We start from the raw sequence: 228,256 nt of genomic DNA, 5'->3' as shown, positions 1-228,256 counted from the left end.
ATGTGGGAATCGGCGGGATAGAGCACGCGCGACAAAGCGTCGGCCTTGTTGCTTTCGGCAAGCGCGCCGATGTGATCGCCGGCATTGAACTTGTCGAGCAGGATCGGATCGACCGGCATGCCCGACCACAGCCGCAGCGTGTTGACGCGGTTTCCCCGCCAGCCGACCACGGGCGTGTCGTAGGCGACGGCGAGCACGTGCTCGGTTGGCTTCCAGACATGGCGTTCGAGCCGGCCGTCCTTGGTGGTGATGGATTCCACCGAACCGCCGAAGCCGACCTCGAAGGAGCGTTCGCGCCGCTCGAATTCCCAGGGGTTGCCGTGGTCGAGCCAGGTCTCGGGCAGCTCGACTTGCCAGCCATCGTGAATCTCCTGGCGGAACATGCCGTTGGCGTAGCGGATGCCGTAGCCATGCGCGGGAATGTCGACGGTCGCCATGCTTTCCATGAAGCAGGCGGCGAGCCGGCCAAGGCCGCCATTGCCGAGCGCCGCATCCGGCTCCAACGCCGCGATGACGTCGAGGTCGACGCCGAGCGAGGTCAGTGCTTCGCGCATGTTCTCCATCAGGCCGAGATTGGAAAAGGCGTCGCGCATCAGGCGGCCGATGAGGAACTCCAGCGACAGGTAGTAGACGCGCTTTTCCCGCTGGTCGTATGCCTCCTTCGTCGCCTGCATCCAGTGGTCGACGATGCGGTCGCGCACGACCTTGATCGAGGCGGTCAGCCAGTCGTATTGGGTCGCGACGGTGGTGTCCTTGCCGACCCTGTATTTAAGGGACATCAAGACTTCTTCGGCGAGCGTTCTGGGATCTGGATTGTCGAGAGCGGGGGCTTCGATCGTCATGGCGGATGTCATATCGCCTCTCGTTCAGTTGGCCTGATCATACCGGCTTTCACAATTTCTCCCAGCCTGTCTTAGTGCATTGCAGCATGCTTTCAATCGATTTAAACGATCGCCGGCTTGGATGCCCCGCGGCACTTGGCAAGATCAGGCCGCCAGGACCTCCGGTGGCGCCTTGGCCCCGGTCATGAAGGCTACCGCGTCGGACATCGTATATTGTTTTGGGTCGATGACGGCCAGGCGACGGCCCAGCCGATGGATGTGGATACGGTCGGCGACCTCGAAGACATGCGGCATATTGTGTGAAATGAGCACGATCGGAAGGCCGCGTTTCTTGACGTCGAGGATCAATTCGAGCACGCGGCGGCTCTCCTTGACACCGAGCGCCGCGGTCGGCTCATCCATGATGACCATCTTCGAGCCGAAGGCGGCAGCGCGTGCCACGGCAACGCCCTGACGTTGGCCGCCAGACAGCGTCTCCACCGCCTGGCTGATGTTCTGGATCGTCATCAGACCGAGTTCGGTCAGTTTGTCACGCGCGCGCTTTTCCATCACCGGACGGTCGAGCATGCGAAGCCATCGACCAAGGAAACCCGGCTTGCGGATTTCGCGACCAAGAAACATGTTGTCGGCGATGGACAGTGCCGGCGACAACGCCAGGTTCTGGTAGACGGTTTCGATGCCCGCTTCGCGGGCTTCCATCGGCGACTTGAAGGCAATCGGTTTGCCGTCGAGCCGGATCTCTCCCTCATCCGGCGTCACCGCACCGGAAATGGCCTTGATGAGAGATGACTTGCCGGCGCCGTTGTCGCCGATCACGGCGAGGATTTCTCCGGGGTAGAGATCGAAGTCGGCGCTGTCGAGGGCCGTGACGCGACCGTAACGCTTGACCAGGCCGCGCGCGGTGAGGATGGGTTCCTGAGCCTGGGTCATGCCGAGATCTTCCTGATCCATTGGTCGATGCCGACCGCGACGATGATAAGGGCGCCGACCGACAATTGCGTCCATTGAGGATCCGTTCCCCACAACCGCAATCCCAGTGCGAACACGCCGACGATCAGAGCACCGAAGATGGTGCCGAGGATGGAGCCGCGTCCGCCAAACAGCGAAGTACCGCCGATCACCACGGCCGTGATCGAATTGATGTTCTCGAACTGGCCGGCCTGAGGCGAGACCGAGCCGATGCGCCCGATCAGCGCCCAGCCGGCAATGGCGCAAATGACGCCCGTCAGCGTGTAGACCACGAGCAGCATCCGGTCGACACGGACACCCGACAGTTCGGCTGCCTCCGGATCGTCACCCACCGCATAGACATGGCGGCCCCAGGCAGTCTGGTTGAGCACGTACCATGCGATCGCCGCCATGATCAGCATCAGAAGCACACCATAGGTAAAGACAGCGCCGCCAACCTTGAACGAGTTGCCGAAGAATTGCAGCAATGGCGCCGTTGCCTCGAGGTCCTGGCTGCGGATGGTCTCGTTGCCCGAATAGATGAAGTTGATGGCAGCGTAGATTGACCAGGTGCCGAGCGTCACGATGAAGGGCGGCAGTTTCACCCTGGCAATGAGGACGCCATTGACCAGGCCGCAAAGCGCGCCGACAAGCAGCCCGACCGCGACAGCCACGGGTGCCGGGACACCATAGTGCATGGCAAACTGGCCCATGACGACGGAACTCAGGACCATGATGGCACCAACGGACAGGTCGATGCCGGCGGTCAGCACCACCAGCGTCTGGGCGATGCCGACCATGCCTGTTATCGCCACCTGCTGCAGGATCAGCGTCAGCGTGAAGGGGGAGAAGAAGCGGCCACCGACGACGACGCCGAACAGGATCACCGAGAGCACGAGGATGATCAGGGGCACCATTGCCGGGCTTTTGTGAAGCCTGTGCTGGATGCTTTCCAGCGGGGTGCGTGAATGTGTGTCGAAGGAAGCGACGCTGCCGTCGCTTGCGGCCAACGCCTTTTCGAACTCCTGCGGTCCGCTGACTTTGGTTGTCTCGATGCTCAACTCGGCCTCCCCGCCTTATGGGTGGAGCGGCCGGAGCCGCCCCACACCATTTTTTCTTGTGGTTTTCTGGAAAATGAGCCGATCAGGAGATCAAATCAACCCCAGCACTTGGCGAGACCTGCCTTGGTGTCGATGGAATCGACGCCGGCAGCGGGCTTGTCAGTGATCAGCGTCACGCCGGTATTGTAGAAGTTCAAGCCGGGCGACGGCTCAGGCTTCTTGCCGGTGTCGGCGAAAGCCTTGATCGCCTCGATGCCAAGCGAGGCCATCAGCAAGGGATATTGCTGAGAGGTGGCGCCGATAATACCTTCCGCCACATTCTTGACGCCCGGGCAGCCGCCGTCGATCGAAACGATCAACACGTCCTTCTCCTTGCCGACCGCCTTCAATGCCTGGTAGGCGCCCGCGGCGGCGGGTTCATTGATGGTATAGACGACGTTGATGTTCGGGTCCTTCTGCAGGCAGTTCTCCATGGCGGTATGGCCGCCATCCTCATTGCCGCTCGATAGATCGTGGCAGACATTGCGCGGATCCTTCTCGTCACCGATCTTCTTGGGATCGTTGACGTCGATACCGAAGCCCTTCATGAAGCCCTGGTCACGCTGCACGTCGACCGATGGCTGGCTGGCAATCAGGTCCATATAGGCAATGTGGGCATCCTTGGCCTTGTCGCCCAAAGTCGCTTTTGCCCATGAGCCGATGAGTTCGCCGGCTTTGAAATTGTCGGTTGCAAACGTCGCATCCGCGGCGTCGGCGGGCTCAAGCTGCGTGTCCAGCGCGATCACGAGAAGTCCGGCGTCTCGCGCCTTCTTCACCGCCGGCACGATAGCGGCGGTGTCGGTGGCGGTGATCAGAATACCCTTGGCGCCATCGGCGATGCATGATTCGATCGCCGCGACCTGGCCTTCATTGTCGCCTTCGGCCTTGCCGGCATAGGCTTTGAGATCGACGCCGATTTCCTTGGCCTTCGCCGTAGCGCCTTCCTTCATCTTGACGAAGAAGGGATTGGTGTCGGTCTTGGTGATCAGGCAAGCGCTGACATTGGCGGCGAAGGCGGCCGGTGCAAACGCCATCGCGCCAAACGCCGCGGCGGCAAAAACTGTGGCTTTCAATACTCTTTTGTCGGTCACGATTGTCCTCCCAGTGGAACCATTTCGGGTGCCGGCCAACCGGCATCCATACAAGCATCCAGACAAACAGCCCAGCGTGGATGCTGGCTTCAGCAGACACCAGACCGCGCTGGCTGTCAATAATTAAATCACTCTTATTTATTATTGACACACTTGCCTCGACCGCTCATTCTGGCCCAAAGCCCCGAGGGGAATTAACGGGAGGATCAGGGTGGAGACCGGCAGTGCGAGGCACGGTTCGCCCGAGACAGCCGAGAGTCGGCTTCACCGGGGCACCAATCAGAGCGGGATGCGGGACCACAATGAGCGGCTTGTGCTCTCGCTGGTGCGCCAGCATGGCAGCCTCGCCAAATCCGATATCGCCCGTATGACCGGCCTTTCGGCCCAGACCGTTTCAGTCATCATGCGGGAACTTGAAGACGACAATCTTCTCGTGCGTCAGGCGCCGTTGCGCGGCAAGATCGGCCAACCGTCCATTCCGATGGCGCTCAATCCGGAGGGTGCGTATTTCATAGGCCTGAAGATCGGCCGGCGCAGCGCCGAACTCGTGCTGATCGATTTCCTCGGCAATGTCCGTTCGATGTTGCAGCACTCCTACCGCTACCCGGCGCCACGCGAGACAGTGGAATTCGTCACCTCGGGCATGGAAAAGATGCGCGCGGAACTCAGCCCCGCTCAGAACAAGCGCATTGCCGGGCTCGGCATCGCCATGCCGTTCGAATTGTGGAACTGGGCCGATAGGGCCAACGCGCCCCGGGACGTGATGGATGAATGGCGCCACCGCGACATCAGGGCCGAGATCCAGTTGCAGTGCGAATTTCCGGTCTACCTTCAAAACGACGCCACCTCGGCTTGCGGCGCCGAGCTCGTCTTCGGCCAGGCAGGAGCCGCCCGCGACTTCGTCTATTTCTATATCGGCGCCTTTGCCGGCGGCGGTATCGTGTTGAATGGACGCCTCTATGGGGGCCCCACCGGCAATGCCGGCGCGCTGGGCTCCATGCCGGTGCCAGGCCCCGAGGGCAAGCCAACCCAGCTGATCGACATCGCGTCGATCGCCATGCTGGAAAAGGCGCTCAACGCGCGCGGTGTCGAAGCTTCACATCTGTGGACATCTCCGGAAGACTGGGGCGAGATCGGCGTCGAGCTCGACGATTGGATCGCCAGCGCCTCGCGGGCGCTCGCCTACGCCATCGTGGCGGCCTCTTCCGTCATCGATTTCGAGGCGGCGGTGATCGACGGCTGGATGCCGCTCACCGTACGGCGGCGGCTGGTCGATGCCGTCATCGAAGCCGTCGGCACCGTTGACGGCGAAGGATTGAAGCTTCCAGCCGTCCGCGAGGGGACCGTCGGCATCCACGCTCGGGCCCTTGGTGGCGCCAGCCTGCCGCTTTCGGAGCGATTTCTCGTCGGTTCGACCACGATTTCCAGGAGCGCCTGAATGCTGATCGGAATACCGGCGCTACTCGGTCCGGAACTCCTGGCGACCCTGCGTGCCATGGGGCATGGCGACGAGATCGCCCTGGTCGATGGAAACTATCCGGCCGAGGAGCAGGCAAGACGCCTCGTCCGGGCCGACGGTCATCCCCTCATTCCGGTGCTCGACGCGATCCTGAGCATCCTGCCGGTCGACGACGTCGTCCCCGAGGCGTTGTTTCGCGCCTCGGTGAAGGGCGATCCGTCACTCGCCGACCCCGTCCATCATGAGATGGAGGCGATCTGTGCCAAACGCGTGCCGGGCCGCAAGGTGGTTGCGCTGGCCGGCGCCGACTTCTATGCACGGGTCAAATCGGCGCACGCCATCGTCGCGACAAGCGAGCCGCGGCTTTACGCCAACATCATCATCCGCAAGGGCGTGATCTATCCGCCGGAGACCAAGAAGCCATGATCCTCTGCTGCGGCGAAGCCCTGATCGACATGCTGCCGCGCACCACGACGGAAGGGGAGCCGGCCTTTGCTCCCTATGTCGGCGGCGCGGTGTTCAACACGGCGATCGCGCTTGGCCGGCTCGGTGCGCCGGCCGGCTTCTTCTCTGGCCTGTCATCGGATCTTTTCGGCGGTCAATTCCGGGATGCGCTGGGAGCGAGCAAGGTCAGTTCCACCTATGCCCACACGTCGCCGAGGCCGACGACGCTGGCTTTCGTAAAACTGAACAATGGCCAGGCGACCTACACCTTCTATGACGAGAATACCGCCGGGCGCATGCTGACCATCGACGACCTGCCGCAGCTCGGGTCCGAGATCGAGGCGATGCTGTTCGGCGCCATCAGCCTGATCTCGGAGCCCGCGGGATCAGCGTATGAGGAATTCATGAAGCGCGAGCATGGCCATCGCGTCATGATGCTCGACCCCAACATCCGGCCCAACTTCATCCCGGACAAGGCCAAGCACCTCAGACGCATCCGCGCCATGATGGCGATGGCCGACATCGTAAAGCTCTCGGACGAAGACCTCCATTGGTTCGGCGAAGCCGGTTCGCATGAAGACGTCGTGCGCAACTGGCTCGACCGCGGGCCGAAGCTCATCGTCGTCACGCATGGCAGCGAAGGTGCGGTCGGCTACAGTAAGGATCATGCCGTCACGGTAATGCCGGAGAGGGTCACGGTGGTCGATACGGTCGGCGCCGGCGACACATTCAACGCCGGCATCCTTGTCTCCCTGCATGAACAAGGCCTGCTGACGAAGGCGGCCATAGGCGGACTTACACAAGACGCCATCCGCAAGGCACTGTCGCTCGGCGCCAAGGCGGCGGCGGTGACGGTGTCGCGCGCCGGCGCCAATCCACCCTGGCGGCATGAGATCAACTGATCCGCGCCCAGCCGATCACTTTATGTTTCGATGGGCTGGAAAAGCGCGACAGAGAAGGTTCCAAATGCGCGCTGAAGGCCGGATTTCCGGCTTTTGGGCACTATGCGCCGGCAAAGGACGGTAACAGACTGCGACACTGGCGCAGTTCGCGCCGCCCTCGGCCGGCTTTTTCAGCCGTGCCAAGTCTGTTACCAGCAGGCCGGTTTATTGGCAGCTTTGAGGCCGACATGCAGTTCATCGATCTTGGCGCGCAGCGCGAACGAATCCGCGACCGGCTGAAAGCCGCGATCGACCATGTCGTCGAGGACGGCCGCTACATTCTCGGCCCCCAGGTCGCGGAGTTCGAGAAGAAGCTCGCCGCCTATGTCGGCACCAAGCATGTCGTGGCGTGCGCCAACGGCACCGACGCACTGCTGCTGCCGCTGTTTGCCGCCGGCATCGGTCCGGGCGATGCCGTGTTCGTGCCGAGCTTCACTTTCGCCGCCACGGCTGAAGTGGTGGCGCTGGCCAAGGCGGAGCCTGTGTTCGTCGACGTCGACGCCAAGACCTACAACATCGACATCGCCAGCCTCGAGGCCGCGATCGCGATGATCAAGAAGGAAGGCCGGCTGAAGCCGAAGGCGATCATCCCGGTCGACCTGTTCGGTCTAGCCGCCGACTACGAAGCCATCATGGCCATCGCCAACCGTGAAGGCTTGATGGTGATCGAGGACGCCGCCCAGTCGATGGGCGGGTCACTTGACGGCAAGATGTGCGGTGCCTTCGGCCATGTCGGCTCGACCAGCTTCTATCCAGCCAAGCCGCTTGGCTGCTATGGCGACGGCGGCGCGATGTTCACCAACGATGACGCACTGGCCGACAAGTTGCGTTCCTTTGCCTTCCACGGCAAAGGCGAGACGCAATATGACAATGTCCGTGTCGGCATCAATTCTCGCCTCGACACGCTGCAGGCGGCGATCCTCATCGAGAAGCTCGCCATTCTCGAAGACGAAATGATTGCACGCCAAGTCGTGGCGAATCGCTATGCCGAAGGTCTCGGCGACATCGTCACCGCCGCCCGCAACCTCGACGGCAGCCGCTCGGCGTGGGCGCAGTACGCCATTGAAACCCCGAAGCGCGACGGGCTGAAGGCGCATCTGAGCGAGAAGGGCATTCCCTCGGTCGTCTACTACGTCAAGCCGTTGCACGAGCAGGTCGCCTATCGCGACTATCGGCGCGCGCCGACGGGTCTTGCCGTTTCGGAGGGATTGCCGAAGCGTATCCTGTGCCTGCCGATGCACCCCTATTTGAGCGAAGCCGACCAGGACCGAATCATAGAGACGATCCGCAACTATATCGGTTCGAACTCGGCGCAGGCCGCGGCCGAGTAACCGTTAGTCTCAGGCGGGGCTGGTCCCTGCCCTGCCGCTGGCGATGAAATGCGGATTGGCGAAATCCTCATCGTCGACCTGGTCGCGTTTGCCATAGGCCAGAGGCTTGCCGTCCAGCGTGCACGTCGTGCCGCCCGCCGCGCGAAGCACCGCGTCGCCCGCCGCCGTGTCCCATTCCATGGTGCGGCCGAAACGCGGGTAGACATCCGCCTCGGCGCTGGCGAGAAGGCAGAATTTCAAGGAAGAACCGACCGAAACGATCTCGGCGGCACCGAGGTCGCGAATATAGGCTTCGGTTTCCGGCGTGTTGTGGGAGCGGCTGGCCACCACGGCCAGCGGGGCCGCGGCCGTTCTCACCGAAATCGGCCGGCGAGCGACGATCTGGAAGTCGCCATCGATTTCGAGAGCTTCCGCCCTGCCCGGCTGGCCGGAAAAGAAACGGCCGCTGCAGGGGGCGAAGACGACGCCGACTTCCGGCACGCCACGACGGACAAGCGCGATGTTGACGGTGAAGTCAGTGCGGCGGTTGACGAATTCCTTGGTGCCGTCGAGCGGATCGATGAGGAAGAAGGCCTCGCCAAGATAGGCAGGCATGACGCCGGCGGCCGCTTCCTCTTCAGCCACGCACGGAATGTCGGGGAATGCGGCGCGCAACCCGGCGAGAATGATCTTCTCGCTTTCGCGATCCGCCTCCGTAACCGGCGAGGAGTCCGATTTCCGGTCCACCGCGCAACCGGCGTGAAACACGCGCATGACCTCGCGTCCGGCCGCCAGCGCCAGATGCTCGAAGATTTCGAGCATCGACCTGTCGTCAGATGCCGCCGCCGTTGTCGTATTGGTCTTCGGCAATGTCACGCTCATTCAGCCAGTGTTCCAGGGCATCTACCATCTCTTCCGCCGATCTGCCGAGCGTCTTCAGATGGATTTCCGGTTTTTCCGGCGCCTCGTATGGCGAATCGACACCGGTGAAATTCTTGATCTCGCCATTCAGCGCGCGGGCGTAGAGGCCCTTTGGATCCCGCCTGGCGCATTCCTCGAAGGGCGTGTCGACAAACACTTCGATGAACTCGCCATCGGCCATCAGCTCGCGCGCCATGCGCCGCTCGGCGCTGAACGGCGAAATGAAGGAGACAATGACGATCAACCCGGCATCAGCCATCAGCCTGGCCACTTCGGCGACGCGGCGGATGTTTTCGACGCGGTCGGCATCGGTGAATCCGAGATCGCGGTTGAGACCGTGACGGACATTGTCGCCATCCAGGATATAGGTGTGCCGGCCGGTGGCGAACAGCTTCTTCTCGAACAGGTTGGCGATGGTCGACTTGCCGGAGCCCGAAAGCCCGGTGAACCAGAACACGGCAGGCCGCTGGTTCTTCATGTCGGCACGCGCGCGCTTGCCGACATCGAGCGATTGCCAGTGGATGTTTTCAGCACGGCGCAGCGAGTGCACGATCATGCCGGCACCGACGGTGGCGTTGCTGATGCGATCGATCAGGATGAAGGCGCCGGTGGTGCGGTTCTCGGCGAAAGGATCGAAGGCGATCGGTGCTCGTGTCGAGATGTTGCAGATGCCGACTTCATTCATCTCAAGCGACTTGGCCGCCTCATGGGCGAAGTCGTTGACGTTGATGCGGTATTTCAGGTCGGTGACAGTGGCGCTGGTCTGGTCGGTTTCGGTGCGCAGGATGTAGGAGCGGCCCGGCAACAGCGCATGCTCGTCAAACCAGACGATGTTGGCGGCGAACTGATCGGCGACCTGTGGCCGGGCTGCCGGCGAAACCAACATGTTGCCTCTGGAAACCTCGACCTCGTCGTCAAGAACAAGCGTGATGGCCTGACCGGCGACCGCCTGTTTGAGATCGCCGCCATGAGCGACGATGCGCTTGACATGCGAGGACTTGCCGGATTTGGCGACGACGACCTCGTCGCCCTGCGAGACCGAACCTGAAGCAATCGTGCCGGCAAAACCGCGGAAGTCGAGATTCGGGCGATTGACGTACTGGACCGGGAAACGGAACGGCAGCTCGACGGTCGCCTCCTCGACCGAGACGGCCTCAAGGTGCTCGATCAGCGTCGGACCGGAATACCATTTCATGTTTTCAGAGCGGCTGCTGACATTGTCCCCGTAGCGAGCCGACATCGGGATCGGCACGATGGTCTGGAAGCCGAGATCGCGTGAGAACTGCCGGTAATCTTCGACGATCCGGTCGAAGACCAACTGGTCGAAATCGACGAGATCGATCTTGTTGACGGCAAGCACGATATGGCGGATGCCCAGCAAGGAGGCGATGATCGAATGGCGCCTGGTTTGGCGCAACACCCCTTGCCGGGCATCGATCAGCACGATCGCCAGGTCGGCGGTCGAAGCGCCTGTCGCCATGTTGCGTGTATATTGTTCGTGGCCGGGCGTGTCGGCGACGATGAACTTGCGCTTGGGCGTGGCAAAGAAACGATAGGCAACATCGATGGTGATGCCTTGTTCGCGTTCTGCCTCGAGACCATCGACAAGCAGCGCGAAGTCGATGTCGTCGCCGGTGGTGCCATGCTTACGCGAATCGCGCTCGAGCGCGGCGAGCTGGTCCTCGAAAATCTGCTTGGTGTCTGACAAAAGGCGACCGATCAGCGTCGACTTGCCGTCATCGACCGAACCGCAGGTGAGGAAGCGCAGCAGCGACTTCTTTTCTTGCGCCGCCAGATAATCGCGTACGCTGTCGGTGGGGGCGAGGCTCTTGGCCATGATGTGGCGCATGGTCAGAAATACCCCTCGCGCTTCTTCTTTTCCATGGAGCCCGCCTCATCACGGTCGATAAGGCGACCCTGGCGTTCGGAAGTGCGTGCGGTCAGCATCTCACCAACGATGGCTTCGAGCGTGTCGGCATCGGATTCGATGGCGCCGGTCAACGGATAGCAGCCCAAAGTGCGGAAACGCACAAGCCGGTCCTCCACGACCTCGCCGGGGCGCAGTTTCATGCGCTCGTCGTCCTTGAGAATCAGCATGCCGTCACGCTCCACCACCGGCCGCTGCTTGGCGAAATAGAGCGGCACGATCGGGATGTTCTCCTGCAGGATGTACTGCCAGATATCGAGCTCGGTCCAGTTCGACAGCGGAAAGACGCGGATCGATTCACCCGAGGCGATGCGGGTGTTGAATATCTTCCACATTTCGGGCCGCTGGTTCTTCGGATCCCAGACATGCTGGGCATTGCGGAACGAGAAGATGCGCTCCTTGGCGCGCGATTTTTCCTCGTCGCGGCGGGCACCGCCAAAGGCGGCATCGAAACCGTATTTGTCGAGCGCCTGGCGCAGCGCCACGGTCTTCATGACATGGGTGTGGGTGTTCGAACCGTGATCGAACGGATTGATATTGTCGCGCACGCCGTCTTCGTTGACATGAACCAGCAGGTCGAAGCCCAGCTTCTGCGCCATCTGATCGCGAAAGGCGATCATTTCGCGGAATTTCCAGGTGGTGTCGACGTGAAGAAAGGGGAATGGTGGCTTGGCGGGATAAAACGCCTTCATCGCCAGATGCATCAACACGGACGAATCCTTGCCGACCGAATAAAGCATGACCGGTTTGGCGAAGGCGGCCGCAACCTCGCGGAATATATGGATGGACTCGGCTTCAAGCCGCTGCAGATGCGTAAGCGCTATGGTCATAGATTGTGAGCGTTCTCTCATGCCTTGCGACAGAAGCTTCAAACATCGAGCTTTCTTGCGCCCGGTTCAAGCTTCGCTTCTGGACAAAGTGTTTCGTGCGGGCGTTCTAGCAGATCGGCGCGCGGCAGAACAATGCAAGACGAGCCCGGCAACGGTCGGTTCGAGAATGAATTTTCCATGCTTTCCGCAGAACCCGGAAATTTCTGTTCGCAACGGCTCCGGTCGGCAAAATGCGCGAAAAATATTGCTCGGGAGAACCGGACGTCAGCGCTCTTGGAAGCACTCCTGCTCTCCCGACCCAGACGTCGATTTCGGTGGCAATCGGCCCAGATGCACTATCGAAAGGTTAGCCCAGCCGCTATACCGAACGAAGGCGGGCAACATGCGTCATAAGGGCAATTCGAGGCGAGCACATCTGGGTTCACTGAAAAGACGTGCCGCACAAAGCTTCTCGAGAATAGCGAGCCCCGCAACTTGAACCGGCTTTTGTCTATAAGGCAACGACTGACGCCTTCGCGGGTCAATGTCTACTTCTCCATTATCTGCTTCTTTTTTCCGCCAGTTCTGGGATCGGTGGTGAGCTTCGTGTTCAATGGCGGCGGCCTGTGGTCCGTCCTTTTGATCGCCTTGAAGAAGAGACGCTTCAATATCGACCGAGCGATGATGGCGCTGACGATCGCGATCTATGCCTATTGCGCGGCCAATGTCATGGCTTCCGTAGTTAACAATACGATCGTCAGGGATGCGCCGCGCCTGATCCCGCTCGTCACCTTCCTGTTCTTCCCCCTCTCCTATTCGACCTGGAGCATCACTCAGAAAACAACGCTTGTCCGTATCATCATGCTGAGCAGCATGGCGGCCTGTTTTGTCGCGCTGCTCCTGGCGATCACCCAGCAATACGGGCTGGGGATCCGGGCGAAGGGCGGGGCGGGAAATGCGATCGTGTTTGCGGAGGTTCTCTGCCTTGCCGTGGTGGTGTGCGTGGCCGGCGCCCTGTCTGGGATCGAGAGGCATAGGGTCGCCTTCGTCTGTGCCGCGCTTTGCGGGACGATCGCCATCATTTACTCCGGTACCCGCATTGCCTGGCTGGTGCTGCTGATTGCAAGCATAGCCGTACTGCTGATCAACCAGCAGAGGCTGAGAGGGCGGAATGCCGTCAGGCTGCTTTTGCTGCTGCTGGCGATCGGCATCATCATCGCGGCCGTCGGCTTCCAGACGATATGGGGGCGTGTCGAATTTCTGCGCTCCGACTGGGAAGCGCTCGCCATCCATGGCGACTACACGACAGCCTTGGGATTGCGCGTCGCTCTTTGGGACATCGGCCTGAAGGCGTTTCGTGAAATGCCCTTGTTCGGCCATGGAGTGGGTGCCACCCAGCTCTTGATAAAGCAGGGCTTCCAGAATCAATTCGGGATGGATGCGGGCTTCAATCATTTCCACAACGGTTTCCTGACCGCCTTGGTGCAGGCAGGGATCCTGGGGGCCGTGACGTTGGCGGCGATCTTCATCGTTGCGGCCAGGAATGCCGCCCTGGTCCTGCGGAACAGCGCCGATCCGATCGAGCGGTTCGGAGCCACCATGATTGTCATCGTGGTGATCACCTATCTCATCGCCGGGATGACGGGCATCCTGATCGGTCACGACATTCTGGACTCGGTGCTGATGGTCTTCCTGGTGTCGGGAACCTATCTTGCTTCGGGACGTCAGGCCCTGTTGGCAGAAGAGCAGACACGCCCGCCCCTGACTGAAAACCAATTCCCTTCGCCGGTGATGGAAGAGCAGGCGCTTCCATCCGCCACTCAATAACCGTTCCGGGCGAGGCAATGAAAGTCCTGGTTACAGGCGCGACAGGCTTTATCGGCCGCCAGGTGGTCCATAGGCTTCGTGAGGCCGGCGTCGAACTTCGCCTCGCCTCGCGCCGCCCCGAGGGACTTGACCCAGGGTCCGGCGCGATGCTGATGCCTGGTTTCGATGCGCCGGCCGCGGCCTTCCTGGCGCTGACCCGGGATGTTACGGATGTCGTCCATTGCGCGGGCCTGAACAATGATGAAGGCAACGCCACCGAGGCCAATTTCAAGGCAGCCAATGCAGAACTGAGCGCACGGTTGGCGCATGCCGCCGCCACGCAGGCAAGCGGACGCTTCATCCTTCTCTCTTCGATCCGGGCCGTGATTGACGCACGTGCCAGCGCAACGATCAACGAGGAGACGATGCTCGACCCGCAATGCGCCTATGGGCGCTCGAAGCGCGAAGCGGAGATCAGGGTATTGGACGCCTATGCCTCGCACGGCCGTTCCGATGCCACCGTGTTGCGGCTGCCTCCGGTCTATGGAGCCGGCATGAAAGGAAATCTGGCGACGCTGATGCGCCTGGCCGATACGGCCCTGCCGCTGCCGACGGGCGCGCTGACCGGGAAACGCTCGCTGCTGTCATCGCTATCAGCGGCGGGAGCCGTATGGCATCTGCTGAACCGTCCGGCGCCGCTTCGCCCGGTCTACATCGCCAGCGATGTGCCGCCGGTTTCGGTCGCGGCCGTCGTCGGCGCCTTTCGCAGCGGCTTCGGAAGGCCGACGCGGCTGATGACCGCGCCGGCCGGACCGTTGCGCGCAGCCGCGGTCCTCGCGGGCAAACGCCTGTTCTGGGACAGCATGACGGCGACGCAGATATGCGACCCTTCCCTGCTCGTATCAGAAGGCTGGCTGCCGGAAACCCACACGCTGGAGCGGTTGGCCGCAATAGCGCGGTTGGAAAAATTCCGACGTCTTTAACCCCTGATCCAAACCAGCGTCCACCTTCGGGATCGTGGTTTTTTGTCTGACCACGATCTTTCCAAAAACCGGCGTCCACTTTTTGGGATCGTGGTCTGTTCAACCGCGATAGAGCGTTCCAAGCAGGATTCGCAGATCGAGCCAGAGCGACGCGGTCCTGAGATAGGTAGCGTCGGTTTCGGCCAGGAGCTGCGGGGTGGACATGTTGATGCCCCTGATCTGTGCCAGACCGGTTATGCCCGGAAGCACCGCCAAAACTCCAAGCTGCCTCCGGTACTCGATCAATTCCGTCTGGGTCGGTAGGCAGGGGCGCGGCCCGACCAGGCTCATCTCGCCTTTCAGAACGTTCCAGAACTGCGGCAACTCATCGAGCTTGAACTTCCGAAGGACCTTTCCGACCGATGTCACGGCGCTCACAGGCGCCTCATGTGAAGGCAAGGACAGCGTGCCGAGATACATCGTCCGCAACTTGTGGCAGCGAAAAGGCACGCCGTCGCGGCCTACCCGCGTTTGGGAAAAAATCGCCGGTCCGGGCGACGATGCCCGAACGGCAAGGACGGCAAGCAATAGAACAGGAGACGTGGCCACGAGCAGCAATGCCGCACCGGCAAGATCGAAGATTTTCTTGGCTGTCTTCATGAACGGCAGATCGTGCTCCCTGGCAAAGCTCCGTGCGACAACACCGCGGATGAAGCCTGTCAATCCGGCCGAGGTAGCACGGGCTCGCCTCTCGACCAAGCACGCTGCGGCCGTTGGATGTTCAGATGCGCCCCAGGACGAAAGCGAGATAGAGCCCCAGGGTCCCGGCAAGTGTCTGTCGATAGACACCGCTTTTGCGCAGAGCGCCCAGGCGCTGGAAAAGACTGCCTTGCCGGCCGTTTGCGAACAGGTCGAGGCACGCCGCCGCATCCTTCGTGAGGATCTCGCGATTGAGGGCAAGACCGGCAAGATTGAGATCGGTCCAGCCGGCAAACTCGCCCTTGAACAGGCGGCCAAGCCGCGAGATCCTGGCCGGCCACGATACATTGGCGCCGACCAGGTTTGCCGCATGCTGCCGGTAGCGCACCAGCGGCCGCGGATCGTAACGGACGATGCCGCCCGCGCCGGTGACAATCAGATAGGCCCACCAGTCGTGACTGACGAAGCCGGTCCGTGCGGAAGCACCGGCCAGCAGATCGCGTGCGGCGCGATTGAGCAGGATCGTGTTGCCGCCAGCGATACTCTGGACGAGCGCGTTGCGGAAGGATGGTGGCTGTTGAAACAGCGGCGAATAGCCGACAAGGCTTCCGGTTTCGGTCATGGTCGAGGTTCGCGAGCAGAACATCAACGGGATTCCCGCGTCGAACGCCTGCACCCATCGGATGGCGGTTTCCAGCCTGTCCGGCTCCCACACATCGTCCTGATCGCTGAAGGCATAGCAGTCGGCATCGATGCGCTGATCGAGAAGCATCGACCGGAAATTCGCGGCAAACCCTTGCCGCGGCCCGTCCACCAATGTCAGCCGACCCTTTGTCCAGCGGGGTTTCCAGGCCTCGATGATGGCAATCGTGCCATCGTTGGAGCCATCGTCGGATATCCAGAGGTCGATGAGAGGATGTGACTGCGCGAGCAGCGATTGCACTTGCTCATCGATGAAGGCGGCGCCGTCTTTCGTGCCCATCAGGACCGCAATGCGCAGATCTGCTTTATCCACTGAAGTCAAGTACCTTGCATCTGCCAGAGATTTTGAGAGGCCCGAAGGTCACGCTCCTTTGTCAGAAGCGGGTCCGGCTGTCGCGTCGAATCGGTTTCATGCGACGCGCATCAGGTCTTCGCTCTCATGCATGTCGCCCAAACCTAGGATCACTTTGGGTGATCAGTTCACCTGCCCGGCCGTCTTCGGGATGATGTCCTGATGCGCTTTCGCGCTCGTCTTCGTCGCGCGATCGAGGTCCATCAGGACGGCGAGCGAAGCCGCCTTGTCATGGTTCTTCATCGATTGCTGCAGCGCTGCAAGAGCGGCCTGGACATCCGACCATTGCGCGACATCAGTGCTCAGGCCAAAAATCTTCGAAATACCGAGCTCGACCAATTTCTCGTCTTCGCCGTGCAGCGTCTCGTGGAGTTTTTCACCGGGCCTGATGCCGGTGAAGCGAATCGGGATATCCGTGTATGGGCTCTTTCCCGACAAGCGGATCATCGTTTCGGCGACTTCAAGGATCGGCACCGGCTTGCCCATGTCGAGCATGTAGACGGCATAGTCTTGGCTGCTTGGCCGCGACGCGGCATCGGCCGCCGACATGATGACGAGATCGACGGCTTCGGCGACAGTCATGAAATAGCGTGTCATGCGCCGGTCCGTGATGGTGACAGGCCCGCCTGCCTCGATCTGCGCCTGGAATATGGTCGCCACCGAGCCATTGCTGCCAAAGACGTTGCCGAAACGGACGGCGATGAACTTGGTGGCGGCATGCCGCCCGCCCGGTTCGCCGGCCGGTGTTCCGTGCAAGGCGCTGACGATCTGTTCGGCGGCCCGTTTGGTCATACCAAGCACGGATGACGGATCCACCGCCTTGTCGCTCGACACGAGGACAAATTGCGCCACCCCGCATTTGGCGGCGACCTCGGCGCAGACGAGCGTGCCTATAATATTGGTCTGGATGGCCGATTCCCAATTCTCCTCGAGCAGCGGAACGTGCTTCAGCGCCGCGGCATGGAAAATGATGTCGGGTTTGAACTCCGTGACGACACGCACCATCTGGCGCCGGTCCGCGACATCGACGATGCGGACCTTGAGGCGGTCATGGTCCTTCTCGTTGACATACTGGCTCAACTGGAAGATGCCAAACTCGGAATTGTCGGCGACCAGCACCGCCTCGGCCCCAAGTTCCAGAGACCGCTTGACCAGTGTGCGGCCGATGGAGCCGGCGCCTCCCGTAACCAGGACGCGCTTGCCGCCGACGAAGGCGCCGATGCGTTCGATATCGGACGGCACCGTGGGGCGGCGCAGGATCGTTTCCATCTCGACGGCGTCGAGAACGAGCTTTCCCTCCTGCCCCAGTTGCGAAAGCCCGGAGAACTGCACAACCGCTATGTCAGCGTGGCGGGCGACGCGAACCAGCTCGGAATATTCCTCGATCTCATGCTCGGCGCCGCTGCCGAAAATCAGGAGATCGAGGCTCTTGGTGCCGGTCGCATAGTCCTCCAGGACGTCGATGAGGCGTGGTCGCGTCGCCACGACGGGGACACCTTGAATGCGCGTGCCCAGTGGCGCGCCATGCTCGGTCGCCATGATCCCGGCGATGGAATAGTCGGCGGGATCAGCCGTGCGCGTAAAGCGGATGATCAGGTCGGCTTCACCGAGGCGGCCGACGAACAATGCCTGTTTGGTGCCCGCCTTGTCGGCCTTGCGGTTCAGGATGCCCCAACTCGCACCGTCACGCAGGAAGCGGTAGAACAGACGGGGCGCCGAAATGATGGTGAAGGAGACGAGGAAAAAGACAATGAATTGGCGCTCGTTGAGGCCCGCGACAGGCTGGAAGAAGCGAAGGACCAGCGAAACGGCATAGAGCGTGAACGTCAAAATCGCGCAACTCTTCAGGATGTTGAAGAAATCAGGCGTCGAGGCGAAGCGCCAGACCGTGGTGTAGAGGCCGCAGTAGCGGAAAAGCAGGTGGCTGATGAGAACAATGCTGGCCCAGGTGGCCAGTCCCTCGCGGGACAGCGCCTCGAACGAAAGATCCGACCGTGACAAGACAAGGCTGAGCGCCACCGCGACCAGGACCATGACCACGTCCTGGACCATCATGAAGGCGCGCCGCACTTCCGGCCTGAGTCCGAAGACAGCTTCCAGGTAAGTATTATTCATTAGGCAGTACTAACTCCGGCTCGCGGATATGAACATCAGCAAAGTGTGAGCACGAGTTATTCGTGGCCGATCACGCCTTCAAAGCATCATATCCGGCCCCCGCCGTGTTGTATCGCATACTGCGGGCGGGAGGCCATAGCTAGATGTTTTGTGGAAGGGAGAACGAATAAGAGCAGGTTTGATGCCTTATCCCCGGATGGTGGTCGCCGGCCCAAGGTCAGCCATGCGAATTGCGTAATCCCGCAACGTCAGCGTGTATTCGGTCCTGTCGCGGTTGACTCTGTCTGCGACCTCGTTACGACGCAATGCGTTGCCATAAGCTCGTCGCAATGGCTATTAAAAGGTCCCCGGTGGTTCGTCACGGACCTTGATGAGATGAAGCAGCGGAACAACAGATGCGATACTGCCCACGATGATTTCGGCACTAAACGGCGCCCTTGACGACATCTCGAAGGCCATGAGGCTGCACAGGGTCTGGATCGCGCTGGCCCACGAGGACATCGGCGACCAACACAGGCGCACGACGCTTGGCCCCCTTTGGCTGCTGGTCAACTATCTGGCTTTCATCGGCACTTTCATCTTCGTTTTCAAGACCAGCGACACGGACTCGGCCGGGTACACGGCCTACGCATCGATCGGCCTTGTTGTCTGGTTCTATCTTATGGAGATGATCAGTCTGAGCGTGCCCCTGTTTTCGCGCGAAGGCAGTTTCATTCAAGGCACGAGGCTACCACTCTTCGTGTATGTAATGCGGCTGACGGTGCAATGTATCATCCGAGCGGCCTATTCAGTCGCGGGTTGCATCGTCATTCTTCTGTTTAGTGGCCTGGGGATTAGCACTGAGTGGCTTCTGTCAATTCCAGGGATGCTGTTGATTGTCCTAGCAACGCCTGCAATGGTGACGGTCTTTGCGTTTCTGGGCGCATTCTTTCCCGACGCTCAGTTCATCGTTGGCAACATCATGCGGGTCGGCACGTTTCTTACTCCCGTCTTCTGGGTCTACCATGGGCAAAGCGGCATACAGAACTATGCCTATCATTGGAATCCGTTCACATATTTCCTGGAAGTGGTGCGCGCACCAATCGCGAGCGGCGAATTCCCAATGCATGCCTTTGTCTTGACGGCCTATATCTCCTTGGCCTTCTGGGTGATCGCGCTGTTGTTGCTGGGCAGATATCGCAAGCGCGTTGTTTTCCTGATCTGAGTTTCAAAAAAATGATCTCCGTAAAGCTGGATAATGTCAGTCTTGCCTATCGTCTCTACGAAAAATTGACGCTTTCGGCGCCTGATCGCCGTTTAGGGGCTCTGGGCGGCACGATCGGACGCTCCGGCGGCATGCAGGTCGTGCAAGCGCTCGAAGATGTCAGCTTTGAACTTAAAGCAGGCGATCGTTTGGGTTTGGTCGGCCCAAACGGGGCAGGCAAGACGACACTGCTGAAGGTATTGTACGGCATCTATCAGCCCTCGTCCGGTACCGTATCTATCGAAGGCAAAGTCGACGCCTTGTTCAACATCAACATCGGCTTTCGCCCGGAGGCGACGGGACGGCGAAATATCGTTCTGAGAGGGTTGATCAGCGGATGGACCGAGGCTGAGATCGAACAAAAAATGCCGGAGATCATCACCTTCAGCGAACTTGGCGACTTTATCGATGTCCCGTTCAAAACCTACAGCCAGGGTATGGCCGCCCGTCTCGCTTTTTCAGCGGCGACAGCACTCGACCCCGAAATTCTGCTGATGGACGAATGGATCGGCGCCGGCGACGCCGCGTTTCAGGAAAAAGCCAAACGACGGATGGATGAGCTGGCAGAAAAGGCGGGCATCATCGTCCTGGCGAGCCACAATGAAAACCTGCTCGAAAGCGTATGCACGAAGAGAATGACGCTTAAGAACGGAAGGGTGGAATCCTTCATCACGAGACCAACAAAGAAGGTTGGAGCTCGAGCCAAGTCTTAACGGCGCAAGTCCTCTTCCGTAATCCAGCCTCTTCCACTTACCAGGAGGTGCGTCGTTCGCACAATGAGCAAAAGTCCGTTGCGGTGGCGGCAGAATCCCAATAATTGTGCCTCTTATTCCGGCGCCTTTTACGCTTGCGATCGGATCCAGGGCTTGCCATGCCTGCGGCAACCGAGCTTGCCAACGTTCGCCCCTGCGAACACTCTCGAATGAAATATGCTTAAGCAGGTGAGCCAATGACGAAACAAGAAACCATTCCGATGAATGACCTGAAGCGCCTGTATCAGCGCTATCAGATCGAAATTGAACGCGAGGTGGCAAGCACTTTACAGTCGGGATGGTGGCTCAATGGCGCGGTGGGCAAGAGATTTGCGGCAAATTTTTCCAAGTTCATAGGTGCTTCCGAATGCATCCTCGTGGCCAACGGCACCGACGCGCTCGAATTTGCGTTGGCTGCGGTCACGCGCGATGGGTCGCGCGGACGTGAGGTTATCCTGGCGGCCAATGCCGGGGGATATGCCAGCTGTGCGAGCTGGCACAACGATCTTGTTCCGCACTACGTCGACATCGAACCGACCAGCCAACTGGTAGATCGTCGATCGGTGCTCAAAGCGGCCAACGCGGACACCGCTGCAATCGTCGTGACCCATCTTTATGGCGGCGTCGTCGATGTGCGCGCGCTCCGGACCGAACTCGCCGATGCTGGGCTCCCGCACATTCCGATCGTGGAGGATTGCGCGCAAGCGCACGGGGCAAGGATCGGCGGCGACGTTGCGGGTTCGCTGGGAGATATCTCTACTTTCAGCTTCTATCCAACCAAGAATCTCGGGGCCATGGGTGACGGCGGCGCCGTTCTCACCTCCAACGCCTCGGCCGCGGCATATGTGCGGCAACTGCAGCAATATGGCTGGAGTTCAAAATATCATGTCGGCGTGCCCAATGGCCGCAATTCTCGCATGGATGAGGTTCAAGCTGCGATCCTGGATGTTTTGTTGGGCGACGTTGATAACCGCAACGGGCAGCGGCGTACCATTCTCAACCGTTACAAGTCGGCCTCCGGGCATCGATTGCAATTCTTGGAAGGTGGCGGCGGCAGCGTCGCACATCTCGCGGTCGCGCTCTGCGACGACCGGGATGCGTTTAGAACGTTTATGAAAGAACGCGGCGTCGATACCGACATCCACTATCCTGTGCTGGATTGCGACCAGGTCGGCTGGGCGGCAATGCCGATGAAAGGAACGGAAAATCTCGCCGTTTCAAGAGCCAGCGTCAGCCGCCTCTGCTCCGTTCCCTGCTATCCCGACATGACGGAAGACGAAATAGAGCATGTGTGTCAGGTGCTCCGAGCATGGGAGGCAATGTGACAACACGCTCGATTGTTTTCCCGATCTATCGAAATCAGGCGAACATCGCCTCCCTTTTGCAAGCGGTCGCAGATTTCCATTCCAGATATCAAGGTGACATCGAGTTCGTCTTCGTTGTCGACGGATCTCCTGATGAATCCGGCCCTCTGCTGGTCAGGGCATTGAAAGGCTCGGGCTACGATTACAAGATCATCTTCCACAGCCGGAATTTTGGCTCATTCACTGCCATTCGAACCGGGCTCGAACATGCGTCAGGCGACCAGGTGGCCGCCATGGCCGCTGACCTGCAAGAACCGCCGGACCTGATCGTGGAATTCTTTTCAAAACTGGCACAGGATGAAGCGGATGTGGTGTTTGGTCAGCGCACCGGGCGAAGCGATCCGCCCCTGACCAAATTTCTGTCGCGAACTTTTTGGGCAGCTTATCGCAAGTTGGTCTTGCCAAGCATGCCAAGTGGCGGAGTCGATATCTTCGCCTGCAATCGCCAGGTCCTGGAAGCGATACTGTCGATTGAAGAACCCAACAGCTCACTTGTCGTACAGCTGTTCTGGGTCGGATTCAGGCGGGAATTCGTGCCGTACCGCCGCCGGGAACGAGAGCATGGAACAAGCGCCTGGAGTATGGCGCGACGGTTCCGATATATGATGGACAGCATTCTCTCGTTCTCCGACTTCCCGATCATGCTCACGCTATGGGTGGGTTTTGCCGGCTGTGTGCTGAGCATTCTATTTGCAGCGGTTACCGTTATTGCTCGCCTGCTTGGAAATATCGACCCTGCCGGCTACACGACACTGGTGCTGCTGATCGTCGGCTTCGGTTCAGCAAGCCTCATGGTTCAGGGCATCCTGGGTTGCTATCTCTGGCGGGCGGTCGAGAATACCAAGTCGCGTCCACTTAGAATCATCAGCCGCGTCATTGACGGAACAGCTAAATGACCGACAAGCCATTTTTCGTCCACGAACGCGGCATCTGCGAAAGCCTCCGCGTCGGCAGTGGAACTCGCATCTGGGCGTTCGCCCATGTCCTCCCTGATGCCGTGATCGGCTCGAACTGCAACATCTGCGACCACGTCTTCATCGAGAACGACGTGATCGTCGGCGATGACGTGACCATCAAGAGTGGTGTCCAGCTCTGGGATGGCGTGCGCTTGGGCAATGGCGTGTTTGTCGGCCCGAATGCGACCTTCACCAACGATCGCTTTCCGCGCTCCAAGGAATATCCCGAGGCGTTTCTGCTGACGACTGTCCATGACGGCGCGTCGATCGGCGCCAACGCGACGATCCTGCCGGGCATTGTGATCGGCCGCCGAGCGATGATCGGCGCGGGTGCAGTGGTGACAAAGGATGTCCCCGCCAATGCAGTTGTGGTCGGAAACCCGGCCGTGATCGTCGGCTACCAGACCGGCCCGCAAATTGTGTCGGCATTGACGCAGACCCAACCCGGCGCGGTCGGCGAGAAAATGTCGCTTGGAGTTGGCGGCAGTGAACTGTGGCGGCTGCCGCATTTTGGCGATTTGCGCGGTGAGCTTGCGCCGTTGGAATTCGGCTCGGACCTGCCCTTCGAGCCGGTCCGCTCATTCATGGTCTACGGTGTGCCCTCCGACAAGGTCAGGGGCGAGCATGCGCACCGGGAATGCCAACAATTCCTTATCGCGGCTCACGGCCGCCTTTCCGTGGTCGTGGATGACGGCCATGACAGGAAAGAGGTTTCGCTCACCGAGCCTTCGATCGGCCTCTACATTCCGCCCGGTGTCTGGGGAATCCAATATAAATTTCAGCCAGATACGGCACTGCTTGTCCTGGCTTCACATCCCTATGACGCCGGCGACTACATCAGGGATTATGCTGATTTCCTGGATACGGTCAGGCAGGATGGCAGTTGATCGAATTGGCGGCGATGCTGTCCGCTTCCTTGTCGCCGGCGGCCTGAACACCGCATTGACGAGTGCCGTCTATTTCGCCGGTCTGATCATGCTCCCTTCGGGGTTGTCCTACGCGCTTGCCTGGCTGGCAGGCCTCGTGTTTGTAATGGTGTTCTACCCTGACCGTGTCTTTCCAGGAAGCCGTACAGGCCTTACGGATCGGCTGGCGATCGGGGCCATGATCGCAGTTGTGTTCGTGGTCGGATTGGTGAGCCTTCACGTTCTCCAAGCCATCCTGCAAAACAACGTGGTGGCATTCATGTTAACCCTTGCCACGACAACCGTCCTAAACTTCCTTTTTTCTCGATGGATACTCCGCAGATAATGCTGATTCGACCAAGCACAATTCGACCTGCCATCACTTTTTTTGCGATTTTTGTGGCGATGTATTTCTCTGAACTGGCTTCCTTTTCGCTGTCAGTTGACGAAGAAGTGGCCGCCTTCCGAACGGATGCGTCGATCTGGATCGTTCAGGGACGCTGGGGCGCATATCTGATCGAAAGATTCCTTATTACCCACCCGGTGATGCCTTTGCTGGCGCCGGCCGTCTTTGGCGCAGGTTGTGTCGCCGCCTACCTTCTCGTCATGGACGCCATCGGCAAGGACGAGTTCACCGTCCCCGAGTATGCATGCTTTGCGGTCTTCTGCGGCTTTCCAAGCTGGTTCTTCATCGTCGAATTCTATTCGAACATTGCCGCAGTCGGGATCGGCCTGTTCGCCACCGCCCTTGCGCTTTGGCTGATCGCCCAAACAGACTTTTCGCTGCGGAGTCCGCGCTTCCTTGGCGCAGTTGCTGCGGGCGGTTTCGCGATTTCGATCTATCAGAGTTTCGCGCCAGCAATTCTGGTACTCGGCATCGCGATCTCAATTCTGCAGGCGCGGGGCGATACCGAAAAATCGGTGCCGAAATTTCTGCTTCGCGTTGGCATCCTGCTGGCCGGCGCCATTTTGTTCTACGCCATGGGCAATGCCATTTTCAGATCGTTCACATCTATGCGGAACGAGTATTTCGACTCGCTTTCCCAGCCGGGGTTTCTGTTTCAACATCCAGTTATAGTCATTGAGCGCGTCCTGCAGGCGATGGGAGGAGCGTATGGCCTGGACAAGGGCACCTACGCCGTTGTGTTGTGGACTATTCCCCTGATGCTGAGCCTGGGCGGCTGGGAAATCTTCAGAGGATCGACCCACTCAAGGCTGCTATCGACAGCAGCAGCCTTTGTTTCGCTGCTTGTCCCCTTCAGCCTTCATTTTCTCGCTGCGGGCAACATGCCAGTCAGAAGCCTCGTCGGGCTGCCGATCGCTGTGTGGCTATTTGTCTATGTCGCGGTGACCAGCAAAAACTCCAGAATCAGAACAGCCTCGGCGGTCTTGCTGGCGGTGGCGCTTTTCCAGTTCCAGGTAATCCAGAATTATCGTCAGGCATCCAGCTATCTGGTCGACAAGCACGACACTCTTTTGGCGGGCGCCATCTACGACAGACTGTCGGTCACACCCGGTTTTGATGCAAAACGCACCTATGCTTTAAGTGTGTTCGGCGCACAGCCATTTGTAACCAACTATCCCAGGCCTCCCGATTCGACAGTCGGCCACTCTTTCTTCGAATGGGACGGCGGCAATCCTTGGCGTATCGCCTACTATATGAAATTGCTTGGCTATTCCAATTTGAATGGCACGTCTGAGGATCAAGTGGATCAGACAATTGTCCGTCTGTCGACGATGCCTATATGGCCGGCTCCCGGCAGTGTGGAAATCAAGGACAATATCGCATTAATAAGGCTTGGTGAGACGCCCAGCTATGCAAACCAGCAAGCCCTTGCAAGGATGGCAAATCGTTGAGTGCCGCGTCTTGGTGTAGGGCTTCGGGATGGATCAAAGAACTCCGACATTAGCGCGAGCGGAAGCGGTCCGGTCAAAGTCCGGCTATCGGAGTGATATAGACGGGCTTAGAACCATCGCTGTCCTAAGTGTTGTCGCCTTCCACGTTGGTTTTCCAGCCTTCACAGGCGGGTTCCTTGGTGTCGATGTTTTCTTTGTCATCTCAGGTTACCTGATTTCAAAGAAGATCGAGGATGCGACCGAGCGTGGCGACTTCACGCTGTTGGGGTTCTGGGCAAGTCGCTATCGTCGGCTTTTCCCCGCGCTCGCAACAACTCTCCTGGTCTCAATGGCCGCCGCGTACTTTATTTTGCCGCCTGAGGACCTCGCCCAATTCGGTGCCTCGGCTGCTGCGGCCGCCCCTGGTTTTTCCAACTTTAATTTCTGGAACGTCTCTGGCTATTTTGACACCAAGGCCTTTACCAAGCCTGCTTTGCATACGTGGAGTCTTGGCGTCGAGGAGCAGTTCTACTACATCTGGCCGGTCATTCTTGTACCTCTACTTCGGCGGAAGGGAAGCAGGGCTAGGTTGCTCGCTGTGACGGGCATTGGAATGCTGAGCCTTATGGGGAGCGCCTTGTTCCTTCGATTCGGCAGCAATGTCTCGAATGATCCTACTTCCGCAGTGTTCTATCTCTTACCTTTTCGTGCCTACGAGCTTGCGCTTGGCGGTTCGATCCTTTGGATGGAGTGGCTTCGCCCGCGCAGCAGACTTTGGCAAGAGATATTGGCCATTGCTGGACTCGGGGCAGTCGTCGTCTCGATGTTTCTATTCACCGAGCAATCTTGGCTTCCGGCCTTGCTGCCGTGTGCAGGCTCGGCATTACTGATCTTTGTAGGAAAAGGACCGCTGTCGACCAGGCTTTTCGACAATCCACCATCGGTCTGGATGGGGAAGATCAGCTACTCGATCTATCTGGTTCACTGGCCAATTATTGTATTTTCCACCTACCTCTTCGACACCAATGGAATGATCTCGAAGCTGGCCCTGTGTGGTGCGTCTATCGCTTTGGCGTCAGCGCTCTACTATGGCATTGAGCGCCCAATCCATAAGGATCTAAGCATTTTGCCGAAGAAACCCCAATTCTTCGCCGCCATGCTTCCTGCCGCCACTTTGATCGTGGTCATCGGTGTGAATGCCTGGGCGTCGAATGGCTGGCTCTGGCGTTATGAATCACAGATCGCAGGGTTGCTTGACCCCGCGAATATGAGCTTAGGGCTGCCGCCAATTCCTTATCGATGCTTTCTATCCCCGACCGACTCCTGGATGGCCATCGACAAGCGCTGTTTCGTCCCTACTGCAGACGGCAGGCCAAAGATAATGATGGTGGGCGACAGCACTGCTGCGTCCTTGTATCCCGGTCTCAAAGCCGCTCTTGGAGATGCTGCGGATCTGTACCTTTGGTCGGGCTCGGCCTGCGTCCCTGCCCTTGACGTTCCGATGCCCTATCGACCGAACTGTCCAATGTCGAACGATCAGTTTTTTCGGCACACGATCAACGACAACAACTACGATCTCGTCATCATATCTGCCCATGGAGGCTATCCGGAGCTTCAAAAAGGCTTCCCCGCCATAAAGGCAATTCTGAATGCTAGAAGCATACCGTTCATTTTACTGGGAGATCTACCGACCTACGCTGATATTCCCCTCGGGATCGTAGCCAGACATGGGAAGATCACAGGCCTTGATGACATCATGGCTGCGAATTTGGCGGACGGTTGCACAGAAGAACATGGCCTCAACCAGCTGGTTGCGACATCAGAATTCTTCTCGACCAAAGTCGCCTTCTGTAAGGTTGGCCGACCCGCGTACCGCGATGGAATTCATCTTTTTCAGAAGGATTGGTTTCACCTAACCCAAGCCGGTGCTTTATATCTAGGGCGGCTATTGATGCCTAGGATCGAGATTTTGCTGTTAGCAAAAAAGGAACTGGGGCCTGTCCGGTGATGAACAGGGCGACTTCAGTCTTCAGATGTCATTATCGAAAGGGGAACAATGTTACGCTTGGGCCAGGATGACCTGATTGAGTTTAATGGGTCCAGGTGATCAAATAGTGATTGATGGCCGTTGGGCCAGTGTTCTGTGGTGATTCCTTTGGCGATTGATTGGTTGACTGCAATCCGGCGCGTGTTACAGGGTCGGACAATTCCAAACACTTTTGAAAGAGTAAGCGCACCTATGTTTTCCGTAACCGTCCCACACCTGAATGCCGCGGAACGCGCGGCTACCGACGGATGCACCGTTGAGGAGGCGTTCATGTTCCTACGCCGAATGAGCTTGGACGACTTCGGCTTGTTTATGATTTCGTTGCCAAACAAGGGCTATCCTGGTTTGTCTCGCCTTCTGCCAGCGATGGCCAGCGATGAGGTTCAGAAGACTTGGACTGGCGCGTCTGGTGTCGACCTGTTTCGGCAGACCTCTGCGTTTGCACGTCAGATGGAAAACAATTTCACCAAGCACGTCGGGACACCGCTGGCAGGTTCCGACATTCTCGACTTTGGGTGCGGCTACGGTCGTATCCTTCGTATGATGTACTATCACAGCGACCCCACCAAGATTTGGGGCGTCGATGCCTGGGATACCTCCTTGAAGCTATGCCGACAGGCTGGACTGCCGGGCAATTTCGCTCAGTCGGAACGGACGCCATCCGGTCTTCCCGTCGGAGACCAAAAGTTCGATTTGATTTTCGCCTTCTCGGTCTTCACACATCTGGCGCCTTCAGCCGCCAAAGCTTGCCTCTTGGCAATTAGCAAACACATCAAGCCTGGCGGATTGTTCGTGGCCACCATTCGACCTATCGAGTTCTGGCCGTTCATCGATGGAATTCGAAAGACTTCCTTGAGCGCAAAAATGCAGTCGAGCCACCGCACGAACGGATTTGCCTATCTTCCTCACGGTGGCATCGAAGGTGAGACCTATGGCGACATTTCATGCGAGATAGACTTTCTGGATGGGGACGGCTGGAAAGTCGTGGGCTACGATCGATCGATACTCGATCCATTCCAAGTGTCGGTGCTGATGAAGCCCCATTTTCAATGACAGCAGGATTGCTGTGATGACGGAATCGCGGTTTATCAAGTCATGCGGATCATTCTCCATATCGGTGTTCACAAAACTGGCACGACTGCGTTGCAGTCGTTCCTTCATCGTAACGCAGCACTGCTTGCGGACCGTGGCATCTTTTACAAACCGACCAGCAGCGCTTGGCCAAACCACAATCCGTTGGCCGCAGCATTCATGCCCGATGCAGAGGACAATGGTCCCGATCGACTAGCGAAGACGCTGGACGAAGCAGGGGAACGGACGCTGCTGATCAGTTCGGAAATGCTGTGCGAGCCCAGCGTCGACATCGATTTGTTTCTATCGTGCCTCAAGGGTTACGACGTTCGCATTATCGCCTATATCCGTCATCCCTGCGATATCGTCATTTCCGCCTTTAACGAGGTGGTCAGACATTACAACGCGCGTTGGACGCGGCCCTTGAATGAAAGGCCGTTCGCCTACGATCCATCTCAGATAGACGTCCTCCGGCGCTGGCTGAAAGTATCCAATCTCACGTTGGCCCCGTACGATAGCGCCCAGTGGGTAGGTGGTTCGATCTTTTCCGATTTTCTTGCTATGATCGGCATCGCGGGCGACGGCTTCGACTACAGCCAGACTGACGGCAATGAATCGCTACCTTATCCACTGGTCGAAGCGCTCCGGCTTGTGAACACAGCTAATCCTTCGGCTGAGCAACATTGTGCACTTGTCGAAACGCTGCGGACCATCAAAAGCGAGGCGGGGGAATATCCGCTGACGCAAACAAACGTCAAGCTGTTTCTGGCGCAAATGCATCAGGCGCTGCCTATCTATCGGCCCCACTTCCGCCCTGGCTTTCAAGAGGATTTTCTCCTTCAGGCGCGACCTTTCCTGCCGAAATCGACTGCAGACAATGGTCTCAAAGGGTTGGTATTGGCGTCACAGCGACCTTCACGGGCTGAGGCTGATTAGTCTAAGTCTATAGGTCAGAGATATGTTCGCATGTCCGATTGTCGACGTGAGTATTGGCGATGGCGCTTTAGCCTAGCGATTTTCCGAAATTGCGATCCCATGGATTTTATCTTTCAGAGAGAAAGCGGTGCTTGGAACCATTGGCGCGGCTACAGAGTTCAGCTAGGCCCGAGGCCCGGCGGATGGATATCAATGCCGATAGAGTTTCAAGCCGCTTGCCCGATTTGCATCGAACGTCGGACGTTCACATCACCTGATGACTACAATAGCTGCAGAGACTCACTCGTCGCCACCGATTGCCCTTTGAATAATTGCGTTACGCGTGAACGGGCTGCAGCTCATGTCGTATTCTCGCTCTTTTCAAGAGAGGCGTTTGAGACGCTCCGTATCCATGAATCGGCGCCGGGAGGTCGTGGCCTGTCATTGTGGCTTTGGTACAATTCGAAGCAAAAAGTATTTTCAGGCTACTATCCCGACAGGTCTTTTGGGTCGATGGTCGAGCATATCAGGAATGAAGATCTCGAAAACCAAACGTTCCCCGACCTCAGTTTCGATCTCGTCATCCACTTAGACGTGATGGAGCACCTGTTTGACCCATTCGCCGCCCTAAATGAGATATTTCGCACGCTCGACTATGGAGGGGTTTGCATCTTCACGACGCCGACATACGCCGAGAGAGTGGCTTCGGAGCAGGTGGCTTTTCGTGAAGCCGGAGACATAAGGATTGTCGGCGAACCCGAATATCACGGCAATCCTCAGGACCCCACGGGGTCGCTAGTCACATGGCGTTACGGCTACGATTTACCCCTGTTGATACAGCGCCGCACCGGTTTCGACGTCGAAGTTCGAAGAATGCAATCGAAAGGCATTGCCGTTCTTGGTCCGATGACTGAGGTCTATATCTTGAAAAAGCCGGCCAGGTCTTATCGTCCTGCCCTCTGATTTTGCTGCAGTTCCCAAACACCCGAATGGCTTTCGAACCGTGGCTTGTCGCCTGTCGCCAAGCCAAATTGCTCATAGAGACGCTGAGCATATGCCGCCGCCGAACGTTGCGCTGCCGCTCCCAGATGAAAGCGCGCAATCGTTTCGGATTGCACGCGCGCGATCTCCTGTAACTGGCTTGCGTCGAAGTGCCCTATCGTCACGCTCGATTGGTGCCGGCGGTGCGAGTTGAGGGAGCCTGGATGAAACGCGATATCGCCTTTCTCGAGCAATCGCAGATACGCAACCCAGTCCCCTGCGTTCCTGTATGATGCGATTTCATCAAGATTTTGGCTGAGAGCCTCGCGTAACGGCGACCTTCGAAACAAAACCCCACTGACGTTAGGAATGGTGTTCTTGAGATACAGCGCCTCGGCAATTTCCCGACGGCCATCGATGACATAGGGCCTTGTCCACCGAGCGCGGTCAATATCGGCCACATAGTCGAGATAGTGCTCTGACAAGACGCGGCCGACACCGTCTATCTGACGCGACTGGCAGTAACTCATCACGACTTCGTCACGCTCAAAGGCCGGCATAAGCTCTGCCAGAAAGCCGGGATCGGCCAAGTCGTCGGCTTCTGCGATCCAAACGTAATCGCCGCGCGCCATTTCAACGCCACGCATCCATTGGCGGAAAACCGAGCCTGAATTCTGGGCATTCACGACCAGCCTGCATGGAATGTCGCATTGGGCTCGAAATTCCTCGATGATTTCGATGCTGCCGTCGGTAGAAGCGTCGTCCAGAACGATGATCTCATAGGGCCGCACCGTCTGCCGGACAATCGAATCAAGGCGCGCACCGAGATAACGGGCATAGTTGTAGTTCGGCACTATGACGGACACGCGCGGCAACGGCCTCTCAGCGTAAGCCAGCAGGTCGTGCAGGTAATGGCTGAAGTCAAACTCCTGTCGGACGATCTCCTGGCCGGTGCCTGCAAGTCGCCGCGCATCATCTGGGTCATCAAGCAGACCGCCAATGGCTGTTGCCATGGCATCGGTGTCGAACCCGGGGACAAGAATGCCGCAATCGCGCCTCAGCAGATCCTGGAAGCCGCCGGCGCCCTCGAACGCGACCACCGGGATTGCCGCATCAAGCGCTTCGAGCACCACCGAAGGGAACGGATCTTCACGCGAGGTCAACGCGTAGACATCGGCCGCGAAATAGTACTCCTGCGGGTTCTCGACCAGTCCAACGAAAACGAAGCGATCCTCAAGGCCAGCCTCTTTCGCCCGTTGTATTTGCTTTGCATGCAGGCTGTGGTCAAAGTGGCCGAGCCAGACAGCGACCACATCTGGCCTGGTCCCCATCACCTTTAGGCAAACATCCACGAAAAGATCGAGGCCCTTCCGATGGTCGGCATAGCCAGCGCACAAGACGATGCTGGCGTTCGACGACAACCGCAACTTCTTGCGGACCGTCTCGCGGACCATTTGGCGTTCGGTGGCGCGATAGGGCGTACGCAGGTACAGACCCTGCGGTCTGACAACCGACTGGCGAACCGCCCGGCCGACAAACTCCTCGAACCCGGCCTTCACGATCGCGGCTGGGAAAACAACCATGTCGGCGTTTTCAGCAATTGCGGCCGCAGCATCGGCGAGCCCGTACGACCGCAGGATTCCAGGAAGCTCATGGATCAGAGATACCGTGCGAAATCCGGCACGCTTCAGCAACGGTACGATATCGCCGGAAACCGTCGTATTGACGATCGCGACGTCCGCGCCGGCATTCCTGATGGCAGTCAAACGGGATAACACATCGGCATCACCACGCTCAGGCAGGTCGATCCTGTGCACTGTCGCGACACCGGCGAAGCGGCCGAGCAGCGGCCCATCGCCAAGGACGATCATGTCGACATCAAATTGCAGTCTGCCAAATTCGCGAGCCATCGCCAGCGCCAGCAGTTGCGCTCCGTGCGGATGGGCATCGTGGGAAACGACAACTATGCGCGGCCTCGATTTCCCGCCCGCCGCCTCCAGAGCGTCGCGGGTCGCCTGTAGATAGGCATAACCGTTTACGTTGTCTGGCTCCAGGTGCGCGCCTTCCGCCCATTCGTTCCAGGCATTGACGAAGACCAGTCGCTCGGACGGCTCCTCGATATGAGCCAGCGTGTCCTCGATGGCGTTGTCGAGCCATTTGCGGTAGAGCGCGGGGGTGTTGTTGATGAATACGGTGCCGCCGTGCTTGCGGCGCGCGGTGTTGTCCCAGCCTGGGCAAACCGAACGGAAGAGTTTGTATTTGCGGGGCGGATAGTTCTCGCTGCGCTGCGGGAAAACCGACCAGTCATAAACGGTTGATGCAAAATCCCCATGCAGCGGCGTCACGGTGTGCGTGACGTTTGGCGGCGCGGAATTGTTTGGGGGAAATTCAACAGCACCATCGAACCCATAGCGATCAGGAGACACGGACTCGAAGGATTGAGTATAGGCGAGGAAAATTTCCCCAACGCCGTTATCCCGGCACCATTTCCGCCAGCGCCCGGCCGTCTCCGCTGCCGCCGGAAGCAAGCTTGGGCGATACACAAGCAGCAGTGGCTTGCCGTCGATGCGGATGTAGCGGGGGTCGCTCAGGTAAGGAGCCACCTCGCCGATAAAGGCGAGATCGTCCTGAGGAGAATGGTCCTGGGCGATAAGTATTTCCTGATCCATGCCATCCCAGCGGCGTGACCAGTTCTCATTGGCCCAGCAGAGGCAAAACGGCATATCGAGGCTTTTGTCCTCAAGCCAATTTTCGAGCGGCGTTTCCAGGAGCCGCTTGCCGCCGAACCAATAGAAGTAGAAACAGAAACCCTCCACGCCATAGAGCTTTGCCAGTTCGATCTGCTGACGCTGCACGGCCGTATCGCGCAAATCATAATAGCCAAGCCCCTCCGGCACGTGCGGCTGGTAATGGCTGACAAACTGCGGCTGAGCGGGCCTGACGTTGGTCCACTCAGTGAAACCCTCCCCCCACCATTCATCATTTTCCGGGATCGGATGGAACTGTGGCAGGTAGAATGCGATTACCCGCACCGGCTTTTGAAGCAAAGGCGGCCCTGCGAGGCGCGGCAGGTAGACCGGCTCTGGCGCAAGACTCGGGCCAGACCTGAACAGAACCGCCTGTGAGCCTCCGCCCAGGGGAGCATCAGGCGCCTCCAGGCTTCTCCAGGCGCGATAGGCGTTCGTCACGCCAAACAGCGAAGGAAACCGCGAGAAAACAGTGCTCTTCAACTTTCTCTTCGCATCGTTAGACAGCGGCAGATCGTGCCAACAGCGGTAAGCGGCGCGAGCCATGATGCGGCGAACTCCGGCGGGCGCTCTGCCGATGGCGCGGGCGCGATTCCCAAGCCCTCGCAATGGCTTGGTGAGCTGCCAGGACGTACTGGCATAAACGGCCTGGAGAACGCCGTGCAGCCGGGCTTCCTCGGAGCGCGCATTGTCGCGGTCTGCAAGCAAGCTGCCGGTCATTTCTCGCACGGCATGAAGAACGCCGTGCAGCCGGGCTTCCTCGGAGCGCGCATTGTCGCGGTCTGCAAGCAAGCTGCCGGTCATTTCTCGCGCAGCCGACAATTCTTCTTGCAGAGCCTGGACCTCTTCGGCCCTGGCGTTGATTTGCGCCCTTGCCTGTGCGATCTCGTCTTCGTGATCCCTGACATGCGCGCGCATTGCGACCAGTTTGCTGGAGAAAGCCTTGATCAGAGCCCCTTGCCGTCCCACCAACTCTCTGTTGGTCGCAATTTCTTCTTCCATGGTCACCGCCTTCAACGACCACGGATTCCCGGTTTGATCGGCCGCCTCGTTCTCGGTGCCGTCGAGAGGAACCATGCTTCCGTCGGCGAGAGCGATCCTGCCTTGCACGCTGCGAGGCCCCAGGACGTTTTCCTGGATCGGTCGCTTCGTTACGATGCAGAGCGAGTTCAGGAATTCGATGGAATGGATCGATGCCAGAGCCGCATCATCGAAGGCGACCTCATGCTTTTCGGCGAAGGTGGCCAAAGCCTCCATCCGACTACGGTTCAGCCCCCAATGCTCATGGTTGACCACATCAAGAAGACGCTTGAAAAATGACATCGAGGAAAGAGGATCGTAGAGGCCGCCCTCGAACTCCCGCCAATAGCTGCAATGCAAATCTTCCACTATATACAGCCCGCCCTGGGAAATGTAAGGAAAATAGCGGGCGAAGGAGCGTATAATGTCGGACGACGTGTGCGACCCGTCATCTATGATAATATCAAATTCTTTGGAAACCGCAGCAATATTGCTTTCTACCTCATCCGTATTTGCGTCCCCAACAATAACAGCGATTTTCTTGTCGTCGAAAACCAGATTGCCGCACGCCACATTGATGTCGCATCCGAGAACGAGTTCCGCTTTGGTAAAATATTCCCGCCAGACCTCGAGTGAACCGCCGTTCTGGACCCCGATTTCCAGAATTCGAACCGGTCTGTTTCGATATTGCGCGAAGATTCGGTCATATGTCTCAAGATAGATCGACCATTTGTCCGAAATCTTGCCGCTATGGGCCAGGTACAGGTCACGAAGTGAGCTGTCTGGTGCTTCAGCTTGCTTGGTTATCATCCCGGCGTGCACTTCAGGTCCGGCGTCGCCAGCAGTCTGCCGCTCCGGCAAAGGAAACTCGCTCATGCGGTTAATGCCTGTTTCGTCTCACCGACCACAAGCCGGCGCACCACCTTGTCCGCCGATCGCCGCCAGTCCGGCGCGTTCCAGCCGAAGGTGGAGGCGAATTTCGCGCTCGATAGCCGGGAGTTGGCGGGGCGGCGCGCCTTGGTCGGATAGTCCATCGTAGCAATGTCCCGTACCCGCGCCCAAGGGCCACCAAACACGCGGCTTGTGTCGAGGATATGACGGGCAAAATCGCTCCAATTGGTCTCGTCCGTGCCAGCCAGATGATAGATGCCGAACGCTGTGAAGCTGTTGTCGCGCCGCAACATGGCCGCCGCATGCAGGATCGCGTCCGCGATATCGAGGGCGCAGGTGGGATTTCCCCATTGATCGGCCACCACGGAAATCTCGTCGCGGTCGGCGGCCAGCCGCAGCATGGTTTTCACGAAATTCCTGCCGAACGGGCTGTAGACCCAGGCGGTGCGCAGGATCAGGTGGCGCGGGTTAGCGGCGGCCACCGCCTGCTCGCCGGCGAGCTTGGAGGCGCCATAGACACCGAGCGGCGCCGTCGCATCGGTCTCGACATAGGCGCCGGGGGCGCTGCCGTCGAAGACGTAATCGGTCGATAGATGGATGACGGGAACGCCGAGCCGCGCCGCCGCTTCAGCCACCTTGCCGGCGCCGGTCGCGTTGACCGCAAAGGCCAGATCGGGTTCGTCCTCGGCCTGATCCACGGCCGTGTAGGCAGCGGCCGACACGACGATATCCGGCTTCGCAACCGCGATGGCGTCGATGACGGTTTGGGGTCTTGTCAGGTCGAGTTCGGGACGGCCGATGGCGACGACCTCCAAGCCGGCATTTCCCTGGCCGGCCTCCAGAAGGCTTGCCGCGACCTGGCCGTCGCGTCCGGTGACAACGAGTCTCACGCGCCCACCTTGCGGGCTTCGCCCAATCTTTCGCCGGCATAGCGCTGCTCGCGGATCGGTCCCCACCACCATTTGTTGTCAAGGAACCAGTCCACGGTTCGAGCCAGGCCGCTGTCGAAATTTTCCCTGGGCGCCCAGCCGAGCTCGCGGCCGATCTTGGAGGCATCAATGGCGTAGCGGCGGTCGTGGCCGGGACGGTCTGTGACGAAGGAGATCAGCTCGCGATAGCGCCGGCCGCCGGCCCTGGGACGCCTGATGTCGAGCAGATCGCAGATCGTCTCGACGACGGAAAGGTTCGTGCGCTCCGAATTACCGCCGACATTGTAGCTCTCGCCCGGCATGCCCTTGGTGGCGATCAGTTCCAAAGCTCGCGCGTGGTCCTCGACGAACAGCCAGTCACGCACATTGGCGCCGGCGCCATAGACCGGCAGCGGCTTCTCGTCGAGCGCGTTGAGGATGACGAGCGGGATCAGTTTTTCGGGGAAATGATAGGGACCGTAATTGTTCGAACAGTTGGAAAGCACGACCGGCAGGCCATAGGTCTCGTGCCAGGCCCGCACCAGATGGTCAGAGGCCGCCTTGGAGGCGGAATAGGGCGAGGACGGCGCGTAAGGCGTCTCCTCGACGAACATCCCGCCATCGAAGGGCAGGTCGCCGAACACCTCGTCGGTCGAGACATGATGGAAGCGGAAGCGGCTTTTCCTGTCGTCGGATAGGCCGCGCCAGTATTCGAGCGCGGCATTGAGAATCTTGTAGGTGCCGACGATATTGGTCTCGATGAAGGCGCCAGGCCCGTCGATAGAGCGGTCGACATGGCTCTCGGCCGCCAGGTTCATGACGATGTCGGTGTCATCGCGGCGCATTATGTCGAGCACCGCCCTCTCGTCGCAGATATCGGCCTGGGCGAAGCTGTAATTATGGGCATTCTCGATCGGCCGCAGCGAGGCCAGGTTGCCGGCGTAGGTCAGCTTGTCGAGATTGGTCACCCGGTAGGCCGGATTGGCGCACAGATGCCGGCATACCGCCGAGCCGATGAAACCGGCGCCGCCTGTCACCAGAAAGTTCATACCACTATCCCCATGCAGCACCCTCTCTTGGCCACACTCTTTCTGGCTGCATTCTCTTTGCCAACGCTCATCAATCGAACACCTCCGCCGCGGCCAGCGGCGGCGCCTTGAGGTCCTTGTCCGAAAGCTGGAAACCGCCAGGCAGCGAAGGCCATTCGATGCCGATTGCGGGATCGTCGAAACGGATCGACCGGTCATGCTCGGGCGAATAGGTGTCGGTCACCTTATACAGAACCTCGGTGTCGGGTAGGAGCGTCACAAAGCCGTGCGCGAAGCCCTTGGGCACCAGGATCTGGTTGCCTCTTTCGGCCGACACTTCCAGAGCGACCCATCCTCCAAAGGTCTTCGAACCCCGGCGGATATCGACCGCGATGTCGAGGATGCTGCCACGGATGACGCGCAGCAGCTTGTCCTGGGCGCGCGGCGCGAGCTGGTAGTGAAGCCCGCGCAAGACCCCAGCGGCAGCGGAATAGGAGTGATTATCCTGCACGAAAAGCAGGTCAATGCCGGCCCGCGAAAAGCGTTCGGCATTGTAGGTTTCCATGAAGAAGCCGCGTGCATCGCCATGTCGCTTCGGAACGATTTCCAGCAGGCCATCTATGCCAAGGGGCCTCACCTCCAGCATCTACCCCTCCGAAAGATCGACCACACGCCGGCGCAGATAGGCAGCGTACTCGTTCTTTCCGAGCCGGGTTGCCCGCTCCAGCACCTTGTCCGCCGTCAGCCAGCCCTGTTCAAAGGCGATTTCCTCCGGACAGGCCACCTTGATGCCCTGGCGGTGTTCGATCGTGCGCACGAAGGAAGAGGCCTCGTGCAGGCTGTCATGAGTGCCGGTATCGAGCCAGGCATAGCCACGGCCCAATCGGTGCACATGCAGTCGGCCGCGCTCGAGATAGACGTTGTTGACCGCCGTGATCTCCAGTTCGCCGCGTGCCGAGGGACGGATGGTCGGGGCGATCTCGACCACCTCATTGTCGTAGAAATACAGGCCTGTGACGGCCCAGTTGGATTTCGGGTTTTGCGGCTTTTCCTCAATCGTCAGCGCGGTTCCAGTCGCCTTGTCGAAGGATACGACGCCATAGCGTTCAGGATCCTCGACATGGTAGGCGAACACCGAGGCGCCTGCATCGCGCGATGCCGCGGTGCGGCAGAGCTGCGACAGGCCGTCGCCGAAATAGATGTTGTCGCCCAGGATCATCGACACGCTGTCCTTGCCGATGAACTCCCGGCCAATAATGAAGGCTTCCGCAAGGCCATTGGGGTGCGGCTGCTCGGCATAAGACAACACAAGGCCGAACTCCGATCCGTCACCCAGTAGATCACGAAAGGCCGGCAGATCGCGCGGTGTCGAGATAATCAGAATCTCTCGGATTCCCGCGAGCATCAATACGCTCAGCGGGTAATAGATCATCGGCTTGTCGTAAATTGGAAGGATTTGCTTAGAGACGGCTAATGTTAGTGGATAAAGACGTGTTCCACTGCCTCCAGCAAGGATAATTCCTTTCAAAAAGCTCTCCTCGAGATGCCCGGCCTTGACCGCCTGTGCTTAGGTTTCATGCAATAGCTTGTCAATGCGGCAGGGGCAAACAAGAACACAGCGTCGGTTGCTGACATTAAAGGTGCTTTCCGCCGTTCTAGTGCCGGCAAGGCCCGCCTCTGGAGGGAATACCGATCCCGATTGACGCGCTCCTCTGGCAAAGGCCGATCAGCAGAGTCTCTCTGAATAGTACCATCCAAATGGGCGAACGTCATCGCAGGCGCCCCCGGTTCGCATGGGATAATCAACGAGAACAAGCGGAAAAGATACGTCCCAGAATTCAATATGAGGCAAGAACTCATGTGACTTCCCTGTGTCCGGCATGGCCGGCAAGGCAGCCGCCCGCAATGCTCTGCAGCAAAAGATTGCGGTGGAGAATGATGGCAATCGCTGATGCTGTCGATGCCGACAACCTCGTCGCCGCGCTCCAGGAGCTGTCTGGCGACGTGATAGCCTATGAAGCCCGCAACCCTGTGACCAGAACCTTCTTCCGAACCGCCCGTCCTTGGGACTTGACCCCTGACGTCTATGCCACACCAAGACTCTTCGTAACCTCAGGAGCGCTTGAGCAGCGACCAGACGGCCGGCACCAGGCTTGCCGCAAGGGCAACCTTGATCAGGTCGCCGACGATGAACGGCACGACGCCGAACTGCCAGGATTTTTCCGGACCGATGAGCAGCGCCAGCCAGGCAAAGCCCATCGCCATCATCACCACCTCGGCAACCAGCATCGCGTTGAAAAGCTTGATCGGATGACGGTCCCAGCCGCGATCGGCGGCCCAGCCGACAATCGCCGCCATGACCACGAAGCCAGCAAGGTAGCCGCCGGTCGAGCCGAGCATGTAGGCTATGCCGATGCCTTTCTCCGGCGTGCTCTGGAAGACCGGGAAGCCCATCGCGCCTTCCGCCATGTAGAGCAGGAGAGTGGCGACGCCGAGACGCATGCCGAAGGCGGCGGCGATCAGGAAGACGGCGAGTGTCTGCATCGAGATATCGACAGGCCCCAGCATGACCTTGGTCCTGGCCGACAAGGTCAGCAGCAGCGTTCCGGCAATCGCCAGGAAAAACTGCGTTGCCAGCCGCGCCGCGCCTTCCTGCGGCAAAGCCAGAGAAACAAGCGGGCGCATCGTCGTTGCAGTTGCCATGGTCACTTCCCCAATCCGATTTGCCGCGATCCGACAATCGCGCTCTTGCGTTTTCCTATATTGGCTTGCGTGCTATGCGGCAATCGCTTTTGCCATTCCAGGAACAATGTGGCGACATGGCCCTCAAATTCGATACCAGCTTCGATCCCAATTACGGCCGGGGCGTGAACGTGGCGCCTGACGTGCAGCGCGTCACGGCCCGTAACCCCAGCCCCTTCACCTTTTATGGCACCAACAGCTATATCGTGGGGCATGAGACGCTGGCGGTGATCGATCCCGGTCCCGATGACGATGCGCATCTTCGGACCCTGCTCGACGTGATCGCCGGCAGGCCGGTCAGCCATATCTTCGTCAGCCACACGCATCGCGACCATTCTCCGCTGGCGGCCCGGCTGAAAGAGCGCACCGGCGCCACGGTGCTCGCTGAGGGACCGCACCGGCCGGCAAGGCCGTTGCATATCGGCGAGACCAATGCGCTCGATGCCAGTGCCGACATTGCCTTCCTTCCCGACGTCGCGCTGCCGGACGATGCGGTCGTCGCCGGCGATGGCTGGGCGATCCGGACGGTTCTTACCCCCGGCCACACCGCCAATCACGCGGCGTTCGCGCTGGAAGGAACCGGCATCCTGTTTTCGGCCGATCATGTCATGGGCTGGGCGACATCCATCGTAGCCCCCCCAGACGGGGCAATGGCCGATTACATGGCATCGCTGGACAAGCTGATCGGGCGCGATGACCACCTGCTGCTGCCCGGCCATGGCGGGCCGGTGACCGCGCCGCGCAGTTTTACGCGCGGACTGAAGACGCATCGCAAGATGCGCGAGCGGGCCATACTGGAGCGGGTCAGGGCCGGCAACCGGACCGTTCCCGACATGGTCAAGGCGATCTACCGGGACACCGATCCCCGGCTGCACGGTGCGGCCGGGCTGTCCGTGCTTGCCCATCTCGAGGATCTGGTGGCGCGCGGCATGGTCTCGACAGACGCCGGCCCCGCCATCGACGGCATTTTCACGCCAGCTCGATAAGCGCGCCTGACCCGGACGCCCGCCTTCTCGCGGGCGCGGGATCGCGAGGATACGACTATTCGGCTGGCGCCGCCCCGACCTGTCCGGCGACTTCCTGGTCCAGTTCCGCCAGGAACTCGGTGATGCGCGCGGCATTGTCGCCGAGGTCATGGCGGCCGTAACGCGAAGCCGACCGCATGTCGACGATGATCATATCGCCGTTATCGGTCACGCGGATCGCCACATCGGCCGGGAGGCCGAGCGCGAAGCTCGAGGCGACGGCGGTAATGGTCACTTCTCTCTGCCCAGCGAGGTCGGGATAGGGTTCCGAAAGGTCCCAGCCGCGCCGGTCGAGCACGGTTTCGACGGCATTGACGACGGTCTCGAACGGCAGGTCATAGCTGCGTGCGCTGACCAGCGGATAGCTGTCGGTCTGCAACGTCTGCTCGCCCGGCGTGGACGGAGACAGCACATTCATGTCGTTCGTGCGGTCACTCACATCGAGCGCGGGCGGATCGTCGAAATCAGTCGAGATGTCCCTCAGCGGCGGATAGATCGTCGCCCAGTAGGCAGCGACGCCATACGGGGTAAGCACCAGCAGGGCCAGCAAGGCGCCGACGGTCAGATCGCGGCCGCCACGGTCGCCGAAATTCCATAGCCTGGAAAAGGCCAGCCCGGCAAACAGCAGCGCCAGCGCCGCCAGAAGCGCGACAATGCCCAGCACCCACAGGAATACGGGCGTCTCGACGAGACCGAAGCGATGGCCGACGAAGTCGGTCAGCAAAAGCACCGCTGAAAATGCGCCCGTGCGCCGCGACCAGCCGGCGGCCTTCGACGTTTGCCGTTCGGGAATGCTAACCATTGTTCTCTGCGCTGTCCCCACCCGGACGGAGGTTTAGTGCCTTTTTGCGACGGCTTGAAGCCGAAACACGCAACATCCCCTCAATCCGTCGGCAAGCGATAATCCCTGAACTGCTGACGCAAGGTGATCTTCTGGATCTTGCCGGTGGCGGTATGCGGTATTTCGCCGACGAAAGCGACATCATCGGGCATCCACCATTTGGCCAGCTTGCCATCCATGAAGCCGAGAATATCCGCCTTGGTCGGTTCCTTGCCCGGCTTGGCGACGACGACCAGCAGGGGCCGCTCGCCCCATTTCGAATGATGAACACCGATGGCCGCCGCTTCCGCCACGTCCGGATGGCCGACGGCCAGATTCTCGAGTTCGATGGTCGAGATCCATTCGCCGCCGGATTTGATGACGTCCTTGGCGCGATCGGTGATCTGCATATAGCCGCCGGCATCGATATGAGCGACATCTCCGGTATCGAACCAGCCGTCCTCGTCGAATTGGTCCGCGCCCGCGCCGCCATAATAGGCGCGGGCAACAGCCGGACCGCGCACCTTCAGCCGGCCAAAGGTCTTGCCATCCCAGGGTTGCGGGTTGTTCTTGTCGTCGGTCACCTTCATTTCGACGCCAAAGGGCGGGTAGCCCTGCTTGCCCTGGATGTCGAGCCGCGCTTCTCCCTCAAGACCGACATATTCGGGCTTCAAGGTGCACAGCGTGCCGAGCGGCGACATCTCGGTCATGCCCCAGGCATGGATGACCTGGACACCGTAATTGTCCTGGAATTTCGTCATGATCGCGCGCGGGCAGGACGAGCCGCCGATGACGACCTTGCTCAGATGAGGCAGCTTCCTGCCGGTTCCTTCCAGGAATTGCAGCAGCATCATCCAGACCGTCGGCACGGCAGCGCTGAAGGTCACTTTCTCGGTGTCGAGCAATTCGTAGATCGAGGCGCCGTCCATCTTGCAGCCAGGCATGACCAGCTTGGCGCCGATCATCGGCCCGCTCTGGCCAAGGCCCCAGGCATTGGCGTGGAACATCGGCACCACCGGCAGAATCGTGTCGCGTGCCGACAGGCCCATCGCATCGGGCATGGCCGCGATCATGGCGTGCAACACGTTCGAACGGTGACTATAGACAACGCCCTTGGGATCGCCTGTCGTGCCAGATGTGTAGCACATGCCCGCGGCAGTACCTTCGTCGAAGGTCTTCCAGGCGAAATCGCCCTCGACCTCTTCAAGCCAGTCTTCATAGGCGACGGCGTTGGGCAGCGTCGTTTTCGGCATGTGCGCATTGTCGGTGAGCACGATCACCTTTTTCAGCGATTTGACGGCGCCGACGATCTTCTCGAGCAACGGTATGAAGGTAAGGTCGACGAAGACAGCCTTGTCCTCGGCATGGTTCATGATCCAGACGATCTGCTCGGGAAACAGGCGCGGATTGAGCGTATGATAGATCGCGCCGATGCCCATGATGCCGTACCAGGCCTCGATATGGCGAGCGGTGTTCCAGGCCAGCGTGGCGATACGGTCGCCCAACCCATAGCCATCGCGTTCCAGCCGCTGTGCGACCTTCAGAGAACGACGATGGATGTCGGCATAGGTGGTGCGCACGATCGGCCCCTCGATCGAACGCGACACGATCTCGCGCACGCCATGCTGCCGTTCAGCATTATCGATCAGCTTGTGGCACAGCAGTGGCCATTCCTGCATCAGCCCCAGCATCTCGTTCCTCCCCTAGGCTTTTTTGCGTTGTAGCTTTGGTTCATTGTGAAGCGAACCGGAGGATTGTCCAGTCACTCGCTTGCATGGCGAACGATTTTCTGAGGCCGCGCAAAATCGGCAAACGGTTGAATTTTGACGGGTTTTGGGCCTTCGGCTCCTGAATGCTCGTGCCGACAAGGTGGCAGGAGGGTCGAAACCATCCGTGTTGGAAGCGGCGTCGTATTGGACGAAATCACGAGTAAATCCGCCACAATCCGGCCATCGTCCGCGTTAAGTTTCGTTAACGGGCAAAGGGGTGCGATTGGCGACTGAAAGAGGTTCGCATGGACGCGCAGCTCGACGACAAGGCCCTGGAAAGCACACTTGCGGAAAGCCTGGCCGATTTGGTGCCGGACGAAAAGACTGTTTCCGAAGAAGAATTTGTTGAAGTTGTCGGCGGCGCGCTCGAAGCGGTCGGCGGCACGCTGCTGTTCAAGATGTGCGTCCAGAACGAAGGGGAAGGCCAGCACGTTGCGGCGGCATCCGTCGGCGATGGTGGCAATCGCCAATTCCTGCTGCTCACCTTGCCGACCGGCGGCGGCGCGCTGAAAGTCGAGACCGTTTCGAGAAGCAGCAATCCGGTGGCGGGCATCGCGGCCGCCTATGCCGGCCTGCTGGATGCCTTCAAAGCCGCCGCCTGAGCCTCAGCGGACACGAAAGCGCTGATGTGCCACCCCTCGGCGGCTGGCGGCTGCCATGCTTGATGCCAAGGGGCTTGCGCAACAGCCGTGTCCGCCACACCTTAAGGCCAGGCAAGGAGGAACTAGCATGGACAAGATCGCCAACCCGGCACCCGGCTTCCAGCGCAATCCTGACAAGATCATCACCGTCGAGCCCTATGTCGGCACTATCACGGTGCGCGTCGGCGATTCGATTATCGCTTCATCTGCGAAGGCCAAGGTGCTGACCGAGGCGCCTTATCCGGTCGCCTTCTACATTCCGTTCGCCGATATCGATTTCAACAAATTGAGCGGCACGGAACACTCGAGCCATTGCCCCTACAAGGGCGACGCCAGCTATTGGAGCGTGCTGCCGGCTGGCGAGGCGGGCAAGGACGCGATGTGGGCCTATCGGAAACCTTTCGACGAAATGACCGAGATTCGCGACCACGGCGCGTTCTACGCCAGCAAGGTCAGCATCGAAGCCAAGCCGGGCTGAGCACTTCGCGTCAGCCATTTGCAGGCCGGTATCACCTTAATATCAACGCGCAATCAGTCGGTAGTGCCGTGATCCCCTGTGCCGTCGGCATCGTCGAGGCGCACGAAGGTCATGCCCTTGTTCTTGAGCGCCAGGAGGCCCTGCACCACGCCCTCGCCGGCGGCGTGGGTCGGCTGGTTGATGTGGGCGATGATGACGTCACCGTCCTTGGCCGCGGCGATGCGCTTGGCGGTTTCCTTGGCGCCGAGCAGCGAGCCGCCATCGCCATTGATCGAGAAGCCGGCAATCTTGAAGCCGAGCTTGCGGATCATCGCGATGGCCGAAGGGCTGTATTCGGCGGTTGCGCCACGGAACCATTTCGGCGCCGGCTCACCCGTCCTGGCAAGAGCAGCGGCGCCCGATTCGACCTCGGCGAGCACCGCGTCAGGGCTGCCGGCGCTGCGTATGCCATAGATTTTCTGCGGCGTGTCGACCGCCGGAATATGGCGCCCGCCGTGATTTTCCAATTCGAAAAGGTCCGGATGTGCCCGCATGATGGCGACGGCCGCGGCGTTGCGCTTCAGCCAGATACCGGTGACGAAAATGGTGGCTGGTATGTTGTTTTCCACCAGCGCCGAGAGAATCCGCGTGTCGGTCTGTCCGCCGCAGGCATCGAGCGTGAGCGCGACGTGGCCCGCTCCGCTAGCCGCGGGCTTGATGTGCAGCGTGGGCTCTACCAGCGTCGCGGCATTGGCATTGGACAGCAGCGCCAAGGACGTGGCGATCATGCAGAGATGTCTTTGCAGCAGACGCATCAACCCGAATTCCTGACTGGCGATTTCTAGAGCATTATGCCGAAAAGTGTGAAGCGGTTTTCGGACGACATCATCTCTTGGATTTAGAGGCGGATTCAGATTTCAGGTCGATTCGACCTGAAATCATCCGGCTCTGGCCGGTATCCCAAAACCCGCATGAAGGCGGAAATCGGGACGATGGATAGCAGAAATACCCGGCGCGGCGATTTGACCGCCCGCTGGGTGACCCCGCCTTTCGGGGCGGCCCCGACGATCAATCGCCGCTCAGACAGCGCCTTCGCGCTTCATCTCGGTGCGCGCGAGAACCTCGCGGGCCGCCTCAACGACAGGCTTGACTTCCAGGCGCCAGACACAACACGCCTTGCTGGGGTCGGTGCGGCGGCACAAGTCCTTGGCCACGCAGTCGCATGGCATCGGCGGCCGAAGCGCGATGCTGGGCACACCGACAGGTCCCCAGCGTGAAGGATGCGTCAGGCCGAACAGCCCGACAACCGGCGTGCCCGCGGCAGCGGCCATATGCATCGGGCCGCTCTCATTGCCGAGAAACAGCCGGGCCTGTTTCAGGACCGCCATCAGGCTCTCGAGCGACAATGTGCCGACAAGATCGACGACCGGCGTCGCTGTCTTGGCCAGGACCTGCGCGGCGGTCTCGCGTTCGTCCGGCCCTCCCACCAGGACGACGCCCAATCCGGTGTCGGTCGCAATTTCGTCGATCGCCTCGGCAAACCGTTCCGGCTGCCATTGCCGGCCCTTGAAACTGGCGCCGGCATGGACGGCGACAAAGGCGTTCGGGCGAAGATGGTGCTTGCCCAGAAGCGTCAGGGCTTTCACGGTCTCGAACGGCAGCGGCTGGATGCTCGGCACCGTCACGCGCAAATCGACCCCAAGCGCTTCAAGCGGCGAAAGATAGCGATAGACGAAATGCTGGCCGCCAAATCCGTATGGTTTGGCACGCACATTGGCAGGCTGCCTCTCCAGCAGCCGCAGCGGCCTTTCGGACGGATCATAGCCGACGCGTGTCTTTGCGTTGACGAGCCCGCTGATGATGCGTGAGGTTTTTGAATCGGTCAGGTCAATCGTCAGGTCGAAGCGGAAGCCACGCAGCGCCCGCACCATGGCGTAAAGCTCCTTTGCGCGCTCCAGAGTGGTGCCGCGCATGCGGGACCGCCTGAATGCGACCACCTCGGAGGCGATGCCATGCGCAACCACGAAGTTCTCGAATTGCGCTTCGCAGAGGAAGACGATCCTCGCACCGGGGAATTCGAGTTGCAGGTTCCTTGCCAGCGCCGAGGCAAGAACGATGTCACCTATGAACTTCGTTTGAATGATCAGGATCGAGCGGAACTGCACGGGTGAGATCTGCAACATCTGATTCCGAAGACAATTGGCGGGCCGTCCGCAAATTGGGCAGAAACAATGTCGAGATTACGCGATGCCGTCAGCACGTTCGCGTGAGTTTTCATACAAAACCGTAAGCTTTGACACAGCCTGACCGGCTTAGCCACGCTCCTTCGCCACCTGCACAGCAGCCTGCGCGGCCGCCAGCCTGGCGATTGGCACGCGATAGGGCGAGCACGACACATAGTCGAGCCCAACCTCCTCGCAGAAACGGATCGATGAGGGATCACCGCCATGTTCGCCGCAGATGCCGAGCTTGATCTGAGGCCGGGTCGCCCTGCCCTTTTGCGCGGCCATGCGCACCAGTTCGCCGACGCCATCGATATCGAGCGAGACGAACGGATCCTGCTCGATAATGCCCTTCTGGCGGTAGGTCTCCAGGAATGAAGCCGCATCGTCGCGCGAGATGCCGAAGGTGGTCTGGGTGAGGTCGTTGGTGCCGAAGGAGAAGAACTCGGCCGATTCGGCGATGACATGGGCACGGATCGCGGCGCGCGGCAGTTCGATCATCGTCCCCGTGAGGTAATCGATCTTGATGCCGCTCTCGTCCATGACGCTTTTGGCGACCGCGTCGATGCGCGTCTTCACGTAATCGAGTTCCTTCACAAGGCCGACCAGCGGCACCATGATCTCGGGCACCACCAGCGCGCCGGCCTTCTTGCCGGCCTCGACGGCCGCCTCGAAAATGGCGCGCGCCTGCATCTCGGCGATCTCGGGATAGGAGACAGCCAGCCGGCAGCCACGATGGCCGAGCATCGGGTTGAATTCGTGCAGGGCCTCGGTGCGCTGCCGAAGCTTGTCTGGCGATACATTCATGGCGGACGCGACCTCGGCGATTTCGGCCTCGGTCTTGGGCAGGAATTCATGCAACGGCGGGTCAAGCAAGCGGATCGTCACCGGCAGGCCGGCCATGATCTCGAACAATTCCAGGAAATCCGAGCGTTGCATGGGCAGAAGCTTGGCAAGGGCCGCGCGCCGGTCCTTCTCGGTGTCGGCGAGGATCATCTCGCGCATGGCCACGATGCGGGCGCCGTCGAAGAACATGTGTTCGGTGCGGCAAAGCCCGATGCCCTCGGCACCGAAGGAGCGCGCCATGCGGGCATCGAGCGGCGTTTCGGCGTTGGTGCGCACCTTCATGCGCCGCGCCGCGTCCGCCCATTCCATGATGGCGGCGAAATCACCAGACAATTCCGGCTGCAGCATCGCGACGGCGCCCTTGAGCACTTGGCCATTGCCGCCGTCGATGGTGATGACATCGCCCTTGCGGAAGGTCTGCCCCATCGAGAGCAGCGTGCCGGCCTTGTAATCGACGCGCAGCGAGCCGGCTCCGGAGACGCAGGGCTTGCCCATGCCGCGCGCCACGACCGCCGCATGGCTGGTCATGCCGCCACGCGTGGTCAGGATGCCCTCGGCGGCATGCATGCCGTGGATATCTTCGGGACTGGTCTCGATGCGCACCAGGATCGCCTTGCGTCCCTGTGTCTTGAGGTCCTCGGCATCGCCGGACGAAAAGACGATCTCGCCGGTGGCGGCTCCGGGCGACGCCGGCAGGCCGACGCCAATCACATCACGCGCGGCCTTCGGGTCGATGGTCGGGTGCAGCAACTGATCGAGCGAGGCAGGGTCGATACGAGCGACGGCCTCCTCCTTCGTGATCAGACTGTCCCTTGCCATCTCGACAGCGATCCGGAGCGCGGCCTTGGCGGTGCGCTTGCCGGACCGGGTCTGCAGCATCCACAACTTGCCGCGCTCGATGGTGAATTCGAGGTCCTGCATGTCGCGGTAGTGCTTTTCCAGCCTGTCGGAGATGGTGACGAAGGAATGGAAGGCGTCCGGCATCAGCTTCTGCAGCGACGGCTTGTCGGAGCCGGCGGCGATGCGGGCCGCTTCGGTGATGTTCTGCGGCGTGCGGATGCCGGCGACGACGTCCTCGCCCTGCGCGTTGACCAGGAACTCGCCATAGAGCTGCTTTTCGCCGGTCGAGGGATTGCGGGTGAAGGCCACGCCGGTGGCGGAGGTCTCGCCCATATTGCCGAACACCATGGCCTGGACGTTGACCGCCGTACCCCAGCTTTCTGGGATGTCGTGCAGGCGCCGGTAGGTGATGGCGCGGTTGTTCATCCAGCTTGAAAACACAGCACCAATGGCGCCCCAGAGCTGTTCGTGCGGGTCCTGCGGGAACGGCCTGCCGAGTTCTTCCTCGACCTTGGCCTTGTAGAGCGCGATCACGCCTTGCCATTCGATGGCCGTCAGTTCGGTGTCGAGTTCATGGCCGAGGCTGGCCTTCTGGTCTTCCAGGATCTCCTCGAACACCTCGTGATCAAGGCCCATGACGACATCGGAATACATCTGGATGAAGCGGCGGTAGCTGTCATAGGCGAAGCGCGCATCGCCGGAATCGGTGGCCAGCGCCTCGACCGTCTCGTCGTTCAGGCCGAGATTGAGCACGGTGTCCATCATGCCCGGCATCGAGGCGCGAGCCCCGGAGCGCACCGACACCAGCAACAGCTTCGACGGATCGCCGAACCGACGGCCGGTCAGCCGGCCGATATGATCGAGCGCGACCGCGACATCGGCTTCCAGTCCCGCGGGATAGGTGCGGCCGTTGGCATAATAAGCGTTGCAGACCTCGGTGGTAATGGTGAAGCCCGGCGGCACCGGCAGACCCAGGCTGCACATCTCGGCCAGATTGGCGCCCTTGCCGCCCAGCAGATTCTTGTCGCCGGCACGGCCTTCCGCCGCACCATCGCCAAAGGTGAAAACCCATTTGGTCATGCTTTGCTCTCCGGTTGCAGGAGATTGGAAAGGTTGGCGAAACGGAAAGTTCCGCCCGTGTCCGACTTTGGAGCGATATGATGCTGCAGTGCGAAAGGCAAGCGCCGGAAAAGCCGGCTGACCGCTACAATCGATTAAGAAAAAGCCCTTCCGGGACATGCGGCAAAAAGACTTGCCACCTCACGGTTCGGTGTCTAGAACATAAAGAGAACAAGAGGTGCCTCATGAAACAGAATGGAAAACTCGACTATCTGGAAATGCCGGCGACCGGCGGCATGCTGGACCGGGTGAAGGCTTTCTACAGCACCGCCTTTGCCTGGTCGTTCACCGATTACGGGCCGACCTACTCAGCCTTTTCCGAAGGCCTCGACGGCGGTTTTCAGGCCGATGCCGCGGAAGCATCGGCAAAGCCGCTGCCCGTGCTTTACAGCGAAAATCTCGAGGAGACCCTCCACGCTGTGGAAAGCGCCGGCGGCACGATCGTCAAGCCGATCTTCCCGTTCCCGGGCGGCCGACGTTTCCACTTCGTCGATCCGGCTGGCAATGAGTTGGCCGTGTGGTCCGAATAGTCCGTTTGTGGACCACCTGGCGCCAACCGCACTGCTGGTCGATTGAGTGTTCCCGTGATTGCTCATAAGCATTGTGCTTTTCGGCTGCTCTGCTAATAACGCGCCGCACAAGCGACTCTGACGGCTATTGGGGCGTCGCCAAGTGGTAAGGCATCGGTTTTTGGTACCGACATTCCCAGGTTCGAATCCTGGCGCCCCAGCCATCTATTTTCGTCAGCTACAGCAACCACTTAGTGGAACTGAGCGCTATTCGCCGGGATGAGCGCGGGCTTCGGTTTCGAATCCCTTGGCGTCCCGCATCTGCTCTCACGTTTCAAAAGTCCGTCGGAAGCTGGTTGCGACAGTCAGGTAATCTATCAGACGTCATGCAGCGCGATTGCCGTGGTCAGCAGGGTCAAGCTCAGCATCGCCGCCACTGCGCGCATGACATGCGAGATCTCCCACCGGTTGCGAAGGGCGATCCACTCTGTCTCCTGTGACTGGGCTGGACCTCCTCTACCCTCGGTACCGAAGAAGCCCTTGGCGGGTGAGCTCAATTCCACGCCTTGCAGCCAGCACTTGTTCACCGGCTGGGTCATGAACCAGAAGATGCCCTGCATGACCAGCAGTGCGGCCAACGCGCAGGCGATCAGCCAGAATTGGATCGACCCCACTCTCGCAGTCAGCAGCGACGCAAGCGTCGCAATGATCCCGCCAACCTCCGCGACTCCACCCCCGATCGTAAACCCTGGATAATAGATCTGCTGGACGACAAAATACCGCTCCTTGCCGAGCCTGAGCTTACCAGGCAGTTCCAAAGCGTGGGCAAGCGCCATAGCCATCGCGCTCGCTACCAAGATGACGGTCACTACTTCAAGCAAAACATACATCGCGATCTCGCTTCGATGGCATTGCCCCGCCCCGCGAAAGAGCAGCCATCCGTAGTTCGAGCGGCTCCAGGTCGAACGCGACCGCCCCGATCGAGTTCCATCGAGCTACCGTCGTGAACGTCAGCTCGCCTCGCGCATCGCTTCCGCGGCTTGCAGATCGACCGACACGAGTTGGCTGACGCCCTGCTCGGCCATGGTCACGCCGAACAACCGATCCATGCGTGCCATGGTGATCGGATTGTGGGTGATGATGACGAAGCGTGTCTCCGTGGTCTTGGCCATCTCGTCCATGAGGTTGCAGAAGCGTTCGACATTGTGATCGTCGAGCGGCGCATCGACTTCGTCGAGCACGCAGATTGGCGCCGGGTTGGTCAGGAACACGGCGAAGATCAGCGACATCGCCGTCAGCGCCTGCTCGCCGCCCGACAGCAGCGTCATGGTCTGCGGCTTCTTGCCGGGCGGGCGGGCAAGGATTTCCAGCCCCGCCTCTAGCGGATCCTCGGATTCGATCAGCTGCAATTCCGCCGTGCCGCCGCCGAACAAATGCGAGAACAGCCGCTGGAAATGGCTGTTGACCACATCGAAAGCGGCGAGAAGCCGCTCGCGGCCCTCGCGGTTGAGGCTCTGGATCGCTTGTCTGAGCTTGCGGATCGCCTCGATGATGTCCTCGCGCTCCGAAACGATGGTCTCCAGCCGGTCGGAAAGCTCCTTCTGCTCTTCCTCGGCGCGCAAATTGACGGCCCCGAGCCGTTCGCGCTCGATCTTCAACCGATCGAGCTGGCGTTCAATCTCGGCCATCTCAGGCATCGGATCGTCGACTTCCAGCCCGGTATGGCGAATGACGAGATGCGGCGGCGTGTTCAGCGTTTCCTGGATCCGCGCCTCGACCTCCAGCCGGCGCTCGTCGGCCGCCGTCAGCCTTTCCTCGGCGCGGGCGCGGGTCTCGCGCGCCTCGGCCAATGACTGGATGGCCCCTGTGGCCGCCTTGTCCAGTTCGGCCTGCCTGTTCTCGGCTTCCTGCAGCCGGTCGGCGGCGGCCCTGCGCAAGGTCTCGGCCTCGGTGAGTTGCGACAGCAAGGCGCGCCGCTTGGCATCGATCTCGTCAGGCGCATCGGCCAGCCGCTCGCGCTCGGCCTCGGCCTCGGCCTTGCGTTCGCCAAGCGATGCGATCTGCGTCGAGGCATTTTCGGCGCGCACCAGCCAGTTGCTGCGTTCGGCGCCGATGGCATCGAGCCGGCGCGTGCGTGCCTCGGCTTCGCGCCGCAGCCCTTCATGGACGGCGCGCGCATCGGCAAGCGTTGCGCGGTCGCGGGAGACATTGGCCGAGGACTGTTCGAGCTGCAATTGCAGGTCGCCGAGATCGGGGGCATCCTGCAGCAGCATTTCGGCCTCGACGAACGCCGCCGAGGTCTCCTCATGGCTGTCGACGATGCGGGCACGCGCCTCGTCCAAAGCCGCGCGCCGGCTCGACAGCTCGCCGCCGGCCTTTTCGGCTTCGGCCAGCGCATTGCGGGCGGCGTCCAGTCGGTGCTGGGCGTCGCGCCCGGCCTGACGCGTGTTGCGCTCGGCCTCGCTTGCCTGGCGAAGCGCCTGTTCAGCCTGCGCCAGCGCCTCCTCGGCCTGACGCAGGGCGAGCGTCGCCTGCACCGCCTCGGCATCGAGTTCGGCAAGCCGGTTCTTCTGCGCCAGCCGCTGAGCCGCAGCCGTCGGCGCGTCGGCACTGGCGGTAAGGCCGTCCCAGCGCCATAGCGCGCCTTCGCGGCTGACCAGTCTCTGGCCGGGCGCGAGCAGCGCCTGGAGCCGGCGGCCATCAGCGGCCTCGACGATGCCGATCTGCGCCAGGCGGCGGGCAAGCTGCGCCGGGGCGCGAACCACGCTGGCAAGGCTTCTGGTCCCTTCCGGCAGGGCCGCGTCGCCGGGCTGGATCTGGCTTTCGCCCCAATGCGCCGGCGCGCTGCGGTCGAGCGGCACGTCCAGGTCTTCGCCAAGGGCCGCACCCAGCGCCGTCTCGAAGCCGCGCTCGACACTGATCTGCTCCAGCACCGAAGGGAAGAGATCGCCGCTGGCCGCGTTCAGAATCTTGGCCAGTGTCCGGGCTTCGGTCTCGATCCGCGCCAACTCCGCCCTTGCGTCCTGCAGCGGTGGGCGAGCGGCACTTTCGGCGGCACGGGCATCGATGACCGACTGTTCGGTCTGCGCCACCGCGGCCTCGGATTCTTCCAGCAACGCGACGGCCTGTTCGACCAGTATCCGCTTCTCAGCAGGATCCGGCAGGCCGGCTACCTTCGAGAGGATATCCGACAATTCGCGGTCCACCTCGGCGAGTTGGCGGGCAAAGCGGTCGCGGCGCTCGGCGGTTTCGCGCAGCGTCCGTTCGATCTGATGGCGCGAAGCGGCAGCCTCGGCCCGTTCAGCGGTCAGCGCGGCAAGCCTGGCTTCACTTTGCGCAAGCGTCGATGCGGCCTGTTCGAATGCGGCGCGGGTGGTGGCCTCGCGCTCGGCGGCGCCGGCGTTTTCGGAATTCAGCGTGGCTTCTTCGGTGCGCAGGCGTTCTAGAACATCGGCATTGTCGCGCACCATCCGCTCCTCGCGGGCGATGTCGCCGTCGAGCTGCTGCAACCGGCGCTCGATCTCCGTCTGGCGAGCACGGATGCGGCCGGCTTCCTCCTCGATCTGCGACTTGGCGATCGACAGGCGCTGGAAGGCAGCGGCGGCGGCGGCTTCCGCGTCGCGCAGCTCGGGCAAGCGATGGGCGCTGATGCCCTGCTCCTTGGCGGCGTTCATCTGCGCGGCGGCGCGGTCGCCGACAAGTGCCGTGGCGGTCGCCAGCGCCGAACGCGTCTCACCTTCCTGGGTCTTGGCCAGTGTCCAGCGCAGATGCAGCAGCGTCGCTTCGGCCTTGCGGATATCGGCGGACAGGTTCTTGAAGCGGGAAGCCTGGCGCGCCTGGCGCTTCAGGCTTTCGATCTGGCTTTCCAGTTCGCCGACGACATCATCGAGGCGTTCGAGATTCTGTTCCGCAGCCTTCAGCCGCAATTCCGCCTCGTGGCGGCGGGTATGCAGGCCGGAAATGCCGGCGGCCTCCTCGAGAAGTGCGCGGCGCGCCTGTGGCTTGGCCTGGATCAATTCGCCGATACGGCCCTGCCCGACCATCGACGGCGAGCGCGCGCCGGTCGACTGGTCGGCAAACAGAAGCTGCACGTCCTTGGCGCGCGCTTCCTTGCCGTTGATGCGATAAAGGGAGCCTGCCTCGCGTTCGATGCGGCGTGACACCTGCAACTCGTCGGCATCGTTGAAGGCGGCCGGCGCCGAGCGATCGCTGTTGTCGAGGAAAAGCGTGACTTCGGCGGTGTTGCGTGCGGGCCGCGTGCCCGAACCGGAAAAGATCACGTCGTCCATGCCGGACGCGCGCATGTTCTTGTAGGAGCTTTCGCCCATCACCCAGCGCAACGCTTCGACGAGGTTCGACTTGCCGCAACCGTTCGGCCCGACAATACCCGTCAGGCCGCGTTCGATCACGAACTCGCCGGGTTCGACGAAGGACTTGAAACCGAGCAGGCGAAGGCGCGAAAACTTCATTCACGCGCCTCACAAAGGCGGGCAGCAGCAAAACGCCGCAGCCGCAGCGCTGAGCCGATGTCAGAGCAGAGGGTCGATGATGGCCGACATTTCCTCAATCGACATCGCCCCCTTGTAGGTCTTACCGTTGATGAAGAAGGTCGGTGTCGAGTCGACCTTGAATTCATTGGCGCCACGCTTCTGGACCGATCTCACATCGTCCAGAAGTTTCTGGTCCGTCAAGCAGGCCTCGAAGGACTCCTGTGTAAAACCGGCAAGCTTCGAGATTTGCAGCAGCGCATCCTTTGTGTTCGACACGCCAACCCAGTTGGCCTGCTGCTTGAACAGCACGTCGACCATCGGGAAATAGTTGTCCTTGGCGCAGCGCGCCAGCATGAAACCGGCTTCCGCGCTCGGATCGAAGGGGAATTCGCGCAGGATATAGCGGGCCTTGCCGGTGTCGATATACTTCGTCTTCAGCTCCGGGAAGGTCGTTTCGGCGAAATGCGCGCAATGCGGGCAGGTCATCGAAGCGTATTCGACGATGGTGACCTTCGCATCGTCCTTGCCAAGCTGCTTGTCGGGCAGTGCGCCCGGCTTCAGCAATTCGGCCATATCGACAGTGCCCTGTGCTTCCGGCACCTGAACCGCCGCCGGCGTGGCGGGCTTCGCGGGCGTGGCCGGATCGGCGGGCTTTACATCCGCGGCCTTGGCCTGTTCGCCGGAGTCGCTGCAGGCGGCGAGCAGGGCGACCGCCGGAATGGCGGCCAGCGAAGACAGGACGTTTCTGCGAGACAAGCTTGGGCCAAACGAGGAACGGCTCATACGAATCACCTGACAGGGGTTGGATTTTGCAATGCAAAAGCACGAAAAAGCGAGAGTTGGCGCGAATTAAGGCATCTCTGTCCCCAATCCAATCGCGAAACCTGACAAGGGTGATCACGAATGCGCGAGATTAACGACAAACCTGTGACTCTTTCCAGTGGGAACTAGACTTTCCTCCCGCCAAGAATTGTCGCACCCAGCCTTTCCAGGGAGGCTCGCAGTCCGTCATCTTCGATCAGCCCGACAGTATCGGACAATTTCATTTTTTCGGCCTCGGTCAGCGGCCTGAGGGCAGGCTTTGGCCGGGCTTTGCCTGACATCACCGGCTTCTGCACGATCCTGATGCGGCCAATGGCGTTGAAGCCGAGGAAGGCGTTGACCCTGTTGATGATCTCACCCGTCTCATGCTGCAGGTGGAGCGCCGCCATGCCCTCGCAGGCGATGACCAGCACGGCCGGCTCGAACGGATCGTCTTCATGCAAGCGGCGCGGCCACTGGATCTTCTCGGGCCGCGAGCGGCTGGCAAGGCGCGGGCCCGCGATCTCTTCCCAGGACTGGACGAGACCAATCGAGATGCCTGCCCGCTTGCGCAGCACCGGATCGAGGATCTCAGTGGCGAGATCGCTCACCGGAACGGGATTGCCGAAGGGCCTTTTCCCTGCCATGTGCGTTCTCCAGCCACGACCTCACCCGATATCGGCCAGGCCAACACAAGATCAATGGCACCAGCAGACCAGACCCGCAAGGCCCAGACCGATAGGGCAACGCCAGGCGATACCGCGTCGCGCCTGCTCGCCTGGTACGACGTGCATCATCGCGAACTGCCCTGGCGGGTTTCGCCGCGCGACCATGCCCGCGGCGTGCGGCCCGACCCCTACCGCATCTGGCTGTCGGAAGTCATGCTGCAGCAGACCACCGTCGAGGCGGTAAAATCCTATTTCCGCGCCTTTGTCGAGAAATGGCCTGACGTCGAGGCGCTCGCCGCGGCACCGACCGAGGACGTGATGAAGGCCTGGGCGGGGCTCGGCTACTATTCCCGTGCACGCAACCTCAAGGCCTGCGCCGATCTGGTGGCGGCGCGTGGCGGCCGGTTTCCCGACACGGAGGCCGCTTTGAGAGACCTGCCCGGCATCGGCGCCTACACCTCGGCGGCCATCACGGCGATCGCCTTCGACCGTCCCGCGGCCGTCGTGGACGGCAATGTCGAGCGTGTCATCTCGAGGCTGTTTTCGATCACGATGCCGCTCAGCGAGGCCAAGCCCGAGATACGCGCTCATGTCGAGCGCATGGTGCCGGCGGCAAGGCCGGGCGACTTCGCCCAGGCGATGATGGATCTCGGCGCCACGATCTGCACGCCGCGCCGGCCGCGCTGCATGCTGTGCCCACTGCGCGAGGATTGCACCGCGATCCTGTCGGGCGACCCTGAACATTTCCCGGTTCGCCTGCCGAAGGCCGACAAGCCGCTGCGGCGCGGCGCCGCTTTCGTGGCCATGCGCGAGGACGGCGCCGTTCTCCTGCGCAAACGGCCGGAGAAAGGGTTGCTCGGCGGCATGACGGAGGTGCCGACCACCGCCTGGACGGCACGGGTGGATGGAGCCACCACGGCGGCGGCGGCGCCCTTTCCCGGCGAATGGCGGCGGGCCGGAACAATCACGCATGTCTTCACCCATTTCGCTCTCGAACTCGACGTCTTTCATGCCCACATCAAAGGTGATGCGCCGGAAGGGCATTTCTGGTCGCCGGTTCGAGAGATTTCCGGCGAGGCCCTGCCGACTGTCATGAAAAAGGCAATCGAGGCTGCGATACCCGGCGCGACGAAAAAGCCGTCACCATTGAGTGCAACGAGGCCCCATGACTGAAGTCCGCCACATCGTTTTCGACATCGGCAAAGTGTTGCTCCACTACGATCCCAGCATTCCGTTCAGCCGGCTGATTCCCGACGAGACGGAGCGGAAATGGTTCTTCGACAATGTCTGCACGCATGACTGGAACGTCGAGCAGGATCGTGGCCGGACCTGGGAAGAAGCCGAGGCGCTGCTGATCGCCGAGCATCCCGATCACGCGGAAAACATCCGCAATTTCCGAAGGCATTGGCACGACATGGTGCCGCATGCCTATGACGACAGCGTCGCCATCATGCTCGGCCTGATCGAGAGCGGCCATGATGTGACCATGCTGACCAACTTCGCCGCTGACACCCTGGCCGAAGCCCGCAAACGCTTCGACTTCCTCGATCGTCCACGCGGTGTGACCATCTCCGGCGAGATCGGCAAGATCAAGCCGGATCGTGATATTTACGACCATCACGTTGCTGCGTTCGGCCTCGAACCGTCCGCGACGCTGTTCATCGACGACAGCCAGAAGAATGTCGACGGCGCCAAGGCGGCCGGCTGGCAAGCCGTGCTGTTCACCGATGCCAAGACGCTTCAAGCAGACCTTGAACGCTACGGAATAAAGGCGTGATCTGAATCGCTTCCAGCGATCCGTTCCGACTTTGAATCAGCGCGCAAGCGCGGCAGGGGTCAGCCCCCTGCCCGCTCCATGCCGAGGCGGGCGATGCGGCGAAGTTCGTCGATCGGGGTGAGCCCGCCGCTGCGCTCATAGTGCCAGAAGGTCCAGCCGTTGCAGGCGTCCAGTCCCTGCACTTCGGCGCCGATCTTGTGGATCGAGCCGGCGCTGTCGCCGATCGCCACAGTGCCGTCGGCGCGCACCTTGGCCGCCCAGCGCTTCTTGGCGTCGTAGAGTGTTACGCCTGGCGTCATCAGCCCGGTGTCGATCAGGCTTACGAAGGCCACGCGCGGCTCGGCGCGCTTGCCGGTGAGAACCGTGAGATCGGCTCCCTCAAGCGGCCGAACCGCGTCGATGCGTTCATTGGCGGCGTCGATATAGGCCTGCTCGCGCTCGATGCCGACGAAATGACGGCCGAGGCGCTTGGCCACCGCGCCGGTCGTGCCGGAGCCGAAGAAGGGATCGAGCACGATGTCGCCCGGTTTGGTCGAGGCCATCATGATGCGGGCGAGCAGGGCCTCGGGCTTCTGCGTCGGGTGCAGCTTGTCGCCATCGTCATTCTTCAACCGCTCCGCGCCGGTGCAGATCGGGAACAGCCAGTCGGAGCGCATCTGGACATCGTCATTCGATGCCTTCAGCGCCTCGTAGTTGAAGGTATAGCCCCTGCCCTTCTGGTCGCGCGAAGCCCAGATCATGGTCTCATGCGCGTTCTGGAAGCGGCGGCCACGGAAATTCGGCATCGGGTTGGTCTTGCGCCAGACCACGTCGTTGAGGATCCAGAAGCCCAGATCCTGCATCTTGGCGCCGACGCGGAAGATGTTGTGATAGGAGCCGATCACCCAGATGGTGCCGTTGGGCTTAAGCACCCGGCGAGCCGCCAGCAGCCAGGCGCGGGTGAAGGCGTCATATGCCTCGAAGCTCTCGAACTGGTCCCAGGCGTCGTCGACCGCGTCGACCTTGGATTGGTCGGGCCGGTGCAGGTCGCCGTCGAGCTGCAGGTTGTAGGGCGGATCGGCGAAGATGACGTCGATGGATTTTTCGGGCAGCCGGTCGAGGGCTGCGACGCAGTCGCCCTTGAGGATAGTGTCCAGCCATTCGGACTGCTGGGGAGCATGGGAAAGCTCGTCGAGAAGACGTACGGCAGACATTTTTACACCCAAGGCACGCGTTACTGTTTACTCCCCGTTATGGTTACCGATCAGCGTAAATATTCGGTGAAGGCCCGCCGGATGGCCGGTCAGGTTTGCGAAGGCCGGGCCATTGGTGTATGCCGCGCCGCTTGAGCCCTGAGCGGCCATTCATCCTCCTCCTTGTTCCGGATCACCATGCCCCAGCCAGACCTTGTCATCTTCGATTGCGACGGCGTTCTCGTCGATTCCGAAATCATCGCCGCACGGGTCGAGGCTGAGCTGATAACCCTGGCCGGATACGAAATCTCGGCGGAAGAGATTGCCGAGACCTATGCGGGCCTGACATTCAAGGACATCCTTATCCGCATAGAGGAGAAGTCCAAGATCCCGTTCCAGGTGTCGCTGATCGATCGTGCCGAAGACCTGGTCGACAGGAAACTGCGCAGCGACGTGCGTGCCATCGAGGGCGTGCGCGAAGCGGTCGCCTCCGTCACGGCGCAACGCTGCATCTGCTCCAACTCCCGCTCGGAGCGGATCGATTTCATGCTGGAGAAGGTTCACCTGCTGCCGTTTTTCGCCGGGCGGATCTTCTCGGCGATGGAAACGCCCACCGGCAAAACCAAGCCGGCTCCGGACGTGTTCCTGTTTGCTGCCGAAAAACTCAACGCCAAACCGGCCAACACCTTTGTCATCGAGGATTCCGTGCACGGCGTCACCGGTGCCAGGACGGCTGGCATGCGCGTGATCGGCTTCACCGGCGCCAGCCACAGCTATCCCGGCCATGCCGACGCGCTGACGGAGGCCGGCGCGGAGACAGTGATCCGTCGCTGGGCGGAACTGAAAAGCGTTATCGCGGCGCTGTCGGAATGGTCGGCCGACGCCTGACCAACGTCTAGTTTGTCGTCGCGGCCTTCTTCCTGTGGGTCTTCTTCGGCTTGCTCGTCGTCGCCTTCGGCACGGTTTCGTCATAACCGGCATAGGCCTGATAGTCCGGCGCCGTCGGTGCGGGCACGACGATATTGGAGTCGGTGAAGACGAACTGGGTGGCGACCGAGGGATCGGTCACCTGAACCTGATACTGATGAATCTGCGAATAAAGCACATCAGTGCCATGCATTACGGCAGTGCGGATCGGCATGGTGATGGTGCCGGGCGCGAATTTCGGTCCTGGAACGACCTTGCCGGCGACCGCGATCTTCATCGTCAATTGCCCGTCGGCACGGCCGCAATCGCGGGTCACATCGCTGATCGAAGCCTGATAGATGATCCTCGCCGAATCGTCGGGCGGCGTGGCAGCAGCCGCGTCAGCCGCGGCTTGGGCCGCGGCGTCCTGCGCGGCGTCGCCAGTCTTCTTAACTCTCGGCTTGGGCTTCTGCACGTCCTTGACGTAGGTGTTGAAGAAGGCCGTGCCGTCGCGCACCGTGACCTTCGGGCAATAGGCGGTCAGCTGGCTGGCCAGGATTTTGGGATCCTGCGGCGGCGGTGGCGCTGTCGGATCCTTTTTGCCGAAGCCGAGGTTCAGGATGCCGTTGTCGCTTGATTGGCAACCCGCGGCGGCGAGCATAAAGCCGGTGAGCGCAAGACCCGCCACAAAGCGACCGCCGAATGTATGAAACGCCATGAAACTGCTCTTCCCTCTCGCAAAGCTGGTGACGTATATCAACCGCGCGGCAAAAATGCGACTGAGCCAGCACAGAAATTAACCACCTTGTGGTGAACGGAAAAGCCTAGCGGCAACGGATCTGTGACATGCAATATGTGAGTACTCGCGGGGAAGCGCCCGCGCTTGGATTTTCTGACGCGGTGCTGGCGGGACTGGCGCGCGATGGCGGGCTTTACGTGCCGCGCGAGTGGCCCCAGTTTTCGCCATCCGAAATTCGCGCCATGCGCGGCCTTGCCTATCCAGACCTCGCCATCCGCGTGCTGTCGCCCTTCCTTGGCGGCGAAATCCCGGCGCCGGTCTTCGAACGTCTGGTCCGCGAAGCCTACGCCACCTTCCGCCACGAGGCTGTCTGTCCGTTGGTCCAGACCGGGCCCAACACCTTTGTCCTCGAACTCTTCCATGGACCGACGCTGGCGTTCAAGGACGTGGCGATGCAGCTGCTCGCCCGGCTGATGGACCACGTGCTTGCCCAACGTGGCCAGCATGCCACGATCGTAGGCGCCACCTCGGGCGATACCGGCGGCGCGGCCATCGACGCCTTCGCCGGACGCAGCCGCACCGACATCTTCATCCTTTTCCCGCATGGCCGGGTTTCGCCCGTGCAGCAGCGGCAGATGACGACGTCCAAGGCTGAAAACGTCCATGCGCTGGCAATCGAGGGCAATTTCGACGATTGCCAGGGCCTGCTCAAGGACATGTTCAACGATCACGCCTTCCGCGATCGCGTCGCGCTGTCAGGGGTCAATTCGATCAACTGGGCGCGCATCATGGCGCAGATCGTCTATTATTTCTCCTCGGCGCTGTCTCTCGGCGCACCGGATAGGCCGATATCGTTCACGGTGCCGACCGGCAATTTCGGCGACATCTTCGCCGGCTACGCCGCCAAGAAGATGGGCCTGCCGATCGAACGGCTGGTCATCGCCACCAATGACAACGACATACTGGCCCGCACCTTCGCGACCGGCGAATACAGCACCAAAGGCGTCTTCGCCACGACCTCGCCGTCGATGGACATCCAGGTATCGTCGAATTTCGAACGCCTGCTGTTCGAGGCCTCCAACCGTGACGCGGCGACCGTGCGGCGCTATATGGCAAGCCTCAAGCAATCGGGCGCCTTCACCATCGAAGCAGCGGAAATCGCCAGGATGCGGTCCGAATTCGACGCCGGCCGCGCCGATATGGACGAGGTCGCCGCCACCATCCGCTCGACCCTCGCGGCCAGCAATTACCTGCTCGATCCGCACACGGCGGCAGCGGTGCATGTGGCGTCGGGCAAGGCTGCAGGTGCCACGCCGATGGTGGTGCTGGGCACCGCTCACCCGGCAAAGTTCCCTGCCGCCGTCGAGGCCGCCAGCGGGGTCTCGCCCGCCCTGCCCGCATGGCTAGGCGGATTGATGACATTTGAGGAAAAATACACGGTACTTCCATCCGACTTGAAAATGGTGGAAGATTACGTCGGCCGCCGTGCGCGAGCGGCGCGTTAGGGAGTAAGAGCCATATGGGTGTTGAGGTAAGCCGTCTGTCGAACGGCCTGACAGTCGCCACCGAAACCCTTCCAAGTATCGAATCGGTTGCCCTTGGTGCCTGGGTCAAGTCCGGCGCCCGCAATGAGCGTGACGAAGAGCATGGCATGGCCCATCTGCTCGAGCACATGGCGTTCAAGGGTACAAAACGGCGAAGCGCCTTCGAAATCGCCTCGGAAATCGAGGACGTCGGCGGTGAGATCAACGCCGCCACCAGCGTCGAGACCACCTCCTACTACGCAAGGGTGCTCTCCGACGATGTGCCGCTGGCCGTCGACATCCTTGCCGACATCCTGCAGGAGTCCGAATTCGATCCGCAGGAGCTCGAACGCGAGCAGCATGTCATCCTGCAGGAGATCGGCGCCGCACACGACACGCCCGACGATATCGTCTTCGACCGCTTCACCGAGACGGCCTTTCGCCACCAGACCATCGGCCGCTCGATCCTGGGCACGCCGGAAACGGTGAAATCCTTCACCTCCAAGCAGTTGCACGATTTCATCGAGCGCCAATACGGCGCCGAGCGGATGGTGATCGTAGCCGCAGGCGACATCAAGCACGACAAGTTCGTGCGCGAGGTCGAAAAGCATCTCGGCGGCTTCCGCAGCAAGGCCGACAGCACCATCCCGCAATATGCGCAATATGTCGGCGGCGATTTCCGCGAGGACCGCGACCTGATGGATGCGCAGATCGTGCTGGGCTTCGAGGGCCGCGCCTATCATGTACGCGACTTCTACGCCTCGCAGGTGCTGTCGATGATCCTCGGCGGCGGCATGTCATCGCGCCTGTTCCAGGAAGTCCGCGAGAAGCGCGGCCTGTGTTACTCCGTCTACGCCTTCCACTGGGGCTTTTCCGACACCGGCATTTTCGGCGTCCATGCCGCGACAGGCCAGAGCGACATTGCCGAACTGGTGCCGGTCATCATCGACGAATTGCAGAAGGCCGGCGAAAACATCCTGCAGGAAGAACTCGACCGGGCGCGTGCGCAGTATCGCGCCGGGCTGATCATGTCCGCCGAAAGCCCGGCCAGCCGCGCCTCGCAGATCGCGCGCCAACTGCTTTTGTTCGGCCGCCCGATCGCCAAGGAAGAGCTGATGGAACGGCTGTCGGCACTGACGGTCGAAAGGCTGACCGACCTGTCGGCGCGCATGTTCTCGACGAAGCCGACGCTTACCGCTGTCGGGCCCGTGGGTACGCTGGCACCATACGAGGCGATCCTCGATTCGCTTCCGGGTACGCAGACCACGGCCCGCAGGCTCGCCGTCTAAGCCGCACAAGCGCCGTGTTCGCGCTCCCTTTCTTTCGCCGTGACCTGCCGGCACTGAAGGGCAATCTCGTCACATTGCGCGTGCCGTTCACCAATGACTACCGTGAATGGTCGACGCTGCGCGGTGAAAGCCGCGCTTTTCTCGAGCCGTGGGAGCCACGCTGGACGCCTGACGAGCTCGACCGTACGGCGTGGCGCCTGCGCATCAGCCGCTACCGCGAAGACTATGCGCAGGGCACCGCGATCGCCTTCTTCATCTTCGAGAAGTCGAGCGGCAAGCTGGCGGGCGGCATCACGCTCGGCAACATACGTCACGGCGTCTCGCAAAGCGGTCATGTCGGCTACTGGATCGGCGAGCGCTTCGGCGGCCGCGGCCTGATGACCGACGCGGTCAAGGTCGTGGCCCGCTTCGCCTTCGATACGCTGAGGTTGCACCGGATCGAAGCCGCCTGTATTCCCGACAATATCAGGTCGATCCGCGTGCTTGAAAAAGCCGGATTCCGGCGCGAAGGACTTTTGCGATCCTATCTCAGGATCAACGGCATCTGGCAGGACCACTACCTCTACGCTCGGATCGCCGACGATCCGCCGGGCGCTGGAACGAAGGACTGATTTTTGACGAATTTCCTGCGAACCGGGCCGCTCTTCGCCTTTGTCCTCGCGGCAATGCTGACGCTGTACGCGGCTCCGGCGGCCTTTGCCGTCGAACCGATCAAGATCGCCCGCGACGACAAGGCACTCGACCTTTCGGGTGCCGTCGAGATCTACCGCAACCAGGGCGACAATTTCCAGGTGTCGACCGCGCCCGGCCCCGACGGCATCGTGCGGCGCATCGAGGTCGAGGCCAAGGATGCCCGCTCGACCGGCGACTGGGCGGTGTTCGCGCTCGCCAACTCCACCGACCAGCAGCTCGACCGGCTGATCGTCGCCCCGCATTTCCGCCTGGTGAATTCCGGCATCTTCTGGCCCGATCTCGGCTCGACCCGCATCGCGGCGATTACGCCCAGCGAAGGCTTCGCGCTCGACCGCCAGACCAGTCCTGATGCCGATGTCTACCGGGTGACACTGAACCCCGGCACGGTGATCACCTTCATCGCCGAACTCGCCTCGCCGAAGCTGCCCCAAGTCTATCTGTGGGACCCGGAATCCTACAAGGACTCGGTCAATTCCTACACGCTGTTTCGCGGCATCGTCATCGGCATCGCCGGCCTTCTGGCGCTGTTCCTGACCATCCTGTTCGTGGTCAAGGGCACCTCGATGTTTCCGGCGACGGCGGCGCTCGCCTGGGCGGTGCTTGCCTATATCTGCGTCGATTTCGGTTTCCTCAACAAGATCATCGAAATCTCGCCCGGCAATGAGCAGATGTGGCGGGCGGGAACGGAGGTGGCGCTGGCGGGTACATTCGTGGTGTTCCTGTTCGCCTATCTCAACCTCAACCGATGGCACGGCCATTTCAGCTATGGCGCGCTGGTCTGGATTCTAGGGCTGCTGCTGATCGCGGGCGTCGCCATTGTCGACCCGGCGGTCGCCGCGGGCATCGCCAGACTGTCCTTCGCGGCCACCGCGCTGACCGGGCTCGGCCTGATCATCTTCCTCGGGATACGCGGCTATGACCGCGCCATCATGCTGGTGCCCAGTTGGGTCATGGTGCTGTTGTGGCTATGTGGATCGTGGATGGCGATCACCGGCATGCTCGACAATGACATTGCCCAGCCGGCGCTCGGCGGTGGCTTGATCCTCATCATCCTGTTGATTGGCTTCACCGTCATGCAGCACGCCTTTGCCGGCGGCGCGCTGCACCAAGGACTGTTCTCCGACCTCGAACGCCAGGCGCTGGCGGTCGCGGGATCAGGCGACACAGTGTGGGATTGGGACGTGCTGCGCGATCGCGTCGTCACCAAGCCTGATGTCAGCATCCAGCTCGGGCTGGCGCCCAACAGCCTGGGTGGTGCGGCGCGCAACTGGCTGCCGGTGCTGCATGCCGATGACCGCGACACGTTCCGCACGACGCTCGACGTGGTGCTGGAGCACCGTCGTGGCCGGGTGGCACAGAATTTCCGCCTGCGCGGCGCCGACGGGCACTATCACTGGTTTGCCTTGCGCGCCCGCCCGGTGATCGGGTCGGACGGCGAGGTCATCCGCTGCGTCGGCACCATGGTCGACGTCACCGAGCAGAAGAAGTCCGAGGAGCGGCTGCTGCACGACGCCGTGCACGACAATCTGACTGGCCTGCCGAACCGCGAATTGTTCATGAACCGGCTGGAAGCGATCATCTCGATCGCCCGCACCGAAGAGAAGGTGCGTCCGACCGTCTTCGTCATCGATATCGACCGCTTCAAGCAGGTCAATGACGGGCTCGGCATCTCGGCCGGCGACACGATCCTGCTCACGATAGCACGCCGGTTGCACCGTCTGCTGAAGCCCAAGGATTCGCTGTCGCGCTTCGCCGGCGACCAGTTCGCGCTGATGCTGCTGTCCGAACAGGACCCTGCCCGCATCGCCGGCGTGGCGGATGCCATCAAGCATGCGATCAACAATCCGATCACCTTTGCCAAGCGCGAGATCGTGCTGACCGCCTCGATCGGCCTGATCACCTGGACATCGGCCCAGACCTCGGCCGAGGACATGGTCAAGGACGCCGAGCTTGCCATGCACCAGGCCAAGCGCTTCGGCGGCGACAGGATCGAGCCGTTCCGCCCGGCTTTCCGCACCGTGGGCACCGACCGGCTTCAGTTTGAATCCGATTTGCGGCGCGCCATCGAACGGCGCGAATTCACGCTTGCCTACCAGCCGATCGTGCGCCTGGAAGACGGCAGCGTTGCCGGCTTCGAAGCGTTGCTGCGCTGGGACCATCCGCGCCGCGGCATGATCCCGCCGGCTGATTTCATCCCGGTCGCCGAAAGCTGCGGGTTGATCGTGCAGCTTGGGCTGTTCGCCATGCAGCAGGCGGCCGAGGATCTGGCGGGATGGCAAAAGCAGATCGGCGACGCGCCGCTGTCGGTCTCGGTCAACCTGTCCAGCCGCCAGCTCATCCGCCGCGACCTGGTCAGCGATGTCCGCTCCGTCATCGCGCGAGCCAATCTGAAGCCGCGCTGTTTCCGGCTCGAACTCACCGAGTCCCTGGTGATGGACAATCCCGAGCAGACCGCCCACGTGCTGACCAAGCTGAAGCAGCTCGGCATCGGCCTGTCGCTGGACGATTTCGGCACCGGCTACTCCTCGCTCGCCTACCTCACGCGTTTCCCCTTCGACACGATCAAGATCGACAAGAGTTTTGTCGACGACAACACGCCCAAGCGCGCCGTGCTGCTCAAGTCCATGGTCAACATGGCGCATGAGCTCGGTCTTTCGGTGGTCGCCGAGGGTATCGCCGACGAACGCGATGCGCTGGAACTGCGCCAGATGGGCTGCGAATATGTGCAGAGCTTCATGTTCGGCGCGCCTATGCCCGGCGACCAGGTGCTGAAGACGCTGAAAGAGCAGTATCCGTTGACGCAGGCGTGAGACGAAGCTCAGGCGTGTCCGGCGGCCAGGCTGAGATGGGCGAGATCGATGCCGATCGAGGCGAGAATCCGATCGTATTTGCGCTCGATGTCGGCATCGAACAGAAGCTCGGGGCTGGCCGGGCAGGTCAGCCAGCCATTCTCGGCGATCTCGGTTTCCAGCTGGCCGGCGCCCCAGCCCGAATAACCCAGCGCCATCAGCGCGTGACGGGGACCGCGGCCCGACGATATGGCGCGCAGTATGTCGACCGTCGCGGTCAGGCAGATGTCGTCGGAAACGGTCAGCGACGATTCCACGCGATAGTCGCCGGAATGCAGCACGAAGCCCCGGCTGCGATCGACAGGCCCGCCGTTGCGGACGACGAAGTCGCGCGCCTGCGCAGGCAGGCGGATCGCCTCCTGCTCGTTCATGATGCCGAGTTGCACCAGAAGGTCCGGGAACAGCATCTGCTGGGTCTGGTTGATGATCAGGCCCATCGCGCCTTCATCGCTGTGCGCGCAGATGTAGATGACCGAGCGCGTGAAACGATCGTCCTTCATGCCGGGCATGGCAATCAGGAACTGATCGTCGAGAAAGCCGCGGCCAGCGGTTGTCTTCTTGTGGCGCAACAAATCCATGACAAGGAGGGTAACGTGTTTCCCGGGCGCCGAAAAGATGCGCAGCGCCGGATTCGACCAAAGCCCATGTTGCCAAGCCAGCAGTGGCTTGCCGCGAAGTCACGCAAATATGATATCGGCAAGACCATGAAATCATTGCGCTGCCACGAACGGACGATCAAATCACCGCCATGCAAAGCTTGAAAATCCTGTTGCTTGGCGCCGCCATCGGTTCGGCAACCGCCCTACCCGCTTATGCCTCTTCGTCCGCCTGGTACAACAGCGAAGGCGGCAAGGTGCGGCTGGTGACAAGCGGCAAGCCGGACGAGGCCGGACGCATCCAGGGCGTTCTCGACATAGCGCTCAAGCCTGGCTGGAAGACATACTGGCGCGACCCGGGCGACGCCGGCGTGCCACCACAGCTCGACATCTCGGCCAGCACCAACATCGCCGATGCCTCGCTCTCGTTTCCGCCACCCCAACGCCACGACGATGGTTATGGCAAATGGGCCGGCTACAACTATCCGGTTTCGCTGCCTGTCACATTCACGCTGGCGACGCCGAACCAGCCGGCCGTCATCGACGCCGACATCTTTCTCGGCATTTGTGAAACGATCTGCATCCCGGTGCAGACACGGCTGACCGTCGACCCCGCTTCGGATCCCGACAATGCCGACGATGCAGCCCTTGTGAAAGCGAGTTTCGCGGCTTTGCCGGCACCGGCAAAGCCTGACTTCGGCATCAATGTGCTGCCGGGCGATCACGAGACGCTGGTTGTCGAGGCGAGCTTTCCCGGTGACCCCGCGGCCGCGGATCTCTTCGTCGCCGCCGAGCGGGATTACATGTTCGGCGCTCCTTCCCGCCGGGAAAAGGACGGCAAGCTGATCTTCACCGTGCCGATCCTCGACCGCCCCTCGACGACGCCCACGGATGGCGGGCTGCACTATACGCTGACGAGTTCCGCGGGGGCCGTCGAAGGGCTGCTACCTTTCCCTTGATGCTGCCGGCTCGATGGTTGCAGGAAGCCGCTGAGTTCGCTACGCAAGCACGCATCCTTTCCATTCCCCAAGCGAGGAACTCATGACCATTTCCGTCGGCGACAAGCTGCCCGAAGCGACCTTCAAGACGATGACCGCCGACGGCGCCAAGGCGATCACGTCGGCCGAGATTTTCCCCGGAAAGAAGGTAGTCCTGTTCGGCGTTCCCGGCGCCTTCACGCCGACCTGCAGCAACAACCATTTGCCCGGCTATCTCGAAAACCATGACGCCATCCTGGCGCGTGGCGTCGACACGATCGCCGTCGTTTCGGTCAACGACGTCCATGTCATGGGCGCCTGGGCGCGCTTCACCGGCGGTGAAGGCAAGATCCTGTTCCTCGCCGACGGCAATGGCGATTTCGCCAAGGCGGTCGGCCTCGACAACGACCTTTCGGCGGGCGGCATGGGCCTACGCTCGAAGCGGTTTTCGATGATCATCGACGACGGCAAGGTCACCGCGCTCAATGTCGAGACCAAGCCCGGCGTCGACGAATCCGGAGCGGCTCATATTCTCGGACAGCTCTGAGCTTCAACGGTCGCATCGGGCAAGGCCGCAATGGCCGCTCCTCGCCCGACAACCGCTTGCGCTCCATAACTGCCGGCCCTCGGGGAATCCAACGATGTTTGACATCTTTTGGCGCGCTGTCGCGATCGGCATCGGCGCCACCGTGCTTATGGATCTCTGGGCGCTCTTCCTCCACAAGGCGTTCGGCCAGCCACGGCCGAACTGGGGGCCGGTCGGCCGCTGGGTCTGGCACCTCGGCGACAAGGTCTTTCATGACGATATTGGCGACGCGGCGCCCTATGCATATGAGGTGGCGCTAGGTTGGGCCTTTCACTACTTCGTCGGCATCGTCTACGGCATCATCCTGGTCGTCGTGGCTGGAGCAGGCTGGCTTACCGCGCCGACCTTCCTGCCAGCCTTCATTCTCGGCATCGTCACCGTCGGCGCCGGCTGGTTCCTGCTGGCGCCCGGCATGGGCGCCGGATGGGCGGCATCGAAGCGGCCGAATCCGATGCAGATCCGGGCGCTCAACCTGGTCTCGCACACGGTGTTCGCGCTCGGGCTGTGGGGCACGGCGCTGCTGATCCGCTGAGGGCTTAGGACTGCTCCAGCATGTCGATCGGCCGCCATCCGTGGAGAACGCGACGCGCGGCGATATCGAAGGCGAAGTAGTTGCCGCCGCCAGGCGGCTGATCCCTGTCGCGGCTTATCTGCTTGCCGCTCAGCGCAAGCAGCAAGAGGGTGCCGACACCGCCGTGCCCGACAAAGGCGATGTCTCCGGTACCGCCGGCCTCGAGCACGGCCTCGACCTCGCCCGCGATGCGCTGCTGCGCGTCGATCGCCCGCTCCCAGCCCCGAATGCTTTCGTGCGGATTGGCGAAGAACTGGTCGGCGACCGCCTCGAACTCCGGAGGCGGCAGGAAACCCGTCGCCGACCGGCCATTCTCATGCATCCGCTCCCTTACCTGGACGGCAAGGTCGAGGTGCCGCCCGAGCACTTCGGCGGTTTCAATCGCCTTACGCTCGCCCGAGGACACCGCTTGCCTGATCGATCCGATCCATGGTTGGCCCAGCATCGCGTACGCCCTCGCACGGCCGACATCGGACAAACCCCAATCCGGCACGGGGATGGCAGGATCGATCTGAACCTGGGGGTGCGTGATGTGGTAGGCTATCGGCATGGCAGAAGGGCTCCCGTCGATCGGAGGCCGCAGGACTGGAACTCAATAGCTCTGCGTCGAGCGGCGTGCCTTCGTCGCCAGCGGCTGCTTTGCCTGGGCATCCGGCTTTGACGCTGAAACCGCCGGCTTGAAGGGGCCCTTCTTGAACGGTGCCATGCCTTCCCTTGCCAATTCGTCGGCGCGCTCGTTCTCGACGTGGCCGGCATGGCCCCTGACCCAGTTCCAGGTGACCTTGTGGCGTCTGTTGGCTTCGTCCAGCGCCTGCCACAGTTCACCGTTCTTGACCGGCTTCTTGTCGGCGGTCCTCCAGCCGTTCTTCTTCCAGCCATGGATCCACTTGGAAATGCCGTCCATGACATATTTGCTGTCGGTATGAAGCTCGACGGTGCAAGGCTCCTTGAGCGCGTTTAGGGCAGAGATGGCCGCCAGCAGTTCCATGCGGTTGTTGGTCGTCTCGGCCTCGCCGCCGGAGAGCTCCTTGGTGGTGCCGTTGAAGCGCAGGATGGCGCCCCAGCCGCCAGGGCCCGGGTTGCCCGAGCAGGCGCCGTCAGTGAAGATCTCAACCTGTTTGCTCATGCCAATCCATATTCCGAAGGAGATTTGATTGCTCGGTGGAACCGCATCCTGCGGATATATTCCGTCGGATCGCGCTTCATCACCAGCCCGCCGTCGGGAACGGTCAGCCAGTCATAGAGGCGGGTCAGCATGAAGCGCAGCGCTGAACCGCGTGCCAGCATCGGCAGCGCCGCCTTCTCCCCGGCGCTCAGGGGCCGCACGCTCTGGTAGCTCTCGAGCAGTGCCTTGCCCTTGGTGAGATTGAAGGAAAAGTCCTTCTCGAAGCACCAGGCGTTGAGGCAGGTGGCGACGTCATAGGCGTAGAGGTCGTCGCAAGCGAAATAGAAGTCGATCAGACCGGAGAGCTTTTCGCCGAGGAAGAAGACATTGTCGGGGAAAAGATCGGCATGGATGATGCCTTTAGGGAGATCTTTCGGCCAGTTGCGCTCGAAATCGGCGAAGTCGGCATCGACCTCGGCCGCCAGTCCCGGTTCGACTTCGTCGGCGCGGTCGCGGGACGCATCCCAAAGCTTGCGCCAGCCGTTGATAGCGAGGGCGTTGGGGCGGGTCATCGGAAAATCAGCACCGGCCAGGTGCAGGGCGGCCAGCGCCTTGCCGACTTCGGCGCAGTGCGTTGCCATCGGCCGGCGCAGCGAAAGCCCTTCGAGGAAGGTTATGATGACGGCCGGACGGCCGGCCAGCATGCCGATGACGCTGCCGTCATGCGCGGTCACCGGCAGCGGACAGGAAACCCCCTTGTTGGCGAGGTGGCCCATCAGTCCGAGAAAGAACGGCAGATCCGCCTTCTCGACGCGCTTTTCATAAAGCGTCAGGATGTAGGAGCCGCTGGATGTGTGCAGCAGGAAATTCGAGTTTTCCGTGCCCTCCGCGATGCCCTTGTAGGACAGGAGATCGCCGACAGGATAGTGCTTCAGGAATGCGCCGAGTTCACCTTCGGCAACGTCGGTATAGACCGCCATGTGCCTTACGCGGCTCCGTTGACGAAGGCCATGTCGGCCGGCGTCAGTTCGACATCGCGCAGTACCCGCATGACCGGAAAATCCTCTGTTTCGGTGGCCGTGACGGCCAGATCGATTGTGACATCGAAACGCTGGCGGAACGCGTCGATGATCTCGTCGACGATGATCTCCGGCGCCGATGCCCCTGCCGACAGGCCGAGCGTCGAAATGTTGCCGATGTCATTCCACGGAATTTCGGCGGCGCGCTGCACGAGAAGCGACATCGAAGCGCCGGCACGCTCCGCCACTTCGACAAGGCGGCGCGAATTGGAGGAATTGGGGGCGCCGACGATCAGATAGAGATCGGCGCCGGCCGCTGTTTCCTTCACCGCCTCCTGGCGGTTGGTGGTAGCGTAGCAGATCGATTCCGCCGCCGGCGCCTGCAGGTCCGGAAAACGGTCCTGCAGGGCGCGGATGATACCGGCGGTGTCCTCGACCGACAGCGTGGTCTGGGTGACGAAGCCTAGCGCGTGCGGATCGGCGGGCTCAAGCCCGGCGGCATCGGCCTCGGTCTCGATCAGCGTTACCGCGCCCTCCGGCAACTGTCCCATGGTGCCGATCACCTCGGGATGTCCGGCATGGCCGATCAACAGCACGTGGCGGCCAAGCCGCTGATGGCGCATCGCCTGCTTGTGGACCTTCGAGACCAGCGGACAGGTAGCGTCGAGGTAGAACAGTTTGCGCGCCTGGGCATCCGCCGGCACCGATTTCGGCACGCCATGCGCGGAGAAGACGACCGGCGACTGCCGGTGTTCGGCCGGGATTTCGGAAAGCTCCTCGATAAAGACCGCGCCAAGGTTTTGCAGCCCCTCGACGACATAGCGGTTATGGACGATCTCGTGGCGGACATAGACCGGTGCGCCGTATTTCTTCAGCGCCAGCACGACGATCTGGATGGCGCGGTCGACGCCGGCGCAGAAACCACGCGGCTGGCAGAGCCGGATCGTCAGAGGAGGTTTGGCGATTGTCTGAAGCATTACATCCTGGCCGGTTCGTCAGCGCCGAAATGAGGTGCCTACCCCTGCCCTGTCAAGAGCATCGGTAGAAAGGGGGCGTCGCTCGCGTTCAGTCCTCTTTCGCGGGCCGGCGAAGCCGCAGGACGAGCACGACGGCGAGCGCGGCGGCAAGCCCATACCAGGTGACAGCATATTGCAGGTGGCTGTTCGGCAGATCGATGATGGTAACGCCTCCGATCGGCAGGCCGCCGGGATTCGGCGTCTTGTCGGCGTCGATGAAGATCCGCACCAGCTTGAACCCGGCCGGCAGACCGGCGCTCGCCGCCATCACATCGCGGTCCTTCCAGTAGAAGATATTCTTTGCCACGTCATTGTCGGGAAGCATCATCGATGGCTTTCCCGGCAGCGGATTGCGGGCGAGCCCGGTGACCGTAACCTTGCCCGTCACCTGTCCCTGGACGCGCTTGGCGGCATCCTTGAGGTCGTAGGGTATGAAGCCGCGATTGATCAGGACGAAGCGGCCATCGTCGAGGGCGAGCGGGGTGTAGACGTTGAAGCCGGCGTCGCCTTCCCAGGTCGTGTAGAAATGCCGTTCGCCGGAATGCAGGAAAGTTCCCGAAACCGTCACCGGTGTATAGTCGACGTCGCCGGTCGAGGCGAACTCCTTCTCGACCTCGGCCAGCGGCAGCGGCGCCGAGTGGGTGCGCTGGTCGATGGTTTGCAGAAGGCCTTCCTTCCAGTGAAGGCGCTGCACCTGCCAGGTGCCGAGCGCCAGCAGGATGAGCAGCAGCACAAGGCCAAGGCCGAGCAGCAATGCCGATCGCGGCCGCGAACGGCCGTCGGCTTTAAAGGACGTCTCGCTCATTCGCCGCGGTCCAACCGGCCTTCTGCCGCCTTATTGGCGTATTGCAGGGTGAGCAGGACGCCCTTGATCAATCGGAGCGCTGTCAGGCACAGCACCAAGGCCAGCGGGATCCAGACAAGCAGATGCAGCCAGAGCGGCGGGCTCAGTGTCACTTCGACCCAAAGCGCCAGGCCGACGATGATGAAGCCGATGATCAGGATGACGAAGACCGCAGGCCCGTCGCCGGCATCAGCATAGGAATAGTCGAGCCCGCAATTGGCGCAGCGTTTCCCGACGGTGAGGAAGCCCGAAAACAGCCGCCCCTCGCCACAGCGAGGACAGCGGCCGTGCAGGCCGGCCGAAATCGGATCGATCGGAGGCCAGATCGCCTTATCGCCACTCATGGTTACTTCTCGATCTCGATTGGTGTCCCGTCGGCCGCCATCGCCCAGATTTCGTCCATGTCGGAATCCCTAGCGGCAATGCAGCCGTCGGTCCAGTCGACCAATTGAAGCAGCCACCAGCCGAAACATTGCGCCGAAAAGAAGAAGGCGGCCACGTCGCCGCGGCTGCCTTCCCGAAATCTAAATCCTCAGGCCTGGATCAGTGGCCTTCGATCACCGCGCCGACCGATCCCCAGACATAAATCGAGGCGAACAGGAACAGCCAGACCACGTCGACGAAGTGCCAGTACCAGGCGGCCGCCTCGAAGCCGAAATGCTGCTTGGGGGTGAAGTCGCCCCTCATTGCCCGGATCAGGCAGACCAGCAGGAAAATGGTGCCGATGATGACATGGAAACCATGGAAGCCGGTGGCCATGAAGAAGGTGGCGCCGTAAATGGAATCCTTGAAGCCGAACGGAGCGTGCATGTACTCGTAGGCCTGCACCATGGTGAAGAGCATGCCGAGAGCGACGGTCAGAACCAGGCCGTTGATCAACCCCTTGCGGTCGCCGTGAAGCAGCGAATGGTGCGCCCAGGTGACCGTTGTGCCCGACAGGAGCAGGATGACGGTGTTGTAGAGCGGCAAATGGAAGGGATCGAGAACTTCCATGCCCTTCGGCGGCCAGACACCACCGGTGAAGGTGTGGCGCGCGTAGTTCTGCGCCTCACCGGCAAAAAGGCTGGCATCGAAATAGGCCCAGAACCAGGCAACGAAGAACATCACCTCCGAGGCGATGAACATGATCATGCCGTAGCGCAGGTGCAGCGACACGACCCGCGTGTGATGGCCTTCATGCGCTTCCTTGATCGTGTCCGACCACCAGGCGAACATGGTGTAGAGCACGATCACGATGCCGATGAAGAACAGCCACGGATTGGCGATGTTGAAGCCGAAGATCGGGAAGGAGCCACCCTTCAGGTACTCCATCAGGCAGACACCGCCGAAAGCGGTGACAAGCGCGCCGACCGACCCTAGGAAAGGCCACGGGCTCGGGTCGACGAGATGGTAGTCGTGGTGTGGTTTTGCGTGCGCGTCTGCCATATCAACCCCCGAGATTTCCTTCGGTATTTGAAATTGTCTTGCTTTTGCCCTGGACCGGCTCCGAGGAGGCGACGGGTTTGTTCTTCTCGACCGGGAACATCGTATAGGACAGGGTGATCGTCTTCACGTCCTTCAGTTCCGGCACATTCACGATATCGGGGTCCACGTAGAACAGGACCGGCATGTCAAGCGTCTCGCCGGGCTTCAGCGACGTATCGGTGAAGCAGAAGCACTCGACCTTGTTGAAATACGGCCCCGCCAGTTCCGGCTGCACGTTGAAGGTGGCGCGGCCGGTGACAGGGCGATCGAACTTGTTGGTCGCCCGATAATGCGCCTGGACCGTCTCGCCGATCTTCATCGTCATCGAGCGCTGGACCGGCTGGAACTCCCAAGGCACGCCGGCAATATTAGCGTCGAAGCGCACCGTGATCTCGCGGTCGAGCACGCGGCCGGCATACTGTTTCTCGACCCGTTGCGTCGTGCCGCCATAACCGGTCGCCTGGCAGAACATCTTGTAGAGGGGCACGGCCGCATAGGCCATGCCGATCATGCCGGTGAAGAAGGCGAGGCAGACCGCCGCGACAATACGGTTGCTGTTTTTCCCGGCCGTCTTTTTGGGCAACTCGATGCTCATCACATCCTACCCGACAAATTGTGGCCGAACTTCACGATCGTCGCGATGTAGAAAATGACCACCAGCACCGCGAGCGCCACGCCGATGGCGATGGAACGGCTGCGCTGAGCCTTTTTCTGACGCTCGGTCAAGGTGACCGTTTCGAGCTTGTCTTCGGCCATGCTCATGCTCCACCAGCCGCGAGTACACGCCCGATGACGCTGTCGGCGAGATAGACGGCGAAAATGGCGAAGAGATAGAGCAGCGAGTAGGCGAACAACGCCTTGGCCGGCTTCATCGCGCGATCGCTATCGGGCATGCCAAGCACTTTCCAGGCATACCAGACAAAGCCTGCGCCCAGCAGCAGCGCGGCCACGCCATAGATCGATGTCGTATAGCCGAGCAGCCAGGGCAGCACGCCGACCGGGGCCAGCACCAATGCGTAGGCGAAAATCTGACGACGGGTCGATGCATGGCCGGCGACGTTCGGCATCATAGGGATGCCGGCGCGCCCATAGTCCTCGGACTTGAACAGCGCGAGCGCCCAGAAATGCGGCGGCGTCCACAGGAAGATGATCAGGAACAGGATGATGCTTTCGAGGCTGACCGACCCGGTCACGGCGGCCCAGCCGATGACCGGCGGGATCGCACCGGCCGCGCCGCCGATGACGATATTCTGCGGCGTCCAGCGCTTCAGCCACATCGTGTAGACGACGGCATAGAAGAAGATGGTGAAGGCCAGCAGCGTCGCCGACAGCCAGTTGACCAGCACGCCGAGCGTCATCACCGACAGCACCGACAGCACCAGACCGAAGCTCAGCGCCTCGTGTGGCTGGATGCGGCCGGAGGGCACCGGACGGCTGGCCGTCCTGGTCATCACCGCGTCGATGTCGGCGTCGTACCACATGTTGAGCGCGCCCGAGGCGCCGGCACCGATGGCGATCGACAGGATGGCGATCACCGCCAGCAGCGGGTTGATGGTCACGGGCGCCGCGACCAACCCGACAAAGGCGGTGAACACCACCAGCGACATGACGCGCGGCTTCAGCAGGGCGAAGAAATCGCCCGCCGTGGCTTCCGACATGCGGAAGCCTGCTTCGTCAATGCTGGTTTCGTCGACTAGGGCCATGCGTACTCAATTCCATCCGTTTGGCCAAAACCGCCGGCAAACCGGCGGTTTTGATTCCAGGCTGCCGCCTTACTTGATCTTCGGCAGCTGCTCCCACTGGTGGAACGGCGGCGGCGAAGGCAGCTGCCATTCGAGCGTGGTGGCGCCCTCACCCCATGGATTGGCACCGGCGATCCGCTTCTTCTGGAAGGCTTCGAACACGCCATAGAGGAAGATCGCGACACCGACGGCCGAAATGTACGAACCGTAGGATGACACCATGTTCCAGCCCGCAAATGCGTCCGGATAGTCGATGGTGCGGCGCGGCATGCCGGCGAGGCCAAGGAAGTGCTGCGGGAAGAAGACCAGGTTCACGCCGACGAACATGACCCAGAAATGGGTGTTGGCGATGACAGGCGAGTACATATAGCCGGTCATCTTCGGGAACCAGTAGTACCAGCCGGCGAAGATGGCGAACACCGCGCCCAGCGACAGCACATAGTGGAAGTGCGCGATGACGAAATAGGTGTCATGCAGCGAGCGGTCGAGGCCGGCATTAGCCAGCTGCACGCCGGTGACGCCACCGATGGTGAACAGGAAGATGAAGCCCAGCGCCCACAGCATTGGCGGCTTGAAAGAGATCGAACCGCCCCACATCGTCGCGATCCAGGAGAAGATCTTCACGCCCGTCGGCACCGCGATGACCATGGTGGCGAAGACGAAGTAGCGCTGCGTGTCGAGCGACAGGCCGGTCGTGTACATGTGGTGCGCCCAGACGATGAAGCCGACGGCGCCGATCGCAACCATGGCGTAAGCCATGCCGAGATAACCGAACACCGGCTTCCTCGAGAAGGTCGACACGATATGGCTGATGATGCCGAAGCCCGGCAGGATCAGGATGTACACTTCCGGATGGCCGAAGAACCAGAACAGGTGCTGGAACAGGATCGGATCGCCGCCACCATCGGGAGCGAAGAAGGTGGTGCCGAAATTGCGGTCGGTGAGCAGCATGGTGATGCCGCCGGCCAGAACCGGCAGGGACAGCAGGAGCAGGAAGGCAGTGACCAGCACCGACCACGCAAACAGCGGCATCTTGTGCAGCGTCATGCCGGGAGCGCGCATATTGAAGATGGTGGTGATGAAGTTGATGGCACCGAGAATCGAGGACGCGCCGGCGATATGGATCGACAGGATCGCCAGATCCATCGCCGGTCCAGGCTGGCCCGAGGTCGAAAGCGGCGGATAGAGCGTCCAGCCGCCGCCGACGCCGTAGGCGCCCGGCGCGCTCGGCATGAACATCGAGGTGAGCAGCAGGATGAAGGCAGGCGGCAGCAGCCAGAAAGAGATGTTGTTCATGCGCGGGAACGCCATGTCGGGAGCACCGATCATGATCGGCACCATCCAATTGGCGAAACCGCCGATCAGCGCCGGCATGACCATGAAGAAGATCATGATCAGCGCATGCGCGGTGGCAAAGGCGTTGTACATGCTCTTGCCGCCATCGATCGCCGCATCACCGTTCATGCCGTAGACCATCTGCGCGAGGCCGCTGAAGATCTGGATGCCAGGCTCCTGAAGCTCCATGCGGATGGCAACCGACAGCGCGCCGCCGATGATGCCGGCCATGATCGCGAAGATCAGATAGAGCGTACCGATGTCCTTGTGGTTGGTCGAATAAACCCAGCGCACCCAACCGTGATAAGGCTTATGGTCGTGCCCGTCGTGAGCTGCAGCGTCTGCCATGTTCCGCTCCGTTCCCTGATCTTTCCTGGCCGCGGCATCAATTGCCGGCGGCCGCTACCTTGTTCTGACCATCGACCTCGGCCATCAGCGTCTTGTTGGCGCCGGGCAGATCGGTCTTGGCCGCAGCCAGCCAGGTCTTGAACTGCGCGTCCGAGACGACACGAATGGCGACCGGCATGAAGGCGTGATCCTTGCCGCAGAGCTGCGAGCACTGGCCATAATAGAGGCCTTCCTTCTCCGCCTTGAACCAGGTCTCGTTGGTGCGACCGGGAATGGCGTCGATCTTGATGCCGAAGGACGGCATGGCAAAGGAATGGATCACGTCGGTCGCGGTGACGAGTACGCGGGTCATCGTGTTGACCGGCACCACCAGTTCATTGTCGACGGCGAGCAGACGCGGATAGACCGCGCGGTCCTCCTTGCCGGCCCTGGCGCGGTCGCCATCCTGGAGGATGGCCGAATTGAAGGCGAGCGTGTTGTCGGTCTGATATTCGTAGTCCCAGTTCCACTGGTTGCCGGTCGCCTTCACGGTCAGCTTGGCTTCCTCCGGCGGCGTATATTGCGCGGTCAGAAGCTGAAACGAGGGAATGGCGAGACAAAGCAGAACAACGACGGGGCCAACGGTCCAGATAACCTCGATCAGCGTGTTGTGGCTGGTGTTGGACGGAACCGGGTTGGCGCTCGCGCGGAATTTCACGATGCAATAGATAAGGAGGAACAGCACCAGGACGGTGATCGGGATGATGAACCACATCGTGTAGTTTCCAAACCACTCGATCTGCCGCATCATGTCGGTCGCAGGCGCCTGGAAGCCCGTCTCCCACGCCTTGGGCTGGTCCGCATGAGCGGATCCGCAGGCGAGGAATGTGGCAGCAGCACCGGTGCTTGCTAGGAATTTTCTCATCGCCCTCTTCGTCTCCCAGTCTCTCGCGGCTGTGCCCGCGAGAATAACGAACAATGCCGGGACGGGAATCCCGGACAGTCTCAAGGTGGTTCAAACCATACTCTTTTTCCCTCCGCAAGAAAGGAGCGGAGGAAACTGTGCGGCATTTTTGCGCGCAAGCCGGCACGGCTCTTCCAGGGCGGCGGCAATGGCAGCGAATCGCGTATGTCCGGCAGGCCGCTGCCTCATGCCGGCCGGGCGCGCGAAGCGTCGTAATTCAGGCGAATTTGGCAGGGAAAAGCGCTTTATTGCCTGTTTCGGGACAGTTCGGCCGCGGTCTCGTCCTTTACTTGGCATTGGCGCGGCTTAAAGTGCCGTGATTCGCAATGGAGCCGTCATGAACTCTTGGCTTTCAAGACTTGGGCACACAAGACTGGTGCATACGAGACCGGGGCTTCCGAGCACTTTGGTCAAGGCCATGCTTGTTGCCGCCCTGTCCGCGGCCGGTCTGTTCGTGGCCGGTCAGGCCGATGCCGCCCAGCCGAGCGGCACGGTGCGCTCGACGCATGGCGCATGGTCGATCATCTGCGACACGCCCGCCGGCGCCACCTCGGAACAATGCGTGATGATGCAGAACGTCGTCGCCGAGGACCGTCCGGAGATGGGGCTGTCGGTCGTCGTGCTGCGCACCGCCGACAACAAGGCCGAGATCCTGCGCGTGCTGGCGCCGCTCGGCGTGCTGTTGCCCAATGGGCTCGGCCTCAATGTCGACGGCAAGGACATTGGCCGCGCCTATTTCGTGCGCTGTTTCCAGGATGGATGCTATGCCGAGGTGATCCTCGAAAAGCCGCTGCTCGACACGCTGAAGACCGGCACGTCGGCAACGTTCATCGTCTTCCAGACGCCGGAAGAAGGCATCGGCATTCCCGTCGACCTGAAGGGTTTTGCCGAAGGCTTCGCGGCGTTGCCCTGATCCCACACTTGCGCAAAGCCCGGTCCTGACGCGATTTTGCCGCACCGAAGCCGGACTTGTGTCGGCTGGCCGCTGCCATTCGTCGATCCCGATCTTCATTGAGATTGTGCAGGCGCGTCTTCGCGCCTACATCGTGGAAACAATTCTTTCCACGGATGGACGCCATGAACAGCCTGATCGGCCAATTCGACATTTCAGACGATCGCATCAAGCAGATCGTTGCCGACACCATCAATGGCGCCGACGACGGCGAGCTGTTTCTCGAATACAGCGAAAGCGAAGCGCTGATGTTCGACAATGGGCGGCTCAAGACCGCCAATTTCAACACCGACCAGGGGTTTGGCCTCCGCGCCGTCGCAGGTGAGGCCAGCGGCTACGCCCATTCGAGCGACCTGTCCGAAGCCTCGCTGTTGCGTGCGGCCAATGCCGTCTCGACCGTCAAGGGTGGCTATTCAGGTACGCTTGCCGCCGCGCCCGCCCGCACCAACCGTCATCTCTATGGCGACGAGAACCCGATCCCCTCGCCTTCCTTCGAGGCCAAGGCGAAGCTGCTGCAGGAAATCGACGCCTGGCTGCGCGCGGAGGATCCGCGCGTGCGCCAGGTGACCGCCTCGCTCGCCGCGTCCTGGCAGCATGTCGAGATCGTGCGCGCCGACGGCCAGGTGGTTCGCGATATCAGGCCTCTGGTCCGTATCAACGTCTCCGTCGTGGTCGGAGATGGCGACCGCCAGGAAAGCGGCTCCTACGGCATGGGTGGGCGCAAGGCCTTTGGCGATTTCCTGACCGAGGACAATTGGAAGCATGCCGCCAGGGAGGCGCTCCGGCAGGCTCTGGTCAATCTCGCGGCGGTTCCCGCGCCGGCCGGCACGTTCGACATCGTCCTGTCCAGCGGCTGGCCGGGCGTCATGCTGCATGAGGCCGTCGGGCACGGGCTGGAAGGCGATTTCAATCGCAAGAAAACCTCGGCCTTTGCCGGCCTGATGGGCCAGCAGGTCGCCGCCAAGGGCGTCACCGTCGTCGACGACGGCACCATCCCGGAGCGGCGCGGTTCGCTCACCGTCGACGATGAAGGCACGCCGTCGGCCCGCAACGTGCTGATCGAGGACGGCAAGCTGGTCGGTTACATGCAGGACCGGCAGAACGCACGGCTGATGGGCATGAAGGCCACCGGCAATGGCCGGCGCGAAGGCTATGCGCACCAGCCGATGCCGCGCATGACCAACACCTACATGACGGCAGGCGACATGGAGCCGGACGAGATCATCGCTTCGGTCAAGAACGGCATTTACGCGGTCTCCTTCGGCGGCGGTCAGGTCGACATCACATCGGGCAAGTTCGTGTTCGGCTGCACCGAGGCCTACATGATCGAGAACGGCAAGGTGACGCAGCCGATCAAGGGCGCGATGCTGATCGGCAACGGGCCCGATGCCATGCATCGCGTTTCGATGGTCGGCAATGACATGAAGCTCGACAATGGCATTGGCATGTGCGGCAAGGCCGGCCAGGGCGTGCCGGTCGGCGTCGGCCAGCCGCATCTGCGCATGAACCAGATGACGGTGGGCGGCACCCGGGTTTGAGGCCCTGGTTGTTCCGGTAATACCGCCTCTTCTGCGGCTTTTAAGGTGGTTCAGGTTTGAAGTGGTCTAGGACAGAGAACCGCTTCACCTCCAGAATTGCTGCCAGCCTCTCCAAGCAGGCCAGGCTGGCAGCGCCGCGGACAGCCGAAGATCAGCTGGCTTTGCCGCCATTCTTCTTGCAGTCAGCCCGGAACTTCGCGCGCGCTTTGCCGTGCAGCTTCTTGGCATCCGCAAGTGCGGAACATTGCTTCGAAATCGCTGTCTGCTGCGGCGTCATGGCAGGCGCAGCCTTCTTCATGGGCGCCATCGTAGTGGTGGCAGGCGCCGTCGTGGTCGTCGCTGTCGCCGCCGCCGCGGCGGCTCCCGTCGCAATGAATCCGGCGACGACGATAGACGTCAGAACGCTTGCAATCCTCATTATGCTCACTCCTTTTTTGACCCCCTGCACTGATTGGGTAACAGCGAGCCGGGGCACTGCGCAATCTTGGCAGCGGCCAACCACGCAGATGTGATCTGTTCGCGGGTTGCCGCCGCGGCCTGGCCATGTTTGCTGCCAGCCCGGCACAGCCCGTGTCATCTCACACAACGCGACCAGCGAGGCGTTTCGAGCCTTGTCTTATGCCTGTCGCGACCCAAGCCGGGCCCCCTCTGGGCGACATGCACTATTGCTTGCAAGCAGGCTCATTGGGATGCCCGCAAGACGGCTTCTTGACGGCTGGCGGCTGCTGCGGCCTTGGCTGCGCCTGCGGCTGCCGGTGCACCGCTTGCATCTGCTGCTGCGGCGGCCGTGGCTGTGCCTGCGGTTGCCGGTGCACATCTTGCATCTGCTGCTTCGGCTGAGCGCTTTCTGGAGCATCCGCATTTCAGGCCACCATGGGTAAGAGCAACCGAAGCTGTCGAGGCCCTTCCCCTCCTCCAGCGAATCTGGACTAAATGGGGGCAAAGAGGCGGCTTTGCGGCGCGATCCCGGCAGGTTGGGATCGCGCGCAGCCTAGCCGGCGATTTCAAGGAAAAGTGATCGCGTTCTGCCCGCGCGACAGCGAACCGAGACCCGCCTACCGGCGCTTCCTGGGTTTTTCCAGCAGCGCGACAGCCTCGACATGGGATGACCACAGGAATTGGTCGATCGGCGTTACGCTTTTCAGCGTGTAGCCGCCGTCGATAAGGATGCGCAGGTCGCGAGCCAGCGTCACCGGATTGCAGGAAACCGCGGCAACGAACTGAACATCCGAGCGGGCGATCTGCTTCGACTGGTCTTCGGCACCCGCCCGTGGCGGATCGAAGACAAGACCGTCGAAGGCGTTCAACTCCTTGAATGTCAGCGGGCGCCGGAAGAGGTCGCGGCGTTCGCCCGTCACCCGCTTGATGCCGGTCGCGAAGCGTGATGCCCGGTCGAGCGCCGAGAGTGCGGCCGCATCGCCTTCCACAGCGTGCACCTCCGACTTCGCCGCCAACCGCAAGGCAAAGCTGCCGCAACCGGCGAAGAGATCGGCGACCTTCTTGGCACGCTTCAGATGTCCGCCGACGATCTCGGCCATGGTCCGTTCGGCTGCCTCGGTCGCCTGCAGGAAGGCGCCCGGCGGCAGGGCGACAGCGACACTGCCGAACATGACGACAGGCTTCCTTGGCTCGATGATGATCTCGTCATCGACGGACAATCTGGCGAAGCCTTGTGCGATGACAAAATTGGAGGCGATACGGCGTTGGTGTTCGCCGAGCTTGCCGGATTCGTGTGCCGCGACATCGAGGCCCGAAGCCGTCACGGTAACCGCCATCCGGAACGATTTCGTGGTGGCGCATATCAATTCCGCCAGCGCCCTCAATTGTCCGAGCGCCGCGACGATCTCGGTCAGCGAGATGGGGCATTCCGATATGGGGATGATTTCCGGCGAGAGGTGACGATTGAAGCCGAGCAGCATGCCTGTTTCGGTGCGCCGGGCGGCAAGCACAACGCGGCGGCGCGTGTGCGGCGCGCAGGCGACCAGTTCGCCGATGCCGCACTCGATACCCTTGCCTCTCAGGGCGTGCACTACCTTCTCGCGTTTCCACTGGCGATAGGCCTCGGCCTCGAAATGCTGGAGGGCGCAGCCGCCGCATTCGGTGAAATGGCGGCAGGCGGGTTCGATGCGCAACGGCGAGGCTTCCAGCACCGCCATCAGCGAGGCGCGGTCTCTTTCACGCGCGGCGGTGACGACCTCGCCGGGCAGCGTGAACGGGATGAAGAGATCGCCGCTTTCGGTCTCGGCGATGCCGTCGCCCTGGGCGCCCAGTTTCCTGATTGTGAAGCGCGCGCTCATCGATCCTTGATCCCACCGAGCAGGAATTCGCGATTGCCGTCGCCACCTTCGATCGGCGACAGATGCAGGCCGAGCGAGCGCCAGCCTGGAACGGCATCCAGCCAATCCTGTAACAGGCCGGCGACACGGGCGGCATCGTAGGGGTCTTTCAGCAGGCCACCCTTGCCGATCGCCTCGCGACCCGCCTCGAATTGCGGCTTGACCAGAAGGATCGCGGCGGCACCGGACTTCGCAATGGCAAGCGCCGGCGGCAGCGCCAGTTTCAGCGAGATGAAACTGACGTCTGAAACAATGAAATCCGGAACACGGCCGGCAAGATCCGCGACGGTCAGGTCGCGAGCATTCAGCCCCTCGATCACCGTCACGCGCGGATCCCCGGCGATGTCGGGATGCATCTGGCCGTGGCCGACATCGATTGCCGTGACATGGGACGCGCCGCGTTCGAGCAGCACCTGGGTGAAACCGCCGGTCGAGGCGCCAATATCGAGCGCCTTCCGGCTGGCCGGGTCGAGGTCAAAATGGTCGAGCCCGGCGATCAACTTCAGCGCCGCCCGAGAGACATAGCCTTGGGCCGGATCATCGACCGATATGACGCATTGCGGCCGAACGGCCTGGCCAGGCTTGCGGGCAATGGCGCCGTCAACCGTCACCGTGCCCCGCTCGACCGCGTCGCGGGCGCGAGAGCGGCTGGCAAACAGGCCGCGCTGGACGAGCAGGTCGTCGAGCCGCTGGCGTGTGCTGGCTGGCAAAGGCGAATTCATCGGCCTTCTCTGACGAAAGCCGGTCGCGAAGGCAAGGACATTGGGCGCGACAACGAAAGAGCGGCGACCGAATCGAGCCTCGCGACTTGCGTGCACCGCATCAGGTCCGGCAAAATGACGGTCAATGGCGAAGCCGAACGGCGGGAGGAAAAATGCTGATCGGAACCTGCCACTGTGGCGCTACCCACTGGACGCTGGAAGGCGATCCTGGCCCGGTGACGGCCTGCAACTGCACGCTTTGCCGCCGCTACGGCACGCTTTGGGCCTATGATTATGTCAACGAACGCATTCGCGTTTCGGGGCCGATGGCCAGCTATTCGCGCGCGGAAAAGGACACGCCGTCGCTGGAAATTCTGTTCTGCCCGACCTGCGCCTGTGTGCTTGCCTGGCGCGGCTTGCGCACCGACGCCTTCGGCCGAACACGCGTCGCCGTCAATGTGCGGCTGGCACCGCCGGAGGCCGTCGCCGACCTGCCCATCGATCATTTCGATGGCCTCGACACATCCGAAGACCTGCCGCGCGATAGCCGTTGCGTTCGCGATATGTGGTTCTAAAGCTTTGTTTTAACGCAATTCCGGACGGAAAACCGCTTCACCCTTTTCCTGGAATTGCTCTAGAAAATGGTGCGCGAAACCTGGCGCTCGACGGCTGGGGACAAACCGTGGTCCTGTTCCCCCGAAGCCTGCTCGCGAGGATGCTCGGTCGCAACGGCGGGTACCGGTGCGGCGTCCGGCAGAACCACAAGCTGCGGCACCTGCTTGTAGGAGAAGCCGCCGCGGATATCGCCCATCTTGCCGGCGACAATACCCAGCGCCGCCTTTTCCAGATTGCGGTCATAGCGCGTCTCGGCGACGGCTGGCGCGACCACGATGCCCAGAAGGGCCATGCCACACAGAAGCGTCTTCATTCCAACTATCTCCCTGCCCGACGTCGATCTAGCAGGGCGCCGTTGAAAAACGGCCAAGGGACACGGTAAGCAAAACGCCAAACGGCAGTGTTAACAAGGCGTTATGAAATCAAGCCGGCAAACCGATTCAAGCGCTTGAGGTTTTGATTCAGGCGCGCTGGGCGCGCACCGTATGCCCGAGAGCCGTGAATACGGTGCGCACGATGCCGGCGGCGTCGAGGCCGGCATCGGCATACATCTTTTCCGGCTTGGCATGGTCGGTGAACGCGTCGGGCAGCACCAGCGGGCGCACCTTCAGGCCGCTTTCCAACAGGCCTTCATGGGCGAGGAACTGCAGCACATGGCTGGCGAAACCGCCAATGGCGCCCTCCTCCACCGTCACCAGAACCTCATGCGAGCGGGCTAGCCGCCGGATCAGATCCTCATCGAGCGGCTTGGCGAAGCGGGCATCAGCGACGGTGGTGGAAAGCCCGGCCGCCCCGAGCTCCTCGGCCGCGGCAAGGCAATCCTGCAAACGCGTGCCGAACGACAGCAGCGCCACCTTGGTGCCTTCCCTGACGATGCGGCCTTTGCCAAGTTCGAGGACCAAGCCGCGTTCCGGCATGTCGACGCCGACGCCGTTGCCGCGCGGATAGCGGAAGGCGATCGGGCCATCATCGTAGCTGGAAGCGGTGCGCACCATGTGGCGCAACTCCGCTTCGTCGGCGGCCGCCATCACGACAAAGCCCGGCAGGCTTGCCAGGAAGGTGGTGTCGAAGGCGCCGCAATGGGTAGCGCCATCGGCCCCGACGAAGCCGGCGCGGTCGATAGGAAAACGCACCGGTAGTTTCTGGATCGCAACGTCGTGGACCACCTGATCATAGGCGCGCTGCAGGAAGGTCGAATAGATCGCCGCGAACGGCTTGTAGCCTTCGGTTGCGAGACCGGCCGCGAAGGTCACCGCATGCTGCTCTGCGATGCCGACATCGAACGTCCTGGATGGGAACACTTCGCCGAACAGGTCAAGGCCGGTGCCGGTCGGCATGGCGGCGGTGACGGCGACGACGCGGTCATCCTCGCGCGCCTCCTGGATCAGGCTTTCGGCGAACACTTTGGTGTAGGCCGGCGCGTTGGCCGGCGCCTTGGCCTGCGTGCCGGTGATGACGTCGAACTTGTTGACGCCATGATATTTGTCGGCGGCGGCTTCCGCCGGTGCGTAGCCCTTGCCCTTCTGGGTGACGACATGGATCAGCACCGGGCCTTCGCCATTGTCGCGGACGTTCTTCAAGACCGGGATCAGATGCTCGAGATTGTGACCGTCGATCGGGCCGATGTGATAGAAGCCGAGTTCCTCGAACAGCGTGCCGCCGGTGACATAGCCGCGCGCATGCTCGACCGCGCGGGTGATGGCGCGATCGGCGCGTTTGCCCAGATAGGACGTCAGCTTCTTGCCGAAATCGCGCAGACCGACATAGGCCTTGCCGGAGGCGAGGCGCGCCAGATAGGCGCTCATGGCGCCGGTCGGCGGCGCGATCGACATGTCATTGTCGTTGAGGATGACGATGAGGCGGGCATCGAGCGCGCCGGCATTGTTCATCGCCTCATAGGCCATGCCGGCCGACATGGCGCCGTCGCCGATGACGGCGATGACGTTGTTGCGGCCTCCAGCGAGGTCGCGGGCGGCGGCCATGCCGAGGCCGGCCGATATCGATGTCGAGGAGTGGGCGGCGCCGAAGGGATCGTATTCGCTTTCGACGCGGCGGGTGAAGCCGGACAGGCCGCCCTCCTGGCGCAAGGTGCGGATGCGGTCGCGGCGGCCGGTCAGGATCTTGTGCGGGTAGGCCTGGTGGCCGACATCCCAGATCAGCCGGTCATCCGGCGTGTTGAAGACATAATGCAGCGCCACGGTGAGTTCGACCACCCCAAGGCCGGCGCCGAGATGGCCGCCGGTGCGGGACACGGCATCGACCAATTCGAGGCGAAGCTCAGAGGCCAGTTGTGGAAGGTCGCTCTCGTCAAGCGCCCGCAAATCCGCCGGGACGCGGACCTTGTCAAGAAGCGGCGTATGCGGCGTTGCGTTCACGGGTGCTCAGGCTTTCTGTTCATCGGCGGGATAGGCCGCCAGCCGGCGAAAGTAAATGCGTGTCGGTGACGCGAAGCAATCCGCCCGTCAGTTCTCGGGCAGCGGGATGAATTCCTTGTCATCTCCTGGAACGATATCGAAGCGGCCTGTCTTCCATTCCTGCTTGGCCTGTTCGATGCGCTCCTTGGACGAGGAGACGAAATTCCACCAGATGTAGCGCTTCGAGCCAAGCGAGGCGCCACCGAAAAGCATGAAATGCGCACCGGTTTGCGACGATACGACGATCTCGTCGCCGGGCCGGAACACCAACAACCGTTCCGCGGGAAACACGTCGCCTGCAATGGAGACTTCGCCTTCCAGCGTGTAGATGGCGCGCTCCTCGGCGTCGGCCGGGATTTTCACGCTGGCGCCCGGCGCCAGGCGCAGGTCGGCGTAGAGCGTTTCGGAATCGGCTCTCACAGGGGAGCGCAGTCCCTGGAAATCACCGATGACAACGCGGCCGCTGACGCCTTCGGCATCGATCTCGGGAAGCCGCAAGACAGCCGTGTTCTCGAACACCGGCGCCACTTCTTCCTTGCCGTCCGGCAGTGCCAGCCACGTCTGCAGGCCCGAGATCGACATTGGCGCGCCGCGCAATTCCTCCGGCGTGCGCTCGGAATGCACGATGCCGCGACCGGCGGTCATTAGGTTCACGTCGCCGGGCTGGATGACCATTTCGGTGCCCAGCGAATCGCGATGCCGAATCTTGCCGTCAAACAGATAGGTGACCGTCGACAGGCCGATATGCGGGTGGGGACGGACATCGAGCGCCTGGCCGGCGCGCAGGATCGCCGGCCCCATGCGGTCGAAGAAGATGAATGGACCGACCAGACGCCTCCTGGCGGTCGGCAAGGCTCGGCGCACCTCGAAGCCGCCAATGTCCTTGGCGTTCGGGATGACCATCAGTTCGATCTGATCGCTGGCAAAGGCATCGCCGGCTTCAGGGTCCTTCCCCGGAAAGAAGCTCATGAACTCTCCTTGTCAGCGGTCCAGACCGCCTTGGCCGCATCAGGCAAAACGGAGCGCCGCCTTTGCCCGAAGTTTGGCCGCCACCTCTTCGCGGTTGCGCGGATGCTGGTTTGTTTCGAGGGAATCGAGCAATTCGCGCGCCGATGCCGCGATGGCCTCGACCGCGTGGTCGAATGCATGCTGGTTCTGCTTCGAAGGCCGCGTCGTGCCGCTCAGCTTGCGGACAAACTGAAGCGCCGCGTCGCGAACCTCGTCATTGGTTGCCGGCGGGTCAAAATTGAACAGGGTCTTGATGTTTCTGCACATCGCTTCCGTATCTCCTCTTGTCCTGGAGCCGTTTCAATCAGGACGACGTCAATCCTCAATCATGATCGTGTCTAAAAACCGGTGAGGCAAGATGGTCGTTCGCGACCATGCCTCAGTCCGCGTCGAGCGGCTCCGTTCCGACCGGCTTTCCGTCGCGCGACAGCCTGATCTTCTCGACCTTGTCCTCCGCGGCCTTCAGCAACCGGTCGCAATGCGCCTTCAGGGCCTCGCCGCGCTCGTAGATCCGGATTGACTGATCGAGCGGCACGTCGCCACGCTCCAGATCGTCGACGATCTTCTCCAGCGCATCGAGTGCCTGTTCGAAGCTCATCGCCTTGACGTCTTCGTTGATCTCACCAGCCATTATTCACCCTTTCATCAGCCGCCCGACATGGGCCGCGACCGAAAATGCCAATCCCTGCAGATCGTAGCCGCCCTCGAGCAGGCTGACGAGCCGGTTGTCGCCGTGACGCGCGGCGCGTTGCATCAGTTGGCCGGTCGCCCAGTCGAAATCATCCTCGGTCAGATTGATCTCGGCCAGCGGGTCGCGGTGGTGCGCGTCGAAGCCGGCCGAAATGATGATCAGATCGGGCGCGAATTTGTCGAGCGCCGGCAGGATCCGCGACAGGAAGGCATCGCGAAACACCTCGCTGCCGGTCTGCGGCGCCAGAGGCGCGTTGACGATGTTGCCGGCGCCGGTTTCGTTCTTCGCGCCGGTGCCGGGATAGAGCGGCATCTGATGCGTCGAGCAATAGAGCACCGAGGGATCGTCCCAGAAGATATCCTGCGTGCCGTTGCCGTGATGCACATCCCAGTCGACGATGGCGACGCGCTCGGCGCCATGCTTCTTCTGCGCGTAGCGCGCCGCGATCGCCGCCGTGTTGAAGAAACAGAAACCCATGGCGGTGGTCTTTTCGGCATGGTGGCCAGGCGGTCGCGCGGCGACGAAGACATTGTCGGCCCGGCCAGTGAAGACGTCGTCGACGGCCGCGTTGGCGGCACCGATCGCGGTGATCACCGCCTGCCAGCTCTTCGGACTGGCGGTGGTGTCGGCATCGACGCGGGCGATGCCCTCGTCGGGGATGGCGGCGCGCACGCGTGCAACGAAATCGGCGGGATGCGCGTAGAGGATTGTGGCCTCGTCTCCCTCCGGCGCCTTGACGCGGTCGAGCGCGGCAAAGGCGTCGTCGTCGAGCACGCGCTCGATGGCGCGCAAGCGGTCCGGCCGCTCGGGGTGGCCGGGCGGCGTGATGTGTTCAAGGAAGATAGGGTGCGTGTAGAGACGGGTGGCCATGGTCCCTATCTAGTGCCCCGATGCCGCGATGGCCATGCGTTGCGGCTTGATCGCTGGGGAAAATCACGTCTGCGTCCATTCGCGTCGCTGCGGGGATTGGCGCGGCCGGGGCTTCGGCGTAAGGTCGCCACCACTGCCTGGTGCCCGCCGGCCTGTTTGTTTCAGCCGCCAAGTGAAATCCACTTGGCTGCAAATGCTCTGGCGGGAGAATCGGGAACACGGTTGAATTCCGTGGCGTGCCCAACGCTGTAAGGGGGACCGCGCCGGTAAATGCCACTGTCGATGACGGGAAGGCACCGGACGCGGGTTGATCCCGAGCCAGAAGACCGGCCTGGCAGGCATCGTCATCCGCATGGTCAGGCGGGCGGCATTGATTGCAATCGCAAGGGACAAGCGATGCCGGAAGCCATGACCGCTCCTATGGGCGACGGATTTGACCAGATGGCGCGCGACGCTGTCTATCGCGCCATGTTCACCAGGCGCGATGTTCGCAGTCATTTTACTCCCGAGACCATCGACGACGAGGTGCTGGCTCGGCTGCTGCTTGCCGCCCATCACGCGCCATCGGTCGGCTTCATGCAGCCATGGAACTTCATCGTCATTCGCGGTGCCGCGCGCCGGGAGAAGGTGCGTGACCTGTTCCTGGCCGCGCGTGAACAAGAACTGCCAGCAATCGAGGAAGAGCGGCAGGCGCTCTACCGCAAGCTCAAGCTGGAAGGCATCTGCGAAAGCGCGCTCAACATCTGCATCACCTGCGACCGCCAGCGGTCGAAAGGTTCGCCGCTGGGGCGTTGGCACAATCCGGAGATGGATCTCTACAGCACGGTCTGCGCGGTGCAGAATTTCTGGCTGGCGGCACGGGCCGAAGGCATCGGCGTCGGCTGGGTCAGCATTATCGAGCCTGAAGCGCTGAAGCGGCTGTTGGCCATTCCCGAGCACGTGACGCCGATCGCCTACCTCTGCGTCGGCCGTGTTTCCGAGTTCGCGCCCAAGCCGGACCTCGAGACACATGGCTGGGGCCGGCGATTGCCGCTGCCCGAACTGATCATGAGCGAGACGTTTTGCGGCCAGGGTGAGACACCGCTCAAATCGACGATAGCCCGCCTCAACACCGTCGCCGGGTCATTGGCGAGCCCCGCCGATCAGCGTGTCGCGCCGGCCGTGCCCCAGCGCGAACCATCGAAGGAGGAGAGCGCCTTGTCCTTGAGGTCCCTGAACTTCGACGATGCCTCGGCCAGCCGGGCATCCCAGGCCGGGTCTGGCACCTGGCCGGCGATAGTCTTGAAGTAGACCTGCATCAGGCAGGCGATGGCGAAGGGCTCGATGAAGGCTGCCTTGAAGGCCCAGGCAAAGACGATGGCGAGCACGAAGCCCCAGCCGGCGAGCTGCCCGGGCATGGCGTAAAGGATAGCGGCTGCCGGGGCCAGCATCAGCAGGAAGATCACGAAAGAGACTCCCCACATGATGACCGCCAGCCAGACGGCGTTCTTGACCATGGTCTTGCTGTTCTGGGCGTAGAGCACGACGCCTTGCCGTGCGGTCTCGAACGGCGAGGACGAGCCGATGCGGATGTTGTAGCCGAGGATGATCTCGTCGACATAGGTGAGTGACAGGCGGATTACCGTGTTGATGAAAGATACCAGGCCGCTCAGGCCTGGAATGGGCAGGAAAGCGGCTACGCCGCCAAGCAGGCCGGTAATGGCGCGAATGGCGCCCTTGACCAGCTGGTCGACGACGAAAAGGATGTTGGCCTCGGCGAAACGCTCGGTCACGACTTGCCTGGCATAGGCGATCTGGTTCTTGCCGTCGGGAACATCATGGCCGTCGATCAGATGGACCATGACGGCGATGTGGCCCGCCTTGACGACGTAGAGGATGTATTCGCGGATCCAGTAGACGGCGATCGAGACGGCGCCAAAGCCGATCACGCCGCCCCATAGGGCAAAGGACAGCGGCCCGTCGGGATCGGTCGAGATATGGCCGACGCCATAGCCGACAGAAGCACCCGTGCCGGTCGCCAGGATATAGGCCAACGTGATGCCGAAATAGACGACCATGCGAAAAACAATGAAAGGCCAGGTCCGCATCATGATGGACACCGACCTGCCGATATCGAAATCCCACATGCCGAATCTCCCCTCAGAGATGGCTGGGAAGGATGCGCTCACCCCGAAGATTGTCAATCGGGGGCGACGAGAAGAAGCGAGCAGCCGCTCGTTTCGCAAACCTTCGGAATTGGCCGAGGCCTCCGCGACGTCGTCATCCACGGGCGGAGCGACGCGAAGCGGAGCGCAGATCCGAGGGTCCATGCCGTAATCTTGATCGAAGATCACAGCGGATCAGAATTATGGCAACGCGTCGAAGTCGCGGCATGGATCCTGATGGTCTGAGCCGCGTCGCTTCGCTCCTTGCTTCGCCATAGGATGACGAGGCAAGCGGACGCTTCAGTCCATCGCCGACGCAGGCGACCTGCCAGCAGGACCTTTCCGCCGCGTCGATCCCTCGGTGGACTACAGAATCTCGGTCTTGGCGATATGGATGCCAAAACCTTCCAAACCAACATAGTGGCGCTCGCGCGAGGCGATCAGGTTGATCGAGGAAATGCCGAGATCCTTCAGGATCTGCGCACCGAGGCCGATTTCGCGCCATTCGTTTTCGCGCCGGCGCGCCTCTTCGTGATCCTCGCGGTCACCTGACGCAGGGCGCTTGCGCTCCTGATGGGCGACACCGACCGAGCCTTCGCGCAGATAGACGATGACACCGCGCTTGCGCTCGCCCATCGCCTTCATGATGCCGTCGAGCCGATGGCTGGTGCCGAACACGTCGGTCACCACGTCTTCGGAGTGCAACCGCACCGGAACGTCCTCGCCGTCGCGGATATCGCCGAAGACCACGGCGACATGATGCATCGTGTCCCAGGGCAGCGTGTAGGTGAACACCTGCGCCTTGCCGCCAAGCGTGTCGATCTCCGAGCAAGCCACGCGTTCGACCAGCGTTTCCTTGCGTTGCCGGTAGGCGATGAGATCGGCGACCGAAACCTGCTTGAGGCCATGCTCCTCGGCGAAGGCCGCGACCTGCGGGCCGCGCTTGACGGTGCCGTCGTCATTGACCAGCTCCGAAATGACACCGATCGGCGGCAGGCCGGCGAGTTTGCACAGATCGACCGCCGCCTCGGTATGGCCCGAACGCATCAGCACGCCGCCTTCGCGCGCGATCAGCGGGAAGATGTGGCCGGGACGGACGAAGTCGGAGGCACCGACATTGCCGTTGGCGAGGTTGCGCACGGTCAGCGTGCGGTCGTCGGCCGAAATGCCTGTTGTCGTGCCGTGCTTGAAATCGACGCTGACGGTGAAGGCGGTTGTGTGGGCTGAATCGTTGTCGGCCACCATCGGCGCAAGGTTAAGCCGCTTGGCCTCCTCGCGCGGCATCGGCGTGCACACGATACCCGACGTGTTGCGGACGATGAAGGCCATTTTCTCGGGCGTGCAGTGGACAGCGGCAACAATCAGGTCGCCCTCGTTCTCGCGCCCGTCATCGTCCATGACGACGACGATCTCGCCGCGTTCAAAGGCACGGATGGCTTCGACGATCTTCTTCTGGTCGTAAGGCATGGACGCTCACTTCGTTCGCAGGGCAGTAGGGAATAGGGCAGTAAGGCAGTAGGGAAAAGGAAAAAATGTGGGCAGGCAGGCTGACGTACTGCCTACTGCCTACTGCCTATTCCCTGCCCTGTCTGTCCCCGATGACGCAGATAATGATCGGCAATGGCGCAAGCAACCATCGCCTCGCCGATCGGCACGGCGCGGATTCCGACGCATGGGTCGTGCCGGCCCTTGGTCATCACCTCGACGTCATTGCCGTCCTTGTCGATCGACTTTCGCGGCGTCAGGATCGAAGAGGTCGGCTTGACGGCGAAGCGGGCGACGATCGCCTGGCCGGTCGAAATGCCGCCGAGGATCCCGCCGGCATTGTTGGACAGGAAGACCGGCTTGCGGTCATTGCCCATGCGCATCTCGTCGGCATTCTGTTCACCGGTGATGCGGGCGGCCTCGAAGCCGTTGCCGATCTCGACGCCCTTGACGGCGTTGATCGACATCAGCCCGGAGGCAATGTCCTGGTCGAGTTTGGCATAGATCGGTGCGCCGAGCCCTGGGGGGACGCCATCGGCGACGATCTCGATCACCGCGCCGACCGAGGAGCCGGCCTTGCGGATGCCGTCCAGATACTGCGTGAAAACGGGAACGGAAGCGGGATCGGGCGTGAAGAACGGATTTTGCGCATCGCCGATGAAGTTCCAGTTCCAGTTGGCGCGATCGATCGACTTTTCGCCCATCGACACCAGCGCGCCGCGCACCACCATGCCCGGCACCACCTTGCGCGCGAGCGCGCCGGCCGCCACGCGCGCCGCGGTCTCGCGGGCCGAGGAACGGCCGCCGCCGCGATAGTCGCGTATGCCGTATTTGACCTCATAGGTGTAGTCGGCATGGCCCGGCCGGTATTGGCGGGCAATCTCGCCATAGTCCTTCGAGCGCTGGTCGACATTTTCGATCAGCATCGAAACCGGCGTGCCGGTGGTGATCATCGTCTCCCCGTCCTCGTCGAGCACGAAACCGGACAGCACCTTCACTTCGTCGGGCTCACGGCGCTGGGTGACAAAACGCGACTGGCCGGGCCGGCGCTTGTCGAGTTCAGCCTGGATTTCGTCGCGCGTGAAGCGGATGCCCGGCGGACAGCCATCCACCACGCAGCCAAGCGCTGCGCCATGGCTTTCGCCCCAGGTGGTGACGCGGAAAAGATGGCCGAACGTGTTGTGAGACATGGAAAAGTGCCCTGCCCGGCATCGAAGCCGGCTGAAGTCTGCCTTCTATTGGCGTTTTCCACAGGGGTCAAACTGTGATCTGGCGGATTTAGTTTTGACACATTCGGTTGGTTTCTGCTCTGCTCCATTCGCCGTTGAGGATCCGCCGCCACCGTGCCGGCGCAATGACCAAAGAGGACGATGATGCGTACCCTGATTGGCGCTGTTGCCGCCATACTCCTGCTTTCCACCGCCGCTTTCGCCGGACAGACCGAAGGCTTGATCAAGAAGATCGACAAGGACGCGCTGACCCTGACGTTGGATGACGGCAAATCCTACAAGCTGAACGCCGAGACCGATCTCGACTCGCTGAAGCCGGGCATGGACATCGTCATTGCCTATGACGTGACCAATGGCGAAAACGTCGTCACCGACATGGAATTGCCGGACACCGAATAGGAGCCTCCGGCTTCGCGCGGCCGGACCCATTCCGACAGGCTCGGAATCGAGCTCTATCTTGATCTTCCCGTTCAGCCCCTGTCCGAATCGAAAGCTCGGAATTCGGGGCCTGATGTCGTTTCCAGGTAGCCCGGATGGACTGGAGCGAGAGTTAGCGCTTGCTAATGCAACTCGTTGGTAGCAGTCTCAGCTCGCGGATCCAGCCATCGGCTGGACCGGCGGCGGGAGCAGGACAATGTGCAGCGACTGCGAGGGCGAAGGGGTCGGCCGGAGGGATTTCCTAAAGGTCGGCGCGGGGCTCGTCGCCATCGGTTTTGGCGGAGCGGTGTGGCCGGCGCGTGCGGCCGAGGGCACTGCGACGCCGCTGCCTCCCGATGAAGCGTTGGCCGCGTTGAAGTCCGGTAACGAACGCTATGTCAGCCATCCGGAACTCTGCTCGATTGACCTTGCCGCGCAACGGGAAGCTGTCGCTACACACCAGGCGCCTTGGGCCACTGTCATCAGTTGCGCCGATAGTCGCGTTCCACCGGAGCTGATCTTCGGCGGCCACGGCGTTGGAGAACTGTTCGTCGCCCGCAATGCTGGCAACCTCGTCGACACCGCGACGCTCGGCACGGTCGAATATGGCGCGGAGGTACTCGGTTCGCCGTTGATCGTCGTCCTCGCGCACACAAGCTGCGGCGCGGTCAAGGCGGCTTGCGACGTGGTCACCAAGAACGCCACTTATCCGGGCGCGATCGGTCCGATGATCGAGCCGATCTTGCCGGCGGCAATCGCGGTGCGGAGCGAGGCGGGCGATTTTATCGACAACACGGCTAAGGAGAGCGCAAGGCGGACTGCGAGGCGCCTTGCCGTTTCAAGCAAGCTCTTGGCCGGTCTCACCGGGACCGGGAAGCTGAAGATCGTCGCGGCGATCTACGATCTTGAAACGGGTGTGGTGACCTACCTCGAATGATACGTTCATCCGGGCGACCGCGCTCAGGGGTTGGGAGCCTAGCGAACCAACCTCGGATGAATAACCATCATAGCCAGGACAGCTACAGCCACTCCAGGCATTCACCCTGCAGCCGGAGCACGCGATCGTGCGGTATCTCCAGGTTCGCGGCCTCGTCCTCGGGCATATCAAGCACGAAGTGAAACAAGGTGCGCATGACGCCGCCATGCGTCACGCAGATCGCGTTGTGGTCGAGCGCGTCGAACCGGGGCTTCACCCGTTCGAGCAGCATCTGGTAGCTCTCGGCACCTTCGCCGGGCGGCTGGAAGTTCCATTTATCCAAAGCGCGAGTCTTCTTCGCACGGGGATAGCGTGTCTCGAGTTCGGCAAAGGTGAAACCCTGCCAATCGCCGAAATTGACTTCAACGAGATCGGGATCGGTTCGATAGGCGAGCGGATCGAGCTTCATCGCGACGCGGATGCGCTCCATCGTTTCGCGCGTCCGCCTCATCGGGCTGGCGATGAAATCGAAATCCTCCGGCTTGTGGACGAGGCCGGCCAACCGATTCCCGTTTCCGGTCGCCTGTTGGCGGCCGAGCTCATTAAGATCGGTGTCGGCCTGGCCCTGAAGCCGGGCCTCGGCGTTCCACGCGGTCTGGCCGTGGCGCACGATGTAAACCAGCGGGTACATCAGATCTTCCGGAGGTGAGGCCTGGGCCTGGGCGGAGGATTGGCGGGAAAGCTATTCCTTAACCGTCGAAATATCAGGCGCGTCGACCGCCTTCATGCCGACCACGTGATAGCCGGAATCGACGTGATGCACTTCGCCGGTCACGCCACGCGACAGGTCGGACAGGAAATAGACGCCGGAATCGCCGACCTCTTCCTGCGTGACCGTCTGCTTCAGTGGTGAATTGTATTCGTTCCACTTCAGGATGTAGCGGAAGTCGCCGATGCCGGATGCGGCCAGCGTCTTGATCGGCCCAGCCGAGATCGCGTTGACGCGGATCTTCTTGGCGCCGAGATCGACGGCAAGGTAACGCACGCTGGCCTCGAGCGCGGCCTTGGCAACGCCCATGACATTGTAGTGCGGCATCACCTTCTCGGCGCCGTAATAGGTCAGCGTCAGCAGCGATCCGCCCTCGGTCATCAGCGCCTCGGCGCGCTTGGCGATGGTGGTGAAGGAAAACACCGAAATGTCCATGGTGCGCAGGAAGTTGTCGCGCGTCGTCTCGACATAGCGGCCGGTCAGTTCGTCCTTGTCGGAGAATGCGATGGCATGGACGAGGAAGTCGAGCTTGCCCCAATGCTTGGCGACATTGGCGAAGACATCGTCGAGGCTGGCCGGATCGGTGACATCGCAATGGCCGGCGACATAGGCGCCCAGTTCCGCCGCCAACGGTTCGACACGCTTTTTGAACGCCTCGCCCTGATAGGTCAGCGCGATCTCGGCGCCATGGTCGGCGCATGCCTTGGCGATGCCGAAAGCGATCGACCTATTGTTCGCGACGCCCAGAATCAGGCCGCGCTTGCCGGCCATCAGGCCCTGTCCACCCGCCATGTGCGTGCTCTCCGCAAGAGTATCTGCTTTGTGGAGAGCCCTATCGCACAGGCACAAGGCCCCTTCAAGCGCTCAAACCGGACAGTTCGGGGGACAAAAGTCGCCGATCAGCCTTTTTGGCCACGCAGCATCGCTTCCAGAGCGCTGTCACCACCCTCCGGCAGCATGATGCGCACATGGGCGTAGAGATCGCCGTGACCGCCGGCTTTTTCCGGCAGGCCCCTGCCCTTGAGCCGCAGCACCTTGTCCGAGCTCGACCAGGCGGGAACGTTGACCGCGAGCCTGCCTGTCGGAGTCTCGACCGCCACCTTGGCGCCCAGCACCGCGTCCGCCAGCGATACCGGCAGATCGGCATGCAGGTCGCGGCCCTCGATACGGTAACGCGGATGCCGGCGGATATGGATCTTGACCAGCGCGTCGCCGGGCTGGCCCGGCCCCTGCTCGCCTTGCCCCTTCAACCGAATGGTTTGGCCATCCTCGACAAAGACCGGCAGTTTGACCGCCACCTTGCGGCCATCCGGGAACATCGCCGTCACCTTTTCGGCGTTCGCCGCTTCCTCGATGGTGATGTCGAGCGTGACGTTCAGATCGGCAGCGGTGGCCGGCTGGCGGCGGTCGCCCATGCCGGCGCCACGCGCGCCCGAAAAGGCGTCGCCGAAAATCTGGCTGAAGATGTCGCTGTTGCCGTCGAACGGATCACCGCCTGGCCGCCCGGAGCGGAACTCGAATCGCGAACCGCCGGCCCCCTGCTGCTGGCGACGGAACCCGGCAAAGGGGTCGCCGCCACCTGCGGCGCCCTCAAAACCCTGGAAGCGCGGCTTGCCGTCGGCGTCGATCTCGCCGCGATCAAAAGCGGCGCGTGTCTTCTCGTCGCCGACGATCTCATAGGCCTGGTTGGCCGCGGCAAAACGGTCCTTCGCCTTGGGATCATTCGGATTCTGGTCCGGATGATGTTTCTTGGCGAGTTTCCGGTACGCCGATTTTATGTCCTTGGCCGATGCGTTCTTTGCAACGCCCAGCACCTCATACGGGTCGCGCATGCTTTCTGCCCTGGGGAAGGAGTGAGTCCATACTTGCCCCCTATATGCGCTCGCATAGGAAGAAATTCCAGTGGTGGAGCGTCATATCAAGGGCGGAAAATCAGAGCGCCTTGAAGCCCTGCATGCGCCAGCCGCCGGCGCCGGCCAGGCAGAGTTCGCCCTCGAACATGGCAACGCCGTCAAAGCTCTCGCGCGAGGCCTTGAAGCGGCGGCAGGTCTGGCCCCTGTCCTTCAATTCGGCCAGTTCGATGATCGAGCCGCGTGACCCGGTGCCGGCATTCGCCCATGGCACAGCCTGGCCGCCAAGCTGTTCGATATCGGCGGAAGACACCGCATTGCCGATCGTCGTTTGATCGGAGTCGCGATCCGAATTGGCCGGCTTGGCGGAAGCCGACGTGCTGCTGGTCAGGATCGAGCGGTCAACCTCGGCTTTCTCCAGGCTGAAGCCACCCGCGCCACAGCCGGCAAGCGGCAGGGCGATTGAGAGGATCGCGGCTTTCGCGCTGGCCGAAGCGATAACGCCCCATTGCCTGCTGTCAAAAGCTTGCGCGATACGCGACAATCGGCAACCTCCCCGGCTTAGTGATAATTTGAGAAAAACTATGAGCGACACAGAGTTAACAACCAGTGACTTTACCGATGCGGCCGAGCCGTTTCGCCTCTTTGCAGCATGGCTGGAGGACGCCACGAAAAGCGAAATCAACGATGCCAACGGCGTAGCGCTGGCAACCGTCGATACCGAGGGCATGCCGGATGTGCGGATGGTGCTGCTCAAGGGGTTCGATGAAAGCGGCTTTGTGTTCTACACGAATTTCGAAAGCGCCAAGGGCCAGGAGATTTTGGGCAACATGAAGGCGGCGATGTGTTTCCATTGGAAATCGCTGCGCCGCCAGGTGCGCGTGCGCGGTCCGGTGGAGATCGTCACCGATGCCGAGGCCGACGCCTACTACGCGACGCGGCCGCGCGGCAGCCGCATCGGCGCCTGGGCCTCGAAACAGTCGCGGCCGCTGGAAAGCCGCTTCGCCCTGGAGAAAGCCGTCGCCGAATACACGGCCCGTTACGCCATCGGCGAGATCCCCCGCCCGAAGCACTGGTCGGGCTTCCGCATCGTGCCGAAGACCATCGAGTTCTGGCAGGACAAGCCGTTCAGGCTGCATGACCGGATGGTCTTTTCGCGCAACGCCAAGGGTGGTTGGGATAAGACGCGGCTTTATCCCTGAAAAGGGCCTCAGCGCTTCTTTCTGGTCATGAACGCGGTGAGCGCCTCGCGCGCCTCATCGGATTTCAGCCGCTCGCGAAAATGCGCGCTTTCCACGCCGATGCGGGCGACGAGGTCGTCGCGCGAGCCGCGCATCAGGTCACGCGCGATCTTCAGCGCCTGCGGCGGCTTGGCGGCTATCTGGCGAGCGGCGGCCAGGACCGAGGCCTCCAGGGCGCCCTCCTCGACCACATCGTAGATCAACCCGGCAGCCTTCGCCCGCTCTGCCGAAAAACCCTCGCCGAGGCCGAGCAGGGCGAAAGCGCCTTGCTGCCCCAGGATGCGCGGCGCCAACAGGCTGGACCCCGCCTCGGGCACCAGGCCGAGATCGACGAAAGGCGTTCTGAACAGGGTGCGCGGCGTGGCGAAGGTCAGGTCGCAATGCAGGTTGATCGTGGTGCCGATGCCAACCGCGATGCCGTCGACACCGGAAACGATGGGCTTCTCGACCCTGGCCAGCGCCATCAGGAAATCCCAGACTTCCGTGCCGCCGTCGCCGCCTGTGGCGACAATCATGAAATCGGCAAGGTCGTTGCCGGAAGAGAAGGCGCCGGGCACACCGAGAAAGACATGGACGCGGATCGACGGATCGGCGTCGCCTTCGGCAAGAGCCGCCGACATTTTCGCATACATGGCGCGCGTCAGCGCGTTCTTCTTGTCCGGGCGGTTCATGCGGATGATCTGGACGGCGCCCTGGCGCTCGACGAGGATATGGTCTGTCACGATGGTCCCTTCGAGCGTTGGAATGTTTCAGGTCGATATCAGCGACTTGCCGGCAGCGGCCAGGCTTTCGGCGCCCTTGATGACGCATTCCTTCAGGGCGTGCGTTTCGCCAAGCAGGTTTTCGGCAAAGAAGCGGCAAAGGGCGATGCGGCCACGGTCGGCAAGCCCGCCTTGCGCCAGATAGGCGCCGCCGGCGGCGAATGAGATCAGCCTGAGATAGGGCGTGGCGCCGGCAAGCGCCGCGTCGGTTTGGCCGTTGGCCAACAGTCCCTGCAGGAAGCGCGTCGCCTCGTCGAGATCGGCAAGCGCCCGGTCGAGATTTTCGGCGGTGCGGCCAAAGCCCTCGATGTTGGAGGTGCGGACCGCATCGGTGACTGCTTTCAGCTCGCCGATGTAGAAATGTACATGCTCGCCGCCGCCGAGCGGCAGTTTTCGCGACACGAGGTCGATTGCCTGGATGCCGTTGGTGCCTTCGTAGATCGGCGCGATGCGCGCATCGCGATAGAGCGCTGCCGCGCCCGTCTCCTCGATGAAGCCCATGCCGCCATGCACCTGAACACCAAGCGAGGCGACCTCGACGCCGACATCGGTCGAAAAGGCTTTCGCAAGGGGCGTCAGTAGATTGGCGCGGTCGCGCCAGTTGGCGGCAGCCTCGCCCTCGGCGACGCGGGCGCGGTCGATGGCGTGCGCGCAGGAATAGCTGATGGCGCGCGCGATCTGGGTCAGCGCCCGCATCGTCAAGAGGTTGCGCTGCACGTCGGGATGACGGACGATCGGCGCCATGCCCATGCCGGCGTAATCCGCCGCATTGCCCTGGCGGCGCTCATTGGCATAGGCGATCGCCTTCTGCGTGGCGGCTTCCGCGACGGCGACTCCCTGCATGCCGACGGCCAGACGTGCATTGTTCATCATGGTGAACATGCAGGCCAGCCCCTTGTTCTCCTCGCCGATCAGCCAACCGATTGCGCCGGGTTTGGCGCCCTGGAAACCGTCGCCATAGATCATGGTGCAGGTGGGCGAAGCATGAATGCCGAGCTTGTGCTCGAGGCCGGAACAGAAGACGTCGTTGCGGGCGCCCAGCGAGCCGTCTTCTTCAACCAGGAATTTCGGCACCAGGAACAGCGAGATGCCGCGTGTGCCGGCGGGCGCGTCAGGCAGCCGCGCCAGCACCAGATGGATGATGTTGTCGGTGAAATCGTGCTCGCCATAGGTGATGAATATCTTCTGGCCGAAGATGCGGTAGGTGCCGTCGCCGGCGGGTTCGGCGCGGGCGCGGAGCGCGTTGAGGTCCGAGCCGGCCTGCGGCTCGGTCAGGTTCATCGTGCCCATCCACTCGCCCGACACGAGCTTTGCGAGATATTTCGCCTTGAGCTCCCGCGAGGCGTGCTTGTCCAAAGCTTCGACGGCGCCCATCGTCAGCGTCGGGCCGATGCCAAAGGCCATGGCGGCGGAATTCCACATTTCAAGCGCGGCGACACCGAGCATGGTCGGCAGCGCCTGGCCGCCATATTCCTCAGGTCCGGACAGCGCGTTCCAGCCGCCGTCGATCCAACGGCGATAGAGTTCTTTCCAGCCCGGCGGCGTCGTGACGGCAGCGTCCTTCAGCACCGCACCTTGTTCGTCGCCGATCTTGTAGAGGGGTGCCACCTCCTCGGTGGCGAAACGGCCGGCCTCGCCCAGGACGGCGTCGACCAGATCCTCGCCGAGATCGCCGAACGTGCCGGCTTCGAGAGCGGACTTCATGCCGGCCACGTGCTTCAGCGTGAACGCGATATCCTCGACCGGTGCCCGATACATGCCGCTCGATCCTCCTGATGCATGGCCTCGCCGACCCTAGAGCCAGTGTCGCCGTAAAACCATCCGCCTTTGGGCAGCCTCATCTTCTTTTACGTAAACGTCAAATTTTGTCACGCGGATTTTGGGATGGGCCGGCACGACAATGTTCTGGTACCATCAGGGGAACTGGGGAATGGCGCCGCCTGATGGTCGGATCGCGACATTTCGTGCTCGCCACGCCTCAGAAGCATTTCCTTAACCATGGCGGTTCAGGATTCGCTCTTGATCAACGGGGATTCCCTGTTTGGAACGGATGGCGCGTCTCTTTCGCCGCACGGCGCTTCTCGCCTTGGTGGCGACGATGGGATTGTCGGCAGCGACGAAGGCTTCGGACTTCTCCGAGCCGTGGAGGAACGCCGACCGTGCGCTGGTCGTCGATGCCTACGAATACAATTCCATCGACTGGGCGCAGCTTGCCACCGACAAGCGCATCGTCGCCTTCATAAACAAGGCCTCGGACGGCATGCCGCCGCCCTATTTCTGCTCCGGCGGCGACACCGAGGTGAAGCTCTGCAAAGCGTTGTGGAAGCGCCATGCGGTGACACGCGAACTGTTCCAGACGCGCAGGGTCGTCGCCAAGGCGCTTGGGCTGAAATGGGGTGCCTATCACCTCGCCCGCCCCGGCAACCCGGTCGAGCAGGCGAACAATTTCCTCGATTTCGCCGATCCCGCGCCGGACGATCTCATCGCTCTCGACCTCGAAGGCAACGATCCCTCGCAATGGATGTCGTTCGATGATGCCGAGGAATTCGTGCGCCAGGTGCATCGGCGCGTTGGACGATTCCCGGTGCTCTACACCAACGGCAAGACCGCCCAGTTCATCGCCGACAACCGCTACAAGTACCGGCTCCTGTCGCGGCTGCCACTCTGGTACGCGCGCTACAAGCCTGACATCGACGTGCATTTTCCGATGGGCAACTGGCGGGGCTACGCACTCTGGCAGTTCTCGGCGCAGGCCAATTGCGGCCGCTTCCGTTGCCCCTACAGGGTTGCCGGCACGCCCGACGACATCGACGTCAACGTCGTGCCGACGGATGCCGTCACATTGCGCCAGCAATGGCCTTTTGGCGGGCTGATCGACGTGCCGTCCGACTATCTTGCCAGCGTACCGGTGCCGCTCTCGAGGGAAGCGGCGTTGGCCGGCAAGGCTACCATCATTTATGCCGATGTGGCGACGCCGCCGACATTGGAGGAAATGGTCGCGGTGCTCGGTTCGCGCTGGTCGAAATTCCGCGACGGCTTCCGCATGCCTGTCGTGAAGACGGTGCCGCGACGGCTAGGCTTCGGCATCGTCGAATATGTCGCCTGGAAGCGGACCGGACAGCGCTCACCCGCGCAACCAAACGCCGCGTTTGCCGCCGCCGACCCGGTCAGCACCGCTTCCACCGAGCTCGATCACGGCCAGCAATAAGCTGTCATCCGGACGTCAGCCCGCCCGCTCGCGCGCCACCGCCTGCCAGCCGATATCGCGGCGGCAGAAGCCGTCCGGCCAGTCGATCCGGTCGAGCGCGGCATAGGCCCTCCTCTGCGCCTCGCCGACCGTTGCGCCGGTCGCCGTGACATTGAGGACGCGGCCGCCATTGGCAACCAGCGCACCGCCGTTGATGGCCGTGCCGGCATGGAATATCTGGACGCCTTCGCCCGCGGCGTCCTCGACACCGCGGATGACGGAGCCTTTTTCCGGCGTGCCGGGATAGCCTCTTGCCGCCATCACCACGGTGAGCGCCGCCTCGTCGCGCCAGCGCACCGACATATGCGCAAGCTGGCCATCGGTCGCGGCGTTGAGCAGCACCAGCAGATCGTCCTTCAGCCGCATCATCAGCACCTGGCATTCCGGATCGCCGAAGCGGGTGTTGTATTCGATCAGCTTCGGCCCGTTTTCCGTGATCATCAGGCCGGCGAAGAGAATACCTGCGAAAGGCGCGCCGAGTTCCGCCATGCCGCGCATGGTCGGTTGGATGATCTCGCGCATGGTGCGCTCCACCATCTCCGGCGTCATCACCGGGGCCGGTGAATAGGCGCCCATGCCGCCGGTGTTGGGACCGACGTCGCCGTCGCCAACGCGCTTGTGATCCTGCGCGGTGCCGAAGGGCAACGCGATGGTGCCGTCACAGAGGCAGAAGAAACTCGCCTCCTCGCCGATCATGAACTCCTCGATCACCACTTCCGCGCCGGCTGCGCCGAAGGAGCCCTCGAAACAGGCATCGAGGGCCGCCCGCGCCTCGTCCAGCGTCATGGCGACCGTGACGCCCTTGCCGGCGGCAAGCCCGTCGGCCTTGATGACGATCGGCGTGCCGGTTTTTTCGACATAGGCCCTGGCGGAGGCCAGATCGCTAAAACGGCCATAGGCGGCCGTCGGAATGTTGTATCGGGCGCAGAGATCCTTGGTGAAGCCCTTCGATCCTTCCAGCCGCGCCGCGGCCTTCGATGGCCCGAAGACGCGGATGTTTTCGGCGCGCAGATCGTCCGCGATACCGGCGACAAGCGGCCCTTCCGGCCCGACCACGACAAGGTCGATGTTCTTGTCCCTACAGAAAACGGCAATGGCGGCGTGGTCCGCAATGTCCAGCTTCACCAGTTCGGCCTCACTGCCGATGCCCGGATTGCCGGGGGCCGCATAGAGCTTGGCCAGCAGGGGTGACGCGGCGATCTTCCAGGCGAGCGCATGTTCGCGGCCGCCGGAGCCGAGAAGAAGAACGTTCATGGCCACCTCTTGATACCGACTGTTCCAAGAGAACCCGCTATTGCTCTCTGGACGACGGGTCAAGGCGTCCGGGCGCTTTGCCGGGAATTGCGCACGGGAACGTTACCCCCGCCGACAACCGGCGGCGGGGCACCACCGCCGATTTTCTGGCGCTGGCTTCAGCCGGGGAAGACGACCGGAAACCAGTCCTCGCGCAATTTCTGGCCTGGCTGCATGCCATGACCATGGTAGGGCGGCGAGGTGCGGCCCGGCCGCTCGACATAATGGGCATCGTCGCCGACCCAGCGCAGCGACAGCGCGCGGCGGCGTGCCGCGGTCAGGTTGCCGCGAGCGCCATGCGCGGTGCGGAAGTCGAACAGGATGGCGTCGCCCGGTTCCATCTCCCATTCCAGCACCTTCATCGACGGGTCCTTGTCGGGATCGGGCACCGGCAGATAGTCGCCTTCGCCGGCGTAGAAATTGCTGTCGTTGAGCCAGCGGACCGGCAGGATCATCTTGTCCCATTTGTGCGAGCCGGCGATCAGGCGCAGCGTCGCCTCCTTCACCGGATCGATGGGGATCCAGAAGCTGACCGTCTGCTGGCCGTCGACGAAATAGTAGGGAATGTCCTGATGCCAGGGCGTCGGCTTCTGCGTGCCGGGTTCCTTGACCAGCACGTGATCGTGGAAGAACTGCGCGGTGCGCGACTGCATCACCGCCGCCGCCAGTTCAGCGGCCGGCGATTCGCGCACCAACCTGACGAATTCGGGAATGCGCTCCCAGTTGCAGTAGTCGTCGAAGAAACTGCCGCGGCCATCGGCGATATCGGACGCGGTGGCGCTGCGGTTCTGCATGTTGCGCTCGATGCCGGCGGCGATCGTATCGACCCAGCCCTTGAAGGCGCCTCGAATGCAGACGGCGCCGTCACGCCGGTAATCGGCAATGGTATCCGCATCGATCAGGTCCGTGTCGATCACGCGGGTAGCGGTTTGGGAAGCCATGGTATCCTCCTTTCAGGATCGAGGCACTATCGCGCTCCCCATTCATTCAGTAAAATAATAACTTCTCATCTGACATATAGACTTTACCTATGAGCCTGACCCTCGCACAGCTGCGTTATCTGGTCGCCGTCGCCCGCCATGGCAGTGTCACCGGCGCGGCCAGGGCGTTGAACATTTCGCAGCCCTCGATTTCGGTAGCGATCGACGCGATCGAAAGGGATTTCGGGCAAAAGCTCTTTGTGCGCCAACGCGGAAGCGGCGTTTCGCTGACGTCCTTCGGCCGTGTCGCCGTGGCGAAGGCAAAACAGGTTCTTGCCGAGACGGACGAACTCATGAGCCTGGGTTCGGGCAACTCGGCTGTCGGCGGCGAGCTGGTGCTTGGATGTTTCGAGGATCTGGCGCCCTACTTCGCGCCAGGTCTCATCCGCGCCTTTTCCGAACGCCATCCAAGCGTCGCCGTCGTTGTTCGCGACGAGACCTTCGAGACGCTCGGGCGGCGTCTGGCCGACGCCGCCATCGATCTCGGCCTCAGTTACGACCTCGGCCTGCCATCGCATTTCGCCCGCATCCTGCTGCACGAGCTGCGGCCGCATGCTCTGTTGCCGGCAGGCCATGCGCTGGCCAACCGCTCGGAAGTCAGCCTGGCCGATCTCGCCGCCTATCCGCTCATCACGACAGATCAGCCGCACAGCTGGCAGCACATGCTTGACCTGTTCCGCAGCCGCGGCCTGTCACCGGTGGCCGACAGGGCGACGAGCTCGTTCGAACTCCAGCGCAGCATGGTGGCGAACGGCTTCGGCGTCGCCGTCAGCTACACCCGGCCCCACGGCGACCGCAGCTATGACGGTCTGCCCCTGATCTGCAAGCCGCTGTCGGACCCGCTACCCATGCAGCGCATCATCCTCACCTATGACACGCATCAGCGCGTTTCGAATGCGGCACTGGCCTTCGTTGAGACGGCGAAGGTGTGGTTTTCGACGCGCGACATCTTCACCGCCTGACAGGTTGACGGTTGCCGCGCGACCGCTTGCCGCTTGACGGGTTTCGCGGCTGCTGCCACTCCATGGACATGGAACCTATCCAGTCGAAAGCGGCCCAGGGCCGTGTCGCCGATGCGCCGAACGACCATTGGGTCTATCGCGCGCTGCCGCGCGCGGTTTGGCCCTACGCGCAGCTTGCGCGATGGGACAGGCCGATCGGCTGGCAGTTGCTGTTGTGGCCGTGCTGGTGGTCGGCGGCGCTCGCCGCGAGCGCCTATCCGCGCCCTGGCGATCCGCTGCTTTCGCTGCTGCCGGCGCCCTTGTACCTCGTGCTGTTCCTGGTCGGCGCCATCGCCATGCGCGGTGCCGGCTGCACCTTTAACGACATTGTCGACCAGGACATCGACAACCAGGTCGAGCGCACGCGCTCGCGCCCGCTGCCGTCCGGCCAGACCACGCGCCGCCGGGCCTGGCTGTTTCTTGTGCTCCAGGCTTTGGTCGGTCTGGCGGTGCTGTTGCAGTTCAACAGCTTTGCCATTCTGCTGGGCATCTGCTCGCTGGCGATCGTGGCCGTCTATCCATTCATGAAGCGGATAACCAACTGGCCGCAACTGTTTCTCGGCCTGGCCTTTTCCTGGGGCGCGCTGATGGGGTGGGCGGTCGAGTTCGGTGATCTCGATGGTCCCGCAATCATGCTCTATATCGGTTCGATCCTGTGGGTGATCGGCTACGACACGATCTATGCGCACCAGGACAAGGAAGACGACGCCATTGTCGGCGTGCATTCGACTGCACGATTGTTCGGCGACAGCACCAAGGCGTGGCTGGCGGGGCTTTATGCCGGCACGCTGATCTGCTTCGCCATCGCCTTCGCCTCGGCGCAGGCCCCGGTAGTTGCGCTGGCAGGATTGATCGCCGCCGGCGCCCATATGGCCCGGCAGATCACGGTTCTGGATATCAACGATCCGGATCAATGCCTGCGCCTGTTCCGGTCGAACAACCAGGTCGGCTGGCTGATCTTCCTCGGGTTGATCGGCGGCGCGCTATGGGTGGCGCTGAAGCCGCTGGTGTAGCGACCCTTCTCCCGTCAACTACACGGGGAGAAAGAGGCTGTCATCGGCGGCTTCGCCAATCGTCAATGTTGGCGAAAGAAGGGCCGTATCTCAGTTTGAATTTATGTCCCTGAGCCACGGTACGCTTGCGAGACAATCGGCCTCCGCAGCTTCGGCGCTTTCGTAATATCCTCCTCCAAGCCGATCAAGACTTGGACCCCAATAGCTGTCGGTGTGGCCCAGGGGGTGTTCGAATTCGTACCAAGTCTCTTCATGGAACGTGAAATAGGGAACGCCACTTATCTCAAATTCGTGGATTTTGACGCGTGCAAGCCCATCGTCTCGGTAGAATGTCTTGAGCGTCGTGACCATCTTGTCGCTTCGCGTAAGGGGCGCGCCTTCCCGGCCTCGGCGCAATCGCATCTGATCTTATCGCAGAGATCGCAGGCTAGAATGCCTTGGGTATGCAAGCAACCAAGCTTACTCCCTCGCAATGATCTCCTGGCCGTCGATGACCAGCCTGAGGCCAAGGTCGCCGGCCCTGCGGCGGGCGAGGAAGCGCGGGCGGCGCGTGTTGGAAACGCGACCCTTGCGGCGGTCCTTCGCCGGTAGTGTCTTGATGGCGGCGCCGAGCGATTCTTCCAGCGTGCGGGCCACGCCATCCGATTCGATCAAGAGCATCGGCAAACGGTAGGCATCGGCCCAGGCGCGCCAGTCGGCGGCGACATCGTCGAGATCGTCGGCGACCAGCAGCGGCACCGACAGCATGGGATCGTTGTGCAGGAGTTCCAGGGTTACCGTGACATTGCCCTCCGGATCCTCCATGGCCCGGGCGGCAACGCCGCGGAACGCGTTGGCGGGCAGAGCGATGATCGCCGGCACGCCGCTCATCTCGAGCATGCGGCGGATCACGGCGCCACGATGGTCGATGGTGAAGGTCACATCGCCATAATCATCGCGCGTCGCGTAGCTGACCACCTGCGGCAGTCGGAATGGGTCGAGGCGCATGTTGCGTCCCGCCCAGACTGGCTTCAGTCCAGTGTTCATAGAGTGCCTTCCTGTCTGTCTCCTGAGAGCCGGTGTCCGGTTCTCTCCGGGCCAGTTTTCCCGGCCTCGTTATGGGGAAACAGTAGCGTGGGCTCCTTACCGCCGCGCTTAAGAAAGTCGGTTAAATTTTGCTGATCTCAGGGATGGTTATCGGAATGCCACCGACCACAAGATGTTGAAAGGATCAGATAACCTTACCGGGATTCATGACGCCGGCCGGATCGAAGGCCGCCTTTACCCGGCGCATCAGATCGATCGCCACGGGCGGCGCGGTGGCGATCAGTTCGTCGCGCTTCAACTGGCCGATGCCGTGCTCGGCCGAGATCGAACCGTGCAGGTTGCGCACGACGTCATGCACTGCCTTGTTCATGGGATGGTAGAGGGCGAGAAACGCCTCGTCGTCGCCATCGATGGGCCGCGAAATGTTATAGTGCAGGTTGCCGTCGCCCATATGGCCGAAGCAGACCACGCGGGCACCCGCGCTCACCGACGCCACCGCGCCGGCGGCCTCCTCGATGAAGCGCGGGATGGACGCGATCGGCACGGAGATGTCGTGCTTGATCGAGGCGCCTTCCGGCTTCTGCGCTTCAGGCAGCAACTCGCGGAAATTCCAGAAAGCGTCCCCTTGCCCAAGGCTCGCCGCGATGACGGCATCGCCGACGAATTCCTGCTCTAGGCCCGCCGAGAGCACATCCTCGATCAACGCCCGCGCATCTTCCGGCGAGCGGCCCGATGAAATCTGCATCAGCACATACCAGGGCCAATCCTCCATGAGCGGCCGCGTCACACCCTGTGCATGCGCCAGCGTGAAGTCGTATGGCCGCTTGCCGATCAGTTCGAAAGCGGTGAGCGCGGCCCCGGCGCGGTCCATGGCCAGGCTGAACAGGGAAAGCGCTGCTTGCGGCGAAGACAGGCCGACGAACGCGACCTCGCGGCCCTTTGGCTTGGGAAACAGTTTGAGCACGGCGGCCGTGATGACACCGAGCGTGCCCTCGGCGCCGACGAACAGGTTCTTCAGATCGTAGCCGGTGTTGTCCTTCTTCAGCTTGCGCAAATCGTCGAAGACCTCGCCCGTCGGCAGCACCACCTCGACGCCGAGGCAGAGTTCGCGCGCATTGCCATAGGCAAGCACGCCGGTGCCGCCCGCATTGGAGGAGAGATTGCCGCCGATCTGGCAAGAGCCCTGCGCGGCGAGCGAAAGCGGAAACAGCCGGTCGGCGGCATCGGCCGCCTCCTGCAGCGTCTGCAGGATGACGCCGGCCTCGACCGTAACGGTGTTGGAGAGGACATCGATCTCGCGGATGCGGTTCAGCCGCGACAGCGACAGGATGATCTCGCGGCCGGAACTGTCCGGCACCTGGGCGCCGACAAGCCCGGTGTTGCCGCTTTGCGGCACGATGGGCGTTCCCGTCTCGGTCGCCAGTTGCATGATCCGGCTGACCTCGTCGACGCTGCCTGGCCGCAGCACCAGCGACGTCGCGCCATGCCAGAGCCCGCGCCGCTCGATGAGATAAGGCGCGATGTCCTGCTGGTCGCGCAGCGCATATTTGGCACCGACGATCGCCGCGAAGCGATCGATGAGAGCGGGATCGAGGGTCTTTGCAGTTTCGGTCATGTGGGAAAACTATGTTTTGGGCTGTGTGTTGTCACGAGGGGCGGCGGCACGAGATAGCCGATCATTGATCGCTTCACCGAGCCCTTCGAAGGGCACCTTCTCGACCGCGATGGTGGGTGCGCCGCTGCGGTCGAGTTGCTGCATATAGGCGAAGAGATTGCTTGCCGCCTCGCGCAGGTCACCCGTTTCAGAAAGATTGAGGAAGGCGGCGGCATGATGCCAGCCTTCCGCCCGCTGGCTGCCGAAGGCAAGCAGAGCTTCGTCCTTGCCAACCGTGCCGGCGTTGAGCCGAACAGCGGCACCCGGCGCGTAGTGCGAGGCAAGCATGCCCGGTGCCTCGACGCCGGCGCCGCCGCCGCGCAACATCTCCATGCCGATCTGCGTCTCGATCTCCCCGGCGGCAATGCCGCCGGGCCGAAGCAGCCGCAATCTCCCATCTTCGGCCTTGACGATGGTCGATTCCAGCCCGACTGGCGTCGCGCCGCCATCAACCACCAGCTTGATGCGTGCGCCGAGGTCCGCCGCCACCGCTTGCGCTGTCGTGGCGCTGATCTTGCCGGATGAATTGGCGCTGGGTGCGGCGAGCGGCCGGCCGAGTTTTGCGATGAGGTCACCGCCAAAGCCCCTCGGCATGCGCAACGCGATCGTGTCGAGCCCGGCCGTGACCAGCGGATGAATGCCGTTGCCGGGCCGCTGCGGCAGTACCAGCGTCAGCGGGCCCGGCCAGAAGGCAAGCGCCAATTTCCTGGACAGCGGATCGAACACCGCGATGCGCTCGGCCATCGCCATGTCGGCGACATGGGCGATCAGCGGATTGAAACGCGGCCGTCCCTTGGCCTCGAAGATGCATGCCACGCCGATGCCGTTGGTGGCGTCGCCGGCAAGCCCGTAGACGGTTTCGGTCGGGATGGCGACGACATCGCCGCCCTGAAGCAAAGTCAGCGCCCGCTCCAACGCTTCGCCGGCGGCAAGTATTTCAGCCACTCTCGTAACCTCACAGATGAAGGGTGCGTAGTACGATGGCGGCGGTTGGGCAAGCCGGCTGTTACGCAAGAATGGGTCTTGGCGAATTATCAATCCCTAAAATGCTATGTTTCCACGAAAGCCGGCATCAATCCCGGCGCGCTACCATCGTGACTACTGGGGCAAAGGGGGCGATCCATCGTGTCTATGCGTATCCTGCTAGGGATCACTCTGGCGGCGTTGACCGGCGAGGCTCAAGCCTCGTCACTGGTTTTTCCCGGCGTGCCGGCTTCGACGCCCTCCATCCTTATCCTGAAGGCGGCCGACACCAATGCGAGCGATGTGGTGTCCGTCGTTGCGCTCGGCGCGCCTGACGTTACCTACGAGAAGGTGGCGGCGATCCCCAACGAGCCCGAAGCGCCGCACGGTTTCATGCAAAATCCGATGATCATTCGTGGCGGGGTCGTCGGCAGCGCGTTCTCGACGCCCGCACGGGGCAAGGCACTGGCTGCGGCCACTCCCGCGCCCACGCCTGCCAAGGCAACCGCCTCGGCCGCTCCGGCATCGGGCACGCGGAAGAAGCCAATCGCACCGGCGGCCGCACCGACGCCACCCGCCTCGGGGGTCGGCAAGGTCAAGTAGCCGCCACCAGCCGGCGGACGTGCCAAGAAGTTGACAAGATTGACGACGCTTCGGCGCCCGCTGCCGACTGCGCTTTGGCCAGGCGGCTCTGGCGGGCGGGATTTCTTCGTTTCAAAGGGGGTTGATCATGAGAAAATCCAGAACCATCACCGCGGCGGGGCTTTTGTTCGCATTACTTCTGAGCGCCGGCGCGGCCCATGCGGATGAGATGCTCGGATCCTATGTGGCGCGTATTTCCGATCACGATCATCAGGCAAGCGACGGCTATGGACTGGACAACGCGGCGCAGATGGTGCGGCAGGACCGCGCCAACTGGCACAAGTTCCATCGTCACGACAGCGACGATGAGGGTGACGCCTGGTTCAGGACCAACGATCAACGCGCGGATCTGCAGCGCATGCTGGAGCGTCCCGGCGCGATGAGTTCCTCGACCAAGCGCGCCATCGTCGATGGCGAACCGCTGATCCAGGTCGACGTCTACGAAAACGGCGTGCGCGTCAGCATCCTGGAAAACTGATCAACCGGTGTTTGGAAACAAAAAGGACGGCGCCGACGCGCCGCCTTCTTCCCGACAGGCCGTACTGAACTCTCAGGCTGCTTCTTCCTTGTCGTCGTTTTCCGACTCGCCGTCTTCGGATTCTTCTTCGCTCTCGTCGTCGCCGCCTTCGCCCTTCACCGCGTCCTCGGCGTCGTCTTCGTCTTCGTCCTCTTCTTCGTCGTCACCCGAGAGTGTGGCGGCTTCGGCGTCGTCAGACTCTTCGTCGTCGCCTTCCTCCTCGTCGCCGTCCTCGTCAGAATGATCGGCGGCTTCGATCGCCGCGGCGGCGGCGCGATCGGTTTCGGAAGCGGATTCAAGCGCCTCGGCGGGAGCCGAGGTTTCTTCTGTCACTTCGATGTCGTGATCGGAATTCATGGAAGCCTCCGTTGGGTTGGGGAACACGTCCCTTTTGCCACGGAGAGATCATCGTCATATGACTGTAAGCCGGCTCGAACGGCCGGCCGGAAGATATTTTCCCTGGGCCTGCGATCTGCCTTCTTCAAACGCGATCCCGGCTCCGGTCTGGCCTGATCAACCGGCGATTTTCGAGAAATCCGCGACCTGACCGGTGGCCCCGCGGATGCGGGCGAGCAGCGCCAGGCGGTTGGCGCGGACGGCGTTGTCCTCATCATTCACGAGAACATGCTCGAAGAATGAATCAACAGGTTCGCGCAACGCGCTAAGCGCCAGCATGGCAGCGGAAAAATCTTCATTTTGAATCGCTTCGCCGGCTTGCTTCTCAGCCTGATTCACCGCCGCAAACAGCGATTTCTCGGCCTCCTCCCGGAACAGTGCCGGCTCAACGGTTTCGGCGATCACCGTTTTCTTCTTCTCCTCTGCCGCGAGGATATTGGCCGCACGCTTGGTACCGGCGAGCAGATTTTTTCCATCCTCGGTGTCGAGGAATGAGCCCAGAGCCTCGACACGGCGCACGATCTGCAAGAGGTCGTCGGACTGCGGCGCGATCACCGCGTCGATGAGATCGTGGCGGGCGCCTTGGTCGCGAAGATAAACCTTCAGGCGATCGTGGAAGAAGGCGAGGAGGTCCCTTATCTGATCCGCCCCACTCCCTGGATAACGTGCGCCAGCGCTCGCGAAGAGGGAAGCCAGCCGCAATTGAATTCGGTTTTCGACCAGGATCCTGACCACGCCCAGCGCAGCGCGACGCAAGGCATACGGGTCCTTCGATCCTGTCGGCTTTTCATCGATGGCCCAGAAGCCGCTCAGAGTGTCGAGCTTATCGCCGAGCGCCACTGCCACTGAGACCGGATCGCTCGGCACATAGTCGGACGGGCCTTGCGGCTTGTAATGCTCTTCGATCGCCGCAGCGACGGATGGCTGCTCGCCTTGCAGCAGCGCGTATTTGCGGCCCATGGCGCCCTGAAGTTCCGGGAATTCGCCAACCACTTCGGTGGTGAGATCGGCCTTGGCGAGAACGGCGGCGCGGCCTGCGAGCGCGGTAATCTCCCCCCTCGAGGGGGAGATGTCGCCGAAGGCGACAGAGGGGGTCGGTCCGACGGGGCGCAACGCCTTATCGCGGACAGAGGATGCCGGCGCTTCATGCGAAACGACCCCCTCTGGCCTGCCGGCCATCTCCCCCTCAAGGGGGGAGATCGACTTTGCCATGATCGGCGCCAGTTCTTCCGCCAGCCGCTTGATGCGTTCCACCCGCTCGCCCTGGGTGCCGAGCTTGGCGTGGAAGGTGACGCCGAGATGATCAAGCCGGGCCATGCGCTGGTCGAGCGGCTTTTTCAAATCGAGGCCGAACTTCTTCGCCGATGCGTCGAGTTGGCCGAGATCAGGCAGATCGCCTTGATCGGTCGTCCAGAAATAGAGCGCATCGGACAGGCGCGCGCGCACCACCTTGCCGTTGCCGTGGGCAATCTCCTTGCCACCGTCCTTGGCCTCGATGTTGGCGGTGAGGATGAAGCGGTTGGATAGCACATCGCCCACGCCTTGCGGGCGTGTCACGAAACACTTCTGGTTGGCGCGGATGGTCAGCCGGATCACCTCGGCCGGAATGGCCAGGAAAGCCTCCTCGAACTCGCCCATCAGCACGACGGGCCATTCGACCAGCCCCGACACCTCTTCAAGCAAGCCTTCGTCCTCGACCAGATCGAGCCCGTTGGCGAAGGCGAGGTTGCGGGCGTCGGCAAGGATGATCTCCTTGCGCCGGTCGGCGTCGAGCACGACCTTCGCCGCTTCGAGCTTGCTCACATAGTCGTCGAAGCGACGCACGGTGATTTGGCCCGGCGCGAGGAAGCGGTGGCCGTAGGTCACGTTGCCGGAGCGGATGCCGTCGATCTCGAAATCGACCACGACGGGCTCCTCGGTCTCCGGGCCGAAGGTGCACAGGATCGATTGCAGCGGCCGCACCCAACGCAGCGAGCCGGGCTTGGCCGAGGCCGGCCCCCAACGCATCGATTTCGGCCAGGGGAAACCGCGGATGATGCCCGGCACCAGTTCGGCGATGATCTCTTCGGCCGCCCTGCCCGGCTTCGAAATGTGGGCGACATAGAAATCGCCCTTCTTCGGGTCGGAATGGACATGCGCCTCGGCGATCGCAGCCAGCCCGGCCTTGCGCAGAAAGCCCTGCACCGCCTGTTCAGGCGCCGTCGTCGACGGCCCCTTGATCTCCTCGTGAATATCCTTCGAGCGCGCGGTGAGGCCACGGATGTCGAGGGTCAGCCGCCGCGGCGTCCAATACTCCCGCGCCGCTTCGTAGGTCAGACCCGCCTCGACCAGACCGTCGGTCAGCATCTTCCTGAGATCCCCCGCCGCCTTGCGCTGCATGCGGGCGGGGATTTCCTCGGAACGAAGTTCGAGCAAAAGATCCGGCATCACAGTCTCTCCATCCGCATGCCGTTTTCCTGTTTGCGCGTCCTCGCGTCTTCGGCGCTGCGGTCGCGCGGCTGGGCGGGGATTTCCTCGGAACGAAGTTCTAGAAGCAGGTCGGGCATCGGATGGCTCCTCACCCTCCCCTTGATGGGGAGGGTCGGCGCGTTAGCGCCGGGGTGGGGTGGCGGCGTCTCAGCCTCAAGCGCCTTCGGCGTCTCGCGGGCCAAGCTGTGACTTTCGTTCTTCCACCGCCGCATAAATTGTATCGAGCACGGAATCCAGTTCGTTTTTGATTTCGTGGTTCCAGAAGCGGATGACGCGATAGCCCTGGCTCTCGAACTATTTTGTTCGACGCTCGTCATGGCGCTGCTGATCATCGAAACTGTGGTGGGCGCCGTCCACTTCGACGATCAGCTTCAGCCGGTGTGAGATGAAATCGGGGAAATAGATACCGATGGACGCCTGTCTGCGGAAATGAGTGCCTTCAACCGGGATGCGCCATAGATGTCGCCACAGGATACGTTCCTCGTCGGTCATTGCCGCACGAAGCCGTTGAGCGGAACGCAGCTTGAACCGATCGAGTTTTGGCATGGGACGTCGCGCTGTCACCCCCACCCGCCGCTTCGCGGCGACCTCCCCCATCCAGGGGGAGGTAAAGAGCGCATAGCAACTCGGCTGGCCGCTGTCACCCTTTCCAGAAATTTTGCTCGTCCTGTCGGGGCGGGGCAGTCCGACCCGTCCTTGGATCAAAGATTTCCATGAACCGAACGCAGCGCTGGAGCGACCCACGCTCAGGCAGGGAACTATTGGCTGAACGACCATGAAAACGGCATCCACACTTCTGCAGATCCTCGCGCTCAGCGCCTGTTTCACCGCGCAGGTCCATGGCGCTTTCTCGATGCCGGGCGTAAGGCAAGCATTGCGGACGATCGACGGCGCAAGCGGTCAGAAGGCGGCGCCGATCAGGATCTCCGCCGTATTCCCGAAAGCGGTTGGCTAAGCCGCCAACCCACCTGCCTGCGTCTTCAAAAATGCCTCGCCGCAGGCTTTCGCCAGGTTGCGCACCCGCAGGATGTAGCTCTGCCGCTCGGTGACCGAGATCACGCCGCGCGCATCGAGCAAATTGAAAACGTGACTGGCCTTGATGCACTGGTCATAGGCGGGGAAGACCATCTTGTGTATCGGCAAATTGTCGTTCGAGGCCGGGGCGCCGGCATCGAGCAGCGCCTTGCACTCGGCCTCGGCATCCTCGAAATGTCTGAGCAGCATCGCCGTGTTGGCGTATTCGAAATTGTGGCGCGAATATTCCTGCTCGGCCTGAAGGAAGACGTCGCCATAGGTCACCTTGTCGGCGCCTTCACGGCCGTTGAAATTGAGGTCATAGACATTGTCGACGCCCTGCACATACATGGCCAGGCGCTCGAGCCCGTAGGTCAGTTCGCCCGCCACCGGCGCACATTCGATGCCGCAGACCTGCTGGAAATAGGTGAACTGCGAAACTTCCATGCCGTCGCACCAGCATTCCCAGCCAAGCCCCCAGGCACCTAGCGTCGGGCTTTCCCAGTCGTCCTCGACAAAGCGGATGTCATGCAGCAGCGGATCGACGCCGATCGCCGCGAGCGAGCCGAGATAGAGCTCCTGCAGGTTAGGCGGATTCGGCTTCAGGATCACCTGGTACTGATAATAATGCTGCAGCCGGTTCGGGTTCTCGCCATAGCGGCCATCCTTGGGACGGCGCGAAGGCTGGACATAGGCGGCGTTCCAGCGCCGGGGGCCAAGCGCGCGCAGCGTCGTTGCCGGATGAAACGTACCGGCGCCCACTTCCATGTCGTAAGGCTGGAGGATGACGCAACCATAGGCGGCCCAGTAGTTGTGCAGGGTCAGGATCAGCCCCTGGAACGAACGGCTGGGGTGCATGTGGGCGGGGATTTCAATCGTCACGGCGGCCTCGACAGCAAAGGCTAGAGCCTGTTCCATCCCGACGCAATCGGGACGGGGCTCTATCTATTTGTTCGAGCATGATCTTTTCCAAAAACCGGTACCCACTTTTCGGGATTATGCTCTTGCCGGCCCGTCCTAGAGACATGGCGGCGAAGCGTCAAGCAAGGCGTGTCGGATGCGGGCTGCTGTGGGCGTACCGCATGACGTTGAAGGTTTTGCAGGGGACTGGCCCATTGCCGGCTCGGAGAGCCTGCGATCTGTTCGATTCCTCACAACCAGCGACACAGGTTCAGCCATGCCCAGTTCCATCATCGTCCGCCCCGTCACACGGCGGGATTTCGACCGATGGCTGCCGCTGTGGGACGGCTACAACGCCTTTTATGGCCGCTCGGGCGAGACGGCGCTGGCTAGCGAAATCACGGCGATGACATGGTCGCGCTTCTTCGATGCCTATGAGCCGGTCCATGCCCTGGTTGCCGAAAGCGACGGACAGCTTCTCGGCCTCGTGCACTATCTTTTCCACCGCAGCACGACGGCGATCGCGCCGAACTGCTATCTGCAAGACCTTTTCACCTCGGAGGCCTCGCGTGGAAAGGGCATCGGCCGCGCCCTGATCGAAGGCGTCTATGAGCGCGCCCAAGCCGCCGGTTCGGGCCGGGTATACTGGCTGACGCACGAAACCAACCACACGGCAATGAAGCTCTATGACAAGGTCGGCGAACGCTCCGGCTTTGTCGTCTATCGCAAGCTGTTCTGAGACAGCAGCGTATCGACCCCTTTCCAAACGAAAACGGGGCCCTGAAAAGAGCCCCGTCCGCATTCGAAAGAGACGATCTCAGCCCTTCGGGGCGGGCACCGGCTCAGGCTTGACCTTAGGGGTTTCCTGCGCCGTGTTGGACTCGATCGGCGGCAGGCCTTTCATCAACTTCTGCTGCAAAGCGGCCAGCACGTCGGGATCGGGCTTCAGGGCGCGGGCCTGGTTCCACTGGAAGGTGGCTTCCAGCCTGCGGCCGACGCGCCAGTAAGCGTCACCGAGATGGTCATTCAGCACCGGATCTTCCGGCTTCAGCGATACGGCGCGCTCCATCTCGCGCACCGCGTCATCGAACCTGCCGAGCCGGAAATAGGCCCAGCCCAGCGAATCCACGATATAACCGTCGCTCGGCCTGAGATCGACGGCCTTCTGGATCATCGCCAGGCCTTCCTTCAGGTTCGTATTCATGTCGACCCAGGAATAGCCGAGGTAGTTGAGCACCTGCGGCTGATCCGGCTGCAACTCCAGCGCCTTGCGGAAATTCGGCTCGGCCTTCGGCCATTCCTTCAGGCGCTCATAGGCGATGCCGCGCTGGTAGAAGATGTTCCAGTTGGCCGCGGTCGGCGTCTTCAGCACCTCGACGGCCTTGTCGTAGAGATTGGCGGCCGAGCGGAAATCATCCTTCGAGGAATAGACCCCGCCAAGCGCCAGATAGGCGCGCATGTCGGCGGGATGGGCATCGACGAATGCCTTGAGATGCGTGATCGCCTCGTCATGGCGGCCGAGATCGGCAAGGTTGAGGCCGAGCTGCAGGTCCGAAAGCTCCTTCAGCGGTGAAGAATCGGGGATCCGCCGATAAAGCGCGATGGCGCCCTCGCCGTCCTTCAATTGCTCGGCGACCGCGGCAAGCTGCACAAGCGCCGCATCGCTGTCGGGCTTCAAGGCGAGAGCATATTGCAGGTAGAGACGAACGAACGGCTCGCCGCCGCCACGATTGAGCGCGGTGGCGAGATCGAGCAGGATCTCGGAGGCACCGTCGGACGGGCCGGAAACGAAGGGCGCAATCTTGTCGCCCTTGGCAATCCTGTCGCGCAAGGCGACGACTTCCAGCTTGCCCGGCGAAAACGCCTCGGCCTGATTGAGCACCGAGATCGCCTTGGCCTTATCGCCCTTGCGGGCCAGGAACGAGGCATAGGCCTGCGCATTGCGCATCCAGGTTTCGGGAGCCGCACCGCCGGCGGCAGTATCCTGCAACGTCGCGGCATAGATCGCCTCGGCCTTCTCGGGCATGTTGGAGGCGTCGGCGATCAGCGCGCGGTGAAAGGACTTGAACAGGCCGAACCAGTCCGGTCCCTGCAGCTTGTCGATCGATGCCATCGCGTCGGCGGCTTCACCGGCACCTTGCTGTGCCCAGCCAGACATAACGCCTGAAATCAGCCGGTCCAGATCGGATTCCAGCGACAGCTTGAGCCAGTACTGCGCTTTGGTGAAATCCTTCTTGTGGAAGGAATCGACGGCCAGCGCCAAGCGCGAGAAGCGCTCGACATCGGGCACTTCCTTGAGCTTGTCGGCATAGACCAGGGATTCGTCGAAGCGTCCTTGCGCGACCAGCGACAGCATCAGGCTTTGCTGCAGGCCGGTGTCGCCCGGGTTAAAGGCCAGGGCCTGCTTGTAATAGGCGATGGCGCTGTCGAGGTCGTTGTCGCCTTCGGCGATCCTGGCGGCCAGATAGGCGCCGGAGAACGACGAGATCTTGACCGGTTCGGTGGATTGCTTGGCATAGGCCGGCAAAGCCGAAATCGCCATGCCGGTCACAATTGCCAGCCTTGTCAGCCAGCGCGCACGTCCTTGCTGCATCATATCCCTTTCAGCCAGGCGCCGTCTCCGCGTCAGCGGGATCGACGTAGACTCGATCTTCCAGGCAAAGCATGGCCTTTTTGGGGTCGCGCTTCAATCCGCATGAAATTCACAATCGGGTCACCCGATTAACAAACCATGGCTAGAAGGGACAATCTTGCGCGTCAACGGGCCGCTGCAGCCGCGTATCGGGATAACCGCCGGCGGCGATGGTGCTGCACAGCCCGCTCCATTCGCAGCCGCCGCACGCCTTGCGCACGAGGCCGGTCGAAAATGCCTGCCGCATCCGTATCAGCATGGCGGCACCGAGATCGAGGCGGACGCCGGCATGGATTGACCGGGCCAGCAGTTCCTCCACGTCCTGCGCGGCCAGTTGGTCGCGTGCGGCCGCGCTGTCGCGCAGGCAGTGCGGTTCAGGCTCATCAAGCAATGGAGCGCAGATATCGTCCGGACCGGAAACGAGGAGGATGTCCTCGCCCCGGCTCAGGCGCTCCGCGATCCCGTCATAATTGGCGGTGAAGGCGGGGCTGTATCCCTTGCCCACATAGGTGAGCAGGCAAAGGAGGTGATGGGCGCGCAACCTGATCGTCATGGCCCGATAGTCATGGCCCGATCGTCACGGCCCGATCGTCACGGATTGACCGGCTTCGCCTTGCCGCCGCGAAGCGCCATGAGTGTCGCCGCACCGAGCGCCGACTTCAACAACCCGCCGACGATGAACGGCAGGAAGCCGAAAGTGATGGCCTTCCCGGCACCGATCATGACGGCAAGCCAGGCCGTGCCGAGCGCCAGGCAGACAAGGTTGCCGAGCAGCATGGCGGCGAAGGCAAACACCACCCTATTGCCGTTCCAGCCACGCTCGGCCAGCCAGCCGACCAGCGCGCCGGTGATCGGGAAGGCGAAGAGATAGCCGCCGGTCGGTCCGACGAAATGCTGCAAACCGGCAGCGCCTCCGGCCAGGACCGGAAAGCCGGCCGCGCCTTCGACCAGCCATGCCGCTATGGTGAGCGCGCCAAGCCGCCAGCCATAGAGCGCGCCAATGAGCGTCACGGCGAAGGTCTGCATGGTCACGGGAACAGGCACCATCGGCACCTCGATATAGGAGGACAGCGCCAGGAACAGCGTACCGAGCACCACGGCGCCGGCCTGCCAGCCAAGGGAGCGGTCCTGGAGCCGGAGTGGGCTGAAGGATGGCTTACGGGACGTGAATGCAATGTCTGTCATGGGGATTCCTTCGATCGATGGAATTATAGATAATTTCGGCTTTCGATCTATTATCGAATCCACATTTCTCCGGAGATAGCAAGCCTCCCCAGGGCAAAGACTGTCTGAAGCACGTCACAACGCGCTTCAGGTCCTTGTTTTATGGATGTCGCTCGGCCAAAAAACCGAGGCCACTTTCGGGCGACATGCATCAACCCACGATCGCGAAGGCTTCGCGCGTCGCTCCCGAGGCCGTCCTGACCGGCTTGCGGCCAATCCACTGGACATGCCGCCCCAGCGTCGCAGCGGCCGATTCGGTGTTTCCCTGCCGCAAGGCGGTCAGTATTGCCCGGTGGTCCTGATCGGTGCGCGTCTCCCACTCCGATCGCCATGCCGCGAACAGGAAGCGGGCGCTGGCGGCGTGCAGGTCATCGATGGTGGCGAGCAGCCGCGGCATGGCGCACGGCGCCAGGATCAGCCGGTGAAAGGCGCGGTTGGCTTCTTCCCATGACCTGACGTCGCGGGATTTGTCACCGGCCTTGGTGGCTTCCTCGGCGAGATCGAGAATGGCCGACGTCAGATGCGGCGCGGCATGGCGCAGCGCCAGCACTTCGAGTGCTGCCCGCATTTCAGCGACCTCCTTGACCTCGCCGAGATCAAAGGCGGCGACGCGCACCCCGCGGCGCGGCTCGCTGACGGCGAGCCCCTGCGCCTCCAGGCGGCGGAACGCCTCGCGTACCGGAACATGGCTGGTGTGGAATTCCTCGGCGACATGATCCTGGCGCAGCCGGGCACCAGGCTCGATCGCGCCGGAGATGATGCGGTCCGCGAGCGCCTTGCTGATGCGCACCGCTATGGTGTCGTCCGTGCCCTTTGCCATATTTTATAGATAATTTGCGGCAGGGCAGCTTGTCGAGACGGCGAGACCGTGGTTGCCGGCATTCCCCAACACAATGCCGGGGAAATTCCGGAGAAACGCCGTTCAGTTCACCCGGCTGATGCAGAAATCGATGACGTCGATCAGCGCCGATTTCTGCGGCGTCTCTTCCAACGGCGCCAGCGCGTCGCGGGCGATCTCGCCGAAATGGCGGGCGCGCCCGATCGTATCGGCGATGGCGCCGTGTCGGGTCATCAGGCCGATCGCCTTTTCCAGGCCTGCGTCATCGACGACATTGTCCTCGATGGCGCGTTTCCAGAAGGTGCGCTCGGCCTTGGTGCCGCGCCGGTAGGCGAGAATGACCGGCAAGGTCACCTTGCCCTCGCGGAAATCGTCACCGACATTCTTGCCCAGGTCCTTGCTGGTGCCGCCATAGTCCAGCGCATCGTCGATGAGCTGGAAAGCGAGCCCGAGATTCATGCCATAGGAGCGAAGTGCGGCGCGATCATTGCGGGTCGCCAGGGCAATGACCGGTCCAACCTCGGCAGCGGCCGAAAACAGCGCGGCGGTCTTGGCTTTGATCACGGCGAAGTGCTCGTCCTCGGTCGTCTCCAGATTCTTGGCCGCCGCCAACTGCATGACCTCGCCCTCGGCGATGATCGAGGCGGCGCTCGACAGGATGTCGAGCGCCTCGAGCGAGCCGACATCGACCATCATGCGGAAGGCCTGGCCGAGCAGGAAGTCGCCGACCAGAACGCTGGCCTGGTTACCCCAGATCATGCGGGCGGTCTTCTTGCCGCGCCGCATGCCGCTCTCGTCGACGACATCGTCGTGCAGAAGCGTGGCGGTGTGCATGAACTCGACCGAGGTGGCGAGCTTGACGTGGCCTTCGCCGGCATAGCCGAACATCTGCGCTGCGGCCAGCGTCAGCATCGGCCGCAGCCGCTTGCCGCCGGACGAGATCAGGTGGTTGGCGACCTCCGGGATCATCTCGACATCGGAGCCGGCCTTGGACAGGATCAATTCGTTGACACGTCCCATGTCGCCCGCCGTCAGATCGATCAGATCCTTGATGGAGGCGGGTTCCCGCTTCCCATTTTCCATGTTGAGAACGACACCCACGACAACTCTCCCGCCTTGGTATAACGCGTGCGACGGCACCCTTAATCCCAGTGTGACTCTAGGGCGGCGGACATGGCCACGGCAAGTGGCGAATTGGCGCGGCGGCGATGACAGCGTGTCAACCGATACCGCAGGGAGCGAGGCTCTGCCGACGATGCGAGGTGGACAGCTGGCGGTCGACAGGGTGGGGCCGCGACCATGTCGTCGCTCAGAGGTGAATCTGGGTGCCTGGAAATGCCAGGAATTCACGTCCCCGTTTACATCAGCGCCGCAAACTGAGAGTTTCGCCCGATGATAGAGCTCATCCGCACCAACGACGCCGTCATCATCTCCTTTGTCGAATCGCTGATGCGCGATGCCGGCATCGGCTGCTTCGTCGCCGACCAGAACATGAGCGTTCTCGACGGCTCGCTCGGCATCCTGCCGCGGCGCGTCATGGTCGACGCCGAGCAGGCCGACGCCGCACGGCGCATCCTGAGGGACGCCGGCATCGCCAACGAGATACGCGGGAAATAAATGTCGGCCGCGCCAGCCGCCCTCGCCCCGGACACACCGGCCCATACGGTCGACGCCTTCCATCGCGGCCGGTTCTGGCTTGTGCAGCCCAAGCACGGCGGCCACCGCGCCGGCATGGATGCGATGATGCTGGCGGCCTCCGTGCCATCCGCCTTTGGCGGACGCCTCGCCGATTTCGGCGCCGGCGCCGGAGCCGCCGGTCTCGCGGTGCTGTCGCGCTGCCCGGGTGCGGCTGCCGTGCTTGTTGAACGTGCGCCGGAAATGGCGGCCTTCGCCTCAGCCACGCTTGCCCATCCCGGCAATGCGCATCTCAGCGATCGCGCAGCCGTGCTTGTCGCCGATGTCACGGTGTCGGGCCGGGCCCGGGCCGCCGCCGGCCTCGCCGACAATGAATTCGATTTCGTCATCATGAACCCGCCCTTCAACGCCGCACGGGACCGCGCCACGCCAGAGCGCCTGCGGAAGGAAGCCCATGTCATGGAAGACGGGTTGTTCGAAAGCTGGATCCGCAGCGCGGCGGCGGTGGTCAGGCCGCGCGGCGGGCTTGCCATCATCGCGCGACCCGAACAGCTCGGCGCCATTCTCGATGCGATCGCCGGCCGATTCGGCGACGCCGAGATGCTGGCCGTGCACCCTCGCCCCGACGCGACTGCGATCCGCATCGTCGTACGCGCAGCGCTTGGCGCGCGGGGAAAACTCGCCATCCGCCCGCCGCTGATGCTTCACCCGCAGTCGGGCAACGGCCCTGACGAGCGCAGCGAAATGATCACCAATGGTCTCGCCTCGCTGTTTGGAGATTGAGCTATTCCTGGCCGCCACATTGCCGTTGGCCGGGAAATCCCTACATGCCTGCAACCATCGACCGGAGACCGTCCTCTCGTGAAACGTCTTTTCAACCGACTGCTGCCGAAATCCTGGCGCTCCACCGTCGTCACCATTCCGGTCATCCGGCTGCATGGCACCATCATGGCCGGTGGCGGCCCGTTCCGGCCGAGCCTGTCGCTGGCCTCCACCGCTGGCCTCATCGAGAAGGCCTTCTCCTTCGATGCGCCGGCGGTCGCCATCTCGATCAATTCGCCCGGCGGCTCGCCAGTGCAGTCGCGGCTGATCTTCAAGCGCATCCGCGACCTGGCGAACGAAAAGAACAAGAAAGTGCTGGTCTTCGTCGAGGACGTCGCGGCCTCGGGCGGCTATATGATCGCGGTCGCCGGCGACGAGATCTTCGCCGATCCGTCCTCCATCGTCGGCTCCATCGGGGTCGTCTCGGCCTCGTTCGGCTTTCCGGAGCTGATGAAGAAGATCGGCGTCGAGCGCCGTGTCTACACCGCCGGCCAGAATAAGGCGGTGCTCGATCCGTTCAAGCCCGAGAAGAAGGAAGATGTCGAGCGGCTGAAGGCACTGCAACTCGAGGTGCACGGCACGTTCATCGATCTCGTCAAGGAGCGGCGCGGTACCAGGCTGAAGGACGACCCGGACCTGTTCACCGGCCTGTTCTGGACCGGCAAAAGGGGTCTTGAGCTTGGCCTCGTCGACGCGCTCGGCGACATGCGCACGGTGCTGAAGACCCGATTTGGGACGAAGACGCAACTCAGACTGGTGTCGGCGCCGCGTGGGTTCCTCGGCCGCTTCGGCCTGTTCGGCTCAAGCAAGGGCTTTTCGGCGCCAGATATCGCCGCCGCGGCCGCCAGCGGCGTCATCGATGCGGCGGAAGAGCGCGCACTGTGGGCTCGCTTCGGGCTTTGAAAAGCCGGCAAAACCGTCTAGCATGAAGGCTTGAAGTCTAATGCATGGTCGTCTTCCCAAAACCGAACACACTTTTGGGCAACATGCATAACCGACCCGACCGGTCGCGTTCGCCGGCCCAGCGTGGGAGGAGTTTTGACATGCCGCAGATCATTTTCTTCACCGTCGTTGGCGTCGCCGCCTATTTCGGCTACCGCACTTTCGTCAGGGAAGCCGAACGCGTGACGGCCAAGGTGCGGCGCACCGAAAAGCAGGCGGCCAATGGCGCGATGGGAACGCTGGTCAAGGATCCGAAGACCGGCGAATACCGGCTGGCCAAGGACTGAGCATCATCTCGCACACGACTGACGCCGTGGACACCGACATAGGTTCGCGCACCTGGCATGCGCATGCCAAGATCAATCTGGCGCTGCATATCACCGGCAGGCGCCCCGACGGTTATCACCTGATCGAAAGCCTGGCGGTGTTCACGCGTTTTGGCGACCGGGTCGAGATCGCGCTCGCCGACAGCGACGGTTTCATCGTGTCCGGCCGTTATGCGCCGACAGTTCCCCTGGACGACAGCAACCTTGTACTCAAGGCGCGCGATGCCTTGCGGAAATCGGCTGCATCCGAAAGAACTCCGCCCGTCGTCATCAGGCTCGAGAAAAACCTGCCGGTCGCCTCCGGCGTCGGCGGCGGATCGAGCGACGCGGCGGCGGCCCTGCGCGGGCTGGCACAGACATGGGGCCTGGACATCGACGGCGCCGGACTGGCGCGGATCGGCCTCTCGCTTGGCGCCGACATACCGATGTGCCTGGCGGCAAAGCCGCTGGTGGCGCGCGGCATTGGGGACGAACTGTCGATGGTGCCGGACTTTTCAGCGTTGGGACTGGTGCTGGTCAATCCTGGAACGCCGCTTCCGACGGCGGACGTCTTCGCGGCTCTTTCCCGGCGCGACAACGAGCCATTGCCGCCGTTGCCGCGCAGTATCGATTTTCATAGCCTGCGCAACTGGCTGGAGGTCACCCGCAACGATCTCGAGCCGGCGGCCGTTGCCATGCAGCCCGCGATAGGCAGGGCGCTTTCATGGCTGAACAAGGCCGGATCGGGATTTTCGCGCATGTCCGGATCGGGCGCGACATGTTTCGGCCTGTTCGAGACCGGCAATGTCGCCAAGCGCGCGGCCGCCGAGATCCGAAGCCGCCAGCCCGACTGGTTCGTCGCGGCAACGCGCAGCATGACATCGGAGGCTGAGTGAGATGGCCACGACTGACGAGAGCCGTTCGTTCATTCCGGTGCGCATTGCGGTGCTGACCGTTTCGGACACGCGCAGCCTCGCCGATGACAAGTCCGGCCAGACGCTGGCAGACCGCATCACCGAGGCCGGCCACATCCTGGCCGCCCGCGATATCGTTACCGACGACCGTGTCAAAATCCGTGACAAGGTGCTTGGCTGGTCGAAGGACACAGGGATCGACGTCGTCATCACCACCGGCGGCACCGGCTTCACCGGGCGCGACGTGACGCCGGAGGCGCTGGAGCCGATCTTCGAAAAGCGCATGGACGGCTTTTCGGAAGTGTTCCACCGCATCTCCTACGACAAGATCGGCACCTCGACGATCCAGAGCCGGGCAACCGGCGGCGTCGTCAACGCCACCTTCGTCTTCGTGCTGCCGGGCTCGCCCGGCGCCTGCAAGGACGCCTGGGACGGCATCCTCAAGGCGCAACTCGACTACCGGCACATGCCCTGCAACTTCGTCGAGATCATGCCGCGCCTGGACGAGCATCTGCGGCGCGGAAAAGCCGCTCCGTAAGAACCAAAGGCTGAATGGCTTTCCAAGCGCCATTTCCAAAACGGAACGGCACCGGCGCCTCCGCTAATCCGCGTCACATTTTCTGCAATGCGCAACGAAACAGCCGTTGCAAAAAATCACTTCGGAGAGCGGTGTTCCTGCTTGGCCGGGGCGACCCATATCTCGGCATCGAGTTTCTTTGTCGCCAGGCCGCGCGCCAGAGCCTCGGCGCTGCCGGCGTTCTTCGACAGGGACGCGGCCTGACGCTTGCTGATCACCAGCCCTTCGGCGAGCGCCCGGTTTCCCGAAAAGACGCGGGCCAGGAACGGCGCGCGGCTACCCCGCGCGCGTGAGAATCGCGCCGCCATGGTTTGCCTGGCCGTGTGGGCGATGATCGCCTCGATCCAGCCCTCCACCAGCCGAGCGCCCGGCTCCAGCAGTAGCAGCCAGTCGCCCTTGGCCTGCCGGATACCGGCGGCGATACCGCCACTCGCCACATACTGGCAACCGGCGTGCTCGGCGACATAATGCGTCTGGTCGGTGGAACCGGTGTCGCAGACGACGACCTCGCGCACCAGGCCCTCGACCGCGCCGCCAATCAGCGAGCCGAGCGTGCGGGCAAGAGCCTCCTCGTCATTGCGGGTTTCGATGAGAACACTGAGCATGTCAGCCGAATAGCGGAAAGCCGCGCAGAGTGCCAGTTTTGCAGCGCAATATAGAAAGTTCTTGCTTTGTTCTCGTCGGCGAAATAGGAATAATTTCATGAGCAGAGCGATTCGACACAACATGGACAGTCCTTGGGAGCGGGCAAAGATGGAACCGATCATGCGTGCAGACATTGCCGCCTTCGGAGCAGGAAGAGCCGAGATGGCCAATGCGATGATCGAGCAGAGCGGCATGCGCATCCGTCCGGACCGCAACCGCGGCCGGTCGGCGGGCATCAATCCGTCCGGCCGGTTCGAACCTGTCAGCCGGCATGTTTTCGATGATGGCTGGAGTTCCCTGGAAGAACTGCCTCCATTCAAGACCGAGGTGCAGGTGGAAAAGCCGCGCACCATCATCACCCGCAATGAATCGCCCGATATCTCCTTTGACCGGTCGATCAACCCTTATCGCGGCTGCGAGCATGGCTGCGTCTATTGCTTCGCGCGGCCGACACACGCGTTCATGGGCCTGTCGCCTGGCCTGGATTTCGAATCCAAGCTGTTCGCCAAGCCGGATGCGGCGCGACTGCTCGACAAGGAGCTGTCTAAGGATGGCTACCAGCCGCGCACCATCGCCATCGGCACCAACACCGACCCCTACCAGCCGATCGAGAAGCAGTACCGGATCATGCGCGAGATCCTCGAAGTGCTGGAAGCGCGCGGCCATCCGGTCGGCATCGTCACCAAATCCGCTCTGGTGACGCGAGACATCGACATCCTGTCGCGCATGGCCGAACGTGGGCTCGCCAAGGTGGCGCTGTCGGTGACGACAATGGATCGCATGCTGGCCAGGACGATGGAGCCGCGGGCGTCGACGCCGACCAAGCGGCTAGAAGCGATCAGGCAGCTTTCGGATGCCGGCGTTCCAACTTCGGTGATGGTGGCGCCGATCATCCCCGGCCTTACCGACCAGGAAATGGAACGGATCCTCGATTCGGCCCGTGCCGCCGGCGCGCGCGAGGCGGGCTATGTCGTGCTGCGCCTGCCGCTGGAAGTCAGCCCGATCTTCAAGGACTGGCTGCTGCGCCACTATCCCGACCGCTATCGCCACGTGATGTCGCTGATCCGCTCGATGCGCGACGGCAAGGACTACGATTCGGAATGGGGCAAGCGCATGAAGGGCGCCGGACCCTATGCCTGGCAGATCGGCCGCCGCTTCGAGATCACCGCCAAACGACTCGGTCTCAACGCCGAGCGGCGCACCCTGCGGACCGACCAATTCGTCGCGGCCGGAAAGGACCAGGAGCAGTTGATGCTGCTCTGAAGACACCAAAGCGCTGCGGCAGTTTCATTGCTGCCAAGCAAAAAATCCCGTCCGGCCTGCCCCGGCCTGCAGACGGTGCCCTCCCGGTCCGGCGCCCCACCCGACCCGGAGGGACTTGCGGAGAATCGGAGCCAATGCGAACCTCGCCGCAACATGGCTCGCGCGCGTTCCGATTCTCCGCTTCTCTTCGAAATCGTCGAGAAACCCGATTTCTCCTTCGAGATGAAGGCGATGGCCGACGGCCTTTGGCCGGTCGCGGGGATGGATGAGGCCGGCCGCGGTCCGCTGGCCGGGCCTGTCGTCGCCGCCGCGGTGGTGCTCGACCCCGCCAACATCCCCGAAGGCCTGGACGATTCCAAACGGCTCAGCCATTTGCAGCGCGAGGCGCTTTTCCTGCGCATCATCGGCTCCGCGCTTGGGGTTTCGATGGCGTCGATCAGCGCCGAAGGCATCGACAACAGCAACATCCTCAAGGCCAGCCTGGAAGCAATGCGCCGCGCGCTGGTCGGCCTGCCGGTAAAACCCAAGCTCGCGCTCGCCGACGGTCGCGATGTGCCGCCGGGACTGCCTTGCGATGGGCGCGCGCTGATCAAGGGCGACCAGCGCTCGCAGTCGATCGCCGCCGCCTCCATCGTTGCCAAGGTGATGCGCGACCGCATGATGTGCGGCTGCGGTGGCCACCACGAACGCTACGGTTTCGAGGTCCATATGGGCTACGCCACGGCCCGGCATCGCACGGCGATCGAGGCGCATGGCCCGGTCGCACGGCTTCACCGCGTCTCCTTCGCGCCGTTCAGACTGGGCGGTGCCGAGGTCATTGAAGAAGAGGGCCTCGCAGGGCTGGATTAAACACTTAGTCCGCTATCGGCCACTTCCCGCATAACGCACAGCCGAATGGCTGCTTCTGATTTCGCTTAGCCAATAACGGGATCGACCGGCGCTGACCGCCAGGGGTCGCAATTTCATAGGGTGTACCATCAAGGCTTAAGCTCGGCGCCGACCTTGTCACAGCAGCGACAACTCAGCCGCTGTCCAGTGATTTCCCACCAGCTTTCAGGTGTGCACCGCTCCCATCGCGCGATTCTCACCCTTGGGAGCGTTGAATACGAAGGTGACCAGGAGAACCGCGGCGCCGTTTGCCCAGTAGTACAAGGCGTCCAGACCCTGGAGGCCGAGCGCGAAGGGCACTGCGACGAAAATAATTCCGACGAGACGGTCAACCGCCAAATGCAGCCAATATGGCAGCACACGGAACACACCGGTCCTGTGATCGGTGAACAGGGTCAGGATGAACGCGGCCACGCCGGCTGCGACCGACACCCAGAGCGCCGACGGATTGCCGCGGCCAAGTCCGAGCAGGAACGGCGTGGCTGTCAGGCTCAGCGCAACGGGATAGTCGAGGAAGGCGTGAACGGTCTTTGTGACGAAACGAATATTCATGACACTCTCCGATTGCGTTTGAAGGTTTTGAGGCAAACGGGCGCGGCGGCGGACCGATTGTGCGCCGCCGCGCCCATCAGGTCAGGCGGCAGAGCGCAGTTCGACGTCGACCTTGGGGAAATCGATCTCCGTCAACGCGACGTTGTTGGTGTAGTTGGTCAACACATTGATGGCGACATTTGCGACAATCTCGACGATGTGCGCATCGCCGAGACCGGCCGAACGCGCTGCGACAAGATCCGCATCCAGGACCTGCCCCCGCACGTCGATGAGACGACGCGACAACGAAGCAACGGCGGCGTCCAGCGCGGTTTCGGCGTTGCCCTCGCGGGCTTTGCGAATTCCTTCCGGGGACAAGCCTGCGCCCTTGCCCATCAGCGTATGAGCTGAGAGACAATAAGAGCATTCGTTCGCCTGCCCGACAGCGAGCGAAATGATCTCGCGTTGCTTCGCCGTGAGCACGCCCTTGCCAAGGGCATCGGACAAAGCGAGGTAGCCGTTCAGCACGGCGGGCGATTGGGCGAAGGTGGAAAAAAGATTCGGCACCATGCCGATTTTGGCTTTGACGCCCGCCAGCGTGGTCTGGACGGCAGCGTCGGCATGGGCAGTGTCGATAGGAGCGATACGGGGCATGTCAGAGTTCCTTGTGTTGATTGCACGCCGCTCCTATATGCAGCACTCCAGGTACTCTTCGGTGCCAATAACTTTGCTGATCGTCCCAATGGACCCGTTGGCCGCCCTCTTTACCCATGTCACGCCAACCGCTCAGACGTTCTTCACCGGGACCCTGTGCCACGCGCTGCAATTCACTGGTTTGGGTCATCTGCACATGCTCAAGGCTGGCGAGCTCAGGGTCAGCCGGAGCGGAGAGGCCGATCTCGAATTCCTTAAGCCAACCCTGCTGTTTTTTCCGCGTGGGCGGACCCATGACTTCGCGGTTGATTCCAGGCGCGGGGCCGACCTTGTCTGCGCAACCGTCGAACTCGGGGGTGCGGAGGGCAATCCCATTGCACTGGGCCTGCCAGAATGCGTGGTCCTGCCGCTCGCGGAGCATCCGGCGCTGCGGCCGGTTTGTGACCTGCTGGTCGGCGAAGCGTTCGCGGAAGGTGGTGGCCGCCAGACGGCGCTCGACCGGCTCTTCGAGTATCTCCTGATCCTGATCGTGCGACACGTCATTGAATGCGGCGTTGTCTCGACCGGCGTTCTCGCCGGGCTCGCCGACCCACGCCTCGTCAAGGCGCTGACGGCGATACACGAAGCGCCGAAGAAGCCCTGGAAGCTCGAGGAGCTCGCCGAAGTCGCAGGCATGTCACGCACGCGTTTCGCCGAGCATTTTCGGAAGCTGGTCGGTCGGCCACCGATTGAATACCTGACGGTCTGGCGCATCACGATCGCGCGCCAGCTTCTTGGCAAGGGCAAACCTGTCAAGACGGTCGCAGCACAGGTCGGCTACGACAGCGCGGCCGCCTTCTCGCGGGTGTTCAGCCGAGTCACCGGGCACCCGCCGCGCGATATTAGCCAACCACAATAGGATGCTCGCCGAAACCTTCGAAGGCGGCGGCTCCATTGCCTCCTCGCAGTCGATCTCGCGGTCGGAACGGGGCAGATTATCCGCGCGTAACAAAAAAGCCGCCAAGTTGCCCGGGCGGCTTCATGTCCGCGGTTCAAGAACCGCTCAGTTCAGCTTGGCCTTCACATCCGCGAGCGAAGCCTTGAACAGGTCGGCCCCGGCCTTGACGTCGATCTTGGCGGCGAGCAGCGCGCGGGCGGCCTCGACGGCGATGTCGACGGCGCTGGCACGCACTTCGCCGATCGCCTCACGCTCGGCCTGACCGATCTTCTGTTCGGCCAGCGCGGTGCGCCGGGCGACATAGTCCTCGGTCTTCTTGTGCGCCTCGGCGGCGAGCAGTTCGGCTTCGCGCTTGGCGGCCGCGACGATGGCGGCAGCCTCCTGCTCGGCTTCCTTGCGCTTCTTCTGGTACTGGCCGAGCAGTTGCTGAGCCTCGTCACGCAGCTTGCGTGCCTCGTCGAGCTCGCTGCTGATCCTGGCGGCGCGCGCATCAAGTGCCTTGGCGATCAGCCCGGGCACCTTGATATAGATGGCAATGGCCACGAAAATGACGAGGGCGATCGTGGCCCAAAGCGTTGCGAGAGATGTAGCGTCCATGATGCGCTCCTCACCGGGCCACGGATTTGACAGCGGCCGCGATCTCGGCCTTGCTGGCCTTGCCGCCGACAAGTGCCTCGACGATCGCCGAAGCGGTGTCCTCGGCAATAGTGCCGACTTCCTTCATGGCGTTGGCCTTGATGGAAGAAATGCGCGCCTCGGCCTCGCCAAGCTTCTCATCGAGCGCGGCCTCGATCTTCTTGCGAGCGGTCTCGGCTTCCGCCTTGGCCGCATCGTTGGCCTGCTGACCGATGGAGTTGGCGTTCTTCTTGGCTTCCGCCAGTTCCTGCTCGTAAGCAGCGACGGCAGCGTCGGCCTCGCCCTTCAACCTGGCCGCATGGTCGAGATCCTGACTGATGCGGTCGTTGCGGACGTCGATGATGCCGCCGACACGCGGCATCACCACCCTCTTCAGGAAGAGGTAGAACAGCCCGAACGTGATCGCCAGCCACAGAAGCTGCGACGGGAACGTCGCAGGATCGAATGGCGGGAACGCGCCGTGTGCTTCCGCAGGCACGCCGGTACCGAAATGCGTGTCGCCTTCCGTGGTGGCAGGCGCGGACTCTTGCGCAAAGGCAGATGTCACGAACATGGACTATCCCCGAAATTCAAGCCCCGAACGCCTTGACGTTGGGCCAGATGGCGCAAGGCTTACTTGAACAGGGCCAGAAGCGCGATGAGAAGGGAGAAAATGCCCAGAGCTTCGGTCACGGCAAAACCGAAGATCAGACGGCCGAACTGGCCATCGGCTGCCGACGGATTGCGCAGCGCGCCCGAGAGATAGCTGCCGAAGATGTTGCCCAGGCCAATACCCGCGCCACCCATGCCCAGGCAAGCGATACCGGCGCCGATGTACTTTGCTGCTTCCACGTCCATTTGTTCAACTCCTTTGGATCTAAAATTCCGTTGCGATTCCATCCGGCAGCCATGCCGGAAACTCCAATTAGTGCGAAGGATGCAGGGCGTCGTTCAGATACATGCAGGTCAGCACCGCAAAGACATAGGCCTGCAGGAGCGCCACGAGCAATTCCAGCGCCGTCAACGCCACCGCCATGGCCAGCGGCAAGATCGAACCCGCAACGCCAAGCGCACCCAGCGCGCTCAGGCTGACGACAAACCCCGAAAACACCTTCAGTGTGATGTGACCGGCGAGCATGTTCGCGAACAGACGAACCGAGAGGCTGACGGGGCGCGATACGAAGGAAATCACCTCGATCGGAACAACAAGCACCATCATCACGAGGGGCACGCCCTTCGGCACGAACAGCTTCAGGAAGCCAAGGCCATGCTTCATGAAGCCGTAGACGATGACGGTGCCAATCACCAGGATGGCCAGGCCGAAGGTGACGATGATATGGCTGGTAACGGTGAAGAAATAGGGGAACAGGCCGAGCAGATTGGCGACCAGCACGAACATGAACAGCGAGAACACGAAGGGGAAGAACTTCATGCCCTGCGTGCCGGCGGCGTCGCGCAACATGTTGCCGACGAATTCATAGGCCATCTCGGAGACCGACTGCAGTCGGCCGGGAATCAGGCTCCTGCTCGACGTCGTCAGGAACAGGAACGCCGCCGCCACGAACACGGTCGCGACCATGAACAGCGCCGAATTGGTGAAGGACAGGTCGTAGCCGCCGATATTAATCGGAATCAGCTTGATGATATGGAACTGGTGGATCGGATCGACCTTGTCAGCTGCCACGTTCTAACCCCGTCAATGCCGCGTACGGCTAAATTACCATTGCCGCGAGAGCGGCTATTTGCTGTCGTCCCGGTCAGAGCGCGATTTGTCGCCCTGTCCGAATTCCGCCACAACGCCCGCTGAACGCATGACATTGAGCACGCCGGCGCCAAAACCCAGCAGCAGGAAAACGATCAGACCCCACGGCGATGTCCCCGCCATACGGTCGATGATCCAGCCGATGCCGGCGCCCACCACCACGCCAGCGATAAATTCACTGGAGAGTTTGACCGCCTGGCCATAACCGGCCGCACTGCCCGCTTTCGCGCCGTCTTTCCCCTCGCGCCGGTTCGGCAGCCTTGTCGCAAGCGATGCTTCAAGTTCACGCCGACGTCGCTCAAGATCGTCATCGCGGATGCCGGCTTCATGCTGCTTGCCGCGGCCGGTTTCTCCGGTTCCGTCTGGCCTGCTTTTATCGGCCATCGTAACCCCCCTGCCCGGTCAGACCGTCACCGTCCGTCCGCTTCTAAAGTCGCCGGCAACATAGTTAGAGGGTTTGCGCCCGTCAAGCCACGGGCGGAAGTTCATTGTCATGTATTTTAGGCAATGAAATCAATCCATTAAAGAGGTGCGACATCGTGCCCGCCACGAGGATGGGGATGCGTTGCACGAATCCCCCCGGCAATGGCTCCCCAATCAGCCGCGCAAGCGCATGAAAAGATCGGCGGCTGCCGGAGCCTCAGCTCCAGCCGCCGCCATAGGTGCGATAGAAGATATGCAGGCCGATCTTGGTCATCTTCTGCATCGTGCGCGCCCAGCCCGGATGGACATACTGGGCGTAGTAATGCGTCGACGATCCGACCTCCGGGATGAAGATCTTGCCGGCGGTCACGGCGATGGCGATATCCTGCGCGGTCTTGTAGGCGACAGGATTGTCGATGCGCTTCTTCCTGCCGTCGCAGGCGAAGGAAAACTGGCAACGATTGAACCAGCTGTCGTTCTGGTAGACGACGCCGCAGATCGAGTCGGGATAGGCGGGATTGCGGACGCGGTTGAGGATAACCTGGGCGACGGCGGCCTGACCGCGCACGGATTCGCCGCGCGCCTCGAAATAGATGCCGTTGGCCAGGCATTTCTGCTCGGGCTTGGAGAAGACGCTGGCTGGAAGCGGGTTCTGGATCCACCAATGGTCACCCTTGGCCATCGGTGGAATGAAGCGGCCACTGTTGGGCTGTTCGTCCTGAAGCAGGGCTTCGAAAGGCGAGGCCTTGGCATAATCCGGCGCGGATTGCGCATAGGCGGTCGCCAGCACATCCGGATGGGAGTTGTTGACCAGGGCGGCAAGCATGGCCGGCACGCCGGGATCCGGCTTCTTGTCCTCACGCGCATGGAATTCCGAGGCGATCTGGATTTCCTTGCCTTTGATCTGCGGCTTGGCGAACGCCATCCTCAGGCCGCTGTCCATGGTCGGCCGCATCAGGGAGGAGGTCCGCTGGAAGATCGACCCGGCGTTGAAGTTCTTCGGCGGTGCAACGGGAGACACCTGGACGATGCGGCCCTTCTTGTCGGCTCGCACGACGCGGTCCTCGTCCGGCGTCGCGCTGACCTTGCCGCCCTTGCTACGGAACGAGACGGAGCCGACGCCGGGAAGGCGCACGCCGGAACCCGAGAGCGACCCGGTTATACCGGAATCGACGAACGGCATCTCGGCGGCATGAACCGAACCCGCAACGGCCCTTTCGACATAGGAATTCCAGCGCGCGGTCGGCGCTTCAAGACCGGACACCAGGCTTGTCATATCCTGGTAGGCGGCAACGGTCGGGAAGCCGATCCAGATGCCGAGGCCGATGATGAGCGGGGATACGAAGCTGCGTTTCTCACCGGCGGCGGCAACAAGCCGCTTCAACATACGTCGATGCACGGAACTCTCTCCAGGAACGCTACTGACCCCACTGGAGAGCAAAATGATGCATTAACCTTGATGGGACGTTAACGGGATCGATCGGGTCTTCTCAATCGGCTCAAGGTCGTGGCTTCGAAGTCGGGCGGTTTTGCGGCGAATGCCGGCCGCAGGAAGACCGGCCGGGCGATCAGGGCGCAGACGGAGGCCGCCAGCCAGACTGCGGACCACGACCAGAGATGCAGGAGCCCGGGAATGGCCACCGGCACCAGGAAGAAGCCGACAAAAACAAAGGTGTTGGCAAGACTGAGCGCGGTTCCGACATGGCCGGTTCCGGCAAGTGTGGCGAGCTCTGTATAGGCGACGCCGTGCCAGGCGGAAACCGAGATGCCCGCGACAATGAGCATCAAGGGAAGAACCGCGATCAGCAAGGACTGGCCGCTCGGTACAGCGGGGTTGGCCAGGACCAGCAGCCAAAGCACCATGAAGGCGAACGCGCTGAGCGCACTGCATGAGCGGAGAAACTGGCGGCGGTTGCCACGGCGGTCGGTGAAGCGGCCGCTCCAGACGCGCATGACCATGGCGCCGACCTGCACGGCAGCGAGACTCGCGCTGCTCGCCGCTGTCCCCAGCCCGGCGAAGTCGTGCAGGAACACCGAGGCGAAAGTGAGGACCGCCACCTGTGGGAAGCATAGCAGACCGATGGCGGTCGCGATGCGCCAGACCTCGATGTTGCGCAAGGGCGCCGGTCCGGCCGCGGCCGATGAGGCGACATGTTCCCCAGGCGCCGTCGGCGGTTCGTGGAGCCAACGCCAGGCGAACAAGGCGGAGAGAGCGGATGCGCCCGCCAGCAGCCCGAATACGGCGGCAAAGCCGAACGCCAGGGCAAGCGAAGGCAGGACGAGTGCACCCAGACCGCCGCCAAGCGGCACCGCCGTCTGCCGGATGCTCATGGCAAAGCCGCGCTCGTTTTCCCGAAACCAGCCCATGATGGCGCGGCCGCTCGAGCCATTGACGCTGCCGCCGAGCAGCCCCGCGAGCAGAAGGCTTGCCGACAGGAGCGTGACATCGGGAACGCCGGCTTTTGTCGGCACCACCAGCATCGCCATGGCGAGGAGCCAGGTCGCCGTCGCGCCGAGCCCGATCAGAAGCACGCGCCGGTCGCCCCAGCGATCGGTGAGCAGACCCCAGGGCAGTTCGCTGAGCGCCACCCCCAGCCCGAGAAGGCCGAGCGCCACGCCAAGTTCGGCGTTGCTCAGATGGTAGCCCTGGCGAAGCACGACGGCCGTTGCCGGTATGCCGGAGAAAGTTGCGGAGAAACTGGCGTTCGCGGCGACGCCGGTGCCCAGGACTTTCCACCGATGGCCAGGCTTGAACTTCCCCCCGGCAAGGCCGGCGGTCCCGTCTCGCAGGATCTGGGCTGGCTGTCGGTCGGTGCGGTCGACGATAACGGACATGATTTCATTCCCGTGACGGTCCAGCGACTTGGACCTTGACGGCATCTCTCTATCGCCATAAATCCGTCCCTAAAATCAGGAAGTTTTTGACCATTAATCCTGAAAAACAGGACTATTCCGATGCAACGCGTGACATTCGACCTGGACGTGCTCAGAAGTTTCGTCACCGGCATGGAGCTCGGCAGCTTTGCCAAGGCCGCCGACCGGCTTGGCCGATCGACCTCGGCGGTCAGCGCGCAGTTGAAGAAACTGGAAGAGCAGGCGGCGACGCCGATCTTCCGCAAATCGGGGCGCGGCCTAGCCTTGACAGAGGCCGGCGAGACCATGCTTGGCTATGCGCGCCGGCTGCTCGACCTGAACGACGAGGCGGCGGCGGCCATTCATGACGTCGAACTGGAAGGCTGGATACGGCTCGGCCTGCAGGAGGATTTCGGCGAAGCGGTGCTGCCCGACGTGCTCGGCCGCTTCGCCCGAGCCCACCCCAAGGTCAAGATCGAAGCCAGGATCGCGCGCAGCCATGAACTTGCCGAGAGGGTGATGTCAGGCAGCCTCGACATCGCACTCGCCTGGCACAACGGCGACACACTGCCTTACAGCCAGCACGTCGCCGATGTTCAAATGCGCTGGATCGGCCCGGCAAAACGCATCGAGAACGGCCTGCGTGACGGCGAGCCCCTGCCGCTGGTCGCGTTTGAGGCGCCCTGCCTTCTGCGCACGGTGGCGACCGAAACGCTCGACCGCGCCGGGCTGCCCTGGCGCATGGCCTTCTCAAGCCAGAGCCTTGGCGGCATCTGGGCGGCAGTGGCCGCAGGGCTGGGACTGACGATCCGCACCGACATCGGCCTGCCGGCCAGCGTCAAGGCGATGATGCCGGAGATCGCGGGCCTGCCGGCGCTGCCGAAAATGGCGTTGTTCCTGCATCGCCGGGATGCCGAAATCGAGCCGGTGGCGGCTCGCCTCGCGGACATATTGATGGAAGCGGCGCGACAGGCACTGCCGGAAAACACGAGGGCCAGCGAAACCGGTCTGCGGGCCGTGGCCTGATCGGCGCCGAGGTTCAACCGCGCTTCTTGGCCCGGCCGGCGAACGGATTGTCCGAGGTGCGCAGCGCGATGCGGATCGGCACGCCGGGCATGTCGAAGGCTTCGCGCAGGCTGTTGGAGAGATAGCGCACGTAGGACTGCGGCATCGCGTCCGGCCGTGAACACTGGACCACGAAGCCCGGCGGCCGCGTCTTGGCCTGGGTGACATATTTGACCTTCAGCCGGCGCCCGGCAACGGCGGGCGGCGGGTGATGCGCCAGGATGGCCTCGAGCCAGCGGTTGAGCTTGCCGGTCGAGACGCGGCTGTTCCAGACCTTGTGGGTCTTCAATACCGCGTCCATAAGCTTGTCGAGGCCACGCCCGGTCTCGGCCGAGACCGGCACCGCCTGGATGCCGCGCACCTGCGGCAGCAGCCGCTCGGTCTTCTCGCGCAGTTCCGCAAGCAGTTCCTGCGGGTGGTCGATCAGGTCCCATTTGTTGAAGGCGATCACCGGCGCCCGGCCCTCGCGGACGATCAGGTCGGCGATCTGCAGATCCTGCTTCTCGAAGGGAATGGTGGCATCGAGCACGATGATGACGATCTCGGCGAAACGGATGGCCCGCAAGCCATCCTGCACCGACATCACTTCCAGCTTTTCGTGAATCCTGGCCTTGCGGCGCATGCCTGCCGTATCGAACAGTTTTATCCGGCGCCCGCGCCAGTCCCAATCGACGGAGATGGAATCGCGGGTGATGCCGGCTTCCGGCCCGGTCAGCAGCCGCTCCTCGCCGATGAGCGCGTTGATCAGCGTCGACTTGCCGGCGTTCGGGCGGCCGACAACGGCGATGCGCATCGGCTTGGTATCATCATAGGCAGGCGCATCCTCGGCATCCGGATCGGCAATGTCCTCGCCGATCAACACTTCGCTGGCGGCGACCTCCTCGTCGCCCTCATCGTCCTCGCCGAAGGCGCGCTCCTCGCCGAGCGCCGCGATGACCGCATCGCGCAGATCGGGCATGCCCTGGCCGTGTTCGGCCGAGACCGGGATCGGCTCGCCGAGGCCGAGTTCCCAGGCCTCCAGCATGCCGCCCTGCGCGCCCTTCGCCTCCGCCTTGTTGGCGACCAGAACGACCGGTTTGCCGGACTTTCGCACGATCTCGGCAAAGGTCCTGTCGTCCGGGAGCAGGCCGGATTTGGCGTCGATGGTGAAGAAGATCAGATCCGCCTCGCGGATGGCGATCTCGGTCTGCGCGCGCATGCGTCCGGGCAAGGTCGAGGCGCCGGCGTCCTCGAAACCGGCGGTGTCGATGACGTCGAAATGCAGGTCGTAAAGCTTGGCGGCATGGACACGGCGATCGCGTGTAACACCCGGTGTGTCGTCGACAAGCGCAAGCTTCTTTCCGACCAGCCGATTGAAGAGAGTCGATTTGCCGACGTTAGGCCGGCCGATGATGGCTACCTTGAATGTCATCCGAAATCACGACGCGTTGCCCGAGCCGCGGATCAGCTCGGACATCAAGGTCGCCCGCTCGCGCGTGTTGCGAGGGGCGCCGTCATCGGCGGCGATCTGGTCGAACAGCTTCAGCGCATCCTGGGTCTTGCCCTCCTTCCAGGCGGCAAGGCCGAGAGCCTCGCGCGCGGTATGACGCAGCGTGTTGGTGTCCGATGTCAGCGCCTCGACGCGGCTGGAGACATCGGCGAAAGAGCCGTGGTCGACAAGCAGAAGTGCTGCCCTCAGCCGCGCCATGTCGCGAATGCCCTGGGGGATGGCGGTGTCGGCCGCGACCTCGTCGAAATCCTTGACGGCGGCATCGACGTCGCCCTTGTTCGCCTTGACGGTCGCGGCGCGCATGCGGGCAAGCAGCGGATAGGCGCCGTAGCCATCCTTCTCCAACTGATCGAGCGCGGCCAGTGCCTCGTCGTTCTTGCCGTCATTGGCAAGCTTCAGGGCCTGCGAGAAGGCGTCGCCGGATCGGTTGGCGCGTGTCTCGTCCCAATAGCGATAGCCGACGAAGGCGGCGGTGCCGAGCACCACGAGCACCGCAATGGCAAGCAAGGCCGGGCCGAAACGGTCCCACAGCGCCTGCGCCTGCTCGCGACGGATCTCGTCGTTGACTTCACGGATAAAACTGTCGTCGGACATCAATCAAACCATTCCTGCCCCGGACCGGGGCGGTTCATGAGCCCGCGTTTTAGCGAAATTTTGTCGGCATGGAAGGGGTTCGACCGGAAAATCGCCTATTCCCCGGGGCAAACGGATGTTTGCCCAGGCCAAACGGACGAAAAGGCCAATCGCATCAGCGCCACATTTAGGCGATAGCCGGCTTTCTGATTGCCGGAGCCTGTAAATTTTGCCTGTGTCTTGTTTGTGTCGCGTTGTCGCGTTCTCGCTTGCCTCGCTCTCCGCCGCCGGCGGGGCTCTGGCCGATCCTCCCGCGCCACCGATGCCGGCAAAGCCGAAGCAGGTCGTCATCATCTCGTTCGACAGCGCCCGCGATGTCTCGCAGTGGAAGCGCAGTCGCGCGCTGGCACAGCGCACCGGCGCGCATTTCACCTATTTTCTATCCTGTGTCTTTCTGCTGTCGCCAGAGACGCGCAAGGAATACACCGCGCCAGGCAAGTCAGCGGGCAAATCCAACATCGGCTTTGCCGCCTCCAAGCAGGAAGTGGCCGAGCGGCTCGAACAGATCGGCCTTGCCGCCCGTGAGGGCCATGACATCGCCAGCCACGCCTGTGGCCATTTCGATGGCAAGGACTGGAGCAAAGCCGACTGGCTGAAAGAGTTCGCCTCGTTCGAGCATATTCTCGAGAACGCCTACACGATCAACGGCATCACGCCCGAACCGGAAGGCTGGCACGCTTTTGCTCGGCATGCGGTGATTGGCTTCCGTGCCCCCTATCTGTCGACCAGCAAGGCGCTTTACGAAGCGTTGCCCGCCGCCGGCTACCAGTTCGACGCCAGCGGCGTCTCACAGGGCCCTGCCCGGCCACCGACCGTCGGCGGCATCACCCGCTTTTCACTGCCGCAGATCCCGGAAGGGCCGAAATCGCGGCCAGTGATCGCGATGGACTATAATCTCTATGTCCGCCACTCGGGCGGCTTCGAACGGCCAAGCCAGGTGGACGAGTTCGCCAACCGGACGTATGACGCTTTCCGCGCAGCCTTCGACGCACAATACCAGGGCAAGCGCATTCCGCTTGAGCTCGGCTTCCACTTCACGCTGATGAATGACGGCGCCTACTGGAATGCGCTGGAGCGCTTTGCAGGCGAGGTCTGCGTGAAGTCCGATGTCGAGTGCATCAGCTTCCGCGACTATGTCGAGCGGCAGGGAATGAAGCCCAAGGCCGTGGGCGGCTGAACCGACGCCGCCTTTCCGAACCTCAGGCGGGATCCTCTGCACCCTGTCTAGCAAGGTAGCGTTGATCAATGTCCGGCAGAGGTTCGCCTTCCAGCGTCGCTTCGAAAGCACGCAGGCGCTTATGAACCGACTGCAGCTCGACGATGGTCGACCAGGAGGTGAGCAGGAACTGCAGCGAGCCCGTCACCTTGCCGAACGCATTCGATATCTGGTTCAGCGCGCCGAACGTTATCTTGTGCGCGACCAGCGACGGACCCAGGATCAGCAGCGAGAAAATGTTGTCGGCCTGCAAGTAGGTGTACCGGACGACGTTGAAATAGATATAATGGAAATAGAGCCTGAAATAGTTGTGTCGGACATTAGCAAACAGCTCGGCCGTGGTGGCGGGTTGCGCCCGGTCCGCGTGATCCTCGCCGTAAACGAGCTCCTTGCGGTAAGCGGCTTCGACACGCTGGTTGCGGAATTGCAGCCCCGGAAGTTTCAGGCCGGCAATCATCACCGAGATCGTTCCGAACAGACACCAGGCGAGCGCCGCGACCACCAGCGGCTGCGGAATCGCGCCGACGATCGGCAATTCGCTGATATGGGCCTGCAACTGGATCATGACCGGCAAGAAGGCGATCAAGGTCATGATCGACTGGACGAAGCTGGAGCCCAGATCTTCCATGATCTGCGAGAACCGCATCGTGTCTTCCTGGATGCGCTGCGAGGCGCCCTCGATATGACGCAGTCTGGTCCAGTTCTCGATGAAATAGTTGTTCATCGCCGTGCGCCAGCGGAAGATCCAGTGGCTGACGATGAAGGCATTGACGACCTGCACGTTCATGCCCACCAGCGCAAGCCACGAGAAGTCGGCCAGTCCGGTGTAGAACTCGCCATTGGTAGACTTTCCCGTCCCCGACATCAGCCCTTGCACATAATCAAAGAAAGGGCCGTACCAAGCGTTGACGGCGACACTGACCTGCACATTGAAATAGATGAAGAACAGGATGACCGCGGTCATCAAGATCGACCAATTCTGCCATGGATGCGGCGAGTACCAAGCCCAGAACGCGTAGAAGATGGCCACGCATGCCACGAAATAGATGTAGAACCAGAGGAACGGCTTCGACACCAGAACGGCGATGCCGATGATCGGCGGTGTCCCCGCAGCGGCCGGCGGCAGGCCAAACACAGCTCCCAGTTGCTCACCACCAAAAAACCAGAACAGGATCGCCGCAAGGCTCCAGACGGCGGCCGAAGAAAAGAAGAGCTTCGGCCGCGGGAAGAAGGATACGAACACTGGGGCGAATTCCTCGATCGATGCGCAAATCAGCTGATGATGGCGGGCATAAAGTCACACATTAGGGGGAAAGAAAATGCCTGCCCGATACCCGGCACAGAGCAAGACCACAAATCATGGCGATTTTGGCGCGGCCGACCAGGTGATGACGCCGGAAACGACCAGCAGGGCCGCGGCGACGATCGAAGCGAGAAAGAAATCGCCTGACATCTGGGCCAGAAACCCGGCGGCGATGGGGCCGATGATCTGGCCAAGGCCGAACGACGCCGTCATCAAGGCAAAGATGCGCCGGGGCGCCCTTGGCGCCTGCTGCCGCGCTGCCTGCAGGCCGAGCGCGGTGATGGCAATGAAGGTGCCGCCGAGCAGCAGGCCGCCAAGCAGTGGCCCCGAATATCCGCCAAGCGCCACGCTGGCAGTGACGCCGATCACCTCGATGAAGCACGCCAGCGCATAGGCGCCATAGAGCCCGATCCGCGTGGCGATCTTCTGCCAGAGCCAGGTCGAGGGAAAGCCAGCGAGGCCGGCGACCATCCACACCATGGCCTCGAAAACGCGGCTGCCACCGCCTTGCCGGACGATGGCGACCAGGAATGTCGCGGTCACCACATAGCCAAACCCAAACAGGCCGTAGGCGACGATGACCTTCATCAGCGACCGGTCTTTCGGCAGTGCCGGCTCGCGGCTGGTTTCGCCATTGGCGAGCGGGCCTTCGTTTGCCAAGAGCGCGACGACCACGAAACCACATGCCGAAATGGCCGCCGACCAGAGCCAGCCGGCTGCCCAGCCGGCATGCCCGGTGACCAGCACCGCCATCATCGCCGCCGATATCGCGATACCAAGGCCGACGCCGCCAAAATGCCAGGCCTGCAGGTCGCCACGACCGGCGGCGGCAATATGGCTGAAAACGATGCTGGCCATGAATACCATGACGAAGGCGCTGGCGAGACCCGCCAGAAAACGGATGACGAGAAAGGCGACCATTGTGTCGGTCAGCCCCATCAGCGCGGCAAGCACGGTGCTGGCGCCAAGACCTGTCAGCATCAGCAAACGCTCGCGCCCATGCGCCCAACCGCCAGCCGCGGCAAGCGCGCCGACGAGGTAGCCGAGATAATTGGCGGAAGCGATCCACCCGGCATTGGCCGGCGACAGATGCAGTTCTTCCATCATGCCGGGCAGGATCGGCGTATAGACGAAACGGCCGATGCCCATGGCCACTGCCATGGCAATCATGCCTGCGAAGGCGAAACGCAGCGCTGTGGAGTTGGCCGATTTCATTGCAGCGCACAATAAATGCAGCGACCGGTGAAACAATCCGCCTTTCATTGGGCCAGCGGAGCCTTGGCGCGCCATGCTCCGCTCGACTTTTGCTTGATCCCGAACGCGTGGCGTCCGTTCAGCAGCGGCCGCCGAAACCGGCGTGAAATGAAGCGGTCTCATGCACGGTCCGCCGCGCCGTCAGCCTGAACGGCACGTCAGCGAGTTCACGCTGCGACATGGTGTTCAGCACCGGATGCGACAGCGGATCGGTCAGCCATCTCCGCGTATCGCCGTCGCAGCGTGGCTCATGCGACGCATTCGCGGCGAACATGACCTTCAGCGACGACAACAACCTCAACATTTCCGGCTCCGCGGGTCTCCCATCAACAAGGTCGGTCGTTTCGGCCTGTCTTTCAATTGAGATTTCGGTCGGGTCGGTTTAGAAAAACTCAAATGGCCATGCTCAACCGCATCCATCTCAACGGCCTTCGCGCCGTCGAAACCGTCGCCCGTCTCGGGTCGCTCGCGGCGGCCGCCGGCGAGCTCAACGTTTCCGTCAGCGCCGTGAGCCAGCAGATAAGCCGCACTGAAAAGCAACTCGGCCAGGCGCTGTTCGAGCGCACGGCGAGCGGTCTGGTGCTGACCGAATTCGGCGCCCTCTTCGCCACCCGCCTTGGCGCGGGGTTTCGCGAGCTTGCCCACGCGGTGGCGCTGGCCGATGAGGCGACCCAATGCACGCTGGTGGTTTCGGTGGCACCGGCCTTCGCCTCGAAATGGCTGCTGCCGCGGCTGTCGCGCCACTTCACCCGGCATCCCAATGTGCTGCTCCGCATCGACGCCTCCGTGCGTCTGGCCAATCTCGACCATTCCGACATCGACATCGCCATCCGGCTTGGCGACGGCAAATGGCCGGGCGGGCGAGCAGAACTGCTTTTGGCGCAGGAGATCTTCCCGGTCTGCGCGCCATCGATCGCTGGCAAATTGAAATCGATCGAGGATTTGGCGCTGACCTGCGCCATCACCGACGAACGGGCGATGATCAACTGGGAAAGCTGGTTCGCCGCCGCCGGCGTTCCGCCCGTCACCTTCCAGAAAGGCGCGCGCTTCACCGATCCGATGCTGTGCCTGGAATCGGCGATCGCCGGCCATGGCGTGATGCTGGGCTGGCAGTTGCTGACGGCCGATGCACTGGCCGACGGGCGGCTGGTGGCGCCGTTCGGGGTCCGCGCCCAGAGCGGGCTCGGCTATTGGCTGGTCACCTCGTCGGCCAAGACCGAAAGCCGCAAGGTCCGGGACTTCAAGGTCTGGATCAAGGAAGAGATCGAGGCGACGATGGCGCAGTTCGGATCGGCGACTGCAGGACCTGCTGGCACGAACGCGGTGGAAAGCGGCGTGGCACCGGTCTATGTTGAACGAGACATCCCACTACGACAGGCAGGATCATGACCACACATTCGCGCGGCGTTTCCGCAACGATCGACCCGGTGAAGCTCGACAGGCTGGCGGAGGTCGCCATCAAGGTAGGCCTGCAATTGCAACCCGGACAGGATCTGGTGCTGACATCGTCGATCGCGGCGCTGCCGCTGACCAGGCGCATCGTCGAACACGCCTACAAGGCCGGCGCCGGACTGGTGACGCCGATCTTCAACGATGACGAGATAACGCTGGCGCGCTACCGCTTCGGCGCCGAGGCCGGCTTCGACCGCGCCGCCGGCTGGCTGTATGAGGGCATGGCGAAGGCCTTTTCCAACAATGCGGCGCGGCTTGCCGTGCGCGGCGAGGATCCCTCGCTGTTGTCGGCGCAGGACCCGGCCAAGGTGGCGCGCGCCAACAAGGCCAATTCGGTGGCCTACCAGCCGGCGCTGGAAAAGATCACCGGCTTCGACATCAACTGGAACATTATCGCTTATCCCGATCTGGCCTGGGCCAGGCAAGTCTTCCCGGACGACGCCGACGATGTCGCCGTGGCGAAGCTCGCCGACGCCATCTTCGCCGCCTCGAGAGTCGACGTCGAGGATCCGATCGGCAACTGGAAGGCGCACAACGCAGCACTGCGCGGCCGCACCGAATGGCTCAACGGCCATAATTTCCACGCCCTGCACTTCACCGGACCGGGCACCGACCTGACGGTCGGGTTGGCGGACGGCCATGAGTGGATGGGCGGCGCCTCGACGGCCAAGAACGGCATCACCTGCAACCCCAACATCCCGACCGAGGAAGTCTTCACCACGCCGCATGCAAGGCGCGTCGAAGGCCATGTCTCCTCCACGAAACCGCTGTCCTACCAGGGCACGCTGATCGACGAGATCTCGGTGCGTTTCGAAGAAGGCAGGATCGTCGAGGCCAAGGCGTCGAAGGGCGAGGATGTCTTGAAGAAAGTGCTCGACACCGACGAAGGCGCGCGCCGCCTCGGCGAAGTGGCACTGGTGCCGCATTCCTCCCCGATCTCGAAGAGCGGGCTGTTGTTCTTCAACACGCTGTTCGACGAGAACGCCGCCTGCCACATCGCGCTTGGCCAATGCTATTCGAAATGCTTCGTCAACGGCGCCTCGCTCAGCCAGGACGAGATCGCGGCGCGCGGCGGCAACAAGAGCTTCATCCACATCGACTGGATGATCGGCTCGGACAAGATCGACATTGACGGCGTCAATAAGGACGGCAGCCGCGTGCCGGTGATGCGCAAGGGCGAATGGGCCTGAGCGAGCCGTGGAGGTGTGATGGCCTTCGACATCAAGGTGAAGCGCGTCTATGAAACGCCGGAACCCGGCGATGGCCAACGCGTCCTGGTCGACCGCATCTGGCCGCGTGGTGTCAGCAAGCAGGACGCCGCGCTGACGCAATGGCTGAAGGACATCGCACCGAGCGACGACCTGCGCAAATGGTTCGGCCACGAGCCGGCGCGATGGGAAGAGTTCCAGAAGCGGTACAGAGCCGAGCTCGACGGCAATGACCAAGCAGTGGCGGAGTTGCGTGCCTTGCTTGGCAAAGGCGGGGTGACGTTGCTCTACGGAGCGCATGACGAGGCGCACAACAATGCGGTGGCGCTGGCAGGGTACTTGCGCGGGGATTGAAACGGTTTTTGAAAGCTGGCGGGACAGCGCCCCCCTCTGTCCTGCCGGACATCTCCCCCAAAAGGGGGGAGATTGATGTCGCGACGGCTTTCGCCAATTTTCAACGTTGAAGACGAAGGTCGGACAGCGGAGCTGCCAATCTCCCTCCTTGTGGGGGATGTCCGGCAGGACAGAGGGGCGCGAAGGATCGCCGCCTATCTACTTTGCACCAACCGCCTGCTCATAGACATCCGGCTTGAACCCGACGAGAATACTGTCGCCGAGTTCCAGCACCGGGCGCTTGATCATCGTCGGCTTGGCCAGCATCAGCGCCTTGGCCTTCTTTTCGTCGAGCGATTGCTTGTCTGCCTCCGGCAGCTCGCGGAATGTGGTGCTGCCCTTGTTGAGCAGCTTTTCCCAGCCGACCTTGCCGACCCAGTCATTCAGCCTGCCCGCTTCGATCCCTTCGGCCCGATAGTCATGGAAACGATAAGGCACGTCATGGCTCTCCAGCCAGACGCGCGCCTTCTTGATCGTGTCACAGTTGGTGATGCCGTACATGGTGATCGTCAAAGCGTGCTTCCCCTGGGCCGGCTGTCGAATCCGTCCCGCACCCTAAAACCGCCCTTCCCGCTTTTCCAGCCCGCACCCTATGTGAAGACGATTTGGAACCTTGCATGACGGCCAGGGCATTGCCCCGGCCGCCATGCTGTTTTTTCATCCTGCGGCGAAGAAAGCAGACTCCGGAAAGCCGACGGCATTGCCTCAATAGTAGAAGCGCTCTTCGGTGATCTTGCCGTTCTTGACCGTGTAAAGTGCAACTTCATCCATGGTGACGCGCTCGCCCGTAGCCTTGGGCGTTATGTCAAACGTGAAGCGCACGGCGAACTGGTCGCCGTTGACATAAGGGCCTTCGACGGAGCCGCCGTGCACTTCGTTGTTCTCTTGCCACCACTGGCCCTTCTGCTTGAGGGCCTCCTTGCCGTGGCTGACGGCCATCGGCCCCTCCATGGCCTCGTAACTGGCGATATCGTCGGCATTGTACTTTTCGGCAGCACCGACGTGATCACCCTGCTTGAGGAGTTCGGTGAAATCCTTGGCAATTTCCGCGATAGTCATTTGTGTTCCTCCTGTTCAGACGCACTCGAAGTAGGGAAGCGCTTGCTGGTCCGCCACCTTTGTCCGCACGACAGCTGACAAGCTGTGTCAGGACGATAGATATAGCCCGGCTCTGTGACGACGGTTTGAGGGTGAGCGATCGGCGCATCACATCGCCCTGAGCGGCCAACATTCCGGGAAAACGTACTTCTTCAGTCCGCGCAAGCTGTGCACAAGAACGAACTGCCGGGCGGCAAAGCTGATTGGGCCGATAGGCTGTTGCGGAATAAGTTTCTGGTCATAGGCCAGCGTCAAATGTGGAACCAAACCGCCTGAAGCTTTGAGGCCTTCGCGCAACATTTCTGCGCCGAGCTTCCTGCTCAATTCACAAACCGGTCCGTCATCGGCGAGAAGCACGAAAGGATGCTTGGCCGGGCGGCCCCTCGTCGCCGGGCGACCGGGAAAGCTCCTGAAATGACGGAAGGTGACATCAAACTCAGACATCGCGATGCGCCGCCCCGATCGGGCCGCTGCGAAGATGATTTTCTCTGGCAGCCTTTTGTAATCACCGACATGTTGCAGGCTGACGTGAAACCGGTGATACAGCAAACGTGAGCCGGTTATCTCACATTGGCCGCACAGCTGGCTTTGACAATCCGCAAACCGCGAATAGTCCTTCTGCTGCAAAAACAAGCCGTAGAAGACGCGCTCCGGCCGCTTAGGCCGCCATGGCGGCTCTGGAATTCCGAAATCGAACTCGCCTTGGTACATACGCGTACGCTCGCCAAGGAACGCTCCCGTTTTGCTCTGGCATATAGAACAAAACAGGAACAGACCTTTGAGTCAAGCGTGAATGGCAGAAACCGTAGCAGATGATGCCCTTGACCTTGAGGACATCAGGGATCGCCGGTCGGCGTCTTCGCGGCCGTTGTCCGACTGCTTGTGGCCGCCGATGGGGCAGGTCAGCCGGGCAGCATAGGGCAGTTGGCGCCACGGCGCAGGCTGATATGCGCCACGTCGCCGACGCTGAACTGGAAACCCTCGGCCTGGCGCGGCGCATCGATGACAACAGGCGCGCCTTTCTCGAGTTCGGCATGCAGCCGCAGCGTGCGGCCGTGAAAGACGACGCTGTTGACGCGCGCCGGCGCCGTGCCCGGCGCGGCCTCGGTCGTTGCCAGCAAGTCCTCCGGGCGCACGCCGATGGTCCGCACCTCGCCTTGCCCGGGTGACTTGCCAGTTTCAGAAGTTGCCTCCAGCGCCAGGGCGCCGGCGGTAAAACGCAGGCGATCACCGTCGCGGCCGACGAAATGCGACTGCAGGAGATTCATGGTGCCGATAAAGCTCGCCACAAACGTCGTGGCGGGCCGGTCGTACAGTACCGCCGGCGGCGCGATCTGTTCGATGCGGCCCTTGTTCATGACAACGATGCGGTCGGAGATCGACAGCGCTTCGGTCTGGTCATGGGTGACCATGACGAAGGTGGTGCCAAGCCGTGACTGCAGCCGCTTCAACTCGACCTGCATCTGTTCGCGCAGATGCGCGTCCAGCGCCGAAAGCGGTTCGTCGAGCAAGAGCACGCGCGGCTCGCAGACGATGGCGCGGGCCAGCGCCACACGCTGCCGCTGGCCGCCCGACAGTTCGGAAACGCGGGCGCGAAGCTTGTCGGCGAGGCCGACCATATCGAGGGCTTCACCGACGCGCTTTGCCTGTTCGGCTCCGGACAATCTGCGCAGCGACAGGCCGAAGCCGACATTTTCGGCGACGTTCATGTGGGGAAACAGTGCGTAGTCCTGGAACACGGTGTTGACCGGCCGGTCGTAAGGCCGAAGCGCCGTGATGTCACGGCCGTCGAGCAGCACCGTGCCGCTCGACGGGCTTTCGAAGCCGGCGATGACACGCAGACTGGTGGTCTTGCCGCACCCGGACGGCCCGAGCAGCGTGATGAGTTCGCCACTGATGATGTCGAGATCGACAGCATCGAGCCCGACGATACCGCCGGGAAAAATCTTCGAGACCGCCTGCAGTCGAACAAGGGGATCAGGCGCCATCGCGAACCTCGGACGGCTTCGTGGTGTTGACCCAGAGGATCCGGCATTGCTCGCCGCCGGGATTTCGGAAAGCGTGCAACAGCGTGCTCTTGAAGGCAAAACTGTCGCCGGTCTTCAGCACATATTTTGTCGAATCCACCACCAGTTCGACCTCCCCTGCGAGCACGTAGCCAAACTCATGGCCTGCATGCGCATAGGCTTCCGCGGTGCCGCCGCCGGCTTCCACCGTTACCAGCATGCCGGTCAGCGTCGCGCCCGGCGGCGACAGCAGCGCCTTGGCGATGCCCTCCGACTTCACCGGGATGGCGCGGCGGCTGTTTGCACGCACGCAGTAGAGATCGTTGACGGCATCGTCGCCGTCAGCGATCAGCGCCGACGGCTCGATGTCCAGAGCCGCGGCGAGCGGCCAGATGACCTTGACGCGCAGCGAAGACATGCCGCGCTCGATCTGGCTGAGCGCGCCGATCGACACGCCCGCCCTGGCGGCAAGCTCCGCCAGCGAAAGGCGGCGCTCGAGCCGCAACGCCCGCACGCGCCGACCGACGCGAACGTCGGCATCGTCTTTGGGCTTCTCGGCCTGTTCGTCCAGCATGTCCATGCATCGGTCCTCGTTTGCCGCGTCCCTATCGAGCAACGCAGCGTTGTCGTTCGCACGTTTGCGCTGCCCCTCACCCTTACCCTCTCCCCGTAAAAAACGGGGAAGAGGGGGTCGCCGACGTTGCGGCCAGTCCCCTTCTCCCCGTCTCTATTACGGGGAGAAGGTGCCGGCAGGCGGATGAGGGGCGGCGCAAGCTTCAGTAATCCAATCGCCTCCAACAAGGCTGGCCAGCGTCACCCACCGGCCTTCACCTTTTCGAACATCTTGGCGACATCGTCATTCTGCTTCATCGGTCCGGTGAAGATCGTGCTCTTCAGCATGACTTCCGGATCAGACGGCAGTTGCAGCTTTTCCAGTTCCTCCTTCGGTACGCCGGCGAAGGCGGTGCTGAGCGAGCTGCCATAGCCGTAGGACTGGATCAGGAACTTGCCCGACTCGGCGTCCAGCCGGCTGTTAATGAAGTCGTAGGCGAGATCGACGTTCTTGGCGTCCTTGAGCATGACGAAACCGCAGGCCCAGGTCAGCATACCTTCCTTCGGCTTCATGAACTCGACCGGCACGCCCTGCTTCTTCAGCGAGGTGGCCGACGCGTTCCAGGTCATGGCGGCGACCAGCTGGCCACTGGCCAGCGCCTGCTCGACCGACGTCATGTCGGTGGTGTAGCTCGACAGCAGCGGGCGCTGTTCGCGCAGCTTTGCCGCGACCTTGTCCATCTGCTCCGGGGTCATGTCGAAGGGGTTCACGCCGGCGAGCAGTGCCGCCACGATCGGCGTGTCATGCACGGCGTCTATGGTCGCCATGCGGCCGGCATATTGCTTGTCCCACAGAAGTTTCCAGCTCGCTTCGGGGTTCTTCACCAGATCGGTGCGGTAGAGGATCGAGGTGTTGCCCCAGTCCCACGGCACCATCCAGACCTTGCCGTCGCCCGCCTGCAAATCGGGCAGGTTCTTGAACACGGGGAAGATCGAATCCCAGTTCCTGATGCGCTTGGTATCGATCGGCTGCAGCAAGCCTTCCTTGTTCCAGCGGGCCACCTTGTCGTAGCAGGGATGCGCGATGTCGGGGCGGAAACCTGCCTTGACCTTGGTGAAGGCATCGTCATCGTCACCGAAGATGGAGGCCTCGACGCCATCGGGATGGGCGGCAAGGAAGCTCTTGTTGAAGTCGGGCAGCTCATACCCCGACCAGGTGAAGTACTGCAGCTTCTCGGCGGCCAGCGCCACGGTCGACGACAGTGCGAGCGCCAGTGCGGCAAGGCCGGCCCGGGCCTTGTGTCCGGCTATCGATTTCAGGTGGAATGCCATTTTCGTTCTCCTCTTCCTTGTTGTGGTTGGCGTGTTGTGATCAGGCTGGATTGGCGGGTGTTCGGCGCGCCGCGCCAAGCCCGCGATGGCGCAAAATCTCGGCGGTGCCGGCGATGATGAAGGACACGGCCAGGATCATCGTCCCAAGCGCCATGACGGTCGGCAGAGATCGTGGGAAGCGCAGCTGGCTCCAGATATAGAGCGGCAGTGTCGGCTCGGTGCCGGCAAGGAAAAAGACGACGATGAATTCGTCGAAGGAGATCAGGAAAGCGAGCATGAAGGCCGACAGCACGGCGGGCAGGCTGAGCGGCAGCATGACGCGCCGGAACGTCGTCCAGTCGGAGGCGCCAAGGTCGAGCGCCGCCTCGCGGACGGTCTTGGGGATGGCGGCGAAGCGGCTGCGCATGACGACCACCGTGGTCGGCAGCGCCACCAGTATATGGCCGAGCACGATGGCGACACGCGACGGTCCCAGGCCGACGAGGTTGACCAGGATCAGCAGCGATATGCCGACGATGACGCCGGGAATGAGGATCGGCAGCCGTGCGATGGCGCTGATGGTGGCGGCCAATGGCGAGCGGCCGTAGAGGTCCATATAGGATATGGTGATGCCGCACAGCGTGGCGCCGAAGGCCGCGATGGCGCCGATAAGGAGACTGTTCAGGAGCGCGCCGGACAGGGCGGAATTGCCATACAGCGTCGCGTACCACTGCAGTGTGAAGCCCTGCAGCGGAAACGCCGCCTGGATGGAATCGTTGAAGGAAAACAGCGGGATCAGCAGGACGGGGAGATAGAGAAACACCAGGTAGGCGAGCACATAGAGACCAAGCCAGCGGCCATTTCGTTGCGTGCCGAGGCGTTCCACTCTCATGTGCGGCTGCCAAACCTGCGGTCGGCGCCGCGTGCGACCAGCACCACGACCAGGATGACCAGCATGACGCAGACCGACAGCGCCGCGCCGAACGGCCAGTCATTGGCCTTGCCGAACTGCGACTGGATCAGCGTGCCGATCATTGTGCTGGCCGGTCCACCGACCATGGCCGGGGTGACATAGTCGCCGACCGTCGGCACGAAGACCACGAGGGCCGCGGCCAGGACGCCCGGCATCGAGTTCGGCAGCACGACCCGGCGAAAGGACGTGAACGGCCGCGCGCCAAGGTCAGAAGCGGCCTCGATCAGCGATTTCGGAATGGTCTCCAGCGCCACATAGATCGGCAGGATGGCGAAAGGCGCATAAGCGTGGGCAAGCGTGACGACGACAGCGGCCGGCGTATTGAGAAACGCCAATGTCGGCTGGGACCAGATACCGCTTTCGATCAGCGCCGAGTTCAGGACGCCGTTATAGGCGAGCACGATCTTCCAGGCGAAGACGCGCAGCAGGTAGCTGGTCCAGAACGGCAGTGTCACCAGGAACAGGAGCAGGCCACGCCGCGGCCCGGCGTAGAACGCAAGGTAATAGGCAACGGGGTAGGCGGTGACCACCGTGGCCAGGGTGACCAGCGCGGCGATGACCAGCGAGCGCAGCGTCACCGTCCAGTAGAGCGGATCCGAAACCACCGTGACGAAATTCGCCAGGCCGAAGCCGCTGCCCAGCAGCGAACCGTCATTGCCGCGGAAGGCAAGGAAAAGCACGAGGCCAAGCGCAAACAGAATCAGCAGGAAAGTGACAAGCGCGCCCGGCAGCAGCATGGCGAACCGGAAGCCTGACGAAGACCGGGCCTCGGACACCCGTGCCGCAACTAGGGTCGACATCGACCGGCTCACCCAAAGTTTGAAATTGCCGAAGAGTTTTTCATATTTGTGAAACTGTCAAGCGAAATCCCGAAGGCGATTTGTGACTAGCATCCACTGAAACCAATTCGACAGGGTTTGAACGGGCCACGTGAAATACCCAGAGGTTTCATACTCTTGAAAAGAACCAGTCGGATTTTGACAGGTGACCGCCACAGACCACTTGTCGGAAAGCCGGAATTTCATGGACGAGACAGCTGTCTGAATCGCCATCGAACGGGATAGACCTTTGAGCGGAATCCGGGGAAAGTGCCGCGCCGACCCGGCAAGCCGCATTTCGATGATCAGAGGACCGCACCCATGACGAACCCGACGCATCTGCCTATTGAGGGCCTTTTTGTCGGCCGCGCCAGGAGCAGCGATGCCTCGCATCCTCTGGTGGTCACGGTGCGGGATGGCACCGTCTTCGACATCACGTCGAGCGCGGCACCGACGGTGCGTGACGTCTGCGAGATGGCCGAACCAGCAAGCCACGTCCGTTCGGCCAAGGGCAAGCCGATCGGCTCGCTCGACGATATCGCCGCCAACAGTTTCGAGGCCACGCGTGATCCGGCAAAACCATACCTCCTGTCCCCGGTCGACCTGCAGGCCATCAAGGCATCGGGCGTGACTTTTGTCGTCAGCCTGCTCGAACGGGTGATCGAGGAGCAGGCGCGCGGCTCGGCGGAAAAGGCCGACGCCATCCGCGCCGACATTGCCGGGCTGATCGGCCATGACCTTTCGAAGCTCAAGCCCGGTTCGCCCGAAGCGATGGAGATCAAGGCCAAGCTGATTTCGCGCGGCGCCTGGTCGCAATATCTGGAAGTGGGCATCGGCCCGGATGCGGAAATCTTCACCAAGTGCCAGCCGATGGCCTCGGTCGGCTTCGGCGCCGATGTCGGCCTCCATCCGGTATCGACCTGGAACAATCCGGAGCCGGAGATCGCCATGGTCGCGGCCAGCAGCGGCAGGATCGTCGGCGCCACCATCGGCAACGATGTCAATCTGCGGGACGTCGAGGGGCGTTCGGCGCTGCTGCTCGGCAAGGCCAAGGACAACAATGCGTCGGCTTCCCTCGGTCCTTTCATCCGCCTGTTCGACGACGCATTCTCGATCGATGACGTGAGGCGCGCCGTCGTGCGCCTGAAGGTCGAGGGCGAGGATGGATTCTCGCTGGAAGGCGCAAGCTCGATGGCCGAGATCAGTCGCTCGCCCGAAGAACTGGTCGCCGCCGCCATGGGTCCGCATCACCAATATCCGGATGGGCTGGCGCTTTATCTCGGCACCATGTTCGTGCCCTCGAAGGATCGCGGCGAAAAGGGCAAGGGCTTTACCCACAAGGTCGGCGACATCGTCACCATCTCGTCGGAAAAATTCGGCGCGCTTGTCAACCGGGTGCGGCTGTCGCCCGATTGCCCGCATTGGACTTATGGCGCCAGCCATCTGATGCGCGACCTCGCCAAGGCCGGCCTGCTCTAGCGCTGGAGCAACCGGGGCGCCGAACGCGGTCAGGACAGCCCGCTCGGCCGAGCGCTAGGCCGAGCATACAACGCACCCGGAAAATCACCCCCAACTGATGCAATCTGATGGGTCCGTTGATGGCGCCCGGTCAGCCGCCAACTACATCTGCAGATGGAGGCTTGCCATCCGTCGAAAAAGGGAATGCTCTTGGGCATCCGAGCGGCGCTGGCAAAAGACGCAATCCGGCTGAAGCCGGAACAAGGGACAGATCATCTTCAACCGGGAGGAAATCAAATGCTGACGAGACTAAGACTTGTGCTCTACGGCCTGCTGGTCGCGCTGACGGTTCTACCGGCAGCCGCGCAGGCCAAGACGTTCTACTGGATTTCACATGGCGGCCCGGCCGATCCGGTCTGGACCTACTTCCTTGCCGGCGCCAAGCAATGGGCCAAGGATACCGGCAACACCGTCAACACCTCGTTCCACAATGGCGACGTCGCCTCCCAGCAGGAAGCGGTTCGCGCCGCGATCTCAGCCAAGGCCGACGGCATCGTCACCACCAGCCCCGATCCGGGCAGCCTCGTCGAAATCGTCAAGGAAGCCCGCACGGCCAACATCCCGATCATCAACTTCAACACGCCCGATCCCAAGGCCAACTTCAATGCCTATGTCGGCGGCGACAACGTCACCTTCGGCAAGCATTGGGCGCAGTACCTGGTCGACAAAGGGCTGGTGAAGAAGGGCGACTTCGTCTGGATGCCGGTCGAGATCCCCGGCGCCACCTATGGCGTACAGGAAGAGGAAGGCATCAAGAGCGTCTTCGGCCCGCTCGGCGTCACCTATGAAGTGACCGAGGCGACGCTCGACCAGGCCGAAGTGATCAACCGCATGGTCGATTACCTCACCGCCCACAAGGGCAAGGTGAAGGCCATCATCGGCCTCGGCGACCTCGTCACCGGCTCGATCAAGCGGGTGTTCGACCAGGTCGGCATCAAGCCCGGCGAAATCCCGGTCGTGGGCTGGGGCAATTCGCTCGACACCACCCAGGAAGTGCTGAACGGCTACGTCAATGCCGGCCAGTGGCAAGACCCGCAGGCGACCAGCTATGTCGCGCTGTCGCTGGCCAACATGGCCGCCAGCGGCATTCCTCCAGGCTTCAACGTCATCACCGGCGCGCTCTATGAAAAAGACACCGCCGGGGTCTACGACAAGATCCTGTCCGGCAAATAAACCCGCGATCCCTGGCGCCGCGCTCTTCTTGAGGCGCAGCGTCAGGAATCTTCCCTGCGCCGCGAGTTGTCCCACCTGCGGTGGGAATCGCGGCACCTTCCAAACATGTCGCGGGTTGCCTGTGGAAAATCATTCGCTCATCCAACGCCTGATCGCGCGGCCGGAATTCGGACCCCTCGTTCTACTGGTCGTCGAAATCGCCGTTTTCTGGAGCATCAATCCCGATTTCCTGTCGCCGCAGAACATCTCCAACACGCTGGCCTTCACCGTCGAACTCGGCCTGATCGCGCTGGCGATGACATTGCTGATGACCTCAGGCGAATTCGACCTGTCCGTCGGGTCCCTGTTCGGCTTCTCGCCGGTGCTGATGTGGACGCTGTTCAATGGCGGCGTCACCTCGCTGGAGATGGGCTTCGTCGTCGCGCTGGTGGTCGCCGCCCTCATCGGCCTGGTCAATGGCTGGTTCGTCACGCAGCTCAAGATCCCGTCCTTCCTGGTGACGCTCGGCATGCTTTTGGTGGTGCGCGGCAGCGCCCTTTTCATCACCGACGGCTTTCCGCAGCGGACCTGGAGCGCCGAGGGCAGCTGGCTGGCGGAAGCGCTGGTCGGCGACTTCTTCATCGGCCCGTTCCGCATCTACATGTCGCTGTTCTGGTTCATCGCCGCGGCGATCGCGCTTGGCTATGTGCTGACGCAAAGCCGGACCGGCAACTGGATCCAGGCGGCGGGCGGCAATCCCAACGCGGCGCGCGCTCGCGGCGTCAATGTCAACCGCGTCAAGATCGGCCTGTTCATCCTGTCGTCGGTCATGGCCTCGCTTGCCGGCGTCATCTCCTCGCTGCGCACGTCCGCCGCCAACCCCAACAGCGGCACCGGCTACGAACTCGAGGTGATCGCCATGGTGGTCATTGGCGGCACGGCGCTGACCGGCGGGCGCGGCACCATCATCGGCACCGTGCTCGGCATCCTGATCCTGCGCGTGATGCGCAACGGCATCGTGCTGATCGGCGTGCCTGGCCTTGCCTACAACATCTTCATCGGCGCGATCATCCTTGGCATGATGGCGCTTCATTCATGGCTGGAACGCCGGCATCAGGCGGGGACTTGAACCATGGCTGAGCCGCTCATCCGCATGCAGAACATCCGTAAGTCCTACGGCCGCGTGCAGGCGCTGGTGGATGCCAATTTCCACGTCAACGAACGAGAGATCGTCGGCCTGCTCGGCGACAACGGCGCCGGCAAATCGACGCTGATCAAGGTGCTGTCCGGCGCCGTGCCGCTGACCAGCGGCGACATCTTCATCCGCGGCAAGAAGGTGAACTTGCGCAGCACCAGCGACGCGATCGCCAACGGCATCGAGACCATCTACCAGGATTCCGCACTGGTCACGCAATTGTCCATCGCCCGCAACCTGTTCCTGGGGCGAGAGCCGATCAAGCCGCCGCGCTTCCTCAACCGCATGGACCAGGAGGCGATGAACACGGTCGCCCGCGACCTGCTCAAGCAGGTCGGCATCTCCAAGAACATCCCGCCGACCACGCCGATCGGCTCGCTCTCCGGCGGCGAGCGGCAGGCGGTGGCGATCGCGCGCGCCATGCATTTCGACAGCGACCTCATCATCCTCGACGAGCCGACCAACAACCTTGGCGTGGCCGAAACACAGGGCGTGCTGAGTTTCGTGCGCAACGCACGCGATTCCGGTCATTCCTGCATCTTCATCGCACACAACATCCACCATGTCTTCCAGGTGGTCGACCGCATCGTCGTCATGCGCCGGGGCAAGGTGGTCGCCGACGACATCGATCCGAAGAAGACCAGTGTCGCGGAAGTCGAACGGATCATCATCGGCATGTCGGACAAGGAAATCCGGGACGCCATCGCCGACGGCAAACCGGCGCACTGAGGACGGCAGAAGCCGTCCTGTCGAAAACCGTCGAATGCGAATGCGGATGATGGTGGGCAATCATCCGTCGCTCAGATCGCATCGCTTCTCACATCACCCGTCTGGCGCGCCAACGCGTCGGCGCATAGGGTTGCGGCATGAAGGCCACCGTCTCCGATATCGCCAGGAACTGCGGGCTCTCGACGGCGACAGTCGACAGGGTGCTCAACAATCGGTCCGGAGTGAGCGCCGCCAACAGACAGCGCGTCATGGAGGCCGCCAAGCAGCTTGGCTATTTGCCGGTCGCCGATCAGGTGACGCTTCCCTCCAAGCCCGCAAACCTCGAATTCTTCCTGCCGATCGGCAGCAACGCCTTCATGCAGGATCTGGCAAGGCACATCGAGGACTATGCGTCGCGCCTGCCGCTGGTCGCGTCCTGCCGGATCCACAACCTCGCCGGCATCTCGCCGAACGCATTGCAGACAGCCGTGGAAAACCTGTCGCTGAGGGCTAATGGCGTCGGTGTCATCGCCATCGACCATCCACGAACCCGCAACATCCTGGGCGACATTGTCGAAGCCGGCATCCGCCTGGTGACGCTGGTGTCGGATATTCCGGCCGCCCCCCGCTCGGCCTATGTCGGCATCGACAACCGGGTGGCGGGGCGAACGGCGGCGCTGTTGATGGGGCGTTTCCTCGGCGGACGCGAGGGTCAGCTGGCGATGGTCGTCGGCTCGCGCTCCTATCGTGGGCATGAAGAGCGCGAAATGGGTTTCCGCTCGGTGCTTGGCGAGGAGTTTCCCAACCTGACCATAAGCAGTGCCGTCGAGATCAACGACGAACCGGATGCCAGCTACGCCGAGACGATGAAGGCGCTGCACGACGAACCGGAACTGCTCGGCATCTATTGTGTCGGGGCCGGACGCTCCGGTGTTGCGAAAGCCATCCGGGAGGCGCGGCCCAATCGCAAGCCGGTGTTCATCTGCCACGATCTGACCAAGGAGACGCGCGGCTACCTCGTCGACGACCTTGTCGACGTAGTCATCGACCAGAATGCCAGGCTGATCGCGGAACAATCGGTCATCCGCCTGCTCGGCTCCATTGCGTCATCGGCACCCTATCTGACCCGGAAATTTATCGAGCCGCGGCTGATTTTTAGGGAAAACGTGCCGGTGCAGTGAGGTCGCACCCGAATACGACACGGCAAATCTGCACAGCAGCTATGCACGATTCACAGTTGCCGAATCATTGGGCAATTCGTAGCTTCTGGTTGTCGGCCATCTACTCCTCCCAGATGCGATGCCGACGCTGAATGGGGTGCACCTCCTCCCGCGCCACATTCGAAATCGAGCCCGCTGCCACCTCCTCCCGGCAGCGGGCTTTTTTCGTCCAGCCGGCGGGAAGTGCGGTAGCACCCGGGCCAACAAAGGCGCCAGGCGTCGCCGCCGATGCGATCGGGAAATGACCGATAGCCGCGACGAATTTCAGCCGGCCGCAGCGCCCCGGAAGGAAACGATCAGTCCTTCCGCCATGCGCACGAATTGCGTGCTGGGGCCTTCGGTGCCGACGGTCTGCACGCTGACACGCGCGCCCTCGAACAGCAGCGACAGCGTATCGGCGAGAAGCTCGGCCTGGCCGATGCCGGCATCGCGGCACAGTCCGACCAGGCGTTCGCGCTGGGCTTCCTTGAGTTCCTTGATCACGCGCCTTGCCGGATGGTCCGGCTCGGTCAACTCAGCGGCGGCGTTGGCCATGTCGCAGCCGCGGCCGTCGGTATTGAGCATGGCGGCCGCCTTTGAAACCCAGGCGTGAAGCTGCGCGAGCTTGTCGCCCGGATGCTCCGCTTCGAATGTTTCCCACATCGCGCCGGCCTTGGCCGCATTGGCGCGCAGGCACTCGACGATGAGATCGTCCTTGGATTCGAAGTGACGATAGAGCGTCATCTTGTTCGTGCCGGCAGCTTCAGTGATGGCGTCGACGCCGACGCCTTTGATGCCGTGCTTGTGGAACATGTCGCGTGCCGTCTCCAGGATCCGATCCCGGGGACGAGAGCGCTCCACGACGCCGTCTGTCATCATGATCTCCTTTCGTTTCCAAAAAACCCTCGGCCACCTCTTGACTAGGGTGTTACCGGTCTGTAACTTCCAGAATGTTACTTACTGGTAACACCTATATCGTCCGCCGTCAATAACAAGGTCGTGATCTGGTCCTACCAGATCGAGACAGACGAAAAGATTGCCAATCATGCGGCCTCGGCCGGTGAAGAGATGAAAAACGGTTCGCGAGCATGGGCTGCGAATCGACAGACAAGGAGCCGGCCAATGTCACAGCGCCGCGATCTTACCATAGATGAAGCCGTCCGGGATCCGATGATCCGGCTGGTCATGAAAGCCGATGGCGTCGACCCGCGCGCCCTCGAAACGATGCTGCGATCGCTCGCCGATGCGCAGAACCGGGACGAACCGCTACTCCGCACGCTGGACAATACCGGGCGCCGCCAGCGGCTGTCCACCGTTGCCCGCGCATTCGGCAGGGCAAGAGCAGCAGGCGAGGCGTGTGTGTCGTGGTAAATTTCTTCATCCACCGTCCGATCTTCGCCTCCGCGATCGCCATCATCATGGTGCTCGCCGGGACGATTTGTTATTTCCTGCTGCCGGTCTCGCAGTTTCCCGACATCACGCCGCCCCAGGTCGTCGTCAGCGCCCATTATCCGGGCGCCAGCGCGCAAGTGGTGGCCGATACGGTGACAACGCCGCTGGAGCAGCAGATCAACGGCGTGCAAGGCATGACCTACATGTCGTCGACGAGCTCGAATGACGGCTCCTCGACCATCACCATCACCTTCGATGTCGGTTATTCCTTGAGCACCGCCGCCGTCGACGTCCAGAACCGCGTCTCGCAGGCGGCTTCGTCGCTGCCGGCGATCGTCAACCAGGGCGGCGTGACGATCAAGAAGCAGAACCCGAACTTCGTGCTGATCGTCAACCTCACCTCGCCCGACAATTCCGTCGATCCGGTGGCGCTTTCGAATCTCGCCTATCTGCAGGTTGTCGATCCGCTGAAGCGCTTGCCCGGCGTCGGCGACGTGCAGATCTTCGGCGAGCGGCGCTATTCGATGCGTGTCTGGCTCGATCCGGACAAGCTCGCCAACCTCGGCATCACCGCCGTCGACGTGCAGAACGCCATTTCCGAGCAGAATGTCCAGGTGGCGGCCGGCAAGATCGGCCAGTCGCCCGCCCCTGCCGGCACCGCCTTCGAGATGCAGGTCAACGCCGTCGGCCGCCTGAGCGATCCGAAGGAATTCGGCGACATCGTCGTGCGCGCCAACACGACCAGCGGCTCGCTGGTGCGGCTGCGCGACGTTGCCCGCATCGAGCTCGGCGCGCTGCAATATTCGTCCTCGGCCTTCTTCGGCAAGGACCCGACCGTCGTGCTCGCCGTCTATCAGATGCCCGGTTCCAACGCGCTCGACCTTCAGCAGCGCGTCAAGGACAAGATGCAGGAGCTGTCGACCCGGTTCCCGAAGGGCGTCTCCTACGCCATGCACTACGACACGACGCGCTTCGTCTCGGCGTCGATGCATGACGTGCTGATCACGCTCGGCGAAGCGCTGGTGCTGGTCGTCGCGGTGGTGTTCGTGTTCCTGCAAAGCTGGCGCACGACCATCATCCCGACCATCGCCATTCCGGTGTCGCTGGTGGCGACGCTTGTGGTCATGGAGATGCTGGGCTTCTCTCTCAACATGCTGTCCCTGCTCGGCATGGTGCTGGCGATCGGCCTTGTCGTCGACGACGCCATCGTGGTGGTGGAGAATGTCGAGCGACAGCTCGAGGCCGGACTGAGACCGCTGGCGGCCACCAAGGCCGCCATGGCCGAAGTCACCGGGCCGATCATCGCCACCACCGCCGTGCTGATGGCGGTGTTCATACCAGTCGCCTTCATTCCCGGCGTTTCGGGGCGGCTCTACAACCAGTTCGCATTGACGGTGGCGATTTCGGTCGGCATTTCCGCCTTCAATTCGCTGACGCTGAGCCCGGCGCTTAGTGCCGCCTTCCTGCGCCATCGCCATGACACGCAGTTCGTGCTGTTCCGCTGGTTCAACACCGGCTTCGACAGACTGTCGCATGCCTATGCCCATGGCGTGCGCCTCCTCGTCCGCCTGCGCTGGATCATGCTCGGCCTGTTCGCGGCCGGGCTTGTCGCCACCTATTTCGTATGGCAGCGCCTGCCCTCGACCTTTCTTCCGGTCGAGGACCAGGGCTATTTCTTCGTCGTCATCCAGTTGCCGGACGGCGCCTCTCTGGAACGCACCGACGCGGTGGCGCAGAAGGCACGCGACATCCTGCAGGCGACGCCCGGCGTCGACATTGTCGGCTCGATCAGCGGCCTGAACTTCCTGACCAGTGCCGCCCAGTCGAATTCGGCCGTCGAATTCGCTATCCTGAAGCCATGGGAGGAGCGCGGCCCCGACCAGAGTGCCTCGAAACTCGTTGCCGACGTGCGGATGAAGCTGCTGCAGATTCCGGAAGCCTTCGCGCTCTCCTTCGATCCGCCGTCCATCCCTGGCATCGGTACGACCGGCGGCTTCGAATTCGTCGTCGAGGACCTCACCGGCCGGGGCAGCAATGCGCTCAACGACGCAACGCAGGCCGTGATCGCCGAGGCGCGCAAGCAGCCCGAGATCAATCCGCAGCAACTGTTCTCGCCCTTCTCGACCTCGACGCCGCAGTTCAACTACGACCTCGATCGAGCCAAGGCGAAGCTGCTCGGCCTCAACCTGCCCGACGTCTTCAACACGCTGCAGATCTATCTCGGCTCGCTCTACGTGAACGACTTCAACCTGTTTGGCCGCACCTTCCGGGTGACTATCCAGGCAGACAAGGATGCACGCGCGGGTGCGGCCGACATTTCGCGGCTCTATGTGCGCAATGCTTCCGGCGGCATGGTGCCGCTCAGCACGCTGGGCAAGCTGGTACCGTTCGTGGGTCCGGAGACCGTGCCGCATTACAACAACAACGCCTCGGCCACGATCAATGGCGGCGCCGCGCCCGGCTTCTCGTCCGGTCAAGCTGTCGCTGCCATGGAACGGGCGGCCGCCACCGCGCTGCCGAGGGATTTCGGTTTCGAATGGACCGGCATCACCTTCCAGGAGCTGAAAGCGGGATCGATCGCGTCCGTCGTCTTCGGGCTAGCTATCGTCTTCGTCTTCCTGATCCTGGCGGCTCAATATGAGAGCTGGGCGATGCCGTTCATGGTGCTGCTGGCGGTGCCGCTCGCTCTGTTCGGCGCGTTCGCCGCACTCTGGGCGCGAGGCATGCAGATCGACGTCTACTCGCAGATCGGCTTCGTCATGCTGATCGGCCTGGCGGCCAAGAACGCGATCCTGATCGTCGAGTTCGCAAGACGGCGGCGCGAGGAAGGCTTGAGCATCGTCGAGGCGGCCATGGAAGCCGCGCGGCTCAGGTTGCGGCCGATCCTGATGACCGCCTTCGCCTTCATCCTCGGCGTGCTGCCGCTGATGTTCGCCACGGGTGCGGGCGCGGCAAGCCGCCAATCGATCGGCACCACCGTGTTTGGCGGCATGGTCGCCGCGACCATCCTGTCGCTGGTGTTCGTGCCGGTCTTCTACGCGGTCATCGAACAATTCCGCGAACGCCGTGGCGGTGATGAGCCTGCCGCCACGCACACTGAACCAACCGCCGAACACGCCTTCCCTCCCCTGGCGCAAGCGGCCGAATAAGATTGGAGACTGATCATGCGTAAATGGAAAATCGCGTTGGGAACGGCTGTCGCGCTGGGCGCGATCTCCGTGGCGAGCGTCCACCTGCTCGACATGGGTAACCTCAGATTGGGCGGCGCCACGGCGGGAGCGGCAACGCCAACTCCAGCGGCGTTCGTTATGCCGGTGCCGGTGGCAAGCGTCGTGAAGAAGACGATCCCCATCTATCTCGACTACGCCGCCCGCATCGAGCCAATCCGCAGCATCACCTTGCAGGCCAGAGTGCCGGGTTATCTGCAAGAACAGACGGCGCAAGACGGCGCCGATGTGCGGCAGGGCGATCTGCTCTACAAGATCTCGCCCGACGACTTCCAGGCCGCGCTCGACCAGGCGAAGGCCCAGGTTCAGCGCGACACGGCGACGCTCGATTATGCGCGGTCCAATCTCGGCCGCGGCTCCGAACTGGCCAAGAGCGGCTATCTGGCCAAGGACAGCTTCGACCAGCGCACCAGCACCTTGCGCGAGGCGCAGGCGTCGCTGGCGCTCAACCAGGCGGCCGTGCGCACGGCCGAGCTCAATCTGAGCTATTCGGAAATCCATGCGCCATTCACCGGCCGCCTGGGCCGTAATCAGGCCTCGGTCGGAACGCTGGTCAGCGTCGCCGGCACGGTGCTGAACACGCTGGTGCAGCTCGACCCGATCTACGTCACCTTCAATCCGAGCGAGACGGACCTGGCGCAGATCGAGGAAGCCCGCGCATCCGGGCCGATCGAAGTCGAAGTCCTGCTGCCCGGCACTACGGAAGCCAGCCAGAAGGGTCAGCTGACCTTCATCGACAACACCGTCGACCACTCCACCGGCACCATCACGGCCCGCGCCACCATCGGCAATGCGAAGTTCACCTTGCTGCCGGGCCAATATGTGCGCGTGCGGCTGCACGTCAAACAGCAGCCCGACGCGCTGATGGTGCCTCAGGTCGCGCTCGGCTCGAGCCAGCTCGGCAAATATCTCTATGTCGTCGGCAAGGGCAACACGGTCGACCAGCGGCTGGTTTCGCTCGGACCGACCAGCGGCGACCAGATCTCCATCCTGAGCGGTGTCGCCGAAGGCGACCAGGTGATCACGGGCAATCTGCAGAAGATCGGACCCGGAATGCCGATCTCCCCACTGCCACAGAAACCGGCTACCTGACTCCCCCGCAGGCCCGGTTTCCGCGCGGCGCCCTCGACCCTTTCTCAGGTCGTGGGCGCCGTTTTCACGAGCAGGCCGACAAGAGCGGCCACGTCGGCGCGGTCGGCCTTGGCTGGCGGCATGAAGGCGCAATAGGGATGACCGAGGCGCACCGAGACCGAAGACAGCGCGATCAGACGCCCGACGTCCAGATCGGCCTGCGCCATTACCCGCTGGCCAAGGGCAATGCCGAGGCCGAGCCTCGCCGACGCGATCGCCAGGCTGGACAGGCCGACGCGACGGCCATGCGACGGGTCTGGCGAGCGGTTGCCGCCGGATGCCGCGAACCAATCCGCCCAGGTCGGATGCGAGGCATAGTTCGGACCCCAATTGGTGTGGATGAACAGGCTCTCATGCAGATCCACCAGACCTGTGTCGCCATTGCTATGCCGGTGCCAGAACTCTGGAGCGCAGACCGGCAGCACATCATCATGGACAAGGCGGACCATCCGCAGGCCGGGATAGTGGTAGTCGCCATAGGAGATGCGCAGATCGACACCTTGGCGCATCAGGTCGACCGGATCGTCTTCCGCCCGCACGTCGATCGCCATGTGCGGGAAAGCTTCAAGAAGTGCGGCCAGTCTCGGCGCAAGCCACAATTCCGCCAGCGAGAACGGCACGCTGACCACAAGCCGTGTTCTCAAGCCGCCTTCCAGCATTCGCTGGCCGATGGCGGCAATGTCGCCCAACGCCCGCGCGGTCTGCGGATAGATGGCATGGCCGGCATCGGTCAGCGTGATGCGATTGCCCGTGCGCACGAACAATTGCTTGCCGAACCAGGTCTCGAGATTACGGATCTGCTGGCTGACCGCCGCCGAGGAAACGCCAAGCTCACTCGCGGCCAGAGTGAAGCTGCCAGCGCGGGCCGCGACCTCGAAAGCCCTGATCGCATTCAGCGGCGGCAGGCGGTCCACGTCAGCCTCCATAAGTTTTTCTTGGCCATTCCTAATAATTTTCGGCGTTGAGAGAAAGAATTTTTTGCCGTCTTCTGTGCTCAACCGATGGAGCACACGACATGAAAGACATTCTCGATCTCGACCGTTATCCGCTCGACCGCGAGGGCAGCGCCGGATGGAACCGCCTCGTAGAGCAGTCCATCGCAGCGCTCGAAGCCGACGGCATGTTCAATCTCGAAGGTTTCTTGAGGCCCGGCGTCGCCGAACAGGCGGTGCGGGAAATCAAGCCGGTGATGGACACGCAATCTCATGTCCACAAGCGGATGCACAACATCTACTTCAAGCCCGATATCCCCGAACTCGCGCCCGATCATCCCGCGCTGCGCAAAGTCGAAACCATCAGCCACACTGTCTGCGCCGACCAGATACCCGGCAGCACGGTGATGGCGATCTACGAGTATGAACCGCTGGTGCGGTTCCTGGCCGCGACGATGGGCAAGGAGAGGCTGCATGTCATGCAAGATCCGCTGGCCCGCGCCAATGTCATGGCCTATCGCGCCGGCGAGGCGCTGAATTGGCATTTCGACCGCTCCGAATTCACCACGACGCTGCTGCTGCAGCAGGCGCAACGCGGCGGCGACCTGGAATACCGCACCGATCTCAGATCGGACGACGACCCGAACTACGAGGGCGTCGCCAAGCTGCTCGAAGGGCACGATCCCGAGGCCAAGATCCTGCGCATGAAGCCGGGAACGCTCAATGTCTTCCGCGGCAAGAACACCGCGCACCGCGTCACCACTGTCGAAGGCGAACGCGAACGCATGATCGCGGTGTTCTCTTACTATGAAAAGCCGGGGGTGGTGTTCAGTGCCGAGGAACGGATCGGCTTCTACGGCCGGGCCGCCTGAGCCGCTCCAGGCACATGCGGATCGGATTGTCGGCAAAATTGAAGAATCCGAAAATGACGCCTTGTTAGATTGTCGACAATCTGATTGTCTTATCCCTGTTCTCGCTGGAGCGGCCGAATGGTGAAGACGGAGTTCAGCCCGATTGCCGATACGACGCGCCGCGCCGAAATCGTGGCGCTGCTGCGGCGCGCGATCCTGACCGGCCAGCTAGAACCCGGCCAGAAGCTCAACGAGCTCAGGATTTCCGAACAGATGCGGGTCAGCCGCGCGCCGTTGCGTGAGGCGATGCGCGAACTGGTGCAGGAAGGCATCCTGACCAGCATTCCCTACGCCGGCACCTTCGTCATCGACGTCACCGCCAAGGACATCGACGATGCCTATTCACTCAACAAGGTGCTGGACGAGTTCGCCATCGAACGGACCTGGAAGCTGCGCGACCAGCGTTTCTTCGATGAGCTCGACCGGCGCCACGAGGCGGTGAAGCAGGCGACGCGCGATCGAGATACCACAAGGCAGATCGAAACCGCGCTGCAGTTGCATGGCCTGATCCACGAATGGGCCGACAATTCGGTGCTCCTGGAGACATGGCAGCGGCTGACCAGCCGGTTGCAGATGTATTTCGCCCTGCACCAGCAGGCGCGCAAGGAAGCCGTACCGGCCGAGGATGTCCATGAGACCTATGTGCGGCTGCTCAAGGGCGATGACATGCGCGCCGCCCAGCGTCACGCCCGCGAACACATCGATCTCGATTTCGAAGAGCTTCTAGCCTATGCGCGCGGCCTCGAAGCGCGCACGTCGAAAGGCTCCTGATCATGGCCCCTCATCGCTGAAAACGGACACCAAAGTGCAGATCGAAAACATCAAAGCCTATCATGTCGTGCAGCCCTTCGTTGACGGCCCCTACCGCATGTCCAAGGGACGCGTTGCCGACGCCTTCGACGCGGTGATCGTCGCCGTCACCTCCGACAGCGGTTTGACCGGCTGGGGCGAGATGGCGCCGCTCGGCAATTTCTATTCGGCCGCGTTTCCAGCGGGAACACGCGCGGGCGTGCCGGAAATCGCGCCACATCTCATCGGGCAAGATCCGCGTGGGCTGGCCGGCATCGGCCGCCTGATGGACACGGTGTTCAAGGGCCATCCCTACATCAAGTCGGCGCTCGACATGGCCTGCTGGGATCTTGCCGCACGCGCCGCCAACGTGCCGCTGGTCACGCTGCTCGGCGGCAAGGAGAGCGACACGGCCGAACTCTACAAGGTCGTCACGCACGGCAGCGTCGACGCCATGGCGGCGCTGGCCAAGCGGATCGTCAAGGACGGCTTCCACCGACTGCAGGTCAAGGTCGGCGGCAATGTCCATGAAGATGTCGAGCGCGTCACGGCCGTTGCCGCTTCGGTGCCGAAAGGCACCGTCATCTTCTGCGACGCCAATGCGGGCTGGACGTCCTACCAGGCCCGCCGGTTCGCCGATGCGACGCGCGCAATCGACTATACGTTCGAACAGCCCTGCACGACGATCGACGAGAACATGGCGGTGCGCCGCATGCTCGACAAGCCGATGGTGCTCGACGAATCCGTCACCTCGCTGGAGGAAATGCTGGAAATCCATCGCCGGGGCGCGGCCGATGGATTGACGCTGAAGATCTCGCGGCTCGGCGGTATCACCAAGACCCGACTGATCCGCGACGTTGCCGTCGACCTCGGCTTCATGATCACGGTCGAGGACACTGGCGGCGCCGAGATCGACACATCAGCGATGGCGCACCTGTCGCTGTCGACGCCGGAGGAGCGCCGGCTGCATGCCATCGCCTTCCATGAATGGGTGACGGTGCGCACCGCATCGAACATGCCGCCGGTGACAGGCAGCCGCATGGGCATTCCGGACGGGCCGGGCCTTGGCATCGACGTCATTCCCGAGCTCCTCGGCAAGCCCTTCTTCGAGATCGGCCGCTGAGATGAAGATCAGGCGCATCAAGGCAACGCCGATCAACTATCGGCTGGAAGCCCCTTACGTCTGGGTCTTCGGCGAACTCGACGGCTTCTCGCCGACCATCGTCGAGGTCGAGACCGAGGACGGGCTTGTCGGTCTCGGCGAGGCGCCGACGCCGGCCGCGGCCGCGATCATCAATGACGTGCTTGCCCAACGGCTCGTCGGCCGCGACGCTTTCGACATCGCCGGCGCCGAGCATGTCTGCCTGCCCTTCTGGACCGGCGTGCAGTCGATCAACGACCGCGCCCGCATCATGGCCTTCGGCGCCATCGAGATGGCGTTGTGGGACCTGCGCGGCAAGGCGTGGAACCAGCCGCTCTATCAGCTGCTCGGCGGCGCGGTGCGCAAGGCCATTCCCTTCACCGACTATTTCTCACTGCGCGGCGACGGCCCTGATGTGAAGGGCGAGACGACGCCGGAAGAAGTCGCGGACTATTGCGTCGAACTGCACGAGCGTCACGGAACGACCTTCTTCGAGGGCAAGTTCTCGACCGAAGACCCGAAAGTCTCCCTGAGGATGGTCGAGCTGATCCGCGAAAACCTTGGCGACGATGCGATGATCCGCATCGATTCCAATCAGGCCTATTCGCTGGCGACCGCCAGGCGGCTGGCGCGGCCGCTGGAGGAACTCGGCGTGCGCAACTGGGAGGATCCCGTTGCGACCATCGAGGAGATGCGCGAACTGCGCCGGCATTGCTCGATCCCGTTCTCGACCCACAATATCGACATCCCGCGCGCCATGGAGGTGAAGGTGCCGGACGCCTTCGTCGGCACCCCGACGGCGCATGGCGGCATCGGCCGCATGCTGCGCTTCGTCGGCGCCTGCGAGCACGCGGCCATCGACTACTGGTGCTATAGTGGTGACACGGGCATCGGCAGTGCCTGCTACCTGCATCTGTGCGCCGCGCTCGGCTGGATCAGGGAGCCCAACCAGTCGCTGTTTCGCATGCAGCCGATGGACATCATCGAGGAAGGGCCGTTTTCGCCGAAAAACAACTTGGTGGCGGTGCCGGAAGGACATGGCCTCGGCATCACGCTGTCACAGGAGAAGCTTGCCGCCTGCCATCGCGACTTCGTCGAGAACGGACCATGCAACAAATATCACGATCCGGAGAAGTCCGGCACTTACCGCAGATTGCCCCTGAACTAGAAGGACGCTGAAAGCAAGGAGGACATATCGGAGGAAAAGGCGGCCACGGCTTCAATCGGGTCGCCTGGCCGACAGAAAATGCATCAAGAAAATCTGACCTTTCCGCTCTACGGAGCGGATGGACCAGTCAGAACCGCATGCTACAGTCCGTCGACCGATAGTGATGAATGCCTGGACGGGAGAACTCCACGGAACTCGTCAACTGGAATGCTTCGCCAACCACAACAACTGGGGAAAGGGCTTAGAACCCATGAGCAAGAACCACCGCATTCTCGATCTGATCCGCCGTAACCGTTCGCCGCTTGAAAACCATCTCATCGATGGCCTCGTCGACGGCCGCGTCAGCCGCCGCGACTTCATCCGCCATGGCAGCCTGCTCGGCCTGTCGCTGCCGCTGCTTGGCGGCATCACCACGGCCGCCGGCTTCGGCGGCATGCCATCGCTGGCGCGCGCCGCCGGTGCGGCTGGCGCCACACTCCGTGTCGGCAGCAGCGTGCCGGCCGCCGCCATCGACCCCGTCACCATCGCCGACGCCGGCGGGCTTCTCGTCATGCAGCAGGTCGCCGAATTCCTCTGCGTCGACGGTCCCGACCTGGTGCTCAAACCGGCACTGGCCGAAAGCTGGAAGCCGAACGACAACGGCTCGGTGTGGACTTTCAAGCTGCGCAAGGGCGTGAAATTCCACTCAGGCGGCGAGATGAAGGCCGAGGACGTGGTGGCCAGCATCGACCGCCTCGCCGATCCGGCCAATTCGTCCAACGCGCTGTCGGTGTTCACCGGCATCTTGTCGAAGGGCGCCAGCAAGAAGGTCGACGACTACACGGTGGAATTTCATCTCGAAGCGCCCAACGGCAACTTCCCCTACATGCTGTCGTCCGACAATTACAACGCCGTCATCATCCCGGCGAGCTACAAGGGCGACTATGAAAAGAGCTTCGACGGCACCGGGCCGTTCAAGCTCGAGAAATACACGCCGAAGGTCGGCGCTTCCTTTGTGCGCAATGAGGACTACTGGGGCGAAAAGGCCCTGCCCGCGCGCACCGAGTTCACCTTCTTCACGGACATACAGCCGCAGATCCTGGCGCTGCAAGGCGGCCAGATCGATATCATCAACCAGATGCCGGTGCTGGCCGGCGTCGCTCTCCTCAACGATCCGAGTGTCGACATCATCAGCCTGAAGTCTTCAGCGCATCAGCAGTTGCACCTGCGCTGCGACGACGGCCCGATGAAGGACCCGCGCGTGCGCCGTGCCATCGCGCTCAGCATCGACCGCAAGAAGCTGGTCGCGGGCCTGATGAAGGGACGCTCCTCACCGGGCAATGACAGCCCGTTCGCCCCCGTTTATCCATCGACCGACCAGAGCGTGCCGCAGCGCGAGCAGGACATCGCGCAGGCCAAGCAGTTGATGGAAGCTGCCGGCGCCGGCAAGGGCTTCAAGATGACGCTCACCACCGAGCGCTATCTGGAGATCCCGGAATACGCGCAGCTCATCCAGAACTGGGTCAAGGAGATCGGCATCGAGCTGGAGCTCAACATCCTCGACCAGAGCGCCTACTACGGAGACGCGGTGTTCGGCAAATCGAACTGGCTGGATTCGGCGATGGGCATCACCGATTACGGCCACCGCGGCGTGCCCAACGTCTATCTCGCCGCTCCCCTGAAGAGCGACGGCACCTGGAACGCCGCGCATTTCAAGAACAAGGACTACGACACGCTGGCGACCAGCTACATCGCCGCGCTCGATCTCGAGGCGCAGAAAGCGACGGCGGGCAAGATCCAGAAGCTGCTGCTCGAGGAAACGCCTGTCATCTTCGGCTATTTCTACGACTACCTGACGGCAACGGCGAAGGGCGTGGCGGGCGTGCAGCCGACCGCCATGTCGCAACTGTTCCTCGAAAAGGCATCGAAGGCCTGAGCGCGAGGAGACAAGCCCATCCCGCAACTGTCAGTCCCCATCGGGGGCTGGCGCTTTCGCGGCCAGGCCGAGGCAAGGCGTTGCACGCCGGCCTGACGCGGACCCTCGCCTACGGGACGATTGATCGTTGACCGATCTGACGGAGTCCGAGACCCTGCTCACCACCATGCATTGGGGAACATACGAAGTCCGTGCCGAGAACGGCAGGCTCGTTGGCGTCGAGCCATGGAGCGGCGACCCCGATCCATCGCCGATCGGCAAATCCATGCTCGGCACGGTACAGGGAAACCTGCGCGTGGCACGTCCCGCCGTGAGGCGCGGCTGGCTCGAGGGAAACAGGTCCACCACCAACGGCCGGCGGGGCAGCGAGCCCTTTGTCGAAGTGTCGTGGGAAACGGCACTGGACATCGTGGCGGCCGAACTGGACCGGGTTCGCGTCGAGCATGGAAACAGTGCAATCTATGGGGGATCCTATGGATGGGCGAGCGCGGGAAGATTCCACCACGCCCAGAGCCAGGTGCACCGCTTCCTCAACACGATCGGCGGTTATACCAGTTCGGTGCTGAGCTATTCCTATGGCGCGGCCGAAATCATCCTGCCGCATGTGCTTGGCGGGACCGACGGCCTGACGGGCAATCATTCCACCTGGGACGGTATCGAACAGCATAGCAAGCTGATCGTCGCCTTCGGCGGGCTGCCTTGGCGCAACGCGCAGATACAAGGCGGCGGCACGGCGCGCCACGAGGCTGCGGACGCCCTGCGCAAAGCCGTCGGCAATGGCGCCCGCCTCGTCAATGTTTCGCCGGTGCGCGACGACGCGCCGCGCGATGTCGATACCGAATGGCTGCCGCTTCGGCCGAACAGCGACACGGCGCTGATGCTGGCCTTATGCCATGTCCTCGTCAGCGAACGCCTTCATGACGAGGGTTTTCTGGCGCGCTACTGCACCGGTTTCGAGATCGTTCGCGCCTACATCCTCGGGGAAAGCGACGGACGACCGAAGGACGCGCCATGGGCTGCCGCCCTGAGCGGCGTGGCCGAGGACCGGATCGTCGCCCTGGCCAGGGAAATGGCAGTCAAACGCACCATGTTGATGGTCAGTTGGTCGCTGCAGCGGGCCGACCATGGCGAACAACCTTACTGGGCCGCGATTACGCTTGCCGCACTGCTTGGCCAGGTTGGGTTGCCGGGCGGCGGATTTGGCTTCGGTTATTCATCGACAAACGGCGCCGGAAGACCGGAGATGGGATTCCGGTGGCCGTCCGTGCCACAAGGCAAGAACCGCGTGCCTGACTTCATTCCCGTCGCCCGCATTGCCGACATGCTGCTTAATCCAGGCGGGTCGTTCGAATTCAATGGCGCCGCGATGTCCTATCCCGATATCAGGCTCGTCTACTGGGCCGGCGGCAACCCGTTCCACCACCATCAGGATCTGAACCGTCTCGTCGAGGCATGGCAACGGCCTGAGACGATCATCGTCCACGAGCCTTTCTGGACGGCAACAGCACGCCATGCCGACATCGTGCTGCCGGTCACCACGCCGCTGGAGAGGAATGACCTCGCTTTTTCGAACCGTGAAAATCTGGTGGTCGCCATGAAACAGGCCATCGATCCGGTGCAGGAGGCGCGCGACGACCACCGGATCTTTGCCGAGCTGGCAGCGGGGCTTGGCGTGCGCGAGGCCTTCACGGAGGGGCGGGACACCGAGGAATGGCTTCGCCTGCTCTATGACCAGGCCAGGGAGAATGCGGGCGCCATCGGCGTCGACATGCCGCCTTTCGAACGCTTCTGGCATGAGGGTCACGCCGATCTCACCCGTCGCGTCACCTCGCAGACATTGCTGGGCTTATTCCGCTCGGACCCCGAGCGCCACCGTCTGGCGACCCCGTCTGGACGCATCGAGTTGTTTTCCTCGAAGATCGATGGTTTCGGCTATGACGACTGTCCCGGCCACGCGGTGTGGCAGGAGCCCAGGGAATGGCTGGGCAGCGACCTTGCGGAGCGGTTCCCCCTGCATCTCCTGTCGCCGCAGCCTGCGGACAAGCTCCACAGCCAGCATGATCATGGCTCGGTCAGTCGCGCGGGCAAGGTATCGGACCGCGCACCGCTGTGGATCAATCCGGCCGATGCCGCGGCGCGCGGCGTACAGGACGGGGCGGTCGTCCTCGTTTCCAACGATCGCGGGTCGTGCCTGGCAGGCGCCGTGCTGACGGACGGCTTGATCCCTGGCGTGGTTCAGCTGCCGACCGGCGCATGGTTCGACCCTGCCGAGCCAGGACAGCCGCACAGCCTGGAAAAGCATGGCAACCCGAACGTGCTGACACCAGACCGGGGCACGTCGCGCCTTGCCCAGTCACCGACCTGCAATTCGACACTGGTTCAGGTGTCGCTGTTTGCCGGGGTCATTCCGGCGGTGACAGCCTTCGATCCGCCTGTCACAGTAAGTTCACCGAACCGCCCGGACGTGGCCGGGCCGATACCTCGTTCATAAGGAGCCGATGCCATTCTCTCCTTCTTCGCCCGGCGTGTGTCGCTGTCGCTGATCACATTGTTTTTGCTCAGCATCATGGTGTTTCTGGGCGGCCAGGTGCTGCCCGGCAATGTCGGACGCGCCATATTGGGCCCGTTCGCCGACCAGCGGGCCGTGGACGCGCTCAACCACTCCCTCGGAGTCGATCGCCCGCTCCTCACCCAATACGCGACCTGGATCTGGAACTTCGTCCGGGGCGACATGGGCACCTCCTACATCTTCCGCTCGCCGGTGGCGCCGTTCGTCATCGACGCGCTCGGCAATTCGATGAAGCTGGCGGCGGTCGCCTTCGTGCTGGTGGTGCCGATCGGCATCCTGGGCGGCGTCATTGCGGCGCTCAACCTCAACCGGCCGCTCGACCGCATCATCAGCCTCGGCGGCCTGTCGGTGACCGTGCTGCCGGAGTTCGTCACCGGCATCATCCTGATCCTGATCTTCGGTGTGTGGCTGCGCTGGCTGCCGATCTCTGCGGCATGGCCCAAGGATGCCGGCTTCTTCACCCAGCTCTACTACCTCATCCTGCCCGCTTTGCCGCTGTTCCTGGTGTTGTTCGGCTATATCGCGCGCATGGCGCGCTCCGGCATGATCGAGGCGCTCGATTCTGATTACACGCGAACCGCCGTGCTGAAAGGCCTTCCATGGCGCACGGTGATCTGGCGCCACGTGCTGCGCAATGCGCTCTTGCCGACCATCACCGTCATTGCCACCCAGACCGGCTATCTCATCGGCGGCCTGGTGGTGATCGAGACGCTGTTCCGCTACCAGGGCATCGGCTCACTGATCTTCACCGCCGCGCGCGGCAAGGACTTTCCGATGCTGGAATCGGGCATCCTCACCATCGGCATCGTCTATGCCGTGGCGACCTTGATCGCCGACTTCCTCTATTCCGTGCTCAATCCACGCATCCGGCTGGGGACAGACCAATGAGCGCCGTCCAGACCACCTCTCCCGTACGACAAGACGACACGCGCCGGCGCAGCCCGGCGGCGGAGGTCCTGTCCTCGCTCATGCGCTCCGGCACCTTTTTGACCGGTCTGGCCATCGTCCTGTTCTGGGTCGCCTGCGCGCTGTTCGGCGAACATTTCGCGCCCTATGATCCGCTTGCCGACGACATCATCAACGCGCTGTCGCCGCCTTCGGCCGAACACTGGTTCGGCACCGACCAGATCGGCCGGGACGTCTTCTCGCGCGTCATTGTCGGCTCGCGCGATATCCTGACCGTCGCACCGCTCGCCACCTTGCTGGCGACGATCGCCGGCACCGCGCTTGGCCTGCTTACCGGTTACTTCCGCGGCATCGTCGACGATGTCGTCAGCCGCATCCTCGAAGCCTTCATGGCCATCCCCGTGGTCATCGTGGCGCTGCTCGCCATCGTCGCACTCGGCACCTCCAAGACCACCGTCATCATCGTCATCGGCCTGAGCTTCGCGCCGATCATCGCCCGCACGGTGCGCTCGGCGGTGCTGGCCGAGCGCGAACTCGACTATGTCGCCGCCGCACAGCTCCGGCACGAGAGCGCCTTCCACACGATGTTCGTCGAGATCCTGCCCAACGTCATCCCGCCGATCCTGGTCGAGACCACCGTGCGGCTGGGCTACGCCATCTTCGCGGTCGCCACGCTCTCCTTCATGGGCTTCGGCATCCAGCCGCCCTCACCCGACTGGGGGCTGTCGATCTCCAGCAATTACGGCATGATCGGAGGCGGCTTCTGGTGGACGGTGCTGTTCGACGCATTGGCCATCGCCTCGCTGGTGATCGGCGTCAACCTGGCCGCCGACGGCGTTCATGGAGCCTTCAATGACTGAACCCGCCCAGGCCCACAGCACGAAGACAAAGAACGCCAAGACCCAGAGCAAGGCAAAAAACGCGCTCGAACTCAAGGACCTGTCGGTCGCCTACCGTGTCGCCGGCCGCAACCGCGCGGTGCTGCGCAATCTGAGCCTGACCATCGGCCAGGGCGAGGCCTATGGGCTGGTCGGCGAATCCGGCTGCGGCAAGTCCACCGTCGCGCTCACCGTCGTGCGCTATCTGCCCAGGAACGGTTCGATAACCGACGGCGCGATCTCGCTCGACGGCAAGGACATCATGAAGCTCGATGCCGAGGCGCTGCGGCGTACCCGGGCCGAAAGCGTGTCCATGGTCTATCAGGATCCAGGCAAGGCATTGAACCCGTCGATCCGCATCGGCCGGCAGATGACCGAGATTTTCGAGCTTGGCGGCATTACTGGCCAGGCAGCCACCGATCAGGCGATTGCCATGCTGAACCGCGTGCGCATCTCCGATCCGGCAAGCGTCATGCAGCGTTACCCCCACCAGCTGTCGGGCGGCATGCAACAGCGCGTGGCGATCGCCATGGCGCTGGCCAACGATCCCTCCATGCTGATCCTCGACGAGCCGACCACCGGGCTCGATGCCACGGTCGAGGCCGAGGTGCTCGATCTCATCGCGCAACTGCGGCAAGAACTCTCGGCCTCGATCCTGTTCATCAGCCACAACCTCGCCGTCGTCTCCAATATGTGCGACCGCGTCGGCGTGCTCTATGCCGGCATGCTGGTCGAGGAAGGACCGACGGAGGTCGTCTTCAACGATCCCCGCCATCCCTATACCGTCGCCCTGCTGCGCTGCCTGCCACGCGGTGGCCAGCGCAAGGACCAGGGTCGGCTCGACACCATTCCCGGCTTCCTGCCCGGCATTGGCGCCACCATCAGCGGCTGTGCCTTCGCCGACCGCTGCGCGCTGTCGACCGAGCGCTGCCGCACCGAACTGCCGCCCCTCTATGATCTGAGTGACGAGCGCGGCAAACGCTTGTCGCGCTGCCACTATCACGACAAGGCGCAAGCCCTGCCGCGCGCCACACCCAGCGATGTGGCGCCCGCGCCAAAGCCTGCGGCCCAACCTGTGTTGCGGGTGGCGGGAGTGAACAAGACCTATGCCAGCCATGGCCATCCCTTGCGCGCCGTCAAGGACGTCTCGCTTGATCTCAGGCCCGGCGAGACGCTGGGGCTGGTCGGCGAATCCGGCTCGGGTAAGACCACCTTTGCCAGGCTGCTGCTCGGCCTGGTGCCGCCTGATGATGGCGGCACCATCGAACTCGAGGGCAAGGCGCTGGCGCCGAAGCTGGAGAACCGTGGCGACGACCAGGTCAAGGCGATGCAGATCGTCTTCCAGAATCCGGATTCGGCGCTGAACCGCTCGCATTCGATCCGCCACATCCTTGGCCGGGCGTTGAAGCGGCTGGCCGGCCTGTCCGGCAAGGCTCTGGAGACGCGTCTCGACGATCTCGTCCGCTCGGTGCGGCTCACCGACCGGCATCTGGCCGTCAAGCCGCGCCAGCTGTCTGGCGGCTTGAAGCAGCGTGTCGCCATCGCCCGCGCCTTCGCCGGCGACCCGCGCATCGTCGTCTGCGACGAGCCGACATCGGCGCTCGACGTCTCCGTGCAGGCGGCGATCCTCAACCTGCTCGCCGATCTGCAATCGAAGGAAGACGTGAGCTACATCTTCATCTCGCATGACCTTGGCGTGGTGCGTTATCTCTCCGACAAGATCGCCGTGCTCTATCTCGGCCGCATCATGGAGCTCGGGCCGTCGGAGCAAGTCTTCTCCGGGCCGCACCATCCCTATACAGAAGCGCTGCTCTCGGCCGTGCCCAAGCTCGATCAGACCGAGACGGCGCGCATCCGGCTCGACGGCGAAATCCCCAGCGCCGTCAACCCGCCTTCGGGCTGCGTCTTCCATACGCGTTGCCCGCGCAAAATCGGCCCGATCTGCGAACAGCAGGAGCCACCGCTCGCCGAGGCGCAACCCGGACATTCCATCCGTTGCCACATCCCCTATTCGGAACTGGCGAGACTGCAGAAGGGTGTCGTCATCGAAGCAGCGTAGCGGCATTTCCTGCTCGCCATGCCGGCCCGTCACATCCGCCCGGTCATGCCCAGCGAGCGGTCGCCTTCCGAAAAACCCTGGTCGCTGCGCCAGTCCCCGGCCAGCGTGCGCAACCCGGTGAGCGCGACATCCAGGACATCCGAGGAAACCGGGTTCGAGGGATAGGCAAGATAGATCGGCCGCTGGAACACCGGCGTGTTGTCGATACGCCGCATCTCGCCGCGCTCGATATGGCCGCTGACAGCGCTGAGCGGGAGATAGGCCGCCGCTTGCTGCGACAAGACATGCTGCAGCCCGATGAAGACCAGCCCAGCCGAAATCGCCGGCTTCACCATGCCGGCAAAGGCACGGTCGTGCTCGATGCGGAATTCCAGCCCCCAGTCCATCAGGATGTAATTTTCGGTCCATGGCTTCGTCTGCCCGGCATGCTGGACGAGCACGACCTGATCGACGGCAAGCGTCTCATAGACGATGCCTGGATGCGGGCGCGGCAGATAGAGGATGCAGATGTCGAGCAAGCCTTCCGCCAGCTGATCGATCGCCAGATCCGGGAAACTGCCTTCGAGCCGCAGCGCCACGTTCGGCCGTTCGGCGCGCATCCACTCGACCCATGGCGAGGTGATACGTTCCCACAAATAGGCGGGAGCGGTCAGCCGCAGCAGGCTCTCGTAGCCATCGGGAACGGCGATGTCCTGCCTGGATTGCTCCCAGGTTCGGGTGATCGACGATGCGTGCGGCAGGAACTGCCGGCCGGCCGGCGTGAGCGTGACGCCATCGCGATCCCTGACGAAAAGCCGGCGCCCCAACTGTTCCTCCAGCCCCCTGATCCGCGCGCTGACGGTGGATTGGGCGAGGTTGAGCCGGCTGGCCGCGACGGTGAAGCTGCCATGTTCGGCGACCTCAAGGAAACTGCGCAGGTTCTCGGTATCCATGAATCACTCCTGCATCGAAAATTTCGATGGACCCCATCAAAAAATATCGCTTTCCGGTCGCGGTCAACAATGACCTAAATGGCCAATCCCCCAAGGGCAAGCGAGGAATGCAGCCATGCCAAGGCATTTCAGGATGATCGACGCCGCTCGCAGAAACCTCACCGCAATCGAAAATTCCGCTGTCGACGAATTGCTGGCCGGCAGGCTCGACCGTCGCGGTTTCCTGCGTCATGGCAGCGTGCTTGGCCTTTCCCTGCCGTTCCTGGGCAGCCTTGTCGCCTCTGCCGGTCTCGGCACGCAGCAAGCCCGCGCCGAAGGCAAGCCGGGTGGCACGGTGCGCGCGGGTGTCGCTACGCCGGGCGGCGCCATCGATCCCGTCACCTATTATGACAGCGGCAGCTACCAGCTGGTTTTCCAGACCGCCGAATTCTTGTGCGTCACCCAGCCCGACCTCACCTTGAAACCGGTGCTGGCGGAAAGCTGGTCGCCGAACGAGGATGGCAGCGTGTGGACCTTCAAGCTGCGCAAGGGCGTGAAATTCCATAATGGCGAGGACTTCAAGGCCGAGGACGTCGTCGCGACCTTCGACCGGCTGGTCGACCCTAACGGTGCTTCCAACGCACTCTCCGTATTCAAGGGACTGCTGTCGAAGGGCGGCACGCAGAAGGTCGACGATCACACCGTCGCCTTCCATCTCGATGCGCCCAACGGCAGCTTTCCCTATTCGGTGTCGATCGACAATTACAACGCCGTCATCCTGCCGGCGAGCTACAAGGGCGACTACGAAAAGACCTTCGAAGGCACCGGACCGTTCCGGCTGGAAAGCTATACGCCGAAGGTCGGCGCGACCTTCGTGCGCAACCCCGATTATTGGGGCGAGAAGGCGTTGCCCGACCGGCTAGAATTCAAGTTCTACGGCGACGTGCAGCCGCGCATCCTGGCCCTGCAGGCCGGCGAGGTCGACATTCTCGACGCCGTTCCGCTCGACGTCAGCCAGGTGGTGCTGAACAGCCCCGACATCACGGTGCTGCGCGTCGCCTCGACCGCCCACCGGCAGCTCCACATGCGCTGTGACATGGCGCCCTTCACCGACAAGCGTGTGCGCCAGGCGCTGGCGCTGTGCATCGATCGCTCCAAGCTGGTCGATGGCCTGTGCCGCGGTATGGCAGCGACCGGCAATGACAGCCCGTTCGCGCCGGCGTTTCCGGCCACCGACAAGTCGGTGCCGCAGCGCACGCAGGATATCGCCAAGGCCAAGCAACTGCTCGAGGCGGCGGGGCTGGCCGGCGGCTTCGACATCACCCTGACGACGCTGCGCTATTCCGACATTCCAGGCTACGCGCAACTGTTCCAGAACTTCGCCAAGGAGATTGGCGCGCGCATCTCGCTCAACATCGAGGACCAGGACAAATATTACGGCAAGGCGGTGTTCGGCCAATCGGACTGGCTGGACAGCCCGCTCGGCATCACCGACTACGCCCATCGCAGCGTGCCCAATGTCTTCCTGAAAAGCCCGCTGGTCAGCGACGGGCCGTGGAACGCGGCGCATTTCAAGAACCCGGCCTATGACGGCATGGTCACCTCCTATCTCAAAGCGCTCGACATCGGCGCGCAGCGCGCGACCGCGTCCGACATTCAGAAACTGCTGCTCGACGAGACGCCGGTCATCTTCAGCTATTTCCCCGATCTGCTGGTGCCGGTGCGCAAGAATGTCAGCGGCCTGCCGCCAATCGCCGCCGGGCTGCTGCTCGATCGTGTGTCCCTGGGATAGAGGCTTGACTTGGACAACCCGCTTTTCGGGCGGTGAGGCTATCCGGCAGAAGGGTTGCGAAGAGCGATGGGGGCCATCGTTTCAGCAGCTGGATGCAGGAGAAACCCGCCGCCCGGAACCCCTCTCCGATACAACAGCTCAATCCGAAGCTCATCTCACTTTTGGCCAACGCTCGATGACAAAAGAAAAGAAACGGGAGACTACCATTCGCAAGCCTCATCTGCGCGGCCGCGGGCCGCATTTCCCCCTGCTCGACAATATCGTCCAGTACGAGTTCGAGCCGGGATATGTCGCCTTCACCATGCCGATGCAGAAGCGGCTTCGCGCGCAGGTGGGGTCAATGATCGTCGCCGATACGACCAAGGCGCTGGTGCTCTACGAATCCGACCATTTGCCCGTCTATTATTTCCCGATGAGCGACGTGCGCGAGGAGTTCCTGCTGCCAAGCACGACGACGACGGAGAGCCCGTTCAAGGGCGTCGCCACGCATTATTCGCTCAACACCGGCATCACGCTGGTCGAGGATGCCGCCTGGCGCTATCTCGATCCGGTCAAGGGATCTCCGCTGCTGACGGACTACATGTCCTTCTATTGGCCAAAGATGACGCACTGGTATGAGGAGGACGAAGAGATTTTCGTCCACGCCCGCGACCCGTTCCGAAGGGTCGACTGCCTGCCCTCGTCGCGGCGGGTGCAAGTCATCCTCGATGGCGAGCAAGTTGCCGATTCACGCCGTGGGGTGTTTCTGTTCGAGACCGGTCATCCGGTGCGCCACTATCTGCCGATCTCGGACACGCGGCTCGATATGTTCGCGCCAAGCCGCTACGTTTCGCGCTGCCCCTACAAGGGCATCTCCAACTACTATCATGTGACGACAGCCAAGAAACGGCATGAGAACCTCGTCTGGTATTATCCGGAGCCGGTGCACGAGGCGGAGCGTGTCAAAGGACTGGTCTGCTTCCACCACGAACTGGTCGACAAGATCCTGATCGACGGCGTCGAAGTTCCGAAGGAAGCCACCGCTGCCTCGAACGGTTATTTCTGAGCGAATGCGCCCAACCTCGCCTGCAGTCTGAAATTCCGACACGGCGAAGCGTTAGTCGTTGCGCCGCATGAACGTTGGTATATATAATTTCATCCCATGAAACGGCCTTGGCGAGATGGGGCTCGCCGGGCCAACAGCCGAGATCATGGGACCGTGATGGCTCGCACCTCGCAGGGCGCCGCAGGACTGGCAATCGATCCGCGGACGATCGCTCCCGCAGCGATGCATCGGCCATGACACTGGCCACCTCGGCAGCATCCCGTCACCACCGAAATCGAGCATCATCGCGCCTGCGCCGGCCTTGGCTGCGGCATGGCGGCAGAGGCCTTGCGCAACGATCATTTTTTTTCAGACAATCAAGAAAAGACGCAAGAAGGGAACGACCAATAACCGTCACAGCTTGAAGGAGAACAAGCAATGCCACTTCGCAGTGTGATTTCGAAATTCTCAATGGGAGCCCTGGCTCTTGCCGCGGCAAGCGCCATCAGTCCGATCGCCAATGCCGCGGCACCGGAATCCAACGACCCGATCAAGATCGCGCTGTTCGACTGGACCAGCGTGAACCTCAACGCCAAGATCCTCGGCGGCATCCTCGAAAAACTCGGTTACACGGTCGAATATCCGACCGCCGACTACCTCTCCAGCCTGACCACCGGCCTCACCAATGGCGACCTCGATGTTGGCCTGGAATTCTGGGACACGACGGCCGGCGAGGCGATGAAGGCGTCCGACGCCACCGGCCAGACAGAGCGGCTCGGCAAGCTCGGGCCGAAGGCCAAGGAGGAGTGGTGGTTTCCCGAATATATGAAGGAAAAGTGCCCGACCTTGCCGGACTGGCATGCGCTGCTCGACGCCACTTGCGCGGCATCGTTCTCGACCGCCGAGACGGCACCGAAAGGACGCTATCTCGGAGGCCCGGTCACATGGGAAGGCTTTGATGACGAGCGCGTTGCCGCGCTGAAGCTGCCCTTCACCGTGATCCATGCCGGCACCGATGCCGCGATGTTCGCCGAGCTCGAGTCGGCCTATCAACGCAAGGCGCCGATCATGCTGTGGATCTACTCGCCGCACTGGGCGCCGGCCAAGTACAAGGGCGAATGGGTGCAATTCCCCGAATACACGCCCGAATGCTACAACGACCCCAAATGGGGCGTGAACCCCGACGCCAAATATGACTGCGGCAAGCCGCATGGCGAGATCTGGAAGTACTCCTGGAACGGCATGAAAGACAAGTGGCCTGTCGCCTACAAGGTGGCCAAGGCCTACACGATCGACACCGACGAGCTCAACAAGATGAGCGGCGAGGTCGACCTGAATGGCAAGCCGATAGAGGATGTCGCTGCAGCGTGGATCGCCGCACACGAAGCCGACTGGAAAGCCTGGGCGCAGTGATCGTTCCGACTGGAAAGTGAGACCCGGCCGTTGATCGGCCGGGCCCTCGGCTGTTGATGTTCCACAAGGACCATTGGATGACGGACAGGACTGAACAGGGGGCGATGCAACCGGACACGGGTAGCCGTCCGGTAAAACTTGCCTGCCGCAATGTGTGGAAGCTGTTCGGAGCGAACGCGGCCAATTTCATCCGCCAGCGCGATGGCAAGGCCAGCATGGCCGATGTCGCCGCGGCCGGACTGGTCGGCGCGGTGCGCGCCGTCGATCTCGAAATACGCCAGGGCGAGATCTTCATCATCATGGGCTTGTCCGGCTCGGGCAAGTCGACGCTGGTGCGTTGCATGTCCAGGCTGGTCGAGCCGAGCCACGGCAAGGTCGAGTTCGAAGGCAAGGACCTGCTGAAAATCTCCGACGCCGCGCTCATCGAGTTGCGACGCCATCGCATGGGCATGGTGTTCCAGAATTTTGCCTTGCTGCCGCATCTCAATGTGCTCGACAACATCGCCTTTCCGCTCAGCATCCAGGGCCAGGATCGGACGACGCGCGAGGCGCGCGCTCGCGAAGTCATCGAACTTGTCGGCCTGCGTGGCCGCGAGCATTTCTATCCGCGCGAGCTCTCCGGCGGGCAGCAGCAGCGCGTCGGCATCGCCCGCAGCCTCGCCACCAAACCCGAGATATGGTTCCTCGACGAGCCGTTCTCCGCGCTCGATCCGCTGATCCGCCGCGAGATGCAGGACGAGTTGATGCGGCTGCAGACCATGCTGCACAAGACCATCGTCTTCATCACCCATGATTTCGACGAGGCGATAAGGCTCGCCGACCGCATCGCTATCATGAAGGATGGCGAGGTTATCCAGATCGGCACGCCGGAAGAGCTCGTGGTCAACCCGGCGACGAACTATGTCGCCGAATTCACCCGCGATGTCGACCGCGCCAAGGTGATTTCTGCACGTAGCCTGATGCGCGCCTGCGAAGGCGCGGAGCATGGCGGCACGGTCGCGCCCGAAGCCAAGATCGCCAGTTTCTCGGCCGACATCGTTTCAGCCGGCAAGCCGTTCGCGGTGGTCAACGGCACCGGCAAGCCGATCGGCGAAGTGACGCCGCAAGCCGTCATCGATCTGTTGGCCGGCATCGAGCGCGCGGCAGCCGGCACATGACGGTAACGGCAAGCGCCAGCAAGGTGACACAGCCGGTTCAGCGGTGGCTCGTCATCTGGGCGCTCGCACTCACCGCCGTGCTCATGATGTTCCTGCTGCAAGACACCATTCCTTGGGCGGTGAACTATCCCGCCGGCGCCGTCGTCCCCGTCGCCGAGTGGGTCAGCGCGCTGATGGGCTGGATCAAGTCGAACCTGTCGTGGTTGACCCGCTCGATCACCGCGGTGCTCGGCGTGCCGCTCGATTTCGCGCTCGATCTCTTGGCCAAGAATTTCAAGATCGGTCATGGCGCGGACGCCTATGTCCTGCCACGCCTGTCATGGGTCGGCGTGTGCGCCGCCGCCTTCCTCGCCGGCCATGCCGTGGGAGGTCGGAAACTCGGTCTGCTGGTGGGTGGCTGCTTCCTCTACATCGCGCTGTTCGGCCAGTGGACCAGCGCCATGCTCACGCTGGCGCTGATCTCCATCGCCGTGCCGTTCTGCATCGTCACCGGGCTGTTCGCCGGCATCTGGGCGTGGCGCAAGCCGTGGGCCGAAAGGCTGGTGGTCTCCCCTGCCCTCGACCTGATGCAGACGATCCCGACCTTCGCCTATCTCATCCCGATGCTGCTTCTGTTCGGCAACAGCCCGGTGTCGGCGATGATCGCCACCGCCATCTTCGCCACGCCGCCGATGGTGCGCGCCACGATGCTGGGGCTATCGCGCGTGCCGCTCGAGATCGGCGAATTCAGCGACATGGCGGGATGCACCGCGCGGCAGAAACTGTGGCGGGTGCTGCTGCCCTCGGCGCGGCCGACGCTGATGGTCGGCGTCAACCAGGTCATCATGCTGGCCCTCAACATGGTGATCATCGCGTCGATGATCGGCGCCGGTGGCCTGGGTTACGATGTGCTTCTGGCGCTGCGCGCGCTGAAGGTCGGCGAGGCGATGGAAGCAGGTCTCGCCATTGTCGCGCTGGCCATCGCGCTCGACCGGCTGAGCCAGGCCATCGCACACAAGCAGGCCAGGGGTCATATCCGTCAAGAGACGACCCCAGGCGTCTGGCGGCGCCACCCCAATCTGTCGTTGGCCATCGCGATCCTCATCGCGACGACCCTGCTCGGCCTGTTCCTGCCGGCCTTCGCGGCGGTACCAAAGGCGATCACCTTCACCACCGCCCCGCTGTGGAAAGCGGCGGTGAACTGGGTCACGATCAACTTCTTCGACACGATCGAGGCGTTCCGCGTCGCGCTCATCCTCAACGTGCTCAACCCGGTGCGCGCCTTCTGCGAGGGTTTCCCGTGGCTGGGTGCCGTGTTCCTGCTCGGCCTTGCCGGCTATCAACTCTCAGGCTTGCGCCTGGCGGCGCTCGTCGCGGCGCTGACCGCCTTCTGCGCCGTGACCGGACTCTGGGAAAAGACCATGGCGACAGTCTATCTCTGCGGTATCTCGGCCTTCATCGCCTGCTTGATCGGCATCCCGATCGGGTTCGCGGCATCGCGCAGCGACCGCTTCGAGAAGATCGTCACACCCATTGTCGACACACTGCAAGTACTGCCGTCCTTCTGCTTCATCATTCCAGTGGTGATGCTGTTTCGCGTTGGCGACGTCACCGCGATGATCGCCACCGTCGCCTTCGCCGTGGTGCCGGCCATCCGCTACACCAATCACGGCATTCGGCAGGTGCCGCCGGCGCTGATCGAGGCGGCGAAGGTTTCCGGCTGCACGCCGCGCCAGACCTTCTTTCGCGTGCAATTGCCGCTGGCGCTCCCCGAGATCATGCTCGGCGTCAACCAGACCATCCTAATGGCGCTGGCCATGATCATCATCTGCGCCATGGTCGGCACACGCGACCTTGGCCAGGAAGTGTTCATCGCACTTTCCAAGGCCGATTCCGGCCGCGGCATCGTCGCTGGCCTGGCCATCGCCTTCATCGGCATTGTCGCCGACCGGCTGTTCAACGCCTGGACGGCGAAGGCCAGGGCAAGGCTGGGATAGGCGGGAAGATAGTCGCGGCTACTCCGCCGCGACGCCCTTCACTTCGAGATAGCTCTCCATCGAATCGTCGAGCGCGTGCAGCCACGGCGTATGATGCAGCGGCGCCATGGTGCCGGTCATCAGCGAGCGGTAGGCGTGGTCGCGGAAGCTCATAATGTCTTCCGCCTTGTGGTGCTCCCACTCCATGAAGGTCCGGTTGACCGCCTCGACGTCGAAGCCAGGATAATCGGTCTGGTCCATCAATTCCTTGGTGTAGTCGCCCTGGAACCAGATCATCTGCTCGGCGTCTTCCAGCGTCTCTTCACGCGCCCGCCACTTGGCGCCATGCTCGACCATCGCCTTGGCGGAGGGCAGCTTGATGCGGCCCATGATGACGTCGCGTGCGTACCAGGCCTGCGCATCGAACATATTGAAGGTGTAGAACTGATCCTGCATGCCGATATAGAAGAGCTTCGGATTCTTCTCCCAGACGACGCCCTCATAGAGATCCAGCGGCCACATGCGGTTGGCGGTCTTGAGCTTCAAGTCATCCGTGAGGAACGGGAAGGAATGCAGGTAGCCGGTGCACAGAATGATGGCGTCGACATCCTTGGTCGAGCCGTCCTTGAAATGGGCCGTCTTGCCGACCACCTTCTGCAGCAGCGGCACTTCCTTCCAATTGTCAGGCCATTTGAAGCCCATCGGCTTGGAGCGGTAGCTGGAGGTGATCGATTTAGCTCCGTATTTGTAGCATTGCGAACCGATGTCCTCGGCCGAATAGGAGCGGCCGATGATCAGGATGTCCTTGCCTTTGAATTCCATGGCGTCACGGAAATCGTGGCTGTGGAGAATGCGGCCGTTGAAGGTCGAAAAACCCTCGAAATAGGGAACGTTGGGCACCGAGAAATGCCCGGAGGCGACGACGACATTGTCGAACTCTTCCGAATAGGTGACGTCGTTGGTGCGGTCATGCGCGGTGACGGTGAATTTCTTCGTCTCGTCCGAGAACGTCACCATGCGCACCGGGCTGTTGAAGCGCACCCATTTGCGCAGGCCCGACTTCTCGACGCGGCCCTTGATGTAGTCCCACAGCACGGCGCGCGGCGGATAGGAGCCGATGGGCCGGCCGAAGTGCTCCTCGAAGGTGTAGTCGGCGAATTCCAGGCATTCCTTCGGCCCGTTCGACCAGAGGTAGCGGTACATCGAGCCGTGCACGGGGTCGCCATGCTCATCGAGGCCGGTGCGCCAGGTGTAGTTCCACAAGCCGCCCCAGTCGGCCTGCTTCTCGAAGCAGACGATTTCGGGAATATCGGCGCCTTTGTCGGCCGCCGACTTGAAGGCCCTGAGCTGTGCCAGACCGGACGGTCCGGCTCCGATGACGGCAACGCGAGTGTTCATTTCCGGGCCTCCACTTTTTTGATTTCCCCAGCGAAACAAATTTCACTGACAGTGACAGTAATTGGCCCTTTGGTGCTGTCAACAGCCAACTGCGGGAACGGCGTTCGCGCGCGATGAATTCCTGGCGAAAAAACCGCGGCGCCTGCAATCATGGGACCGGCGCATGCGACACAAGATGGCTTGCCGTCGCGGTTGCGCTCCTGTATCGGCACCTGACATGTTCACCTTGGGTGAAATAAATCCTTGGGGGTTCGGGAGACATGGCGAAGAAAATTTCCGCTTCCAGGACTGGTCCCAGTTCCGCGAGCGCCAAGCCAAAGCCGCAGCCGAGGGTCTCGGCGGACGGGAAGACCATTCGCGCGCCGCTGACGCAGAACCCCCATGCCATTCGTGACACCCGCGAGAAAGTGCTGGAGGTCGCGATCGGCCGCGAGGTGCGGGCGTTCCGCAAGAAGCTCGGCATCACCGTCGCCGACCTGGCTGTCGCCACCGACATTTCGCTCGGCATGCTGTCCAAGATCGAGAACGGCATCACCTCGCCGTCGCTGACCACCTTGCAGGCTCTGTCGCGAGCGCTGGGGGTTCCCGTCACTGCCTTCTTCCGCCGTTTCGAGGAAGAGCGCAGCGCCGTCTTCGTCAAGGCTGGGGAAGGGCTCGACGTCGAGCGGCGCGGCACGCGCGCCGGCCATCAGTACAATCTGCTCGGCCATATCGGGTCCAACACCAGTGGTGTGGTCGTCGAACCCTATCTGATCACGCTGACCGAAGATTCGGACGTGTTCCCGACCTTCCAGCATGAGGGCATGGAATTCCTCTACATGCTCGAAGGCGAGGTCGTTTACCGGCACGGCAGCAATCTTTATCCGATGAAGCCCGGCGATAGTCTGTTCTTCGACGCCGACGCGCCGCACGGGCCCGAACAGCTGACACAGCTGCCGATGCGCTATCTGTCGATTATTTGTTATGCGCAGAATAGTGCGGGGTGAGCGGAGTTGATCTCCCCCCTTGAGGGGGAGATGGCCGGTAGGCCAGAGGGGGTCGGTTCGACTGGAGGCTGAACGTTCTACGGCGGACGAGGTTAGCGCTCCACGCGCGGCGCCCCCCTCTGTCGCCTTCGGCGACATCTCCCCCTCAAGTGGGGAGATTAGCAGCTCAGCGGCCAGCTCTAATCCGGCCCAAACCCCGGGCTCGTCGGGCTGCCGTCATCGAGCTTCGACAGCCATTCGACCAGGGTCGAGCGGTAGCGCGTCAGGCCCTTGTAGGTGGCGAGTTCCTCGGGCAGGTCGCGGATGACGCGGTGCAGGCGCCGTGCCCATTTCGGTTGCGTCACCAGCTCATCCATTTTGATCAGGTAGCAGCGGATCGGGAAGACGATGCCGTTGGAGCGCGGCAGCCGCCAGAAGCTCTGCAATTCGACGCGCAGATGCACCTTGTCGCCGACATTCTCGGGCGTGACCGTCGCCCGGTCCGGCCCCCATTTGTGGTAATTTTCCGGGCTCGTATCGAGACGCGGATTGATGGTCATCGTCCAGTTGAGGCGCCGTGCCGGCTTGCCCTGCTGAATGTTGGTGAGGAACTTCAGCGCGCGCGTGAAAATCCCCTTCTCATGTGCCAGCGGCACCGGCGCGTGCCACTCGAAGAAGTTCATGCCGATGTCGAAATCGAGCGACCAGTCGGCCTGGGTGGTGACCATGCCGGCATCCATCCACAGATTGCCGTCGCGCTGGTCGAGGATGCAGAAATCGCCCTGGCTCTGCCGGGTGATGTATTCCATCGGACCATAAGGCAGCGTCGAGGTGTCGCCGAAGGTGAAGGTGTCGTCGATGCCGAGCGGCCTGTTGATCCAGCGCCAGCGGTCGCCGTCGCGCGTCAGCGTGAAATGCTCGGGATAGCCCAGCGCCTGCTGCTCCATCAGGAGTTCCAGCAGATCCCAGCCGGCTAGCGTCATGTGCGGCAGCGACTGGCAGCGCAGCGGGTCCTCGGCCAGCACCAATGCGCGGTCCTGCATCTCGGCGACGTAATGTTCGTCGACGTCGATCAGGTTCTCCAGCACGCTGCCCTTCGGGCCGACGACATGCGGCTCGATGTTGACCGCATACATGTAGCTGTCTTCGTGGAACGGGAACGGAAACCGCCTGATGTGCTCCGGGCTGTTCCTGAAGGTGAAGTCGTCGCGGAATGTTTCCTTGCGAAAGGTGATTCCCAAGCTCGCCTCCTTATCTTTCCAAGACCAGCGATTTGCCTTCGAAGCGCGACACGCACGGCATGATCTTGCAGCCGGAACGGTGGTCTTCCTCGCTCAGCCAATGGTCGTTGTGGATGAACTTGCCGTCATACGAAATGACATTGGTTTCGCACTGGCCGCAGACACCGCCACGGCAGAGATAGGGTGGATCGACGCCGGCCGCCTCGATCGCCTCGAGCAGGCTCTGCTGCGAACCTACGCGGATCGTCTTGCCGCTGACGGCAAGTGTCACATCGAAGGGCAGACCCGGCTGGGGTGCCGCGAAATGCTCGAAATGCACGGCCTCCGAGGGCCAGCCCAAGGCGGCCGCGCGGTCGCGCACCCAGTTGATCATGCCGGCGGGACCGCAAACATAGAGATGCGTGCCGAGCGGCTGCGTCGACAACAGACGGTCGAGATCGATGCGCTCGTCGCGGTCGTCATGGTAGAGCCGCACACGGCGGTCGTAACGTTCCCTCAGCACATCGGCATAGGTGCCGAGCGAGGCGGTGCGGCAGGTGTAGTGCAGCTCGAAATTCCCGCCCTCCCCCGCCAGCTGCGCGGTCTGCGCCATGAACGGCGTGATGCCGATGCCGCCGGCCAGCATCAGATGCTTCTTCGCCCTGAGGTCGAGCGAGAACAGATTGACCGGATAGCTGATCACCATCTCCAGGCCCGGCTTTACGTGCCTGTGCATGAACAGCGAGCCGCCGCGGCCGACATCGTCGCGGCGCACCGAGATCGTGTATTCGCGCGTGTCGAGCGGCGAGCCCATCAGCGAATAGGGATTGAGCCTGGTGCGCTCGCCGTCCCGCATTTCGACCACGACATGGGCGCCGCCGGAGAAAGTCGGCAGGAGCTCGCCGTCGCGCCGGCGGAAATGGAAGCGGGTGACGAGGTCGTTCACCGGAACGACATCGCTGACCACCACATCGAGCTTGGTTGTGCCGGTGCTCATGGGAAGGCCTCCTCCATCGGAGGAATTTCGCTGCGATCCTCGGCATTGATGCACACGCCCTGGAAGGCGGCGAGGCGCCTGGAATAATGATCGCGCACCAGAAGCAGCAGGCCGCAATGCGAACAGGTGGCGGGCTGCGTCGTCACATTCTCGGTGATGCCCTTGCAGTGCACGCATTGCATGCGCCGCGCCAGCGAGCCGCGATGCTCGGTCTGCATGGAGGTATGATCGATGCCGGCTTCGAGCGCCACCTGCATGGCCTGGCCGATCAGGCCTTCGGTGCCGCTGAGATAGAGGCGCAGGCCCATATGTGCATTGCTCAGCGTCTGCTTCAGCCTCGGCAGCAGGCTGGCGAAGGACGGCGCCTGGTGAAACTGCGCCGGCCCCAGCGATTCCAGCGCGGCGATGTGTTTGCCGTCAGGACCGGGGATGAAGACGATCTCGGCGTCGTCGAAAAAGCCGGCCGGCGCTTTCGCGGCCATCTCGGATATAGCGAGCGCCCCCTCCGCATCGGCGATGAAAAGATGGTGCTTGCCGGGCTGCGGAGAGAGCGTTCCGTAGACCGGCCGGCTGATGATGCTTTTGGCTGCCATTTAAGTCTTCGTGCCTCGAACCCTCGCCGCCGATTATGCCTCAGCCTTTCGCCGTACGCTTGATCTTCTTGGGATCGTCGAACGGCAAGGGCTGCGCGGTCGCCTTGATCGAACCGCTCTTGTTGCGGATTTCGAGTTTGGTGTCCTTCACCGCGCAGTCGACGTCGAGCCGGGCGATACCCATCGATTTCTCGACCAGCGGCGAATACATGGCGCAGGTCACCACGCCGACCTTTTTGCCGTCGCGATAGACAGGAGCGCCCTCGTCGGCCGGCTCCTTGCCGTCGAGCAGGACGCCGTAGATCTTGAAGCGCTCCTTGCCTTTCAGGCGATAGTGTTCCTCGGCACCGCGAAAGCCCGTCTTGCCGGGGCTGACGGTGAAGTCGAGGCCGAGTTCCCAGAGCGTATCGCCGGGGCCTTCATTCTCGAACGGGTATTTCTGCGAATTGTCGTAGGGGTAAAACAGCAGGTAGCTCTCGACGCGCAGCATGTCGAGCGTGGTGAAGCGGCACGGGACGATGCCGTCGCTCTTGCCCTCTTCAAGAATCCTGTCCCAGATCGTGCCTGCGTCTTGACCGCGGCAGAAGATCTCGTAGCCGCGCTCGCCGGTGTAGCCGGTGCGCGAAATCATGACCGGAAAACCGAACAACTGCGTCTGCATGTGGTGGAAATAGTTGAGGTCGCGAATGCCGGGCACGTGCTTGGCCAGATAGTCGACCGCTGTCGGCCCCTGCAGCGACAGGTCGTGCAGATTGTCGTCGAAGCGCAGCGACACGTCACGGCCCGTCGCCGCCCGCTGCAACTCCTCATGGCCGGTGCCTGAGCCATGCACGACCATCCAGGCGTTCGGCCCGGTGCGGTAGAGGATGCAGTCGTCGGTGAACTTTCCCGCTTCGTTCAGCATGCAGGCATAGGCCGATTTGCCGGGATAGATCTTTTCGACATCGCGCGTGGTGGCGAGATCGATGAGATGCGAGGCGTGCGGCCCGGTGATATGGACTTTCTTCAGGCCGGAAACATCCATCAGCCCGGCCTTGGTGCGGATGGCGATGTATTCCTCGTCGGCATCCTTGTCGTAGGTCCAGGCGGTCCCCATGCCGCTCCAGTCTTCGAGCTTCGAACCCAGAGCGCGATGGCGATCCGCCAGGGTCGAAAATCTCCAGGATGCCGTCATCCGATCGTCCTCCGTCCGATAGTCGTTGATGTTCCCTGCCCCTTCGCACAGCGGCTGGGGCTTTGCGCGAATATTGACCGCAAACGAGAGAGACCCGCAATCCCCTGAAAGCAAATAATTTCATTGTCAGGCAAAATTCATTGCCTTGGCCAAGCGGTTAACTCTGCGTAAATTCGTCTTGACAATTCCGGAAATCGGGCTGATTTTGTGAAAAAAATTTCACTCTCTTGAAAGAGAGCGGCGAGCGGCAACTTCGGAACCGGGCGCCGGAAAAAGGGGAAAAAACCGATGTCAGACCTGCAGCAGCGCATCGAAGCGCTGTACCGTTCCGATTTACGCGGCTCCGCGCTCCTGATCATCTGCCTGTGGGCGACGATCCTGTTCGTCCTTTCCATGACATGGCCCTACATCCCACACGGCGGCATCAAGGCCGTCGTAGCGGTTGCCGCCGCCGCCGTGCTGATCTTCAACACGGCCGCCATCCTGGCGATGGTCAGGCATTACAAGGAAGACAAGGAGTTCATCTACGGGCTCGACATCAAGAACGCGGACGCGTTCCGCAACCGCAAGTCCTGAGAGGTAGGAGCCATGTCCCGCTATACGCCGCCGGAGCAGAGCAAGACCGGGCAGATCTTCGATATCGTCGTCGTGGTGGTGGCCATATTCGTGGCGCTATGGCTGCCGCTGAAGCTCGGCCTCGCCGGCGCGGCCAAATCCATCGACGCGCTCGACGCCAAGACCTGGGAAGCCCTCGGCCAGAATCCAACCATGGCCTCGATCTGGGAAAAGCTGGGCTACACGCCGGAAACGGCGCATGACGTCATCCAGAACCGGTTCCACTATGTGATCGACTGGCCGACGCTCATCATCATGGCGATCGTGCTGATCGCCTATTTCGTGTTCCTGTTCCGCGCATCCGACCGGGAATATCGCGACGTCATCATCGAGAAATTCGAAGACAAGTAGACCGGGGAAGCATCATGTGGATAGCACTCTCTTATGCATGCTGGGGCATCTCGATCGTGCTCGCCCTGTGGATGCTCTTCGACTGGTTCAAGGTCGACACGACCTACAGCGAGGGCGTTCTGACCTCATCGCGCGAAGGCGAGCTTGAGGCCGTTTCCGAAAAACACCGTATCTGAGTGGGGATTTGAACGATGACGGTCGCGGTTGAAACGGCAGGAACGGCGGTAAATGGCGGCGACAGGGTTTCGCTGCTCAGGGTGCTCGGCCCGGCCCATGTCTGGGCGCTCGGCGTCGGCATCGTCCTGGTCGGCGAATTCACGGGCTGGAACTTCTCCGCCGACAAGGGCGGTACGCTGGCGGCGCTTATCGTGTGCTGGGTCGTTGGCCTGCTCTACACATCCGTCGCCATGATCGATTCCGAGGTCACGTCGACCGTTGCCGCCGCGGGCGGCCAATACGCCCAGGCAAAACACATCGTCGGGCCGCTGATGGCCTTCAACGTCGCGCTGTTCCTGGTTTTCGCCTACACGATGCTCGAAGTCTCCGATGCGATCCTGCTCGGCGACACGATCGTCGCCAAGGCGGGGATCGATGGGCTCACCCACAATTCCTTCATCGCCGCCACCATCGTGGTGCTGGCATGGCTCAACTATCGCGGCGTGCTGATGACGCTCAACGTCAACTTCGTCATCACCGCGATCGCCTATGTCTCGATCGTGATCCTGTTCTTCTCGGTCAGCCCGTGGACGCAAGGCGCGGTGCTGAAGCTCAACGAACTGGTCACGCCTGGCAATGCGCTCCCCTATGGCTGGATCGGCGTCATCGCAGCCTTCCAGTTCGGCATCTGGTATTATCTCGGCATCGAGGGTACCACGCAGGCCGCCGAGGAAGTGCGCTCGCCGGCACGCTCGCTCCCCTACGGCACCATGGCGGGCATGATCACCCTGCTCATCGCCGCCGCCATGACCTGGTATGTCTGCGCCTCGCTGATGCCATGGGAATATCTCGGCATCACGCCCTATCCGCTTTGGGACGCGGGCAAGCTGACCGGCAGCCCGCTGCTCGAAAACCTCCTGTTCGTCGCGACGCTGCTTGCCGCCATCGCCTCCGCCAATGGCTGCATCAACGATGCCGCGCGCGCCTGGTTCTCGCTTGGCCGCGACCGCTACCTGCCGAGTTGGTTCTCGGCCGTGCATCCGAAGTATCGCACACCCTACCGCTCGATCTTGTTCCTGCTGCCGATCGCGCTCGCCTTCGCCTTCATCGCCGACCTCAACCAGGCGATCACCTTCTCGATCCTGTCTGGCGTGCTGCAATACACGTTCATGAGCATCAACATCATGATGTTCCGCAAGAAGTGGCCGCTGGGTTCGATCCGCCGTGGCTACACGCATCCTTTCCATCCGCTGCCGGCCATCGTGCTGTTCTGCCTGTGCGTGGTCACCTACTTCGCCATCTTCCTCGGCTTCGGTTCGCAACTGATCGCGATGATCGCGTTCTACTTCCTGATCTCGGTATGGTTTCATTTCTACCGCTACAAGTTCGTGCGTCGCGGCGATCAGTTCTCCATGCCGTGGCCGAAGCCTCAGGGGTATTGATGGAAGAAGGCCCGTCCAGATCCCGGGCGGGCATGGCATGACAAGGTGTCCGAGGTGACGTCAGCACTGCTCGCCGGGGCGATTGCCCTGGCTCTCGTCCTTCACCTGATGTGGCTGGTGCGCGCCAGCCGCAACAGGGCTTCGGCCGCACTCGCGGTCGAACAAGCCAGCCTTCGTTCCGTCATTTCGAATGCAGCCAATGTCTCGGACGGCACCGCTGGCATCGTCACCTGGGAAGGCTCATGGAAGGGCCGGCGCGTTCAGGTGCGGACCATCGTCGATACGTTGGCGACGCGAAAGCTGCCGGTTCGCTGGTTATCGATCTCGATCCTCGAAAAGGTCGCGTTCGCCGCCACTTTCGACATGATGATGCGGCCAGGGTCGCCGACGACGTTCTCCAATTTCGACCACCTGGAACATACGCTGCCGAAGGCCCCGGGATTTCCGGCGGAAGCAGTGCTGCGGACAGACGGCAGGGGCGCACGCTTTCCGCAGGGCCTGATTGCCAGCCATCTCGACCTCTTTTGCGACGGACGCGCCAAGGAGCTGCTCATCACACCCAAGGGCGTTCGTATCGTCTGGCTCCTGGCCGAGGCGCAGCGCGCGCGTTACGGCGTGTTCCGGCAGGCCGATTTCGGCGGTGCAATGCTCGATCCGGCGCTGGTCGAAAGGTTGCTCACTTCGATTTCGGCGCTTCGCGACGCCATCAACCATGCTGAAAGGCAGGCCGCATGACCAGCACGACCAAAGCGCCCGCTCCACCGAACCCGTATCTGGTTCTCGGCGCGGCAATCATCCTGCCGGCAAGCGGACACGTCATTCTCGGTGTGCCGGTGCGCGGCCTGCAGTTCATCTTCTTCATGGTGATCCTGGCGTGGGTAACGATGAAGATCGCGCCGCCGGACGCCAGGTTCGTCGGCCGCCATGCGGGTGGTCTCCTGATCTATGCGCTGTCGATACTCGACGCCTACAAGATCGCCCGCATCCGCACCGCCAAACGGGTTCACAGCGAACGCCACCAGGACGATACCGCCGGTGGCGGTGCGCAGGCAGATATATAACTACAGGAATATTTTTTTCATCCCATTGAATTCCCGGAACTCATTCGGTACATCTCCAGAGAACAAAGGTCGGAGGCTGACATGTGTGGAATCGTCGGGCTGTTTCTGAAGGACAAATCGTTGGAGCCCAAGCTCGGGGCGATGCTGTCGGAGATGTTGGTATCGCTCAGCGATCGCGGCCCGGACAGCGCGGGCATCGCCATCTATGGCGCCCCATCCAGCAACGAAGCCAAGATCACCATCCAATCGGCGAAACCAGGCAGCGATTTTCGCGACCTCGATACCGAGCTCGCCAAGGCGCTCGGCGTGCCAGTGAGCATCGCGGTGAAGTCGACCCACGCCGTGGTCAGAACCCGCCCCGACAAGATCGACGAGGCCCGCGAGGCCATCCAGACGTTGCGTCCCGACGTCCGCGTCATGGGCGCCGGTGACGTGGTCGAGATCTACAAGGAGGTCGGCCTGCCCGAAGCGGTCGTCGATCGCTTCGATGTCCGCAAGATGACCGGCACGCATGGCATCGGCCACACCCGCATGGCGACCGAATCGGCGGTGACGACGATGGGCGCGCATCCATTCTCGACCGGTGCCGACCAGTGCCTGGTGCACAATGGCTCGCTCTCCAACCACAACAATGTCCGCCGCGAGTTGATCCGCGAAGGCATGACCTTCGAGACCGAAAACGACACCGAGGTCGCGGCCGCCTACCTTTCCTCGCAGATGGCGCATGGCAAGAATCTCGGCGAGGCGCTGGAAGGCACCCTCTCCGACCTCGACGGCTTCTTCACCTTCGTTGTCGGCACCAAGAACGGTTTTGGCGTCGTGCGCGACCCGATCGCCTGCAAGCCCGCCGTCATGGCCGAAACCGACCAGTACGTCGCCTTCGGCTCGGAATATCGCGCGCTGACCAAACTGCCCGGCATAGACAATGCAAGGGTCTGGGAGCCCGAGCCCGCAACCGTCTATTTCTGGGAGCATTGAGTTCATGACGGCAACCTCCAAGGCAACGCTCGACCAAGCCCATGCGCGCGTCTTCGACCTCGACGTCATGTCGCTGCGCGAGCTGAACCAGGCGCTGCACAGTCTGGCCCCCGGCTCGAACGAAACGGCATGGGAAGTGCTCAACCCGAAGGGCAATCATTCGGTCGCCGTCGGCGTCGACCAGCCCGTCAGCATCGATGTGCGCGGCAGTGTCGGCTACTATTGCGGCGGGATGAATTCAGGCGGCGCCATCACCGTCCATGGCTCCGCCGGCCCGGGCGTCGGCGAGAACATGATGTCGGGCTCGATAACGGTGAAAGGTGACGCCAGCCAGTATGCCGGCGCCACCGGCAAGGGCGGCCTTTTGATCATCGAGGGCAATGCCTCGTCGCGCTGCGGCATCTCGATGAAAGGCATCGACATCGTCGTGCATGGAAATATCGGCCACATGTCGGCTTTCATGGCGCAATCAGGCAACCTCGTGGTGCTGGGCGATGCCGGCGATGCACTGGGCGATTCCATCTATGAGGCCAGGCTCTTCGTGCGCGGCAAGGTCGACAGCCTCGGCGCCGACTGCATCGCCAAGGAGATGCGGCCCGAGCATCTGGAGTTGCTTCAAGGCCTGCTCGACCGTGCCGGCGTCACCGGGGTCAAGCCGTCGGAGTTCAAGCGCTACGGCTCGGCGCGCACCCTCTACAATTTCAATATCGACAACGCCGACGCGTATTGAGGCAGCATGACCTATCGCAACCCGCCCACAACGCCCCGCAAATCCGCGACTTTCGACGACTACACACTTTCCGAAATCCGCCGCGCCGCAGCGACAGGCATCTACGACATCCGTGGTGCCGGCGCCAAACGCAAGCTGCCGCATTTCGATGACCTGTTGTTCCTCGGCGCCTCGATCTCGCGCTATCCGCTGGAAGGCTATCGCGAGCGCTGCGACACATCAGTCGTGCTCGGCTCGCGCCACGCCAAAAAGCCGATCGAATTGAAGATCCCGATCACCATCGCCGGCATGAGCTTTGGCTCGCTCTCGGGCCCCGCCAAGGAAGCGCTCGGTCGCGGCGCGACGCTGTCGGGCACTTCGACCACGACCGGCGATGGCGGCATGACCGAGGAAGAGCGCGGCCATTCCAAGCAGTTGGTCTATCAGTATTTGCCGTCGCGCTACGGTATGAACCTGCGCGACCTGCGCCGCGCCGACGCCATCGAAGTCGTCGTCGGCCAGGGCGCCAAGCCCGGTGGCGGCGGCATGCTGCTTGGCCAGAAGATCTCCGACCGTGTCGCCGAGATGCGCACGCTGCCGAAGGGCATCGACCAGCGCTCGGCCTCGCGCCACCCCGACTGGACCGGACCGGACGATCTCGAGATCAAGATCCTCGAACTGCGCGAGATCACCGATTGGGAAAAGCCGATCTACGTCAAGGTCGGCGGCGCCCGCCCCTATTACGACACCGCGCTCGCGGTGAAGGCCGGCGCCGATGTCGTCGTCGTCGACGGCATGCAGGGCGGCACGGCGGCGACGCAGGAAGTGTTCATCGAGAATGTCGGCCAGCCGACGCTCGCCTGCATCCGGCCGGCGGTGCAAGCGTTGCAGGACCTTGGCATGCACCGCAAGGTGCAGCTGATCATCTCCGGCGGCATTCGCAACGGCGCCGATGTCGCCAAGGCGCTCGCACTTGGCGTCGATGCCGTCTCGATCGGCACGGCAGCCCTGGTCGCGCTTGGCGACAACGATCCGCGCTGGGAGGCGGAGTACAACGAACTGGGCACCACGGCCGGCGCCTATGACGACTGGCACGAGGGCCGCGACCCCGCCGGCATCACCACGCAGGATCCCGATCTGATGAAGCGGGTCGACCCGGTCGCGGCGGGACGGCGGTTGGCCAATTACCTGAAAGTGATGACACTGGAGGCTCAGACCATTGCCCGTGCGTGCGGCAAGAACAGCCTGCACAATCTCGAACCCGAGGACCTCGTCGCACTGACGATCGAGGCAGCCGCGATGGCCGGCGTCCCGCTGGCCGGCACCAATTGGATACCGGGGAAGAACGGTTTCTGACAAAGACTACCCAGATCACATAGCGAGGAAACTACATAATGGGGAACGATCTCGCCGCATTCGCCAAGGAGAACGGCGTCAAATACTTCATGATTTCCTACACCGACCTGTTCAGCGGGCAGCGCGCCAAGCTGGTGCCGGCACAGGCGATCGCCGATATGCAGAAAGACGGCGCCGGCTTCGCGGGGTTCGCCACCTGGCTCGACCTGACCCCAGCGCATCCCGACATGCTGGCGGTTCCGGATCCGGATTCTGTCATCCAGTTGCCGTGGAAACCTGAAGTCGCCTGGGTCGCCGCCAACTGCATCATGGACGACAAGGATGTCGACCAGGCGCCGCGCAACACGCTGAAGCGGCTGATCGCGGAAGCCGCCAGCGACGGCATGCATGTGAAGACCGGCGTGGAAGCCGAGTTCTTCCTGATTTCGCCCGATGGCAAAACCATCTCCGACGAATACGATACCGCCTCGAAGCCCTGCTACGACCAGCAAGCGGTGATGCGCCGCTACGATGTCATCGCCGAGATTTGCGACCACATGCTGGCGCTCGGCTGGGGCGCCTACCAAAACGACCATGAGGACGCCAACGGTCAGTTCGAGATGAACTGGGCCTTCGACGATGTGCTGGCCACTGCCGACAAGCACTCCTTCTTCAAGTTCATGGTCAAGTCGATCGCCGAGAAGCATGGCCTTCGCGCCACTTTCATGCCCAAGCCCTTCCAGGGCCTGACCGGCAATGGCTGCCATGCTCACATCTCGGTGTGGGACAAATCCGGCAAGACCAACGTCTTTGCCGACAATTCGATGGAACTCGGCCTGTCGGCCAAGGGCAGGAACTTCCTCGGCGGCATCATGAAGCATGCCTCGGCGCTCGCGGCGATCACCAACCCGACGGTCAACTCCTACAAGCGCATCAACGCGCCGCGCACGATTTCGGGCGCGACCTGGGCACCGAACACGGTGACCTGGACCGGCAACAACCGCACCCACATGGTGCGTGTGCCCGGCCCCGGCCGCTTCGAACTGCGCCTGCCGGATGGCGCCGCCAACCCCTATCTGTTGCAGGCCGTCATCATTGCCGCCGGCCTCGACGGCATCCGCTCCAAGGCCGATCCGGGCAGGCGTTACGACATCGACATGTACCAGAACGGCCATACGGTGAAGGGCGCGCCGAAACTGCCGCTCAACCTGCTTGACGCCTTGCGCGAGTTCGACAAGGACAAATCGCTAAAGGCGGCGCTGGGTGAGGAATTCTCGTCGGCTTATCTAAAGCTGAAGCACCAGGAATGGAATTCCTATGCTTCGCACTTCACGCAATGGGAGCGCGACCACACGCTGGACATATAACCGTCCAGCGGTGCGAGCGGCCTCGGAATGACCTGATGAAATACTCGATCTTCTCGCTCGCACGTGCCGCCCTTTCCGGCCACAAGAACTGGCAGCGCACCTGGCGCGACGCCACCCCGAAGGATCGCTACGACGTGGTGATCATCGGCGGTGGCGGCCATGGCCTGGCCACCGCCTGGTTCCTCGCCAGCGAGTTCGGCATCAAGAATGTCGCCGTGCTCGAAAAAGGCTGGATCGGTTCCGGCAATGCCGGCCGCAACACCACCATCATCCGCTCCAACTACGGCCTGCCCGGCAATACCGGCTTCTACGAATTGTCGATGAAGCTGTGGGAGCGGATGGAGCAGGACCTCAACTACAACGCCATGGTCAGCCAGCGCGGCGTCATCAACCTCTACCATTCGGACGCACAGCGCGACGCCTATGCGCGGCGCGGCAACACGATGCGCATCAACGGCATCGACGCTGAACTGCTCGACCTCGCCGCGGTCAAGAAGATGATGCCGTTCCTGAACTTCGACAATGCGCGCTTTCCCGTGCAGGGCGGGCTGCTGCAGCGGCGCGGCGGCACGGCCCGGCATGACGCCGTGGTCTGGGGCTATGCCCACGCCGCGAGCGAACTTGGCGTCGACATCATCCAGAATTGCGAGGTCACTGGTTTCGTCAGGGATGCCAACGGCAAAGTCACCGGCGTCGAGACCTCGCGCGGCAGGATAGGCGCCGGCAAGGTCGGCATGGCGGTGGCCGGTTCTTCGTCGCGCGTCGCGGCGATGGCTGGCCTGCGGCTGCCGATCGAAAGCCATGTGCTGCAGGCCTTCGTCTCCGAAGCGATCAAGCCGCTGATCCCCAATGTCATGACCTTCGGCGCCGGCCATTTCTATGTCAGCCAGTCGGACAAGGGCGGCCTCGTCTTCGGCGGCGATATCGACGGCTACAATTCCTACGCCCAGCGCGGCAACATGCCGGTGATGGAGGATGTCTGCGAGGGCGGCATGGCGCTGATCCCGATGATCGGGCGCGTACGGCTGCTGCGCCAGTGGGGCGGCATCATGGACATGTCGATGGACGGCTCGCCGATCATCGACAAGGCACCGGTGGATGGCCTCTATCTCAACGCCGGCTGGTGCTATGGCGGCTTCAAGGCGACGCCGGGATCGGGCTTCGTCTTCGCTCATCTTCTGGCTCGCGACGAGTCGCACAAGGAAGCGGCGCGCTTCCGCCTCGACCGGTTCCGCACCGGCGCCATGATCGACGAAAAGGGCCAGGGCGCCCAACCGAACCTTCACTGAGGACGGTCAGGAAACCATGCGCATTGTCTGTCCCTTCTGCGGCGAACGCGAACTCGGCGAGTTCACTTATCTGGGTGATGCCAAGCCGGTGCGGCCTGTGGCCGGCGCCCCGGAAGACGAGGTTTTCGACTACGTCTATCTGCGCGACAACATCGCCGGCGTGATGGAGGAGAACTGGTACCACGGCGGCGGCTGCCGGGCGTGGCTGAAGGTCACCCGCAACACGCTGACCCATGAGATTTCTTTGGTTGAGCCGGCGGCTGGTGCCGGTGCGAGGCATGTTGTGAAATGAGATTTCCCGTCAATCTCGGCGCTGCCCCTCACCTGCCTGCCGGCATCCTCTCCCCGTATAGGGACGGGGAGAGGGGCGCTCTCGCCAACGGTTTCGCCAATCGTCGGCATTCTAGGAAGGAAGCCGGCGTTGCAGCCAGCCCCCTTCTCCCCGTTTCTATACGGGGAGAAGTGCCCGGCAGGGCGATGAGGGGCAGTGCTACCCTCTCCTATGAAGCCGAATTGAGTGAGGGCCGGGCATCGTGAATTCCAGCCAATCCCATCGCCTCACATCCGGCGGCCTCATCGACCGCTCGGCGGCGCTGAATTTCCGCTTCGACGGCAAGAGCTTCGCCGGCTTCCAGGGCGACACGCTCGCCTCCGCTTTGGTCGCCAATGGCGTCAAACTCGTCGGCCGCTCGTTCAAGTACCACCGTCCGCGTGGCATCCTGACCGCGGGTTCCGAAGAGCCCAACGCGCTGGTCGAATTGCGTACGGGCGCGAGGCGCGAGCCGAACACCAAGGCCACGACCGCCGAGCTCTATGAAGGCCTCGAGGCCGCCAGCCAGAACCGCTGGCCGTCGCTGCGCTTCGACGTGATGTCGATCAACCAGCTGTTCGCGCCGATCTTCGTCGCCGGCTTCTACTACAAGACCTTCATGTGGCCGGCGAAGTTCTGGGAAGCGGTCTACGAGCCGGCGATCCGCCGCGCCGCAGGCCTCGGCCGCGCCGCGGGCATCGCCGATCCCGACCACTACGACAAAGCCTGGGCGCATTGCGACGTGGTGATCGCCGGCTCCGGTCCAACGGGCCTCGCGGCGGCGCTGGCTGCCGGCCGCACGGGTGCCCGCGTCATCCTGTGCGAAGAGGATTTCGCGCTCGGCGGACGCCTGCTCTCGGATGGCGGCACGATCGACGGACTGCCGGCGGCGGAGTGGCTGTCGCGAACGCTGGCTGAACTCGCAACGATGCCCGATGTCCGCATCATGACCCGCACCACGCTGTTCGGCGCCTATGACGGCGGCACCTATGGCGCGATCGAGCGTGTGAACGACCATCTCCCCTCGCCGCCCGAGCATCAGGTGCGCCAGCGGCTGTGGCGGATCGTGGCCAAACGCTGTGTGGTCGCGGCTGGCGCCATCGAACGGCCGATCGTCTTTGCCGGCAACGACACGCCCGGCGTGATGATGGCCTCGGCGATGCGCAGCTATGTCATACGTTATGCCGCGGCGCCTGCAAGGCGCGTCGCGCTGTTCACCAACAATGAGGACGGCTGGCGCACGGTCGAGACCGCCCTCGGCGCGGGATTGCAAATCGCGGCGGTGATCGACGCACGGCACGACATATCGCCGGCCCATCGTTCGCTGGCATCCAAGGGCGGATTCCCGGTGCTGCACGGCTCCGTCAGCGGTGTCGACAGCGGCAAGGACGGCGTCCGCAAAATCGCTGTCTCACTCACCGGCGGTGCGCGCGCCGAGGTCGAGGCCGACGGCTTGGCCGTTTCCGGTGGCTGGAACCCCGCTGTCGGGTTGACCTCCTATCATCGAGGCCGGCCGAAATGGCGTGAAGATATCGCCGCCTTCGTGCCCGACGGCGCGCCGCCCGGCATGGTGGCCGCTGGCGCCGCCACCGGTTCCTTCGGCCTTGGCGCCTGCCTGCGCGAAGGGTTTGCGGCAGGCACTGCCGCGGCGCACGATGCGGGGCGTAGCGGCAGTTCCGGCTCGATGCCGGTCTCCGACGACGAAGCCTTTTCGCTGACGCCGCTTTGGCATGTTGCCGGCAAGGGCAAGGCCTTCGTCGACCAGCAGCATGACGTCACCGCCTCCGATGTCGAGCTTGCTCAGCGCGAGGGCTTTGAATCGGTCGAGCATCTGAAGCGCTACACCACACTCGGCATGGCGACCGACCAAGGCAAGACCTCCAACGTCGCCGGCCTCGCCATCATGGCAGCGGTAAGCGGCCGCTCCATTCCCGAGACAGGCACGACGATCTACCGGCCGCCTTACGTGCCCGTCGCCATAGGCGCCTTTGCCGGCCATCACCGCGACGAGACCTTCCATGCGACGCGGCTGACGCCGTCGCATCACTGGGCGGCCGAACAGGGCGCGGTCTTCGTCGACACCGGCCTGTGGAAGCGCGCGCAATGGTATCCGCGTGCCGGCGAGAAGGACTGGCTGGAATCGGTAACCCGAGAAGTCAAGGCGGTGCGCTCGGGCGTCGGCTTCTGCGATGTCTCGACGCTCGGCAAGATCGACGTGCATGGCCCGGATGCCGGCGCCTTCCTCGACCGCGTCTACATCAACACCTTCTCCAACCTTGCCGTCGGCAAGGCGCGCTACGGACTGATGCTGCGCGAGGATGGTCTGGTCTACGACGACGGCACGACGTCGCGGCTGGCCGAGGATCACTATTTCCTGACCACTACGACCGCCAAGGCCGGGCTGGTGATGCAGCATCTCGAATTCTGCCGGCAGGTGCTGTTTCCGGAACTCGACGTGCAACTGACTTCGATATCCGACCAGTGGGCGCAATTTTCCATTGCCGGACCCAAGACCCGCGATCTGCTGAAGGAGATCGTCGATCCGGCCGAGGATCTCTCCAACGAAGGTTTCCCGTTCATGGGCGCGCGCGAAGTGGCGTTGCGCGGCGGCATCAAGGCGCGGCTGTTCCGCATCTCCTTCTCCGGCGAGATGGCGTTCGAGATTTCCGTGCCGGCTCGCTACGGCGAAGCCATGGCGCGCAATCTGATGCTGGCCGGCAAGCCTTTCGGCGTCACGCCTTACGGCACCGAGGCGCTCGGCGTGATGCGGATCGAGAAGGGCCATGTCGCCGGCCCCGAGCTTAGCGGCACGACGACGGCCGCCGACCTTGGCCTGGGTAAGATGATGTCGACCAAGAAGGACTTCATCGGCCGCGTCATGGCCGGCCGCGAGGCGCTGGTCGCCCCGGACCGACAGGTCGTGGTCGGCGTCAAGCCGACCGACAAGGCGAGCCGGCTGCGCTCCGGCGCACACATCATCCCGAAGGGCCAGACACCCGGCCCGAGCAACGACCAGGGCTATGTCACCTCGGTCTGCTTCTCGCCGACATCAGACCAGTGGATCGGGCTCGCACTCGTCGAGCGTGGCCGTGAGCGCATCGGCGAGATCGTGCACGCGCATGATCCATTGCGCGGTGAGGACTATGATGTCGAACTCTGCAACCCCGTCTTCTACGACCCGGATGGAGGGCGCCAGCGTGGTTGAGTTTTCCTGGGACGTCCGCAGCCCGCTCGAACGCGCGCTCGTTGCTGGACCGTACGGCGCACACGGCGATGCCGGTGTGTCGCTGACCGAGATCCGTAATTTCGACCTCGTCCAGGTGATGGCGCGGCGCGGCAAGGCGGCCGAAACGGCGACAGCCGCCAACGGCCATTTCGGTGTCGCCGCTCCAGAAACGCCCAAGGCGGTGCGGACGGCGGATGCCACGTTGATCTGGTCGGGACCGGACCAGTTCTTCGTCCTGTCGAAGGGCGGCAGGCATGGGATGGGCGCGCTGGCGCCGGGGTTCTCCGGCTCTGCCTCGCTGTCGGATCAATCGCATGCGCGGGTGCTGATCAGCATTTCCGGTACCAAGGCGCGCATGATGCTCGCCAAGCTGTCGTCGATCGATCTGCACGCCGAGGCGTTCCCGGTCGGTGCGGCCGCCGCGACCTCGATGGATCACACCAGCGTCACGCTGTGGCGCGGTAATGATCGGACTGATGGCCAGGCGGTGTTCAACGTTCTGGTGTTCGCGACATTTGCCGAGAGCCTGTGGCAGATGATGCTGGACTCGGGTGCCGAGTATGGAATCGAGATCGCGTATTCCGAGGATTTGGCGTAACGCTGCGCTCTTCCTTCTCCCCCTTGTGGGAGAAGGTGTCGCCGAAGGCGACGGATGAGGGGTGTTCCAGGGAACACCAACGTCTCACTCCGCTGGAACACCCCTCATCCGTCTCGGCGCTACCGCGCCGATCCACCTTCTCCCACAAGGGGGAGAAGGAAGAAGCGCGCTTCACCTTGCCAAACCCAACCGCCCTGCTATTCTCCCTGCTAAAATAATTTCACGCACAGGCAAACTTGTTTCTCGAACCGCAAGGCTGAAATGAGCCAATCGCCTTACCCCGCCGTCACGGCCGGACCGCCCAGGCCGAGCCTCATCCTGCGGCCCGGCCAAATCGCGCTGCCGCCAGGCATGGAGCGCTATACGATCCAGGGCAATGGCGCGGTGCTGCTCGAGGTCGAGGCCGGCGACACGATCACGGTGCGCAATGTCGAAGGCGGCCAGGCTTGCGAATTGCTGGCGTGGGACCATAGCGGCGTCACCGATCCCGGAATTCTCGGCGAGAAGTCGAACAGCAACGCTGCCGGCATCAAGGCGCTGCTGGCGGAAGGCGACGACAGTCTCGCTTCCGTGCGCCGCGGGCTCGAGCGCCGGCAGGTGCAACTCGACCAACCCAAGGCGGTGCGCATCTTCGGCGGCTCGACGCCTGCCGGCACGGAGCAGGCGTTTGCCATCGCCCGCGACGGCGCTTTGCTGATCGCCGCGCCCGGCGGGCCGATGCTGGTCGATGGCCATGACACCGCGACGCCGCTTACCGTCATGGTGCGCCGCGCCACGGTCCGCCCGAAAACAAAATCCCAGCTTGCCGATCCGCTCGCCGATCCGGTGCTCGACCTGCGCGTCCACTCGGCAACAGCCGAATCCTATTTCGTGAAGGCCGGCGATTATCTGCAGATCATCGATGTCGACGGGCGCCAATGCACCGACTTCCAATGCTTCTCGGCGCGCAAGCTCGACAAGGGTCTCGATCATCCGCTCGATGTGACGACGACGCGCACGCTGATGGGGTCGAGCTATCCGATGCCGGGCCTGCATTCGAAATACTATGACCAGGACATGGAGCCGCTGGTCGAAGTGGTGCAGGACACGTGCGGCCGGCACGATGCGTTCGCACTCGCTTGTGCTGCCAAATACTACGATGACATCGGCTATCCCGGCCACACCAACTGCTCCGAGAATTTCAACCGCGCACTGGCTGGCAAGGGCGTCGATTCCCGCGCCGGCTGGATGGCGATCAACTTCTTCTTCAACACGGCCATCGACGCGCATGGCGTCATGGTCTCCGACGAGCCGTGGTCGCGCGCCGGCGACTACGTGCTGCTGCGCGCGCTGACCGACATCGTTTGCGTGTCCTCCGCCTGCCCAGACGACACGACGCCGGCCAATGGCTGGAATCTCACCGACATCCATGTGCGGACCTATTCCGGCCAGCACAAATTCTCGCGAGCGATCGCCAGACGCATGACGCCCGATTCGGAACCGAAAATGACCCGCGAGACAGCCTTTCATTCGAGCTTTGCCAAACACACCCGCGACTTCGTCGAGTACCGGGGCTATTGGCTGGCCAATTCCTTCGCCAAGGAGGGACCGATCGCCGAATACTGGGCCTGCCGGCAGGATGCCGTGATCATGGACCTGTCGCCGCTGCGCAAGTTCGAGGTGACTGGTCCGGATTCCGAAGCGCTGCTGCAATACACACTGACCCGAGACGTCAAGAAACTCGGCGTCGGCCAGGTCGTCTACTCCGCCATGTGCTACGAGCACGGCGGCATGATCGACGACGGCACGCTGCTGCGGCTCGGCAAGGACAATTTCCGCTGGGTCGGCGGCGACGATCTATCCGGCGAATGGCTGCGCGACACGGCGAAAAAACTCGGGCTCAACGTGCTGGTGCGCTCCTCTACCGACCAGATGCACAATGTCGCCGTACAGGGCCCGAAGAGTCGCGATATTTTGAGGGAAGTCATCTGGACCTCGCCGCTTCAACCGTCGATCGAGGAGTTGGAGTGGTTCCGCTTCGCGGTGGCACGTATCGGCGGCGGCAATGGCATTCCGGTCGTCGTATCGCGCACCGGCTATACTGGCGAACTCGGTTACGAGATCTGGTGCCATCCGCGCGACGCCGAAAAAGTGTTCGATGCGATCTGGGAAGCCGGCCAGCCGCACGGGCTGAAGCCGATGGGGTTGCAGGCGCTGGACATGGTGCGTATCGAGGCCGGGCTCATCTTTGCCGGTTACGAATTCTCCGACCAGACCGATCCATTCGAGGCCGGCATCGGCTTTACCGTGCCGTTGAAGACCAAGACCGACGACTTCATCGGCCGCGAGGCGCTGATCCGCCGCAAGGAGAACCCACAAAACAAACTGGTGGGGCTCGACATTGACAGCAATGTCGCTGTCGGCCACGGCGATTGCGTCCATGTCGGCCGTGCCCAGATCGGCGTCGTAACCTCGGGCATGCGCTCGCCGGTGCTGAACAAGAACATCGCGTTGGCGAGGCTCGACGTCACATACTCGGCCGTCGGCACGGAGGTCGAGATCGGCAAGCTCGACGGCCACGCCAAGCGGTTGCCTGCGCGGGTCGTCGCCTTCGCCCATTATGATCCGCAGAAGACCAAACCACGCTCCTGAGCGCTGCACTCCGGCACATGGATTTGGCTTGCCGGTGATGCCTACAAGCCGCATTGCGGGCTGCGCTCGCAAGCGTGATGTGCACGGCGCCACAAATCGCTTGACGTGAAAGCGCGCCGGATCAATCTTCACTCTTAAGAAAAAAATACGACTGAGTGGAAACACCGGAATCGTACCGATCATTGGCCGGGGAGCAAGCTTCGCAAAGCCGAAGCATCGCCGGCGGGGAACATCAAAAAGGGGAATTAACCGACATGAGCACGATAAGCACTGCCCTCGAGCAGCCTGCCGAAAGCAAGCTGCTCAGGCACATCGACTGGCGCGGCGCCTTCTGGGTGGCGAGCGGCGTTCCGGCGCTGGTCCTATTCTCGATCGGCGGCATTGCCGGCACGACGGGAAAGCTTGCCTTCCTGATCTGGACGGTGTCCATGATCATGGGTTTCCTCCAGTCCTTCACCTACGCCGAGATCGCCGGCCTGTTCCCCAACAAGTCGGGCGGCGCCTCGATCTACGGCGCCACGGCCTGGCTGCGCTACTCCAAGTTCATCGCGCCGCTCTCGGTGTGGTGCAACTGGTTCGCCTGGTCGCCGGTGCTGTCACTCGGCTGCTCGATCGCCGCCGCCTATATCCTCAACGCGCTGGCGCCGGTGCCGATCTTCACCGAGACATCGGCGGAAGTCGTAGCCTACATCGCCGCGCACGCCGGAACCGCTCCGGCCGACGCCATCGCGGCGGTCACCGCAGCCGCAACGCCGGCGATCCGCAACTGGACGCTTTTCAGCCACACGCTGGGTCCGGTTTCCTTCACCTTCAATGCCACCTTCTTCATCGGCGCCGTGCTGATGCTGATCATCTTCTCGATCCAGCATCGCGGTATCCTCGGCACGGCCAGCGTGCAAAAGTATATCGGGCTGCTCGTCATCATCCCGATGCTGATCGTCGGCGTGGTGCCGATCTTCACGGGACAGATCGACTGGGCGAATTTCTCGCCGCTGGTGCCGCTCGCGGCCGCCTACGCGCCCGAACCCGGCTCCTGGAACATCGCCGGCTGGACGCTGGCACTTGGCGGCATGTTCATCGCCGCATGGTCGACTTACGGTTTCGAGACCGCCGTCTGCTATACTTCGGAGTTCAAGAACCCCGGCACCGACACCTTCAAGGCCATCTTCTATTCCGGCCTGCTCTGCATGCTTCTGTTCATCCTGGTGCCCTTCACCTTCCAGGGCGTGCTCGGCCTGAACGGCATGCTGGCGACGCCGATCGTCGATGGCTCCGGCGTGGCGGATGCGCTGGCCGGTATGGTCGGCGGCGGCCAGCTTATCCATAGCCTGCTGGTGATGCTGATGATCCTGGCGCTGGTGCTGTGCATCATGACGGCGATGGCCGGCTCGTCGCGCACCCTCTACCAGGGCTCGGTCGACGGTTGGCTGCCGCGCTACCTCAGCCATGTCAACGAGCACGGCGCGCCGACCCGCGCCATGTGGACCGACCTTTGCTTCAACCTGATCGTGCTGGCCATCGCCTCGGCCGACGCGACGAGCTTCTTCTTCATCCTCGCCGTGTCGAATTGCGGCTACATCATCTTCAACTTCCTCAACCTCAACGCCGGCTGGATCCATCGCATCGACAACGGCCATATCGCGCGCCCCTGGAAGGCGCCGACCTGGCTTCTGGGGATCGGGGCGATCTTCGCCTACGTCAACGCGATCTTCATGGGCGCGGGTGCCAAGGTCTGGAATCCCCTGGCGCTATGGGCCGGGCTGATCACCGCTGCGCTGATCATCCCGGTGTTCTGCTTCCGCCACTACATCCAGGACAAGGGCAAATTCCCGGAGCACATGCTGGCGGACCTCGGCATGGCGGGAGCCGACCTCTCGGTCAAAAAGGCGGGCATGCTGCCCTATCTGACGCTGGTCGCCGGCGTGGCGGTGATGCTCATCGCCAATTGGGTGTTCGTCATCTGACCAACGCAATAGGCCGGGCGCCTGTCGGGGCCCGGTCCGCATCTTCCATCGATCCAATCCATCCCTGCGAAAGCCGGGATGGATTTTTTGTTGTTTGCTCTCCTGGCCATTGCGCGGCGACCGCGCCGGTCACGCGGACCGGCGGAGAGAGCGGGCGAATTGGCGATGGACGTGAGCTTGCCGGCCGGGCGGCATCGCCCAGCCAGCAATTTTATTCGGCGGCCAGTGCCAGTTGCGGCCTCTCGGCAGGCAGCTTGGATTCGGACGTCTGTTCGTCGATCTTGGCCTTCTTCGGCTCGCGACCGAAGAACAGGGCGTAGCCGGCTGGCAGCACCAGGATGGTGAGCACGGTGGCGACGAGAATGCCGCCCATCATGGCGTAGGCCAGCGGCCCCCAGAACACGGCGCGCGAGATCGGGATCAGCGCCAGCACCGCCGTCATCGCCGTCAGCACGATCGGCCGGAAACGGCGAACAGCCGAGCCGATGATGGCCTCGGAACGGGCCATGCCGGTGGCGATGTCCTGGTCGATCTGATCGACCAGAATGATCGAGTTGCGCATGATGATGCCGAGCAGCGCGATGACGCCGAGGATGGCGACGAAGCCGAACGGCGCGCCGCTGATCAGGAGGGCGGCGGCCGCACCGATGATGCCGAGCGGACCGGTCGCCAGCACCAGCATCGCCTTGCCGAAATTCTGCAGCTGAATCATCAAAAGCACGACGATGATGGCCAGCATGACCGGCGCCTTGGCGGCGATGGACGCCTGGCTTTCGGCCGAATCCTCGGCGCCGCCCTGGATCTCGATCTTGTAGCCGGGCGCCAGGCCGTCGCGCAGGCCCTGCATGTCCTTGTACATCTTGGCCACGACATCGTTGGACTGTATGCCATCGGGCAGCGTGGCGCGCACGCTGATGGTCGGCAGACGGTCGCGGCGCCATTCTATGCCTTGCTCCAGCACCGGCACCACCTTGGCCACCTGAGACAGCGGCACGAAGCCACCGAAGTCCGTCGGGATATAGACGGAATCGACCGAGGACAGCAGGCTGCGGCTGGCATCCGGCTCGCGGGCCACAATCGAGACCGTCTCCTCGCCGTCGCGGAAATTGTCGAGCGGCGCGCCGGACATCGTTGCCTGCAGCATCTGGCGGATGCGCTGCGAGGTGACGCCGAGCGCACGGGCACGATCCTGGTCGATGACCAGCTTCATCGCCGGCACCGGTTCGAGCCAATCGTCATGAATGGCGCCGAGCAGCGGATTCTCATGGAACTTCGCCTTCACCTGATCGGCGATGCGGCGCACCTCCTGCCGATCCGGACCCATGACGCGCATCTGCACCGGCCAGCCGGTCGGCGGTCCGAGGAACAGCCGGTCGACCTTGGCGCGGATCGAGGGGAAATCCTCGGCCAGAACGGTGCGCAGCTTGACGATCAGCCGCTCGCGCGCCGGCTCGTCATTGGCCATGACCAGCATCTGGGCAAAGTTGGGATTGCGCAGCTGCTGGTCGAGCGGCAGGAAGAAGCGCGGTGCGCCCTCGCCGATATAGGTGGCGATGAAACGCTTGTCCTTGTCGTCCATCATCCTGGCTTCAAGCGCCTTCGCCTGCGCCTCGACCTCCTTGATGCTGGTGCCTTCCGGCAGCCAGAGGTCGACGAGAATCTCCGGCCGCGACGACTGCGGGAAGAAATTCTGCGGGATGAACTGGAACGCCCACAGGCTGGTGCCGAAAGTCGCCAGCGTCATCGCCAACACGATGATGCGATGGCGCACGGCCCAGCCGACGGTGGCACGCAGCCGCCGGTAGAAGCGCGTGTCGAAGACATCATGATGGCTGCCGGCATGCTTGCGCTGCTTGAGGATCATGTTGCCGAGCCATGGCGTGAAATAGACCGCGACGAACCATGACACAATCAGCGCGATGCCGACGACATAGAACAGGGTGCGCACATACTCACCTGCGGTCGAGGCGGCGAAACCGACGGGGATGAAGCCGGCGGTGGTGATGAGCGTGCCGGTCAGCATCGGGAAGGCGGTCGAGGTATAGGCGAAGCTCGCCGCCTCGATCTTGACCAACCCCTCCTCCAGCTTGCGTTCCATCATCTCGACGACGATCATGGCGTCGTCGACGAGCAGGCCGAGCGCGATGATCAGAGCGCCCAGCGAAATGCGCTGCAGGTCGATGCCAAGCTCGTACATGATGGCGAAGGTGGCGGCCAGAACCAGCGGAATGGCAATGGCGATAACCAGACCGGAGCGCCAGCCGATCGAGAGGAACGAGACGACAAGCACGATCAGCAGCGCTTCGCCGAGCGCATGCATGAACTCGCTGACGGCATCCCTGACAACCTCGGGCTGGTCGGAAATCTGGTCGACGGAAACGCCATAGGGCAGCGCCGCCTCGAAGCGCTTGTAGGTCGCCTCGACATCCTTGCCGACATCGGTGACCTTGAAGCCCTTGGCCATGACGACGCCAAGCTGCACGCTGTCGTGGCCATTGAAGCGGTATTTGCGCTGGAAGGGATCTTCGAGACCCGAGGTCACGGTGGCGATATCGCCGAGCCGGGTGACCTGACCACCGGCGCGCAGGCGCAGTTCCCTGATGTCGGCGGCCTTGCTCACGTCGCCTTCGACCGAAATGCGGACCGAATTGACGCCGGTGTCGACGGCGCCGGCCGGATCGACATTGTTCTGGCCCTTGATCGCGTTCTGCAGGTCGGTCAGCGTCAGGCCGCGTTCGGCCAGCGCCTTCGACGAGACGTCGATATAAAGTTTTTCCGGCTGATCGCCGATGATCACCGCCTTCTCGACGCCGGGCGTCGTCAGAAGCATGTCGCGCGCCTGGATCGCGAATTTCTTCAGCTCGGGATAGGAGAAGCCTTCGCCGCTGATCGAATGCAGCGTGATGAAAGTGTCGCCGAACTCGTCGTTGAAGTAGGGGCCGAGCAGGCCCTGCGGCAGGTCGCCTGATATGTCGCCGACCTTCTTGCGCACCTGATAGAAAGCGTCCGTCACCTCGGCGGCATTGGTATCGCCCTTGATCTGCACCGTGATGATGGCGCTGCCGGCGCGGGTGAAGGAGCGCACGAAGTCGAGATGCGGCGTCTCCTGTAGCTTGCGCTCGATCTTGTTGACGACCTGGTCCTCCATCTCGTGGATCGAGGAGCCTGGCCAGATCGCCTGCACGACCATCACCCGGAAGGTGAAGTCGGGGTCCTCCTTCTGGCCCATGTGCATCAGGCCGAGCGCGCCGGCGATGATGATGAGGCCGAACAGGAACCGCGCGATGGAGGGATGGCCGATGGCCCAGCGCGAAAGGTTGAAGGGCCGCTTTTCTTCAGTGGAGGTCGTCATCGGTGCTGATCCACTTTGCTTGTTTGCCGGCGCCTGATGCCTCGACGAAGCGCGACGCGCGAAACGAAATCATCTGCGTTCGATACCGGCTTCCGGGCGGCGCGACTCTTCGAGCGGAGAGACACTCATCGCGGTGGGACGCGAGGATCGATGCGGGGGTACATCGGCCTTGACGTCTCGACCTTCGGGCGTGCGCCGCCCGGAAACCTGCGGCCGCGGGAACGCGCGGCCGATCTGTCTGCCGTCAGCGCAGCCGGCTGGCGTCATCGCTCTCGGCGGAGGCGGATTGCTGCGTCATGCCGCCGGCGAGCTTCACCTTCAGATCCTCGGTCATGAACTGCGTGCCGGCGGCGACCACTATATCGCCGGGCTTCAACCCCTCGGCGACACGCACGCCACCTGCGGCGAACTCGGCGACCTTGACCGGACGGGCATGGACGGTGTCGGCGCCACGGTCGACGGTCCAGACGATCGACTGGCTGTCCTTCTGCGCCAGCGCGCTCAGCGGGATCGACACGAGTTGCTTTTCGTTGGCCGCCGATGCCTCGATATTGGCGGTCATGCCGAGCAGCACGCGCGGGTCGTTGGGCAGGCTGACGCGGACGGCAAAGGTGCGCGATTGCGGATCGGCGCTGCCGGCAACCTCGCGGACCTTGCCGTCGAGCGCCAGTGCACTATCGGACCAGAAGCCGGCCCTGACGATCTTGCCCGGCTTGAACTCGGCGATTTCCATTTCCGGCACCGCGATCAGCACTTCCTTTTCGCCGTCGACCGCGACCGTGACCACCGGCGTGCCGGAGCCGACCACCTGGCCGACATCCGCGTTGACCGCGGTGACGATGCCGTCCCTGTCGGCCCTGAGATCGGTATAGCCGACCTGGTTCTTGGCCTGGTCAAGCGACGAGCGGGCGGAATCGCGCGTGGCGACGGCCTGGTCATAGGTCAGCGTCGCCTGTTCGAGCTGCGATTTCGGCGCGAAGTTCTTGGCAAAGAGCTGTTCGGCCCGCTTGCGGGCGAGCTCGACGGTCTCGACCTGCCGCTCGGCGGCGTCAAGGGCGGCTTGCGCACTCTTGACCGAAAGGTCGTAATCGGAGGGATCGATGCGGGCGAGCACGTCGCCGGGCGCCACACGCTGTCCAATGTCGACAAGACGCTCCGTGATCTTGCCGTTGACGCGGAAAGCCAGGGCGCTTTCGGTGCGGGCTCTTACCGAACCCGAATAGGACAATGTGCGGGTATCATGCGCCTGGGCGATCTCGACGACCTTGACCGGGCGGATGATATCCTTGACTTCGGCTTTCTCCTGGCTGCAGCCGGCAAGCCCGAGTGCGGCGACGATCAAGCCGGCGACCGGCAATCTGCGGAGGATGGAATTGGACAAAGACACCTTGGCACTCCCGAACTGGAGATGAACTGTCGACCGGCGCCCGGCGGGCGGCGGCTATTTCTTCAGGGCCTTGATCGCGTAATCGATAAGGTCGTCGGGCATCGCCCGGTTTGTCTTGGCGAGGCACTGCGCCACCATCTGCGGATGGCACAGGATCACGGTGGCGGCGCCGAAGCAGCGTGACGCGATCACCGGATCCTGCTCGGCGAACTCGCCGGCCTCGATGCCCTCGCGGATCACTTCCGCTAAAAGGTCGTGGATGCTGTCGACATGCCTGTCGATGACGCCCCAGTCCCGTTCGAGCGCGACGATGACCATCTCGTGGACCTTCTGGTCGTCGAGCAACACCTCCATCGTCATCTTGTACTGCGCGTGGACGTAGCGCCGCAGCCGCTCCTCGGCGCTGATCGGCAGACGGGAGATCTCGTAGGCCATCTTATAGCTGGCACCGAGCATGCGGCCGCAGACAGCCTGGTGGATTTCAACCTTGGAGGCAAAGAAACGATAGATGTTGGCGGGCGACATGCCGAGTTCGCGGGCGATGTCGGCAACGTTGGTCTTGCCATAGCCGTAATGGCGGAACAGGCGCTCGGCGCAATCGAGAATACGGGTGACATTCTCCTGTCTGGCGGCATCGGCCACGATGTTGGCAGCTTCGGACATCTTCGCTTTCGATTTATTAGTGACGAATTTCAATTTTCGTCAGTCGTAAATTGAAGAGAGGGCGATGTCAACGCGAAATCGACGTACGCGTACGATTGGTGACAGATGGTGACAGAGGCGGGTGCGACAACCGGCGCTCGCGATTGGCGATCAGCCCCCATGAATTCGTCATCCTAGGGCGAAGTAAGGAGCGTAGCGACGCAACGCAGGACCCTAGGATCCATTCCGTGACGTCAGTCAAAGAATGAGGCGGATCAATATGTTACATCAAAAGGCGAACTGTTGCCCGCAGCAGTCATTCACGACCGTTGGAGCACGGCCGCCAGGTCGCGGCATGGATCCTAGGGTTTCCGCGACGTCGCTTCGCGACTGCTCCGCCCTAGGATGACGAAGCCGCCTAGGTCCGCGGCAAATTGTCGAGACCTAGCAAAAATGACGGTGCGCTCACGCCACCTTGGCCATTTCCCGCAGCCGGAACTTCTGGATCTTGCCGGTCGAGGTCTTGGGAATTTCGGCGAAAATAACCGCTTTCGGCACTTTGAAGCGGGCGAGCAGCGTCCGGCAATGCTCGATGATCTCGGCCTCGGTCGCGGTCTTGCCGGTCTTCAGTTCGACATAGGCAACGGGCACCTCGCCCCATTTGTCGTCAGGGCGCGCCACCACGCCGCAGGAGGCAACGGACGGGTGCTTGTAGAGCGCGTCCTCGACCTCGATCGAGGAAATGTTCTCGCCGCCAGAGATGATGATGTCCTTGGAGCGGTCCTTGAGCTGTATGTAGCCGTCGGGATGCATGACGCCGAGATCGCCGGAGTGGAACCAGCCACCGGCGAAGGCTTCGTCGCTCGCCTTGCGGTTTTTCAGATAGCCCTTCATGACGATATTGCCTCGGAACATGACCTCGCCGATGGTTTCGCCGTCGGCCGGCGTCGTTTTCATCGTCTCGGGATCCATGACGCTCAGGCCTTCGAGCGCTGCATAGCGCACGCCCTGTCTCGCCTTCTTGCCCGCCCTCGCCCCCTTGTCGAGCGCGTCCCAGTCACTGTGCCACTCGTTGACCACGGCGGGGCCATAGGTCTCGGTCAGGCCGTAGAGATGGGTGACGGCAAAGCCGGCGTCGGCCATGCCGGACAACACGGCTTCCGGCGGTGGTGCGGCCGCGGTGTTGAAGGTCACCGTCTGCGGGAACTGGCGCTTGTCCTCCTCGCTTGCGTTGATCAGCACCGACATCACGATCGGCGCGCCGCACAGATGGGTGACGCCATGGTCGGCAATGGCGTCGTAGATCGGCTTCGGCCGCACCCAGCGCAGGCAGACATGCGTGCCGGCCTGGACCGCGAGCGTCCAGGGGAAGCACCAGCCGTTGCAATGGAACATCGGCAGCGTCCAGAGATAGACGGCGTGCTTGGCCATGCCGGCATGGATGGTGTTGGTGTAGGCCATCAGCGCCGCGCCGCGATGGTGGTAGACGACGCCCTTGGGATTGCCTGTGGTGCCCGAGGTGTAGTTGAGCGAGATGGCGTCCCATTCGTCGTCGGGCATCGACCAGTCGAAATCCTCGTCGCCGCCGGCGACAAACGCCTCATAATCCATGCTGCCGATCCGCTCGCCCTTGGGATAGGGCGCGTCGGTGGCGTATTCGGGATCGTCGTAGTCGATGACCAGCGGCCTGACCCTGGCCAGATCGAGCGCTTGCCGGACGACGCCGGAGAATTCGCGATCGACGATGAGCAGCCTGGTCTCGGCGTGGTCGAGTTGGAAGGCGATGACGGCGGCATCGAGGCGGGTGTTGAGCGAATGCAGCACCGCCTTTGTCATCGGCACGCCGAAATGCGCCTCCAGCATGGGTGGCGTATTGGACAGCATGACGCTGACCGTGTCGCCCTTGCCGATGCCACGCTTTTGCAGCGCCGAGGCAAGTTTCAGCGAGCGGCGCCAGAAATCGCGATAAGTGACGCGCTGGTGGCCATGGATGATGGCGATGTGATCAGGATAGGTCTTTGCCGCCCGCTCCAGATAGGTGAGCGGCGTCAGCGGCTGATGGTTGGCCGCATTCCGGTCGAGATCCTGCTCGTAGGGATTTCCCATCCCGTCCTCCCCAAAGTCCTTTCAAGCTTTCTAACCTTAGGCCTCTCCTCAGGCTATCCCCTCGAATGACCGAAAATGCTAAGGTATAGCGGCTTTGTAGAACGGCGATCCGGATAAGCGTCTGCAGAGAGGCGATCGCGCCCGCACATCCCAATTTGACTTTTGTCGAGAGCCGTGACTAATGTCAGCCGAGGAGACGGCATGGCGATCCGACCGGCAGAACAGCTCATCCACAAGGCCGCCTGGCTGTACTATGCGCATGGCCTGCGCCAGGACCAGGTGGCGAGCCAGCTTAACATTTCCCGCGCCTCGGTGGCCATGTATCTGCGCAAGGCGCGCGAGACCGGCATCGTCAACATCTCGACCTCGACCCAGCTTTTCACCGACGACGTGATGGCGCGCAGGCTCGAGGACGCGCTGGGCCTCGACGCGGTCTGGATCGCGCCGGAAAACAGCCATGTCCCGGACCCCTCGACGGACATCGCCGTGCTGGCGGCGAGCGTCTTCCTCGAACTGGTCAAGAAGGGCGACCGCATCGGTGTCGCCTGGGGCCGCACGATCTACACGATCGCCGACGTCATGTCCTATGCCGACCTGCAGGATGTGACGGTGGTGCAGCTCTGCGGCAATCTCGGCGCCCCCTATTCCTACCGGCCGGACCAGTGCACGATGGAGATCGCGCGCCGGCTCAACGCCAAGGGCCTCAATTTCTACGCACCGCTGGTGCTGTCGACGGAAGAGCTGGCGCGGGCGCTGCGGGCCGAGCCGGTGATCCGCGAGCAGCTGTCTGATATCAGCGACTGCGATCTGGCGCTCTACTCGGTCGGCGCGGTCGATGCCGACAGCCACCTGGTCAAATGCGGCGCGCTGAGCTCGGGCGAGATGGCGGAGTTGCGCAGCCGAGGTGCCGCCGGTGTCATTGCCGGGCAGATCATCGATGCCGAAGGCAAGGTGCTCGACTGCAGCTACAACCGCCGGGTTATCTCCGCCGAGCTTGCTTCGCTGCGCGCCATCGCCAGACGGCTGATGGTGGTGCAGGAGGACAGCAAGTTCGAGCCGCTGCTGGCGGCGATCGCCGGTGGACTTTGCACGCATCTGGTGGTCGGCGCGCATATGGCGCAGCGGCTGCTCGATCATGCCGGAGCGGCGCCCAAGAAAGCACCCTGAAGAAAAGCACATTTGCCGCCGGCACATTGTCATCAAGGCGTCGCGGCATTCCTGTTTCACCATCCAAAGACATGAACTGGACGAAGCGAACATGAAGAACCTGTGGAACGACGACGCGGCCGAGAGACTTGTCGCCGACTATGCGAAGAAGGGCGTCGGCCGCGACCTCGCTCTGCGCGTCTACACGACTCGGCTGCTGGGCGGCGTGCCACAACTGGTCCTGCATGGCGGCGGCAACACCTCCTGCAAGACCAAGGCGACCGACCTCGTCGGCGACGAATGGGACGTGCTGTGCGTCAAGGGCAGCGGCTGGGACATGGCCGTCATCGAACCGCAGGGCCTGCCGGCGGTCAAGATGGGCGCCCTGCTCAAGGCGCGCGCGCTGGACAAGCTCTCCGACGAGGACATGGTGGCCCTGCAGCGGGCGAACCTGATCAATCCGGCCTCGCCCAACCCTTCGGTCGAAACACTGTTGCACGCATTCCTGCCGCACAAATTCGTCGACCACACCCATTCGACCGCCATCCTGGCCATTGTCGACCAGGAAGACAGCAAGCCCCTGGTGAAGACGGTGTTCGGGGAGAAGATGGGCTACGTGCCCTACATCATGCCGGGCTTCGACCTCGCCAAGGCCGCGGCCGACGTTTTTGATGTCGACCCTGATGTCGAAGGCCTGATCCTCGACAAGCATGGCATCTTCACCTTCGGCGACGATGCCAAGCAGGCCTACGACCGGATGATCCACTATGTGAATGTCGCCGAGGATTATGTCGCCAAGCACGCTAAGCCGACGGCGGCAAAGGCAGTGCTGCCGGCAAGGCTCGCGACACCGGGCTCCATCGCGCCGATGCTGCGCGGCGCTGTCGCGGTGGCGCGCGGCGAAGGCCGCTTCGACCGCATGATCAGCGATTTCCGCACCTCGGACGCAATCGTCGATTTCATCAACTCATCCAAGATCGCCGACTATGCCGGGCGCGGCGTGTCGACGCCGGATCTGTCGATCCGCATCAAGACCGGACCGATGGCCGTGCCGGCGCCGGATGCCGAAAAGATCGGCGATTACAAGGGCGTTATCAAGAGCCATGTCGACGTCTTCGCCAAGGACTATCGCGCCTATTTCGAGACAAACGATGCGCGCGACGACGTCAAGCGGACCATGCTCGACCCCATGCCGCGCCTGACGCTGGTGCCGGGCCTCGGCATGTTCGGCCATGGCCGCACGTTGAAGGACGCAAGGATCGCTTCCGACGTCGGCGAGATGTGGATAGAGGCGGTGCGCGGCGCCGAAGCGGTCGGGCATTTCCACCCACTTTCCAAAGCCGATCTGTTCCCGCTCGAATACTGGTCGCTCGAACAGGCCAAGCTTGCTTCCAACAAACCAAAGCCGCTGACCGGCCAAGTGGTGCTGGTCACCGGCGGTGCCGGCGCGATCGGCGCGGCGACCGCCAAGCTGTTCGCCGACAATGGCGCCCATGCCGTCGTCGTCGATCTCGATGCCGAAAAGGCTGCCGACGCGGCCAAGAAAGCCGGCAACAATTCGATCGGCGTTGGTGCCGACATCACCGACCCGGCACAGGTGCGCGCTGCCTTCGACAAGGCGGTTGCCGTGTTCGGCGGCGTCGACATACTGGTATCCAATGCGGGCGCTGCCTGGGAAGGCCGCATCGGCGAACTCGATGACGCGCTGCTGCGCAAGAGTTTTGAGCTCAACTTCTTCGCCCACCAGTCGGTGGCGCAGAACGCCGTGCGCATCATGCTGGAACAGGGCACGGGCGGGGCGCTTTTGTTCAACACCTCCAAGCAGGCGGTCAATCCAGGCCCGAAGTTCGGCGCCTATGGAGTGCCGAAGGCGGCGACGCTGTTCCTGTCCAGGCAGTATGCACTCGATTACGGCGCTTACGGCATCCGTTCCAACGCCGTCAATGCCGACCGCATCCGGTCCGGCCTTTTGACCGACGCCATGATTGCCAGCCGCTCAGGCGCGCGCGGCGTGTCGGAGAAGGAATACATGTCCGGCAACCTGCTCGGGCAGGAAGTAACGGCGCAGGACGTGGCGCAGGCCTTCCTGCATCATGCGCTGGCCGAACGCACGACCGCCGACGTGACGACCGTCGACGGCGGCAACATCGCGGCGGCGCTGCGGTAAACACCTCCAATTGACAATAAAAAAGGGCGGCTCGCGGGCCGCCCTTTTCCTTTGTGTGTTGACGAGCCCTACTTCGCGTTCGGGTTCGGCATCCAGGCCGGCATGGCGACATCGGCATGGGCGAACTGCGGCAGCTTGGCCGACAGCTCTTCCATGTTCTTGATGTCCTTGTCGATCAGCTCCTTCTGGGTGATCAACGTTGGCGGTACGATGACGTTGTGGCCGGGATCCTCGCCGGCGAGCAATTGAGCCAGCGCGCGCACGGAGACCTGGCCGACGACGGCCGGGTTGGTGGCGGCGGTGGCGGCCCAGGCGCTGTCGGGCTCGCGCATCGCTGATATGTCGGAGGTCGAGATATCGGCCGAGTAGATCTTGATGCCCTTGTTCAGCCCCGCCTCGTCGACGGCGATCTTCACGCCCTTGGCGAACTCGTCATAGGGGGCGAACATCACCTTGATATCGGGGTGAGCCGACAGCACCGAACGCGCCTGGTTGGCAACGGAGTTGGCGATCGGGTTGTCGAGCGTGCCGAACATGGCGACTTCCTTGATGCCCGCATATTTCTTCTTCACGTCGACCCAGGTCTCGTTGCGGCGGTCGAGCGGCGCGATACCGGCGACATAGACATAGCCGGCGTTCCAGCTTTCGCCATTGTCCTTGACCGCCTGTTCGAGCGCGAGGCGGGCAAGGTCCTTGTCCGACTGTTCGATCTGCGGGATCTTGGGGTTTTCGACATTGACGTCGAAGGCCACCACCTTGATGCCGGCGTCGACGGCGCGCTGGGCGGCGTCCTTCATCGATTCCGTCAGGCCATGCTGGATAATGATGCCCTGCACGCCGAGCGCGATGGCCTGATCGACCATGTCGGACTGGAGGGCGGCATCCTGGCGGCTGTCGAGCACGCGCAGGTCGATGCCGAGCGCCTTGGACTGCGCCTCGACGCCGGAGAGATAGGCCTGGAAGAAATCGCCGGTCGAGAGATAGCGGACCAGCGCGATCTTGACGCCGGGCTTGTCGAACGGCGCCGGCTTGTCCGCGGCAAAAGCCGGGACCTGCATCAGCATGGTTGCGCCGGCCAGTCCGAGCGCCACCTTCCCCAGAAGTCTTCTTGTGATGTTCACCTTGTTTCCTCCACTTTTGTTGAACCCAAAATACTGTCCGGCCGAAACTACCTCCTGCCCCTGCCCGAAAGCGCAAAGGTGAAGACAAGGGCGACGACCAGAACCACGCCCTTGACGAAATCCTGCGTGTAGTAAGGCGCGTTCATCATGGTCAGGCCTTGCAGCAAGATGCCGACGAACAGCGCGCCGACGGCCGTGCCGAAGGCGTTCGGCTTGGCGGCGCCAAGCACCGCGTAGCCGATCAGCGCCGCGGCCACCGCATCGAGCAGCAGATTATTACCCGAGGCGATGTCACCGCGTCCAAGCCGGGCCGCGAGCAAAATGCCGCCGATCGAGGCAAAGACTCCTGAAATAACGTAGGCCCAGATCTTATATGCCTTGACAGGCGCACCGGCGAGTTCGGCGGCACGCTCATTGGAGCCGACGGCGTACATCATGCGGCCGAAGCGGGTGTATTCGAGGAAGAACCAGATCAGCAGCGCGAGTACCAGCAGCACGACGACCGACACCGGAATGAGGTTCGGGATGAAGAAATCGAAGCGGTGGCGGCCAAGCGCCAGAAAGGCGTCGCCGAACTTGCCGTTGGCGACAGAACCATCGGGCATGGTCATGCCGGTGGCGATCGAGCGGCCCTCGGTCGGGATGCGCTGCAGGCCGACCAGCAGGAACATCATGCCGAGCGTCGCCAGGAGATCGGGCACGCGCATATAGACGATCAGCCAGCCATTGATGAGCCCAACGACGGCGCCGATCAGCAGGCAGACGATGACCGCCACGACGGCGTTCTGCTCCAGCACAACCATGACATAGGCCGCCGCCATCATGGCTGAGGTGGCGACCGAGCCGATCGAGAGATCAAAGCCGCCGACCACCAGCGTGGCGGTGACGCCGAGCGCCAGAACGCCGGTGATGGCGACCGACTGGAAGATGAAGACGGCGCTTTGCGGCGAGACGAACCCGTCGGCGGCAATCGCGAAATAAGCGACGAGCCCGACCAGCAGGACGATGAAGCCATAGCGGATGGCATAGTCACGAAGCGTCATTCGGCGCATCCCGGCGCCGCCGCCCCATTTACCCAACTCGAACCCATGATGTCCCCTATTCCAATTCCATCGGCCGCCCGCTCAGGCAGCGCTGTGCAGCGGTCCGCCGGCGACCTCGGCCAGCAGGCGATCGAGGTCGACATCGGCGTTGCGGTGTTCGCCGACGATCGTGTGTTCTGACATCACCAGGATGCGGTCCGCCGTCTCCAGCGCCTCGTCGAGTTCGGTGACGAACAGAAGCGTCGCGCGGCCATTGGCGCTTGCCCTGAGCTTGGCGGCGATGTCGCGCCTGGCCGAAATGTCGACGCCCTGAAACGGCTCGTCGAGGATGAACAGCGCGGCATTCTGCGCCATCCAGCGGGCGACCATCACCTTCTGCTGGTTGCCGCCCGACAATGCCGACATCTCGTCCTTCTCGGAGCGGCAGACAATGCCCAGTTCCTCGATCTGCCGGCGCGCGGCGCTGCGTTCGAGGCGGCGCCTGAGCACGCTGAAATTCGACATGCGCCTGAGGAACGGCAGGCTGACATTGCGCTCGATGTTGAAGCCGCCAACGATGCCGCTGGTGGCGCGGTCCTTGGCAACGAGGAACACACCGGCGGCGATCGCGTCGCCGGCCGAGCGCGGTGCATAGGGCCTGCCGTTCATCGTCATGGTGCCGGCGAGCGGCCGGCGCACACCGAACAGCGTCTCGGCAAGGGCTGTCTTGCCGACACCGACGAGGCCGGTGATGGCGACCACCTCGCCATCGCCAAGCGTCAGCGAAATCGGCCTGGCGCCCTGCCCGATGCGAAGGCCTGCAACAGTCAGCACCGCCTTGGCGGAACTCCTGGCAATGATCCGGTCGAGATGGATCTTGCGGCCGAGCATGGCGTTGACCGCGCCTTCATAATCGAGCGGTTTGGTATCGAAGACGCCTGAAATGACGCCGTCGCGCATCGAGACGATGCGGTCGGCGAGCCGCCTGATATCCGACATGCGATGCGAGATATAGAGGATCGCCACGCCCTGCTCGCGCAGCCGGTCGACCAGCGCGAACAGCCGGTCGGCTTCAGCACTTGAGAGCGATGAGGTCGGTTCGTCGAGGATCAGCACTTTCGGCTGATGCGCAAGCGCGCGGGCAATCGCCACCATCTGGCGATCGGCCAGCGATAGATCGTTGACGCGGGCCTTGAGATCGATTGCCAGTCCCATGCGGTCGGCGACCGCCTTGGCCTCGCGGCGCACGCGCGCGGGATTGAACAGGGTCGGCGCGCCTTTGCCGCTCAGCCTGTCCAAGGTCAGGTTGGTGGCGACATCGAGGTCTGCAACCACACCGTCATTGATACTCTGGTGCACGGTGACGACGCCGGCGCGGATTGCTTCCGCCGGCGTGTTCGGCGCGAAGTCCTGCCCGGCAAGCGTCATGGCGCCACCGCCACGCTCGTAGACGCCGCTGATGATCTTGACGAGGGTGGATTTGCCGGCGCCATTGGCGCCCATCAGCACGGTGACCTCGCCGGAATGCAGCTCGAGCGAGATGCCGCCAAGCACCTCGTTGCGGCCAAAGGATTTCCTCAGTCCCTCCACGCGGAACACGGCATCGCCGATCATGCGTTCCTCCCTGACCGTGACGCTATGGTCAATGTCGGCAATTGTCAACACGATTGACAATTGCCAGACAGCTTCCTAGCTTGGCCCCGCCGCCAAGGCTCCCTTATGATCGGAGCAAATAAGCGGGAGGGAGAAGAATGACTGGGAAATTGCCGTTCGAAGCATTGTCGGTGGAGACGCTTGCGACGCGCCTCGGCACGAACGAGGCGCTGCGCGCGAAGATCGGCAAGGACGCGACACAATGGAAGGTCCGCGAAGTCGGCGACGGCAATCTGAACCTCGTCTTCATCGTCGAGGGCGCCAGCGGTACCGCCGTGGTCAAGCAGGCCCTGCCTTATGTCCGCCTGGTCGGCGACAGCTGGCCGCTGCCGCTGAAGCGTTCCTTCTTCGAATACCACGCGCTGACGCGTCAGGAGGCGCGCGCGCCAGGCTCGGTGCCGGCGATCCATCATTTCGACGA

210 protein-coding genes, 1 tRNA gene, 4 pseudogenes and 1 riboswitch (2 of these 216 only partly in view) are annotated in these 228,256 nt (G+C 62.6%); of the genes and pseudogenes, 103 read left to right on the top strand and 112 right to left on the bottom strand.

What is annotated here, in order from left to right:
* The 4 genes from FJ930_RS03715 to FJ930_RS03700 all read right to left on the bottom strand — a co-directional run.
* Window positions 1–854, bottom strand: partial view of a glycogen/starch/alpha-glucan phosphorylase gene (locus FJ930_RS03715; RefSeq protein ID WP_141834936.1) — the 5' end (the start) only. Its footprint begins 1,609 nt before the window's first position; 854 of the gene's 2,463 nt are visible here — the first part of the coding sequence; it begins with the start codon at window positions 852–854; its stop codon lies off the left edge, out of view.
* 132 nt (window positions 855–986) lie between these two features.
* Window positions 987–1,793 (bottom strand): ATP-binding cassette domain-containing protein, encoded by an 807-nt coding sequence (locus FJ930_RS03710; RefSeq protein ID WP_181176363.1) that lies wholly within the window; start codon window positions 1,791–1,793, stop codon window positions 987–989.
* Entirely contained in the window at window positions 1,769–2,851 is a 1,083-nt protein-coding gene (locus tag FJ930_RS03705) for an ABC transporter permease (RefSeq protein ID WP_141834933.1), read from the bottom strand. Before FJ930_RS03705 ends, FJ930_RS03710 begins: the two co-directional genes overlap by 25 nt.
* Window positions 2,852–2,946: 95 nt before the next feature.
* Entirely contained in the window at window positions 2,947–3,963 is a 1,017-nt protein-coding gene (locus FJ930_RS03700; protein ID WP_140742654.1) for a sugar ABC transporter substrate-binding protein, read from the bottom strand.
* A gap of 229 nt (window positions 3,964–4,192) precedes the next feature.
* Here FJ930_RS03700 and FJ930_RS03695 point away from each other — a divergent pair, with 229 nt between their 5' ends.
* From FJ930_RS03695 to FJ930_RS03680, 4 genes are all read left to right on the top strand, one after another.
* Complete coding sequence (locus FJ930_RS03695; protein ID WP_141834930.1) at window positions 4,193–5,419, top strand: ROK family transcriptional regulator; 1,227 nt, start codon at window positions 4,193–4,195, stop codon at window positions 5,417–5,419.
* Window positions 5,420–5,866, top strand: coding sequence for an RbsD/FucU domain-containing protein (locus FJ930_RS03690; RefSeq protein ID WP_140742388.1), 447 nt, complete (start codon window positions 5,420–5,422; stop codon window positions 5,864–5,866).
* Window positions 5,863–6,786 carry a carbohydrate kinase gene (locus tag FJ930_RS03685; protein WP_141834927.1) on the top strand — a complete coding sequence of 308 codons (924 nt, stop codon included), beginning with the start codon at window positions 5,863–5,865 and terminating at the stop codon, window positions 6,784–6,786. The genes FJ930_RS03690 and FJ930_RS03685 overlap by 4 nt, the downstream gene beginning before the upstream one ends.
* 227 nt (window positions 6,787–7,013) lie before the next feature.
* On the top strand, window positions 7,014–8,156 hold the full coding sequence (locus FJ930_RS03680; protein WP_141834923.1) for a DegT/DnrJ/EryC1/StrS aminotransferase family protein: 1,143 nt from the start codon (window positions 7,014–7,016) through the stop codon (window positions 8,154–8,156).
* Between the two features lie 9 nt (window positions 8,157–8,165).
* Here the strand turns inward: FJ930_RS03680 and cysQ are convergent, their stop codons facing one another.
* The 3 genes from cysQ to cysD are packed head-to-tail and all read right to left on the bottom strand — an operon-like array spanning window position 8,166 to window position 11,813.
* The gene (cysQ, locus tag FJ930_RS03675; RefSeq protein WP_181763272.1) at window positions 8,166–8,957 is read right to left on the bottom strand and encodes a 3'(2'),5'-bisphosphate nucleotidase CysQ; all 792 of its coding nucleotides are present in this window, start codon (window positions 8,955–8,957) and stop codon (window positions 8,166–8,168) included.
* Window positions 8,958–8,967: 10 nt separating this feature from the next.
* Window positions 8,968–10,905, bottom strand: coding sequence for a sulfate adenylyltransferase subunit CysN (gene cysN, locus FJ930_RS03670; protein ID WP_181763267.1), 1,938 nt, complete (start codon window positions 10,903–10,905; stop codon window positions 8,968–8,970).
* 2 nt (window positions 10,906–10,907) lie between these two features.
* Window positions 10,908–11,813: a sulfate adenylyltransferase subunit CysD gene (cysD, locus tag FJ930_RS03665; protein WP_150829016.1), complete on the bottom strand. Its 906-nt coding sequence runs from the start codon at window positions 11,811–11,813 to the stop codon at window positions 10,908–10,910.
* Between the two features lie 474 nt (window positions 11,814–12,287).
* Here cysD and FJ930_RS03660 point away from each other — a divergent pair, with 474 nt between their 5' ends.
* Together FJ930_RS03660 and FJ930_RS03655 are read left to right on the top strand one after the other, a co-directional pair.
* Window positions 12,288–13,619 carry an O-antigen ligase gene (locus FJ930_RS03660; RefSeq protein WP_141834917.1) on the top strand — a complete coding sequence of 444 codons (1,332 nt, stop codon included), beginning with the start codon at window positions 12,288–12,290 and terminating at the stop codon, window positions 13,617–13,619.
* A gap of 17 nt (window positions 13,620–13,636) precedes the next feature.
* The gene (locus FJ930_RS03655) at window positions 13,637–14,581 is read left to right on the top strand and encodes an NAD-dependent epimerase/dehydratase family protein (RefSeq protein WP_141834915.1); all 945 of its coding nucleotides are present in this window, start codon (window positions 13,637–13,639) and stop codon (window positions 14,579–14,581) included.
* Between the two features lie 99 nt (window positions 14,582–14,680).
* Here the strand turns inward: FJ930_RS03655 and FJ930_RS03650 are convergent, their stop codons facing one another.
* The 3 genes from FJ930_RS03650 to FJ930_RS03640 form a co-directional block, all read right to left on the bottom strand.
* Window positions 14,681–15,220 carry a sugar transferase gene (locus FJ930_RS03650; protein ID WP_141834912.1) on the bottom strand — a complete coding sequence of 180 codons (540 nt, stop codon included), beginning with the start codon at window positions 15,218–15,220 and terminating at the stop codon, window positions 14,681–14,683.
* Between the two features lie 121 nt (window positions 15,221–15,341).
* Window positions 15,342–16,274 carry a glycosyltransferase family 2 protein gene (locus tag FJ930_RS03645; RefSeq protein WP_141834909.1) on the bottom strand — a complete coding sequence of 311 codons (933 nt, stop codon included), beginning with the start codon at window positions 16,272–16,274 and terminating at the stop codon, window positions 15,342–15,344.
* Between the two features lie 162 nt (window positions 16,275–16,436).
* Window positions 16,437–18,428, bottom strand: a complete 1,992-nt coding sequence (locus FJ930_RS03640; protein ID WP_181763266.1) for a nucleoside-diphosphate sugar epimerase/dehydratase — start codon at window positions 18,426–18,428, stop codon at window positions 16,437–16,439.
* A gap of 412 nt (window positions 18,429–18,840) precedes the next feature.
* Between FJ930_RS03640 and FJ930_RS03635 the strand changes: the two genes are divergently transcribed.
* The 11 genes from FJ930_RS03635 to FJ930_RS03585 all read left to right on the top strand — a co-directional run bounded on the left by FJ930_RS03635 (window position 18,841) and on the right by FJ930_RS03585 (window position 30,480).
* Window positions 18,841–19,632, top strand: coding sequence for an ABC transporter permease (locus tag FJ930_RS03635; RefSeq protein ID WP_140742406.1), 792 nt, complete (start codon window positions 18,841–18,843; stop codon window positions 19,630–19,632).
* Between the two features lie 11 nt (window positions 19,633–19,643).
* Window positions 19,644–20,384: an ABC transporter ATP-binding protein gene (locus FJ930_RS03630; protein WP_141834907.1), complete on the top strand. Its 741-nt coding sequence runs from the start codon at window positions 19,644–19,646 to the stop codon at window positions 20,382–20,384.
* Between the two features lie 236 nt (window positions 20,385–20,620).
* On the top strand, window positions 20,621–21,748 hold the full coding sequence (locus tag FJ930_RS03625) for a DegT/DnrJ/EryC1/StrS family aminotransferase (RefSeq protein ID WP_141834904.1): 1,128 nt from the start codon (window positions 20,621–20,623) through the stop codon (window positions 21,746–21,748).
* The gene (locus FJ930_RS03620) at window positions 21,733–22,683 is read left to right on the top strand and encodes a glycosyltransferase family 2 protein (RefSeq protein WP_141834901.1); all 951 of its coding nucleotides are present in this window, start codon (window positions 21,733–21,735) and stop codon (window positions 22,681–22,683) included. Before FJ930_RS03625 ends, FJ930_RS03620 begins: the two co-directional genes overlap by 16 nt.
* On the top strand, window positions 22,680–23,630 hold the full coding sequence (locus FJ930_RS03615) for a WxcM-like domain-containing protein (protein WP_141834898.1): 951 nt from the start codon (window positions 22,680–22,682) through the stop codon (window positions 23,628–23,630). Before FJ930_RS03620 ends, FJ930_RS03615 begins: the two co-directional genes overlap by 4 nt.
* Window positions 23,620–23,994, top strand: a complete 375-nt coding sequence (locus FJ930_RS03610) for a GtrA family protein (RefSeq protein ID WP_181763265.1) — start codon at window positions 23,620–23,622, stop codon at window positions 23,992–23,994. Before FJ930_RS03615 ends, FJ930_RS03610 begins: the two co-directional genes overlap by 11 nt.
* Window positions 23,994–25,505 carry a glucosyltransferase domain-containing protein gene (locus FJ930_RS03605; protein WP_181763264.1) on the top strand — a complete coding sequence of 504 codons (1,512 nt, stop codon included), beginning with the start codon at window positions 23,994–23,996 and terminating at the stop codon, window positions 25,503–25,505. Before FJ930_RS03610 ends, FJ930_RS03605 begins: the two co-directional genes overlap by 1 nt.
* A gap of 28 nt (window positions 25,506–25,533) precedes the next feature.
* On the top strand, window positions 25,534–27,492 hold the full coding sequence (locus FJ930_RS03600) for an acyltransferase family protein (protein WP_141834889.1): 1,959 nt from the start codon (window positions 25,534–25,536) through the stop codon (window positions 27,490–27,492).
* Window positions 27,493–27,801: 309 nt separating this feature from the next.
* Window positions 27,802–28,584, top strand: a complete 783-nt coding sequence (locus FJ930_RS03595; RefSeq protein ID WP_181763263.1) for a class I SAM-dependent methyltransferase — start codon at window positions 27,802–27,804, stop codon at window positions 28,582–28,584.
* A 42-nt stretch (window positions 28,585–28,626) separates the two neighbouring features.
* On the top strand, window positions 28,627–29,538 hold the full coding sequence (locus FJ930_RS03590; RefSeq protein WP_141834883.1) for a hypothetical protein: 912 nt from the start codon (window positions 28,627–28,629) through the stop codon (window positions 29,536–29,538).
* 192 nt (window positions 29,539–29,730) lie between these two features.
* A complete protein-coding gene (locus FJ930_RS03585; RefSeq protein WP_181763262.1) occupies window positions 29,731–30,480 on the top strand; it encodes a methyltransferase domain-containing protein in 750 nt (249 codons plus the stop codon).
* On the opposite strand, the gene FJ930_RS03580 is transcribed toward FJ930_RS03585, so the two are convergent.
* The 7 genes and pseudogenes from FJ930_RS03580 to FJ930_RS03550 all read right to left on the bottom strand — a co-directional run bounded on the left by FJ930_RS03580 (window position 30,462) and on the right by FJ930_RS03550 (window position 39,795).
* Window positions 30,462–35,141: a glycoside hydrolase family 99-like domain-containing protein gene (locus FJ930_RS03580; RefSeq protein WP_141834877.1), complete on the bottom strand. Its 4,680-nt coding sequence runs from the start codon at window positions 35,139–35,141 to the stop codon at window positions 30,462–30,464. The genes FJ930_RS03585 and FJ930_RS03580 overlap by 19 nt on opposite strands.
* Complete coding sequence (rfbD, locus tag FJ930_RS03575) at window positions 35,138–36,046, bottom strand: dTDP-4-dehydrorhamnose reductase (protein ID WP_141834874.1); 909 nt, start codon at window positions 36,044–36,046, stop codon at window positions 35,138–35,140. The genes FJ930_RS03580 and rfbD overlap by 4 nt, the downstream gene beginning before the upstream one ends.
* Window positions 36,043–37,113 carry a dTDP-glucose 4,6-dehydratase gene (gene rfbB, locus FJ930_RS03570; protein WP_141834871.1) on the bottom strand — a complete coding sequence of 357 codons (1,071 nt, stop codon included), beginning with the start codon at window positions 37,111–37,113 and terminating at the stop codon, window positions 36,043–36,045. Before rfbB ends, rfbD begins: the two co-directional genes overlap by 4 nt.
* 70 nt (window positions 37,114–37,183) lie before the next feature.
* Complete coding sequence (rfbC, locus tag FJ930_RS03565) at window positions 37,184–37,738, bottom strand: dTDP-4-dehydrorhamnose 3,5-epimerase (RefSeq protein WP_141834868.1); 555 nt, start codon at window positions 37,736–37,738, stop codon at window positions 37,184–37,186.
* Window positions 37,739–38,620 carry a glucose-1-phosphate thymidylyltransferase RfbA gene (rfbA, locus tag FJ930_RS03560; RefSeq protein ID WP_141834865.1) on the bottom strand — a complete coding sequence of 294 codons (882 nt, stop codon included), beginning with the start codon at window positions 38,618–38,620 and terminating at the stop codon, window positions 37,739–37,741.
* 404 nt (window positions 38,621–39,024) lie between these two features.
* Window positions 39,025–39,131: pseudogene (locus FJ930_RS30285) on the bottom strand (NAD-dependent epimerase/dehydratase family protein); the annotation flags it as partial.
* A 73-nt stretch (window positions 39,132–39,204) separates the two neighbouring features.
* Entirely contained in the window at window positions 39,205–39,795 is a 591-nt protein-coding gene (locus FJ930_RS03550) for a biotin transporter BioY (RefSeq protein ID WP_141834862.1), read from the bottom strand.
* Between the two features lie 116 nt (window positions 39,796–39,911).
* Here FJ930_RS03550 and FJ930_RS03545 point away from each other — a divergent pair, with 116 nt between their 5' ends.
* On the top strand, window positions 39,912–40,820 hold the full coding sequence (locus FJ930_RS03545) for an MBL fold metallo-hydrolase (protein ID WP_141834859.1): 909 nt from the start codon (window positions 39,912–39,914) through the stop codon (window positions 40,818–40,820).
* A 55-nt stretch (window positions 40,821–40,875) separates the two neighbouring features.
* On the opposite strand, the gene FJ930_RS03540 is transcribed toward FJ930_RS03545, so the two are convergent.
* Complete coding sequence (locus FJ930_RS03540; RefSeq protein ID WP_140742438.1) at window positions 40,876–41,661, bottom strand: DUF1499 domain-containing protein; 786 nt, start codon at window positions 41,659–41,661, stop codon at window positions 40,876–40,878.
* Window positions 41,662–41,741: 80 nt separating this feature from the next.
* Complete coding sequence (locus tag FJ930_RS03535; RefSeq protein WP_141834856.1) at window positions 41,742–43,370, bottom strand: fatty-acid--CoA ligase; 1,629 nt, start codon at window positions 43,368–43,370, stop codon at window positions 41,742–41,744.
* Window positions 43,371–43,693: 323 nt separating this feature from the next.
* Between FJ930_RS03535 and FJ930_RS03530 the strand changes: the two genes are divergently transcribed.
* Window positions 43,694–44,050, top strand: a complete 357-nt coding sequence (locus tag FJ930_RS03530; protein WP_140742442.1) for a hypothetical protein — start codon at window positions 43,694–43,696, stop codon at window positions 44,048–44,050.
* 127 nt (window positions 44,051–44,177) lie between these two features.
* The gene (locus FJ930_RS03525; RefSeq protein WP_140742444.1) at window positions 44,178–44,567 is read left to right on the top strand and encodes a DUF427 domain-containing protein; all 390 of its coding nucleotides are present in this window, start codon (window positions 44,178–44,180) and stop codon (window positions 44,565–44,567) included.
* Window positions 44,568–44,620: 53 nt separating this feature from the next.
* On the opposite strand, the gene FJ930_RS03520 is transcribed toward FJ930_RS03525, so the two are convergent.
* From FJ930_RS03520 to ppdK, 3 genes are all read right to left on the bottom strand, one after another.
* A complete protein-coding gene (locus FJ930_RS03520; protein ID WP_141834853.1) occupies window positions 44,621–45,361 on the bottom strand; it encodes a polysaccharide deacetylase family protein in 741 nt (246 codons plus the stop codon).
* A gap of 264 nt (window positions 45,362–45,625) precedes the next feature.
* Entirely contained in the window at window positions 45,626–46,729 is a 1,104-nt protein-coding gene (locus FJ930_RS03515; protein WP_141834850.1) for a glycosyltransferase family 9 protein, read from the bottom strand.
* A gap of 129 nt (window positions 46,730–46,858) precedes the next feature.
* The gene (gene ppdK, locus FJ930_RS03510) at window positions 46,859–49,534 is read right to left on the bottom strand and encodes a pyruvate, phosphate dikinase (RefSeq protein ID WP_141834846.1); all 2,676 of its coding nucleotides are present in this window, start codon (window positions 49,532–49,534) and stop codon (window positions 46,859–46,861) included.
* Between the two features lie 224 nt (window positions 49,535–49,758).
* Here ppdK and FJ930_RS03505 point away from each other — a divergent pair, with 224 nt between their 5' ends.
* Window positions 49,759–50,103: a VOC family protein gene (locus FJ930_RS03505; protein ID WP_141834843.1), complete on the top strand. Its 345-nt coding sequence runs from the start codon at window positions 49,759–49,761 to the stop codon at window positions 50,101–50,103.
* Between the two features lie 128 nt (window positions 50,104–50,231).
* Window positions 50,232–50,306: transfer RNA gene (locus tag FJ930_RS03500), tRNA-Gln, on the top strand.
* A 153-nt stretch (window positions 50,307–50,459) separates the two neighbouring features.
* Here the strand turns inward: FJ930_RS03500 and FJ930_RS03495 are convergent.
* From FJ930_RS03495 to FJ930_RS03480, 4 genes are all read right to left on the bottom strand, one after another.
* Window positions 50,460–50,972 (bottom strand): DUF1772 domain-containing protein, encoded by a 513-nt coding sequence (locus tag FJ930_RS03495; RefSeq protein WP_141834841.1) that lies wholly within the window; start codon window positions 50,970–50,972, stop codon window positions 50,460–50,462.
* A 120-nt stretch (window positions 50,973–51,092) separates the two neighbouring features.
* Window positions 51,093–54,551: a chromosome segregation protein SMC gene (gene smc, locus FJ930_RS03490; RefSeq protein WP_141834837.1), complete on the bottom strand. Its 3,459-nt coding sequence runs from the start codon at window positions 54,549–54,551 to the stop codon at window positions 51,093–51,095.
* Window positions 54,552–54,611: 60 nt separating this feature from the next.
* Window positions 54,612–55,355, bottom strand: coding sequence for a DsbA family protein (locus tag FJ930_RS03485; RefSeq protein ID WP_140693427.1), 744 nt, complete (start codon window positions 55,353–55,355; stop codon window positions 54,612–54,614).
* A 164-nt stretch (window positions 55,356–55,519) separates the two neighbouring features.
* The gene (locus FJ930_RS03480) at window positions 55,520–56,020 is read right to left on the bottom strand and encodes a DUF721 domain-containing protein (RefSeq protein ID WP_141834834.1); all 501 of its coding nucleotides are present in this window, start codon (window positions 56,018–56,020) and stop codon (window positions 55,520–55,522) included.
* Between the two features lie 54 nt (window positions 56,021–56,074).
* Here FJ930_RS03480 and mutY point away from each other — a divergent pair, with 54 nt between their 5' ends.
* Both mutY and FJ930_RS03470 read left to right on the top strand, forming a co-directional pair.
* Window positions 56,075–57,214, top strand: a complete 1,140-nt coding sequence (mutY, locus tag FJ930_RS03475; protein WP_141834831.1) for an A/G-specific adenine glycosylase — start codon at window positions 56,075–56,077, stop codon at window positions 57,212–57,214.
* Window positions 57,207–57,818, top strand: a complete 612-nt coding sequence (locus FJ930_RS03470; protein ID WP_141834828.1) for an HAD family phosphatase — start codon at window positions 57,207–57,209, stop codon at window positions 57,816–57,818. Before mutY ends, FJ930_RS03470 begins: the two co-directional genes overlap by 8 nt.
* A gap of 59 nt (window positions 57,819–57,877) precedes the next feature.
* Here FJ930_RS03470 and FJ930_RS03465 read toward each other — a convergent pair whose 3' ends face one another.
* On the bottom strand, window positions 57,878–59,011 hold the full coding sequence (locus FJ930_RS03465; protein ID WP_141834825.1) for a site-specific DNA-methyltransferase: 1,134 nt from the start codon (window positions 59,009–59,011) through the stop codon (window positions 57,878–57,880).
* A 177-nt stretch (window positions 59,012–59,188) separates the two neighbouring features.
* Here FJ930_RS03465 and FJ930_RS03460 point away from each other — a divergent pair, with 177 nt between their 5' ends.
* A complete protein-coding gene (locus tag FJ930_RS03460; RefSeq protein ID WP_141834822.1) occupies window positions 59,189–59,878 on the top strand; it encodes an HAD family phosphatase in 690 nt (229 codons plus the stop codon).
* A 7-nt stretch (window positions 59,879–59,885) separates the two neighbouring features.
* On the opposite strand, the gene FJ930_RS03455 is transcribed toward FJ930_RS03460, so the two are convergent.
* A complete protein-coding gene (locus tag FJ930_RS03455; protein ID WP_141834819.1) occupies window positions 59,886–60,614 on the bottom strand; it encodes a hypothetical protein in 729 nt (242 codons plus the stop codon).
* A 128-nt stretch (window positions 60,615–60,742) separates the two neighbouring features.
* Here FJ930_RS03455 and thrC point away from each other — a divergent pair, with 128 nt between their 5' ends.
* The 4 genes from thrC to FJ930_RS03435 are packed head-to-tail and all read left to right on the top strand — an operon-like array spanning window position 60,743 to window position 66,950.
* A complete protein-coding gene (gene thrC, locus FJ930_RS03450; RefSeq protein WP_141834816.1) occupies window positions 60,743–62,140 on the top strand; it encodes a threonine synthase in 1,398 nt (465 codons plus the stop codon).
* 14 nt (window positions 62,141–62,154) lie between these two features.
* On the top strand, window positions 62,155–63,447 hold the full coding sequence (locus tag FJ930_RS03445; protein ID WP_140742476.1) for a pitrilysin family protein: 1,293 nt from the start codon (window positions 62,155–62,157) through the stop codon (window positions 63,445–63,447).
* A gap of 14 nt (window positions 63,448–63,461) precedes the next feature.
* On the top strand, window positions 63,462–64,058 hold the full coding sequence (locus FJ930_RS03440; protein WP_140742478.1) for a GNAT family protein: 597 nt from the start codon (window positions 63,462–63,464) through the stop codon (window positions 64,056–64,058).
* A 3-nt stretch (window positions 64,059–64,061) separates the two neighbouring features.
* Window positions 64,062–66,950: an EAL domain-containing protein gene (locus FJ930_RS03435; protein WP_141834813.1), complete on the top strand. Its 2,889-nt coding sequence runs from the start codon at window positions 64,062–64,064 to the stop codon at window positions 66,948–66,950.
* An 8-nt stretch (window positions 66,951–66,958) separates the two neighbouring features.
* Here the strand turns inward: FJ930_RS03435 and FJ930_RS03430 are convergent, their stop codons facing one another.
* Window positions 66,959–67,567 carry a YqgE/AlgH family protein gene (locus tag FJ930_RS03430; protein ID WP_140610068.1) on the bottom strand — a complete coding sequence of 203 codons (609 nt, stop codon included), beginning with the start codon at window positions 67,565–67,567 and terminating at the stop codon, window positions 66,959–66,961.
* 170 nt (window positions 67,568–67,737) lie between these two features.
* Between FJ930_RS03430 and FJ930_RS03425 the strand changes: the two genes are divergently transcribed.
* From FJ930_RS03425 to FJ930_RS03415, 3 genes are all read left to right on the top strand, one after another.
* Window positions 67,738–68,544, top strand: coding sequence for a protein-disulfide reductase DsbD domain-containing protein (locus FJ930_RS03425; protein ID WP_141834811.1), 807 nt, complete (start codon window positions 67,738–67,740; stop codon window positions 68,542–68,544).
* Between the two features lie 82 nt (window positions 68,545–68,626).
* Complete coding sequence (locus FJ930_RS03420; protein WP_141834810.1) at window positions 68,627–69,109, top strand: peroxiredoxin; 483 nt, start codon at window positions 68,627–68,629, stop codon at window positions 69,107–69,109.
* Between the two features lie 94 nt (window positions 69,110–69,203).
* Window positions 69,204–69,680, top strand: a complete 477-nt coding sequence (locus tag FJ930_RS03415; protein WP_141834809.1) for a DUF2938 domain-containing protein — start codon at window positions 69,204–69,206, stop codon at window positions 69,678–69,680.
* Window positions 69,681–69,684: 4 nt separating this feature from the next.
* Here FJ930_RS03415 and FJ930_RS03410 read toward each other — a convergent pair whose 3' ends face one another.
* The 13 genes and pseudogenes from FJ930_RS03410 to coxB form a co-directional block, all read right to left on the bottom strand.
* Window positions 69,685–70,269: a histidine phosphatase family protein gene (locus FJ930_RS03410; protein ID WP_141834808.1), complete on the bottom strand. Its 585-nt coding sequence runs from the start codon at window positions 70,267–70,269 to the stop codon at window positions 69,685–69,687.
* 42 nt (window positions 70,270–70,311) lie between these two features.
* A complete protein-coding gene (gene rnhA, locus FJ930_RS03405) occupies window positions 70,312–70,845 on the bottom strand; it encodes a ribonuclease HI (RefSeq protein WP_141834807.1) in 534 nt (177 codons plus the stop codon).
* Window positions 70,842–71,804 (bottom strand): homoserine kinase, encoded by a 963-nt coding sequence (locus FJ930_RS03400; RefSeq protein ID WP_141834806.1) that lies wholly within the window; start codon window positions 71,802–71,804, stop codon window positions 70,842–70,844. The genes rnhA and FJ930_RS03400 overlap by 4 nt, the downstream gene beginning before the upstream one ends.
* A gap of 5 nt (window positions 71,805–71,809) precedes the next feature.
* The gene (gene ispH, locus FJ930_RS03395) at window positions 71,810–72,820 is read right to left on the bottom strand and encodes a 4-hydroxy-3-methylbut-2-enyl diphosphate reductase (protein ID WP_141834803.1); all 1,011 of its coding nucleotides are present in this window, start codon (window positions 72,818–72,820) and stop codon (window positions 71,810–71,812) included.
* Between the two features lie 88 nt (window positions 72,821–72,908).
* Window positions 72,909–73,664 carry an SURF1 family protein gene (locus FJ930_RS03390; protein WP_181176368.1) on the bottom strand — a complete coding sequence of 252 codons (756 nt, stop codon included), beginning with the start codon at window positions 73,662–73,664 and terminating at the stop codon, window positions 72,909–72,911.
* Window positions 73,661–74,047: a DUF983 domain-containing protein gene (locus FJ930_RS03385; protein WP_141834801.1), complete on the bottom strand. Its 387-nt coding sequence runs from the start codon at window positions 74,045–74,047 to the stop codon at window positions 73,661–73,663. The genes FJ930_RS03390 and FJ930_RS03385 overlap by 4 nt, the downstream gene beginning before the upstream one ends.
* Before the next feature lie 2 nt (window positions 74,048–74,049).
* Window positions 74,050–74,172, bottom strand: a pseudogene (locus FJ930_RS29950) (L,D-transpeptidase family protein); the annotation flags it as partial.
* 74 nt (window positions 74,173–74,246) lie between these two features.
* The gene (locus FJ930_RS03380; protein ID WP_140742496.1) at window positions 74,247–75,128 is read right to left on the bottom strand and encodes a cytochrome c oxidase subunit 3; all 882 of its coding nucleotides are present in this window, start codon (window positions 75,126–75,128) and stop codon (window positions 74,247–74,249) included.
* Between the two features lies 1 nt (window position 75,129).
* Window positions 75,130–75,762 (bottom strand): cytochrome c oxidase assembly protein, encoded by a 633-nt coding sequence (locus tag FJ930_RS03375; protein WP_140742498.1) that lies wholly within the window; start codon window positions 75,760–75,762, stop codon window positions 75,130–75,132.
* Entirely contained in the window at window positions 75,762–75,923 is a 162-nt protein-coding gene (locus FJ930_RS03370) for a hypothetical protein (RefSeq protein ID WP_140742500.1), read from the bottom strand. The genes FJ930_RS03375 and FJ930_RS03370 overlap by 1 nt, the downstream gene beginning before the upstream one ends.
* A gap of 2 nt (window positions 75,924–75,925) precedes the next feature.
* Window positions 75,926–76,870 (bottom strand): heme o synthase, encoded by a 945-nt coding sequence (locus FJ930_RS03365; protein WP_140742501.1) that lies wholly within the window; start codon window positions 76,868–76,870, stop codon window positions 75,926–75,928.
* Window positions 76,871–76,939: 69 nt separating this feature from the next.
* On the bottom strand, window positions 76,940–78,592 hold the full coding sequence (gene ctaD, locus FJ930_RS03360; protein WP_140742503.1) for a cytochrome c oxidase subunit I: 1,653 nt from the start codon (window positions 78,590–78,592) through the stop codon (window positions 76,940–76,942).
* A gap of 37 nt (window positions 78,593–78,629) precedes the next feature.
* Window positions 78,630–79,496 (bottom strand): cytochrome c oxidase subunit II, encoded by an 867-nt coding sequence (gene coxB, locus FJ930_RS03355; RefSeq protein WP_141834797.1) that lies wholly within the window; start codon window positions 79,494–79,496, stop codon window positions 78,630–78,632.
* Window positions 79,497–79,872: 376 nt separating this feature from the next.
* Here coxB and FJ930_RS03350 point away from each other — a divergent pair, with 376 nt between their 5' ends.
* Together FJ930_RS03350 and tldD are read left to right on the top strand one after the other, a co-directional pair.
* Window positions 79,873–80,448 carry an invasion associated locus B family protein gene (locus FJ930_RS03350; RefSeq protein ID WP_141834793.1) on the top strand — a complete coding sequence of 192 codons (576 nt, stop codon included), beginning with the start codon at window positions 79,873–79,875 and terminating at the stop codon, window positions 80,446–80,448.
* A gap of 164 nt (window positions 80,449–80,612) precedes the next feature.
* Window positions 80,613–82,025 carry a metalloprotease TldD gene (gene tldD, locus FJ930_RS03345; protein ID WP_140742509.1) on the top strand — a complete coding sequence of 471 codons (1,413 nt, stop codon included), beginning with the start codon at window positions 80,613–80,615 and terminating at the stop codon, window positions 82,023–82,025.
* 151 nt (window positions 82,026–82,176) lie between these two features.
* On the opposite strand, the gene FJ930_RS30280 is transcribed toward tldD, so the two are convergent.
* On the bottom strand, window positions 82,177–82,323 hold the full coding sequence (locus tag FJ930_RS30280; RefSeq protein WP_246676795.1) for a hypothetical protein: 147 nt from the start codon (window positions 82,321–82,323) through the stop codon (window positions 82,177–82,179).
* Window positions 82,324–82,714: 391 nt separating this feature from the next.
* On the opposite strand from FJ930_RS30280, the gene FJ930_RS29940 reads away from it, so the two are divergent.
* On the top strand, window positions 82,715–82,906 hold the full coding sequence (locus FJ930_RS29940; RefSeq protein ID WP_181763260.1) for a hypothetical protein: 192 nt from the start codon (window positions 82,715–82,717) through the stop codon (window positions 82,904–82,906).
* Between the two features lie 174 nt (window positions 82,907–83,080).
* On the opposite strand, the gene FJ930_RS03335 is transcribed toward FJ930_RS29940, so the two are convergent.
* Both FJ930_RS03335 and FJ930_RS03330 read right to left on the bottom strand, forming a co-directional pair.
* Window positions 83,081–84,322, bottom strand: coding sequence for a class I SAM-dependent RNA methyltransferase (locus FJ930_RS03335; protein ID WP_140742515.1), 1,242 nt, complete (start codon window positions 84,320–84,322; stop codon window positions 83,081–83,083).
* A complete protein-coding gene (locus tag FJ930_RS03330) occupies window positions 84,319–85,083 on the bottom strand; it encodes a TlyA family RNA methyltransferase (RefSeq protein ID WP_141834790.1) in 765 nt (254 codons plus the stop codon). The genes FJ930_RS03335 and FJ930_RS03330 overlap by 4 nt, the downstream gene beginning before the upstream one ends.
* 152 nt (window positions 85,084–85,235) lie before the next feature.
* Here FJ930_RS03330 and FJ930_RS03325 point away from each other — a divergent pair, with 152 nt between their 5' ends.
* Window positions 85,236–85,637, top strand: a complete 402-nt coding sequence (locus FJ930_RS03325) for a GFA family protein (RefSeq protein ID WP_141834787.1) — start codon at window positions 85,236–85,238, stop codon at window positions 85,635–85,637.
* Window positions 85,638–85,696: 59 nt separating this feature from the next.
* On the opposite strand, the gene FJ930_RS03320 is transcribed toward FJ930_RS03325, so the two are convergent.
* The 6 genes from FJ930_RS03320 to FJ930_RS03295 all read right to left on the bottom strand — a co-directional run bounded on the left by FJ930_RS03320 (window position 85,697) and on the right by FJ930_RS03295 (window position 90,660).
* On the bottom strand, window positions 85,697–85,990 hold the full coding sequence (locus FJ930_RS03320) for a hypothetical protein (RefSeq protein ID WP_141834784.1): 294 nt from the start codon (window positions 85,988–85,990) through the stop codon (window positions 85,697–85,699).
* Window positions 85,991–86,138: 148 nt separating this feature from the next.
* Window positions 86,139–88,052, bottom strand: a complete 1,914-nt coding sequence (gene dxs, locus FJ930_RS03315; RefSeq protein ID WP_141834781.1) for a 1-deoxy-D-xylulose-5-phosphate synthase — start codon at window positions 88,050–88,052, stop codon at window positions 86,139–86,141.
* Window positions 88,053–88,139: 87 nt separating this feature from the next.
* Window positions 88,140–89,060, bottom strand: coding sequence for a pirin family protein (locus FJ930_RS03310; protein ID WP_141834778.1), 921 nt, complete (start codon window positions 89,058–89,060; stop codon window positions 88,140–88,142).
* A gap of 39 nt (window positions 89,061–89,099) precedes the next feature.
* Window positions 89,100–89,366, bottom strand: a complete 267-nt coding sequence (locus FJ930_RS03305; protein WP_140611136.1) for a DUF2277 domain-containing protein — start codon at window positions 89,364–89,366, stop codon at window positions 89,100–89,102.
* Window positions 89,367–89,478: 112 nt separating this feature from the next.
* Complete coding sequence (locus FJ930_RS03300; protein WP_141834772.1) at window positions 89,479–89,730, bottom strand: exodeoxyribonuclease VII small subunit; 252 nt, start codon at window positions 89,728–89,730, stop codon at window positions 89,479–89,481.
* A 3-nt stretch (window positions 89,731–89,733) separates the two neighbouring features.
* Entirely contained in the window at window positions 89,734–90,660 is a 927-nt protein-coding gene (locus FJ930_RS03295) for a histone deacetylase family protein (protein WP_141834769.1), read from the bottom strand.
* A gap of 167 nt (window positions 90,661–90,827) precedes the next feature.
* Window positions 90,828–91,010: riboswitch (cobalamin riboswitch) on the top strand.
* A gap of 46 nt (window positions 91,011–91,056) precedes the next feature.
* On the opposite strand from FJ930_RS03295, the pseudogene bluB reads away from it, so the two are divergent.
* Window positions 91,057–91,638: pseudogene (gene bluB / locus FJ930_RS30275) on the top strand (5,6-dimethylbenzimidazole synthase); the annotation flags it as partial.
* 164 nt (window positions 91,639–91,802) lie between these two features.
* On the opposite strand, the gene FJ930_RS03285 reads toward bluB, so the two are convergent.
* From FJ930_RS03285 to aroC, 3 genes are all read right to left on the bottom strand, one after another.
* Window positions 91,803–92,786, bottom strand: coding sequence for a hypothetical protein (locus FJ930_RS03285; protein WP_246676794.1), 984 nt, complete (start codon window positions 92,784–92,786; stop codon window positions 91,803–91,805).
* 384 nt (window positions 92,787–93,170) lie between these two features.
* Window positions 93,171–94,271 carry a 3,4-dihydroxy-2-butanone-4-phosphate synthase gene (ribB, locus tag FJ930_RS03280; RefSeq protein ID WP_141834762.1) on the bottom strand — a complete coding sequence of 367 codons (1,101 nt, stop codon included), beginning with the start codon at window positions 94,269–94,271 and terminating at the stop codon, window positions 93,171–93,173.
* Window positions 94,272–94,363: 92 nt separating this feature from the next.
* On the bottom strand, window positions 94,364–95,479 hold the full coding sequence (aroC, locus tag FJ930_RS03275; protein WP_141834760.1) for a chorismate synthase: 1,116 nt from the start codon (window positions 95,477–95,479) through the stop codon (window positions 94,364–94,366).
* A gap of 183 nt (window positions 95,480–95,662) precedes the next feature.
* Here aroC and FJ930_RS03270 point away from each other — a divergent pair, with 183 nt between their 5' ends.
* A complete protein-coding gene (locus FJ930_RS03270; RefSeq protein ID WP_140742535.1) occupies window positions 95,663–95,917 on the top strand; it encodes a DUF1344 domain-containing protein in 255 nt (84 codons plus the stop codon).
* Window positions 95,918–96,152: 235 nt separating this feature from the next.
* A complete protein-coding gene (locus FJ930_RS03265) occupies window positions 96,153–96,872 on the top strand; it encodes a carbonic anhydrase (protein ID WP_140742537.1) in 720 nt (239 codons plus the stop codon).
* Between the two features lie 82 nt (window positions 96,873–96,954).
* Here FJ930_RS03265 and FJ930_RS03260 read toward each other — a convergent pair whose 3' ends face one another.
* The 4 genes from FJ930_RS03260 to FJ930_RS03245 all read right to left on the bottom strand — a co-directional run bounded on the left by FJ930_RS03260 (window position 96,955) and on the right by FJ930_RS03245 (window position 100,014).
* Window positions 96,955–97,542 (bottom strand): histidine phosphatase family protein, encoded by a 588-nt coding sequence (locus FJ930_RS03260; protein WP_141834757.1) that lies wholly within the window; start codon window positions 97,540–97,542, stop codon window positions 96,955–96,957.
* A gap of 51 nt (window positions 97,543–97,593) precedes the next feature.
* Window positions 97,594–98,412, bottom strand: coding sequence for an enoyl-ACP reductase FabI (gene fabI / locus FJ930_RS03255; RefSeq protein ID WP_140742541.1), 819 nt, complete (start codon window positions 98,410–98,412; stop codon window positions 97,594–97,596).
* A gap of 107 nt (window positions 98,413–98,519) precedes the next feature.
* A complete protein-coding gene (locus FJ930_RS03250; RefSeq protein WP_140742543.1) occupies window positions 98,520–99,452 on the bottom strand; it encodes a DnaJ C-terminal domain-containing protein in 933 nt (310 codons plus the stop codon).
* A gap of 100 nt (window positions 99,453–99,552) precedes the next feature.
* Window positions 99,553–100,014, bottom strand: coding sequence for an RT0821/Lpp0805 family surface protein (locus FJ930_RS03245; protein WP_141834754.1), 462 nt, complete (start codon window positions 100,012–100,014; stop codon window positions 99,553–99,555).
* A gap of 40 nt (window positions 100,015–100,054) precedes the next feature.
* On the opposite strand from FJ930_RS03245, the gene pdxH reads away from it, so the two are divergent.
* Window positions 100,055–100,672, top strand: a complete 618-nt coding sequence (gene pdxH / locus FJ930_RS03240) for a pyridoxamine 5'-phosphate oxidase (RefSeq protein ID WP_141834751.1) — start codon at window positions 100,055–100,057, stop codon at window positions 100,670–100,672.
* A gap of 8 nt (window positions 100,673–100,680) precedes the next feature.
* On the opposite strand, the gene FJ930_RS03235 is transcribed toward pdxH, so the two are convergent.
* The gene (locus FJ930_RS03235; RefSeq protein WP_141834748.1) at window positions 100,681–101,433 is read right to left on the bottom strand and encodes a crotonase/enoyl-CoA hydratase family protein; all 753 of its coding nucleotides are present in this window, start codon (window positions 101,431–101,433) and stop codon (window positions 100,681–100,683) included.
* 27 nt (window positions 101,434–101,460) lie between these two features.
* Complete coding sequence (locus FJ930_RS03230) at window positions 101,461–103,230, bottom strand: acyl-CoA dehydrogenase family protein (RefSeq protein ID WP_141834745.1); 1,770 nt, start codon at window positions 103,228–103,230, stop codon at window positions 101,461–101,463.
* Window positions 103,231–103,522: 292 nt separating this feature from the next.
* Here FJ930_RS03230 and FJ930_RS03225 point away from each other — a divergent pair, with 292 nt between their 5' ends.
* Window positions 103,523–104,680 (top strand): glycoside hydrolase family 25 protein, encoded by a 1,158-nt coding sequence (locus tag FJ930_RS03225; RefSeq protein WP_246676793.1) that lies wholly within the window; start codon window positions 103,523–103,525, stop codon window positions 104,678–104,680.
* Window positions 104,681–104,695: 15 nt separating this feature from the next.
* Here FJ930_RS03225 and purD read toward each other — a convergent pair whose 3' ends face one another.
* Together purD and FJ930_RS03215 are read right to left on the bottom strand one after the other, a co-directional pair.
* Window positions 104,696–105,973 carry a phosphoribosylamine--glycine ligase gene (gene purD / locus FJ930_RS03220; RefSeq protein WP_141834741.1) on the bottom strand — a complete coding sequence of 426 codons (1,278 nt, stop codon included), beginning with the start codon at window positions 105,971–105,973 and terminating at the stop codon, window positions 104,696–104,698.
* Between the two features lie 158 nt (window positions 105,974–106,131).
* Entirely contained in the window at window positions 106,132–106,953 is an 822-nt protein-coding gene (locus FJ930_RS03215; protein ID WP_141834738.1) for a phytanoyl-CoA dioxygenase family protein, read from the bottom strand.
* An 89-nt stretch (window positions 106,954–107,042) separates the two neighbouring features.
* On the opposite strand from FJ930_RS03215, the gene FJ930_RS03210 reads away from it, so the two are divergent.
* Together FJ930_RS03210 and ubiA are read left to right on the top strand one after the other, a co-directional pair.
* Window positions 107,043–107,954 (top strand): LysR family transcriptional regulator, encoded by a 912-nt coding sequence (locus FJ930_RS03210; RefSeq protein ID WP_141834735.1) that lies wholly within the window; start codon window positions 107,043–107,045, stop codon window positions 107,952–107,954.
* Between the two features lie 68 nt (window positions 107,955–108,022).
* Complete coding sequence (gene ubiA, locus FJ930_RS03205; protein WP_181763271.1) at window positions 108,023–109,006, top strand: 4-hydroxybenzoate octaprenyltransferase; 984 nt, start codon at window positions 108,023–108,025, stop codon at window positions 109,004–109,006.
* A 459-nt stretch (window positions 109,007–109,465) separates the two neighbouring features.
* Here ubiA and FJ930_RS03200 read toward each other — a convergent pair whose 3' ends face one another.
* From FJ930_RS03200 to FJ930_RS03190, 3 genes are all read right to left on the bottom strand, one after another.
* A complete protein-coding gene (locus FJ930_RS03200) occupies window positions 109,466–110,032 on the bottom strand; it encodes a DUF6101 family protein (RefSeq protein WP_141834728.1) in 567 nt (188 codons plus the stop codon).
* A 184-nt stretch (window positions 110,033–110,216) separates the two neighbouring features.
* Window positions 110,217–111,647, bottom strand: coding sequence for an FAD-binding oxidoreductase (locus tag FJ930_RS03195; RefSeq protein ID WP_141834725.1), 1,431 nt, complete (start codon window positions 111,645–111,647; stop codon window positions 110,217–110,219).
* 9 nt (window positions 111,648–111,656) lie between these two features.
* A complete protein-coding gene (locus FJ930_RS03190; protein WP_181763259.1) occupies window positions 111,657–112,631 on the bottom strand; it encodes an L-threonylcarbamoyladenylate synthase in 975 nt (324 codons plus the stop codon).
* A gap of 186 nt (window positions 112,632–112,817) precedes the next feature.
* On the opposite strand from FJ930_RS03190, the gene FJ930_RS03185 reads away from it, so the two are divergent.
* Both FJ930_RS03185 and FJ930_RS03180 read left to right on the top strand, forming a co-directional pair.
* Complete coding sequence (locus FJ930_RS03185; RefSeq protein WP_348642708.1) at window positions 112,818–113,252, top strand: hypothetical protein; 435 nt, start codon at window positions 112,818–112,820, stop codon at window positions 113,250–113,252.
* Window positions 113,253–113,379: 127 nt separating this feature from the next.
* The gene (locus FJ930_RS03180) at window positions 113,380–113,769 is read left to right on the top strand and encodes a hypothetical protein (protein ID WP_141834716.1); all 390 of its coding nucleotides are present in this window, start codon (window positions 113,380–113,382) and stop codon (window positions 113,767–113,769) included.
* Window positions 113,770–113,841: 72 nt separating this feature from the next.
* Here the strand turns inward: FJ930_RS03180 and FJ930_RS03175 are convergent, their stop codons facing one another.
* From FJ930_RS03175 to FJ930_RS03165, 3 genes and pseudogenes are all read right to left on the bottom strand, one after another.
* On the bottom strand, window positions 113,842–114,165 hold the full coding sequence (locus FJ930_RS03175) for an ATPase (RefSeq protein WP_141834713.1): 324 nt from the start codon (window positions 114,163–114,165) through the stop codon (window positions 113,842–113,844).
* A gap of 156 nt (window positions 114,166–114,321) precedes the next feature.
* Window positions 114,322–116,631 (bottom strand): glycine--tRNA ligase subunit beta, encoded by a 2,310-nt coding sequence (glyS, locus tag FJ930_RS03170; RefSeq protein WP_141834710.1) that lies wholly within the window; start codon window positions 116,629–116,631, stop codon window positions 114,322–114,324.
* Window positions 116,632–116,826: 195 nt separating this feature from the next.
* Window positions 116,827–117,219 (bottom strand): annotated as a pseudogene (locus FJ930_RS03165) (DUF559 domain-containing protein).
* Between the two features lie 229 nt (window positions 117,220–117,448).
* Here FJ930_RS03165 and FJ930_RS03160 point away from each other — a divergent pair.
* Window positions 117,449–117,628, top strand: coding sequence for a hypothetical protein (locus FJ930_RS03160; RefSeq protein ID WP_141834707.1), 180 nt, complete (start codon window positions 117,449–117,451; stop codon window positions 117,626–117,628).
* Here FJ930_RS03160 and FJ930_RS03155 read toward each other — a convergent pair.
* Entirely contained in the window at window positions 117,625–118,605 is a 981-nt protein-coding gene (locus FJ930_RS03155; protein ID WP_181176369.1) for a glycine--tRNA ligase subunit alpha, read from the bottom strand. The genes FJ930_RS03160 and FJ930_RS03155 overlap by 4 nt on opposite strands.
* Window positions 118,606–118,864: 259 nt before the next feature.
* On the opposite strand from FJ930_RS03155, the gene FJ930_RS03150 reads away from it, so the two are divergent.
* Entirely contained in the window at window positions 118,865–119,326 is a 462-nt protein-coding gene (locus FJ930_RS03150; protein WP_140742578.1) for a GNAT family N-acetyltransferase, read from the top strand.
* 78 nt (window positions 119,327–119,404) lie between these two features.
* Here the strand turns inward: FJ930_RS03150 and FJ930_RS03145 are convergent, their stop codons facing one another.
* The 5 genes from FJ930_RS03145 to FJ930_RS03125 form a co-directional block, all read right to left on the bottom strand.
* Entirely contained in the window at window positions 119,405–121,180 is a 1,776-nt protein-coding gene (locus tag FJ930_RS03145) for a tetratricopeptide repeat protein (RefSeq protein WP_141835127.1), read from the bottom strand.
* Between the two features lie 142 nt (window positions 121,181–121,322).
* Window positions 121,323–121,772, bottom strand: a complete 450-nt coding sequence (locus FJ930_RS03140) for a DUF1284 domain-containing protein (protein ID WP_141834704.1) — start codon at window positions 121,770–121,772, stop codon at window positions 121,323–121,325.
* 38 nt (window positions 121,773–121,810) lie between these two features.
* Window positions 121,811–122,404 carry a biotin transporter BioY gene (locus FJ930_RS03135; protein ID WP_141834701.1) on the bottom strand — a complete coding sequence of 198 codons (594 nt, stop codon included), beginning with the start codon at window positions 122,402–122,404 and terminating at the stop codon, window positions 121,811–121,813.
* 190 nt (window positions 122,405–122,594) lie between these two features.
* The gene (locus FJ930_RS03130) at window positions 122,595–123,263 is read right to left on the bottom strand and encodes a GntR family transcriptional regulator (protein ID WP_140611052.1); all 669 of its coding nucleotides are present in this window, start codon (window positions 123,261–123,263) and stop codon (window positions 122,595–122,597) included.
* 102 nt (window positions 123,264–123,365) lie between these two features.
* A complete protein-coding gene (locus FJ930_RS03125; protein WP_140697689.1) occupies window positions 123,366–124,382 on the bottom strand; it encodes a polyprenyl synthetase family protein in 1,017 nt (338 codons plus the stop codon).
* 291 nt (window positions 124,383–124,673) lie between these two features.
* Here FJ930_RS03125 and FJ930_RS03120 point away from each other — a divergent pair, with 291 nt between their 5' ends.
* From FJ930_RS03120 to moaB, 6 genes are all read left to right on the top strand, one after another.
* Entirely contained in the window at window positions 124,674–124,898 is a 225-nt protein-coding gene (locus FJ930_RS03120) for a DUF2007 domain-containing protein (RefSeq protein ID WP_140611048.1), read from the top strand.
* Window positions 124,899–125,699, top strand: a complete 801-nt coding sequence (locus FJ930_RS03115; RefSeq protein ID WP_140742584.1) for a methyltransferase — start codon at window positions 124,899–124,901, stop codon at window positions 125,697–125,699.
* A 78-nt stretch (window positions 125,700–125,777) separates the two neighbouring features.
* Window positions 125,778–126,641 carry a S49 family peptidase gene (locus FJ930_RS03110; RefSeq protein WP_141834698.1) on the top strand — a complete coding sequence of 288 codons (864 nt, stop codon included), beginning with the start codon at window positions 125,778–125,780 and terminating at the stop codon, window positions 126,639–126,641.
* Between the two features lie 140 nt (window positions 126,642–126,781).
* A complete protein-coding gene (locus FJ930_RS03105) occupies window positions 126,782–126,967 on the top strand; it encodes a membrane protein (RefSeq protein WP_013896713.1) in 186 nt (61 codons plus the stop codon).
* Between the two features lie 26 nt (window positions 126,968–126,993).
* Complete coding sequence (locus tag FJ930_RS03100) at window positions 126,994–127,881, top strand: 4-(cytidine 5'-diphospho)-2-C-methyl-D-erythritol kinase (RefSeq protein WP_141834695.1); 888 nt, start codon at window positions 126,994–126,996, stop codon at window positions 127,879–127,881.
* Between the two features lies 1 nt (window position 127,882).
* Window positions 127,883–128,437: a molybdenum cofactor biosynthesis protein B gene (gene moaB, locus FJ930_RS03095; protein ID WP_141834692.1), complete on the top strand. Its 555-nt coding sequence runs from the start codon at window positions 127,883–127,885 to the stop codon at window positions 128,435–128,437.
* Window positions 128,438–128,553: 116 nt separating this feature from the next.
* On the opposite strand, the gene FJ930_RS03090 is transcribed toward moaB, so the two are convergent.
* Window positions 128,554–129,081: a glycosyltransferase gene (locus FJ930_RS03090; RefSeq protein ID WP_141834690.1), complete on the bottom strand. Its 528-nt coding sequence runs from the start codon at window positions 129,079–129,081 to the stop codon at window positions 128,554–128,556.
* A 148-nt stretch (window positions 129,082–129,229) separates the two neighbouring features.
* On the opposite strand from FJ930_RS03090, the gene FJ930_RS03085 reads away from it, so the two are divergent.
* Together FJ930_RS03085 and FJ930_RS03080 are read left to right on the top strand one after the other, a co-directional pair.
* On the top strand, window positions 129,230–130,384 hold the full coding sequence (locus tag FJ930_RS03085) for a PA0069 family radical SAM protein (protein WP_140742670.1): 1,155 nt from the start codon (window positions 129,230–129,232) through the stop codon (window positions 130,382–130,384).
* Between the two features lie 153 nt (window positions 130,385–130,537).
* On the top strand, window positions 130,538–131,233 hold the full coding sequence (locus tag FJ930_RS03080; RefSeq protein ID WP_141834688.1) for a ribonuclease HII: 696 nt from the start codon (window positions 130,538–130,540) through the stop codon (window positions 131,231–131,233).
* 204 nt (window positions 131,234–131,437) lie between these two features.
* On the opposite strand, the gene FJ930_RS03075 is transcribed toward FJ930_RS03080, so the two are convergent.
* Complete coding sequence (locus FJ930_RS03075; protein WP_140742596.1) at window positions 131,438–131,824, bottom strand: hypothetical protein; 387 nt, start codon at window positions 131,822–131,824, stop codon at window positions 131,438–131,440.
* Between the two features lie 81 nt (window positions 131,825–131,905).
* Window positions 131,906–132,457 (bottom strand): carboxymuconolactone decarboxylase family protein, encoded by a 552-nt coding sequence (locus FJ930_RS03070; RefSeq protein ID WP_141834686.1) that lies wholly within the window; start codon window positions 132,455–132,457, stop codon window positions 131,906–131,908.
* Between FJ930_RS03070 and FJ930_RS03065 the strand changes: the two genes are divergently transcribed.
* The gene (locus FJ930_RS03065) at window positions 132,456–133,355 is read left to right on the top strand and encodes an AraC family transcriptional regulator (protein WP_246676791.1); all 900 of its coding nucleotides are present in this window, start codon (window positions 132,456–132,458) and stop codon (window positions 133,353–133,355) included. The two genes, FJ930_RS03070 and FJ930_RS03065, sit on opposite strands and share 2 nt — an antisense overlap.
* 144 nt (window positions 133,356–133,499) lie before the next feature.
* Here the strand turns inward: FJ930_RS03065 and FJ930_RS03060 are convergent, their stop codons facing one another.
* The 7 genes from FJ930_RS03060 to FJ930_RS03030 form a co-directional block, all read right to left on the bottom strand.
* On the bottom strand, window positions 133,500–133,991 hold the full coding sequence (locus FJ930_RS03060; protein ID WP_141834684.1) for a F0F1 ATP synthase subunit B: 492 nt from the start codon (window positions 133,989–133,991) through the stop codon (window positions 133,500–133,502).
* Window positions 133,992–134,001: 10 nt separating this feature from the next.
* Window positions 134,002–134,583 carry a F0F1 ATP synthase subunit B gene (locus FJ930_RS03055; RefSeq protein WP_141834682.1) on the bottom strand — a complete coding sequence of 194 codons (582 nt, stop codon included), beginning with the start codon at window positions 134,581–134,583 and terminating at the stop codon, window positions 134,002–134,004.
* A gap of 59 nt (window positions 134,584–134,642) precedes the next feature.
* The gene (locus FJ930_RS03050) at window positions 134,643–134,867 is read right to left on the bottom strand and encodes a F0F1 ATP synthase subunit C (protein WP_140611028.1); all 225 of its coding nucleotides are present in this window, start codon (window positions 134,865–134,867) and stop codon (window positions 134,643–134,645) included.
* A 67-nt stretch (window positions 134,868–134,934) separates the two neighbouring features.
* Window positions 134,935–135,693 carry a F0F1 ATP synthase subunit A gene (locus tag FJ930_RS03045; RefSeq protein ID WP_140742608.1) on the bottom strand — a complete coding sequence of 253 codons (759 nt, stop codon included), beginning with the start codon at window positions 135,691–135,693 and terminating at the stop codon, window positions 134,935–134,937.
* Window positions 135,694–135,747: 54 nt separating this feature from the next.
* Window positions 135,748–136,155 (bottom strand): AtpZ/AtpI family protein, encoded by a 408-nt coding sequence (locus FJ930_RS03040; RefSeq protein WP_141834679.1) that lies wholly within the window; start codon window positions 136,153–136,155, stop codon window positions 135,748–135,750.
* A 256-nt stretch (window positions 136,156–136,411) separates the two neighbouring features.
* Window positions 136,412–137,593: a cell wall hydrolase gene (locus FJ930_RS03035; protein WP_141834676.1), complete on the bottom strand. Its 1,182-nt coding sequence runs from the start codon at window positions 137,591–137,593 to the stop codon at window positions 136,412–136,414.
* 68 nt (window positions 137,594–137,661) lie between these two features.
* A complete protein-coding gene (locus FJ930_RS03030) occupies window positions 137,662–139,029 on the bottom strand; it encodes an MFS transporter (protein WP_141834672.1) in 1,368 nt (455 codons plus the stop codon).
* 120 nt (window positions 139,030–139,149) lie between these two features.
* Here FJ930_RS03030 and FJ930_RS03025 point away from each other — a divergent pair, with 120 nt between their 5' ends.
* Window positions 139,150–140,073: a LysR substrate-binding domain-containing protein gene (locus tag FJ930_RS03025; RefSeq protein ID WP_141834669.1), complete on the top strand. Its 924-nt coding sequence runs from the start codon at window positions 139,150–139,152 to the stop codon at window positions 140,071–140,073.
* A gap of 13 nt (window positions 140,074–140,086) precedes the next feature.
* Here the strand turns inward: FJ930_RS03025 and der are convergent, their stop codons facing one another.
* Together der and FJ930_RS03015 are read right to left on the bottom strand one after the other, a co-directional pair.
* Window positions 140,087–141,523 (bottom strand): ribosome biogenesis GTPase Der, encoded by a 1,437-nt coding sequence (der, locus tag FJ930_RS03020; RefSeq protein ID WP_141834666.1) that lies wholly within the window; start codon window positions 141,521–141,523, stop codon window positions 140,087–140,089.
* A gap of 6 nt (window positions 141,524–141,529) precedes the next feature.
* Complete coding sequence (locus FJ930_RS03015; protein WP_141834663.1) at window positions 141,530–142,195, bottom strand: tetratricopeptide repeat protein; 666 nt, start codon at window positions 142,193–142,195, stop codon at window positions 141,530–141,532.
* Between the two features lie 214 nt (window positions 142,196–142,409).
* On the opposite strand from FJ930_RS03015, the gene FJ930_RS03010 reads away from it, so the two are divergent.
* Window positions 142,410–143,411, top strand: coding sequence for a polysaccharide deacetylase (locus FJ930_RS03010; RefSeq protein ID WP_141835121.1), 1,002 nt, complete (start codon window positions 142,410–142,412; stop codon window positions 143,409–143,411).
* A gap of 22 nt (window positions 143,412–143,433) precedes the next feature.
* On the opposite strand, the gene sbmA is transcribed toward FJ930_RS03010, so the two are convergent.
* The 3 genes from sbmA to FJ930_RS02995 form a co-directional block, all read right to left on the bottom strand.
* Window positions 143,434–144,693 carry a peptide antibiotic transporter SbmA gene (gene sbmA / locus FJ930_RS03005; RefSeq protein ID WP_141834660.1) on the bottom strand — a complete coding sequence of 420 codons (1,260 nt, stop codon included), beginning with the start codon at window positions 144,691–144,693 and terminating at the stop codon, window positions 143,434–143,436.
* A 114-nt stretch (window positions 144,694–144,807) separates the two neighbouring features.
* Entirely contained in the window at window positions 144,808–145,968 is a 1,161-nt protein-coding gene (locus FJ930_RS03000) for a YbfB/YjiJ family MFS transporter (protein ID WP_141834657.1), read from the bottom strand.
* 118 nt (window positions 145,969–146,086) lie between these two features.
* The gene (locus tag FJ930_RS02995) at window positions 146,087–146,311 is read right to left on the bottom strand and encodes a propionyl-CoA synthetase (protein ID WP_141834652.1); all 225 of its coding nucleotides are present in this window, start codon (window positions 146,309–146,311) and stop codon (window positions 146,087–146,089) included.
* 92 nt (window positions 146,312–146,403) lie between these two features.
* Here FJ930_RS02995 and FJ930_RS02990 point away from each other — a divergent pair, with 92 nt between their 5' ends.
* From FJ930_RS02990 to FJ930_RS02980, 3 genes are read left to right on the top strand one after another with little or no spacing between them, the layout of a single operon-like run.
* Window positions 146,404–147,396 (top strand): LysR substrate-binding domain-containing protein, encoded by a 993-nt coding sequence (locus tag FJ930_RS02990; protein ID WP_141834649.1) that lies wholly within the window; start codon window positions 146,404–146,406, stop codon window positions 147,394–147,396.
* Window positions 147,393–148,649: an aminopeptidase gene (locus FJ930_RS02985; protein WP_141834646.1), complete on the top strand. Its 1,257-nt coding sequence runs from the start codon at window positions 147,393–147,395 to the stop codon at window positions 148,647–148,649. The genes FJ930_RS02990 and FJ930_RS02985 overlap by 4 nt, the downstream gene beginning before the upstream one ends.
* 18 nt (window positions 148,650–148,667) lie before the next feature.
* Window positions 148,668–149,021 (top strand): DUF488 domain-containing protein, encoded by a 354-nt coding sequence (locus FJ930_RS02980; protein WP_141834644.1) that lies wholly within the window; start codon window positions 148,668–148,670, stop codon window positions 149,019–149,021.
* Window positions 149,022–149,219: 198 nt separating this feature from the next.
* On the opposite strand, the gene FJ930_RS02970 is transcribed toward FJ930_RS02980, so the two are convergent.
* The 8 genes from FJ930_RS02970 to FJ930_RS02935 all read right to left on the bottom strand — a co-directional run bounded on the left by FJ930_RS02970 (window position 149,220) and on the right by FJ930_RS02935 (window position 155,800).
* Window positions 149,220–149,573 (bottom strand): ArsC family reductase, encoded by a 354-nt coding sequence (locus tag FJ930_RS02970; protein ID WP_141834641.1) that lies wholly within the window; start codon window positions 149,571–149,573, stop codon window positions 149,220–149,222.
* 192 nt (window positions 149,574–149,765) lie between these two features.
* Entirely contained in the window at window positions 149,766–150,119 is a 354-nt protein-coding gene (locus FJ930_RS02965) for a nuclear transport factor 2 family protein (protein ID WP_141834637.1), read from the bottom strand.
* 147 nt (window positions 150,120–150,266) lie between these two features.
* Window positions 150,267–150,869 (bottom strand): 2'-5' RNA ligase family protein, encoded by a 603-nt coding sequence (locus tag FJ930_RS02960; RefSeq protein WP_141834634.1) that lies wholly within the window; start codon window positions 150,867–150,869, stop codon window positions 150,267–150,269.
* Window positions 150,870–151,060: 191 nt separating this feature from the next.
* Window positions 151,061–152,146, bottom strand: a complete 1,086-nt coding sequence (locus FJ930_RS02955; RefSeq protein ID WP_141834631.1) for an ABC transporter ATP-binding protein — start codon at window positions 152,144–152,146, stop codon at window positions 151,061–151,063.
* Window positions 152,136–152,744 carry a cupin domain-containing protein gene (locus FJ930_RS02950; RefSeq protein ID WP_141834628.1) on the bottom strand — a complete coding sequence of 203 codons (609 nt, stop codon included), beginning with the start codon at window positions 152,742–152,744 and terminating at the stop codon, window positions 152,136–152,138. The genes FJ930_RS02955 and FJ930_RS02950 overlap by 11 nt, the downstream gene beginning before the upstream one ends.
* Before the next feature lie 233 nt (window positions 152,745–152,977).
* Window positions 152,978–154,048, bottom strand: a complete 1,071-nt coding sequence (locus FJ930_RS02945; protein ID WP_141834624.1) for an ABC transporter substrate-binding protein — start codon at window positions 154,046–154,048, stop codon at window positions 152,978–152,980.
* Between the two features lie 40 nt (window positions 154,049–154,088).
* On the bottom strand, window positions 154,089–154,919 hold the full coding sequence (locus FJ930_RS02940) for an ABC transporter permease (RefSeq protein WP_141834623.1): 831 nt from the start codon (window positions 154,917–154,919) through the stop codon (window positions 154,089–154,091).
* Window positions 154,916–155,800 carry an ABC transporter permease gene (locus tag FJ930_RS02935; protein WP_141834620.1) on the bottom strand — a complete coding sequence of 295 codons (885 nt, stop codon included), beginning with the start codon at window positions 155,798–155,800 and terminating at the stop codon, window positions 154,916–154,918. Before FJ930_RS02935 ends, FJ930_RS02940 begins: the two co-directional genes overlap by 4 nt.
* Window positions 155,801–156,139: 339 nt before the next feature.
* On the opposite strand from FJ930_RS02935, the gene FJ930_RS02930 reads away from it, so the two are divergent.
* The 5 genes from FJ930_RS02930 (at window position 156,140) to FJ930_RS02910 (ending at window position 161,572) form a co-directional block, all read left to right on the top strand.
* A complete protein-coding gene (locus FJ930_RS02930; protein ID WP_141834617.1) occupies window positions 156,140–157,297 on the top strand; it encodes a fumarylacetoacetate hydrolase family protein in 1,158 nt (385 codons plus the stop codon).
* 276 nt (window positions 157,298–157,573) lie between these two features.
* Complete coding sequence (locus tag FJ930_RS02925) at window positions 157,574–158,509, top strand: substrate-binding domain-containing protein (RefSeq protein ID WP_140607295.1); 936 nt, start codon at window positions 157,574–157,576, stop codon at window positions 158,507–158,509.
* A 121-nt stretch (window positions 158,510–158,630) separates the two neighbouring features.
* Window positions 158,631–159,617, top strand: a complete 987-nt coding sequence (locus FJ930_RS02920) for an ABC transporter permease (protein WP_141834614.1) — start codon at window positions 158,631–158,633, stop codon at window positions 159,615–159,617.
* Window positions 159,618–159,620: 3 nt separating this feature from the next.
* Window positions 159,621–160,412 carry an ATP-binding cassette domain-containing protein gene (locus FJ930_RS02915; RefSeq protein WP_141834611.1) on the top strand — a complete coding sequence of 264 codons (792 nt, stop codon included), beginning with the start codon at window positions 159,621–159,623 and terminating at the stop codon, window positions 160,410–160,412.
* A gap of 137 nt (window positions 160,413–160,549) precedes the next feature.
* The gene (locus FJ930_RS02910; RefSeq protein WP_141834608.1) at window positions 160,550–161,572 is read left to right on the top strand and encodes a LacI family DNA-binding transcriptional regulator; all 1,023 of its coding nucleotides are present in this window, start codon (window positions 160,550–160,552) and stop codon (window positions 161,570–161,572) included.
* 303 nt (window positions 161,573–161,875) lie between these two features.
* Here the strand turns inward: FJ930_RS02910 and FJ930_RS02905 are convergent, their stop codons facing one another.
* A complete protein-coding gene (locus tag FJ930_RS02905; protein ID WP_140747516.1) occupies window positions 161,876–162,466 on the bottom strand; it encodes a TetR/AcrR family transcriptional regulator in 591 nt (196 codons plus the stop codon).
* A gap of 246 nt (window positions 162,467–162,712) precedes the next feature.
* Between FJ930_RS02905 and FJ930_RS02900 the strand changes: the two genes are divergently transcribed.
* Genes FJ930_RS02900 through FJ930_RS02890 form a run of 3 tightly spaced genes read left to right on the top strand, consistent with a single transcriptional unit; the run spans window position 162,713 to window position 167,301 of the window.
* Window positions 162,713–162,961: a hypothetical protein gene (locus FJ930_RS02900; RefSeq protein ID WP_140747519.1), complete on the top strand. Its 249-nt coding sequence runs from the start codon at window positions 162,713–162,715 to the stop codon at window positions 162,959–162,961.
* The gene (locus FJ930_RS02895) at window positions 162,955–166,131 is read left to right on the top strand and encodes a multidrug efflux RND transporter permease subunit (protein ID WP_141834604.1); all 3,177 of its coding nucleotides are present in this window, start codon (window positions 162,955–162,957) and stop codon (window positions 166,129–166,131) included. The genes FJ930_RS02900 and FJ930_RS02895 overlap by 7 nt, the downstream gene beginning before the upstream one ends.
* Window positions 166,132–166,146: 15 nt before the next feature.
* On the top strand, window positions 166,147–167,301 hold the full coding sequence (locus tag FJ930_RS02890; RefSeq protein ID WP_141834601.1) for an efflux RND transporter periplasmic adaptor subunit: 1,155 nt from the start codon (window positions 166,147–166,149) through the stop codon (window positions 167,299–167,301).
* Between the two features lie 44 nt (window positions 167,302–167,345).
* On the opposite strand, the gene FJ930_RS02885 is transcribed toward FJ930_RS02890, so the two are convergent.
* Window positions 167,346–168,254, bottom strand: a complete 909-nt coding sequence (locus tag FJ930_RS02885; protein WP_141834598.1) for a LysR substrate-binding domain-containing protein — start codon at window positions 168,252–168,254, stop codon at window positions 167,346–167,348.
* Between the two features lie 101 nt (window positions 168,255–168,355).
* On the opposite strand from FJ930_RS02885, the gene FJ930_RS02880 reads away from it, so the two are divergent.
* The 9 genes from FJ930_RS02880 to FJ930_RS02840 all read left to right on the top strand — a co-directional run bounded on the left by FJ930_RS02880 (window position 168,356) and on the right by FJ930_RS02840 (window position 180,608).
* Entirely contained in the window at window positions 168,356–169,144 is a 789-nt protein-coding gene (locus tag FJ930_RS02880; RefSeq protein WP_141834595.1) for a 2OG-Fe(II) oxygenase, read from the top strand.
* A 117-nt stretch (window positions 169,145–169,261) separates the two neighbouring features.
* Entirely contained in the window at window positions 169,262–169,954 is a 693-nt protein-coding gene (locus FJ930_RS02875; RefSeq protein ID WP_141834592.1) for a GntR family transcriptional regulator, read from the top strand.
* A gap of 34 nt (window positions 169,955–169,988) precedes the next feature.
* Window positions 169,989–171,095 carry a mandelate racemase/muconate lactonizing enzyme family protein gene (locus FJ930_RS02870; RefSeq protein ID WP_141834589.1) on the top strand — a complete coding sequence of 369 codons (1,107 nt, stop codon included), beginning with the start codon at window positions 169,989–169,991 and terminating at the stop codon, window positions 171,093–171,095.
* Between the two features lies 1 nt (window position 171,096).
* A complete protein-coding gene (locus tag FJ930_RS02865) occupies window positions 171,097–172,281 on the top strand; it encodes a mandelate racemase/muconate lactonizing enzyme family protein (RefSeq protein WP_141834586.1) in 1,185 nt (394 codons plus the stop codon).
* 250 nt (window positions 172,282–172,531) lie between these two features.
* A complete protein-coding gene (locus FJ930_RS02860; RefSeq protein ID WP_140747540.1) occupies window positions 172,532–174,196 on the top strand; it encodes an ABC transporter substrate-binding protein in 1,665 nt (554 codons plus the stop codon).
* Between the two features lie 166 nt (window positions 174,197–174,362).
* Complete coding sequence (locus FJ930_RS02855) at window positions 174,363–176,687, top strand: molybdopterin guanine dinucleotide-containing S/N-oxide reductase (protein WP_141835117.1); 2,325 nt, start codon at window positions 174,363–174,365, stop codon at window positions 176,685–176,687.
* 12 nt (window positions 176,688–176,699) lie between these two features.
* The gene (locus FJ930_RS02850) at window positions 176,700–177,653 is read left to right on the top strand and encodes an ABC transporter permease (protein ID WP_140747543.1); all 954 of its coding nucleotides are present in this window, start codon (window positions 176,700–176,702) and stop codon (window positions 177,651–177,653) included.
* Entirely contained in the window at window positions 177,650–178,531 is an 882-nt protein-coding gene (locus FJ930_RS02845) for an ABC transporter permease (RefSeq protein WP_141834583.1), read from the top strand. Before FJ930_RS02850 ends, FJ930_RS02845 begins: the two co-directional genes overlap by 4 nt.
* Window positions 178,524–180,608 carry an ABC transporter ATP-binding protein gene (locus tag FJ930_RS02840; RefSeq protein WP_141834580.1) on the top strand — a complete coding sequence of 695 codons (2,085 nt, stop codon included), beginning with the start codon at window positions 178,524–178,526 and terminating at the stop codon, window positions 180,606–180,608. Before FJ930_RS02845 ends, FJ930_RS02840 begins: the two co-directional genes overlap by 8 nt.
* Before the next feature lie 29 nt (window positions 180,609–180,637).
* Here FJ930_RS02840 and FJ930_RS02835 read toward each other — a convergent pair whose 3' ends face one another.
* Window positions 180,638–181,540 carry a LysR family transcriptional regulator gene (locus tag FJ930_RS02835; RefSeq protein ID WP_141834577.1) on the bottom strand — a complete coding sequence of 301 codons (903 nt, stop codon included), beginning with the start codon at window positions 181,538–181,540 and terminating at the stop codon, window positions 180,638–180,640.
* Window positions 181,541–181,655: 115 nt separating this feature from the next.
* On the opposite strand from FJ930_RS02835, the gene FJ930_RS02830 reads away from it, so the two are divergent.
* The 5 genes from FJ930_RS02830 (at window position 181,656) to FJ930_RS02810 (ending at window position 188,881) form a co-directional block, all read left to right on the top strand.
* The gene (locus FJ930_RS02830; RefSeq protein WP_141834572.1) at window positions 181,656–183,311 is read left to right on the top strand and encodes an ABC transporter substrate-binding protein; all 1,656 of its coding nucleotides are present in this window, start codon (window positions 181,656–181,658) and stop codon (window positions 183,309–183,311) included.
* Window positions 183,312–183,486: 175 nt separating this feature from the next.
* On the top strand, window positions 183,487–184,356 hold the full coding sequence (locus FJ930_RS02825; protein ID WP_141834569.1) for a DUF427 domain-containing protein: 870 nt from the start codon (window positions 183,487–183,489) through the stop codon (window positions 184,354–184,356).
* 417 nt (window positions 184,357–184,773) lie between these two features.
* Entirely contained in the window at window positions 184,774–185,748 is a 975-nt protein-coding gene (locus FJ930_RS02820; RefSeq protein ID WP_140747561.1) for an ABC transporter substrate-binding protein, read from the top strand.
* 77 nt (window positions 185,749–185,825) lie between these two features.
* The gene (locus tag FJ930_RS02815) at window positions 185,826–186,905 is read left to right on the top strand and encodes a glycine betaine/L-proline ABC transporter ATP-binding protein (RefSeq protein WP_141834567.1); all 1,080 of its coding nucleotides are present in this window, start codon (window positions 185,826–185,828) and stop codon (window positions 186,903–186,905) included.
* Window positions 186,902–188,881: an ABC transporter permease subunit gene (locus FJ930_RS02810; protein ID WP_141834565.1), complete on the top strand. Its 1,980-nt coding sequence runs from the start codon at window positions 186,902–186,904 to the stop codon at window positions 188,879–188,881. The genes FJ930_RS02815 and FJ930_RS02810 overlap by 4 nt, the downstream gene beginning before the upstream one ends.
* A gap of 18 nt (window positions 188,882–188,899) precedes the next feature.
* Here FJ930_RS02810 and FJ930_RS02805 read toward each other — a convergent pair whose 3' ends face one another.
* A complete protein-coding gene (locus FJ930_RS02805; RefSeq protein ID WP_141834563.1) occupies window positions 188,900–190,258 on the bottom strand; it encodes an NAD(P)/FAD-dependent oxidoreductase in 1,359 nt (452 codons plus the stop codon).
* Window positions 190,259–190,518: 260 nt separating this feature from the next.
* On the opposite strand from FJ930_RS02805, the gene FJ930_RS02800 reads away from it, so the two are divergent.
* A complete protein-coding gene (locus FJ930_RS02800) occupies window positions 190,519–191,244 on the top strand; it encodes an XRE family transcriptional regulator (RefSeq protein WP_141834561.1) in 726 nt (241 codons plus the stop codon).
* A 179-nt stretch (window positions 191,245–191,423) separates the two neighbouring features.
* Here FJ930_RS02800 and FJ930_RS02795 read toward each other — a convergent pair whose 3' ends face one another.
* Genes FJ930_RS02795 through FJ930_RS02780 form a run of 4 tightly spaced genes read right to left on the bottom strand, consistent with a single transcriptional unit; the run spans window position 191,424 to window position 195,207 of the window.
* On the bottom strand, window positions 191,424–192,464 hold the full coding sequence (locus FJ930_RS02795) for a DUF3445 domain-containing protein (protein WP_141834559.1): 1,041 nt from the start codon (window positions 192,462–192,464) through the stop codon (window positions 191,424–191,426).
* A 10-nt stretch (window positions 192,465–192,474) separates the two neighbouring features.
* Complete coding sequence (locus tag FJ930_RS02790; RefSeq protein ID WP_140747578.1) at window positions 192,475–193,440, bottom strand: PDR/VanB family oxidoreductase; 966 nt, start codon at window positions 193,438–193,440, stop codon at window positions 192,475–192,477.
* The gene (locus tag FJ930_RS02785; protein WP_141834557.1) at window positions 193,437–194,033 is read right to left on the bottom strand and encodes a dimethylamine monooxygenase subunit DmmA family protein; all 597 of its coding nucleotides are present in this window, start codon (window positions 194,031–194,033) and stop codon (window positions 193,437–193,439) included. Before FJ930_RS02785 ends, FJ930_RS02790 begins: the two co-directional genes overlap by 4 nt.
* Window positions 194,034–194,073: 40 nt before the next feature.
* Window positions 194,074–195,207, bottom strand: a complete 1,134-nt coding sequence (locus tag FJ930_RS02780; RefSeq protein WP_141834555.1) for an aminomethyltransferase family protein — start codon at window positions 195,205–195,207, stop codon at window positions 194,074–194,076.
* Window positions 195,208–195,495: 288 nt separating this feature from the next.
* Between FJ930_RS02780 and FJ930_RS02775 the strand changes: the two genes are divergently transcribed.
* From FJ930_RS02775 to FJ930_RS02695, 16 genes are all read left to right on the top strand, one after another.
* Entirely contained in the window at window positions 195,496–195,783 is a 288-nt protein-coding gene (locus FJ930_RS02775; RefSeq protein WP_140747587.1) for a hypothetical protein, read from the top strand.
* 12 nt (window positions 195,784–195,795) lie between these two features.
* Window positions 195,796–196,173, top strand: a complete 378-nt coding sequence (locus FJ930_RS02770; RefSeq protein ID WP_141834552.1) for a hypothetical protein — start codon at window positions 195,796–195,798, stop codon at window positions 196,171–196,173.
* A 14-nt stretch (window positions 196,174–196,187) separates the two neighbouring features.
* Window positions 196,188–196,349: a hypothetical protein gene (locus tag FJ930_RS02765; protein ID WP_140747593.1), complete on the top strand. Its 162-nt coding sequence runs from the start codon at window positions 196,188–196,190 to the stop codon at window positions 196,347–196,349.
* 15 nt (window positions 196,350–196,364) lie between these two features.
* Entirely contained in the window at window positions 196,365–197,771 is a 1,407-nt protein-coding gene (locus tag FJ930_RS02760; RefSeq protein WP_141834544.1) for an amino acid permease, read from the top strand.
* A gap of 45 nt (window positions 197,772–197,816) precedes the next feature.
* Complete coding sequence (locus tag FJ930_RS02755) at window positions 197,817–198,506, top strand: hypothetical protein (RefSeq protein WP_181763258.1); 690 nt, start codon at window positions 197,817–197,819, stop codon at window positions 198,504–198,506.
* Window positions 198,503–198,832: a hypothetical protein gene (locus FJ930_RS02750; protein WP_141834540.1), complete on the top strand. Its 330-nt coding sequence runs from the start codon at window positions 198,503–198,505 to the stop codon at window positions 198,830–198,832. The genes FJ930_RS02755 and FJ930_RS02750 overlap by 4 nt, the downstream gene beginning before the upstream one ends.
* A gap of 81 nt (window positions 198,833–198,913) precedes the next feature.
* Window positions 198,914–199,810: a glutamine amidotransferase family protein gene (locus FJ930_RS02745; protein WP_140747602.1), complete on the top strand. Its 897-nt coding sequence runs from the start codon at window positions 198,914–198,916 to the stop codon at window positions 199,808–199,810.
* A gap of 67 nt (window positions 199,811–199,877) precedes the next feature.
* The gene (locus FJ930_RS02740) at window positions 199,878–200,540 is read left to right on the top strand and encodes a GXGXG domain-containing protein (RefSeq protein WP_246676797.1); all 663 of its coding nucleotides are present in this window, start codon (window positions 199,878–199,880) and stop codon (window positions 200,538–200,540) included.
* Window positions 200,541–200,546: 6 nt separating this feature from the next.
* The gene (locus FJ930_RS02735; RefSeq protein WP_141834535.1) at window positions 200,547–201,875 is read left to right on the top strand and encodes an FMN-binding glutamate synthase family protein; all 1,329 of its coding nucleotides are present in this window, start codon (window positions 200,547–200,549) and stop codon (window positions 201,873–201,875) included.
* A 38-nt stretch (window positions 201,876–201,913) separates the two neighbouring features.
* Window positions 201,914–203,221, top strand: coding sequence for a type III glutamate--ammonia ligase (gene glnT / locus FJ930_RS02730; RefSeq protein ID WP_140747608.1), 1,308 nt, complete (start codon window positions 201,914–201,916; stop codon window positions 203,219–203,221).
* 35 nt (window positions 203,222–203,256) lie between these two features.
* Entirely contained in the window at window positions 203,257–204,510 is a 1,254-nt protein-coding gene (locus tag FJ930_RS02725) for a sarcosine oxidase subunit beta family protein (protein ID WP_141834532.1), read from the top strand.
* A 16-nt stretch (window positions 204,511–204,526) separates the two neighbouring features.
* Entirely contained in the window at window positions 204,527–204,802 is a 276-nt protein-coding gene (locus FJ930_RS02720) for a sarcosine oxidase subunit delta (RefSeq protein ID WP_141834529.1), read from the top strand.
* Window positions 204,803–205,043: 241 nt separating this feature from the next.
* Entirely contained in the window at window positions 205,044–208,025 is a 2,982-nt protein-coding gene (locus tag FJ930_RS02710; RefSeq protein WP_141834524.1) for a sarcosine oxidase subunit alpha, read from the top strand.
* Complete coding sequence (locus tag FJ930_RS02705; protein ID WP_141834521.1) at window positions 208,018–208,644, top strand: sarcosine oxidase subunit gamma; 627 nt, start codon at window positions 208,018–208,020, stop codon at window positions 208,642–208,644. The genes FJ930_RS02710 and FJ930_RS02705 overlap by 8 nt, the downstream gene beginning before the upstream one ends.
* 261 nt (window positions 208,645–208,905) lie before the next feature.
* Window positions 208,906–211,275, top strand: a complete 2,370-nt coding sequence (locus FJ930_RS02700; RefSeq protein ID WP_141834518.1) for an aminomethyltransferase family protein — start codon at window positions 208,906–208,908, stop codon at window positions 211,273–211,275.
* A gap of 254 nt (window positions 211,276–211,529) precedes the next feature.
* Window positions 211,530–213,239 carry an APC family permease gene (locus tag FJ930_RS02695; RefSeq protein ID WP_140743461.1) on the top strand — a complete coding sequence of 570 codons (1,710 nt, stop codon included), beginning with the start codon at window positions 211,530–211,532 and terminating at the stop codon, window positions 213,237–213,239.
* Between the two features lie 211 nt (window positions 213,240–213,450).
* Here FJ930_RS02695 and FJ930_RS02690 read toward each other — a convergent pair whose 3' ends face one another.
* The 4 genes from FJ930_RS02690 to FJ930_RS02675 form a co-directional block, all read right to left on the bottom strand.
* Window positions 213,451–216,591, bottom strand: coding sequence for an efflux RND transporter permease subunit (locus FJ930_RS02690; RefSeq protein WP_141834515.1), 3,141 nt, complete (start codon window positions 216,589–216,591; stop codon window positions 213,451–213,453).
* A 244-nt stretch (window positions 216,592–216,835) separates the two neighbouring features.
* Window positions 216,836–217,978, bottom strand: a complete 1,143-nt coding sequence (locus FJ930_RS02685; protein ID WP_141834512.1) for an efflux RND transporter periplasmic adaptor subunit — start codon at window positions 217,976–217,978, stop codon at window positions 216,836–216,838.
* Between the two features lie 54 nt (window positions 217,979–218,032).
* Window positions 218,033–218,641, bottom strand: coding sequence for a TetR family transcriptional regulator (locus tag FJ930_RS02680; protein ID WP_141834509.1), 609 nt, complete (start codon window positions 218,639–218,641; stop codon window positions 218,033–218,035).
* Between the two features lie 444 nt (window positions 218,642–219,085).
* Window positions 219,086–220,726, bottom strand: a complete 1,641-nt coding sequence (locus tag FJ930_RS02675) for an acyl-CoA synthetase (RefSeq protein ID WP_141834505.1) — start codon at window positions 220,724–220,726, stop codon at window positions 219,086–219,088.
* A gap of 201 nt (window positions 220,727–220,927) precedes the next feature.
* Between FJ930_RS02675 and FJ930_RS02670 the strand changes: the two genes are divergently transcribed.
* On the top strand, window positions 220,928–221,893 hold the full coding sequence (locus FJ930_RS02670; protein WP_141834502.1) for a sugar-binding transcriptional regulator: 966 nt from the start codon (window positions 220,928–220,930) through the stop codon (window positions 221,891–221,893).
* Window positions 221,894–221,984: 91 nt separating this feature from the next.
* Complete coding sequence (locus FJ930_RS02665) at window positions 221,985–224,039, top strand: bifunctional aldolase/short-chain dehydrogenase (protein WP_141834499.1); 2,055 nt, start codon at window positions 221,985–221,987, stop codon at window positions 224,037–224,039.
* A 68-nt stretch (window positions 224,040–224,107) separates the two neighbouring features.
* On the opposite strand, the gene FJ930_RS02660 is transcribed toward FJ930_RS02665, so the two are convergent.
* From FJ930_RS02660 to FJ930_RS02650, 3 genes are all read right to left on the bottom strand, one after another.
* Window positions 224,108–225,160 (bottom strand): substrate-binding domain-containing protein, encoded by a 1,053-nt coding sequence (locus tag FJ930_RS02660; RefSeq protein ID WP_141834496.1) that lies wholly within the window; start codon window positions 225,158–225,160, stop codon window positions 224,108–224,110.
* Between the two features lie 47 nt (window positions 225,161–225,207).
* Window positions 225,208–226,203 (bottom strand): ABC transporter permease, encoded by a 996-nt coding sequence (locus FJ930_RS02655; protein WP_140743495.1) that lies wholly within the window; start codon window positions 226,201–226,203, stop codon window positions 225,208–225,210.
* Between the two features lie 81 nt (window positions 226,204–226,284).
* Window positions 226,285–227,796 (bottom strand): sugar ABC transporter ATP-binding protein, encoded by a 1,512-nt coding sequence (locus FJ930_RS02650; protein ID WP_141834493.1) that lies wholly within the window; start codon window positions 227,794–227,796, stop codon window positions 226,285–226,287.
* 137 nt (window positions 227,797–227,933) lie between these two features.
* Between FJ930_RS02650 and mtnK the strand changes: the two genes are divergently transcribed.
* Window positions 227,934–228,256: the start of an S-methyl-5-thioribose kinase gene (mtnK, locus tag FJ930_RS02645; protein ID WP_141834490.1), read on the top strand. 949 nt of this gene lie beyond the right edge of the window; only the first 323 of its 1,272 coding nucleotides appear in the window; the start codon lies at window positions 227,934–227,936; the stop codon falls past the right edge of the window.

The sequence above is a fragment of the Mesorhizobium sp. B2-4-15 genome (assembly GCF_006658505.1).
In the GTDB taxonomy this organism is placed as follows: Bacteria; Pseudomonadota; Alphaproteobacteria; order Rhizobiales; family Rhizobiaceae; genus Mesorhizobium.
This window is presented reverse-complemented; position numbering and strand designations above follow the sequence as displayed.

What these genes read in the sequence shown, in the direction of transcription:
- FJ930_RS03515 (WP_141834850.1), bottom strand. Translation starts at nt 46,729, where the DNA reads ATGTTGCAGATCTCACCCGTGCAGTTCCGCTCGATCCTGATCATTCAA.
- FJ930_RS03175 (WP_141834713.1), bottom strand. Translation starts at nt 114,165, where the DNA reads ATGAATTCCGATCACGACATCGAAGTGACAGAAGAAACCTCGGCTCCC.
- FJ930_RS03320 (WP_141834784.1), bottom strand. Translation starts at nt 85,990, where the DNA reads ATGAAGACGCTTCTGTGTGGCATGGCCCTTCTGGGCATCGTGGTCGCG.
- FJ930_RS02845 (WP_141834583.1), top strand. Translation starts at nt 177,650, where the DNA reads ATGAGCGCCGTCCAGACCACCTCTCCCGTACGACAAGACGACACGCGC.
- cysD (WP_150829016.1), bottom strand. Translation starts at nt 11,813, where the DNA reads ATGACCATAGCGCTTACGCATCTGCAGCGGCTTGAAGCCGAGTCCATC.
- FJ930_RS03615 (WP_141834898.1), top strand. Translation starts at nt 22,680, where the DNA reads ATGACCGACAAGCCATTTTTCGTCCACGAACGCGGCATCTGCGAAAGC.
- FJ930_RS03590 (WP_141834883.1), top strand. Translation starts at nt 28,627, where the DNA reads ATGCGGATCATTCTCCATATCGGTGTTCACAAAACTGGCACGACTGCG.
- aroC (WP_141834760.1), bottom strand. Translation starts at nt 95,479, where the DNA reads ATGTCTCACAACACGTTCGGCCATCTTTTCCGCGTCACCACCTGGGGC.
- FJ930_RS02815 (WP_141834567.1), top strand. Translation starts at nt 185,826, where the DNA reads ATGACGGACAGGACTGAACAGGGGGCGATGCAACCGGACACGGGTAGC.
- FJ930_RS03690 (WP_140742388.1), top strand. Translation starts at nt 5,420, where the DNA reads ATGCTGATCGGAATACCGGCGCTACTCGGTCCGGAACTCCTGGCGACC.
- FJ930_RS30280 (WP_246676795.1), bottom strand. Translation starts at nt 82,323, where the DNA reads ATGAAGAAGGCTGCGCCTGCCATGACGCCGCAGCAGACAGCGATTTCG.
- FJ930_RS02955 (WP_141834631.1), bottom strand. Translation starts at nt 152,146, where the DNA reads ATGGCGCCTGATCCCCTTGTTCGACTGCAGGCGGTCTCGAAGATTTTT.
- FJ930_RS02675 (WP_141834505.1), bottom strand. Translation starts at nt 220,726, where the DNA reads ATGGGAAATCCCTACGAGCAGGATCTCGACCGGAATGCGGCCAACCAT.
- FJ930_RS02915 (WP_141834611.1), top strand. Translation starts at nt 159,621, where the DNA reads ATGGCTGAGCCGCTCATCCGCATGCAGAACATCCGTAAGTCCTACGGC.
- FJ930_RS03325 (WP_141834787.1), top strand. Translation starts at nt 85,236, where the DNA reads ATGCTGATCGGAACCTGCCACTGTGGCGCTACCCACTGGACGCTGGAA.
- FJ930_RS02775 (WP_140747587.1), top strand. Translation starts at nt 195,496, where the DNA reads ATGTCAGACCTGCAGCAGCGCATCGAAGCGCTGTACCGTTCCGATTTA.
- FJ930_RS03385 (WP_141834801.1), bottom strand. Translation starts at nt 74,047, where the DNA reads ATGAGTGGCGATAAGGCGATCTGGCCTCCGATCGATCCGATTTCGGCC.
- FJ930_RS02890 (WP_141834601.1), top strand. Translation starts at nt 166,147, where the DNA reads ATGCGTAAATGGAAAATCGCGTTGGGAACGGCTGTCGCGCTGGGCGCG.
- FJ930_RS03145 (WP_141835127.1), bottom strand. Translation starts at nt 121,180, where the DNA reads ATGCAGCAAGGACGTGCGCGCTGGCTGACAAGGCTGGCAATTGTGACC.
- FJ930_RS02785 (WP_141834557.1), bottom strand. Translation starts at nt 194,033, where the DNA reads ATGGCAGCCAAAAGCATCATCAGCCGGCCGGTCTACGGAACGCTCTCT.
- FJ930_RS03295 (WP_141834769.1), bottom strand. Translation starts at nt 90,660, where the DNA reads ATGGCCACCCGTCTCTACACGCACCCTATCTTCCTTGAACACATCACG.
- ispH (WP_141834803.1), bottom strand. Translation starts at nt 72,820, where the DNA reads ATGCTTCAGACAATCGCCAAACCTCCTCTGACGATCCGGCTCTGCCAG.
- FJ930_RS03485 (WP_140693427.1), bottom strand. Translation starts at nt 55,355, where the DNA reads ATGAGCCGTTCCTCGTTTGGCCCAAGCTTGTCTCGCAGAAACGTCCTG.
- FJ930_RS02900 (WP_140747519.1), top strand. Translation starts at nt 162,713, where the DNA reads ATGTCACAGCGCCGCGATCTTACCATAGATGAAGCCGTCCGGGATCCG.
- FJ930_RS03260 (WP_141834757.1), bottom strand. Translation starts at nt 97,542, where the DNA reads ATGTACCCGCTGGTTTACATCGTGCGCCACGGCCAGACCGCGTGGAAC.
- FJ930_RS03060 (WP_141834684.1), bottom strand. Translation starts at nt 133,991, where the DNA reads ATGGACGCTACATCTCTCGCAACGCTTTGGGCCACGATCGCCCTCGTC.
- FJ930_RS02880 (WP_141834595.1), top strand. Translation starts at nt 168,356, where the DNA reads ATGAAAGACATTCTCGATCTCGACCGTTATCCGCTCGACCGCGAGGGC.
- FJ930_RS02735 (WP_141834535.1), top strand. Translation starts at nt 200,547, where the DNA reads ATGACCTATCGCAACCCGCCCACAACGCCCCGCAAATCCGCGACTTTC.
- FJ930_RS03150 (WP_140742578.1), top strand. Translation starts at nt 118,865, where the DNA reads ATGCCCAGTTCCATCATCGTCCGCCCCGTCACACGGCGGGATTTCGAC.
- FJ930_RS03090 (WP_141834690.1), bottom strand. Translation starts at nt 129,081, where the DNA reads ATGCTCAGTGTTCTCATCGAAACCCGCAATGACGAGGAGGCTCTTGCC.
- cysN (WP_181763267.1), bottom strand. Translation starts at nt 10,905, where the DNA reads ATGCGCCACATCATGGCCAAGAGCCTCGCCCCCACCGACAGCGTACGC.
- FJ930_RS03650 (WP_141834912.1), bottom strand. Translation starts at nt 15,220, where the DNA reads ATGAAGACAGCCAAGAAAATCTTCGATCTTGCCGGTGCGGCATTGCTG.
- FJ930_RS02905 (WP_140747516.1), bottom strand. Translation starts at nt 162,466, where the DNA reads ATGACAGACGGCGTCGTGGAGCGCTCTCGTCCCCGGGATCGGATCCTG.
- FJ930_RS03430 (WP_140610068.1), bottom strand. Translation starts at nt 67,567, where the DNA reads ATGGATTTGTTGCGCCACAAGAAGACAACCGCTGGCCGCGGCTTTCTC.
- FJ930_RS03015 (WP_141834663.1), bottom strand. Translation starts at nt 142,195, where the DNA reads ATGTCCGACGACAGTTTTATCCGTGAAGTCAACGACGAGATCCGTCGC.
- FJ930_RS03050 (WP_140611028.1), bottom strand. Translation starts at nt 134,867, where the DNA reads ATGGACGTGGAAGCAGCAAAGTACATCGGCGCCGGTATCGCTTGCCTG.
- FJ930_RS03080 (WP_141834688.1), top strand. Translation starts at nt 130,538, where the DNA reads ATGGCTCGCGCGCGTTCCGATTCTCCGCTTCTCTTCGAAATCGTCGAG.
- FJ930_RS02965 (WP_141834637.1), bottom strand. Translation starts at nt 150,119, where the DNA reads ATGACTATCGCGGAAATTGCCAAGGATTTCACCGAACTCCTCAAGCAG.
- FJ930_RS03070 (WP_141834686.1), bottom strand. Translation starts at nt 132,457, where the DNA reads ATGCCCCGTATCGCTCCTATCGACACTGCCCATGCCGACGCTGCCGTC.
- FJ930_RS02740 (WP_246676797.1), top strand. Translation starts at nt 199,878, where the DNA reads ATGTCGCTGCGCGAGCTGAACCAGGCGCTGCACAGTCTGGCCCCCGGC.
- FJ930_RS02760 (WP_141834544.1), top strand. Translation starts at nt 196,365, where the DNA reads ATGACGGTCGCGGTTGAAACGGCAGGAACGGCGGTAAATGGCGGCGAC.
- FJ930_RS03710 (WP_181176363.1), bottom strand. Translation starts at nt 1,793, where the DNA reads ATGGATCAGGAAGATCTCGGCATGACCCAGGCTCAGGAACCCATCCTC.
- FJ930_RS03040 (WP_141834679.1), bottom strand. Translation starts at nt 136,155, where the DNA reads ATGGCCGATAAAAGCAGGCCAGACGGAACCGGAGAAACCGGCCGCGGC.
- ubiA (WP_181763271.1), top strand. Translation starts at nt 108,023, where the DNA reads ATGGAACCTATCCAGTCGAAAGCGGCCCAGGGCCGTGTCGCCGATGCG.
- FJ930_RS03225 (WP_246676793.1), top strand. Translation starts at nt 103,523, where the DNA reads ATGGCGCGTCTCTTTCGCCGCACGGCGCTTCTCGCCTTGGTGGCGACG.
- FJ930_RS03400 (WP_141834806.1), bottom strand. Translation starts at nt 71,804, where the DNA reads ATGGCGGTCTATACCGACGTTGCCGAAGGTGAACTCGGCGCATTCCTG.
- purD (WP_141834741.1), bottom strand. Translation starts at nt 105,973, where the DNA reads ATGAACGTTCTTCTTCTCGGCTCCGGCGGCCGCGAACATGCGCTCGCC.
- FJ930_RS03545 (WP_141834859.1), top strand. Translation starts at nt 39,912, where the DNA reads ATGGCCCTCAAATTCGATACCAGCTTCGATCCCAATTACGGCCGGGGC.
- smc (WP_141834837.1), bottom strand. Translation starts at nt 54,551, where the DNA reads ATGAAGTTTTCGCGCCTTCGCCTGCTCGGTTTCAAGTCCTTCGTCGAA.
- FJ930_RS03055 (WP_141834682.1), bottom strand. Translation starts at nt 134,583, where the DNA reads ATGTTCGTGACATCTGCCTTTGCGCAAGAGTCCGCGCCTGCCACCACG.
- FJ930_RS03525 (WP_140742444.1), top strand. Translation starts at nt 44,178, where the DNA reads ATGGACAAGATCGCCAACCCGGCACCCGGCTTCCAGCGCAATCCTGAC.
- FJ930_RS03105 (WP_013896713.1), top strand. Translation starts at nt 126,782, where the DNA reads ATGCCGCAGATCATTTTCTTCACCGTCGTTGGCGTCGCCGCCTATTTC.
- FJ930_RS03625 (WP_141834904.1), top strand. Translation starts at nt 20,621, where the DNA reads ATGACGAAACAAGAAACCATTCCGATGAATGACCTGAAGCGCCTGTAT.
- FJ930_RS02935 (WP_141834620.1), bottom strand. Translation starts at nt 155,800, where the DNA reads ATGTCGACCCTAGTTGCGGCACGGGTGTCCGAGGCCCGGTCTTCGTCA.
- ctaD (WP_140742503.1), bottom strand. Translation starts at nt 78,592, where the DNA reads ATGGCAGACGCTGCAGCTCACGACGGGCACGACCATAAGCCTTATCAC.
- FJ930_RS03640 (WP_181763266.1), bottom strand. Translation starts at nt 18,428, where the DNA reads ATGAATAATACTTACCTGGAAGCTGTCTTCGGACTCAGGCCGGAAGTG.
- FJ930_RS03595 (WP_181763263.1), top strand. Translation starts at nt 27,802, where the DNA reads ATGTTCCTACGCCGAATGAGCTTGGACGACTTCGGCTTGTTTATGATT.
- FJ930_RS02690 (WP_141834515.1), bottom strand. Translation starts at nt 216,591, where the DNA reads ATGACGACCTCCACTGAAGAAAAGCGGCCCTTCAACCTTTCGCGCTGG.
- FJ930_RS03195 (WP_141834725.1), bottom strand. Translation starts at nt 111,647, where the DNA reads ATGACCGAAACTGCAAAGACCCTCGATCCCGCTCTCATCGATCGCTTC.
- FJ930_RS03495 (WP_141834841.1), bottom strand. Translation starts at nt 50,972, where the DNA reads ATGTATGTTTTGCTTGAAGTAGTGACCGTCATCTTGGTAGCGAGCGCG.
- FJ930_RS02720 (WP_141834529.1), top strand. Translation starts at nt 204,527, where the DNA reads ATGCGCATTGTCTGTCCCTTCTGCGGCGAACGCGAACTCGGCGAGTTC.
- FJ930_RS03415 (WP_141834809.1), top strand. Translation starts at nt 69,204, where the DNA reads ATGTTTGACATCTTTTGGCGCGCTGTCGCGATCGGCATCGGCGCCACC.
- mutY (WP_141834831.1), top strand. Translation starts at nt 56,075, where the DNA reads ATGGCACCAGCAGACCAGACCCGCAAGGCCCAGACCGATAGGGCAACG.
- FJ930_RS02840 (WP_141834580.1), top strand. Translation starts at nt 178,524, where the DNA reads ATGACTGAACCCGCCCAGGCCCACAGCACGAAGACAAAGAACGCCAAG.
- FJ930_RS02875 (WP_141834592.1), top strand. Translation starts at nt 169,262, where the DNA reads ATGGTGAAGACGGAGTTCAGCCCGATTGCCGATACGACGCGCCGCGCC.
- cysQ (WP_181763272.1), bottom strand. Translation starts at nt 8,957, where the DNA reads ATGCTCGAAATCTTCGAGCATCTGGCGCTGGCGGCCGGACGCGAGGTC.
- FJ930_RS03630 (WP_141834907.1), top strand. Translation starts at nt 19,644, where the DNA reads ATGATCTCCGTAAAGCTGGATAATGTCAGTCTTGCCTATCGTCTCTAC.
- FJ930_RS02820 (WP_140747561.1), top strand. Translation starts at nt 184,774, where the DNA reads ATGCCACTTCGCAGTGTGATTTCGAAATTCTCAATGGGAGCCCTGGCT.
- FJ930_RS02825 (WP_141834569.1), top strand. Translation starts at nt 183,487, where the DNA reads ATGACAAAAGAAAAGAAACGGGAGACTACCATTCGCAAGCCTCATCTG.
- FJ930_RS02855 (WP_141835117.1), top strand. Translation starts at nt 174,363, where the DNA reads ATGCATTGGGGAACATACGAAGTCCGTGCCGAGAACGGCAGGCTCGTT.
- der (WP_141834666.1), bottom strand. Translation starts at nt 141,523, where the DNA reads ATGACATTCAAGGTAGCCATCATCGGCCGGCCTAACGTCGGCAAATCG.
- rnhA (WP_141834807.1), bottom strand. Translation starts at nt 70,845, where the DNA reads ATGAGCAAACAGGTTGAGATCTTCACTGACGGCGCCTGCTCGGGCAAC.
- FJ930_RS03460 (WP_141834822.1), top strand. Translation starts at nt 59,189, where the DNA reads ATGCCCCAGCCAGACCTTGTCATCTTCGATTGCGACGGCGTTCTCGTC.
- ribB (WP_141834762.1), bottom strand. Translation starts at nt 94,271, where the DNA reads ATGCCTTACGACCAGAAGAAGATCGTCGAAGCCATCCGTGCCTTTGAA.
- FJ930_RS03600 (WP_141834889.1), top strand. Translation starts at nt 25,534, where the DNA reads ATGGATCAAAGAACTCCGACATTAGCGCGAGCGGAAGCGGTCCGGTCA.
- FJ930_RS03000 (WP_141834657.1), bottom strand. Translation starts at nt 145,968, where the DNA reads ATGAAATCGGCCAACTCCACAGCGCTGCGTTTCGCCTTCGCAGGCATG.
- pdxH (WP_141834751.1), top strand. Translation starts at nt 100,055, where the DNA reads ATGAGCGACACAGAGTTAACAACCAGTGACTTTACCGATGCGGCCGAG.
- FJ930_RS02765 (WP_140747593.1), top strand. Translation starts at nt 196,188, where the DNA reads ATGTGGATAGCACTCTCTTATGCATGCTGGGGCATCTCGATCGTGCTC.
- FJ930_RS03155 (WP_181176369.1), bottom strand. Translation starts at nt 118,605, where the DNA reads ATGGAACAGGCTCTAGCCTTTGCTGTCGAGGCCGCCGTGACGATTGAA.
- FJ930_RS02780 (WP_141834555.1), bottom strand. Translation starts at nt 195,207, where the DNA reads ATGACGGCATCCTGGAGATTTTCGACCCTGGCGGATCGCCATCGCGCT.
- FJ930_RS03210 (WP_141834735.1), top strand. Translation starts at nt 107,043, where the DNA reads ATGAGCCTGACCCTCGCACAGCTGCGTTATCTGGTCGCCGTCGCCCGC.
- FJ930_RS03270 (WP_140742535.1), top strand. Translation starts at nt 95,663, where the DNA reads ATGCGTACCCTGATTGGCGCTGTTGCCGCCATACTCCTGCTTTCCACC.
- FJ930_RS02940 (WP_141834623.1), bottom strand. Translation starts at nt 154,919, where the DNA reads ATGAGAGTGGAACGCCTCGGCACGCAACGAAATGGCCGCTGGCTTGGT.
- FJ930_RS03025 (WP_141834669.1), top strand. Translation starts at nt 139,150, where the DNA reads ATGCAACGCGTGACATTCGACCTGGACGTGCTCAGAAGTTTCGTCACC.
- FJ930_RS03420 (WP_141834810.1), top strand. Translation starts at nt 68,627, where the DNA reads ATGACCATTTCCGTCGGCGACAAGCTGCCCGAAGCGACCTTCAAGACG.
- FJ930_RS03585 (WP_181763262.1), top strand. Translation starts at nt 29,731, where the DNA reads ATGCCGATAGAGTTTCAAGCCGCTTGCCCGATTTGCATCGAACGTCGG.
- FJ930_RS03635 (WP_140742406.1), top strand. Translation starts at nt 18,841, where the DNA reads ATGATTTCGGCACTAAACGGCGCCCTTGACGACATCTCGAAGGCCATG.
- FJ930_RS02750 (WP_141834540.1), top strand. Translation starts at nt 198,503, where the DNA reads ATGACCAGCACGACCAAAGCGCCCGCTCCACCGAACCCGTATCTGGTT.
- FJ930_RS03470 (WP_141834828.1), top strand. Translation starts at nt 57,207, where the DNA reads ATGACTGAAGTCCGCCACATCGTTTTCGACATCGGCAAAGTGTTGCTC.
- FJ930_RS02865 (WP_141834586.1), top strand. Translation starts at nt 171,097, where the DNA reads ATGAAGATCAGGCGCATCAAGGCAACGCCGATCAACTATCGGCTGGAA.
- FJ930_RS02835 (WP_141834577.1), bottom strand. Translation starts at nt 181,540, where the DNA reads ATGGATACCGAGAACCTGCGCAGTTTCCTTGAGGTCGCCGAACATGGC.
- FJ930_RS03330 (WP_141834790.1), bottom strand. Translation starts at nt 85,083, where the DNA reads ATGAATTCGCCTTTGCCAGCCAGCACACGCCAGCGGCTCGACGACCTG.
- FJ930_RS03550 (WP_141834862.1), bottom strand. Translation starts at nt 39,795, where the DNA reads ATGGCAACTGCAACGACGATGCGCCCGCTTGTTTCTCTGGCTTTGCCG.
- FJ930_RS02790 (WP_140747578.1), bottom strand. Translation starts at nt 193,440, where the DNA reads ATGAGCACCGGCACAACCAAGCTCGATGTGGTGGTCAGCGATGTCGTT.
- coxB (WP_141834797.1), bottom strand. Translation starts at nt 79,496, where the DNA reads ATGAGAAAATTCCTAGCAAGCACCGGTGCTGCTGCCACATTCCTCGCC.
- FJ930_RS02655 (WP_140743495.1), bottom strand. Translation starts at nt 226,203, where the DNA reads ATGACGCTTCGTGACTATGCCATCCGCTATGGCTTCATCGTCCTGCTG.
- tldD (WP_140742509.1), top strand. Translation starts at nt 80,613, where the DNA reads ATGAACAGCCTGATCGGCCAATTCGACATTTCAGACGATCGCATCAAG.
- FJ930_RS03335 (WP_140742515.1), bottom strand. Translation starts at nt 84,322, where the DNA reads ATGAGCGCGCGCTTCACAATCAGGAAACTGGGCGCCCAGGGCGACGGC.
- FJ930_RS03300 (WP_141834772.1), bottom strand. Translation starts at nt 89,730, where the DNA reads ATGGCTGGTGAGATCAACGAAGACGTCAAGGCGATGAGCTTCGAACAG.
- FJ930_RS03200 (WP_141834728.1), bottom strand. Translation starts at nt 110,032, where the DNA reads ATGAACACTGGACTGAAGCCAGTCTGGGCGGGACGCAACATGCGCCTC.
- FJ930_RS02950 (WP_141834628.1), bottom strand. Translation starts at nt 152,744, where the DNA reads ATGGACATGCTGGACGAACAGGCCGAGAAGCCCAAAGACGATGCCGAC.
- FJ930_RS03380 (WP_140742496.1), bottom strand. Translation starts at nt 75,128, where the DNA reads ATGGCAGACGCGCACGCAAAACCACACCACGACTACCATCTCGTCGAC.
- FJ930_RS03180 (WP_141834716.1), top strand. Translation starts at nt 113,380, where the DNA reads ATGAGAAAATCCAGAACCATCACCGCGGCGGGGCTTTTGTTCGCATTA.
- FJ930_RS03375 (WP_140742498.1), bottom strand. Translation starts at nt 75,762, where the DNA reads ATGAGCATCGAGTTGCCCAAAAAGACGGCCGGGAAAAACAGCAACCGT.
- FJ930_RS03480 (WP_141834834.1), bottom strand. Translation starts at nt 56,020, where the DNA reads ATGGCAGGGAAAAGGCCCTTCGGCAATCCCGTTCCGGTGAGCGATCTC.
- moaB (WP_141834692.1), top strand. Translation starts at nt 127,883, where the DNA reads ATGGCCACGACTGACGAGAGCCGTTCGTTCATTCCGGTGCGCATTGCG.
- FJ930_RS03425 (WP_141834811.1), top strand. Translation starts at nt 67,738, where the DNA reads ATGCAAAGCTTGAAAATCCTGTTGCTTGGCGCCGCCATCGGTTCGGCA.
- FJ930_RS03535 (WP_141834856.1), bottom strand. Translation starts at nt 43,370, where the DNA reads ATGCTGGGGCTGATGCAGGAATGGCCACTGCTGTGCCACAAGCTGATC.
- FJ930_RS02930 (WP_141834617.1), top strand. Translation starts at nt 156,140, where the DNA reads ATGACGAACCCGACGCATCTGCCTATTGAGGGCCTTTTTGTCGGCCGC.
- ppdK (WP_141834846.1), bottom strand. Translation starts at nt 49,534, where the DNA reads ATGACCAAATGGGTTTTCACCTTTGGCGATGGTGCGGCGGAAGGCCGT.
- FJ930_RS03230 (WP_141834745.1), bottom strand. Translation starts at nt 103,230, where the DNA reads ATGTATCGGGCACCGGTCGAGGATATCGCGTTCACGCTGAAGCACGTG.
- FJ930_RS03120 (WP_140611048.1), top strand. Translation starts at nt 124,674, where the DNA reads ATGATAGAGCTCATCCGCACCAACGACGCCGTCATCATCTCCTTTGTC.
- FJ930_RS02925 (WP_140607295.1), top strand. Translation starts at nt 157,574, where the DNA reads ATGCTGACGAGACTAAGACTTGTGCTCTACGGCCTGCTGGTCGCGCTG.
- FJ930_RS02985 (WP_141834646.1), top strand. Translation starts at nt 147,393, where the DNA reads ATGACCACACATTCGCGCGGCGTTTCCGCAACGATCGACCCGGTGAAG.
- glyS (WP_141834710.1), bottom strand. Translation starts at nt 116,631, where the DNA reads ATGCCGGATCTTTTGCTCGAACTTCGTTCCGAGGAAATCCCCGCCCGC.
- FJ930_RS02700 (WP_141834518.1), top strand. Translation starts at nt 208,906, where the DNA reads ATGAGCCAATCGCCTTACCCCGCCGTCACGGCCGGACCGCCCAGGCCG.
- FJ930_RS03530 (WP_140742442.1), top strand. Translation starts at nt 43,694, where the DNA reads ATGGACGCGCAGCTCGACGACAAGGCCCTGGAAAGCACACTTGCGGAA.
- FJ930_RS03115 (WP_140742584.1), top strand. Translation starts at nt 124,899, where the DNA reads ATGTCGGCCGCGCCAGCCGCCCTCGCCCCGGACACACCGGCCCATACG.
- FJ930_RS03370 (WP_140742500.1), bottom strand. Translation starts at nt 75,923, where the DNA reads ATGGCCGAAGACAAGCTCGAAACGGTCACCTTGACCGAGCGTCAGAAA.
- FJ930_RS03620 (WP_141834901.1), top strand. Translation starts at nt 21,733, where the DNA reads ATGGGAGGCAATGTGACAACACGCTCGATTGTTTTCCCGATCTATCGA.
- FJ930_RS03540 (WP_140742438.1), bottom strand. Translation starts at nt 41,661, where the DNA reads ATGGTTAGCATTCCCGAACGGCAAACGTCGAAGGCCGCCGGCTGGTCG.
- FJ930_RS03685 (WP_141834927.1), top strand. Translation starts at nt 5,863, where the DNA reads ATGATCCTCTGCTGCGGCGAAGCCCTGATCGACATGCTGCCGCGCACC.
- FJ930_RS02960 (WP_141834634.1), bottom strand. Translation starts at nt 150,869, where the DNA reads ATGTACCAAGGCGAGTTCGATTTCGGAATTCCAGAGCCGCCATGGCGG.
- FJ930_RS02810 (WP_141834565.1), top strand. Translation starts at nt 186,902, where the DNA reads ATGACGGTAACGGCAAGCGCCAGCAAGGTGACACAGCCGGTTCAGCGG.
- FJ930_RS02995 (WP_141834652.1), bottom strand. Translation starts at nt 146,311, where the DNA reads ATGTTGAGGTTGTTGTCGTCGCTGAAGGTCATGTTCGCCGCGAATGCG.
- FJ930_RS03520 (WP_141834853.1), bottom strand. Translation starts at nt 45,361, where the DNA reads ATGCGTCTGCTGCAAAGACATCTCTGCATGATCGCCACGTCCTTGGCG.
- FJ930_RS02670 (WP_141834502.1), top strand. Translation starts at nt 220,928, where the DNA reads ATGGCGATCCGACCGGCAGAACAGCTCATCCACAAGGCCGCCTGGCTG.
- FJ930_RS03130 (WP_140611052.1), bottom strand. Translation starts at nt 123,263, where the DNA reads ATGGCAAAGGGCACGGACGACACCATAGCGGTGCGCATCAGCAAGGCG.
- FJ930_RS03605 (WP_181763264.1), top strand. Translation starts at nt 23,994, where the DNA reads ATGCTGATTCGACCAAGCACAATTCGACCTGCCATCACTTTTTTTGCG.
- FJ930_RS03305 (WP_140611136.1), bottom strand. Translation starts at nt 89,366, where the DNA reads ATGTGCAGAAACATCAAGACCCTGTTCAATTTTGACCCGCCGGCAACC.
- FJ930_RS02665 (WP_141834499.1), top strand. Translation starts at nt 221,985, where the DNA reads ATGAAGAACCTGTGGAACGACGACGCGGCCGAGAGACTTGTCGCCGAC.
- FJ930_RS02910 (WP_141834608.1), top strand. Translation starts at nt 160,550, where the DNA reads ATGAAGGCCACCGTCTCCGATATCGCCAGGAACTGCGGGCTCTCGACG.
- FJ930_RS03580 (WP_141834877.1), bottom strand. Translation starts at nt 35,141, where the DNA reads ATGAGCGAGTTTCCTTTGCCGGAGCGGCAGACTGCTGGCGACGCCGGA.
- FJ930_RS02945 (WP_141834624.1), bottom strand. Translation starts at nt 154,048, where the DNA reads ATGGCATTCCACCTGAAATCGATAGCCGGACACAAGGCCCGGGCCGGC.
- FJ930_RS03250 (WP_140742543.1), bottom strand. Translation starts at nt 99,452, where the DNA reads ATGCGCGACCCGTATGAGGTGCTGGGCGTTGCAAAGAACGCATCGGCC.
- FJ930_RS03445 (WP_140742476.1), top strand. Translation starts at nt 62,155, where the DNA reads ATGGGTGTTGAGGTAAGCCGTCTGTCGAACGGCCTGACAGTCGCCACC.
- FJ930_RS03390 (WP_181176368.1), bottom strand. Translation starts at nt 73,664, where the DNA reads ATGAGCGAGACGTCCTTTAAAGCCGACGGCCGTTCGCGGCCGCGATCG.
- FJ930_RS03610 (WP_181763265.1), top strand. Translation starts at nt 23,620, where the DNA reads ATGGCAGTTGATCGAATTGGCGGCGATGCTGTCCGCTTCCTTGTCGCC.
- FJ930_RS02830 (WP_141834572.1), top strand. Translation starts at nt 181,656, where the DNA reads ATGCCAAGGCATTTCAGGATGATCGACGCCGCTCGCAGAAACCTCACC.
- FJ930_RS03410 (WP_141834808.1), bottom strand. Translation starts at nt 70,269, where the DNA reads ATGCCGATAGCCTACCACATCACGCACCCCCAGGTTCAGATCGATCCT.
- glnT (WP_140747608.1), top strand. Translation starts at nt 201,914, where the DNA reads ATGGGGAACGATCTCGCCGCATTCGCCAAGGAGAACGGCGTCAAATAC.
- FJ930_RS03655 (WP_141834915.1), top strand. Translation starts at nt 13,637, where the DNA reads ATGAAAGTCCTGGTTACAGGCGCGACAGGCTTTATCGGCCGCCAGGTG.
- FJ930_RS02770 (WP_141834552.1), top strand. Translation starts at nt 195,796, where the DNA reads ATGTCCCGCTATACGCCGCCGGAGCAGAGCAAGACCGGGCAGATCTTC.
- FJ930_RS02800 (WP_141834561.1), top strand. Translation starts at nt 190,519, where the DNA reads ATGGCGAAGAAAATTTCCGCTTCCAGGACTGGTCCCAGTTCCGCGAGC.
- FJ930_RS03140 (WP_141834704.1), bottom strand. Translation starts at nt 121,772, where the DNA reads ATGACGATCAGGTTGCGCGCCCATCACCTCCTTTGCCTGCTCACCTAT.
- FJ930_RS03505 (WP_141834843.1), top strand. Translation starts at nt 49,759, where the DNA reads ATGAAACAGAATGGAAAACTCGACTATCTGGAAATGCCGGCGACCGGC.
- FJ930_RS03680 (WP_141834923.1), top strand. Translation starts at nt 7,014, where the DNA reads ATGCAGTTCATCGATCTTGGCGCGCAGCGCGAACGAATCCGCGACCGG.
- FJ930_RS02745 (WP_140747602.1), top strand. Translation starts at nt 198,914, where the DNA reads ATGTGTGGAATCGTCGGGCTGTTTCTGAAGGACAAATCGTTGGAGCCC.
- FJ930_RS03085 (WP_140742670.1), top strand. Translation starts at nt 129,230, where the DNA reads ATGGAACCGATCATGCGTGCAGACATTGCCGCCTTCGGAGCAGGAAGA.
- thrC (WP_141834816.1), top strand. Translation starts at nt 60,743, where the DNA reads ATGCAATATGTGAGTACTCGCGGGGAAGCGCCCGCGCTTGGATTTTCT.
- rfbC (WP_141834868.1), bottom strand. Translation starts at nt 37,738, where the DNA reads ATGCTGGAGGTGAGGCCCCTTGGCATAGATGGCCTGCTGGAAATCGTT.
- FJ930_RS02990 (WP_141834649.1), top strand. Translation starts at nt 146,404, where the DNA reads ATGGCCATGCTCAACCGCATCCATCTCAACGGCCTTCGCGCCGTCGAA.
- FJ930_RS03075 (WP_140742596.1), bottom strand. Translation starts at nt 131,824, where the DNA reads ATGAATATTCGTTTCGTCACAAAGACCGTTCACGCCTTCCTCGACTAT.
- FJ930_RS02680 (WP_141834509.1), bottom strand. Translation starts at nt 218,641, where the DNA reads ATGTCCGAAGCTGCCAACATCGTGGCCGATGCCGCCAGACAGGAGAAT.
- FJ930_RS02695 (WP_140743461.1), top strand. Translation starts at nt 211,530, where the DNA reads ATGAGCACGATAAGCACTGCCCTCGAGCAGCCTGCCGAAAGCAAGCTG.
- FJ930_RS03065 (WP_246676791.1), top strand. Translation starts at nt 132,456, where the DNA reads ATGTCAGAGTTCCTTGTGTTGATTGCACGCCGCTCCTATATGCAGCAC.
- FJ930_RS02725 (WP_141834532.1), top strand. Translation starts at nt 203,257, where the DNA reads ATGAAATACTCGATCTTCTCGCTCGCACGTGCCGCCCTTTCCGGCCAC.
- fabI (WP_140742541.1), bottom strand. Translation starts at nt 98,412, where the DNA reads ATGGCGGGTGGACAGGGCCTGATGGCCGGCAAGCGCGGCCTGATTCTG.
- FJ930_RS03215 (WP_141834738.1), bottom strand. Translation starts at nt 106,953, where the DNA reads ATGGCTTCCCAAACCGCTACCCGCGTGATCGACACGGACCTGATCGAT.
- FJ930_RS02650 (WP_141834493.1), bottom strand. Translation starts at nt 227,796, where the DNA reads ATGATCGGCGATGCCGTGTTCCGCGTGGAGGGACTGAGGAAATCCTTT.
- rfbB (WP_141834871.1), bottom strand. Translation starts at nt 37,113, where the DNA reads ATGAACTTTCTGGTGACAGGCGGCGCCGGTTTCATCGGCTCGGCGGTA.
- FJ930_RS03185 (WP_348642708.1), top strand. Translation starts at nt 112,818, where the DNA reads ATGCGTATCCTGCTAGGGATCACTCTGGCGGCGTTGACCGGCGAGGCT.
- FJ930_RS02805 (WP_141834563.1), bottom strand. Translation starts at nt 190,258, where the DNA reads ATGAACACTCGCGTTGCCGTCATCGGAGCCGGACCGTCCGGTCTGGCA.
- FJ930_RS03350 (WP_141834793.1), top strand. Translation starts at nt 79,873, where the DNA reads ATGAACTCTTGGCTTTCAAGACTTGGGCACACAAGACTGGTGCATACG.
- FJ930_RS02980 (WP_141834644.1), top strand. Translation starts at nt 148,668, where the DNA reads ATGGCCTTCGACATCAAGGTGAAGCGCGTCTATGAAACGCCGGAACCC.
- FJ930_RS03310 (WP_141834778.1), bottom strand. Translation starts at nt 89,060, where the DNA reads ATGAGCTTCTTTCCGGGGAAGGACCCTGAAGCCGGCGATGCCTTTGCC.
- FJ930_RS03160 (WP_141834707.1), top strand. Translation starts at nt 117,449, where the DNA reads ATGAAAACGGCATCCACACTTCTGCAGATCCTCGCGCTCAGCGCCTGT.
- FJ930_RS29940 (WP_181763260.1), top strand. Translation starts at nt 82,715, where the DNA reads ATGCCCGCAAGACGGCTTCTTGACGGCTGGCGGCTGCTGCGGCCTTGG.
- FJ930_RS03265 (WP_140742537.1), top strand. Translation starts at nt 96,153, where the DNA reads ATGTGCAGCGACTGCGAGGGCGAAGGGGTCGGCCGGAGGGATTTCCTA.
- FJ930_RS03285 (WP_246676794.1), bottom strand. Translation starts at nt 92,786, where the DNA reads ATGTGGGATTTCGATATCGGCAGGTCGGTGTCCATCATGATGCGGACC.
- FJ930_RS03465 (WP_141834825.1), bottom strand. Translation starts at nt 59,011, where the DNA reads ATGTCTGCCGTACGTCTTCTCGACGAGCTTTCCCATGCTCCCCAGCAG.
- FJ930_RS03365 (WP_140742501.1), bottom strand. Translation starts at nt 76,870, where the DNA reads ATGGCCCTAGTCGACGAAACCAGCATTGACGAAGCAGGCTTCCGCATG.
- FJ930_RS03455 (WP_141834819.1), bottom strand. Translation starts at nt 60,614, where the DNA reads ATGGCGTTTCATACATTCGGCGGTCGCTTTGTGGCGGGTCTTGCGCTC.
- FJ930_RS03135 (WP_141834701.1), bottom strand. Translation starts at nt 122,404, where the DNA reads ATGACAGACATTGCATTCACGTCCCGTAAGCCATCCTTCAGCCCACTC.
- FJ930_RS03030 (WP_141834672.1), bottom strand. Translation starts at nt 139,029, where the DNA reads ATGTCCGTTATCGTCGACCGCACCGACCGACAGCCAGCCCAGATCCTG.
- FJ930_RS02860 (WP_140747540.1), top strand. Translation starts at nt 172,532, where the DNA reads ATGAGCAAGAACCACCGCATTCTCGATCTGATCCGCCGTAACCGTTCG.